At 64.1% G+C, this 226,051-nt stretch carries 219 protein-coding genes, 3 tRNA genes and 1 pseudogene (2 of these 223 cut by a window edge); 83 read left to right on the top strand and 140 right to left on the bottom strand.

Annotation, left to right across the window (positions count from 1 at the left end):
- Window positions 1–391: the end of a helix-turn-helix transcriptional regulator gene (locus ACPFL9_RS03335; protein WP_426005836.1), read on the top strand. It extends 476 nt beyond the left edge of the window; only the last 391 of its 867 coding nucleotides appear in the window; the start codon falls outside the window, past its left edge; its stop codon occupies window positions 389–391.
- Between the two features lie 80 nt (window positions 392–471).
- Here ACPFL9_RS03335 and ACPFL9_RS03330 read toward each other — a convergent pair whose 3' ends face one another.
- Both ACPFL9_RS03330 and ACPFL9_RS03325 read right to left on the bottom strand, forming a co-directional pair.
- The gene (locus tag ACPFL9_RS03330; protein ID WP_426005835.1) at window positions 472–3,642 is read right to left on the bottom strand and encodes a S8 family serine peptidase; all 3,171 of its coding nucleotides are present in this window, start codon (window positions 3,640–3,642) and stop codon (window positions 472–474) included.
- A 266-nt stretch (window positions 3,643–3,908) separates the two neighbouring features.
- On the bottom strand, window positions 3,909–6,911 hold the full coding sequence (locus ACPFL9_RS03325) for an exo-alpha-sialidase (RefSeq protein WP_426005834.1): 3,003 nt from the start codon (window positions 6,909–6,911) through the stop codon (window positions 3,909–3,911).
- A gap of 128 nt (window positions 6,912–7,039) precedes the next feature.
- Between ACPFL9_RS03325 and ACPFL9_RS03320 the strand changes: the two genes are divergently transcribed.
- Together ACPFL9_RS03320 and ACPFL9_RS03315 are read left to right on the top strand one after the other, a co-directional pair.
- Window positions 7,040–7,987, top strand: coding sequence for an NAD(P)-dependent oxidoreductase (locus ACPFL9_RS03320; RefSeq protein WP_426005833.1), 948 nt, complete (start codon window positions 7,040–7,042; stop codon window positions 7,985–7,987).
- Between the two features lie 108 nt (window positions 7,988–8,095).
- Window positions 8,096–9,043: a manganese catalase family protein gene (locus ACPFL9_RS03315; RefSeq protein WP_426005832.1), complete on the top strand. Its 948-nt coding sequence runs from the start codon at window positions 8,096–8,098 to the stop codon at window positions 9,041–9,043.
- A gap of 68 nt (window positions 9,044–9,111) precedes the next feature.
- On the opposite strand, the gene ACPFL9_RS03310 is transcribed toward ACPFL9_RS03315, so the two are convergent.
- Window positions 9,112–9,402 (bottom strand): DUF1540 domain-containing protein, encoded by a 291-nt coding sequence (locus ACPFL9_RS03310; RefSeq protein ID WP_426005831.1) that lies wholly within the window; start codon window positions 9,400–9,402, stop codon window positions 9,112–9,114.
- Between the two features lie 123 nt (window positions 9,403–9,525).
- Window positions 9,526–9,714, bottom strand: coding sequence for a hypothetical protein (locus ACPFL9_RS03305; protein WP_426005830.1), 189 nt, complete (start codon window positions 9,712–9,714; stop codon window positions 9,526–9,528).
- A gap of 239 nt (window positions 9,715–9,953) precedes the next feature.
- Here ACPFL9_RS03305 and purS point away from each other — a divergent pair, with 239 nt between their 5' ends.
- Genes purS through purL form a run of 3 tightly spaced genes read left to right on the top strand, consistent with a single transcriptional unit; the run spans window position 9,954 to window position 13,292 of the window.
- Entirely contained in the window at window positions 9,954–10,205 is a 252-nt protein-coding gene (purS, locus tag ACPFL9_RS03300; RefSeq protein ID WP_011773385.1) for a phosphoribosylformylglycinamidine synthase subunit PurS, read from the top strand.
- 1 nt (window position 10,206) lies between these two features.
- Entirely contained in the window at window positions 10,207–10,986 is a 780-nt protein-coding gene (gene purQ, locus ACPFL9_RS03295; protein ID WP_426005828.1) for a phosphoribosylformylglycinamidine synthase subunit PurQ, read from the top strand.
- Window positions 10,983–13,292 (top strand): phosphoribosylformylglycinamidine synthase subunit PurL, encoded by a 2,310-nt coding sequence (gene purL / locus ACPFL9_RS03290; RefSeq protein ID WP_426005827.1) that lies wholly within the window; start codon window positions 10,983–10,985, stop codon window positions 13,290–13,292. Before purQ ends, purL begins: the two co-directional genes overlap by 4 nt.
- A gap of 50 nt (window positions 13,293–13,342) precedes the next feature.
- Here the strand turns inward: purL and ACPFL9_RS03285 are convergent, their stop codons facing one another.
- Genes ACPFL9_RS03285 through ACPFL9_RS03270 form a run of 4 tightly spaced genes read right to left on the bottom strand, consistent with a single transcriptional unit; the run spans window position 13,343 to window position 16,926 of the window.
- Window positions 13,343–14,782, bottom strand: a complete 1,440-nt coding sequence (locus ACPFL9_RS03285; RefSeq protein ID WP_426005826.1) for a putative bifunctional diguanylate cyclase/phosphodiesterase — start codon at window positions 14,780–14,782, stop codon at window positions 13,343–13,345.
- Entirely contained in the window at window positions 14,779–15,282 is a 504-nt protein-coding gene (locus ACPFL9_RS03280) for a hypothetical protein (protein ID WP_426005825.1), read from the bottom strand. The genes ACPFL9_RS03285 and ACPFL9_RS03280 overlap by 4 nt, the downstream gene beginning before the upstream one ends.
- Complete coding sequence (locus ACPFL9_RS03275) at window positions 15,279–16,457, bottom strand: diguanylate cyclase (RefSeq protein WP_426005824.1); 1,179 nt, start codon at window positions 16,455–16,457, stop codon at window positions 15,279–15,281. The genes ACPFL9_RS03280 and ACPFL9_RS03275 overlap by 4 nt, the downstream gene beginning before the upstream one ends.
- A 34-nt stretch (window positions 16,458–16,491) precedes the next feature.
- Window positions 16,492–16,926 (bottom strand): SipW-dependent-type signal peptide-containing protein, encoded by a 435-nt coding sequence (locus ACPFL9_RS03270; RefSeq protein ID WP_426005823.1) that lies wholly within the window; start codon window positions 16,924–16,926, stop codon window positions 16,492–16,494.
- 132 nt (window positions 16,927–17,058) lie between these two features.
- Between ACPFL9_RS03270 and ACPFL9_RS03265 the strand changes: the two genes are divergently transcribed.
- On the top strand, window positions 17,059–17,352 hold the full coding sequence (locus ACPFL9_RS03265; RefSeq protein WP_426005822.1) for a DUF503 domain-containing protein: 294 nt from the start codon (window positions 17,059–17,061) through the stop codon (window positions 17,350–17,352).
- A gap of 8 nt (window positions 17,353–17,360) precedes the next feature.
- Here the strand turns inward: ACPFL9_RS03265 and ACPFL9_RS03260 are convergent, their stop codons facing one another.
- Window positions 17,361–18,002 (bottom strand): GntR family transcriptional regulator, encoded by a 642-nt coding sequence (locus ACPFL9_RS03260; protein ID WP_426005821.1) that lies wholly within the window; start codon window positions 18,000–18,002, stop codon window positions 17,361–17,363.
- A 181-nt stretch (window positions 18,003–18,183) separates the two neighbouring features.
- Here ACPFL9_RS03260 and ACPFL9_RS03255 point away from each other — a divergent pair, with 181 nt between their 5' ends.
- From ACPFL9_RS03255 to ACPFL9_RS03230, 6 genes are read left to right on the top strand one after another with little or no spacing between them, the layout of a single operon-like run.
- Complete coding sequence (locus tag ACPFL9_RS03255; protein WP_426005820.1) at window positions 18,184–19,536, top strand: MFS transporter; 1,353 nt, start codon at window positions 18,184–18,186, stop codon at window positions 19,534–19,536.
- 11 nt (window positions 19,537–19,547) lie between these two features.
- Entirely contained in the window at window positions 19,548–20,342 is a 795-nt protein-coding gene (locus ACPFL9_RS03250) for a carbon-nitrogen family hydrolase (protein WP_426005819.1), read from the top strand.
- A 10-nt stretch (window positions 20,343–20,352) separates the two neighbouring features.
- A complete protein-coding gene (locus tag ACPFL9_RS03245) occupies window positions 20,353–21,036 on the top strand; it encodes a DUF2848 family protein (RefSeq protein ID WP_426005817.1) in 684 nt (227 codons plus the stop codon).
- A complete protein-coding gene (locus ACPFL9_RS03240; RefSeq protein ID WP_426005816.1) occupies window positions 21,036–22,502 on the top strand; it encodes a 4-hydroxyphenylacetate 3-hydroxylase family protein in 1,467 nt (488 codons plus the stop codon). The genes ACPFL9_RS03245 and ACPFL9_RS03240 overlap by 1 nt, the downstream gene beginning before the upstream one ends.
- A 2-nt stretch (window positions 22,503–22,504) precedes the next feature.
- Window positions 22,505–22,876, top strand: a complete 372-nt coding sequence (locus tag ACPFL9_RS03235; RefSeq protein WP_426005815.1) for a cupin domain-containing protein — start codon at window positions 22,505–22,507, stop codon at window positions 22,874–22,876.
- 1 nt (window position 22,877) lies between these two features.
- Window positions 22,878–23,402 carry a flavin reductase family protein gene (locus ACPFL9_RS03230; RefSeq protein WP_426005814.1) on the top strand — a complete coding sequence of 175 codons (525 nt, stop codon included), beginning with the start codon at window positions 22,878–22,880 and terminating at the stop codon, window positions 23,400–23,402.
- A 116-nt stretch (window positions 23,403–23,518) separates the two neighbouring features.
- On the opposite strand, the gene ACPFL9_RS03225 is transcribed toward ACPFL9_RS03230, so the two are convergent.
- From ACPFL9_RS03225 to ACPFL9_RS03175, 11 genes are all read right to left on the bottom strand, one after another.
- Window positions 23,519–23,839, bottom strand: coding sequence for a putative quinol monooxygenase (locus ACPFL9_RS03225; protein ID WP_426005812.1), 321 nt, complete (start codon window positions 23,837–23,839; stop codon window positions 23,519–23,521).
- A 138-nt stretch (window positions 23,840–23,977) separates the two neighbouring features.
- Window positions 23,978–24,871: a carbohydrate ABC transporter permease gene (locus tag ACPFL9_RS03220; RefSeq protein ID WP_426005811.1), complete on the bottom strand. Its 894-nt coding sequence runs from the start codon at window positions 24,869–24,871 to the stop codon at window positions 23,978–23,980.
- Window positions 24,871–25,899, bottom strand: a complete 1,029-nt coding sequence (locus ACPFL9_RS03215; protein ID WP_426005810.1) for a carbohydrate ABC transporter permease — start codon at window positions 25,897–25,899, stop codon at window positions 24,871–24,873. The genes ACPFL9_RS03220 and ACPFL9_RS03215 overlap by 1 nt, the downstream gene beginning before the upstream one ends.
- On the bottom strand, window positions 25,896–27,305 hold the full coding sequence (ngcE, locus tag ACPFL9_RS03210) for an N-acetylglucosamine/diacetylchitobiose ABC transporter substrate-binding protein (RefSeq protein ID WP_426005809.1): 1,410 nt from the start codon (window positions 27,303–27,305) through the stop codon (window positions 25,896–25,898). Before ngcE ends, ACPFL9_RS03215 begins: the two co-directional genes overlap by 4 nt.
- A 177-nt stretch (window positions 27,306–27,482) precedes the next feature.
- Window positions 27,483–28,154, bottom strand: a complete 672-nt coding sequence (locus tag ACPFL9_RS03205; protein WP_426005808.1) for a hypothetical protein — start codon at window positions 28,152–28,154, stop codon at window positions 27,483–27,485.
- Between the two features lie 50 nt (window positions 28,155–28,204).
- Entirely contained in the window at window positions 28,205–28,615 is a 411-nt protein-coding gene (locus ACPFL9_RS03200; RefSeq protein WP_426005807.1) for an MmcQ/YjbR family DNA-binding protein, read from the bottom strand.
- Between the two features lie 23 nt (window positions 28,616–28,638).
- The gene (locus ACPFL9_RS03195) at window positions 28,639–29,439 is read right to left on the bottom strand and encodes a polysaccharide deacetylase family protein (RefSeq protein ID WP_426005806.1); all 801 of its coding nucleotides are present in this window, start codon (window positions 29,437–29,439) and stop codon (window positions 28,639–28,641) included.
- Window positions 29,440–29,589: 150 nt separating this feature from the next.
- The gene (locus ACPFL9_RS03190) at window positions 29,590–30,015 is read right to left on the bottom strand and encodes a CoA-binding protein (RefSeq protein ID WP_426005805.1); all 426 of its coding nucleotides are present in this window, start codon (window positions 30,013–30,015) and stop codon (window positions 29,590–29,592) included.
- A gap of 9 nt (window positions 30,016–30,024) precedes the next feature.
- On the bottom strand, window positions 30,025–30,948 hold the full coding sequence (locus ACPFL9_RS03185; protein WP_426005804.1) for a hypothetical protein: 924 nt from the start codon (window positions 30,946–30,948) through the stop codon (window positions 30,025–30,027).
- Complete coding sequence (locus tag ACPFL9_RS03180; protein ID WP_426005803.1) at window positions 30,945–31,499, bottom strand: RNA polymerase sigma factor; 555 nt, start codon at window positions 31,497–31,499, stop codon at window positions 30,945–30,947. The genes ACPFL9_RS03185 and ACPFL9_RS03180 overlap by 4 nt, the downstream gene beginning before the upstream one ends.
- 284 nt (window positions 31,500–31,783) lie before the next feature.
- Window positions 31,784–33,040, bottom strand: a complete 1,257-nt coding sequence (locus tag ACPFL9_RS03175) for an alpha-L-fucosidase (protein ID WP_426005801.1) — start codon at window positions 33,038–33,040, stop codon at window positions 31,784–31,786.
- 478 nt (window positions 33,041–33,518) lie between these two features.
- Here ACPFL9_RS03175 and ACPFL9_RS03170 point away from each other — a divergent pair, with 478 nt between their 5' ends.
- The 3 genes from ACPFL9_RS03170 to ACPFL9_RS03160 all read left to right on the top strand — a co-directional run bounded on the left by ACPFL9_RS03170 (window position 33,519) and on the right by ACPFL9_RS03160 (window position 37,304).
- Window positions 33,519–34,655 carry an AI-2E family transporter gene (locus tag ACPFL9_RS03170; RefSeq protein ID WP_426005800.1) on the top strand — a complete coding sequence of 379 codons (1,137 nt, stop codon included), beginning with the start codon at window positions 33,519–33,521 and terminating at the stop codon, window positions 34,653–34,655.
- 78 nt (window positions 34,656–34,733) lie between these two features.
- Window positions 34,734–35,465, top strand: a complete 732-nt coding sequence (locus ACPFL9_RS03165) for a hypothetical protein (RefSeq protein WP_426005799.1) — start codon at window positions 34,734–34,736, stop codon at window positions 35,463–35,465.
- Between the two features lie 123 nt (window positions 35,466–35,588).
- The gene (locus tag ACPFL9_RS03160; RefSeq protein ID WP_426005798.1) at window positions 35,589–37,304 is read left to right on the top strand and encodes a PHP domain-containing protein; all 1,716 of its coding nucleotides are present in this window, start codon (window positions 35,589–35,591) and stop codon (window positions 37,302–37,304) included.
- Here the strand turns inward: ACPFL9_RS03160 and ACPFL9_RS03155 are convergent.
- Both ACPFL9_RS03155 and ACPFL9_RS03150 read right to left on the bottom strand, forming a co-directional pair.
- Window positions 37,301–37,534: a DUF6480 family protein gene (locus tag ACPFL9_RS03155; protein ID WP_426005797.1), complete on the bottom strand. Its 234-nt coding sequence runs from the start codon at window positions 37,532–37,534 to the stop codon at window positions 37,301–37,303. The two genes, ACPFL9_RS03160 and ACPFL9_RS03155, sit on opposite strands and share 4 nt — an antisense overlap.
- A gap of 54 nt (window positions 37,535–37,588) precedes the next feature.
- Window positions 37,589–38,176 carry a TetR/AcrR family transcriptional regulator gene (locus tag ACPFL9_RS03150; protein WP_426005795.1) on the bottom strand — a complete coding sequence of 196 codons (588 nt, stop codon included), beginning with the start codon at window positions 38,174–38,176 and terminating at the stop codon, window positions 37,589–37,591.
- 97 nt (window positions 38,177–38,273) lie between these two features.
- Here ACPFL9_RS03150 and ACPFL9_RS03145 point away from each other — a divergent pair, with 97 nt between their 5' ends.
- A complete protein-coding gene (locus tag ACPFL9_RS03145) occupies window positions 38,274–39,107 on the top strand; it encodes an alpha/beta fold hydrolase (protein WP_426005794.1) in 834 nt (277 codons plus the stop codon).
- A gap of 71 nt (window positions 39,108–39,178) precedes the next feature.
- Here the strand turns inward: ACPFL9_RS03145 and ACPFL9_RS03140 are convergent, their stop codons facing one another.
- The 4 genes from ACPFL9_RS03140 to ACPFL9_RS03125 form a co-directional block, all read right to left on the bottom strand.
- Complete coding sequence (locus ACPFL9_RS03140; protein ID WP_426005793.1) at window positions 39,179–40,111, bottom strand: NADP-dependent oxidoreductase; 933 nt, start codon at window positions 40,109–40,111, stop codon at window positions 39,179–39,181.
- A gap of 29 nt (window positions 40,112–40,140) precedes the next feature.
- Window positions 40,141–41,661 carry an APC family permease gene (locus tag ACPFL9_RS03135; protein WP_426005792.1) on the bottom strand — a complete coding sequence of 507 codons (1,521 nt, stop codon included), beginning with the start codon at window positions 41,659–41,661 and terminating at the stop codon, window positions 40,141–40,143.
- Window positions 41,662–41,811: 150 nt separating this feature from the next.
- Window positions 41,812–43,305 (bottom strand): aldehyde dehydrogenase family protein, encoded by a 1,494-nt coding sequence (locus ACPFL9_RS03130; protein WP_426005791.1) that lies wholly within the window; start codon window positions 43,303–43,305, stop codon window positions 41,812–41,814.
- A 49-nt stretch (window positions 43,306–43,354) separates the two neighbouring features.
- A complete protein-coding gene (locus ACPFL9_RS03125) occupies window positions 43,355–43,819 on the bottom strand; it encodes a hypothetical protein (RefSeq protein WP_426005789.1) in 465 nt (154 codons plus the stop codon).
- A gap of 130 nt (window positions 43,820–43,949) precedes the next feature.
- Between ACPFL9_RS03125 and ACPFL9_RS03120 the strand changes: the two genes are divergently transcribed.
- On the top strand, window positions 43,950–45,941 hold the full coding sequence (locus ACPFL9_RS03120; protein ID WP_426005788.1) for a primary-amine oxidase: 1,992 nt from the start codon (window positions 43,950–43,952) through the stop codon (window positions 45,939–45,941).
- Between the two features lie 102 nt (window positions 45,942–46,043).
- Window positions 46,044–46,646 (top strand): TetR/AcrR family transcriptional regulator, encoded by a 603-nt coding sequence (locus ACPFL9_RS03115; RefSeq protein WP_426005787.1) that lies wholly within the window; start codon window positions 46,044–46,046, stop codon window positions 46,644–46,646.
- Here the strand turns inward: ACPFL9_RS03115 and ACPFL9_RS03110 are convergent.
- Window positions 46,643–47,557, bottom strand: a complete 915-nt coding sequence (locus ACPFL9_RS03110; RefSeq protein WP_426005786.1) for a LysR substrate-binding domain-containing protein — start codon at window positions 47,555–47,557, stop codon at window positions 46,643–46,645. The two genes, ACPFL9_RS03115 and ACPFL9_RS03110, sit on opposite strands and share 4 nt — an antisense overlap.
- Window positions 47,558–47,679: 122 nt before the next feature.
- On the opposite strand from ACPFL9_RS03110, the gene ACPFL9_RS03105 reads away from it, so the two are divergent.
- The 4 genes from ACPFL9_RS03105 to ACPFL9_RS03090 are packed head-to-tail and all read left to right on the top strand — an operon-like array spanning window position 47,680 to window position 51,395.
- Entirely contained in the window at window positions 47,680–48,102 is a 423-nt protein-coding gene (locus tag ACPFL9_RS03105; RefSeq protein WP_426005785.1) for a RidA family protein, read from the top strand.
- The gene (locus ACPFL9_RS03100) at window positions 48,099–48,770 is read left to right on the top strand and encodes a DUF1028 domain-containing protein (RefSeq protein ID WP_426005783.1); all 672 of its coding nucleotides are present in this window, start codon (window positions 48,099–48,101) and stop codon (window positions 48,768–48,770) included. Before ACPFL9_RS03105 ends, ACPFL9_RS03100 begins: the two co-directional genes overlap by 4 nt.
- Complete coding sequence (locus ACPFL9_RS03095) at window positions 48,760–49,917, top strand: M20 family metallopeptidase (protein ID WP_426005781.1); 1,158 nt, start codon at window positions 48,760–48,762, stop codon at window positions 49,915–49,917. Before ACPFL9_RS03100 ends, ACPFL9_RS03095 begins: the two co-directional genes overlap by 11 nt.
- Window positions 49,918–49,976: 59 nt before the next feature.
- Window positions 49,977–51,395, top strand: a complete 1,419-nt coding sequence (locus ACPFL9_RS03090; RefSeq protein ID WP_426005779.1) for an aspartate ammonia-lyase — start codon at window positions 49,977–49,979, stop codon at window positions 51,393–51,395.
- Window positions 51,396–51,929: 534 nt separating this feature from the next.
- On the opposite strand, the gene ACPFL9_RS03085 is transcribed toward ACPFL9_RS03090, so the two are convergent.
- Window positions 51,930–52,529 carry a recombinase family protein gene (locus ACPFL9_RS03085; RefSeq protein WP_426005778.1) on the bottom strand — a complete coding sequence of 200 codons (600 nt, stop codon included), beginning with the start codon at window positions 52,527–52,529 and terminating at the stop codon, window positions 51,930–51,932.
- A 271-nt stretch (window positions 52,530–52,800) separates the two neighbouring features.
- On the opposite strand from ACPFL9_RS03085, the gene ACPFL9_RS03080 reads away from it, so the two are divergent.
- The 3 genes from ACPFL9_RS03080 (at window position 52,801) to ACPFL9_RS03070 (ending at window position 56,285) form a co-directional block, all read left to right on the top strand.
- Window positions 52,801–53,397: an RNA polymerase sigma factor gene (locus tag ACPFL9_RS03080; protein ID WP_426005777.1), complete on the top strand. Its 597-nt coding sequence runs from the start codon at window positions 52,801–52,803 to the stop codon at window positions 53,395–53,397.
- Window positions 53,363–54,412 (top strand): CU044_5270 family protein, encoded by a 1,050-nt coding sequence (locus tag ACPFL9_RS03075; protein WP_426005776.1) that lies wholly within the window; start codon window positions 53,363–53,365, stop codon window positions 54,410–54,412. The genes ACPFL9_RS03080 and ACPFL9_RS03075 overlap by 35 nt, the downstream gene beginning before the upstream one ends.
- A gap of 940 nt (window positions 54,413–55,352) precedes the next feature.
- Window positions 55,353–56,285, top strand: a complete 933-nt coding sequence (locus ACPFL9_RS03070; RefSeq protein ID WP_426005775.1) for a trypsin-like serine protease — start codon at window positions 55,353–55,355, stop codon at window positions 56,283–56,285.
- A 68-nt stretch (window positions 56,286–56,353) separates the two neighbouring features.
- Here the strand turns inward: ACPFL9_RS03070 and ACPFL9_RS03065 are convergent.
- From ACPFL9_RS03065 to ACPFL9_RS03055, 3 genes and pseudogenes are all read right to left on the bottom strand, one after another.
- Window positions 56,354–57,465 (bottom strand): annotated as a pseudogene (locus ACPFL9_RS03065) (IS110 family transposase).
- 217 nt (window positions 57,466–57,682) lie between these two features.
- Window positions 57,683–58,954: a flavin-containing monooxygenase gene (locus ACPFL9_RS03060; RefSeq protein WP_426005774.1), complete on the bottom strand. Its 1,272-nt coding sequence runs from the start codon at window positions 58,952–58,954 to the stop codon at window positions 57,683–57,685.
- Window positions 58,955–59,107: 153 nt separating this feature from the next.
- Complete coding sequence (locus ACPFL9_RS03055; protein ID WP_426005772.1) at window positions 59,108–60,406, bottom strand: cation:proton antiporter; 1,299 nt, start codon at window positions 60,404–60,406, stop codon at window positions 59,108–59,110.
- 238 nt (window positions 60,407–60,644) lie between these two features.
- On the opposite strand from ACPFL9_RS03055, the gene ACPFL9_RS03050 reads away from it, so the two are divergent.
- Window positions 60,645–62,147: an ArnT family glycosyltransferase gene (locus ACPFL9_RS03050; protein ID WP_426005771.1), complete on the top strand. Its 1,503-nt coding sequence runs from the start codon at window positions 60,645–60,647 to the stop codon at window positions 62,145–62,147.
- A gap of 88 nt (window positions 62,148–62,235) precedes the next feature.
- Here the strand turns inward: ACPFL9_RS03050 and ilvD are convergent, their stop codons facing one another.
- Window positions 62,236–64,098 (bottom strand): dihydroxy-acid dehydratase, encoded by a 1,863-nt coding sequence (gene ilvD, locus ACPFL9_RS03045; RefSeq protein ID WP_426005770.1) that lies wholly within the window; start codon window positions 64,096–64,098, stop codon window positions 62,236–62,238.
- 85 nt (window positions 64,099–64,183) lie between these two features.
- On the opposite strand from ilvD, the gene ACPFL9_RS03040 reads away from it, so the two are divergent.
- A complete protein-coding gene (locus ACPFL9_RS03040) occupies window positions 64,184–65,020 on the top strand; it encodes a helix-turn-helix transcriptional regulator (RefSeq protein ID WP_426005768.1) in 837 nt (278 codons plus the stop codon).
- 193 nt (window positions 65,021–65,213) lie between these two features.
- Window positions 65,214–66,578 (top strand): MFS transporter, encoded by a 1,365-nt coding sequence (locus ACPFL9_RS03035; RefSeq protein WP_426005767.1) that lies wholly within the window; start codon window positions 65,214–65,216, stop codon window positions 66,576–66,578.
- A 56-nt stretch (window positions 66,579–66,634) separates the two neighbouring features.
- On the opposite strand, the gene ACPFL9_RS03030 is transcribed toward ACPFL9_RS03035, so the two are convergent.
- The 12 genes from ACPFL9_RS03030 to ACPFL9_RS02975 all read right to left on the bottom strand — a co-directional run bounded on the left by ACPFL9_RS03030 (window position 66,635) and on the right by ACPFL9_RS02975 (window position 79,949).
- The gene (locus ACPFL9_RS03030) at window positions 66,635–67,897 is read right to left on the bottom strand and encodes an MFS transporter (protein WP_426005766.1); all 1,263 of its coding nucleotides are present in this window, start codon (window positions 67,895–67,897) and stop codon (window positions 66,635–66,637) included.
- On the bottom strand, window positions 67,894–68,268 hold the full coding sequence (locus ACPFL9_RS03025; protein ID WP_426007475.1) for a MarR family winged helix-turn-helix transcriptional regulator: 375 nt from the start codon (window positions 68,266–68,268) through the stop codon (window positions 67,894–67,896). The genes ACPFL9_RS03030 and ACPFL9_RS03025 overlap by 4 nt, the downstream gene beginning before the upstream one ends.
- A gap of 200 nt (window positions 68,269–68,468) precedes the next feature.
- Window positions 68,469–70,100, bottom strand: coding sequence for a GMC oxidoreductase (locus ACPFL9_RS03020; protein WP_426005764.1), 1,632 nt, complete (start codon window positions 70,098–70,100; stop codon window positions 68,469–68,471).
- A 20-nt stretch (window positions 70,101–70,120) separates the two neighbouring features.
- Window positions 70,121–71,722: an MFS transporter gene (locus ACPFL9_RS03015; protein WP_426005762.1), complete on the bottom strand. Its 1,602-nt coding sequence runs from the start codon at window positions 71,720–71,722 to the stop codon at window positions 70,121–70,123.
- Window positions 71,723–71,765: 43 nt separating this feature from the next.
- Window positions 71,766–72,731, bottom strand: coding sequence for a fumarylacetoacetate hydrolase family protein (locus tag ACPFL9_RS03010; protein ID WP_426005761.1), 966 nt, complete (start codon window positions 72,729–72,731; stop codon window positions 71,766–71,768).
- Complete coding sequence (locus ACPFL9_RS03005) at window positions 72,728–73,732, bottom strand: amidohydrolase family protein (RefSeq protein WP_426005760.1); 1,005 nt, start codon at window positions 73,730–73,732, stop codon at window positions 72,728–72,730. Before ACPFL9_RS03005 ends, ACPFL9_RS03010 begins: the two co-directional genes overlap by 4 nt.
- Window positions 73,729–74,865: an FAD-dependent monooxygenase gene (locus ACPFL9_RS03000; RefSeq protein ID WP_426005759.1), complete on the bottom strand. Its 1,137-nt coding sequence runs from the start codon at window positions 74,863–74,865 to the stop codon at window positions 73,729–73,731. Before ACPFL9_RS03000 ends, ACPFL9_RS03005 begins: the two co-directional genes overlap by 4 nt.
- Window positions 74,866–74,892: 27 nt before the next feature.
- A complete protein-coding gene (locus tag ACPFL9_RS02995; protein ID WP_426005758.1) occupies window positions 74,893–75,921 on the bottom strand; it encodes a cyclase family protein in 1,029 nt (342 codons plus the stop codon).
- Window positions 75,918–76,901 (bottom strand): fumarylacetoacetate hydrolase family protein, encoded by a 984-nt coding sequence (locus tag ACPFL9_RS02990; RefSeq protein ID WP_426005757.1) that lies wholly within the window; start codon window positions 76,899–76,901, stop codon window positions 75,918–75,920. Before ACPFL9_RS02990 ends, ACPFL9_RS02995 begins: the two co-directional genes overlap by 4 nt.
- A 93-nt stretch (window positions 76,902–76,994) precedes the next feature.
- Entirely contained in the window at window positions 76,995–78,011 is a 1,017-nt protein-coding gene (locus tag ACPFL9_RS02985) for a VOC family protein (RefSeq protein WP_426005756.1), read from the bottom strand.
- 109 nt (window positions 78,012–78,120) lie between these two features.
- Window positions 78,121–78,918 (bottom strand): hypothetical protein, encoded by a 798-nt coding sequence (locus tag ACPFL9_RS02980; protein ID WP_426005755.1) that lies wholly within the window; start codon window positions 78,916–78,918, stop codon window positions 78,121–78,123.
- Entirely contained in the window at window positions 78,915–79,949 is a 1,035-nt protein-coding gene (locus tag ACPFL9_RS02975; RefSeq protein ID WP_426005754.1) for a Gfo/Idh/MocA family protein, read from the bottom strand. Before ACPFL9_RS02975 ends, ACPFL9_RS02980 begins: the two co-directional genes overlap by 4 nt.
- 106 nt (window positions 79,950–80,055) lie before the next feature.
- Here ACPFL9_RS02975 and ACPFL9_RS02970 point away from each other — a divergent pair, with 106 nt between their 5' ends.
- A complete protein-coding gene (locus ACPFL9_RS02970; protein ID WP_426005753.1) occupies window positions 80,056–81,321 on the top strand; it encodes an ROK family protein in 1,266 nt (421 codons plus the stop codon).
- A gap of 45 nt (window positions 81,322–81,366) precedes the next feature.
- Here the strand turns inward: ACPFL9_RS02970 and ACPFL9_RS02965 are convergent, their stop codons facing one another.
- Complete coding sequence (locus tag ACPFL9_RS02965; protein WP_426005752.1) at window positions 81,367–81,789, bottom strand: C-glycoside deglycosidase beta subunit domain-containing protein; 423 nt, start codon at window positions 81,787–81,789, stop codon at window positions 81,367–81,369.
- A gap of 100 nt (window positions 81,790–81,889) precedes the next feature.
- On the opposite strand from ACPFL9_RS02965, the gene ACPFL9_RS02960 reads away from it, so the two are divergent.
- Window positions 81,890–82,909, top strand: coding sequence for a restriction endonuclease subunit R (locus tag ACPFL9_RS02960; protein ID WP_426005751.1), 1,020 nt, complete (start codon window positions 81,890–81,892; stop codon window positions 82,907–82,909).
- 106 nt (window positions 82,910–83,015) lie between these two features.
- On the opposite strand, the gene ACPFL9_RS02955 is transcribed toward ACPFL9_RS02960, so the two are convergent.
- From ACPFL9_RS02955 to ACPFL9_RS02895, 13 genes are read right to left on the bottom strand one after another with little or no spacing between them, the layout of a single operon-like run.
- Window positions 83,016–83,195 (bottom strand): hypothetical protein, encoded by a 180-nt coding sequence (locus ACPFL9_RS02955; RefSeq protein WP_426005750.1) that lies wholly within the window; start codon window positions 83,193–83,195, stop codon window positions 83,016–83,018.
- A 7-nt stretch (window positions 83,196–83,202) separates the two neighbouring features.
- Window positions 83,203–84,207, bottom strand: a complete 1,005-nt coding sequence (locus ACPFL9_RS02950; protein ID WP_426005749.1) for a sugar phosphate isomerase/epimerase family protein — start codon at window positions 84,205–84,207, stop codon at window positions 83,203–83,205.
- Window positions 84,208–84,222: 15 nt separating this feature from the next.
- Window positions 84,223–85,407: a Gfo/Idh/MocA family protein gene (locus ACPFL9_RS02945; protein ID WP_426005748.1), complete on the bottom strand. Its 1,185-nt coding sequence runs from the start codon at window positions 85,405–85,407 to the stop codon at window positions 84,223–84,225.
- A complete protein-coding gene (locus tag ACPFL9_RS02940; RefSeq protein WP_426005747.1) occupies window positions 85,404–85,802 on the bottom strand; it encodes a C-glycoside deglycosidase beta subunit domain-containing protein in 399 nt (132 codons plus the stop codon). Before ACPFL9_RS02940 ends, ACPFL9_RS02945 begins: the two co-directional genes overlap by 4 nt.
- Window positions 85,803–85,810: 8 nt before the next feature.
- Entirely contained in the window at window positions 85,811–86,581 is a 771-nt protein-coding gene (locus ACPFL9_RS02935; protein ID WP_426005745.1) for a nuclear transport factor 2 family protein, read from the bottom strand.
- 12 nt (window positions 86,582–86,593) lie between these two features.
- The gene (locus ACPFL9_RS02930; RefSeq protein ID WP_426005744.1) at window positions 86,594–87,634 is read right to left on the bottom strand and encodes a sugar phosphate isomerase/epimerase family protein; all 1,041 of its coding nucleotides are present in this window, start codon (window positions 87,632–87,634) and stop codon (window positions 86,594–86,596) included.
- Between the two features lie 18 nt (window positions 87,635–87,652).
- Window positions 87,653–88,756 (bottom strand): sugar phosphate isomerase/epimerase family protein, encoded by a 1,104-nt coding sequence (locus tag ACPFL9_RS02925; protein WP_426005743.1) that lies wholly within the window; start codon window positions 88,754–88,756, stop codon window positions 87,653–87,655.
- Window positions 88,756–89,148, bottom strand: a complete 393-nt coding sequence (locus ACPFL9_RS02920) for a C-glycoside deglycosidase beta subunit domain-containing protein (RefSeq protein ID WP_426005742.1) — start codon at window positions 89,146–89,148, stop codon at window positions 88,756–88,758. Before ACPFL9_RS02920 ends, ACPFL9_RS02925 begins: the two co-directional genes overlap by 1 nt.
- Before the next feature lie 50 nt (window positions 89,149–89,198).
- Window positions 89,199–90,761 (bottom strand): GMC oxidoreductase, encoded by a 1,563-nt coding sequence (locus ACPFL9_RS02915; protein WP_426005741.1) that lies wholly within the window; start codon window positions 90,759–90,761, stop codon window positions 89,199–89,201.
- Complete coding sequence (locus tag ACPFL9_RS02910) at window positions 90,758–91,534, bottom strand: TIM barrel protein (RefSeq protein ID WP_426005740.1); 777 nt, start codon at window positions 91,532–91,534, stop codon at window positions 90,758–90,760. Before ACPFL9_RS02910 ends, ACPFL9_RS02915 begins: the two co-directional genes overlap by 4 nt.
- A 46-nt stretch (window positions 91,535–91,580) precedes the next feature.
- The gene (locus ACPFL9_RS02905) at window positions 91,581–92,417 is read right to left on the bottom strand and encodes a carbohydrate ABC transporter permease (RefSeq protein ID WP_426005738.1); all 837 of its coding nucleotides are present in this window, start codon (window positions 92,415–92,417) and stop codon (window positions 91,581–91,583) included.
- Window positions 92,418–92,420: 3 nt separating this feature from the next.
- Entirely contained in the window at window positions 92,421–93,380 is a 960-nt protein-coding gene (locus ACPFL9_RS02900) for a carbohydrate ABC transporter permease (protein ID WP_426005736.1), read from the bottom strand.
- Window positions 93,381–93,436: 56 nt separating this feature from the next.
- A complete protein-coding gene (locus ACPFL9_RS02895; RefSeq protein ID WP_426005735.1) occupies window positions 93,437–94,723 on the bottom strand; it encodes an ABC transporter substrate-binding protein in 1,287 nt (428 codons plus the stop codon).
- Between the two features lie 182 nt (window positions 94,724–94,905).
- On the opposite strand from ACPFL9_RS02895, the gene ACPFL9_RS02890 reads away from it, so the two are divergent.
- Window positions 94,906–95,847: a LysR family transcriptional regulator gene (locus ACPFL9_RS02890; protein WP_426005734.1), complete on the top strand. Its 942-nt coding sequence runs from the start codon at window positions 94,906–94,908 to the stop codon at window positions 95,845–95,847.
- Window positions 95,848–95,909: 62 nt separating this feature from the next.
- Here ACPFL9_RS02890 and ACPFL9_RS02885 read toward each other — a convergent pair whose 3' ends face one another.
- From ACPFL9_RS02885 to ACPFL9_RS02865, 5 genes are all read right to left on the bottom strand, one after another.
- Window positions 95,910–97,391, bottom strand: a complete 1,482-nt coding sequence (locus ACPFL9_RS02885; RefSeq protein ID WP_426005733.1) for a C-glycoside deglycosidase beta subunit domain-containing protein — start codon at window positions 97,389–97,391, stop codon at window positions 95,910–95,912.
- A gap of 29 nt (window positions 97,392–97,420) precedes the next feature.
- Window positions 97,421–98,713: a C-glycoside deglycosidase beta subunit domain-containing protein gene (locus ACPFL9_RS02880; RefSeq protein ID WP_426005731.1), complete on the bottom strand. Its 1,293-nt coding sequence runs from the start codon at window positions 98,711–98,713 to the stop codon at window positions 97,421–97,423.
- A gap of 126 nt (window positions 98,714–98,839) precedes the next feature.
- A complete protein-coding gene (locus tag ACPFL9_RS02875) occupies window positions 98,840–99,700 on the bottom strand; it encodes an SMP-30/gluconolactonase/LRE family protein (protein WP_426005730.1) in 861 nt (286 codons plus the stop codon).
- A 36-nt stretch (window positions 99,701–99,736) separates the two neighbouring features.
- Complete coding sequence (locus ACPFL9_RS02870; RefSeq protein WP_426005729.1) at window positions 99,737–101,188, bottom strand: MFS transporter; 1,452 nt, start codon at window positions 101,186–101,188, stop codon at window positions 99,737–99,739.
- A 96-nt stretch (window positions 101,189–101,284) separates the two neighbouring features.
- Complete coding sequence (locus ACPFL9_RS02865) at window positions 101,285–101,968, bottom strand: HAD hydrolase-like protein (RefSeq protein ID WP_426005728.1); 684 nt, start codon at window positions 101,966–101,968, stop codon at window positions 101,285–101,287.
- 71 nt (window positions 101,969–102,039) lie between these two features.
- Between ACPFL9_RS02865 and ACPFL9_RS02860 the strand changes: the two genes are divergently transcribed.
- A complete protein-coding gene (locus ACPFL9_RS02860; protein ID WP_426005726.1) occupies window positions 102,040–102,489 on the top strand; it encodes an Lrp/AsnC family transcriptional regulator in 450 nt (149 codons plus the stop codon).
- A gap of 4 nt (window positions 102,490–102,493) precedes the next feature.
- On the opposite strand, the gene ACPFL9_RS02855 is transcribed toward ACPFL9_RS02860, so the two are convergent.
- The 3 genes from ACPFL9_RS02855 to ACPFL9_RS02845 are packed head-to-tail and all read right to left on the bottom strand — an operon-like array spanning window position 102,494 to window position 106,367.
- Complete coding sequence (locus ACPFL9_RS02855; RefSeq protein WP_426005725.1) at window positions 102,494–103,906, bottom strand: aspartate ammonia-lyase; 1,413 nt, start codon at window positions 103,904–103,906, stop codon at window positions 102,494–102,496.
- A gap of 12 nt (window positions 103,907–103,918) precedes the next feature.
- On the bottom strand, window positions 103,919–105,328 hold the full coding sequence (locus tag ACPFL9_RS02850) for an aldehyde dehydrogenase family protein (RefSeq protein ID WP_426005724.1): 1,410 nt from the start codon (window positions 105,326–105,328) through the stop codon (window positions 103,919–103,921).
- The gene (locus tag ACPFL9_RS02845) at window positions 105,321–106,367 is read right to left on the bottom strand and encodes a homoserine dehydrogenase (RefSeq protein WP_426005723.1); all 1,047 of its coding nucleotides are present in this window, start codon (window positions 106,365–106,367) and stop codon (window positions 105,321–105,323) included. Before ACPFL9_RS02845 ends, ACPFL9_RS02850 begins: the two co-directional genes overlap by 8 nt.
- Window positions 106,368–106,646: 279 nt before the next feature.
- On the opposite strand from ACPFL9_RS02845, the gene ACPFL9_RS02840 reads away from it, so the two are divergent.
- The 3 genes from ACPFL9_RS02840 to ACPFL9_RS02830 all read left to right on the top strand — a co-directional run bounded on the left by ACPFL9_RS02840 (window position 106,647) and on the right by ACPFL9_RS02830 (window position 110,122).
- On the top strand, window positions 106,647–108,092 hold the full coding sequence (locus ACPFL9_RS02840) for an amino acid permease (RefSeq protein ID WP_426005721.1): 1,446 nt from the start codon (window positions 106,647–106,649) through the stop codon (window positions 108,090–108,092).
- A 70-nt stretch (window positions 108,093–108,162) separates the two neighbouring features.
- Window positions 108,163–109,317 carry an alanine racemase gene (gene alr / locus ACPFL9_RS02835; protein ID WP_426005720.1) on the top strand — a complete coding sequence of 385 codons (1,155 nt, stop codon included), beginning with the start codon at window positions 108,163–108,165 and terminating at the stop codon, window positions 109,315–109,317.
- 34 nt (window positions 109,318–109,351) lie between these two features.
- The gene (locus ACPFL9_RS02830; RefSeq protein ID WP_426005718.1) at window positions 109,352–110,122 is read left to right on the top strand and encodes an IclR family transcriptional regulator; all 771 of its coding nucleotides are present in this window, start codon (window positions 109,352–109,354) and stop codon (window positions 110,120–110,122) included.
- Here the strand turns inward: ACPFL9_RS02830 and ACPFL9_RS02825 are convergent.
- From ACPFL9_RS02825 to ACPFL9_RS02785, 9 genes are all read right to left on the bottom strand, one after another.
- Entirely contained in the window at window positions 110,116–110,877 is a 762-nt protein-coding gene (locus ACPFL9_RS02825) for an IclR family transcriptional regulator (protein WP_426005716.1), read from the bottom strand. The genes ACPFL9_RS02830 and ACPFL9_RS02825 overlap by 7 nt on opposite strands.
- Window positions 110,878–110,941: 64 nt before the next feature.
- Window positions 110,942–111,682 (bottom strand): cyclase family protein, encoded by a 741-nt coding sequence (locus ACPFL9_RS02820; RefSeq protein ID WP_426005715.1) that lies wholly within the window; start codon window positions 111,680–111,682, stop codon window positions 110,942–110,944.
- On the bottom strand, window positions 111,679–112,143 hold the full coding sequence (locus ACPFL9_RS02815; protein ID WP_426005713.1) for a hypothetical protein: 465 nt from the start codon (window positions 112,141–112,143) through the stop codon (window positions 111,679–111,681). Before ACPFL9_RS02815 ends, ACPFL9_RS02820 begins: the two co-directional genes overlap by 4 nt.
- A 213-nt stretch (window positions 112,144–112,356) precedes the next feature.
- A complete protein-coding gene (locus tag ACPFL9_RS02810; RefSeq protein WP_426005712.1) occupies window positions 112,357–113,646 on the bottom strand; it encodes an adenylosuccinate synthase in 1,290 nt (429 codons plus the stop codon).
- A gap of 242 nt (window positions 113,647–113,888) precedes the next feature.
- On the bottom strand, window positions 113,889–114,422 hold the full coding sequence (locus tag ACPFL9_RS02805) for a hypothetical protein (RefSeq protein ID WP_426005710.1): 534 nt from the start codon (window positions 114,420–114,422) through the stop codon (window positions 113,889–113,891).
- The gene (locus tag ACPFL9_RS02800; RefSeq protein WP_426005709.1) at window positions 114,419–115,144 is read right to left on the bottom strand and encodes a hypothetical protein; all 726 of its coding nucleotides are present in this window, start codon (window positions 115,142–115,144) and stop codon (window positions 114,419–114,421) included. Before ACPFL9_RS02800 ends, ACPFL9_RS02805 begins: the two co-directional genes overlap by 4 nt.
- Window positions 115,107–115,655, bottom strand: a complete 549-nt coding sequence (locus ACPFL9_RS02795) for a signal peptidase I (RefSeq protein ID WP_426005707.1) — start codon at window positions 115,653–115,655, stop codon at window positions 115,107–115,109. Before ACPFL9_RS02795 ends, ACPFL9_RS02800 begins: the two co-directional genes overlap by 38 nt.
- Window positions 115,652–116,290, bottom strand: coding sequence for a SipW-dependent-type signal peptide-containing protein (locus tag ACPFL9_RS02790; RefSeq protein WP_426005705.1), 639 nt, complete (start codon window positions 116,288–116,290; stop codon window positions 115,652–115,654). The genes ACPFL9_RS02795 and ACPFL9_RS02790 overlap by 4 nt, the downstream gene beginning before the upstream one ends.
- Before the next feature lie 36 nt (window positions 116,291–116,326).
- Window positions 116,327–116,941 (bottom strand): SipW-dependent-type signal peptide-containing protein, encoded by a 615-nt coding sequence (locus ACPFL9_RS02785; RefSeq protein WP_426005704.1) that lies wholly within the window; start codon window positions 116,939–116,941, stop codon window positions 116,327–116,329.
- Window positions 116,942–117,178: 237 nt separating this feature from the next.
- Between ACPFL9_RS02785 and ACPFL9_RS02780 the strand changes: the two genes are divergently transcribed.
- The gene (locus ACPFL9_RS02780; protein WP_426005703.1) at window positions 117,179–117,811 is read left to right on the top strand and encodes a uracil-DNA glycosylase; all 633 of its coding nucleotides are present in this window, start codon (window positions 117,179–117,181) and stop codon (window positions 117,809–117,811) included.
- A 106-nt stretch (window positions 117,812–117,917) separates the two neighbouring features.
- Window positions 117,918–118,895, top strand: a complete 978-nt coding sequence (locus ACPFL9_RS02775) for an IS481 family transposase (RefSeq protein WP_426004661.1) — start codon at window positions 117,918–117,920, stop codon at window positions 118,893–118,895.
- A gap of 148 nt (window positions 118,896–119,043) precedes the next feature.
- On the opposite strand, the gene ACPFL9_RS02770 is transcribed toward ACPFL9_RS02775, so the two are convergent.
- On the bottom strand, window positions 119,044–120,009 hold the full coding sequence (locus ACPFL9_RS02770; protein WP_426007474.1) for an ABC transporter substrate-binding protein: 966 nt from the start codon (window positions 120,007–120,009) through the stop codon (window positions 119,044–119,046).
- A 188-nt stretch (window positions 120,010–120,197) separates the two neighbouring features.
- Between ACPFL9_RS02770 and ACPFL9_RS02765 the strand changes: the two genes are divergently transcribed.
- Genes ACPFL9_RS02765 through ACPFL9_RS02755 form a run of 3 tightly spaced genes read left to right on the top strand, consistent with a single transcriptional unit; the run spans window position 120,198 to window position 123,159 of the window.
- A complete protein-coding gene (locus ACPFL9_RS02765) occupies window positions 120,198–121,286 on the top strand; it encodes an iron chelate uptake ABC transporter family permease subunit (protein ID WP_426005702.1) in 1,089 nt (362 codons plus the stop codon).
- Window positions 121,283–122,350 (top strand): iron-enterobactin ABC transporter permease, encoded by a 1,068-nt coding sequence (fepG, locus tag ACPFL9_RS02760; RefSeq protein WP_426005701.1) that lies wholly within the window; start codon window positions 121,283–121,285, stop codon window positions 122,348–122,350. The genes ACPFL9_RS02765 and fepG overlap by 4 nt, the downstream gene beginning before the upstream one ends.
- On the top strand, window positions 122,347–123,159 hold the full coding sequence (locus ACPFL9_RS02755; RefSeq protein ID WP_426005699.1) for an ABC transporter ATP-binding protein: 813 nt from the start codon (window positions 122,347–122,349) through the stop codon (window positions 123,157–123,159). The genes fepG and ACPFL9_RS02755 overlap by 4 nt, the downstream gene beginning before the upstream one ends.
- Window positions 123,160–123,280: 121 nt before the next feature.
- Here the strand turns inward: ACPFL9_RS02755 and ACPFL9_RS02750 are convergent, their stop codons facing one another.
- From ACPFL9_RS02750 to ACPFL9_RS02730, 5 genes are all read right to left on the bottom strand, one after another.
- Window positions 123,281–123,703, bottom strand: coding sequence for a DUF3151 domain-containing protein (locus ACPFL9_RS02750; protein ID WP_426005698.1), 423 nt, complete (start codon window positions 123,701–123,703; stop codon window positions 123,281–123,283).
- Complete coding sequence (gene fbaA, locus ACPFL9_RS02745; RefSeq protein WP_144661880.1) at window positions 123,703–124,722, bottom strand: class II fructose-bisphosphate aldolase; 1,020 nt, start codon at window positions 124,720–124,722, stop codon at window positions 123,703–123,705. Before fbaA ends, ACPFL9_RS02750 begins: the two co-directional genes overlap by 1 nt.
- A gap of 177 nt (window positions 124,723–124,899) precedes the next feature.
- Entirely contained in the window at window positions 124,900–125,832 is a 933-nt protein-coding gene (locus ACPFL9_RS02740; protein WP_426005697.1) for a hypothetical protein, read from the bottom strand.
- Window positions 125,833–125,965: 133 nt separating this feature from the next.
- Window positions 125,966–126,676: a TrmH family RNA methyltransferase gene (locus tag ACPFL9_RS02735; RefSeq protein ID WP_426005696.1), complete on the bottom strand. Its 711-nt coding sequence runs from the start codon at window positions 126,674–126,676 to the stop codon at window positions 125,966–125,968.
- A gap of 22 nt (window positions 126,677–126,698) precedes the next feature.
- The gene (locus ACPFL9_RS02730) at window positions 126,699–127,928 is read right to left on the bottom strand and encodes a hypothetical protein (RefSeq protein WP_426005695.1); all 1,230 of its coding nucleotides are present in this window, start codon (window positions 127,926–127,928) and stop codon (window positions 126,699–126,701) included.
- Window positions 127,929–128,221: 293 nt separating this feature from the next.
- On the opposite strand from ACPFL9_RS02730, the gene ACPFL9_RS02725 reads away from it, so the two are divergent.
- Window positions 128,222–129,052, top strand: a complete 831-nt coding sequence (locus ACPFL9_RS02725) for an HAD-IIA family hydrolase (protein ID WP_426005693.1) — start codon at window positions 128,222–128,224, stop codon at window positions 129,050–129,052.
- Window positions 129,053–129,069: 17 nt separating this feature from the next.
- Window positions 129,070–129,798: a tyrosine-protein phosphatase gene (locus ACPFL9_RS02720; RefSeq protein ID WP_426005692.1), complete on the top strand. Its 729-nt coding sequence runs from the start codon at window positions 129,070–129,072 to the stop codon at window positions 129,796–129,798.
- A gap of 21 nt (window positions 129,799–129,819) precedes the next feature.
- On the opposite strand, the gene ACPFL9_RS02715 is transcribed toward ACPFL9_RS02720, so the two are convergent.
- From ACPFL9_RS02715 to ACPFL9_RS02655, 13 genes are all read right to left on the bottom strand, one after another.
- Window positions 129,820–130,968: an alpha/beta fold hydrolase gene (locus ACPFL9_RS02715; RefSeq protein ID WP_426005691.1), complete on the bottom strand. Its 1,149-nt coding sequence runs from the start codon at window positions 130,966–130,968 to the stop codon at window positions 129,820–129,822.
- 105 nt (window positions 130,969–131,073) lie between these two features.
- Window positions 131,074–131,646 (bottom strand): orotate phosphoribosyltransferase, encoded by a 573-nt coding sequence (pyrE, locus tag ACPFL9_RS02710; RefSeq protein ID WP_426005690.1) that lies wholly within the window; start codon window positions 131,644–131,646, stop codon window positions 131,074–131,076.
- Between the two features lie 5 nt (window positions 131,647–131,651).
- Window positions 131,652–131,948, bottom strand: a complete 297-nt coding sequence (locus tag ACPFL9_RS02705; RefSeq protein WP_426005689.1) for a hypothetical protein — start codon at window positions 131,946–131,948, stop codon at window positions 131,652–131,654.
- 164 nt (window positions 131,949–132,112) lie between these two features.
- Window positions 132,113–134,440, bottom strand: coding sequence for a gluconokinase, GntK/IdnK-type (locus ACPFL9_RS02700; protein WP_426005687.1), 2,328 nt, complete (start codon window positions 134,438–134,440; stop codon window positions 132,113–132,115).
- Complete coding sequence (manD, locus tag ACPFL9_RS02695) at window positions 134,430–135,659, bottom strand: D-mannonate dehydratase ManD (protein WP_426005685.1); 1,230 nt, start codon at window positions 135,657–135,659, stop codon at window positions 134,430–134,432. Before manD ends, ACPFL9_RS02700 begins: the two co-directional genes overlap by 11 nt.
- Window positions 135,656–137,044 carry a mannitol dehydrogenase family protein gene (locus tag ACPFL9_RS02690; protein ID WP_426005683.1) on the bottom strand — a complete coding sequence of 463 codons (1,389 nt, stop codon included), beginning with the start codon at window positions 137,042–137,044 and terminating at the stop codon, window positions 135,656–135,658. The genes manD and ACPFL9_RS02690 overlap by 4 nt, the downstream gene beginning before the upstream one ends.
- Window positions 137,041–138,441, bottom strand: a complete 1,401-nt coding sequence (uxaC, locus tag ACPFL9_RS02685; RefSeq protein WP_426005681.1) for a glucuronate isomerase — start codon at window positions 138,439–138,441, stop codon at window positions 137,041–137,043. The genes ACPFL9_RS02690 and uxaC overlap by 4 nt, the downstream gene beginning before the upstream one ends.
- 4 nt (window positions 138,442–138,445) lie before the next feature.
- On the bottom strand, window positions 138,446–139,372 hold the full coding sequence (locus ACPFL9_RS02680) for a sugar phosphate isomerase/epimerase family protein (RefSeq protein WP_426005680.1): 927 nt from the start codon (window positions 139,370–139,372) through the stop codon (window positions 138,446–138,448).
- Entirely contained in the window at window positions 139,369–140,559 is a 1,191-nt protein-coding gene (locus ACPFL9_RS02675) for a Gfo/Idh/MocA family protein (protein WP_426005678.1), read from the bottom strand. The genes ACPFL9_RS02680 and ACPFL9_RS02675 overlap by 4 nt, the downstream gene beginning before the upstream one ends.
- Entirely contained in the window at window positions 140,556–141,404 is an 849-nt protein-coding gene (locus ACPFL9_RS02670; protein WP_426005677.1) for a sugar phosphate isomerase/epimerase family protein, read from the bottom strand. Before ACPFL9_RS02670 ends, ACPFL9_RS02675 begins: the two co-directional genes overlap by 4 nt.
- 2 nt (window positions 141,405–141,406) lie before the next feature.
- Window positions 141,407–142,342, bottom strand: coding sequence for a carbohydrate ABC transporter permease (locus ACPFL9_RS02665; RefSeq protein WP_426005676.1), 936 nt, complete (start codon window positions 142,340–142,342; stop codon window positions 141,407–141,409).
- Window positions 142,339–143,400 carry a carbohydrate ABC transporter permease gene (locus ACPFL9_RS02660; protein ID WP_426005675.1) on the bottom strand — a complete coding sequence of 354 codons (1,062 nt, stop codon included), beginning with the start codon at window positions 143,398–143,400 and terminating at the stop codon, window positions 142,339–142,341. Before ACPFL9_RS02660 ends, ACPFL9_RS02665 begins: the two co-directional genes overlap by 4 nt.
- A gap of 12 nt (window positions 143,401–143,412) precedes the next feature.
- Window positions 143,413–144,771, bottom strand: coding sequence for an ABC transporter substrate-binding protein (locus ACPFL9_RS02655; RefSeq protein WP_426005674.1), 1,359 nt, complete (start codon window positions 144,769–144,771; stop codon window positions 143,413–143,415).
- A gap of 175 nt (window positions 144,772–144,946) precedes the next feature.
- Here ACPFL9_RS02655 and ACPFL9_RS02650 point away from each other — a divergent pair, with 175 nt between their 5' ends.
- The 5 genes from ACPFL9_RS02650 (at window position 144,947) to ACPFL9_RS02630 (ending at window position 149,465) form a co-directional block, all read left to right on the top strand.
- Window positions 144,947–145,966, top strand: coding sequence for a LacI family DNA-binding transcriptional regulator (locus ACPFL9_RS02650; RefSeq protein ID WP_426005673.1), 1,020 nt, complete (start codon window positions 144,947–144,949; stop codon window positions 145,964–145,966).
- 112 nt (window positions 145,967–146,078) lie between these two features.
- Window positions 146,079–146,900, top strand: coding sequence for an ammonia-dependent NAD(+) synthetase (gene nadE, locus ACPFL9_RS02645; protein WP_426005672.1), 822 nt, complete (start codon window positions 146,079–146,081; stop codon window positions 146,898–146,900).
- Between the two features lie 301 nt (window positions 146,901–147,201).
- Window positions 147,202–147,822 carry a PadR family transcriptional regulator gene (locus ACPFL9_RS02640; protein ID WP_426005671.1) on the top strand — a complete coding sequence of 207 codons (621 nt, stop codon included), beginning with the start codon at window positions 147,202–147,204 and terminating at the stop codon, window positions 147,820–147,822.
- A gap of 75 nt (window positions 147,823–147,897) precedes the next feature.
- Window positions 147,898–148,656 (top strand): MerR family transcriptional regulator, encoded by a 759-nt coding sequence (locus ACPFL9_RS02635; protein WP_426005670.1) that lies wholly within the window; start codon window positions 147,898–147,900, stop codon window positions 148,654–148,656.
- Between the two features lie 131 nt (window positions 148,657–148,787).
- A complete protein-coding gene (locus ACPFL9_RS02630; protein ID WP_426005669.1) occupies window positions 148,788–149,465 on the top strand; it encodes an HNH endonuclease family protein in 678 nt (225 codons plus the stop codon).
- Window positions 149,466–149,555: 90 nt separating this feature from the next.
- On the opposite strand, the gene ACPFL9_RS02625 is transcribed toward ACPFL9_RS02630, so the two are convergent.
- The gene (locus ACPFL9_RS02625; RefSeq protein WP_426005667.1) at window positions 149,556–150,782 is read right to left on the bottom strand and encodes an acyl-CoA dehydrogenase family protein; all 1,227 of its coding nucleotides are present in this window, start codon (window positions 150,780–150,782) and stop codon (window positions 149,556–149,558) included.
- Window positions 150,783–150,893: 111 nt separating this feature from the next.
- Here ACPFL9_RS02625 and ACPFL9_RS02620 point away from each other — a divergent pair, with 111 nt between their 5' ends.
- Window positions 150,894–152,612 (top strand): AMP-binding protein, encoded by a 1,719-nt coding sequence (locus tag ACPFL9_RS02620; protein WP_426005666.1) that lies wholly within the window; start codon window positions 150,894–150,896, stop codon window positions 152,610–152,612.
- Between the two features lie 24 nt (window positions 152,613–152,636).
- Window positions 152,637–153,146 (top strand): MarR family winged helix-turn-helix transcriptional regulator, encoded by a 510-nt coding sequence (locus ACPFL9_RS02615; protein WP_426005665.1) that lies wholly within the window; start codon window positions 152,637–152,639, stop codon window positions 153,144–153,146.
- Here ACPFL9_RS02615 and ACPFL9_RS02610 read toward each other — a convergent pair.
- The 9 genes from ACPFL9_RS02610 to ACPFL9_RS02570 form a co-directional block, all read right to left on the bottom strand.
- Window positions 153,133–154,008, bottom strand: a complete 876-nt coding sequence (locus ACPFL9_RS02610; RefSeq protein WP_426005663.1) for a universal stress protein — start codon at window positions 154,006–154,008, stop codon at window positions 153,133–153,135. The genes ACPFL9_RS02615 and ACPFL9_RS02610 overlap by 14 nt on opposite strands.
- Window positions 154,009–154,077: 69 nt before the next feature.
- Window positions 154,078–155,061: a cyclase family protein gene (locus ACPFL9_RS02605; RefSeq protein WP_426005662.1), complete on the bottom strand. Its 984-nt coding sequence runs from the start codon at window positions 155,059–155,061 to the stop codon at window positions 154,078–154,080.
- A complete protein-coding gene (locus tag ACPFL9_RS02600) occupies window positions 155,058–155,312 on the bottom strand; it encodes a hypothetical protein (RefSeq protein WP_426005661.1) in 255 nt (84 codons plus the stop codon). Before ACPFL9_RS02600 ends, ACPFL9_RS02605 begins: the two co-directional genes overlap by 4 nt.
- Window positions 155,313–155,324: 12 nt before the next feature.
- Window positions 155,325–156,662: a TRAP transporter large permease subunit gene (locus ACPFL9_RS02595; RefSeq protein ID WP_426005659.1), complete on the bottom strand. Its 1,338-nt coding sequence runs from the start codon at window positions 156,660–156,662 to the stop codon at window positions 155,325–155,327.
- A 97-nt stretch (window positions 156,663–156,759) separates the two neighbouring features.
- Entirely contained in the window at window positions 156,760–157,551 is a 792-nt protein-coding gene (locus ACPFL9_RS02590; RefSeq protein WP_426005658.1) for a DUF1932 domain-containing protein, read from the bottom strand.
- 101 nt (window positions 157,552–157,652) lie between these two features.
- Window positions 157,653–158,285, bottom strand: a complete 633-nt coding sequence (locus ACPFL9_RS02585; RefSeq protein WP_426005657.1) for a methyltransferase — start codon at window positions 158,283–158,285, stop codon at window positions 157,653–157,655.
- A gap of 106 nt (window positions 158,286–158,391) precedes the next feature.
- Window positions 158,392–159,396, bottom strand: a complete 1,005-nt coding sequence (locus ACPFL9_RS02580) for a tripartite tricarboxylate transporter substrate binding protein (protein ID WP_426005656.1) — start codon at window positions 159,394–159,396, stop codon at window positions 158,392–158,394.
- Between the two features lie 48 nt (window positions 159,397–159,444).
- Window positions 159,445–160,947, bottom strand: a complete 1,503-nt coding sequence (locus ACPFL9_RS02575; RefSeq protein ID WP_426005654.1) for a tripartite tricarboxylate transporter permease — start codon at window positions 160,945–160,947, stop codon at window positions 159,445–159,447.
- A 2-nt stretch (window positions 160,948–160,949) separates the two neighbouring features.
- Window positions 160,950–161,453: a tripartite tricarboxylate transporter TctB family protein gene (locus ACPFL9_RS02570; RefSeq protein WP_426005653.1), complete on the bottom strand. Its 504-nt coding sequence runs from the start codon at window positions 161,451–161,453 to the stop codon at window positions 160,950–160,952.
- 135 nt (window positions 161,454–161,588) lie between these two features.
- Here ACPFL9_RS02570 and ACPFL9_RS02565 point away from each other — a divergent pair, with 135 nt between their 5' ends.
- Window positions 161,589–162,389 carry an IclR family transcriptional regulator gene (locus tag ACPFL9_RS02565; RefSeq protein WP_426005652.1) on the top strand — a complete coding sequence of 267 codons (801 nt, stop codon included), beginning with the start codon at window positions 161,589–161,591 and terminating at the stop codon, window positions 162,387–162,389.
- Window positions 162,390–162,456: 67 nt separating this feature from the next.
- Window positions 162,457–163,164, top strand: a complete 708-nt coding sequence (locus ACPFL9_RS02560; RefSeq protein ID WP_426005651.1) for a TenA family protein — start codon at window positions 162,457–162,459, stop codon at window positions 163,162–163,164.
- Window positions 163,165–163,197: 33 nt separating this feature from the next.
- On the opposite strand, the gene ACPFL9_RS02555 is transcribed toward ACPFL9_RS02560, so the two are convergent.
- The 7 genes from ACPFL9_RS02555 to ACPFL9_RS02525 all read right to left on the bottom strand — a co-directional run bounded on the left by ACPFL9_RS02555 (window position 163,198) and on the right by ACPFL9_RS02525 (window position 169,863).
- Entirely contained in the window at window positions 163,198–163,494 is a 297-nt protein-coding gene (locus tag ACPFL9_RS02555; RefSeq protein WP_426005650.1) for a DUF4190 domain-containing protein, read from the bottom strand.
- A 78-nt stretch (window positions 163,495–163,572) separates the two neighbouring features.
- Window positions 163,573–164,346, bottom strand: a complete 774-nt coding sequence (locus ACPFL9_RS02550) for an enoyl-CoA hydratase (protein ID WP_426005649.1) — start codon at window positions 164,344–164,346, stop codon at window positions 163,573–163,575.
- A gap of 24 nt (window positions 164,347–164,370) precedes the next feature.
- A complete protein-coding gene (gene mmsB / locus ACPFL9_RS02545; RefSeq protein ID WP_426005648.1) occupies window positions 164,371–165,297 on the bottom strand; it encodes a 3-hydroxyisobutyrate dehydrogenase in 927 nt (308 codons plus the stop codon).
- A gap of 11 nt (window positions 165,298–165,308) precedes the next feature.
- On the bottom strand, window positions 165,309–166,385 hold the full coding sequence (locus tag ACPFL9_RS02540; RefSeq protein ID WP_426005647.1) for an enoyl-CoA hydratase/isomerase family protein: 1,077 nt from the start codon (window positions 166,383–166,385) through the stop codon (window positions 165,309–165,311).
- Window positions 166,385–167,884, bottom strand: a complete 1,500-nt coding sequence (locus tag ACPFL9_RS02535; protein ID WP_426005645.1) for a CoA-acylating methylmalonate-semialdehyde dehydrogenase — start codon at window positions 167,882–167,884, stop codon at window positions 166,385–166,387. Before ACPFL9_RS02535 ends, ACPFL9_RS02540 begins: the two co-directional genes overlap by 1 nt.
- Before the next feature lie 119 nt (window positions 167,885–168,003).
- Window positions 168,004–169,440: a cryptochrome/photolyase family protein gene (locus ACPFL9_RS02530; protein ID WP_426005643.1), complete on the bottom strand. Its 1,437-nt coding sequence runs from the start codon at window positions 169,438–169,440 to the stop codon at window positions 168,004–168,006.
- 78 nt (window positions 169,441–169,518) lie between these two features.
- Window positions 169,519–169,863: a hypothetical protein gene (locus ACPFL9_RS02525; protein WP_426005642.1), complete on the bottom strand. Its 345-nt coding sequence runs from the start codon at window positions 169,861–169,863 to the stop codon at window positions 169,519–169,521.
- A 191-nt stretch (window positions 169,864–170,054) separates the two neighbouring features.
- On the opposite strand from ACPFL9_RS02525, the gene ACPFL9_RS02520 reads away from it, so the two are divergent.
- Window positions 170,055–172,214 (top strand): glycogen debranching N-terminal domain-containing protein, encoded by a 2,160-nt coding sequence (locus tag ACPFL9_RS02520; RefSeq protein WP_426005641.1) that lies wholly within the window; start codon window positions 170,055–170,057, stop codon window positions 172,212–172,214.
- Window positions 172,215–172,242: 28 nt separating this feature from the next.
- Here the strand turns inward: ACPFL9_RS02520 and hxlA are convergent, their stop codons facing one another.
- Together hxlA and hxlB are read right to left on the bottom strand one after the other, a co-directional pair.
- On the bottom strand, window positions 172,243–172,866 hold the full coding sequence (hxlA, locus tag ACPFL9_RS02515) for a 3-hexulose-6-phosphate synthase (protein WP_426005640.1): 624 nt from the start codon (window positions 172,864–172,866) through the stop codon (window positions 172,243–172,245).
- Window positions 172,867–172,924: 58 nt separating this feature from the next.
- The gene (gene hxlB, locus ACPFL9_RS02510) at window positions 172,925–173,521 is read right to left on the bottom strand and encodes a 6-phospho-3-hexuloisomerase (protein ID WP_426005639.1); all 597 of its coding nucleotides are present in this window, start codon (window positions 173,519–173,521) and stop codon (window positions 172,925–172,927) included.
- 150 nt (window positions 173,522–173,671) lie between these two features.
- Between hxlB and ACPFL9_RS02505 the strand changes: the two genes are divergently transcribed.
- Entirely contained in the window at window positions 173,672–175,012 is a 1,341-nt protein-coding gene (locus ACPFL9_RS02505) for a LuxR C-terminal-related transcriptional regulator (protein ID WP_426005638.1), read from the top strand.
- Window positions 175,013–175,045: 33 nt separating this feature from the next.
- Here ACPFL9_RS02505 and ACPFL9_RS02500 read toward each other — a convergent pair whose 3' ends face one another.
- Together ACPFL9_RS02500 and ACPFL9_RS02495 are read right to left on the bottom strand one after the other, a co-directional pair.
- Window positions 175,046–176,461, bottom strand: coding sequence for a ferredoxin reductase (locus tag ACPFL9_RS02500; RefSeq protein WP_426005637.1), 1,416 nt, complete (start codon window positions 176,459–176,461; stop codon window positions 175,046–175,048).
- Window positions 176,458–177,762: an aromatic ring-hydroxylating oxygenase subunit alpha gene (locus tag ACPFL9_RS02495; protein WP_426005635.1), complete on the bottom strand. Its 1,305-nt coding sequence runs from the start codon at window positions 177,760–177,762 to the stop codon at window positions 176,458–176,460. The genes ACPFL9_RS02500 and ACPFL9_RS02495 overlap by 4 nt, the downstream gene beginning before the upstream one ends.
- 169 nt (window positions 177,763–177,931) lie before the next feature.
- Here ACPFL9_RS02495 and ACPFL9_RS02490 point away from each other — a divergent pair, with 169 nt between their 5' ends.
- Window positions 177,932–178,864: a LysR family transcriptional regulator gene (locus tag ACPFL9_RS02490; RefSeq protein WP_426005634.1), complete on the top strand. Its 933-nt coding sequence runs from the start codon at window positions 177,932–177,934 to the stop codon at window positions 178,862–178,864.
- An 88-nt stretch (window positions 178,865–178,952) separates the two neighbouring features.
- Here the strand turns inward: ACPFL9_RS02490 and ACPFL9_RS02485 are convergent, their stop codons facing one another.
- The 4 genes from ACPFL9_RS02485 to ACPFL9_RS02470 form a co-directional block, all read right to left on the bottom strand.
- Window positions 178,953–180,356, bottom strand: a complete 1,404-nt coding sequence (locus ACPFL9_RS02485; RefSeq protein ID WP_426005633.1) for an MFS transporter — start codon at window positions 180,354–180,356, stop codon at window positions 178,953–178,955.
- A 149-nt stretch (window positions 180,357–180,505) separates the two neighbouring features.
- A complete protein-coding gene (locus tag ACPFL9_RS02480; protein WP_426005632.1) occupies window positions 180,506–180,742 on the bottom strand; it encodes a hypothetical protein in 237 nt (78 codons plus the stop codon).
- Window positions 180,736–181,584 (bottom strand): pyridoxal 5'-phosphate synthase lyase subunit PdxS, encoded by an 849-nt coding sequence (gene pdxS / locus ACPFL9_RS02475; protein WP_426007473.1) that lies wholly within the window; start codon window positions 181,582–181,584, stop codon window positions 180,736–180,738. The genes ACPFL9_RS02480 and pdxS overlap by 7 nt, the downstream gene beginning before the upstream one ends.
- Window positions 181,585–181,831: 247 nt before the next feature.
- Entirely contained in the window at window positions 181,832–182,512 is a 681-nt protein-coding gene (locus ACPFL9_RS02470) for a GntR family transcriptional regulator (protein WP_426005631.1), read from the bottom strand.
- A 132-nt stretch (window positions 182,513–182,644) separates the two neighbouring features.
- Between ACPFL9_RS02470 and purU the strand changes: the two genes are divergently transcribed.
- The 13 genes from purU to ACPFL9_RS02405 all read left to right on the top strand — a co-directional run bounded on the left by purU (window position 182,645) and on the right by ACPFL9_RS02405 (window position 198,044).
- A complete protein-coding gene (purU, locus tag ACPFL9_RS02465) occupies window positions 182,645–183,562 on the top strand; it encodes a formyltetrahydrofolate deformylase (RefSeq protein WP_426005630.1) in 918 nt (305 codons plus the stop codon).
- A 44-nt stretch (window positions 183,563–183,606) separates the two neighbouring features.
- Window positions 183,607–186,099: a GcvT family protein gene (locus tag ACPFL9_RS02460; protein ID WP_426005629.1), complete on the top strand. Its 2,493-nt coding sequence runs from the start codon at window positions 183,607–183,609 to the stop codon at window positions 186,097–186,099.
- A gap of 130 nt (window positions 186,100–186,229) precedes the next feature.
- Window positions 186,230–186,856, top strand: coding sequence for a cyclodeaminase/cyclohydrolase family protein (locus tag ACPFL9_RS02455; RefSeq protein ID WP_426005628.1), 627 nt, complete (start codon window positions 186,230–186,232; stop codon window positions 186,854–186,856).
- Window positions 186,853–187,740 carry a bifunctional 5,10-methylenetetrahydrofolate dehydrogenase/5,10-methenyltetrahydrofolate cyclohydrolase gene (locus tag ACPFL9_RS02450; protein WP_426005627.1) on the top strand — a complete coding sequence of 296 codons (888 nt, stop codon included), beginning with the start codon at window positions 186,853–186,855 and terminating at the stop codon, window positions 187,738–187,740. Before ACPFL9_RS02455 ends, ACPFL9_RS02450 begins: the two co-directional genes overlap by 4 nt.
- A 43-nt stretch (window positions 187,741–187,783) precedes the next feature.
- Window positions 187,784–190,105 (top strand): FdhF/YdeP family oxidoreductase, encoded by a 2,322-nt coding sequence (locus ACPFL9_RS02445; protein WP_426005626.1) that lies wholly within the window; start codon window positions 187,784–187,786, stop codon window positions 190,103–190,105.
- Window positions 190,106–190,248: 143 nt separating this feature from the next.
- Window positions 190,249–190,665 (top strand): GlcG/HbpS family heme-binding protein, encoded by a 417-nt coding sequence (locus ACPFL9_RS02440; protein ID WP_426005624.1) that lies wholly within the window; start codon window positions 190,249–190,251, stop codon window positions 190,663–190,665.
- A gap of 141 nt (window positions 190,666–190,806) precedes the next feature.
- Window positions 190,807–192,024 (top strand): formaldehyde dehydrogenase, glutathione-independent, encoded by a 1,218-nt coding sequence (gene fdhA / locus ACPFL9_RS02435; protein ID WP_426005623.1) that lies wholly within the window; start codon window positions 190,807–190,809, stop codon window positions 192,022–192,024.
- A gap of 163 nt (window positions 192,025–192,187) precedes the next feature.
- Complete coding sequence (locus ACPFL9_RS02430) at window positions 192,188–193,465, top strand: molybdopterin molybdotransferase MoeA (RefSeq protein WP_426005622.1); 1,278 nt, start codon at window positions 192,188–192,190, stop codon at window positions 193,463–193,465.
- Complete coding sequence (gene fdhD, locus ACPFL9_RS02425; RefSeq protein WP_426005621.1) at window positions 193,453–194,334, top strand: formate dehydrogenase accessory sulfurtransferase FdhD; 882 nt, start codon at window positions 193,453–193,455, stop codon at window positions 194,332–194,334. The genes ACPFL9_RS02430 and fdhD overlap by 13 nt, the downstream gene beginning before the upstream one ends.
- Window positions 194,335–194,383: 49 nt before the next feature.
- Entirely contained in the window at window positions 194,384–195,187 is an 804-nt protein-coding gene (locus ACPFL9_RS02420) for an IclR family transcriptional regulator (RefSeq protein ID WP_426005620.1), read from the top strand.
- Between the two features lie 283 nt (window positions 195,188–195,470).
- Entirely contained in the window at window positions 195,471–195,758 is a 288-nt protein-coding gene (locus ACPFL9_RS02415) for a hypothetical protein (RefSeq protein WP_426005619.1), read from the top strand.
- A 37-nt stretch (window positions 195,759–195,795) separates the two neighbouring features.
- Complete coding sequence (locus tag ACPFL9_RS02410; RefSeq protein WP_426005618.1) at window positions 195,796–197,817, top strand: BCCT family transporter; 2,022 nt, start codon at window positions 195,796–195,798, stop codon at window positions 197,815–197,817.
- A 44-nt stretch (window positions 197,818–197,861) separates the two neighbouring features.
- A complete protein-coding gene (locus tag ACPFL9_RS02405; protein WP_426005617.1) occupies window positions 197,862–198,044 on the top strand; it encodes a hypothetical protein in 183 nt (60 codons plus the stop codon).
- A gap of 66 nt (window positions 198,045–198,110) precedes the next feature.
- Here ACPFL9_RS02405 and ACPFL9_RS02400 read toward each other — a convergent pair whose 3' ends face one another.
- A complete protein-coding gene (locus ACPFL9_RS02400) occupies window positions 198,111–198,791 on the bottom strand; it encodes a fasciclin domain-containing protein (protein ID WP_426005616.1) in 681 nt (226 codons plus the stop codon).
- 319 nt (window positions 198,792–199,110) lie between these two features.
- Between ACPFL9_RS02400 and ACPFL9_RS02395 the strand changes: the two genes are divergently transcribed.
- A complete protein-coding gene (locus tag ACPFL9_RS02395) occupies window positions 199,111–200,994 on the top strand; it encodes a cytochrome c biogenesis protein DipZ (RefSeq protein WP_426005615.1) in 1,884 nt (627 codons plus the stop codon).
- A gap of 33 nt (window positions 200,995–201,027) precedes the next feature.
- The gene (locus ACPFL9_RS02390; RefSeq protein WP_426005613.1) at window positions 201,028–201,600 is read left to right on the top strand and encodes a GNAT family N-acetyltransferase; all 573 of its coding nucleotides are present in this window, start codon (window positions 201,028–201,030) and stop codon (window positions 201,598–201,600) included.
- A 64-nt stretch (window positions 201,601–201,664) separates the two neighbouring features.
- Here the strand turns inward: ACPFL9_RS02390 and ACPFL9_RS02385 are convergent, their stop codons facing one another.
- Window positions 201,665–202,429 (bottom strand): IclR family transcriptional regulator, encoded by a 765-nt coding sequence (locus tag ACPFL9_RS02385; RefSeq protein WP_426007472.1) that lies wholly within the window; start codon window positions 202,427–202,429, stop codon window positions 201,665–201,667.
- Window positions 202,430–202,641: 212 nt separating this feature from the next.
- On the opposite strand from ACPFL9_RS02385, the gene ACPFL9_RS02380 reads away from it, so the two are divergent.
- The 3 genes from ACPFL9_RS02380 to ACPFL9_RS02370 are packed head-to-tail and all read left to right on the top strand — an operon-like array spanning window position 202,642 to window position 205,298.
- Entirely contained in the window at window positions 202,642–203,358 is a 717-nt protein-coding gene (locus ACPFL9_RS02380) for a CoA transferase subunit A (protein ID WP_426005612.1), read from the top strand.
- Window positions 203,359–203,394: 36 nt separating this feature from the next.
- A complete protein-coding gene (locus ACPFL9_RS02375) occupies window positions 203,395–204,087 on the top strand; it encodes a CoA transferase subunit B (RefSeq protein WP_426005611.1) in 693 nt (230 codons plus the stop codon).
- Window positions 204,084–205,298, top strand: coding sequence for an acetyl-CoA acetyltransferase (locus ACPFL9_RS02370; protein WP_426005610.1), 1,215 nt, complete (start codon window positions 204,084–204,086; stop codon window positions 205,296–205,298). Before ACPFL9_RS02375 ends, ACPFL9_RS02370 begins: the two co-directional genes overlap by 4 nt.
- A 94-nt stretch (window positions 205,299–205,392) precedes the next feature.
- Here ACPFL9_RS02370 and ACPFL9_RS02365 read toward each other — a convergent pair whose 3' ends face one another.
- Window positions 205,393–206,115, bottom strand: coding sequence for an ankyrin repeat domain-containing protein (locus ACPFL9_RS02365; protein WP_426005609.1), 723 nt, complete (start codon window positions 206,113–206,115; stop codon window positions 205,393–205,395).
- A 9-nt stretch (window positions 206,116–206,124) separates the two neighbouring features.
- A complete protein-coding gene (locus tag ACPFL9_RS02360; protein WP_426005607.1) occupies window positions 206,125–206,700 on the bottom strand; it encodes a GlcG/HbpS family heme-binding protein in 576 nt (191 codons plus the stop codon).
- A gap of 194 nt (window positions 206,701–206,894) precedes the next feature.
- Here ACPFL9_RS02360 and ACPFL9_RS02355 point away from each other — a divergent pair, with 194 nt between their 5' ends.
- The 5 genes from ACPFL9_RS02355 to ACPFL9_RS02335 all read left to right on the top strand — a co-directional run bounded on the left by ACPFL9_RS02355 (window position 206,895) and on the right by ACPFL9_RS02335 (window position 211,150).
- Window positions 206,895–208,082, top strand: coding sequence for a sensor histidine kinase (locus ACPFL9_RS02355; protein ID WP_426005605.1), 1,188 nt, complete (start codon window positions 206,895–206,897; stop codon window positions 208,080–208,082).
- A complete protein-coding gene (locus tag ACPFL9_RS02350) occupies window positions 208,079–208,705 on the top strand; it encodes a response regulator (RefSeq protein ID WP_426005604.1) in 627 nt (208 codons plus the stop codon). The genes ACPFL9_RS02355 and ACPFL9_RS02350 overlap by 4 nt, the downstream gene beginning before the upstream one ends.
- A 53-nt stretch (window positions 208,706–208,758) precedes the next feature.
- Complete coding sequence (locus ACPFL9_RS02345) at window positions 208,759–209,325, top strand: HdeD family acid-resistance protein (protein ID WP_426005603.1); 567 nt, start codon at window positions 208,759–208,761, stop codon at window positions 209,323–209,325.
- A gap of 82 nt (window positions 209,326–209,407) precedes the next feature.
- On the top strand, window positions 209,408–210,214 hold the full coding sequence (locus ACPFL9_RS02340) for an exodeoxyribonuclease III (RefSeq protein ID WP_426005602.1): 807 nt from the start codon (window positions 209,408–209,410) through the stop codon (window positions 210,212–210,214).
- Window positions 210,215–210,250: 36 nt separating this feature from the next.
- Window positions 210,251–211,150, top strand: coding sequence for a hypothetical protein (locus ACPFL9_RS02335; protein WP_426005601.1), 900 nt, complete (start codon window positions 210,251–210,253; stop codon window positions 211,148–211,150).
- A gap of 29 nt (window positions 211,151–211,179) precedes the next feature.
- Here ACPFL9_RS02335 and ACPFL9_RS02330 read toward each other — a convergent pair whose 3' ends face one another.
- The 4 genes from ACPFL9_RS02330 to ACPFL9_RS02315 form a co-directional block, all read right to left on the bottom strand.
- Window positions 211,180–212,235, bottom strand: a complete 1,056-nt coding sequence (locus ACPFL9_RS02330; protein ID WP_426005599.1) for a LacI family DNA-binding transcriptional regulator — start codon at window positions 212,233–212,235, stop codon at window positions 211,180–211,182.
- A gap of 123 nt (window positions 212,236–212,358) precedes the next feature.
- Window positions 212,359–213,324 carry a carbohydrate ABC transporter permease gene (locus ACPFL9_RS02325; protein ID WP_426005598.1) on the bottom strand — a complete coding sequence of 322 codons (966 nt, stop codon included), beginning with the start codon at window positions 213,322–213,324 and terminating at the stop codon, window positions 212,359–212,361.
- Window positions 213,321–214,286, bottom strand: coding sequence for a carbohydrate ABC transporter permease (locus tag ACPFL9_RS02320; RefSeq protein WP_426005596.1), 966 nt, complete (start codon window positions 214,284–214,286; stop codon window positions 213,321–213,323). The genes ACPFL9_RS02325 and ACPFL9_RS02320 overlap by 4 nt, the downstream gene beginning before the upstream one ends.
- A 97-nt stretch (window positions 214,287–214,383) precedes the next feature.
- Window positions 214,384–215,730: an ABC transporter substrate-binding protein gene (locus ACPFL9_RS02315; protein ID WP_426005594.1), complete on the bottom strand. Its 1,347-nt coding sequence runs from the start codon at window positions 215,728–215,730 to the stop codon at window positions 214,384–214,386.
- A gap of 261 nt (window positions 215,731–215,991) precedes the next feature.
- Between ACPFL9_RS02315 and ACPFL9_RS02310 the strand changes: the two genes are divergently transcribed.
- Window positions 215,992–216,396 (top strand): helix-turn-helix domain-containing protein, encoded by a 405-nt coding sequence (locus ACPFL9_RS02310; protein ID WP_426005593.1) that lies wholly within the window; start codon window positions 215,992–215,994, stop codon window positions 216,394–216,396.
- A 5-nt stretch (window positions 216,397–216,401) separates the two neighbouring features.
- Here ACPFL9_RS02310 and ACPFL9_RS02305 read toward each other — a convergent pair whose 3' ends face one another.
- From ACPFL9_RS02305 to ACPFL9_RS02280, 6 genes are read right to left on the bottom strand one after another with little or no spacing between them, the layout of a single operon-like run.
- Window positions 216,402–217,088, bottom strand: coding sequence for a DNA alkylation repair protein (locus ACPFL9_RS02305; protein WP_426005591.1), 687 nt, complete (start codon window positions 217,086–217,088; stop codon window positions 216,402–216,404).
- Window positions 217,088–217,699 (bottom strand): hypothetical protein, encoded by a 612-nt coding sequence (locus ACPFL9_RS02300; protein ID WP_426005590.1) that lies wholly within the window; start codon window positions 217,697–217,699, stop codon window positions 217,088–217,090. Before ACPFL9_RS02300 ends, ACPFL9_RS02305 begins: the two co-directional genes overlap by 1 nt.
- A complete protein-coding gene (locus ACPFL9_RS02295; protein ID WP_426005588.1) occupies window positions 217,696–218,349 on the bottom strand; it encodes a DUF6286 domain-containing protein in 654 nt (217 codons plus the stop codon). Before ACPFL9_RS02295 ends, ACPFL9_RS02300 begins: the two co-directional genes overlap by 4 nt.
- On the bottom strand, window positions 218,346–218,726 hold the full coding sequence (locus ACPFL9_RS02290; RefSeq protein ID WP_426005586.1) for a hypothetical protein: 381 nt from the start codon (window positions 218,724–218,726) through the stop codon (window positions 218,346–218,348). The genes ACPFL9_RS02295 and ACPFL9_RS02290 overlap by 4 nt, the downstream gene beginning before the upstream one ends.
- Entirely contained in the window at window positions 218,723–218,914 is a 192-nt protein-coding gene (locus ACPFL9_RS02285; protein WP_426005584.1) for a DUF2273 domain-containing protein, read from the bottom strand. Before ACPFL9_RS02285 ends, ACPFL9_RS02290 begins: the two co-directional genes overlap by 4 nt.
- The gene (locus ACPFL9_RS02280) at window positions 218,911–219,327 is read right to left on the bottom strand and encodes an Asp23/Gls24 family envelope stress response protein (RefSeq protein ID WP_426007471.1); all 417 of its coding nucleotides are present in this window, start codon (window positions 219,325–219,327) and stop codon (window positions 218,911–218,913) included. The genes ACPFL9_RS02285 and ACPFL9_RS02280 overlap by 4 nt, the downstream gene beginning before the upstream one ends.
- Before the next feature lie 290 nt (window positions 219,328–219,617).
- Between ACPFL9_RS02280 and ACPFL9_RS02275 the strand changes: the two genes are divergently transcribed.
- Complete coding sequence (locus tag ACPFL9_RS02275; RefSeq protein WP_426005582.1) at window positions 219,618–220,277, top strand: DUF6318 family protein; 660 nt, start codon at window positions 219,618–219,620, stop codon at window positions 220,275–220,277.
- A 79-nt stretch (window positions 220,278–220,356) separates the two neighbouring features.
- Window positions 220,357–221,223 carry a hypothetical protein gene (locus tag ACPFL9_RS02270; RefSeq protein ID WP_426005581.1) on the top strand — a complete coding sequence of 289 codons (867 nt, stop codon included), beginning with the start codon at window positions 220,357–220,359 and terminating at the stop codon, window positions 221,221–221,223.
- A 154-nt stretch (window positions 221,224–221,377) separates the two neighbouring features.
- On the opposite strand, the gene ACPFL9_RS02265 is transcribed toward ACPFL9_RS02270, so the two are convergent.
- The 5 genes from ACPFL9_RS02265 to ACPFL9_RS02245 all read right to left on the bottom strand — a co-directional run bounded on the left by ACPFL9_RS02265 (window position 221,378) and on the right by ACPFL9_RS02245 (window position 222,762).
- Window positions 221,378–221,453, bottom strand: a tRNA-Phe gene (locus ACPFL9_RS02265).
- A 48-nt stretch (window positions 221,454–221,501) separates the two neighbouring features.
- Window positions 221,502–221,575 (bottom strand) — tRNA-Asp (locus ACPFL9_RS02260).
- An 84-nt stretch (window positions 221,576–221,659) separates the two neighbouring features.
- Window positions 221,660–221,732: transfer RNA gene (locus ACPFL9_RS02255), tRNA-Glu, on the bottom strand.
- A gap of 164 nt (window positions 221,733–221,896) precedes the next feature.
- Window positions 221,897–222,133, bottom strand: a complete 237-nt coding sequence (locus tag ACPFL9_RS02250; protein ID WP_426007470.1) for a helix-turn-helix domain-containing protein — start codon at window positions 222,131–222,133, stop codon at window positions 221,897–221,899.
- The gene (locus tag ACPFL9_RS02245; protein ID WP_426005579.1) at window positions 222,130–222,762 is read right to left on the bottom strand and encodes a hypothetical protein; all 633 of its coding nucleotides are present in this window, start codon (window positions 222,760–222,762) and stop codon (window positions 222,130–222,132) included. Before ACPFL9_RS02245 ends, ACPFL9_RS02250 begins: the two co-directional genes overlap by 4 nt.
- A gap of 149 nt (window positions 222,763–222,911) precedes the next feature.
- On the opposite strand from ACPFL9_RS02245, the gene ACPFL9_RS02240 reads away from it, so the two are divergent.
- Window positions 222,912–223,868: a DMT family transporter gene (locus ACPFL9_RS02240; RefSeq protein WP_426005578.1), complete on the top strand. Its 957-nt coding sequence runs from the start codon at window positions 222,912–222,914 to the stop codon at window positions 223,866–223,868.
- A 9-nt stretch (window positions 223,869–223,877) separates the two neighbouring features.
- Here the strand turns inward: ACPFL9_RS02240 and ACPFL9_RS02235 are convergent, their stop codons facing one another.
- Both ACPFL9_RS02235 and ACPFL9_RS02230 read right to left on the bottom strand, forming a co-directional pair.
- A complete protein-coding gene (locus tag ACPFL9_RS02235) occupies window positions 223,878–224,801 on the bottom strand; it encodes a carbohydrate kinase family protein (protein ID WP_426005576.1) in 924 nt (307 codons plus the stop codon).
- Entirely contained in the window at window positions 224,798–225,862 is a 1,065-nt protein-coding gene (locus ACPFL9_RS02230; protein WP_426005574.1) for a LacI family DNA-binding transcriptional regulator, read from the bottom strand. The genes ACPFL9_RS02235 and ACPFL9_RS02230 overlap by 4 nt, the downstream gene beginning before the upstream one ends.
- A gap of 117 nt (window positions 225,863–225,979) precedes the next feature.
- Between ACPFL9_RS02230 and ACPFL9_RS02225 the strand changes: the two genes are divergently transcribed.
- A protein-coding gene (locus tag ACPFL9_RS02225) for a metallopeptidase family protein (RefSeq protein ID WP_426005573.1) crosses the window boundary here: on the top strand, window positions 225,980–226,051 show its 5' end (the start). The gene runs 432 nt beyond the window's last position; only the first 72 of its 504 coding nucleotides appear in the window; the start codon lies at window positions 225,980–225,982; its stop codon lies off the right edge, out of view.

Raw genomic sequence — 226,051 nt, 5'->3', positions numbered from 1 at the left:
GACGCGGCTGTTGTTCCTCGATCACCACACCCGTGAGCTTTACAGCCGGTGGCAGGAAGAGGCGGCCCGGGCGGTGTCGTCCTTGCGGCTCGTCGCGGGCCGATCCACCGGTGATCCTGAGCTCGCCGCACTGGTTGGAGAGTTAACGCTGAACAGTCACGAATTCGCCGCCCTTTGGGCACGGCATCCGGTGGATAACTGCATGTCAGGGGTGAAGTACATGCATCATCCCGAGGTCGGCGATATCGAACTCCACTTCGAGGTCCTGGCCTTGCCCGATGACTCCGGGCACCGTGTTCTGATGTACGCGGCCGATCCCGGCACGCCCGCAGCCGAAGCGCTGCAGCTGCTGATTTCCTGCGATGCCGGCCATATGGTCCCCGTGACGTGACGCACGCGGCGCTCCCATGGACGCAGCAGTGGCCGGCGGGGTCTCCGCCGGCCACTGCTGTTCTTCAGGGGAACCGGGGTTTAGCCGGCGTTGTTCTCCTGGCTCGGTTCGTCACCGCGGATCTTGCCATGGCCTTTCTTGTCCTTGGCGGGATCTTCCTGGTCGGGAACCACAGCGGCTCCGCCCGGGCTGACCACTACGGTCACGAAGGTCGGCTGGCTGGTCCCGGCAAAGGTCAGGCGTCCGATGTAGGAGCCCGGCTCCAGGCCGGTCCAGTTCAGGGCAATTGTTGACTTCTTGCCGTTGTGGAGCTTGATCGGATTCGGAGTCACGGTGGCGTTGCCCTCGTTGGCCCCCAGGACAGCCGCATCAACCGTGGCCTTGGTGGGCTGGTTGTTGGGGCTGGCGTAGAGGTTGGCGAAGATGTAGTAGTCTCCCGGCGCCGGGTTGGGCACGGTCACGGATTCACTGGCCGAGGCCGTAGCCGCCGGAAGCTGCTGCCCGGCAGGTGTCAGGACCAGCATGTCGAAGTCCGCGGCTTCGTCCGAGGAGATGACAGAGAACTTGGCCAGCGCGCTGCCCTCGCCCACAGTCACCTTCTTGACGAAGTTGGAAGCGTTGGTCTCCCCGGCAAACGGACCGGGCACCAGTTCGACGGCGGAGGAGTCCGCCTTGGACAAACCATCAACCGTCACGCCGACCGGCAGGTTGGTGCCGGCGACGATGTTGATGGTACCGGAACCGTTGGGCCCGGTCCCGGTGAAAGCGAGGGCCTTGTCCGCAATCACCGACTGCGGACGGACCGCTATCGGCGAGGTGACGGTCTTGTTGGCGCCCTGCCATGTCAGCGATCCCATGGCGAACTGTCCCAGGGCGGCGCTCTTGTTTTCGAACTGCACCTTGAACGTCTTCTTCTCCCCTGCCGCACCGAAGTTCAGTACCGACGGGGTGATCTTGACGTTCACGCCCGGCACGTTGGCCGTTGCGCGGTACATGCCCGGGGTCAGTGCGGTCACGGTCCTGGTGACTTCGATCTTTCCGGCCAGGTTGCCCAGGGCGAAGGACGGCACGTTCATGTCACGCGGCTGGGTGGATCCCAATCCCTCGATGCCCAGGTCAAGGCCGGTGCCCTGCACGAACTTGAGGTAGTCCTCCGTGGAGGCGTCGTAGACCAGGCCGGGGCTGAGCACCTTGGCAGGATCAACCTGGCCGGCGCCCGTGGCGAAGACATCCTTGTTCGGCTGACCGTTGGCCAGCTTCACCTGTCCGGCGGTGGTCATCATGGCTGATTTCACCGTGGCCGGGGACCACTGCGGGTTCTTGGCCAGGATCAGGGCGCCGAATCCGGCAACGTGAGGCGATGCCATGGACGTTCCGGAGAGGAAGCCGAAGTTGTCGCCGCCGGTTCCAATGGGAGACACACCTGCGAGCACGGCCACGCCCGGTGCGGATACATCCGGCTTCAGGAGGTCGGAATCAGTGGCCAGGAGCGGACCACGGGAGGAGAACCCTGCGATCTGGGGCTGCGCCTCTGCGGGCAGGCCGGTGGTGTCGCGGTTCAGCAGGTTGACGGTGATGGCCGGGTTGGCAGCCACCTTGTCCTTGATGGCCTGGGTGGCAGGCGGGTTGACGTGCACGGTGGGTACGGCGTGCTTGTCCGTGTCCAGGGACGATTCGGTGAGGTTCACCAGGATCATGCCCACACCGCCGCCGCGCAGGACCTCGGCGCTCTTGGCGGTACGGTCCACCACGCCACGGTCGCAGACAACAACCTTGCCGGCAACCTTGGCGGGGTCCAGGGACCCGGGCGCGCACAGTGCAGCACTGCCTTCGCCGCTGGCCGCCTCGGTGGAAAGTACGACGCCGGCACCGGTCACCTCACGGTTCATGATGCTCGCTCCGCGGAACTTGCTGCCATCGGAGAATTCAACCGTGCCCTGGAGTTCCTGGGAGAAGGAGGTTGCTGCAGTGGTGGTCAGCCAAGGTGCACCGTGGTTGACGGTGCTGGCCGTGGGTCCCGAGTTTCCGGCCGAAGTGGCTACGAAGATCCCCGCGGAGGCTGCCGACAGGAATGCCAGGGATACAGGATCAGTGGTGGACGTTGCCGAACCGGAGATGGAGTAGTTCAGCACATCCACGCCGTCCAGGATGGCCTGTTCGATTGCATCAACAGAGGCAGAACCGTAGCAGCCGCCCGTGGAGGGATCGGTGTCTTCCCAGCAAACCTTGTAGATGGAGAGTTTTGCGGCCGGTGCGATTCCGCTGGTGATGCCAAAGCTGCGTCCATCCACCGTTGCCTCGACGTTGGCGTTGCCGGCGGCGGTGCTGGCCGTGTGCGTGCCGTGGCTGTCCACGTCCACGGGGGAAATACGTTCCTCGGGAGCGCGGTTTTCTTCGGGCACGGTCTCGAGGAAGGCATCAGCGAAGTAGTGGGTGCTGAGGACCTTGGAGTTGCAGGCGCTGCCGTCGTAGTCGGCGCCCGTACCGGTGCCGGGCTGGCATTCGCCGATGAAGGTATCACCGTCGGCCTTCAGCATGGCGATCCTGCCATCGTCGGTGCGGTACGGAACGCCTACCTCGGGGTTGCCCGTGAGCGGGCCGACCGGTTCACCGGCGAAGAAGGGATTGGAAGGGGTGTAGCCGGTGTCGATGACACCCACCACGGTGCCCTTGCCGGCATTGTCGACGCCGCCGTACTGGGTGGCCCAGGTTCCGTCGGGTCCGCTGAGCTTCAGGAAATCCGTGGTGGAGTAGTCAGGCGCGTACTGGGTGTCGGGGGCCACCAGGAGGACCTTGGGATCCTTTGCCAGGTTGATGGCCTGGTCGGCCGTGAGGTTGGCACTGAAACCGTTCACGGCGGTGGTGAAATCACGTTGGATGGTGACGTTTTCCTGCTGCGCAATGTCCTGCTGCTGCCGCTGCAGGTGCTCTTGGTATTCCTTGACCTCGGCACTGCCGGCATCGAGCTTCTTGCCTTCTTCCGGCTTGGTGGGCGCCAGGCCGGGAGTCCCGCCGTCGTAGGTGGCCGCGGGCTTTTCGGCCAGGACAACCATGTAACGGCCGTCTTTGTAGGCGTTGGGGTCGAGGTTTTTCTTGGCCACGCCTGCCACATTCCCTGGCGCGGTCTCCGGGGCAGGAGCGGCCTGGGCCGGCAACGCCATGGAAGAGAGCAGCAACGGCAAGCCCACGGCCACGGCCGCCGCCTTCCGAAGCCCCCCGCTTCTGACGAAGCTCTTTCCTTGTGATTTCACGAGTGATTGCACCTTTCACTGGGAGGGCCAGGGCGCCATCGCCAAAGCCCGTCAACTGAAGTTGGTTGCATTTTTGACAGTTCTTGTCAATCAAACGCAACCAACCGAGTCACACAGTACAGAGTGGGAGGGGATTTCGACATACTGCACATTTTGGGAAATTTGTCTTGTCACAAAGGCCACCCTCCGACACGCAGGCGCGCGGAAGGGACGGCAACACCGGCACGTGGTGTTACCGCCCCTTCCGACCGTGTGGCCCCGCCCGGTCAGCCCTTCGGGGTCACCTGCAGGCGGTCGAAGGAAACCTGGACGCCGTGCTGGTCCAGGACCACGACGTCGTCGCGGCCGTTCTTGACATCGGAAGGAAGAATGAACTCCACGGTGTTGTCCGTGGTGGGAAAGATCCACCCCAGGCGATAGCTGGTCTTATTCAGGTACACGTAGTACCACTGGCCGTAATCCAGCCCCTGAAGCACCACTTTTTGGCCGTTGCGGTACTTATCCGCCGTAGCGAATTCCACCGGCGCTGCCTGGCCTTCAAAATCCTGCACCGTGAGGACCGGCTCACGTGACGGCTGCGCGGGCTGGACAGCCAGTTCAAGGGGCTCACCCGCCACGGACGCCGTAACGTCCTTGGAGCCGTTGCCGGCCTTCACATCGAAGGACCCGGCAGGCAACGTACCCTTGGCAACGTCCTCTTCAGTCAGGACGTGGACGCGCGTGGAGGTGATAGTATCCCCTGCTGCCAGGATCGGTTCCGAGATCCCTGCCGCTGCCGCTTCCACGCCTGCCACGGCCACATTGCCGGCGTTGCCCACGGTGTACGTGTAAGTCACAGGATCACCTGCGCTTGCATACCTGTCTCCGTCGGCATCTGACCACTCGGCGGTCACTGTGCCCTCCACCTTGGGTTCACGGACCTTCAGGTCTACCTCTCCCCCGTTGATCTGGTAGCTCCTGGCACTCTGGCCCGCCGCGCCAACCTCCCAGCTGGTCAGCGGAACGAAGAAACCCTGCGCGGCTTCCTCCGCTGTCACGGTGTGGCGGGGCGTGGAGCACTGGTAGCTCTGCCCGGCAGGCAGGGACAGGTAGCGGCAGTTGCCAGGGCCGTCCGGCAGGAAGGGGTTGAAGTTGCCGGCGGTGGGGACCACCTTTTCAGTGAGGGGGCCGGTGTTCTTCACCGTGAAGGCATACGGGACCAGGTCACCTGCCATATAGGGCTGCGTTGCCAGGTCACGCCCGGCATCGGCGCGCGCCCCGCTGATGTCGGCCAAGACCAGCCCGTCCCGCAAGGCGACCGAAGCACCCGTGAACGATACCGTTTTGGTGAGGGCCGGCGTCGTGCTTGAGGTGATGCTGAAGGCGGCTTCGGGCGTGAAGTAGCCGCGCTGGATGTCACCCGACGTGACCACGTGCTTGGCCGTGGAGCACGTATAGGTGGCTCCGGCAGCCAGGTTGTTGTACCGGCAGTTGGGGGCCGACGGCGGGAGGAACCCGGAATCGAACGTCCCGGACACCGGGACGGAGTTTGCCGTGACGTTGGATGTGCTCTTGACGGTGAAGGTGTAGTTGACGGTCTCGCCCACCTGGTATGGGCTGGCCGCCACGTCCCGGGCCGGTGCGCTGCCACTGATGGCCAGGCCCACCTGCGGTGCGACCGGCACAGTGGCCGTGAAGGTGTACTGCGAAACCCGGCCGTCCGCCGTCGTGAATGCGGCGTTGAGGTTCTGCGGGCCGCTGGCGTTGGCCGGCGCGGTGAGTGCCACATTGACGGTGGCCGAAGCGCCCGGAGCCAGGGCCGGCACCGGGACGGTGGTGGCCGACCAGCCCGTGGGCGTGTAGACGGTGGCGGTGGCACCGCTGAGGGTGGTGGCTTCCTGGTTGGTCACCGTCACCGCCACCTGCTGGGTGGCTCCCGGCGCGGTGGTGACGGCCGGGACGGTGAGCGGTGCGCAGACATAGTTCAGCCAGGCATCATCGAACTGGGCGAAGGGCATGTTGTCCGTGTAGTTGCCCTCGTACAGCACCCCGAAGGCGCCGTCCTGCAGGCGGGTCACAGTGGAGTACGCGGAGAAGCCCGCCCGAATGGTGCGGACGCCGGGCCAGGTTGCGCCGTCGTCGCAGGAGACGCGGGCCGAGACGTTTTCACGGCCGGTCCTGGAGTTGGCGTTGGTGAAAATCAGCTTCTTCGCATTGGCCGAGCCCTGCGCAGCATTCGGGAACATCCTGGCGATCGCGCCGTTGTTGGCGGGATCGGGCAACTCGGTATCCTGCGTCACCGGACCATACGTGGCGCCCCCGTCCGTCGAAACCGCCACCTTGCGATACCCCTGGTTGGCGTTGTCCCGGGAGTTGAGCAGCACCCGACCATCGGAGAGTTCAACGGTCTTGTTCTCATCCATGCGGTCGCCCACGTTGGCGCCCTTCTTCCAGGTCACGCCGTGGTCATCGGAGTAGACGCTGTAGGCCTGGATCTTGTTGGTGCCGTCCGGCTGGCGGACGTCACCGGCGAATTGCTGGATGAGCCGGCCCTTGTAGGGGCCGTATTTGAGCTGGATGCCTTCGCCCGACGAGGCGAAGTTGGAGCGCACGTCGCCAGCCACGGGGTTGGTTTTGCTGGTACCAGGCTTGGTGACATTGGTGATCAGCCGCGGCTGGCTCCACGTCACGCCGCCGTCCGACGACTCGATGACGGCAGAAGAGATGACGTTCCTGTCGGCGTCGTCGTTACCGAACTGACTGCCACCGAAACCCTGGTCCTTGGAGTAGACAAAGAACGCGAAGACCTTGTTGGCCTCTGCATCGTAGATGTAGGAAGGGTCGCTGTACCCGTACTTCGGGCCGCTGGAGTCCGCGATATGTCCGGCGGCGATGACCTGGACGGGGCCCCACGTCTTCCCGCCGTCGGTACTGCGGCGCTGCACGATCGAGTTGGGGTTGGGGGCATCGGCAGCGCTGCCTGGGCGGCCGTCCCACGCCGCCAGCACCACATTGTTGCCCAGGTAGGTCAGTGCGGGGATGCGGTAGAAGAAGTTTGCGGCGGTGCGGTCGGCGGCCAGGTTGGTTTCGCTGAAGCTTCCCGGAGCCAAGGTGGGATTGCTGGGTGGAATGGGCGCCGCCTGGGCCGGCAGGCCTGGCCCGGCAACCAAGCAGGCGGCCAAGGCGCCGGCAGCGGATATTCGTGCGAAGGAAAGTGCAGGGGATCTCAAATCCAGGGTCCTTTCGAAACGGCGGGGTCGTTCAACGAGGGCATTGGTGTTACGTGCCACGTCGAACGTCCTACAACCATAAGGTGTTCACCGTCACATTGCTAGGGATGACGCAGGGGCGGCGCTCGGCGGTATCCAACGGGTAGCGTCGTGACCATACCCGCCGCCCTGGAGCAATGGAGCTTTTCGTGAAAATCCTCGTCCCCCACACCATTCACCTCGATCTCTCCCCGATCACGGACGAGGTGGTGACCTATGAGGTTGACCAGTCGATTCCGGACGAGCACACCGACGCCGACGTCCTGGTGGTCTGGCAAAACACTGCCGACAACCTCCGCGACGCGGCCCGGCGCCTGACCCGGCTGCGCCTGGTGCAGACCCTGGCCGCCGGCCCGGATTCCGTCCTTGCTGCGGGATTCGCCCGCAGCGTGGCCATCACGTCCGGCCGCTCGCTGCACGACGGACCGGTGGCCGAGCACACCCTCGCGTTGGTGCTTGCCGCGATCCGGCGCCTGGACACGCTGCTGGAGGCGCAGAAGTCCACCACGTGGGACCGCGACTTCAACGTGGCGCAGTCCGCACCGGAAACCGAACAGCTTTACACGCTCGACGGCGCCAGGGTCACCATTTGGGGGTTCGGCTCCATCGCAGGGCGGCTCGCTCCCCTTTTGGCTGCGCTGGGTGCCAGCGTCACCGGCGTCGCGAATTCCGCCGGCGAGCGGTATGGCTTCCCAGTGGTCGCCACCTCGGAACTTCCCGACGTCCTGAAAACAACGGATGTGCTGATCTCGATCCTCCCGGCTACCCCAGCGACGGCAAATTCCCTGAACGCGGACATCCTGGCCGCCCTGCCCCGGACTGCCGTGTTCGTCAACGTAGGCCGTGGCGCCACCGTGGACGAGGACGCCTTGCAGGCCGCCCTGGCGGAGGGCCGGCTCCGGGCGGCGGCGCTGGACGTCACCAAGACGGAACCATTGCCTTCGCACTCCCCGCTATGGGCCACCCCAAACCTGATCATCACTCCCCACGTTGCCGGCAACCGCCCCAAGGGTTCATCCGCGCTGGTCCTGGCCAACGTGGCCGCACTCAAGGAAGGCCGGAAGTTGACCAACCAGGTGGCCGGTCCGGTGCTTTAGGCACTTAGCATTGCACGCAGATAGTAAGCATGCTTATGGTGGGCGGGTCCGGGATGGCCAGCAGAGGGTTTCCATCCCAACGAGCATGAGACACCGTGAGGAAACGCCATGTACCTGCACACCCAGCTTCTCATCAATGAAATAGCGGCGGACGAACCGGACCCCGCCGCAGCCAACGCACTCCAGGAAGGCCTTGGAGGGCAATTTGGCGAAATGCGCACCATGATGCAATACCTGTTCCAGAGCATGAACTTCCGCGGAGACCCCGCATCCAAGCCCTACAAGGACCTGCTCCAGGGCATTGGAACCGAAGAGATCAGCCATGTCGAACTGATCGGCACCACCATCTCGCAACTCCTGGACGGCTCACCCCGCTATCAGGGCAAGAAGACAGACCCCGTGGATGAGCCCGGTGCCAAGGGAGCCACTCCGCTGAACATCGCCCTGGACACCAGCAACATCCACCACTACCTGGTGGGCGCCCAGGGCGCCCTTCCCGTTGACGCGGCCGGCAACCCATGGAGCGGCTCCTACGTCTACAACAGCGGCAACCTCGTTCTTGACCTGCTGTACAACCTGATGCTGGAGTCCACGGGACGGCTCCAGAAGTGCCGGATCTACGAGATGACGGACAACAAAACAGCCCGCTCCACCATCGCGTACCTGATCGTCCGCGACCAAGCGCACGAGAACGCTTATGCCAAGGCCTTGGAAAGCCTGGGGGTCAACTGGGGCAAGGTCCTGCCCATCCCCAAAACCAACGCAGAGCAGTTCCCGGAGGTGAAGAGGTTGCTGGACATGGGACTGCAAAGCATCCAGTACACGTTCAGCGCCGATAACCAGAGCGAGGCGGGCAAGCTGTTCCGGGGCGCGTCACCATCCAACGACGGAACCGAACTGACCACGGATGTCATGCCCGACGGCTTCCCGATCACCATGTCGCCTGAGCGCAAGGAGGAGTTCGCACCCGGGCTGGACCCGGAACTCCTGGCACTGATCCAGGCCACCGCGGAGCAGGAGCTCAGGGATGCAGACAGTCCCGCGCAGGCGAAGTAACCGGTAGCAGCAAAAGAGCGGCACACCCCGTGGGTGTGCCGCTCTTTTGTCCGTTGGTTGCTTGCCGGTCAGGCGTGCTCGTAGGTCAGGCAGTCAGCGGCTTCGGCGCCGGGTCCTACCCTGACATCGTGGGCCTCGCACATGAGGTTGTTGTTGTGTACGCACTCAGAGCGCTGGCAGGCTCCAACGTGCGCGAGAACCTTGGGCAGTCCGCCCATCCGGGTGGTGTCGATGAACGTGGCGCAGGCAGCATGGTCCTGGGTACCGCCGATCGTGATACCGAATGCAGTGCAGCCATCATGGTTGAATCCGCAGCTGCCAACACTACAGGCGGATACTTCGGCAATGTGGTCGGTCATTGTTCCTCCTGGTAGGGCCTTGGGGGGTGCTTAAACCCCGCGTGTAATCCCAAAGTACGCCGGATCTGCGCGGTTTAACCCGTTCGATTAGCGCATTTGTACGTGTGCTAATCGCCCCCAAAACTACCTGCGACGCGCTCCACGCAGGGCTTCGCTGATTTTCGCGCGGGTTTCCGCATCCAAGGGAGGTGTTACCATGCGGTCCCGGGCTGCCCTGTCCGCCAGGATTCTCTGCAGCACCATGCGCCCCAGCCCGGCAAAGACCGCTGCGCCCACCACACCCAGAACCATCGACTTCGGCTTCCCGCTCATGCGGCAATCCTAGTGGCATTTTGGGCCGGACCGGCGGGGGCTGCTCGCGGAATCGCGCTGAATAGGGTATGTGGGCTACTCCCGGTAGGATAGATGTGCAAGCTCGCGGAGCGCCCCCACACCGTTTCAGGACACCGTTTTCAGGACACAGTTCGAACGCGGCTGAACGGCGTGAGACGGCACCCCTCCGCGGCAGCCTTGTTTAAAGGTTCACCCAACTCACGCACAGGAGTTACCGGATGCCCCGGATCGTCGTTGACGTCATGCCCAAGCCCGAGATTCTGGACCCCCAGGGGAAGGCCATCGTGGGTGCACTGCCCCGCCTCGGCTTCAACAGCTTCAGCGCAGTCCGCCAGGGCAAGCGCTTCGAACTGACCGTCGACGGCGAGGTGACCGATGCGATCCTGGCCCAGGCACGCGAGGCTGCTGAGACGCTGCTCTCCAACCCGGTGATCGAGGACGTTGTCAACGTCGAGGTCGTCGAGGCCTGAGATGACTTCAATCCCCCTGATTGGCGAGGCCGTGGCCGTCGCCGCAGAGCCCCGCTTGGCAGGCGCCAAAATCGGCGTCGTCACCTTCCCCGGCACCCTGGACGACCGCGACGCCGCCCGGGCAGTACGGCTTGCAGGCGGCACGGCGGTTTCGTTGTGGCATGCTGACGACCACCTGGGCGATGTTGACGCGGTCATCATTCCCGGCGGTTTCTCCTACGGCGACTACCTGCGCGCCGGCGCCATTTCGCGCTTTGCACCGTTGATGTCCAAGATCATTAAGGCTGCAACAGGTGCTGCATCCTCTAATCCTTTGCCGGTCCTCGGTATTTGCAACGGCTTCCAGATCCTGACCGAATCGCACCTGCTGCCCGGTTCCATGATCAAGAACGACCACCTGAAGTTCATCTGCCGCGACCAGGTGCTCCGGGTGGAAAACGCCAACACCGCCTGGACGGTGGACTACCAGCAGGGCCAGGAAATCACTGTGCCGCTGAAGAACCAGGACGGCCAATACATCGCCGACGAGAAGACCCTCGATGCCCTGGAGGCAGAGGGCCGCGTGGTGTTCCGCTACGTGGGCTTCAACCCGAACGGTTCCCGCCGCGACATCGCCGGCATCTCCAACGCCGCGGGCAACGTGGTGGGCCTCATGCCGCACCCCGAGCACGCCGTTGAGGCCGGCTTCGGTCCGGAAGCACTCGATGGAGCAGCTTCGGACACCGATGGCCTCGGTTTCTTCACCTCCGTTTTGACCAAGATTGTGGGAGGCGACAAGTGACCACTGAGACCACCAAGAAGTTCAACATCGATACCGTTGAGCACGCTGCCAAGACCCCGGACACGGAACTGCCCTGGGCCGAACTGGGCTTGAAGCAGAACGAATTCGACGAGATCGTCAAGGTCCTGGGCCGCCGCCCCACCGGCGCGGAACTGGCCATGTACTCGGTCATGTGGAGCGAGCACTGCTCGTACAAGTCCTCCAAGAACCACCTCCGCCAGTTCGGCGAGAAGGTTACCCCGGAGATGAAGAAGGACATGCTGGTTGGCATCGGTGAGAACGCCGGCGTAACCAACCTCGGCGACGGCTGGGCCGTGACCTTCAAGATCGAGTCGCACAACTCGCCGTCGTTCGTGGAGCCGTACCAGGGTGCCGCCACCGGCATCGGCGGAATCGTCCGCGACATCATCTCCATGGGTGCCCGCCCGGTTGCCGTGATGGACCCGCTGCGTTTCGGCGCCATCGACCACCCGGACACCGCGCGCGTCATGCACGGTGCCGTTGCCGGCATCGGCGGCTACGGCAACTGCCTCGGCCTGCCGAACATCGGCGGCGAGATGGTCTTCGACTCCGTCTACCAGGGCAACCCGCTGGTCAACGCCCTGGCCGTTGGTGTCATGCGCCACGAGGACATCCGCCTGGCCAACGCTTCCGGCAAGGGCAACAAGGTTGTCCTGTTCGGTGCCCGCACCGGCGGCGACGGCATCGGCGGAGCCTCGGTCCTCGCGTCCGAGTCCTTCGACGACACCAAGCCGTCCAAGCGTCCCGCCGTCCAGGTGGGCGACCCCTTCGCCGAGAAGGTGCTCATCGAGTGCTGCCTCGAGCTCTTCAAGGGCTCCCTGGTGGAAGGCATCCAGGACCTCGGTGCCGCCGGTATTTCCTGTGCAACGTCCGAGCTCGCCTCCAACGGTGACGGCGGCATGCAGGTTGAACTGACCTCCGTTCTTTTGCGCGACCCCACGCTGACCCCGGGCGAGATCCTCATGTCCGAGTCGCAGGAACGCATGATGGCAATCGTCACGCCGGAGAACGTGGAAGCGTTCGAGGCCGTGATGGACAAGTGGGCCGTGGAGTACTCCTGGTTGGGTGAAGTGACCGACACCGGCCGCCTCATCATCACCTGGGAAGGCGAAGTAATCGTCGACGTCGATCCCCGCACCGTTGCGCACGATGGCCCGGTCTACGACCGCCCGTTCGCCCGCCCGGAGTGGCAGGACTCGGTCCAGGCCAACGCCTTCACCGGCTCCGTTGAGGATGCCAACCGTCCGTCCGCTCCCTCGGAGTTGGCAGCAGCGGTCACCGAGCTGGTCTCTTCCCCGAACATGTGCAGCAAGTCCTGGATCACCAAGCAGTACGACCGCTACGTTGGCGGCAATACTGCCATGGCGTTCCCGGACGACGCCGGCGTGGTCCGCGTTGACGAAGAAACAGGCCTGGGCGTTGCCTTGGCCACGGACGCCAACGGCCGCTACACCTACCTGGACCCGTACCAGGGTGCACAGTTGGCGCTGGCCGAGGCCTACCGCAACGTGGCCACCTCCGGTGCGGTTCCCATGGCCGTCAGCGACTGCCTGAACTTCGGTTCCCCCGAGGACCCGGACGTCATGTGGCAGCTCGCCGAAGCCATTCGCGGCCTGTCGGACGCCTGCATGGAGCTTGGCGTTCCGGTCACGGGCGGCAACGTCTCCCTGTACAACCAGACCGGCACCACGCCGATCCACCCCTCCCCGGTGGTGGCAGTCCTCGGCAAGCTCGACGACGTCGCCCGCCGCACGCCGTCGGGCTGGCGCGAAGATGGCCAGGCCATCTACCTGCTCGGCACCACGGCTGCTGAACTGGATGGTTCCGAGTGGTCCAACCTCCGCGGACACCTCGGTGGCCAGCCGCCGAAGGTGGACCTCGCCGCCGAGCGTGAACTGGGCGAGATCCTCATCAACGCCTCCCGGGACGGCATGGTGGACGCCGCGCACGACCTCTCCGAAGGTGGCCTCGCTGCCGCTTTGGTTGAGTCTTCGCTGCGCTACGGCGTGGGTGCCCGCATCGCGCTTGAGGAACTCATGGAACGCGACGGCGTGGACCTGTTCACTGCCTTGTTCTCCGAGTCCCAGGCACGTGCAATCGTCTCCGTGCCGCGCTCCGAGGAAGTCCGTTTCAAGGACATGTGCACCGCCCGCGGCTTCGCCCACCTCCGGATCGGCGTGGTTGACGCTGCCGCCGGGAAGCTGGAGATCAACGGCGTGGACGAGCTGTCCCTGGACGCCCTCCGTGAAGCCCACGAAGGCACCCTGCCGAAGTACTTCGGCTAGGAACAGTCAGCAGAAACCCCCGGCACTGACGTCAGTGCCGGGGGTTTTTGCTATGCGGGCCAGGTTTCCTGCTGCGCCAGTTGCGCCGTGAAATCCGTTTCCGGAAGCGGCCTGCCAAAGTAGTAGCCCTGCCCGCTGGTGCAACCGATGCTGCGCAAGGCCTCGGCCTGTTCAGCGGTCTCGATGCCCTCCCATACGCCGTCCAGCCCGCAGGATCGGATGACCTGCTGGATCGCGGCCAGGAAATCCAGCTGACCTGGTTCCTTGCAGAGGTCCCGGACAAACTCCCGGTCTACTTTCACCCGGTCCACCGGGAGCTTGCGGAGGTAGCCCATGGACGAGTACCCGGTACCGAAGTCGTCGATTTCCAGCCCGACGCCCAGACGGTGCAGGCTGAGCAGCGTGTAGCGGTCCAGTTCATTGTTCTGGATGATGGCGCTCTCGGTGAGTTCCAGGACCAGGGCTTCGGGTTCGAGGCCGGCCGCGGCCAGGGCCTCGCGCACGTCGTCGCCGAACTCCAGGCTTTGCAGGTCCGCGGCTGAGACATTGATGCGCATGGTGAAATGATGGCCCGCGGTGGCCGGGTCGTCACGCCACTTCCGGAGAGTGCGAACGGCTGTCCGAAGAACCCAGCGGCCCAGCTCGGCGATGAGCCCCGTGGATTCGGCGACCGGAATGAACTGGTCCGGCATGATCAGCCCATGCACCGGGTGCTTCCAGCGGACCAGCGCTTCAGTGCCCTGCAGGCGTCCCGTTTCCAGGTCAACGATCGGCTGGTAGTAGAGCACCAACTGGTCCGAACGGATCGCGTCCTGGAGTTCTGTTTCGATCTGGCGCTGCAGTTGGCGTGCGTGGAGCATGGCGGGCTGGAATGCCTTGAGCTTGTTGCGTCCCTCGGCCTTCGATTCCTCCACGGCCATGCCGGCTTCCTGCAGGAGATCGGCGGCCCGGTGATCCGGCTCCGCGACGCGCAAACCCATGCTGGCACCGCAGCGGAAGCTGCCTTCGCCGACGTCGATGTTTGGTTCCAGCGCCGCCAGGATGCGGTTCCCGACGGCGGTCGCCCGGCTCAGCGGCGTGGCGGGCAGAAGGATCGCGAATTCGTCGCCGCCCAGGCGGGTAACGACGTCGTCCTCCCTCACTGCCGAGCGGATGCGGGCCGCGACGGCGATCAGGATCTGGTCGGCTGCCTCGTGGCCGGCGGCCTTCCGGAGAGACCTGAATCCGTCCAGCTCGAGGAGCAGCAGGGCAGGTGCACCCGCCCCCTCCGAGGCTGCTTCCTTCGCCTTGAGGTACGCGTCCACCAAGGCGAGGCGGTTGCCCAGGCCCGTCAAGGGATCGGTCAGGGATTCCCTGGACTGCTGCTGCCGGCGGGCCTCATGGAGTTCACCCATCAGGGCATGGACCTGCCCCGCCAGCAGACGGATGCGGGAGTCGGCATCAAGGGATCCATGGCCGGCCTGGGAAAGCGCCGGTTCAAAAGTGCTCAAGTAAGTTCCAAGCGTCGCAAGGTGTCGTCCACAACGGTTTTTGGCTTGGCCATGGGGTTGCTGCGCTCGTCCATGAAAAGCCGGTAGGAGGCGACGTCCAGACGCCCGTCCCTCACCACCGATGTCCCCGAACGGTAAACCTGGTTCAACCAGGACCCGCCGAGGATCGCTTCGATCCAGGCATCGCATTCGGCCAGGGACAACTGGACACGGCTGCCGGTGCTGCGTCGATGCCCGGCGATGGAAACCGTAATGCAACTGCCAAGGAGGCCTTTGTCAGCGGTGAACCATGCCAGGCCTTCCACGTCCCCCACAATGGTGAGGTTCGCGTTGCCGTCCTCCACCGACTGCACCGGGCCCATCCGGACCGATCGCCGGGCCGCGTTGAGCGCGGTCGGTGTACCGGCCTGGTAGGGCGGGCTGGTGATGTCCTGGCGGAAACTCGCCAGTTCCTGCGTGTGCTGGACCTGGATCCTGGTGGTGAGTTGTGTGGTGGTCATGGTTTTCCCCCGTCGGCGATGGTGGCCGCACCCAGGCGGTCCGCTCCTACAATCCGGTTTCTTCCTTGTGATTTGGCGCTGTACAGGGCGGCATCTGCCACCTCGATCATGACGTTCAGGTCAGCTCCGGCCGGAATGCTGGAGGTGACCCCGTAACTGATGGTGGGGAAGGCGTGTCCTTCCGGCACCTCGGCGGTGGCCATGCGGCGGCTGATTTCCGCGGCGATGTCCTCCGCCCGGTCCTGGGTGGCACCGGGCAGGAACAGGATGAATTCCTCCCCGCCGTACCTGCCGATCAGGTCCGTGGAGCGTACCGAGGCCGTGCAGGCCTCGGCAAAGGCCTTCAGTGCGGCGTCGCCGGCGCGGTGGCCGTGTTCGTCGTTGACCAGCTTGAAGTGGTCCAGGTCCGCCAGGACTACCGCGGCACCTGAATTGGCGGCCCTAAGCCGGTTGAGTTCCGAGCCGGCGAGTTCCAGGAACGTGCCCCGGTTCAGGAGGCCGGTCAGATGGTCCCGGCTGGCCCTCTCGCGCAGGCCCCTGATCAGGTGGTCGCTGCTGAGCGCCGTCATGCTGAACGACACCGTCACCAGGAGCACCAGGGACACCAGGCCTGACGGGCCCGGCCCGAACCATGAGGTGAAGAGGTGGCTTCCCGGCCCTTCCAGCGCGTACACGGTCCAGCGGCCGAGGTAATAGGTTGCCAGCAAGCCCGCGGCCACCGACAGCGCCTTGTGCACCTGCGACTGGGCTGCCTCGATGAACCACAGGTCACGCGCGGCCAGCCCGATCCCCAGCGCCATCATGGCCAGGTAGACGAAGCCTCCGGACCATACATTGGACGCCGGGTTTTCCAGCATGGAGGCAACCGCGGTGACGGCTGGGCCCAAGGCCAGCTGCCAGGGAGTGGCTTTGAGGTCGCGCAAGGTCCGGGCGCCGGCAAAGACGCTGAAGGCTCCGGCCACCACCAGGACGTTGCCGGCGGGGTTGGCCCAGATCTGGTGGGGCGTGCCGTTGAGGAGGAAGGCGGCGTTGCCCAGCATGAACTCCAGCAGCGCGACGCTCCACCACCCCGCGTACGGCGAACGGGTGCGGCGGTAGGACAGGCAGAACAGGACCAGCAGTGTCACTGTTACCACGCCAAGGGCAACTCTTACTGAAAACGCATCGAGCACCATTGATCGCTCCTGCCACGTGGTCCCACGCCAATTTCTAACATGTCAGGGCTCCTGTCAACGCAGCGCCTTTCCACGCATTGGACGTGCCGGGAACCTTGTAATATCCACGGATTTCATAGGTCCAGGTACCAACCAACTGGATTCCGGAGGTATAAGTCCTTCCGGATGATTTGCTGAGGTCACCGGTGAACTCCAGAGCACCGCTGCGGTTGTACAGCTTGATTTCGTGGTAATTGGTGCGCGGCACCTGGTCGAAGGAGTTGACCACTACCGTCGCCTTGAGGCCGAAGGTGGAACAGGTCATGTGCACGTCGGCAGCGGCCGGTGCAGTGATCCGCAGGGCGCTATAGTGCGGCGCTTCGCTCCGGGTGTCCGAGAAGGCGGCAAACGCACCTGCCGGCGCCATCAGGCATGAACCAGCGACGGCGGCAGAGGTCGCCACGGCGCGCCAGGTATGGTTCCTGTTCATGCCGCCCGCCCCCTTAGCTGCTACCGGCTTTGCCCGTGGTTTCAGTGTGGTGGCTGCGGCTCAACCCTGCTGCGGCGTTTCCTCAAGATTCAATCAAGAAAACCCTCCGGCAGGCCGGTTCATAATGGGACCATGTGGATTGGGTGGATCGAATTCGATGTCCTTCTGGGCGACGTCCACAGCCTGAAGGAGAAGCGGTCCCTGGTTCGGCCGCTCGTTGCTGAACTCAAACGCCGTTTTGACGTTTCCGCCGCCGAGACGGGACTGCAGGACCAACACCGCAGGGCGATGATCGGTGCGGCGATGGTGTCTGCCGACCACGCCCACGTCACGGAGGTCCTGGACGCCGTGGAACGCTTGGTGGCGGCGCGTCCCGAGATTGAACTGCTGAGCGCCCGGCAGCGGGAGCTCCACAGCGAAGACTAGCTGGGCGTTCAGTAACCTATGACGGCCAACCTCGTGGAGTCGAGGTGTGCGTCGATCGCCTGGTGGGCTGCCTCCAGGCTGCGGCTGCGGAGGGCATCCACAATCAACTGGTGTTCCCGGAGGACGTCCCCGGCCCTGTCTGTTCCCCGGGTAACCGCGCGGACACCGATTCTGAGCTGCCGCTGCCGCAGCGATGAGTAGAAGTCCGCCAGGATGGGGTTGCCCCCGGCGCGGACCATCTGCGTATGGAACTCGGTGTCCAGCTCGATGAACCTGGCAGGGTCGTCCTTGGCCTCGTGCTGCTGGTCAATGATGTGCTGGAAACTGTCGATCTGCCCCTCGGCCATGCCCTCAAGGGCCAGGACGGCCCACTTTTCCACCACAGACCGTGCCTGGAGGATGGCGCGCACATCAGGGTCCGAGATCGGCGGCACGTAGGCCCCCTTGTGGGGAATCCTCTTGACGAAACCCTCCGCTTCAAGCCTAAGGAGCGCTTCCCTGACAGGCGTGCGGGAAGTGCCGGTCGTTTTCGCCAGGACTGCCTCGTTGAGGAACGTCTCTTCCTCCCGGGGCAAGGCGGCGATGTAGCTTTGCATCCACTGGTAAGCCACGTCGGGCTGCGACTGCGCAGCTGGTGTCATCTGGATCATGGAGAGCCTTTCTCGCGAAGCCCAGTATACGAGTTGCATTCAGCCATACTCGCTATAGACAGGTTGTATACAACTAGTCTACAGTGATGTTCCAGTGATTCAACTCACTGCCCGGAACCCCTCATCTCCGTGGAGACCGGCTCCCCCTGAATGCCGGCCCACCCGCAAAAGGATCCCCACCATGACCGATTTGAAGAAAGCAGAACTGAGGCAGCAAAAGCACTCGAGCCTCCCCGTAGTTGCTGCTTCGAGCCTGGCCGGCACCGCCGTGGAATGGTACGACTTCTTCCTCTACGGCACTGCGGCAGCACTGGTTTTCAACAAGCTCTTTTTCCCCACCGACGATCCCCTGGTAGGCACCATGCTCGCGTTGGGCACGTTCGCCGCCGGCTTCCTGGCGCGGCCCCTGGGCGCCATTGTCCTTGGCCACTTGGGTGACAAACATGGCCGCAGGGCCACGCTGGTGGCAAGCCTCATGCTCATGGGTGTTGCCACCACCCTCATCGCTTTCATTCCCGCCTATGCCGCGATCGGCATCGCGGCGCCCTTGCTGCTGCTGCTCCTGCGCCTCGTCCAAGGGTTTGCGCTGGGTGGCGAGTGGGGCGGCGCAGTCCTCCTTGTCTCCGAGCACAGCAACGACAGTGCACGGCGTGCCTTCTGGTCCTCGTGGCCGAACATGGGCCCGCCACTTGGAAACCTCATGGCCGCAGGTGTCCTGGCCATCCTGGCCGCCACCATGCCGGAAAGTGACTTCCTGGCCTGGGGTTGGCGGATCGCTTTCGGCCTCTCCGCGCTGCTGGTAGTCATTGGTTTGGTATTGCGTCTTTACGTCCAGGAGACGCCGCTGTTCAAGGAAGCACAGCGGAAGCGCGAAGCCACGGCCGCCAGCGAGCGCAAGATGCCCCTCGCCATCCTGTTCCGCCGGAACTGGCGGGAAATCCTGATCGCCACAGGCAGCCGAATGGGCGAAAACGCGGGCTTCTACATCTACTCGCTGTTCATCATCACCTACGTCACGCAGATCATGGGACTGCAGCGGCAGACGGGCCTCACCGCCGTCATGATCGGCCAGGCCGTCGCAGTCGTCGCCATCCCTGCCCTGGCCCTGTACGCAGACAAAGTCGGGCGCAAGCCCATCATGATCGGGGCTTCCGTAGCCACAGTTATCTGGGCCTTTGCGTTCTTCGCCCTGCTGAACACCGGCCAGGTCTGGGGAATCATCGCCGCTGCCGTCGGAGGCCTGCTGATCTTCGCAGCCTACAGCTCCGTGATCGGCGCCTTCTTCTCCGAACTCTTCCCCACCGATGTGCGGTACAGCGGAACTTCAGTGGCGTACAACCTCGCCTCCCTGATTGCCGGCTCGCTGTCCCCGATCATCGCACTGGCTCTGTACAGCGCCTTTGGCACCGGGTACGCGATCGGCATCTACCTCGCGGCGATGGGCCTGGTCTCCATGGTCTCCGTGATGTTCGCCAAGGAAACCAAGGACCTGCGGCTCAGCGACCTGGACGACCAGCCAAGCAACGCAAAGTAAGGAACCCACGAATGAAAATCGCACTCGTCCAAGTGGCCAGCCCGGACAATGAAAGCCGCGGGGAACGCCTCGAACGGGTCGAAGCCCTGCTCCGGACCATCAAGGGCGCCGAACTGATCGTGCTCCCGGAACTGTGGAGTGCCGGGTACTTTCACTTTGACCAGTACCAGGACCTTGCGGAAACAGTGGCGGGGCCAACGGTTTCCATGTGCTCCCGCGTAGCCAAGGACCTCGGCGTACACCTCCACATCGGAAGCATCGTGGAGGCCGGTGAGGACGGAGAACTCAGCAACACCTCCATCCTGCTGGGACCGGACGGCAGCGTGGTCCACACGTACCGCAAGATCCATGTCTTTGGCTACAAGTCCAAGGAAGCCGCCCTGCTCACAGCGGGGACATCATTGCCCGTGGCGGAACTTCCCTTCGGAACCACTGCCGGCATCACCTGCTATGACCTGCGGTTCCCGGGCCTGTGGATGGAGCTGAGCAACCGTGGCGCCGAGATCGTGATTGTTCCGGCCGCGTGGCCGGCAGCGCGGCGGGAACATTGGCGGCTGCTCACCTCTGCCCGGGCCGTGGAACACCAGATCTTCGTGATCGCCTGCAACGCCACCGGCACCCAGGAAGGCGTCGGGCTCGGTGGCCACAGCCGGGTGGTGGACCCCTCCGGGAACGTCCTGGCTGAGGCCAACGAGGACGAATCGGTGGTTTTGGTGGACATCGACCCTGCCCAGGTCAGCGCAGTCCGCCAGGAATTCCCCGTCATCAACGACCGCCTCGCGGCCTACGACTCTTTGACCGTCTAAGGAGAAACCCATGCAAACCAACAGGCACGTCCCCCTCACCTTCAGGGTGGTGGGAACAGACAAGACGATCACGGTGGCGGACTTCCACGCGGTGGTGGCAGGCTACACCGGCCGCGATCCCGAGGCAGTGCAGCACCACATCGACGAGCTCGCGGCCATCGGGGTCGCTCCGCCGCCCGAGGTCCCCATGTTCTACCGCATGGACGCGGACCTTTTTGAGACCTCGGGCGAGCACGAGGCCTCCGACAATCTCACCTCCGGCGAAATCGAGCCGTTGTACATCCGCCATGAGGGCAAGTTCTACCTCGGCATCGGTTCCGACCACACCGACCGTGACATCGAAGCCCGGGACATCGGCGAGTCCAAACGGGCCTGCCCCAAACCCGTCGCCGGCGAGGTGATCGCCGTCGACTCCTTGGAAGAGCTGGACCTGGACCAATGCATGGCTCGCTCCTGGGTGGACGGCGGGCTGTACCAAGAGGGTCCGCTGAGCGGCCTGCGTAAGCCGGCTGACGTCGTCGAACGCCTTCTGGCGCGAACGGACATCGGTGACGCCGACTTCATGTGCCTCGGCGGCACTTTGCCGCTGCTGAACGGAAAGTTCGTTGACGGAACTTCCTGGAAGTTGGAGCTCTCGTTCCCGAATGGGACCACCATTGAACATAACTACAAAATCAAGAAAGGCTCACTCTGATGAGGACCGGAAAAGAGTATTTGAAGTCCCTGAACGACGGCCGGACGGTGATCCTCGACGGTGAGGTGGTCGGCAACGTGCTGGAACACCCGGCCTTCGCCAAGGTTGCCCACACCATGTCCGAACTGTTCGACATCGCAGCGGACCCCGCCAACGGCATGCAGTTCCACTCGGAGGAAATCGACGGTCCCGCAAACCGTACCTTCGCAGCTCCGCGCAGCCAGGAGGAACTGGTCCTGCGCCGCCAGGCCATCGAAAAGTGGGCCAAGCACACCCACGGCTGGGTTGGCCGCAGCCCGGACCACGTTGGCACGTTCTTCGCCGCCTTCGGCTCGCACCCGGACGTCTTCGCCAACGAGGAACGCGACTTCGCCGGCAATGTGGAGCGTTACTACAAGAAGGTCCTGGCCGAGAACCTGTACCTTTCCTACGCGATCATTCCGCCGCAGGTCTCCCGCGCAACCACAGCGTCAGGCTGGGAAGGCGAATACCTGCAGGTCGGCGTCGTGCGTGAAACCGAGGAGGGCATAGTTGTCCGCGGTTCGCAGATGCTGGCCACCGGCGCCGCAATCGCCGACGAAGTCTTCGTCACCTGCATCAAGCCGCTCGGACCGGACGATGTGGACTTCGCCGTCAGCTTCGCCGTCCCGGTGGCGACCGATGGCCTCAAGCTGTACTGCCGCCGCCCGTTCGCACCGGCTGCCACCAGCGACTTCGACTACCCGCTCACCAGCCACTACGACGAGCCCGATGCCCTGGTGGTGTTCGACGACGTCCTCATCCCGTGGGACCGGGTGTTCATCAACCGGAACATCGACACCCTCCGCCGGCAGTTCTTCGACACCGGCGCCCACGCCCTCGGCAACTGGCAAGCCCAGATCCGGTTCTCCACCAAGCTGAAGTTCATCGCTTCGGTGGCCCGCAAGGTCACGCAGGTCAACGGAACGGACAAGATCCCCGGCGTGCAGGAAAAGCTCGGCGAGCTCGCCGCCATAGTCCAGTCGGTTGAGTCGGCGGTCCTCGCCGCCGAATACACGGCGACAACCGACGACGCCGGGATGCGGGTTCCGGGGAAAGCGGCACTGTACGGGGCCATGGGCCTGCAGTCTGAAACCTACCCCCGCGTGATCTCCATCCTCCGCGACCTGGTGGGTGGCGGCGTACTCCAGCTGCCCTCGAGCGTTGCGGACATGACCAGCAGCGTGACCCGTCCGGACATGGAACGCTACGTCCAGTCCCCCGGCGTCGCCAGCGAGGAACGTGTGAAGCTCTTCAAGCTGGCCTGGGACATCATCGGCTCGGAGTTCGCCGGCCGCCACCAGCAGTACGAGATGTTCTACGCCGGGGCACCGTTCGTGGTCCGTGGCGCCTACACCTACCGGAACTACGGCTACGACGCACTGGTGGCCGAGCTGGATACGTTCCTGGGTTCGTACAGCATCAGCTCAGAATCGGAAGGGATCTGACCATGGCCAAGCCGGAATTTGAGTTCACCCCCACGGACTCGGTGGAGTTCGCACCCTGCAACCCGCACATCGAGGGCCTGTCCGAGGCCATCCTCGCCCGGGATTCGGACAACGACAGCGTCACCAGGATCCTGAAGTTCGAACCCGGCACGGATACCTCCCCCAACGGCGTCCTGACCCACGATTTCTGGGAAGAGGTCTTCATTTTCGAAGGTTCGTTCGTGGACCAGCGGCTCGGCAAGACCTTTAAGGCCGGCGACTGGGCCACCCGTCCCCCGGGCATGGAGCACGGCCCGTGGGTTTCCGAGAACGGCGCCAAGATGTTCGAGGTCCGGTACTACACCGATCCGGCGCAAACCGGGCGGAGGAACTGACATGAGCCTCGCACCGCTTTTCACGGTTCCCGATGCCATGGGCATGCGCCGCGCTATGGGCCGGTTCCTCACGGGTGTCGCCGTGGTGACCACCAGGCACGAGGACGAGCTTTACGGGATGACCATCAGCTCGCTGACGTCCATCAGCCTGGAACCGCCCATCCTCATGATTTCGCTGAACTTCGGCACCCGGACCGGCGATGCCCTGATGGAAAGCGGCAAGTTCGCAGTCTCGATTCTCGGGTCCAAACAGGAGTCGATCGCGCGACGGTTCGCAGTGCGCGGCGGGAACCGCTTCGACGAGGGCGATTTCGACGTCACCGAGAGCGGCTTGCCGGTCATCAAGGGCGCCCTGGCCCAGGCGGACTGCACGGTAGTGCAAAAGTACGACGTCGGCGATCACCAGGTCTTCTTCGGACAGGTCACCACCTGCCGGGACCGGGACGGCGAGGTGCTGGCGTTCAAGGCGGGCCGCTTCGGTTCGTTCAGCGACTTCGGCCACGCCGAGATTCCCTGGATGTTCTAGCGGGCATCAGTGGCTGCGCCTCCACCACCAACTTTGGCGCACGAACGCCCCCGACACGCCCATCCCAGGGCGCGTCGGGGGCGTTTCGCGTTCAAAGTGGGTGGTGGCGGTACAGCCTAGGCGATGGTCAGTTCGCCCATCCGGTCCCAGCCGGTTCCATCGATCTGGCGGCTGACAATGTACGGAGTCGCTGCCAGCGCCTGGGGCATGTCGGCCATGGCTTTCTTGAAGTGTTCGCTGGTGACATGGGCTTCGGCAGCGTCATCCTGGAAAGCTTCCACCAGGACGAATTCGTTGGGGTCGTCCACGCTGCGGGACCAGTCGAACCAGAGATTGCCCGGTTCCTTGCGGGTGGCTTCGGTAAAGTCGGCCACCAGGTCCAGCCAGCGCTCGGACCATTCGGGCTTGACGGGGAACTTGACCACAATGAAAATCACGGGTTGTCGCCTTTCGTTGAACTGCAGATCCTTCCCATTCTGTCACTGCCGTTAAATGCCCGACGGCGGTCCGCACCTTAAGGTGCCGGCCGCCGTCGAACGCTGTTTTGGCTTGGTTGTGCTACTTCCGGGTCCTGCCTATTTGGAGGTCCCCTGGGACACCGAACCCTGCAGCTGGCGCTGGAAGATCACGTAGACGATCAACACGGGAATCACGGTGACGCTGACCGCGGCAAACAGAGCACCGTAATCAACCGCATACCCCATCTGGCCTGCAAAAGCTGCCAGCTCCTGGGAGAGGACCCTGGGCCCGGCGGCGTTGATGGAGACGGGGATGAGGAACTGGTTCCACAGGCCCAGGAAGTTGAAGATGGCTACCGATGCCAGGCCGGGCTTGGCCATGGGAAGCATCACCTGGAAAAAGGTCCGCCACTCTCCTGCACCGTCCAGGGCCGCGGCTTCGGTGATCTCGTGCGGCAGGGACTTGAAGAACGAGAAGAGGAAGAACACCGTGAAGGGCAGGGCGAACCCGACGTACACGATGATCAGGCCGGGCAACGTGTTGAGCAGGCCCATGTTCCTCAGGACGAAGAACAGGGGAACCATGGCCAGGAAGATCGGGAACGTCAGTCCCGCGAGCATCAGGTAGTAGATGGCACGGCTGCCCGGGAAGGTGTAGCGGGCCAAAACGTAGGCGCACATGGCGCCGAGGACCATCACGATCACCAGGGCCGCCGCGACCACCAGGACGGAATTCAGGAAGGCGCTGCCGATTCCGGCGTCGCTCCATGCCTTGACGTAGTTGTCCAGCCGCCATTGCCCGGGAAGCGCGAAGGGCGAGGCGAAAATCTCGCTGGAGGTTTTGAATGACGACATGAAGGTCCACAGGAGCGGCAGGATCACGATCAGGGTCCACACCGTCAATGCCGTGTGCGAGACGGCACCCACCACTTTGTCGCCGGGACTTGTGGCCGGCGTGCGGGGTTGGAAGTGCAGTGACTTCATCTGCCGGGTTGAAACATCCGTTGCCATTAGAGGCTCACATCCTTATCGCCGCCGGTGAGCTTGTTGACCGCGAATACCAGGCCGGAGAAGATCAGCGTGGCGATCGCCAGGACAACGCCCATGGCACTTGCCAGGCCGAACTGTCCCTTGCTGAAGGCGGTGAAGAACAACTGCTGCGCCATGACCAGGGTTGAGTTGTCCGGGCCGCCGCCGGAGTTGAGGGCTGCCATGTACACGAAGGCGTCCAGGGCCAGGATGCCCATGTAGATGTAGGCCGTCTGGATGTTGTCGCGGATCAGCGGGATGGTGATGGACACGGCGGTACGGAACCGTCCGGCGCCGTCGATCCTGGCAGCTTCGAACAATTCGGCGGGAATGCCCTTGATACCGGCCACGAACAGGACCATGTAAAAGCCCACGAAGCCCCACACGATCACGAACATGGTGGCGATCATGGCGGTGTTCTTGTCTCCCAGCCAGGCGAAATCCTTGAACTGGTCAAGGCCCAGTCCGGTCAGGATGCCGTTGAGGAGGCCGCCGGAGGGATCGTAGATCTGGCCCCACATGATGCCGATCGCGATGGCCGGGATGGTGTACGGGAAGAAGGACACCACCCGGTAGAAACTGGAGTTGCGGAGGCCCTTGATCTGGCCTTTGCTGCTGCCGCCCACGGTGACCAGCGACGCGAGCACAAGGCTCAGGACTATGGTGATGACCGGCAGGAAGATGACCAGGAGGATGTTGTTGCCCATGGCCTTCATGAAGATGTCGTCCGTGAAGATCCGGGCGTAGTTCTCCAGGCCGATGAAGTTCTGCGTGGGAGAGAACCCTGACCAGTCCGTGAGCGAGTACCCGAACGCCTGCACGAAGGGCCAGATCACGAACAACAGGTAGATCGCCAGGGGAAGGCCAAGGAAGACAGCGAAGAAGCTGATCTTGTCCCATGTCAGCGGTTTGCGCCGCCGCCTGGTTACCTGCGGTGGCGCCACGGCCGGAACGACGGCGGCCGCGAGGCCGTCGCCGCTCCGGCTCTGTTGAGCTTTCACTACGGTCACTTCACTTCAATCTTCTTGACCGAGCTGTCGTTGCGGACCTTGTCGGTGATCTTCTGCAGCTCCGAGGTCAGCGTTGCGACGTCCGACTTACCGTCCAGGAAGGTGTTCCAGACAACCAGCTGGTCCTTGTTGGTGCCGTACAGGTCGATGAAGTTCCAGGTGTAGATGTCCTCCCCTGCGTCCTTGAGGAGCTTGGTCTGGGACACGAGCGCCGTGGATCCGAAGCCGTCTTCAGGGACCGTGTCCTTGACGATGGTCGGTGCAAGCTTGGTCTTGGCGAAGTTGGTGGCTGCCTCCTTGGAGAGCATGACGCGGAGCAATTCCTTGCCGCCGGCCACGTTCTTGCCTTGTGAGGGAACGATGAAAGGTTCACCGGCCGCGCTGTGCAGTGCGGTGTACGGCATCTTGGGGCTGGCGCTCACGGAGGGCACGGGTGCACCCATCATGTTGAAGCCGGCCTTGGTTTGGTCCTTCATCTCGTTTTCGATCCACGAGCCGGACGGGTAGAACACTGCTTCCTGCGCGTTGCTCCACTGCGCCTGGGCGGCTGTGAACTGCGTGCCGGAGCCACCGGGCTTGAAGAAGCCGGCTTTGACGATCTTGTCCAGTGCAGTGAAGACGGACTGGATGGCCGGGTGGGACCAGCAGTTCTCCTTGAGGTTCTCCAAGGCCAGCCGGACTTCGTCGCCGCCTTCCTTGATGGCCGAAGCAATCGCCATCTCCTGGTAATAGGTGGCGGCCTCCTTGCCCCACACGAACAGGTACTTGCCCTTGGCCTTGGCTTGCTCGCCGAGGGCATACATTTCGTCCCACGTCTTGGGAACAGTCCAGCCGTTTTCCTTCAGCAGCGCATCCGAGTACCACACGGCGAAGACGGTGAGCACGTAGTTAAGCGCGGCCAACTTGCCGTCAAAGGTACCCGGGGCGAGGACGCCGGTGTACAGGGTGTCCTTGATGACCTTCCCTTCGAGGTTCTTGGCTTCCACCAGGCTGGTCAGGTCCTCGAGCTGGGCAAGGATGGTGCTGAAGCCGATGGCCTTGGCGCCGGAGTTGTCAATCAGGTCCGGTGGATTGCCGCCGACGAAACGCGGCTGCAGTTCCTGGGCGATGTCGGTGGACGGGGCGATCTTGGCGGTGGAACCCGAGTGCGTGGACTCGAAGGTCTTGCCGGCAAACTCAACGTAATCGATCCCGTAGCCACCCTTGAAGATCACGGCGTCAACGGTGGACTTGTCGGCCATGCCGAACGGGTTGGTGTCGGAGACAGTTCCCGTCGGCCCTGCAGTGGTACCGCCACCGCCTGCTGCACATGACGCAATGGTTCCGCCCATGGGGACGAGCACCGCGGCAGCGAGTGCTCCGCGGAGGAATCCGCGGCGACCAAGGGACTGGTGCTGAACGTTCATTTCAAAACCCTCCAGTGACTCGTTATGTCGACTGTTGCGGCGGGGCGGCCGGAAAGTCGGACAGTCTGGGTTGGCGGCCCTGCAGTGCCAACCTTCGTGTGACATACTTCACCACGAATGATCGAAAATCAATATTTCCCGGGACTTTCGATCAAGATTTGTCAAAGCGTGATCTTTCTACGGACCCTCCGCCAAGGCCTTCCCGCACTCAGTGATTGCTTCCCTGGCGAGCTCCCTCTGGCGCTCAGTTCCCAGTCTTTCCGCCCATTGTTCGGCCAACTGGAACTCCACCATGGCCTCAGTGAAGCGCCCGTTACCGTGCAGAAACCAGCCCAGCCGCGTGTGCAAAACGATCATCCAGCGCTTGCTCCGATCATCATGCGCGGTGGAGGCGTACTCCAGGGCACTCCGCAGCCACGATTCGGCATGGGCGGCGTCGGCGGAAGACAGGGTATGGAGGGCGTCCACGGCGATAAAATCCTCACCAAGGTGGTCCGCCAGTTCTGCTGCCTGCTCCAGGAGGGGAACCGCCATGGCCGGGTGTCCCCCGGCATTAAGCACACGGCCACGTTCCAGCAGGATACGCACGCCGACCGTGGGCTCATCCCCGTCGATACCGTCCAAAAGCGCATCGGCTTCCTCGAAACGGCCCTGCAGGCTGATGGCCCGCCCCAGCTGGGTTGCGAGCTCGGCCCGCTCGTCGGGGTCGTAGATGTCCTCAATCATGGCCGCCCGGAACCGGGCCTCGGACGCAGCCGGATCACCGAAGTTCCAGAGTCGATCCAATGTTCCCTGATCCAGCATCCACCCGCTCCTGACCAGCCCACGGGCTGCAACGTTGGTTTGCACTATCAATCTAGCCCCATGTCAGCGGCGTGGGGAGAGGGCTGCCGGGCGTGTCAGGCGGGACCGGGATTGGCCAGCCGCGCCCAGCCCAGTTGCTCCTGCTGCCTCCGGCTCAGCGATGCCACCACGAGGTCGTAAGAGTCTTCCACGAGGTCATGGATCATGGTGTCGGGGAGGCTCCCGTCCAGCCGGACACCGTTCCAGTGGGTCTTGTTCATGTGCCACGCCCCCGTAATTTCCGGATGCGCCGCCCGCAGTTGTTCAGCGAGCGCAGGTTCGCACTTCAAGCTCACGGTCCAGTTGTCCGGGTCCATGGCGGACAGGGCGAACATTTTGGCCGGCTGCCTGGCCCCACCGGCGACGGCGGCACGCACCTTGAACACTGATAGTTCCGGGCCGAAGGGGAAGTCTTCGAACGCACCGGGGAAGCCGAGGCAGAGCTCGCGGAGGCCGGGAATGTCCATGGGATCGAGGGTACGCCGCGCTGCTACGCCGCGCCCAGGAAGTCTTCCAGCAACACCACTTCCAGGCCGGCTGCCAGCTGCGCGGCACGGAAGGCGGCCAGGTCCGCAGCGAATTCGGCACGGAAATGCATGAGCACAATGTCCCCGGGCCGGAGCGAATTTCCCACCTGGTAGTCCATCTTGCCGGCGTTGGCTTTGGCTTCCCACGTAACGATCGCCTTCATCCCCGCTGCCGCCACCGCCTGCCGCATAAGAGTCGAGTACGCGCCTCCCGGCGGCCGGAACAGCGTCGGCTTCCGCCCGTAGTGCTGGAGGGCGTACTCCTGCATCCCGGCGATGTCATTGAGCTGCTGCTGGTACCCCCACTGCCGCACCATGTTGATGTTGTGCGAGACCGTGTGGTTTTCCACCAGGCTGCCCTGCGCGTGGAATGCCTTGAAGAAGGCGGGGTTGTCCGCGATCGTGTCCCTGGTCAGGAACAGGGAGGCAGGATAGTCGTATTCGGCCATCAGGCGGATGGATTCCGGGGACTTGATGTTGCCGTCGTCGATCGTCAGGAAGACCACCGGGTGTTTCGTCTCGATTTTGGTGATGACCGGAGCCAGTCCACCCACCACGGGAGGCAACTGGTAGTCGGGGATGAAAGACCGGCGGATGCGCTTGGTGGCCGTTGGCGCCGGAGTTGCCCCGGAAGTAACGGGCGACGTCGGCACCTCGCCTCCCGCGCCCATGGCACCGTTGGCGGCCGGCACCGCAGGTGGGGTCGCTCCCGCACTGGGCGGCAGCTCCGGCGTCGTGCCCGTACCCGGGCTGCATGCGGTCAATCCAGCCAGGAGGGAAGCGCCGAATGCCCCGACAACCGTCCTTCTGCTGGGTGTGGAAAAGGACGCGGAAGAATGGTCGCCGCACATGGCCGTCCCCCAAGGCTCAAGGAATGATTCAGCTGCAATGTAGCAGAGGAACCGGCCGGAATTTCACAAGCCGTAATGCCAGCCTTCGCGTGCCGGGCAGGAGTTGACCACAACGTCCAAACCCGCATCCTTGGCGCGCTGGCAGGCCTCGTCGTCAAAAACCCCCAGCTGCAGCCACACGGCCTTGGCGCCAATGGCAATGGCCTGGTCGATGACCGCCCCCACGCGCTGGGAGTTGACGAAGCAGTCCACGACGTCAATCGGCTGCTTTTCCGGGGGTATCGCGTCGAGCGACGTATATCCCTTCTCGCCGTGCACGTCCTCGCCCTTGAGGTTCACCGGGATGATTTCCATCCCCATGCGGTCACGAACGTAGAGGGAAACATCGTAGGCTGAGCGCCACTCGTTGTTGCTAAGGCCCACAATGGCCCAGACACCCTTGGTTCGCATCAACCGGTCAACCACGGCGGGATCGTTGACGTGCATCATGGGGAAAGCCTACCCCCGGTGCTTCAACCAGCTTTTCAGCTTGTCCACGAACGACTGGAACTGCTGCTCCGAGCCGTTCCCCGTCAACGGCGGGAGCACCGGGCCTGGTTTGTTGACTGCGCCGGGCTTGTCAGGGGATGCCGTAGGCTTGGCCGCTGCCGCAGGCTTGCCGGGTTTCTGTTGGTCCCGCTGTGCCTGTTCCGGGTTGGCTTGGTGTTGCCCTGCCTGGTCTCGTGCTGCTTGGCCGGGCGGGTTGTGGGCCGTTCCGTTCGGGGCCTGCCGGCCTGCTTGGGTCGGCCCCTGCTCCGCAGCCCCGGCCGGGGCGTCCACTGCAGGAGTGCCCCCTCCGGCAGTGGACGGGACAGCGTTTCCTGCGGCGTTCCCGGCTGCGTTTCCTCCTGTGTTTCCGGCGGAGTCGTTAACTGGAAGCCCGCTGGATTCAGGTGCCGCCGGGGCTGGCCGGGCCGCAAGGGATTCCGGCGCAGGGTTGGTTGCGGGGGCGGGAGGCAGGGCCGACGGATCCACCCCGGCCCCGGGCTCAGTACTGACCTTCGGGGCGTCCGGGCCGGGCAGTGCCACCGGACCGGTGGACCCCTGCTGGGTAAACGTTCCCACCAAACCCTCAAGGAACGCCGGTGTGCGGCTGAAACCGGACGTTGCAGCAGCCACTCCACTGACACCAAGGCCCATGGCCGCCACTACAGCGGCACTGACCACAACGGTGCGGTGCTTGTTGCGCCAGCGTCGCTTGGAAAGTTGGTCGTGTGGACCGGCCAGCATGGCGGCCAACTCGCCCTGCGGGGTGGGCGCCGGAAGGTGCGCGAAAGAGCCCAGGGACAGGAGTGCCTGGTGGACGTCGCGCGAGCCGGCGAGATCGGCGTCGAGCAAGAGCTCGTCCACGATCCCTTCGCGTTCACTATCCCTGTACGTCATGACGACACGTATTCCTTTACTGCCGAATGCTCACGGAGCGTAATCAGTGCCCGCCGTTGCAGTTGCTTCACTGCGCCGGCGGTTTTCCCCATGATGTCGGCCACCTGCTCCACCGTGAGGCCGGCCACGATCCGGAGGGCGATGACCTCCCGTTGGTCGCTCCCAAGGTGATCCAGGAGTTTCATGACCTCCCGGGGTGCCAGCAGGGCCATGGCTTCCGACTCGGCGGAATCCGACTCGCGGGTGTCGCGTTCGGGCTCGAACTCGTGGTGTTCGGGTGCCCGGTTCTGCTTCCGGTGCTCGTCGACCATCCGGGCATGGGCCACCGAGAAGATGAAGGTCCGCAGCCCGGCTGCGCCACCGCTGAGGTCTTCCAACCGTGGCAGCACCGCCAGGAAAACGTCCTGTGTGACAGCTTCAGGATCGGTCACGCCCTTGGCGGTCAGGTAGCCAAGCACCGGTCCCGCGTAGGACTGGTAGACGGCGCTGAACAGTTCCGAGGTGTTGCCCCTGAGTGCTTGAAGCGCGTCGTCGGTCAAGGCGTCGGTCACAGAAGAGACTTTCGATCGGCGGCAGGTCCGTGGCTTGGAGCCGTGTCGTCCGCCTGTTGCTCGACGGGCGACCCCACCAAGATTATCTGCTCTGCCGGGCCGCCCAAAGGACGGTCGACCATGTCCTGCCGAAAAGCCACCGGGACAAGGAAGAGCCGAGCTGGAACATGATGGGGGACAAATTCCAACTCGGCCCTTTCAAAGAGGTAATCGCCCGGGTACGCCAAAGGGTTACGCGGGATACGGATTTTTTTGAAAACTTTTTCCGGAGGGGGTCCCGGCCACTACCCGGGAGCATCTGTGGGGGCTTCGTATCCTTCTGGAATCCGGGGAACGGAGGCGTCCGGCAACCCCGTAAAAACACGGGCAGCCGCGAGCTTGCCGCCCGGCCCCTCAAGCGCCACGGTCAGGCGCTGCGCGGTGGCAGCGGGGACCTGATGCAGGCGGCGGATCCCCACCGTCATGCCGGCTGCAACATCAACACCGTCGGCCTGAACACGGTGGCCGGTGATCCTCTGCCCGTCCGCCAGGTCCTCCACGAGCTCAAGGTGCCCGAACGTTACCGCAGCCGGGAAGGTCAGGGTGGCTCCGCCGTCGTGGTTTTCCACCACGGCCTCCACCGGGCCGGAGAGGCGGCGGTCCAGTTCCTGTTTCCACTCGCGCAGCCGGGCCCGGTCCCCGTCGGGGATGAGTCCGCGGCTGTCCGGCGGAAGATTCAGCAAAAGGTTGGCACCCATCCCCACGGAGCGGTAGTAGATGGCCAGGAGGTGTCCGGTGGTTTTGGGCTCGTCGTCAGGATGCCAGAACCAGCCCCGGCGGAGGGAGACATCGCACTCGGGTGGCAAGTACCGGGGCCCTCCCACACCGGAGCTCGAGTCCGTGTACTGGCTGTCCGCCGTCCGCTCAACCACGTAATTGACGGGGTCTTCGGCCAGCCCGTTCTCGTTGCCGACCCAGCGGATGGACGGCCGGCCCATGTTGAAGACCATGGCCTGGGGCTGGTGGCGGCTGACCACCGCCATGATCCGGTCCCAGTCGTATTCACGGCCCACGGAGCCCGCGCCGTCGAACCACAGCTCCATGAGCGGCCCGTACCCGGTGCAGAGCTCGGTGAGCTGCCGGACATAGAAATCGTCGTACGCGGCAGGGTCCGCGTAGCAGCCGGCGTTGCGGTCCCATGGCGAGAGGTACAGCCCCAGGCCGATCCCCTGCTCCGCGCACGCATCGGCAACCTCCCGGACGACGTCGCCGGCGCCGTTGCGCCACGGCGAGTGTGCCACCGAGTAGCCTGTGGTGGCCGTGGGCCAGAGGCAGAAGCCGTCGTGGTGCTTTGCCGTCAGGACCAGGTACCTGGCACCCGCTTCCTTGGCGGTGCGGACCCAGCTGCCGGCGTCGAGCATTGCCGGGTCGAAGGCGGCCGCCGGGACCGTGCCGTCGCTCCATTCCTTCCCCGCGAAGGTGTTGATGCCGAAGTGGATGAACACGCCGAACCCGAGGTGCTGCCAGTCCAGCTGCGCCGGGGTGGGGAGGGGACGGGGCACTGCGGGCTCCTGCCGTAGGCATTGTTGAACCAAGGCTAGCGGGGCCGGGCCTTCCGTCCCAGCACGGCCAAGGACCCGGCCAAGGGGCTGGCCAAGGACCCGGTCAAGGGGCGGACTCGAGCGCCCCCTTTACTCGGCAGGGATAGTCAGTAGGCTGAAAACACCATTTCCGAGTTCCAAGGAGAGATCATGACGCTTCCTCCGACTCACGAACCAGAGCCATTCCCGCCGGACCCGGGCCCGGTGCCTCCGCCGCCGGATCCCACAACACCTTTCCCGCCCAGCCCCATTCCGGACCCGAATCCGAGTCCCGGCCCCATGCCGGTGCCCGAGCCCGGGCCCGTCCCTCCTCATCCGGACCCCACCCATAATCCGGACCAGCCACCCATGTAGGCGGGCCATTACTGCTGCGGAAAATAATCAGTAGGCTTATGTTTGATCACTCCGGTCCTCCGATGCGAACGAACAGGAGCTGAATATGGCCCGGCCCCACACATCAACCGCCGTTTCCGTCAGCAAAGACCACAGACCGAATCTCTGGGCCGACTCCCTGGGCCGGACCGCCACCCGCGCAGCACAGATACTGCTGATCCTTACGGTTGCCGTGGTGGTGGTGTTCGCCCTGCTGCAGATCCGGCTCCTGGTCATCCCGGTCCTGATCGCGCTCATCCTGGCGGCAGCGATCGGACCATTCGTCAACATGCTCCGGCGGCGCGGCTGGCGGGGCGGGTTGGCCACGGGCGTGGCCTTCCTTGCCCTGCTGCTGGTGCTCGCCGGAGTCATCACCACCATCGTCCTGTCTGTGCGCAGCCAGTGGGACGAACTCATCAGCCAGGCGTCCGCAGGCCTGGACGAACTGGAAAACTTCCTGCTGACGGGGCCCTTCCCCCTGGACCGGGAGCAGCTCAACCAGGCGAGGGAGTCCGTGGTTGAGTTCGCCCAGAGCAGCCAGGTGCGCTCCGGCGCGGTCACCGGCCTGTCCGTGGTCGCAGAATTCCTCGCCGGTGCCAGCCTCATGGTGGTGATCCTCTTTTTCTTCCTGAAGGACGGCGCCAAGATCTGGAACTTTTTCCTGCGGCCCTTCAAGGGGGCCCGGGAAGCCAAGCTCCGCCGCGTGGGAAAGCGGACCATGGAAGTGCTGGGCGGCTACGTCCGGGGCACGACGATCGTTGCCCTGGTGGACACGGTGGCGATCGGCGCCGTGCTGCTGATCCTCCAGGTCCCGCTGGCGATCCCATTGGCCATCATCGTCTTCATCGGCGCCTTCATCCCACTGGTCGGTGCAACCGTTGCGGGCGTGCTGGCGGCGTTGGTGGCCCTTGTTGCCAACGGCCCCATAGTCGCCCTGATCGTGGTGGCTGTTGTCATCGCCGTCAACCAACTTGAAGGCGACCTCCTGCAGCCCATCGTGATGGGCAAGTCGCTCCAGCTGCACGCGTTGGTCATCCTGATGGCACTGACCGCCGGCACGATCCTCGCCGGCATCATCGGCGCAGTCCTCGCGGTGCCGCTCGCCGCCGTCGCCTGGGCGATCGTCCAGGTATGGACGGCTGAGGATCCCAACCTCGAACCCATGAATCCGGACCTGCCGCCGCCGAACAGCCAACCCACCTAGGACACGGCATCCGGTAGTCTTGTCGCGGTTGGCGAAGCAGGCCAACCACTCCACACAACTTCATCCATTGGGGGAAACATGACCAGGAAAGCACTCTTCGGAGCAGGCGCATCGGCCCTGCTGGTCCTCGCGCTCACCGCTTGCAGCAGCGGTTCAGGCACATCGTCAACCGCAACGTCATCACCGTCGGAAACCGCAACGCCCACTCCCACGGTCGCGAAGCAGTACACGAACGACGAGCTCATGGAACTGGTCAAGCAGATCAAGACTGCCGACGGGGCGGACCTGACGGTGATGAGCAGCGAGGACCTGGCCCAGGAGAACCCCATGAAGGCGCTCCTGAGCATGATGACCATTGAACCGGCCGAATGCGCCGACCTCGCTACGCTGGGTGGGTCCGAACCGCTTCCCGGCTCCACCACGGCCGCCGGCGCGGACGTAACCTCCGGGGCTGCAGGAGTCATGTCGGTAGTGACACTGACCTCCGGGGTGGACGCGGACGCCCTGAACAAGAGCGTTGAGGACAGCAGCGCGCACGCAGCCAAGTGCGCCACCATGACCCTGACCATGGCAGGACAGTCCCTCACGGTAGCCACGGAAAAGGTCGATGGCATCAGCAAGGTACCCGGAACCGTAGGCTACAAGACGGCGATGTCACTGCCCGACGGCCAGAAGCAATCCACCTACATGGCTTTCGCCATCAAGGACGGCGTCCTGATCTCGGCCACGGCATCGGGAAAGACCGCCGAAACCGAGGGTGCGGCAGCCGCAGGGGCATTGATGGACCAGGCAGCGGCCCTCATCAAGTAGCCCTCCACCACAAGCACACAGGCGCCTCCCCTGCCGTTCCCACGAGGTTAACCTCCCTGCCATCCTCCTTGCCTACCGTCAACCAGGGCTTGGGGAGAGCAAACGAAACAGAGGGAGGCGCCCATGTGCACCGGAGCAGACACCACACCACCCCGCAGCGACAGCGTGAAGCTGGCTGACCAAGAACTGAAGGCCATGGGGATGAGCCGGCGGCGGATCCTCCAATCGGCCGGAATACTGGCTGCAGGTAGTGCTGCCTCCACCGCTTTTGCCCACCCCGCCGGCGCCAACCCGGGCGGAAATGACCCCCAACTGACGTGGCTGGTGGGCGACCATCATGTGCACACCCAGTACAGCCACGATGCCAAGTACCTGATCAACCAGCAACTGGACGCTGCCCGGCGGTTCGGCGTGGACTGGCTGGCCTTCACGGAGCACAGCAACTTTGGCCATGCCAACAACGGCGGGGCGGTCAACTCCAACAAGGAGATCCAGGCGCAGCGGGCAGCACGTCCGGAACTGCTCATTTTCCAGGGCCTGGAGTGGTATATCCCTGCCGCCGAGCACGCCACTGTCCTGGTGGCGCCGGGTCCCCACGAAGTGGAACTCCTGCGGACCTTCGAACTGGTGTGGGACGGCAAGCTGAACCAGTGGGAGAAACCCACACCCGGGACTGCCCAGGCAGAAACCTTTGAGCGCAAGGCGGTGGAAGCCATCGCGTGGCTCGCACAGCAGCGCCGCAGCGGCTACATCGACGACGTCGTGGCCCTGGCCAACCACCCGCTTCGCCTCGGCATCGACTCGCCACACGAACTGCGCGCCTGGCGGGACGCCGCCCGCGACATCATGATCGGCATGGAAGGCGCGCCCGGCGCCCAGGGCTCCGGCGTCAGCACCTTCGCCCGGGCCGGTGACCAGCGCGGCGAATACACCAACAATCCCACGCAGTACAGCTACCCGGGCTACCCCGCAGACGCTTTCCGCCCGTATGGCGGCTTCGACTGGGCCACAGCCACTGTGGGAGGCGTATGGGACTCGATGCTCGCCGAGGGCCTGCCGTTCTGGATCACGTCCAACTCCGACAACCACCTCACGGTCAAGGACACCTGGAAGACCGGCGCCTACCCCGCGGAGGAGCCCTACCTCAGCCTGCCCAACGAGTTTGACCGATGGTCAGTAACCGGCAAGCGCCCCGACCCTTACGACACCGGCGAACTCCAGGGTGGCAGCGACTACTGGCCGGGTCAGTTCAGCAGGCTCCACACCGGGGTCACGGACCATTCCTACACGGGCGTGCTCGATGCCATGCGCAGGGGACGGATGTGGGTGGACCACGGTCACCTCCTGCAGGGGTTGGAGGTTCGGGTCCGCGAGGTTCGCGGCAACGGCGGCGGACGCAACGGCGTCACCCTTGGCTCGCGAATCAGCATCAGGCGGGGTGCCGACGTCGAAATTTCGATCACTGTCACGACGACGGGCTACCGCAACTCCGCGGGTATCCTCCCCGCACTGGCGCATGTGGATGTGATCGGCGGGCCGGTAACCGGCAGCCCGGCCGACCGGGATGCCATGCGGGCACCGGGAACGACAGTCTGGAACCAGATCGACGTGGCCGGCCGCACCGGAACGTTCACCGTCAAGCACACCATCAGGGATCTGCAGGAGTCCTGCTACTTCCGCCTCCGCGGCAGCGATGGGAACCGCCACGGCGCGGGTTACTACGGCGCTTCCGTGGATCCGGCCGGCCCCCTCCGGCACGGCAACAACCTGGGCGACGCCGATCCGTGGACCGACACGTGGTTCTACGCGAACCCCGTGTTCATCGACGTCCGGAGCTAGTCGAAAAACCCCACGATGTAACCGATGAAGTAGAGCAGGGACAGCAGAACCACCACGCCAATGATGGACATCCAGAGAACCTGGGTGCCTTTCCGCGGCGCACCCTCCTCATGACCCTGGGGTCCGGCGGTGGAAGCTTCACCCGGAGGTGTTTCCCCGGGAGGCACTCCCCCGCCGGGTTCCAGGCCAGTGAGCTTGTCTTCATAGGGATCTGGGTTGGTGCCTGACATCTTCACTCCCTTGATCGCGGATGTTTTCAGCCTAACCGGCAGTGCTGCCAGGGCCTAGGTATGGACAGTGGTCCTCGAGGATCCCGTACCCAGTGCGGCATCGATCAAAACGGATGCAGCCTCCCGGGCTTGGACTGCGGCTTCAGCGGTGCCTGCGATCGCCGCGGTGGTCTGGGCTCCTTCGGCAAGAATCGCGAGTTGTGCCGCCAGTTGCGCGGGCGCTCCGGCGTCCCGTGCCAGCGCGGCCACGTAGCGCTGGAATGACTCCTTGTGCTTGCGTGCGTAGTCGGCCACTTCGGGACTGACGGCGCCAAGTTCGGCGAAGCTGTTAATGAAACCGCAGCCGCGGAAACTGTCCTGGCGGAACCACACAGCAAGGTAGTCGAAGATGGCCAGAAGGCGCATGCGCGGTGATTCCGCCTGCTCTACGGCAGCGCCCAGGCCTTCGGTCCATGACTGGTGCCGCCGCTCCAGCACTGCCATCACGATGCTGCCCTTGGACGGAAACTCCTGGTACAGCTTTTTCAGGGAAACGCCCGCAGCGGTGCGGAGTTCGTCCATCCCGACAGACTGGATGCCCTTGGCGTTATAAAGATCGTCGGCGGTGGCGACGATGCGGGAGCGGACATCGGAAGAATCCATGGAGCCATTCTACTTGAACAGAGAACGATCGTTCTATAGGATGGCTTGCACAGCGGGAGAACGATCGTTCTCCCCGTCGAGACAAGGAGTGGTTTCCATGGGCTTCATCAAGGTCGGCACAGAAAACAGCACGGACATTGAGCTCTACTACGAGGACCACGGATCGGGCCGGCCCGTAGTCCTGATCCACGGCTACCCGCTGGACGGCGGCTCATGGGAGAAGCAGACCGCTGCCCTCCTGGAGGCGGGCTACCGGGTTGTCACCTATGACCGCCGCGGCTTCGGGAAGTCCAGCAAGCCGACCACCGGCTACGACTACGACACGTTTGCCGGGGACCTCAACACCGTTCTGGAAACCCTGGACCTGCAGGACGCAGTCCTGGTGGGCTTCTCCATGGGAACCGGTGAAGTTGGCCGCTACATCGGAACCTATGGCGAAGCACGCGTGGCCAAAGCGGTGTTCCTGGGGTCCCTGGAGCCTTACCTGCTGCAGACGGACGACAATCCCACCGGCGTTCCGTCCTCCATCTTCGACGGCATCCGCGACGCCGCCATCGAAGACCGCTACGCCTGGTTCAGCAACTTCTACAAGGACTTCTTCAACACGGACAACTTCCTGGGCAACCGCCTGAGCGAGGAAGCCCTGCGCAACGCGTGGAACGTTGCCGCCGGCTCTTCCTGGTACGCCTCCTTCGCCGTGGTGGACACCTGGCTGACCGACTTCCGTGCGGACATCGAAAAGATCACCGTCCCTGCGTTGATCGTGCACGGAACCGACGACCGGATCTTGCCCATCGATTCCACCGGACGCGAATTCACCAAGCGCCTGCCGTCGGCCGAATACGTGGAAATCGACAACGCCCCGCACGGCATGCTCTGGACGCACGGCTCCGAGATCAACGAAATCCTGCTCCGCTTCCTGGCCAAGTAGTTAAGAACGACGGCGGCAGGTCACCGTTGGTTCCTCATGGAACCGCGGGCGACCTGCCGCCGTCGGGCGTTCTACGCGTGGCCGTCGTCCACGGCCACGACGATCTTGCCGCGGGTGTGGCCATCCATGTTGAGGCGGAAGGCCTCAGCTGCCTTGGCCAGCGGGAGGACCTCGGCCACCTCCACGTGGAGGTGTTTTTCGTCCACCAGGTCGGCCAGCTCTTGCAGTTCGGAACCGATGGGCTTCACCCACATCCACGTCCCGCCATGTTGCTCCACGTCACTGTCCGCGATGGAGGCATGCCTGCCGTCCGCACGGATCACCTGGAGCGTGGACTCAAGGTTCCCGCCCACGAAATCGGCCACGGCATCCACGCCATCCGGGCTCAGTGCGAGGACCCGCTCCGCCAGGCCATCGCCGTAGGTGACAGGCTCCGCGCCCAGGGAGCGGAGGAACCCGTGATTCTTGTCGGAAGCGGTGGCGATGACGTTGGCTCCCAGGGCAACTGCGATCTGCACACCCAGCGAGCCAACTCCGCCGGCGCCGCCGTGGATGAGCACGGTGTCCCCGGACTGCACCCCCAACCTGTTGAGGACCTGGAAAGCCGTCAACCCGGCAAGGGGCAGTCCCGCCGAGGCGTTCCAGTCCAGCGAGTGCGGCTTCCTGGCCACCAACCGTTCCGGCAGGGCGATGTACTCCGCGAAGCTGCCGCCATGGACAAAGTCCTTGCGGCCATAAGCGATCACTTCATCCCCGGGCTGGAACTGCGGCGCGTCGATTCCCACCGACTCCACCACCCCTGCAACGTCCCACCCGGGTATCGCAGGGAACTGGATATCCATCAAAGGATCCAGGTAGCCCGCCATGATCTTCCAGTCCACGGGGTTGACTGCCGCTGCCTTCACTTTGACCAGGACCATGCCTGGGCCAACTTTGGGCATTGGCTGTTCGGTCAGTTCAAGGACGTCAGGGTTTCCGTACCCGTTGTAAGCAATAGCCTTCATGGTTAGCGACAACTGCCGCCGCGGTGGAGCTATTCCGGGATTCCCACCCGGACAGGTTCCGGCGATACAGCCTCGCGGACCTTACGGCCCCGCACGTACCCGGCCACGCCCAAGGCAAGGATGCAGCCCAGGGTGCCGAGGGCGAAGGCCTCGAACGTGAACTGGGAGACACCCCACGTTGCCTCGAAGTCGTAGGGAAGCCCGAACACCATGTCCAGGGTTCCGGGGAAGATCGCCACCCATGAGCCGATCAGGATCCAGGCGAAGCACACCGCACCGAGCACGCGGAAGCCGGCGTCTGAGACAGGAACCTTGAAGGGCCGGTCAGCCGCGGGGTACTTGCTCCGCAGTTTCACGGCGGCCGGGATGGCAAACAGGTAGCTGAGCAGGAAAGTGGAGATTGCGATGGAAAGGACCACGCCGAACAGGGCGCTGCTGGTTCCGCTGAGCTGCATGGCGGCGAGCATGAAGAGTGTCGCCACGACTCCGGAGAGGGTATTCACCCTGATCGGAGTGCCCAGTTTCGGGTGGAAGCGGCCGAAGAAGCCGCCAAAAAAGGAGCCATCGGCTGCGGCCATGGCCTGCATGCGGTCGCTGATGATCATCCAGGCTGCACCCTGGGAGACCAGGACGAAGCAGAACACGATCGCAGATATCGCGAGCATGGCCTCCGCTGCCGGACCAAAGACCGTGTACACGGTGGCCACGGCGCCGAACAAGCCGCCAATGCCGGTGATCTGGTCCAACGGCACCACCAGGAGGATCGCGAGGACCGGCAGGAGGTAGCTCGCTGCGGCAATCATGGAGGATCGGGCCACGGAGATGGGAACGTCCTTGGCCGGGTTCTTCATTTCGCCCGCGGCGCTGTTGCCCGATTCGAACCCCAGGAACGAGAACAGCAGCAACGGGGTAACCCCGAGGAAACCGGCAAGCGTGGGCGAGAAGAATCCCAGGTCCAGTCCGTTGAAACCGTGCTGCAGCCCGTACACCAGGGTGACGATGATGAAGAAGGTCAGGAACACGACCTTGAGGATGGCCCCGAGCGACGGGAGCCATTTGCCGTGCTTCAGGCTGATGATCGCGGATGTCACGGTGATCCAGATGAACAGCAGCTTGAAGACGTAGTCGCCCACGCTGCCGGCCTCCACGTGACCCACGTACTCGGACCAGGTTTCCACGGCCACGAACGCCATGGCCCCACCCACCCAGACGGGCTGGGTGACCCAGGTGAAGAGCGAGGTAATGGCCGCCACCATCCGGCCGAACGCCATTTTGGTCCACACGTAGACGCCGCCTTCTTCGGTGAAAGCGCCGCCCGTTTCGGCGAAGATCAACCCGTAGGGAACCATGAACGTGACGGCCAGGATCAGGGTCCAGGTGAACGTTTCGCCGCCGAAACCGGATACCTGCCCCAACACCTCCACGGAAATGACGGCGGCAACCACCAGCAGGAGGATGTCGAAGCGGCCGAGGGATTTTTGCAGATGTTTGCTCTGCTCCTGGGCAAGCTGTGTCTGCGCCTGCCCTGTGGCGGCTGATGGTTGGTCCATGATGGGGTCCTTTGCTACGGCTTAAGTCTGCTACCGCACTGGAGGCGGTGGAAGCGTTGGAAGGGGATGAGCATCAGCGTAGGCCTGTGTTTCAGATCACGTAAAACACTGAATGCCGATACCCATCCCCGGATTTATTGATGAACCAGCTCAGCCGTACTGGATCCAGGTGGTTTTCGGCGCGGTGTAATTGTCGAAGGCGTAAAGCGAGAGATCCCGCCCGAATCCGGACTGCTTGAAACCACCAAAAGGCGTACTGTTCCCCAAGGCATCCACGGTGTTGACGGACACGGTTCCCGCCAGGAGCAGTCCGGCCACCCGGTGCGCCCGCGACAGGTCCGACGTCCAGACGGACGCTGCCAGGCCGTAGTCCGTATCGTTGGCCAGGGCCACGGCTTCATCCTCCGTATCAAACGGGTGCAGCACGGCCACCGGGCCGAAGATCTCCTCCCTGTGGACGTCATGGTCCGCGGCGAGGCCACCGAGCACAGTGGGTTCCAAATACGCGTTGGACCCCTTGATGGTCCGCCGGTCGCCGCCGAACAGGACGCGCCCCTCCGTCCTTCCCCGCTGGATCCATCCTTCGACGTCGTCCGTATGCGAAGAACTGATGAGGGCACCGTTGCCCTCCACTCCGGCCAGTGGATCGGCCGGGCGGTAGTCCGCGGCCGCCTCGGCCAGCAGCCCGGCAAAGTCGTCATGGATAGTGCGCTGGACGAGGATCCTGGAGTTTGCCGAACATACCTGCCCCTGGTTGTAGAACGCCCCGAAGGCAGCCTTGGAGGCGGCCGCCGAAAGGTCTGCGGTGTCCGCGAAGATGATGTTGGAACTCTTGCCGCCGGCTTCCAGGCTAAGGCGTTTGAGGTTGCTCCGTCCGGAGGCTTCCAAAAGTGTCCGGGAGACCGCGGTGGAACCCGTGAAGGCCAGCGCATCCACATCCATGTGCATCGCCAGGGCGGCACCTGCCACGCGGCCCGTGCCGGTCACGATGTTGAGCACGCCGTCGGGAAGACCCGCCTCGGCTGCCAGGTCGGCCACCCGAAGGACGCTGAGGGATGTCTGCTCCGCGGGCTTCAGCACCAGGGTGTTGCCGGAGGCTAGTGCCGGCGCAAGCTTCCACATGGCGATCTCCAGCGGAAAGTTCCATGGCACGATCGCCGCAACGACGCCCAACGGTTCACGGGTCACCAGCGCTGTGGCCCCGGGCGGTACGGACGGCAACTCCCCGGATTGCTTGTCTATGGCTTCGGCATACCACCGCAGGGTGGAGATGGCTCCGGGGACATCAACCGTGGTGGTCTGCAGGATGGGTTTGCCGCTGTCCAGTGACTCGAGCAGGGCAAGCTCGTCCGCGTGGTTCTCCATGAGTGCGGCCAAGGCCAGCAGCACGCCTTTCCTGCTTTCCGCGCCGGCCCGCGACCACGCGGGAAAGGCGCGCCGGGCCGCGACCACGGCAGCATCGACGTCGGAAGCGCCGCAGGACGACAGTTCCGCGAGCACGCGACCGTCGATAGGGCTGGTGGTGGGCCGGGTGCGGTGCCCGCCGGCGGCGGTGCGGTTTCCGGCAATGAAGGCCCTGCCGTCCGGCACCAGGCTTTCGGCGCGGACATGCCAGTCAACAGGGGCCTGGATGGTGGTGTTCATGCTGTCTCCAATGCGTTCGGGTGGTGGCTTGGTGGGTGCCCGCCGGCGTTTAGCCCACGACGGCGGGACGGTCGGCGGTTTGTTGGCTCCGCGGCGGCGCGGTCCGGGTCAGGCGCAGGGCTGCGGAGGCAGCAGCCAGGCACAGGATTTCGATGCCCATCACGGAGAGCATGGCCTCTGCGTGCCCGGCCGCGGATCCTGATACCGGAACACCGTGCAGATGGGATGGCCCGGCCGGGAATCCGTTCAGCAGGACCACATGGGCCAGGACCATGGCGGCGCTCATGGCCATGAGGTGTCCTGCCGCCTTCCGCACGCGGAACCGGCCGGGTGCCAGGGAGCGGAAGCAGGCCAGGCACGCAAGGCCCATCGCCGCCATGAGCCAAGCCATGGCTCCCGCAGGTCCGAAGAGCGCTGCGAAGGCGTGCCCTAGTGCGCTTCCCATCGCGGCACCGCCCACCAGGCAGGCGGGCAGGGCCGGGCGTGTCGGGCGGCGGCGGTCGGTATGCTCCATGGGTTTTTCCTCCGTGGGTGGCGCGGTGGTTTTTCTCCGGCCAGCGACTTTACGTGCAGCTTGTGAGGTGGGTAACATCAAAGCGTTGGTTGAACAGTTGTACCATCAAAAATCGACTTCAGGAAGTGTCATGACCCTTCACACCACCTCTTTGGCTTCCCCCCTGCAGGCCCTGCGGCCGCAACACCCCAGGCCGCAGCACCCGCTGGAACAACTCACCGCCGAGGAAATCCAGCAAGCCCGCCGCATCCTGGCCGACGCCGGGCTCGTCGCCGACACCACCCGTTTCGCCTACCTCGGGCTGCTGGAACCACCCAAGTCAGCCCTGCGGGGAAACACCGGGGACGCCGAACGCACAGTCCGTGCCATGCTCTGGGACGCGGCACGTTCCCGGTCCCTCGACGTCCGACTCTCCCTGACCACCGGGCTGGTGCAGGAACAGCGTGAGCTGAATCCCGCCGTCGACGGCCAACTCCCGGTCCTGTTAGAAGAATTTGGCCTGATTGAAGAGATCCTGGCCGCAGATCCGCAGTGGATCGCGGCGCTGGCCAGCCGCAACCTGACTCCGGACCAGGTGCGCGTGGCCCCGTTGTCGGCGGGTGTCTTCGAATATCCCAACGAGGAAGGCAAGCGGCTGCTGCGTGGCCTGGGTTTCCGCCAGGACCACCCGGCCGACCATCCCTGGGCGCACCCGCTGGACGGTTTGGTGGCGTTCGTGGACGTGGAAAACCGCCGGGTGGACCACCTGATCGACGACGGTCCCGTCCCCGTCCCGGAGGTCAACGGCAACTACACCGATCCTGCCATCCATGGCGAACTGCGCAGCGACCTGAAGCCGATCGACATCACCCAGCCGGAGGGACCCAGCTTCACCCTCGAAGGAAACCTGCTGTCCTGGGCCGGATGGGACCTGCGTGTCGGCTTCGATGCCCGGGAAGGACTGGTCCTCCACCAACTCCACCACACCCTGGACGGCAGGCGCCGCCCCTTGATCCACCGGGCGTCCATCTCCGAGATGGTGGTCCCTTACGGTGATCCCGCTCCGTACCGCAGCTGGCAGAACTACTTTGATTCCGGCGAATACCTGGTGGGCCGGGATGCGAATTCCCTCAAGCTCGGCTGCGATTGCCTGGGCGACATCACGTATATGTCCCCCGTGGTGGCTGACGACTTCGGGAACCCCAGGACCATCCTCAACGGCATCTGCATCCATGAGGAAGACGCCGGGATCCTCTGGAAGCACACGGACGAGTGGGCCGGTTCCAACGAGGTGCGCCGCAACCGCCGCCTGGTGGTTTCCTTCTTCACCACCGTGGGGAACTACGACTACGGCTTCTACTGGTACTTGTACCTGGACGGCACGATCGAATTCGAAGCCAAGGCCACAGGCATCGTGTTCACCGCGGCCCTCCCGGACAAGGAATACGCGTACGCCTCGGAGATCGCCCCGGGCCTCGGCGCGCCCTACCATCAGCACCTCTTCAGCGCGCGGCTGGACATGGAAATCGACGGCGACGCCAACCGGGTTGAAGAGCTCGACCTGGTGCGGCTCCCCAAAGGCCCGGGGAACCCCCACGGCAACGCCTTCACCCAAAAGCGCACCATCCTGGCCCGCGAGTCCGAGGCAATCCGTGACGCGGACGGGTCCAAAGGCCGCGTCTGGCACATCAGCAACCCAGGATCACTCAACCACCTGGGCCACCCGGTGGGTTACACGCTGTACCCGGAGGGCAACCCCACCCTGGCCATGGCCGATGACTCCTCCATCGCCTCCCGGGCCGCCTTCGCCCGCCACCACCTCTGGGTAACCCGCCACGCCGACGATGAGCTGTACGCCGCGGGAGACTTCGTCAACCAGCACCCCGGGGGCGCAGGACTTCCTGCTTTCGTGGCGCAGGACAGGGATATCGACGGCCAGGACCTGGTGGTGTGGCACTCGTTCGGGCTCACCCACTTCCCCCGCCCGGAGGACTGGCCCATCATGCCCGTTGACACCACCGGCTTCACCCTGAAGCCCCACGGCTTCTTCGACGTCAACCCCACCCTGAACGTGCCGCCGTCCACGTCCGCCCACTGCGCCGCCGCTGAACGCAGCGCAGCCACGGACCACTGCGCACACTGACGGGGCTGCGGGGACGTCCACCGGGCGTCCCCGCAGTGGTAGGGTGCACACGGCCCCGCCGCCACCCTGCAACGCCTACCTGCAACACCTACAAGGAGCAGCATGCCCCGCTTGGTCGATCACCACGAACGGCGACGTTCGATCATCGAGACCACATGGCGGCTCATCGCTGACCAAGGCATCGAGAATGCCAGCATGCGCGACATCGCCCGTGAATGCGGGTACGCCGCCCCCGGTGTCCTTGCCCATTATTTCCCCAGCAAGGACGCCCTCCTGTTGGCGTCCTACGAGCTCATCTGCGAGCGCACCAATGAGCGCATCGCCAAGCACACGGCCCGCAAGCGTGGGCTCTCCGCCCTGCGCAGCCTCTGCCTGGAAATCATTCCTGCCGATCCGCTCACCGTGGTGGAGGCGAAGGTGGCTGTCTCGTTCTGGCAGCGCGCCCAAACGGAGGACGCGCTGCGCGCGGTGGGACGCGAGGCGCTGCTGCATTGGCGCAGACTCATCATGGACTTCCTCACCCAGGCAGGGCACGACGGCGAGTGCGCGCCTTTGGTTGATCCGGATGCGGTGGCCGATGAGCTGCTGAATATCATGATGGGCCTGCATGTGACCTCCATGCTGGACCCTGACGCAGTGACCGGTTCACGCCAGCGCCATCTGGTGGAGAGGGCGCTGGCCAGGCTGGGCCGGAAAGAATCCTAGTCCCGGGCGGCTTTCGCTGCGACGATCTGTTGCCGTACCGCCTGTGCCACCGCGCGCACCCGCGCCGTGGGGCGATGGGATTTCAGATGGGCCAGGACCGTCTTCAGTTCCGGCACGTCGTCGCGGATTTCCACGGCAGCCAGCCTGCCGCCGTCGTAGGTCAATGGATGCTGCGGACGTTGGTGGAGGATCGAATAGCCAAGTCCCCTGGCCACGAACGTGCGGACGGTCTCGTAACTGGCCGAGCGGAACCGGATGTCCGGCTCGCGGCCGCCCAGGCGGGCAATGGAGAGCATCAGGTCGCGTGTGTGCGGGAGATCGAGCAGGACGAATGACTCCTCCGCCAGGGACGACAACTGGATCTTTTTGGACTGCGCCAGCTTGTGGTCCGGGGGCAGGGCAACGTAGGGCCGGACCGTGTCCACCACGGAGCGGGATATGGCATCCGGAAGGTCAAGGTCGTAGCAGAGTGCCACGTCGGCCTGGCCCGTCAGCAGCGCGCTGATGCATCCGGCGGTGTCTGTTTCGATGACCTCGGTCTCCAGGGCAGGGTGGTCCTCGCGCAAAGTGGTCAGGACCCCAGGCAGGAGGAACGGCGCCAGGGTGCTGAAGCACGCAATCCTGATCCTGCCTGCGACGCTCTGGTGTTCGCCACGGGCGTGGTCGATGCTCTCTTCCACCTGGGCCAGGATGGCCTGCGCGTCCCGGACGAAGAGCTCGCCCGCAGGCGTCAGGACCAACCCCTTGGAACGCTGCCGGATGAAGAACTGCGTGCCCACATGCCGTTCGAGCTGGGCAATGGCGGCTGAGACAGCAGACTGCGCAACATTCAACCTCAAGGCGGCCCCGGTCATGGACAGTTGCGCCGCCGCTTCCACGAAATAGCGCAACTGGGTAAGCGTGACGTCCATGCATCGAGGATACACCGCACATCAGAAATATCGATGCAATCGTTCTAAAAGAACTGTTAGACAGATTCAACCGCTGACAGGAAGCTGAAAGGTACAAGCTACCTGCCACTGAAAGGCATCCCGTGAAACACCAGCGCATCCGCACCTTCAACACCAAGGACACCTACCCGGAACAGAACCTGGACAACGACCTCTGCCAGGCTGTCGTGGCCAACGGAGTGGTGTATCTCCGCGGGCAGATCGGACAGGACCTGGAAACCCGGGAATCCGTGGGGATCGGCGACGTGGAAGTCCAGACCGAGAAGGCCATGGCCAACATCGACATGCTGCTCAAGGAAGCCGGGAGCAGCCTCGAGGACATCGTCAAAGTGACCGTATACCTCATCGATCCCCGCTACCGGGAGACGGTGTACCGCACCATGGGCCGTTGGCTGAAGGGCGTTTATCCGGTGTCCACGGGAATCGTGGTCCAGGCCCTGGCCCGCCCGGAGTGGCTCGTGGAAATCGACGCCACCGCAGTGCTCTCCACGGAGGGACAGCAGTGACGTTCAGCATCGCCGCCACGGACGGAAGGGGCAGGTTCGGCCTGGCCGTTTCGTCGTCCTCTCCCGCTGTCGCAGCCCGCTGCGCCCACCTGCGCGACGGAGTCGGCGCTGTCAGCTCCCAGAACATCACCGATCCCAGGCTGGGCGTTGCCCTGCTGGACCGGCTCCAGGCCGGCTATTCCGCGCAGGAGGCGCTGACCGCCGTCGTCCATGAATCACCGTCCGTGAACTTCCGGCAACTGGTGGTCCTGGACGCCCACGGCGGATCCGCGGTCTTCAGTGGGTCCGGGACGCTGGGCATCTTCGGGGAAGGACGTGGCGCCCGCAGCGTTGCTGCCGGGAACATGCTCGCGCATCCCCACGTCCCCCAGATACTCTGCGATGCCTTCGAGTCCTCAACCGGGGAACTGGAACTGCGGTTGATGCAGGCACTCCGCGCTGCGGAGGCTGCCGGCGGCGAGGCGGGACCGGTGCGGTCCGCCGGCATGTCCGTAGTGTCCGGACACGGCTGGAGGGACACGGACCTGCGCGTGGACTGGCATGATGACCCGATCGGCGAGCTCGAACGGATCCTGGAGGTCTGGCTGCCGCAGCGGCGCGATTACGTGATCCGCGGGCTCGACCCCGCTTCCTCCGTGAGCTACGGGGTGCCCGGCGATGACCGCTGAGCGGGTTGTGACGGTGACGCCAGCCACGCAACGCGACCGGGTGCTCGGCGTCGTCAGGGCGCAGCAGGCTGCCCTGGTCCAGCTGTCGGAAACGCTGCATGCCAACCCTGAAACGGGCTGGCAGGAACACCGTGCGGCGGAATGGACCGCGGACTACCTGGCATCGCTCGGCTTCGACGTGGAGCGCAGCTACCTGGGATTCCCGACGGCGGTCCGCGCGGTTTTCGGTTCCGGCTCCCGCCGGGTGGGACTCATGGCTGAATACGACGCCCTGCCGGGCCTGGGGCATGCCTGCGGCCACAACATCATCACCGCCATGTCCTGCGGTGCCGCGGCCGCCCTGGCCGGGTTTGCCAAGGAGCACGACCTCACCGTGGAGGTCTATGGCACCCCCGCCGAGGAAGGCGGAGGCGGCAAGATCGAACTGCTCAAGAAGGGCGCCTTCCACGGACTGGACCTTGCCATGATGGCGCACCCCAGTCCCGTGGATTCAGCCGAAGCCCGGCCCTTCGCTGTGGCGCATAACCACGTGGAGTACAAGGGAAAATCGGCCCACGCCGCGGCCTACCCCGAGCAGGGAGTGAATGCCAATGACGCGTTCATCGTCGCCCAGGTGGCACTGGGCCTGCTCCGCCAGCAACTGCCTGCCGGCACGCGGGTGCACGGTGTCCAAACCCGGGGCGGTGAGGCGCCCAATGCGATTCCGGAAAAGACCGAGGGCCGGTGGTATGTGCGGGCGGAATCCCTGGCACAGCTGGGGGTACTGGAGGAACGGGTCAATCAATGCTTTGAAGCAGGCGCGGTGGCGACAGGCTGCGAGCTTTCCATCACACCGGAATCGGAACCATACTCCGAGTTCCGGACGGAAGAGCGTGCCCTGGAGTTGTACAAGGAGCATGCGAAGTCCTTGGGTCGCACCTTCGATGCCCCGCCCGGGCAGGCCACCATGAACAGGGCTTCCACGGACATGGGCAATGTGTCCCAGGTGGTTCCCGCCATCCACCCCTACATCGGGCTCGGCTGCTACCCGGCAGCCAACCACCAACCCGAATTTGCCGCGCACTGCGTTGGTGAAGCTGCCAACCGGGCCATCCATGACGGCGCTGCTGCCTTGGCTCTGACGGCATTGGACTTCCTGGCCGGATAGCGCCGGTCCCCCGTCAACGAAACCCGTCCGTCACAAGCAAACGACAACTGAACAGGACCATGACACAACCATCAAACATCCCGGCCCCGGAGTTGCGGCGGGAACATGACAGCCTCGGGGACCGCGATGTCCCCGGGGCTGCTTATTGGGGCATCAGCACCGCCCGGGCCGTGGAGAACTTCCCCGTCAGCGGGCGCACCATCGGCACCCTCCGATCCCTCATTTATGGCCTGGGCGCAGTGAAACTATCGGCCGCCCGGGCCAACGAGGACCTGGGTCTTCTGGAGACCGCCAAGTCCGCGGCCATTCAGCAGGCCGCCCGCGAGGTGATGGACGGGAGGCTCGACCGTGAATTCGTGGTGGATGCCATCCAGGGCGGGGCAGGCACCAGCACCAACATGAACGCCAACGAGGTCATCGCCAACCGCGCGCTGGAGTTGTTGGGCCGCACCAAGGGTGATTATTCGGCACTGCACCCGATCGACGACGTCAACCGGAGCCAGTCCACCAACGACGCCTACCCCACGGCCATCAAGATCGCCCTGCAGCGTGATCTTGCTGCCCTGTGCACCGAGCACCATCGACTGGTGGGGGCCTTCGAGTCCAAGGCGGCAGAGTTCGCCGGCATCATCAAGGTAGGCAGGACCCAACTGCAGGACGCCGTGCCCATGTCCCTGGGCCAGGAGTTCGGCGCCTTTGCGGAGACCCTCCGCGAGGACGGGTGCCGGCTGCAGGAACTCCTCCCGCACCTGGCCGAATCGAACCTGGGGGCCACCGCGATCGGGACGGGCATCACCGCTCCCCCCGGGTATCGGGAGGCGGTCATCCGTGAACTGGCGTCCGTGACCGGGCTGCCTCTGGCTCCAGCCGCCAACCTGGTGGAAGCCACCAGCGACACCGGCGTCTTCCTCCTGGTATCCGGCGTCCTCAAGAGGGCTGCGGTGAAGTTGTCCAAGATCTGCAACGACCTGCGCCTGCTCTCCTCGGGCCCCCAGGCAGGTTTTGCCGAGATCTTCCTGCCCGCTGTCCAGGCAGGATCATCCATCATGCCCGGCAAGGTAAATCCCGTCATCCCGGAAATGGTGAACCAGGTGGCGTTCCGGGTGGTCGGCGCCGATGCCACGGTCACCATGGCAGTAGAGGCCGGTCAGCTGCAGCTCAACGCCTTCGAGCCGGTCATCATCGACTCCCTCCTGGAATCCATTGCCTGGCTGGGCGTGGCGTGCAGGCAACTTCGGACACACTGCGTCGACGGAATCACCGCGAACACTGCCCTGTTGCAGCACCGCATGCTTGATTCCATCAGCGTGGTCACCGGGCTGGCACCGCTGATCGGTTACGCGGCAGCCGCTGAGCTCGCCAAGGAAGCCCTGGCCACCGGGCGGGGCATTGCCAAGCTGGTGGCTGAGCGTGGCCTCCTGGACCAGCACCAGATGAAGGAAGCACTGTCTGCCCGGACGTTGGCAGGCCTGGACTGACCGGAGCTGAGTAAAACAACGGGGACCAGGCCTTGGGCATGGTCCCCGATGCTTCTATTTTTCGTCAAGCGTTAGGAATGAGTGTGAGCGCTGACCGGCGGCCTTGCCCCGGACCTGGTTTTGTTGGTGGGTGGGGCGCTCGTGGTGAGTGGCCAGCCCCCATCTCCCCCGTTCGTTGTTTTGGCTGCTGGCGAAGCTTGCGGAGCTGTGCCCGACGGAGGCCTGTCTACCCTTTGGGCAAGGGCCGGGAAACTCCTGAAGGAAATAAGCGACGCAGGAGCGCCGGAAGGAAATTCCCGGGACGCAGGCCCCGACGTAGGAGGGGCTAGACCGGCCGGAGCGGGAACGTACAATCCCTTGGGACAGCAGCCAAAAACAGGAAAAACGCTTCTACAGCCCGAGCGGAGCGAGGACCGATTCCGGTGCGGGCTGCCGCGCCGGCATGCTGCACCGGAAGGTGAACTGCCGCGCAAGACACCCGATGCCAACACCGAGGCGGTTATCTGCGCTCCGGTCAGAGCATCGCGTCTGGCTTCACTGGGTGGCCTTCTTCCGCGCACGGCGTGGGGGCGGTACTGGGGCAGGTTCGCGTCGAAGGGCGCGGTATACGGTGGTGCGGCTGACTCCGAGGACCTCGCCGATCTTTTCGACGGTCATGTCCTGCTGCTCGTACAGACGGCGGGCGGTACGGAGCTTGTCGCTGGTCAGCAGCGACGGCCTGCCCCCGGCGCGTCCTCGAGCCCGGGCTGCCTTCAGTCCGGCGTTGGTCCGTTCTCGGGTGAGATCGCGTTCGAATTCGGCGAGGGCGGCGAAGACGTGGAAGACCAGCTGACCGCCTGGTGGTGTCGATGGCTCCTGCAAGGAACGGAACCCGATGCCGCGGTCCTGGAGGGTAGCCATCTGGTCGATGAGATGGCGAATGGATCGGCCTAGCCGGTCCAGGCGCCATATGACCAGAGTGTCACCGGGTCGGAGCTGGTCCAGGAGTTTGGTTAGCTCGGGGCGGGACTGAAAGGATACGGAAGCCGTGTCGGTGAAGATCCGGTAGCATCCGGCCTCTGTGAGTGCGTCCTGTTGCAGGGCCGCGTCCTGGTCTGCGGTGGAGGTGCGGGCGTAGCCGAGGAGCTCTCCCATGGGCTAAACGTAGCAATACCCGTGACGCAGGGATAGATCCGCTACGTAGATACCGGCACTCCCTTCTGCGACAGCCAGGTGGCCCCAATTCCCCGGTCGAGGGGGCCAAGGGCGCTTGTATCAAAAACGCTCGTTTTTGCAACTGATTGGCGATTTGACCGGGTCAGGGGATTCAAAGCCCGAACGCTCCGGATAGTCTGAGGCCGAGGTCCACGGGAGGGAAGAAGGACTACTGCGTGAACTCTTTTGCCTTGAGCGGTCAATACATAGTGTGAGCACAGACAGCGACATCATCAGGCAGTCCCGCGACAGCCCTGCGGTTTTCGGGGAGCTGTACGATCGGCATGCGCCAGCCATCTACCGATACGCGGCAAGACGGGCCGGGGAGTTTGCCGCCGAAGACGTTACCTCAGAAACGTTTCTAGTCGCTTGGGAACAGCTGGATAGCTATGACGTCACCCGGGATGATGCCCGTCCATGGTTGTTCGGCATCGCGACCAACCTCCTTCGGCAACATCACCGTGCGGAAGCCAACGTCCTGAGAGTGGCAGCCAAGTCTGCCTCACGTGAGGCCTTGACTGACGACTCCGAGAGGATCGCCGCCGAGGTTGACGCCAAAGCGGCCACCGGGCGCATTGCTCAGGCGCTCAGGAGCATGGCTGCCATCGATCGCGAAACACTACTGCTCTACGCATGGGCTGACCTGACCTACGAAGGCATAGCCCAGGCCATGGGCGTCCCTGTAGGAACGGTCCGCTCTCGTCTGAACCGTGCGCGGCAAACGCTCCGATCCCAGTTCAACCTCGAAAGACTTACGGAAATGGAGAACAACCATGGACGACCTGCAACTACTCCGCGAGATGCGTAACGACGTGGGCTCCGCCCCGCCGTCCACCCTGGCCCGGGGCCGGGAAAAGGTCATGGCCAAAGTGACAGCTTCGTCCACGCCACCACCGCAGCAAAAAGGAACCGTCACTGCTCTCCGTTTCCGACGCCGCGCTCTGTTCGTTTCTGCTGCGGCCGCATTGGTGGTGGGAGGCATCGTTATTTCAGATGTCATTAGGCCCGGATCTCCGGGAGCGACAGCGGAGGCGGCCGAGGTGCTAAACAATGCTGCTGCTGCAACCATCCGGACATCTGACCCGGTCGTGGGCGCCGGTCAATACCTCAAGATTGAGAAAAAGTCGGTCATCGGGTCCGGGGGGCAGGCTACGGATCTAAGCAAGGTGAAGTGGCAGGGGACCTCAAACAGCCAGATGTACGTGCCAGCGAACAGGGCGGACGAATGGGTCTGGAATCACGAGCCGCGCATGATTTTGGACTCTCCGAGTGACGCCCAGCCTCTGCCAGAGGAGATTCGCGAGGCTCTGCAGACACAGGACCAAGAGCAATCCGAGTTAGTCGGCATCCTGCGTGCCCCGGGAGGTACCTTCAACGGCAAAGAACCCACCGTCCTCGTTGGGACGTCATTGAAGGAAGCTTCGACTTTACCCCGAGACCCGAGGACTCTGCTGGATCTGGTCTATGAACGTACCAGAGCCACTGGGAAGTCTGCGGACAACGAGGCTTTCATGGCGATATCGGAAGGTTTGGGGACAGGTTTCGTCCCTGCTGACCTCCGCGCTGCGCTTTACAAGGCAGCTGCTCTTATTCCCAACGTCACGGTAACCAACAAACACGCAATGATCGACGGTCACTCAGGCATAGCCATCGGCATCGCATCACAGGACGGGGTTACGGGATCCAACATCGTCATCGATCCCGAGACCGGGTTGGTAATTGGGAAGCAAGCCGTACTACTCAAGGACTATCCAGGATTTCCTGCAGGGACTGTTACCACCTGGACCTCGCTGCGGACCTCCGTGGTCGATTCGACCCTTTAAGCGATCCACCCGATGTTCCCGCTCGCTAAGGCTTTTGAACGCACACAACCTGGGACGGGCGGTCGTCATCGGGGGGGGTGACCGCCCATCCACACACAACGCCTTCTCGTCCTTTTGGAGACGGAGAGATCTCCTGAAGCCTCGAAAGAATGCCGAAAAGAACCGTCCTTAGCGCACCATCCTGATTCCAGGGTTTAGCAAGCAAGCTGTTGCAATCCAGCTAGCTGTTCGAATCTGCGCGCCAAAACCACAGCAAATTGAACGTTAAGTAAAGAGCAATATCGGCAGCTCGCTACTAGATCTCAGTGAAGAAATTTAGGAAGCCAACGAAGGAATAGCGACACTCCTATTGTCAGGAGCACCTAAAATCCAGAGTTACTCCGCAACCACCCAAAGACTACCCTTAGCGCAACCGCGTTCCGTCCAACTGTCGGATACGGTGTCAACAAGGCCCCCACCGACATCGAAGGGTGAACCGGAGCTTGCCACAACATTCTTCTTAGCATCGACAATTTCAAAGCTCTTCGAATCGCCCCGTACCGCGTAACCCTGGGGCCACACAAGGGTGAACAGGGACCCATCCCCGGAGGCCCTTGCGTGCACGCAGCCTTCACCATCGAGTTCCAGGGTTCCTGAGAATCTCGCGTCCATCGCCATTTGCTGATGTGCTTCAACGGTGACTAGACGCAAAGCAGGCGGCGTCGAGGACGTTGCTGGCGCTGCGCATGCGCCGACGGCCACCGCTAGCGAAAGTACGACACCTACAGCTGTCAACCTATGCTTATTTCCCCCCATAGAAAGACTATACGGGTGAAACATGCGAATGCACTATAGGTAAGTCGCTAGAGCTTGACGTGCAATTTGGAAGTGTACTGAGTATTGCAAGTACCTAATTACATGTCGTTGCCATTGGCGATGTAGCCCCAGGCTCTGCGTTTCAATGCGTCCACCAAGGCAATTCACCATAATTGTCAATGGGTGTGGCGGAGTCAGAACGTCTCATATGCGGGTTAGAGTCTGCCGTAGTCGGGATTCCCGGCTATTCGAATCAGAACATGGGGGCAACATGTGGAAGTTAATTAGGGGCGGGATCTCTGGGATCGCTGCCCTGGTTGCAGCACTTTTTGTCGTAGTGATAGGCGTGCAGCCGGCTCACGCAGGGTGGTACAACTACCTAGTTGGTCATCCAATGTACAAGGGTACGTCGCCTTGGTGTACCGGAAGCTACGTAATCTACGGCACGAGCGGAACGTTTATCCTGACGGCAGGGCACTGCTTTTACGTTGGCGAACGAGTATCCGGCACCGGCGCCGGATTCGGGACGCTGGCGTACCGAAAGGCCTACAGCACTGACGGTGACTCAGGACTTGTTCGAGCCGATCCTGGTGTAGACATGTACCAAACCATCGTCGATCCCACCACAGGAAATGCACCCGGAAGCGGTCAAGTAACGGGAAAAATGCCCAACTCGGAGCAGACCGTCCTGACCCGAGTCGGAAAAATGGGAAATACTACAGGCTGGACTGAAGGGACAATCCAGTACCGGTACCAAAACTGGGACGGCGTCACTGCCTACTGCGCCGACTACGCCCGTGCCGGAGGTGACTCCGGTGGCCCTGTATGGCGGCAGGACAGTCAAGGCCTTCGCGCCGTAGGGATGCACGTAGGCGCCATCAACTATTACGGTTCCACCCTTGGCTGCTACATCCCCATCGACACTCTTTTGAGCCAGTGGGGAGCCAGCATGAACTTCTGGCCGAGCTACGCAGCCCGTGGAGCAGTTGCTGAAGAGGAACTGCTGCCTCCCAGCCCTAGCAAGGAGCTTCCACCTGTTCTTACAGCCGCCGACGGCGTGGAGCTGATACGCGACTGAGACTCAGCGGAAGTGTAGACGGGAGGAGCACTGCCTTTCCGAACACCTAGAATGCACTGACCGGAGCATCAGGGCCCGGCGGTCACTCTTGCGAGAGCGAGAGTGACCGCCGGTTTCTCTGTGACGTAAAGAGCGTTGAGTTGACGGTAGAGGGTACGGGCGACGTAGCGCTTGAGAGATCTACGGATTTCGCGGTAGCTCCGGCCTTCCTGGGTGCGTTTTGCGACGTACTCCCGCGTCCCCGGGTCGTGGACCATCCGAGTCATGGTGATTGTATGCAGGGCACGGTTGAGGCGCCTGTCACCGCCCCGGTTGAGCCTGTGCCGGACAGTGTTGCCACTTGATGCAGGCAACGGATTCACACCACCAAGTGAGGCGAAGGCAGCTTCGCTGCGGACCCTTCCTGGATGCGACCACGCTGTCAGGACAGTGGCGACCGAAACGGCCCCGGCGCCGACCATCTCCAACAGCGGCGCCGCGGGGCATTGCTGGATCAGCTCGGTCATGCGCTTCTGGTTCGCGGCCAACTGCTCGGTCACCTCAACTACACGGCGAGCCAACCGAATGGCTTCCTCGCGCGCGATCGAGAGTTCCAGAGGCTCCTTTCGTTCCCGCCACCTGGCAATTGTGGCGATCTGCGCGGGAACTAATGCTTTACGGGCATCGAACCCAAGATCGTGGGCCCGCAGCAAAGCCAGGAGTGCATTGACATTGAGCGTCCGATCGCGGGTCAATTGGTCCCGGGTAGCACTGAGGATCCTGAGTCTTGCACGGGTTCCTTCGCCCCTCCGCGGAGACCGGAGCTGAGCATCCTCCAGCCCGAGGACAGCAGTTCCGAGGGCGGCTGCGTCCAGCGGGTCGGATTTACCGATCCCCGGCGATTCCGCGCGTTCATACGTGGGGCTTCGGCGACATCGTAGCCGGCGTCAGTTACTGCCTTGGCCAGACGGGCCCCGTACGTGTCGACACCCTCAATTGCCCATAGACACCCCATGTCGCCGCCTGTCCTGCGCCTACCCAAGCCAGTGCGCGGGATATCCCGGCCGGGTGGTTGGGAACTGCTCACATGCGATCTGTCGCCTGGTACTGGCCTCAATGACGGCGTAGGTGTGGGTGCGGGCGTGGCAGTCACGCCAATAACAAATGGGCGGGTTTGGGCAACGATGGTAAACGCGGCCACCCTCCTTTTATTGAACGGGCAAAATGGCCGCACGACGGCCGGCGTTGAACCTGGGAGGAGTCACTTCGAGGCAAAACTGTGATGAGCCACAACCACCAAAGGCTGGGCAAGCTTCTGATCAGGCCACCGACGTGGAACAGGTCAATGCCGGCCGCTCCACCCAGCGCGGACAGGTCGGGGGTAGTGCACCCTCAAGGGGCCAGTAGTTTTTTAGGTCCTAGACGCCGGCCACCAGCATCTCCTGCTCGTTGTGGGCCAGGTAGCTGCGCTGGATGGCGATTTGGTCCGCTACATATTTGGCGTCGTGCCACACGCCCCAAATGAAGCTCGATCCACGGCGCGACTGCCACGGCAAGCCGAGGAAGTAGATACCGGGCTCTGAGGAGACACCACGCTGCTGGAGCGGCCTGCCCCTGTCATCAAAGGCATCCACTTCCAGCCAGCTGTAGTCCTGGACGAACCCGGTAGCCCAGATAATCGACGCGACCCCGGCGGCTTCAAGGTCCAGTTCCTGCAGGGGATTCTTAAGGCACTCCGGATCCGGCCGCATCGCACGGGCCTCAGGTTCCTCGGGGAGGTCCAGGCCGTTGCGCTCCACATAGGCATCCGCCTCGTCCAGCAACTGCAGGTAATGGGCATCACCGTTCGCGACGTTCTTCCGCAGGTCGTCCGCGAAACGCACGGTCCCGCCGTCGTACGCTTCAGTGCGCCCCACCAGGGTGATGCCCTGTTCGGCGAGTTCCCGGAAGTCCACTGTATGGCCGCCGTCGGCGCCGCTGACGGCGATGGTGACATGCTCGGCACCCTGTGGAGGAGTAGAAGCATCCCACAGGCCCAGGACGCCAAGCCACCAGCAGAAATCCCGGCCGCGGTAGCTGCGCGGGGGACGGTCGTGGGGCCCCACCGACAGGTAGACCTGCCGCCCGGAGCGCTGGATTTCCGCCGCGATCTGCACTCCGGACGATCCCGCACCGACCACCAGCACCGCACCTTCCGGGAGTTGGTGAGGGTTGCGGTAGGAACTTGAGTGCAGCTGCTGCACCGCCGCAGAGCCAGGCACGACGGCGGGAATCACCGGCCGCTGGAAGGGTCCGGTTGCTGCCACGACGTAACGGGCGTTGTAGCTGCCTTCGCTCGTTTCCACCTGGAATCCGGGGGCACCTGTGTTCCGGCGAACCGACGCAACCTCCACGCCGCAGCGGATCGGCGCACCGATCTTCTCCGCATAGGCTGCAAAATAGTCGGCAACCTGCTCCTTTGAGGCGAACTCGCCCGGTCGCAGGTCGCTGAACTCCAGCCCGGGGAACCGGTCATGCCACGCGGGCCCGTTTGCCACCAGCGAGTCCCATCGCATGGTCCTCCAGCGTTCGGCAATCCGGTGGCGCTCCAGGACAACGTGATGGATGCCCCGGTCGCTTAAGTGCTCGCTCATGGCCACTCCGGCCTGCCCTGCGCCGACGACGAGGACCTCCACCTCTTGGCTTGTCATGTGATCTCCCTAAATTCAGGCGGAGTGCTGGCGGCACCATTGACCGCGCACCTCCGCGATGCCCATTTCGTGGCGGTTAATTCATTCTCGCCACGCGCAGTGCATCTGCATAGCGCATAAATTCGCGCAACTGCATCTGAATTCTCGATGTATTTAGATCGCCGTGTGCGGCGCCCTGCTTTCATCGCCATGCTTCCGCCGGGCCTCGTCAGCGCGCAGGCGGTCCAGCCTCTGCATCAGCGGAGCCGTGGTGGCCCCGTGGACCACCACGGACAAAGCAACAACCAACGCAACCAAGGCCCACAAGGCGTGCTGGTCGCCGTCGAAGTTTCCGTGGCTGAGGGCATACGCCACGTAGTACAGCGACCCTATGCCCCGGATGCCGAAGTAGGAGATGGCCAGGCGCTCGCGTGGTCCAGTCTTGCCTCCCAGCAACCCCAGCCAACCCGCTGCCGGGCGCACAAGCACCAGGAAGACCAGCGCCACCAGCACTTCCGCCCAGCCGATGCCGTCCAGGACTCCCCGGGCGATCGCGCCACCCAGGAGGACCAGAATCACGATCGTCATCAGCCGCTCAAGCTGCTCCACGTAACCGTGAAGCACCTGGTGATAAGAGTGGTGGCGTTCGGCTGCTCTGATGGTCAGGGCGCACACGAAGACAGCGACGAATCCGTAGCCCTCGATCATCTCCGTAGCGCCATAGGCAAGGAACGTGGCGGCCAGCGCCACGAATCCCTCCGAATGCTCGGACAGGCGGAAACTGCGGATCGGGGAGGCAAAGAAGAGCCGGCTGAGGACTTTCCCGGTTCCGAAGCCCACCAGCACCCCCGCAACCATGCGCCAGAGGATATCGAGCGCAGCCCATTGACCCACCGCTTCCGGCGTCACTCCCACCAGGCTGATCGCAATGGCCAGGTAGACAAACGGGAAAGCCAGGCCGTCATTGAGCCCCGCCTCCGAGGTGAGCGCAAAACGGACTTCATCCTCGTCTGGGTCCGTCTCGGTGTCCGCCGGCTTTCCCACCTGGACTTCGGAGGCGAGCACAGGATCGGTGGGCGACAACGCAGCGCCGATCAGGAGTGCCGAGGCCAGCCCCAGCCCCAGGACCCACAGCCCCAGCATGGTCATCACCACGATGCTCAGGGGCATGACGATCGCCAACAGCCGCCATGTGGTGGACCACCCCCGCCACCGGAAAGGCCGGTCCAGCGCCAACCCCGCACCCATGAGCGAGATGATGACGCATACCTCAGTCAGATGCATGGTGAAATCGGCGTACTTAACCGGGTCCGGGTCAGGCAGGTCGGGAAGCAGGGCGAATGCCAGAATTCCGCTGCCAAGGAACACCATGGGCATGGACAGCGGCATACGGAGCAGCAGCTTGGGCAACACCGCGGCAGCGAGGACCGCCAGGCCGGCCGCAAAGAACAGGATGCTGGGGGCTTCGAACAAAGGGGCTTCTTCCTGTGGCACCGGCTTGCAGGGCAGTTGGCTCAACCCGCGCCGGTTCCCAGTAGCTTAGCCCCGGCGGCTGAGGCGGTGCTACGGCTGAGTGGGCGGGGTAGTTATTTCATGACGCGATAAATGAAATGTTTTTCGTACTTTTTGTATTTGACGTTCAAAAAGGACAGACGTGCAATTTTCAACTACTTTTGAACATCGCAAGCAATCAATAATTATGGGGGAACACATGCGTCACGGCTGGGTGGTGGGATCCGTGGTCATCCTGGCGATGCTGTTTCGATTCACCGGTGTTCACCGGGCAAACGACGTCTTCATCGACGAAATCACCTATGCCGATCTGGCCGGACAAATAGCGCAGGGAACCGTTCCCTCAATACTCGGAAATCCTTTTTTCCTGCATCCTCCCGGCTCCTACATCCTTAACTCGTGGGTCATCAACATGTTTGGCCTTGAGGGCCACCCTATGGACCTCGCGTTGCAGTTACGATGGGTCAACGCCGTGCTCGGCGCGGTAACCGTCGGGGTCTGTTGCCTTCTGGTCCGAGGCCTGGTGGGGGTGCTGCCCGCAGCAGCAGCCGGCATCATCATGGCAAGTGACCCCTTCATCCTCCGCATGGACGGCCGGTTGATGATGGAAACGCCCGCCGGGTTGGCCGTCGTGTCCGGGTGGCTCCTGGTGATAGTGCTGCTGAACCGGAAATGGCGACGACCGCGTCTATGGCTGGAACTCGGCGCGGGGCTGGTTTTCGGACTGGCAATCGTCATCAAGGACATGACGGTGGTGTTCACCCTGGTCCCGCTCCTTGCGGGCGTGTTCTGGAGGAACACCATTCCACCCCTGACGGCCCTGCGCCTGATGGGGTCCGCCAGTCTTCCATATCTGGCGTACATGGGCTGGGTGGCGGCCAACGGGCTGCTTCCGCAGTGGTTCGACCAGAAATCGGTCGGTGTCCTGCGGATCCTGGGGGCCGTCCAGATGACAGGTTTCAACGCCGTTCCGAGTGCGGATCTTGCGGGACGGCTGATCGAAATGACTGGTCGCTTTGGAACGAGCTACCTGCTGCTGGGGCTTTCCATTCTCTCCGGGGCAGTAGCGGCCACCTCAACAGTTGCCACCCGGCGCACCATCGGATTGTTCTCACTGTTTACGGGCTTCATGGGAATCTACTCCGTCTTCTTCGGAGCAGCAGAGGAGCAGTTCGGTTATTGCGTGGTGCTGGCCGCCCTCGTTTCCACGCCCATCGCCGTCGAAATGCTGATGCGGTGGCGCCCAAGGCTCCGGCGGGCCTTCGTCATCGCCACGGTGGCGGTTGTCATTGTTGGGCTCGCTCTGGGGGTACAGGCAAGGACGGTCACCGACGATGGCCTGGTCCGGGCCCGGGAGTGGATGGTCAACAACATCCCGGCCTCAGCGACCGTTGGGCTGACCTCGGTCACCGGCGAATTCGCGCTGCTGCCCCGCGATCACTGGGAAGTCCTGCCGTCGCTGCTCTCGCTCCGGGACAAAGACGCGCAGTATGTCCTCACCCAGGGCAGGCAACTCAGCCAGGGCTATGGCTTCGCAGCCCCTGAACTCCTGGTGTGGCTGGCGGGCAACGCCGAACCCGTCTTCACGTTCACGGGGCCAACCAACGGGGAAACCGTCGTCTGGAAACTGGACCGGGAAAAACTCGAGGACGCTGTGGAGGCAGGCCAGACGCTCCCGCCGGTATCCGGCGGCTACCGGTGATGTGCTGAACAAAGCGGCGGGCCGCCCGTGGTTCCGTTCGGAACCCGGGCGACCCGCCGCCGTCGTGCGTTAACCCGCCGCAGTACCCCTAGAGGTTCTCCACCAGGGAAACATCACGCACTGCGCCCTTGTCCGCGGAGAGCGCCATGGCGGCGTAGGCCCGAAGAGCCGGGGAAACCTGGCGGTCACGGTTCTTGGGCTTGAAACCGCCGTTGACCAGGAGCTTCTCGCGGCGCTCAGCCAGGATCTCGTCGGAGACCTGCAACTGGAGCGAGCGCTGCGTGATGTCGATGCTGATGATGTCGCCGTTCTCCACCAGGGCAATGTCGCCGCCGGAAGCAGCTTCCGGGGAGATGTGCCCGATCGACAGTCCGGAGGTGCCGCCGGAGAAGCGGCCATCGGTGATGAGGGCGCACTTCTTGCCCAGGCCGCGGCCTTTGAGGAACGAGGTCGGGTAGAGCATTTCCTGCATGCCCGGACCGCCGCGGGGGCCTTCGTAGCGGATGACCACCACGTCGCCTTCCTTCACGGTCTTGTTCAGGATCAATTCCACGGCCTCGTCCTGCGACTCGCACACGATCGCCGGGCCTTCGAACTTCCAGATGGACTCGTCCACGCCTGCGGTCTTCACCACGGCACCGTCCACGGCGATGTTGCCGCGGAGCACGGCCAGGCCGCCGTCCTTGGAGTAGGCGTGCTCCACCGAGCGGATGCAGCCACCCTCGGCGTCGACGTCCAGGGAGGTCCATTCGTTCGACTGCGAGAACGCCGTGGAGGAACGGACGCCACCGGGGGCAGCGTGCCACAGGGCCTTGGCTTCCTCGGTCGCCTTGCCGCCGCGGATGTCCCAGTCGTCCAGCCAGCCGTCCAGGTCGTTGGAGTGGACGGAGTGGACGTCCTTGTGGAGGAGCCCTCCGCGGTTGAGCTCACCCAGCAGCGCGGGGATGCCGCCGGCGCGGTGCACGTCCTCCATGTAGTAGGTCTTGTCCTTGGCAACGTTCGGGGCCACCTTGGCCAGGCACGGAACCTGGCGGGACTTGGCGTCCATCTCGGCCAGGCCATAGTCCACGCCTGCTTCCTGGGCAGCGGCCAGCAGGTGCAGGATGGTGTTCGTGGAACCGCCCATGGAGATGTCCAGGGCCATGGCGTTGTCGAAGGCCTTGGCGGTGGCGATGGAGCGGGGCAGGACCGACTCGTCGTCGCCGTCGTAGTAGCGCTTGACGAGGTCGACGACGGTCGCGCCCGCCTTCTCATACAGCGCCTTGCGGGCGGTGTGGGTCGCGAGGACCGACCCATTGCCCGGGAGGGACAGGCCGATGGCCTCGGTGAGGCAGTTCATGGAGTTGGCGGTGAACATGCCCGAGCAGGAACCACAGGTGGGGCAGGCGTTCTCTTCGATGAGGTTGATGTCTTCATCGGAGATGGATTCGTCCACGGCATCGGCAATGGCGTTCACCAGGTCCAGGGAGCGTACGGAACCATCGGTCAGGGTCACGCGTCCGGCCTCCATGGGTCCGCCCGAGACGAAGACTACCGGGATGTTCAGGCGCAGCGCGGCCATGAGCATGCCGGGGGTGATTTTGTCGCAGTTGGAGATGCAGACCAGGGCATCAGCGCAGTGTGCGTTGACCATGTACTCCACTGAGTCGGCGATCAGGTCGCGGGAGGGCAGGGAGTAAAGCATGCCGGAGTGGCCCATGGCGATGCCGTCGTCCACGGCAATCGTGTTGAACTCACGCGGGACGGCGCCTGCTGCGAGGATCGCATCGGAAACGATCCGGCCCACGGGGGCAAGGTGGGTATGGCCGGGCACGAACTCCGTGAAGGAGTTGGCGACGGCAATGATCGGCTTGCCGATATCCGAGTTGGCGACGCCGGACGCGCGCAGCAGTGCGCGGGCGCCGGCCATGTTGCGGCCGTGGGTGACAGTTTTAGAGCGTAATGCAGGCATGAGTACCATCCTGCTGTGTTTGTCAGCTTCGCAGAAGACGGCCCTGATACTAGTAGTAGGAGTACCAGAGTAATAGTATTTGTGGGTGCATGATTCGGAGAGACGCAAGGAGCTGGGCCTATTCCTGAGGGCCCGCCGGGATCAGGCACTCCGCACCGAATACGGCCTTCCGCCGATTTCCCGCAAACGCGAGCGTGGACTCCGGCGCGAGGAAGTCGCCTTCCTCTCCGGTTTGAGCGTCACCTGGTACACCTGGCTTGAGCAAGGCCGAGACATCAGCCCGTCCCGGCAGGTGCTGGAAGCCATCGCACGGGCGTTGCACTTATCCGATACCGGGCTGGCCTACGTGTTGTCCCTCGGTGGCTATGCTTCCTCGGTTTCCACCGCGCCCGTGGCCGGAAGCGCTCCCCCGCACGTCCAGCGCCTCCTGGATGCGTTGGACCCAAACCCGTCCTATGCCCTCTCCCCCGATTGGGGCGTGGCGGGGTGGAACAAGGCGTACGAGGCGCTGTATCCGAACATCGCCACGGTTCCTGCGGGTGACCGGAACCTGTTGTGGCTGGTCTTCACCGACCCGTACGTCCGCGACCTGCTCCCGGACTGGGACGTCACCAGCCGGCGCTTCCTTGCCGAGTTCCGGGCCGAGACCGGCCAACGCCTGGGAGACCCCGACGTGAAATTCCAGGTGGAACGCCTCAAGGAAGCCAGCCCGGAATTCCAGGAAAGCTGGGACCAGTACGACATCCTGGGCTTCGAATCCCGCGAGCGCCTCTTTCATCACCCCGCCGTCGGCGTCCTTCACCTGGAGCACCACCAGGTTTCGCCGTCGGACAGGCCGGACCTGCATCTGGTGGTTTACACGCCAGCGCCGGGGAGCGGGGCGGAGGAACAGATCGCGCGGCTGATGGAGTTGGGCGCGTAGCGTTACGCCTCCGACGGCGGATGGTTGCCTGAGTACCAAGACGCAACCACCCGCCGTCGTGCTGTATGTCCTTTGACGTAGCGCAGGTCACGTTCTATGATTTATGAATCGATTCAAGATGTAACCCTCCTCACGTTGATGTGCGGGGAAAAGCTCTTGTTCCTTGCCAATGACGGACAAAGGAGACTCACGAATGAACGTCATGCACCGGAAGGACGTCCAGCCCACCGCAGGGACTGCACCCCACCACAACGGCCCCGGCCGGAAAGATCCCAAAAAAGCCGCGATGAGCGGGTGGATCGGAAGCGCACTGGAGTATTACGACTTCGCGCTGTACTCGCTGGCAGCAACGTTGCTGTTCCCCACGATCTTCTTCCCTGCGGACAACCCGACCGTTGGCATCATTGCCTCCCTGGCCACCTACGCGGTGGGTTACGTCTCCCGGCCCCTGGGCGCCGTGGTGCTTGGCGCCTACGGTGACAAGCATGGCCGCAAGCAGGTCCTTGTGGTTGCGATGCTGCTGATGGGCTTTGCCACGTTTGCCGTGGGCCTGCTGCCCACCTACGGACAGGTAGGCCTCCTGGCTCCGGTCCTGCTGGTGATCCTCCGCCTGATCCAAGGGTTCGCTGTGGCGGGCGAACTTGGCGGAGCCAGCGCGATGATCGTGGAGCACTCCCCCGACGCCCGCCGCGGCTTCTTCGCGAGCTTCAGTCTGCAAGGGACCCAGGTGGGTTCCATCCTGGCAACAGCGGTCCTGATCCCGCTGGCGTCCCTGCTTCCTGACGAGGACTTCCACTCCTGGGGCTGGCGCATTCCGTTCCTGCTCAGCGCCGTGGTGATCATTGCCGGCTACGTCATCCGCCGCCGGGTCCAGGAACCGCCCGCCTATCTTGCGCAGTCCGAGGCTGCCCCGGCCAAGCGCCGCTTCCCGTTCGTCGATCTGCTCCGTACCCACCCATGGGTCCTGGTCCGCTGCATCGCCATGACGTTCACCAACGTCATCGGCATGGCCACGCTCATCTTCGGCGTTTCCTTCGCCACCCAAAAGGGCTACGGCATTGGCTTCTCCAGCAGCGAATTCCTTTGGGTCACCATGGCAGCGAACGTGGCAGCGGTGGTCACCATTCCAGTCTTCGGGGCACTGTCCGACCGCATTGGCCGGCGGACCCTGATGGTGGCCGGCGGCATCGTCGGTGGCCTGCTCACCATGGGCTACCTGTATGCCATCCAGCTGGGCAGCCTGCCGTTGGTGTTTGTGTGCGTGGTGATCGTCCAGGGCATCTTCTTCCAGATGTGGAACGGGACGTTCGCAACGTTCTTCCAGGAGCAGTTCCCCATGCGGATGCGCGTCACTGGCTTTGCAGTTTCCCAAAACATCGGGCTCATGATCGCCTCCTTCTTCCCGAGCCTCTTCACGGCCATCGCTCCGCCGGGCTCGGCGAATATCCCCTTGGTGATCGGCCTGACGACGCTCGGCATTTGCATCGTCTCCGCCGTGGCCACATTGATGTCCCCTGACACGAAAGGCAAGACGCTGGACGAGTTGGAGGCTCGCTAGGGCCTCCAGTCGCCCGGCAATCAGAACGCAAGTGCCGCCGTCGGAAATGAAAGGCCTCAGGACGCTTCTGCCGCGCGTTTCCGCTGCCAGGCGCCACGCAGTTGCTGGCGGAAGGTCACGTGGTTGCGCCGGCTGACAAGGACGACGGCGGCCACGCCGGTCACCAGGACGATCGCACCGCCCGCCGCCACCGACCACCGCGCACCGAACTCCGTGCCGATCCAGCCCATCAGTGGCGCACCGATCGCTGTCCCTCCTTGGAGGATCGCAAGGTAGAGGGCCAGCACGCGTCCGCGGAATTGGGGTTCGACAGAGAGTTGGATGGTGGTGTTGCAGCTGTTGAGGAACGTGATGGACGCCAACCCCACCGGAATCAGGACAACGGCATAAATCCAGAACGACGGCGCCACGCTCGCCAGCAGCGTGAAGGCGCCAAGGAACAGGGCTCCGCCGAGCATGAAGCGGAGGCGGGGTCCGGAACGCCGGGCTGCGAGCAGCGCACCGGCGAGGGTCCCGACCGCCATGATGGAACCAAGGACGCCGAATTCCTCGGGCCCCATGCCGAACTCGGCCGTCGCCATCAGGGAGTTGGTCACCGGGAAGTTCATCCCGAAGGCGCCGAGGAGCCCCACCATGACCATGATGAGGACCAGGTCAGGGCGCTCACGGACATAGCTGAGACCGTCAATGAACTGGTGTTTGCCCCGGGCAACGGGGGTCGACGGCTCGAGTTGGGAGACCTTGACCCGGACAAGGGAGAGGATGACGGCAACGAAGCTCACTGCATTGAGAAGGAAGACCGGCCCCGTACCGATCCAGGCAATGAGCATTCCGGCGATGGCCGGACCCGTGAGCCTCGCACTGTTGAAGGACGCCGAGTTGAGGGCAACGGCATTGGCGATCTTGTCCGGCCCCACAAGTTCGGAAACGAAGGCCTGCCGGGCCGGCGCATCCATGGCGGCAGCGACCCCCAAGGCTGCCGCAGCGATGTACACATGCCACAACTGGGCCACCCCGGTAACCACCAGGAGGCCGACGATCAATCCGCAAATGCCCATGGCCGTTTGCGTCCATAGCAGGATCACGCGTTTCCGGTAGCGGTCGGCAAGGACGCCGGCGTAGGGGCCCAGCAACAACATGGGCAGGAACTGCAGTGCGGTGGTGATACCGACGGCCGTTCCCGAGTGGTTGGTCAGGACAGTCAGGACCAACCAATCCTGGGCCACGCGTTGCATCCACGTGCCGATGTTGGAGACCAGGGCGCCGCCGGCCCACATCCGGTAGTTGCGGTTCTCCAGTGCCTGGAACATGGCGCTCATTTGGCACTCATTTCCTGCATGATGTGCGCGGCGCGGCTGAGTATCTGCCGGTCCTCATCGTTCAAGCCTGCTACGCGCTGCGCCAACCAGGCGGTCCGTTGGCTGCGTGCCTCGGCCAGGACTTCCTGCCCTGCGGGGGTGATGCTGATCTGGACCTGGCGTCCGTCGCCCGGGTGGGCCTGCCGTGAGGCGAAGCCTTGTTCGGTCAGGGCGTTGACAATGCGGGTCATAGAGGGCGCTTGTACGTGCTCACGTTCGGCGAGTTCCCTGAGGGTCTGCGACCCATTGCTGAGGTGGGCGAGCACGGTGTACTGGCCGGGGGTGATGACGTCGCCGGTCGCTTCGATGCGCAGGCGGCGGGACGTGCGCATCACCGCGGTGCGGAGTTCGATGGCGAGGGTGTCGGGCTGAACGGTTGTTTCCGGGTGTGTTGCTGCGTGGGCCGTGGTCACTATGGAGGCGCCTCCTGAGGTTGGCAAAATAGTTAGCAGTGCTAATTAGCTCCGCTAACTATTATGCTCCCTTCCTCAGGAGGCTGTCCATTGAATGTGATGAGGCGGACGCGGGCGGCTCAGGCGGACGCGCTAACCGTTTGCTCCCGGGTAATGAATTCCCCGGCGCCAACGGCCAGGCCTTCCACCACCTTCTGCGCTCCCCGAACCGCGATGGCCACGCTCATCAGCGTCGGATTCATGGCCGTCGCGGTGGGGATCAATGCATTGCCGCCCACCACCAGGTTGTCGTAGCCCCACACGCGGGACCATGGGTCCGCAACGGAGGTGCCGTCGTCGGAATCGCCCATCCGCAAAGTGCCCTGGTAGTGGAGGCTGGAACCATTCGGCATCAACCGGGGTTCGGCCACGAACTCGCCCAAGGCATTGCCTGCACGCCGAAGACGGGCGGTGGCATCTTGGATCTCGGCGTTCTCCCGGTCCGTGAGCGCGTACGTGATTGTCATGTTCGGGAAGCCACGGTAGTCCAGTTCGTTGTCGTCAAACGTGACGCCGTCCTCGAAGCGCGGGTGCTTGCGCAAGCCGTAGCCCATGTTGACGTAGCCCCAGCGGTTCTGAGCGCGGGGTGCATCCGCGGGCATCGGGAACGGGGTCGTCTCCGAGTACATCACCTGGACGGAGAAGGGGTGGTCCGGCTCGGAAAAGGGGATGCGGTTGACGGCTGCCACGGGATCGACCGGGTTCTGCGCGCGACGCGCGAGCTCTGCGTCCAGGTCGGACTCGCTGGCGAAGCGTTCCATCTTCTCTGCGTCGAGGGCCACCGTGGAGATCACCACGGGGTGCTCCGTCAGGTAGTGGCCCAGTGCAGCAGGGCGGATGCCCGAAGCCCACAGCAGCTGCGGCGAACGGAAGGCGTCCGCCGCAACCACCACTACGTCGGCTCCCACGAAAGAGGACGCCCCGGTGCGGAGGTCTTCCACGGTGACGCCAGTGGTACGGTTTCCCGTTGTTTCCACGCGGCGGACCAGCGTCAGGTCGCGGAGTTCGAACCGCTGGGACAACGGCGATGCCGGGTCGATGAGCGGCCCCAGGACGACGTCGGCCCCGGCCCAGCGCATGGACCCGTCCGGCTGCGGGTCACCGGCAACGGGAAGCGTGCCTACGCCGTAGCCTTCCGGCAGCTCACCGGCAAATTCCTCCTCCAGGAGGGACCGGATGGCGGCTCCCACTCCGGAATCGGCAAAGGCTGCGCCCTGGACGTGCAGCAGTTCCTTGGCCTGGCCAATCAGCTTGTCCCACTCGGCATCGTCGATGAACGGAATCTTCTCGCTGAAGGCAGGCGACGGCGTGGCGCAGGTCCAGTGGGCACCTTGGCCGCCGACGTTGGTGGCCGCTGCTGCTGCCGGGAAGGTCTCGGCGTGTGCCGATCCGGTTCCACCGAAGTCCAGGAGATGGGTACCCTGGCGCGCAGTGAACATCCCTTCGGTGACAGTCCCTGCCGGGATGCCGAGGGATTCGCGGTAGGCGCCGGCTTGGGGACCCTGCGACATTTCGCGGGCACGGGCCTTGGCGTCGGCGTCGACGATGTTGCGGACGCTTTCGCCGGGCCGGTCCGTCAGCTGCGGGCCTGCCTCGAACATGATGACCTTGGCGTCCGGGATGCCTTCCACCAGCAAACGGGCGTAGGTGGAGCCAATGGGGCCACTGCCAACTACTGCAATTGTCGGGTTCGGGGAGCGGTGTGACGTCATGGGTTTCTCCTTCGTGGAGGTCAGGCCGAAAGGGGCTCGGCGAGTTCGGAAGCGGCAGTGCGCGGCTCATCAGACAAGCGCCCGTGCGGAAGCAGGAGGGCAGCGATGATGCCGATTGCGTACGTAACGGCCAGGGCGATGAAGATGGGCGTGAACACCTGGCTGTAGATTCCGGCGACGGCGTCCTGGGTGGCCGCCGGTGCTTGATGGACTGCGTGGGGGGTCAGGGACGCCGGGTCGATTCCAGCGGGCAGCAGCCGGGCAACTCCGAACGCGATGCTGCCGCCGATGATGGCCGTGGCAACCGTGGATCCGACCTGGCGCACCAGGTTGATGGATGCCGTGATCGCACCGGTCTGGCTGTCCGGGGCGGCACTCTGGACGACTGCGACGATCAGGCTCATGAAGGAGCCTGTACCCATCCCCACCACGGCCATGACAAGCATGGGCACCCAGAGCGGAAGTCCGGCGGGCAGGCCCGCCATCATGAACAGGCCTGCCGCGCCCATGCACGTCCCGATGATCGGGAAGACGCGGTACCGGCCCGTTCGGCTGGCCAGCCACCCCGTCAACAGGTTGCTCACTAGCATGCCCAGGACTGTTGCTATGGGCACCAGCCCGGAGACGGTTGCGCTGACCTGGTACGCCATCTGGAAGTACGTGGGCAGGTAGGCGGTAATGGAGAAGAGCCCGACGCCGATGATCGCCGAGAGCGCGGTGCCTGCGGCTATGGTGCGGTTGGCAAAGAACCGAAGGGGGACGAGTGGTTCAGGTGCCTGGACCTCGATGATGAAGAATGCCAGCAGCGCCACCGCCGCGGCCACCAGTGCGGCAACAGCCTGGACGCCACCGCTGCGTTCAGCAGCCCACGTGACCCCAAGGACAAGGAACACGAGCCCCACAGTGAACGTGGCGGCACCGGCGACGTCGTAGTGGCGGGGAATCTGTCCGCGTTCCAGCCGCGGAACCGCCGCGAACGCAAACGCCAGGGCAACGAGGCCCACCGGGATATTGATCCAGAAGACCCAGGCCCAGCCCCAATAATCGGTGATGACTCCGCCGAGGACCGGGCCCACCAGGATGGCGATCGGAAATGCGGCGCCGATGATGGCCATGTACCGCGGGCGCTCCCGGGGAGTGGTGACCTTGGCAATGATGGTTTGGGACATGAGCTGCAGCCCGGCCGAGCTCATGCCCTGGACCACCCGCGCAACAATCAACCACGTCATGTCCTGCGCAAATCCGCACGCGAGCGAGGCCAGCAGGAACACGAGCAGGGAGACCAGGAAGACCCGGCGCGGACCCAGCACATCTCCGAGTTTCCCCAGGACCGGCAGCAGGACCGTGCTGGCCAGGGTGTACCCGACCACCACCCAGCCCATGAGTTCCAAGGCTCCGAGTTCGCCGGCGATGGTAGCCAGCGAGGTGGAGACAACGGTGTGGTCAAGTGCCCCCAGGAAGGACACGGTCAGCAGGGAGGCAACAAGGAAGCGAAGTCTTAAGGGTGAAAGTGGCATGGTGTTCTGCCCGAACGATCGGGCCGTCGACGCGACGGGTTGTGCCCCGGCAGCATCCTCACTGCCGGGAACGGATCCACCCAGGGATCCCGACGCCACTTCCATTCTAAATCGGCTTTAGTCGGAAATCAACAAAAGATTGTCCGAATTAGACCCGGATTCGCGCGCGGTTGCGGCTGCGCGCGCGGCGGACGTCAGGACCCACGACGGCGGCCCCTACCGTAGCGGTCAGCTCACCAAGGCCTTCCACCACCATGCGGACCGCATCGCCTTGGGCGAGCGGTGCGGGATCGAGTGTCCCCCGCCTGCCCCACAGCTCGCCAAGGCAGCCACCGTTGCCCACGGTTCCGGACCCGAGGACATCACCGAAAACCACCTTGGAGTTCCTCGACGCGTAGGACACCAGCTCGCCAAAGGTCCAGCCCATATTGGACACAAGGTCCTCCCCCACGAGTTCCCCATTGACGAACACCTCGGCCCTCAGGGCCAGGAATCCGTCGTCATCGGTGAACGGTTCCAACTCGTCAGCTGTCACAATCCAGGGCCCCAGGCTGGTGCCGAAGTCCTTCCCCTTGGCAGGTCCCAGGCGGACCTTCATTTCGCGGGACTGGATATCGCGCGCAGACCAGTCATTCATGATGGTGTACCCGAAAATCGCCCCTGCAGCTTCCGGAGCGGACAGGTTTGAGCCTCCCGGACCACCGATCACAGCGGCGATTTCAAGCTCGAAGTCCAGCCGCTGGGTGACCGGCGGCAGCACAGGCTCACCGGGCCCCAGCACGGTGTGCGGATTGGTGAAGTAGAAGGTGGGGGCCTCATACCATTCCGGCACCACCTCACTCTTTCCATCCACCGAAGCACTGACTCCTTCGACGTGTTCCTCGAAGGCCACGAAGTCCCGGATCGCCGCCGGAACCAACGGCGCGAGCAGCCGGACAGCGCCAAGCGGCCGACCGGCGTCGTGGTTCAACCGTCCATACACCTCACGGGCGCCGGCCAGGCCGCGCGCCAGGACCTCGGCCACCCGCAAGCCGTTCGGGAAGGGCACCGCGGTGTCGCCGATGATGAAACCCTCGCCGACCTCGGCGCCGTCCTGCCACCGTGCGATCTTCATGCCCGGACCCGCTCCCCCATGAGGGCGGCGGCGTTGCCGGAGAGGATCGCCTGCGTTACATCGGCGGGCAGCCCGGCTGCCCTGACCTCTGCAACCGGGTCCTCCGGCCCCATGTCGAACGGGAAGTCGCTGCCCATGAGGACCTGGGACGGTCCTGCGACGTCGACAAGGTGGCGCAGTGCGGAAGGATCGTGGACCACGGTGTCGAACCAGATGCGCCGCAGGTAGCTGGACGGCTCCTCCGCGCAACCGTGGGCTTCCGGACGGACCCGCCAGGCGTGGTTGGACCGGCCGATGGCCGTTGGCAGGTAGCCGCCTCCATGGGCAGCCAGGATTTTCAAGCCGGGGTGGCGGTCCAGCACGCCCGAGAAGATCAGGTGCGACAGTGCTACGGCGTTTTCGGCCGGCTGCCCTACGGTATTGGACAGGTAGTAGCGGTCGAGGCGCTCGTCCAGGCTGCACCCGAAGGGGTGGAGGAACACAACGACGCCAAGCTCCTCCACGCGGCTCCAGAAGGGTTCGAGCCGCTCATCGGACAATTCGACATCGCCGGCGAAGGACGAAATCTCGATACCCGCCAGGCCGCGACCAAGGACGGCATCGTCAACGCATTCGACGATCCGTTCCGGGTGCTGCAACGGCACCAGGCCAAGCCCGGTCAGGCGTTCCGGTGCTTGGGCAACATGCTCGGCCACCAGGCGGTTGGCCTCCGTGGCCGTCCATACGGCAAGGCCTTCTTCAGCCCAGGGGTAGAAATGGTTCGGGGAGGCGCTGACCCACTGGTGGTCGACGCCCTGTGCGTCCATGGCGGCCAGGCGGGCGCGGACATCCGTGAGCTTGGGGAACCGCTCACCGATCATGCGGCCCGAAGCCGCGAGGCTGGCTGGCCCATTCCGGCGCGCCTCGAGGTCGACTGCGGCCTTGAAAGCCTCAGGCGCTCTGCGTTCCACCTCGGCCTGGAGGGAGGGAAGGAGCACGTGGGCGTGGACGTCGATGGTCATGCTGGGACCGCCATCTTCTGCGCGATGCCGAAGAGCAAGCCCGGAGCATCCGCGTCCTTCCTGCCCTCGATCTGCCACTCACCGAGCTGGACGGAAGCATCCACCACGGCCTGAACCCGCGGGATCCTGCGTTCGTGGAAGCTGTCCCACAGCTTGTCGCTGAGCTCGTCCGACCCGATCAGGAGCTCAGCCAGGACCACAGCGTCCTCCAGTGCCTGGGCGGCCCCCTGGGCAATCGTCGGGGGGCAACTGTGCGCGGCATCGCCGATGATGACCACGGGTCCGCGGTTCCATCGGCCTGGTACCAGGTGCTTGGTGAACCACGTGTAGTTGACCTTGGCACCCTGGTTCAGGTCCTCGCGGATGGCATTCCACGGACCGCCGTAGGCCATGGATTCGCCCAGCATGATCCCGGTGGCATCCTGGTCCGAAACCCCGAACCGGTCCTGCGCCTTTTCCACGAGGAACGCGTACATGGTGTCCTCACCGGTGGGCGTATAACCTGCGATGTAGACGGGGCCTCCGTAGTACAGCTCGCTGTGTTCCACTTCCTTGGGCCGGGAAACGAAAGCCCGCCAGATGCCCATGCCGGTGCTCTCCGGGGTGGTATCGATGCCCATGAGGCTCCGGACCGAGGAGTTCACTCCGTCGGCACCGATCAGCAGGTCGTAGGTTCCAGCCGAAGCCTCGTTGACGAAGACCTCAACCGAGTTGTCGTCCTTGACGTCGAAGCCGGTCACCGTGGAACCGAAAGCCACCTTGGCGCCGGCCTTCTCTGCATGCTGCAGCAGGATCCTGGCAAGATCGGGACGATACATGCCCATGCAGGCGGGATAATCCGGGCCACCGGTCTTGACCTCGGGAAGCTGCGCGATGACCGGCGCCTCCGGGCCCGGGGCGCGGAGCGTGAGGCCTTCGAAAGCCATCCCCTTTTCCCGCACGTCCTCCCACACGCCCAACGCGTCAAAGACGCGCAGGGCGTTGCCCTGCAGCGTAATACCCGAACCGAGCGCGCTCAGCTCCGGCTTCGCTTCGAAAACCTCGACGGCAACCCCCGCCTTGGCGAGCTGGATGGCGGTGGCCATGGCAGCCACACCGCTGCCGGCGATGGCCACTTTCTGTACTGCAGTCATGATGACCCCTTGTTTGTCTCGGGTGTATTAAAGGATCGCGACGGGATTGATGGGCGAACCCACCGCACCCGTGATCGGCAACGGCGCCGCCACCAAGAGGAACTCGTAGCGGCCCCCGGCCCGGCATTTGTCAGCCAGCGCGTCCAGGTCCCAGAGTTCACCCACGGTGAGTCCCATGTTGGGGATGACCACTTGGTGGAGCGGCTGGAAGGCCGGTACGTCGAATTCGTTGGGACGCACTTCGAATCCCCAGGTGTCCGTGGCAATGGCGGCGGTTTCCGTGCGGTGCAGCCAGCCCGCCGTCGTGAGCGAAAGTCCGGGCGCCGGGCCTCCAGCGTAATCGCCCCAGCCCTCACGCCGGGCGCGGGTGAGCTGGCCGGTCCGCACCAGGACAATGTCTCCCGGGCCTACCATGCTGGTGGCGCCCTGGGCTTCAATGCAGGCTTCCAGGTCCGCAGTGGTGATCGCGTAGCCGTCCGGGAGCTCTCCCGTTTCGGGGCTCAGGAAACGGCCAAGGTCCAGGAGGACACCCCGCGACACCGGCGCAGCGGCTGCGTGCTCGATGCCGGTGACGAGGTCGCCGTCGCTGGTTACCACGTCCCCCGCACGGCGGCCGTTCCAGGCAGCACCGTGATCGAAGATGTGGCCCAATCCGTCCCACTGCGTTGAGCATTGGAGCGGCATGGTGATGACGTCGTCCGCACCGCCGAGACCGTGCGGGAACCCCTGGGTGCCACGCTCTGCATCCGTTCCCGTGTCCAACATGGTGTGGACTGGATTGGTCCGCCGGCGCCAGCCTTTCTGGGGGCCGTTCATGTCGAAAGGCTGCGAGAGGGAGATGACCTCGCCATCACGAACCAGGGCGGCGGCCTGTTGCCGCTTGGCCGCATCGATGAAGTTCAAGGTTCCCAGGACGTCGACGTCGCCCCAGCGGCCCCAGTTGCGGTAGGCCTTGCCGCGGCGGGCGATCTCGCCGTCGGGGTCGTTGCGGTCCAGGCTGCCGGGCTCGTCCAGCAGGGCAGGACTGTTCAGCAGTTCCGAGTTCCCGAGGTTCATGCCTGCACCTTTCCCGCTGTTTCTTCTGCGACGCACCGGACTGCCTGGGTGCCGAGGCCCTGGATGCTGCCGGTCATGACGTCCCCGTCACGCAGGAGCCGGCCCCAGTGCGCGCCGTTGCCTGCGGGGCTGCCGGTGAGCAGCAGGTCACCTGGCAGGAGCGGCATGTTCTGCGATGCGGCGGAGATGAGCGCGGGGATGTCGAAAAGCAGGTCATCCGTAGTAGCGTCCTGCATGACGTCACCATTGAGTTCCAGCCTCACCTTGAGTTTGGCGGGATCCACGAACGGCGCTGGCACAAGGAACGGGCCAGTTGGAAGGAAGCCGGGGGCGTTCTTTCCGCGGTACCAGTCCGTGCCGATTTCCTTCATGTCGCGTCGGAAGACAAGGTCGCGGGTGGTGATGTCGTTGACGATCGTGTACCCGGCAACGTGGTTCATTGCGTCGTCCTTGGACACCCGGAAGGCTTCGGTTCCAATGACCACAGCGAGTTCGAGTTCCCAGTCATGCTTCCGGCTGTAGGCTGGCAGCACCAGGGGTACGTCGTCGCCCACCACACAGGCGGGGAGGCCAATGAAGAAGTAGGGCTCGCCGTTTGCCTGGCGGTCATCCATCATCTTCCCGGCCCATTCGCGCGCCTCTTCCGGCGAGCGCGGATCGTCTTTTGCCAGCCCGGCCACCACCAGGTCGATGACGTGCGTACGGTAGTTCGCACCCGTCTGCAGGACCTGGCGCGGTTCCACCGGAGCGGTGAGTGTCACGCTGTCCAGGGGAAGCCATGGGCCATCCTGGGCGGCGAGGTCTTCCAGTCGGCTCCAGTCGGGCGAGCCGAGGAAGTCATTGAGCCCGGCAGCCCCAAGCTCCCCCGGGCCGATGGGCCGGATGCGGTCTCCTGCTACGAGTCCGAGCCTGACCGAGTCCCCGTCGCGGTAACGGGCGATCGCACATGGCGCTTCCACTTGTCCTGACGTCGTCGTCAACGTAACTCCCCTCGTGGACCATCCGCGGCCCACTTTCATTTAATGTCGGAAATCGACATAAGTAAATCAATTCGTGGTGATGCCCTGGATTGGCTAGCCCTGGCCTTGGCGGGCGTAGGGGTTGAAGAGTGCTTCCTTGATCTCGTCCGGCACGCCCTCTTCCGTAGCGCTGGGGCCATCGGCGGGCGGGAAGGACTCCGTCATGGACATCGGCATGGCACCGTTGCGGTACATGTTGTTCGATCCCAGGGAAGGGGTCCAGGTGTTAGGCTCCCAGTCCGGAACGTAGTTGCGGTAGCCGCCGGTGTTGAGCTCGATGCGCAGGCTGGACGGTTCCCGGTAGTAGAGGAAGTTCTGCTCGCCGATGCCGTGGATTGAGGGACCATACTCGATCGGGACACCGTTCTCGATCAGGGTGTCGGCCGCGATCAAGAGTTCCTCACGCGTGTCCACCCAGAAGGCGTAGTGGTTGATGCGGCCGGCGCGGGAGGAACCGTCGAGCACGACGCCGAGGTCGTGGGACTTTTCGTTGGTGGTCAGGACGGAGAAGACCGAGATGGGAGCCTCGTCCAGAACGGTCCTGGCCATGATCCGGAAGCCAAGGACGTCGTTGTACCACTTGGCGAAGCCGTCAACGTCGGATGTTGCGATGGTCACGTGGTCGAGCTGGCGCGGCGCTCCGGCCACCATGCTGCGGCGGGCCGGACGATCCGGGTACGTGGAAAGTTCGTTGCCCTCGGCCTGGTAGCGCGTGACATCCCAGTGCAGGGTCATGCTGTGGCCCCACGGACCGGTGAAGCGGTAGGCCCGACCGATGCCGTGAACCTCGATCCATTCGCCGGTGACACCGGCGGCCTCGATCCTGCGCGCCGCCTCGTCAAGGGCCTCGGCACTGGAGGTACGCCATGCCATGGTTTCCAGAGCCGGCTCGGTGCCGGGAACAACCACGACGCTGTAGCGGTAGTAGTCGCCCCAGCAGCGCAGATAGACGGCACCGTCGACGCGGTCTACAACCTTGAGGCCCACCTGCTTGACGTAGAAGTCAACGGAGGCTTCGACGTCGGGCGTGGTGATGGCCACATAGGAGAGGTGGGAGAGAAGCTTGATCATCTTCGATCCTTTCAATTTTTCGGCTGGCGAATGGTTCTGTGAAGCTGCCCACATCAAGTCTCCGGCCCGCCTGGCACATCAGGGAAGACGATATTGCCTATGCCGAAGATCAGCCTTGGTTATGCATCTGCAGGAGTGTGGCGACGATCCTCTGGTCCTCCAGCAGGTCAGCAAGGTCCGGCAGGAGGGCCCCCGAGGTGGCGGCGTCCACAGCGCGACGAAGGGCCAGCCGGGCGGGGCTTTCGTAGCGTGCAGCTGCGAGGGTGGAACCCCCGACGGATGATGTTGTGAGGCGGACTCCAGCTCCAGTGGGCCCTGATTCGACCACCGAACGGACCTCGCCCAAGGCCGCCACCCGGAGAACTGGAAGGGCATCCATCCGGGACAACCGAGTGGTCAGCACCGTCACAGGGAGGTGCCCCCGGGATGTTGCGGCGTGAAGCAGCGCCATGCCACCTTCAGCCGGTATAGGCACGGAGGTTGCCTCAAGCGGGCCACCTGCCAGCGTTGCCGCCCACCGCAGACCGTCACGGAGGGCAGACCCCTCGTCGCCGGCAGGCGCCGAGCATTCGATGGTCACCAGCGTCGCCGGACCGCCGGAGCGGGCTGCGAGGGCCGCCGCAAGATCGTCCGGCCGTGCCAACGGCCGCTCGACCGCCACAGGGATGGACAGCCGGCCGAGGAGGGTCGCCACCGCTTCCGCCGGAACCTTCTGCGGATTGCCAACGACGGCGGCCACGGCACCTTCGGCTTGCGCGTGAAGCAGCGCGGTCCACCAGTCACCGCTTCCGGGGATGTCGACCACTGAGCCCCTGACCGACCCGGCCTTCCTCGTGCCTGTCGGCAGCTCTGCGACGGCTGCCCGATAGCGCGCGGAGGCGGCAAATACGGGAACAGCCGGGTTCATGGCCGGTCTCCTGCCGTCATGACATCAAAGACCCGTTCGGCCAGTTCAATTGGGTACAGGGCGTCGGCCAGGATGAGATCGTAGTCAACGGGATGGCGTCCCTCCACAAGCTCGGCAAAATTCAGCCACTCCGCTTCATAGCCGTCCATTCGCGATGGCGGGTGGTTGATCGCCGAACCATCGGCGGGACGCGTGGCGACCGAACCGCTGCCGGCGTGCACGAACGGCGGCGAATAGTCCAGGTCAAGCCGCTGGCTCCCCGTGAAGAAGCTCATGCGCCAGAGGGAATCCGGCCCTCCGGGGAGCATGGTGAGGGCAAGCTGGATGTCGATCCCGCTGGCCCTGTACCCCACCGCATAGCCGATCGGCGGGACAAACCGTGCATACTGCACCGCCTCGATGTGGGGTGCTACGTAGCGGATGGCCGGAAGGTCGTGGATCGCAAGCCCCGTGATCAGCTGCTTCACGATGGCTGCCGCGATGGCCGGGTCCTGCGTGTCAGGCCGCCCCCGGGACGGAGCCGGGAACGGTCCGCCGTCGAAAACCACCTCGTGGTAGCGGCCGTTGGGAGGAAGAGCCAAGGTGACGGCAATGGATTGGACCGGCTCGTCCAACTGGTCCAGCCAGCCGCGGACCTGCAGCCACGCGGGGTCGTACAGGTGGTTGGTGCCCACCATCAGCGCCACGCCGGCTTCCCGGCAGGCAGTTACGACGGCGGTCGCCTCCTCCCGGCGGGTGGCCAATGGCTTCTCGCAGAAGATGGCTTTCTTTCCCGCACTGACCGCGGCCTGGATCTGCCGTTGATGTTCAGAGGGAGGAGTGCAGACAGCCACAACGTCAACGTCGGCGTCAGCAAGGAGCTCCCGGTCTCCCTTCGACCACCGGACACCCAAGGGCCCCGCCAACTGCTGGGACCTGCCACTGCCGCCGTCAGCAATATGGGTTACCCGGATCCGGCTCCATAACCGGCCAACCGTAGGAAGATGCAGCGCTCCGACACCGGGTCCGGCACCCAGGAATCCTAATTTCACAGCGTTACCCTCTCTTTTGTCAGTATTATCCATAAGTTGATGTGATTCTGGCTATAGTCGAGGATTTCCGCACCTTAGTACCGCTTCTGTGGAAGAATCTGGGGATATGACCACAGATTCGACGCTCCGGTTTGGCGCACAGACGGACGAAGTCACGAGCCTGCTCCGCATCGTCAACCTCGTCCGTACAGGAGAAGCCACCACGCGCCCCGAGATTGGCCGCGTGACAGGCCTCGGCCGCGGCGTCGTCACCCAACGGGTGGACCAGGCAATCCACATGGGATTCCTGGGCGACGGGGAGTTCGGCGCCTCATCCGGCGGTCGCGCGCCACGCACCCTCCGCTTCAGGTCGGAGCAGGGCCGCATCATCGTCTGCGCCCTCGGCGCCCTGCACATCCGGGTTGGCTATGCCGACCTGGACGGAGACATCATGGAGCAGAAACACCGGGAATGGGACATCGCCCGTGGGCCTGAGGAAACCCTCAAGGCGGCCATGGAACTCCTGGATGAGCTGCTAAACGGGGCCGAAGAGAAGCCGGTGTGGTCGGCGGTGATCGGCGTGCCGGGACCGGTGGACTTCGCCACCGGGCAGCCCGTGGCTCCGCCCATCATGCCGGGGTGGAACGGTTTCGACATCCGGACGCCCTTCGAGGAACGCTTCGACGCACCGGCATGGGTGGATAACGACGTCAACCTGCTGGCCTTGGGTGAACGTGCCCGACGCCGCGACGCCTACGCAGACCTTATCTACTGCAAGATCGGCTCCGGCATTGGAGCGGGCTTGCTGTCGCAGGGACGCATCCACCGCGGAGCGAACGGCGCCGCCGGCGACATCGGCCATGTCCGCGTGCCGGACTCGGACGCCCCGTGCCGTTGCGGCAAGGTTGGCTGCCTGGAGGCCGTCGCCGGCGGCTGGGCATTGATCCGCGACGCTGAGCTCGCCATCAAGGAAGGCGCCACCGGCCCGCTCGCCACCTCAGTTCAGAAGGGGAACCCGCTCTCTCCCGAGGCGATCGCCTTGGCCGCGGTCAACGGTGACGGTCTTGCTGTTCGGCTGCTGCAGAACTCGGCGCGGGTGGTCGGAGAGTCAATCGCCGGCCTGGTGAACATGTTCAACCCGGGAATCATCGTGATTGGCGGAGCCATGGCCTCTGCCGGCGAGGTCTACCTGGCCGAAGTGCGGCAGCGGGTCTACGAGCTATCCCTCCCCCTGGCCACCAGGGACCTCCGGATCCTGTTGTCGGTCAATGACGAGCGCGAGCCATTGCGGGGCGGAGTGGAACTTGCACGGGAGCAGCTCTTCGAAACTACCTTCCCGCGATGGTTCGCGCAGGGCAAGCCCGGGCCGGTCAAGACTCTGACGGCTTCGTAAGGACCAAGAACCCGCCCTCCGCACACAACCCCCCAACCGTCCGCGTCAGGCTACATCACGGGAGACTTCCGCGGCTCCGGGGCTTCGAACCAGCAGCATCGCCTCCATATGGAGCGGCAACACGAGTGGGCCTTCTCCCCCGCCCCGCAGATAGGGCACCATCAGCTCAAAATCGACCGCCACGTGGTGGCGACCGGGGCCGAAGTCTCCGGGGCCGGCCGGAATGAAGAGCACCAGGCGATCCTGGATGAACCACCAGCCCGCCTCGTCCGCCAAAGCCCCGGCAGGCACAGTGCGTTCGCCGAGATGGACGTGCAGGTCATCGCTTACGGACACCCCGTCCATCCTCACGGAAAACCCGGAAACGCTGGAGAGCGGCATGGACCGGATCCACGGCAAGCCAATCCGCAGCTCATAACCCTCCTGCACCACCGTCAACGCATCCTCGCGCAACGCGTTCTGCAGCATCGCCCACTCCTTCATTCATCGCCATCTTTGGCTATTTGATGATTTTTGTCTGATTCTGACATAAGTTTGTCAGTAAGCAACTATTTTGGAAAGGCCCACCATGGACGCCACTCTTCCCACCGGCTGGACGCTGGCCGCCAGTGCTTTCAACTGGACCCCGCACATCATCGAAGCCCGTCGAACCAGCGCGGAGATCGTGACAGGCATCGCCGGGGACAACGTGGCCAACGTTATCGAGCTGGAGCCGGGCCTGCTCTGGCGGACCTTTCCTGCGCCGCAGAACCACGAGGTTGACGCCTTCCGCGAGGAGCTCCGGGCCGCGGGAGGCCGGGTCAGTACAGTCGGCTGCAGCCTGGATGATTTCACGGGTACAACGCAACGCCGTACTACCGGCCAGCGGCTTGAATTCCTGGTTCCCCAACTGGACGCAGCACATCGCGTGGGTGCTACGGGCGTGCGGCTCCCGATCGGGCAGGCCGGTCCTGAGCTCCTGCGCCTGATCCTGCCTCTCCTGCATGACCTGGACCTGGTCCTTTTTGAAGAGATCCAAGGCCACCAGACTCCACTCAATCCCCAGATCCGCCCTGCCCTGGACCAGATCGCCGCGCTGGACGATCCAAAGGTCAGGGTCCTGGTAGACATCAGCATGCTGATGCCGGGACTGCCTGTTACTTATCTTGATGAGTTGGCCCGCGGGGGTGTCTCTCCAGTGTTGTGCAGCAGGTTGGAGAGCGAGTGGAAGGACCCTTCCACCAATCAGGCAGTGGTGGCTGCGCTGCGTTCCGGTACCGTTCCCGGACGGATCCACACTTTGTTCATGAACCTGCTTATCCGGTTCGGTCGCAGCGACGCCGCCGAGCTGCGGGACATCATGCCGCTTGTGGGCGCGTTCCACTTGAAGTTTTGGGATCTGGAGGACGCGGACGGGCGGGTTTCGCAGCCCATCGAAGATCTTGGTCGGCTGTTGACCCGGCAGGGATTCACGGGAACGCTCACCAGCGAGTGGGGCGGCCACGAATGGCTGCGGAATGATCCCTCGGAGATGACCCGACGGCACCTGGCACTGGCGGAAGCATCGCTCGCCGCGGGCTCCACCCGGGAACCTGCAAAGGCTACCTGAACCACTTCGCGGGAACCGCGCCCGGTTCGCCGTAACGGAACAGCGAACTGGGCGCCTGACCCACGAACTCGTGCGCCCGACACCGGAATGTGCTCGGCGATAGCGGTCATGGGGGTGGGTGCCCCGGGGCAGAAATCTGCTCTACGGGTGCGAAGCGCGTGGCCGAGCCGACAAGGACGACGGCGCCATCCTCCGCAAACGCCAAAGCGGCCACGCGGCCCTGGCCGCTGGCGATGCCGATGATAACGGCAGTCTTGCCTTCGAGCCTGGGCCTGCGCAGCCGCATGGTTCCCCTACTTGGTACTGAACGCGGCGTCGAAAGCCGCGGCGGAGGGTTGGTAGGAGGAGAGCTTGCGGACAAAGCCCAAGGCCTCCGGCGCACCGAGCAAGCGGTCCATGCCCGCGTCCTCCCACTCCACGGACAAGGGACCGGAGTAGTCGATCGCGTTCAGCATGCGGAACGCGTCCTCCCACGGAACGTCCCCATGCCCCGTGGAGATGAAGTCCCAGCCGCGGCGTGGGTCAGCCCAGGCAAGGTGCGAGGACAGCCGGCCGTTGCGGCCATTGCTGAGGCGCTTCTTCGTGTCCTTGCAATGCACGTGGTAGATGCGTTCCTTGAAGTCCCACAGGAAGCCGACGGGATCGATATCTTGCCAGACCATGTGGCTCGGGTCCCAGTTCAGGCCGAAGGCCTCGCGGTGACCGATCGCTTCCAGCGCGCGCTGGGTGGTCCAGTAGTCATACGCGATCTCGGACGGGTGGACTTCATGGGCGAAGCGGACACCCACCTCGTCGAAGACGTCCAGGATGGGGTTCCACCGGTCCGCGAAGTCCTGGTACCCGGCGTCGATCATCTTCTCGCTGGCTGGCGGGAACATGGCCACGTACTTCCAGATGGCTGAACCCGTGAAGCCGGTGACGGTCTTGACGCCGAGCTTCGCGGCCAGGCGGGCCGTGTTCTTCATTTCCTCGGCAGCACGGCGGCGGACACCTTCCGGATCGCCGTCGCCCCAGACAATATCGGGGAGGATGTCCCGGTGGCGCTGGTCGATGGGGTCATCGCAGACGGCCTGGCCCTTGAGGTGGTTGGAGATGGTCCACACCTTGAGGCCGTTCCGTTCCAGGACATCGAGCTTTTCCTGGACATAGGCCTCGTCGCCCCAACGCCAGGGATCAAGGTGGTCGCCCCAGCACGCGATTTCAAGCCCGTCGTAGCCCCACTCTCCAGCGAGCCGGGCGACCTCTTCGAACGGCAGGTCGGCCCACTGCCCGGTAAACAGGGTGATTGGTCGTGCCATGTTGTGGTCCTCTTTCTATGCCTTCACCGGGACGTCCGCCGCAACGCGCGTCCACACCGAATCGTTCTCCGAGCTGCGTTCCACCGCATCCAGTACGCGCTGTACCCGGAGGCCATCGGCAAACGTGGGGTGCGGGTCCGTGTTCCGTACGATGCCTTCCACCAGGTCCTTCACCTGGTGGGAGAAGCCGTGTTCGTAACCGAGCATGTGCCCCGCCGGCCACCAGGCCGAGACGTACGGGTGGACGGGTTCGGTCACCAGGATCTTGCGGAAGCCCTGCAGGTCCGCCGGTGCCGTCCGGTCGTAGAACTGGATGCTGTTGAGGTCCTCAAGGTCGAACGCAAGAGCCCCCTTGTCCCCGGAAACCTCAATCGTGAGCGCATTCTTGCGGCCCGTGGCAAACCGGGTGGCCTCGAAGGAGGCCAAGGCCCCCGAGGCCAGGCGCCCGGTGAAGATCGCGATGTCGTCCACGGTGACCTGGCCGTAGCCGGCAGTGGCCTTGCCGGAGAGGCCGGAACCGCTGCCCTGGAGCGGACGCTGCTTGACGATCGTGTCCAACACGCCGGAAACGCGTTCCACATCCATACCGGTCACGTATTCCACCAAGTCGATCGCGTGCGCTCCGATGTCCCCCAAGGCACCGGAACCCGCGTGCTCTTTCTGGAGCCGCCATGCCAGGGGCATGTCCGGGTCCACGAGCCAGTCCTGGCGGTAAGACGCGCGGACGTGGGCGATCCTGCCCACCACGCCCTCGGCAATGAGCTGGCGAAGGAAGGTCACCGCCGGAACCCTGCGGTAGGTGAACCCGACCATGGCCTTGATGCCCCGTGCGGCGGCACGTTCTGCGGCAGCGGCCATGGCCTCCGCCTCGGCAACGGTATTGGCCAGTGGCTTCTCGCACAGCACATGTTTGCCTGCGTCCAGGGCGGCGATGGCGATCTCCGCGTGGGAGTCACCGGGGGTGACGATGTCCACGATGTCGATGTCGTCCCTGGCAACGACTTCACGCCAGTCGGTTGCCGACTCGGCCCAGCCCCATTTGGTGGCCGCCCTGGCAACGGCACCGGCATCGCGGCCAACAATCACTGCCATCTCCGCCCCCGCCGGAAGATCAAACACCCGTGGTGCCGTGCGCCAGCCCTGGGAATGGGCCGCGCCCATGAACCCGTAGCCGATCATGGCCACCCGGAGGCTTTTCATGCCAGCACGACTTTGCGTTCGACGGCCACGCGGTTGCCCACATAGCGCATGGGTGCGATCTGCATATACAGCAGGCGGAGGGTCAGGATGACCTCGACGTCGATCTCCTCGCCTGCGTCGGGGACGCGGTCAAGCGGGATGATGATGTCCGGCTTGTCTGCGACGAACCACAGGGTTTCCCACTGGTCCGGGAGTTCGGCAATGGAGTAGGACTTGCCCTGCAGTTCGAAGCGCAATTCCGACGTCGGGATGTCGACGCCGTTGACGGTCGCCGCCACGTCATCCACAGCGGACAGCCAGAGGCTGCGGTACCACGGCAACTGCACCGAAACGGAAATGCCTTCGGGGTGCCGGCGGACGTCAGCGTCCTGGAAAAGGGAGTTGTGGGTTGCCATGATGATCCTTACTCGAATGTCTCGACGAAAGTCTGGTGCGGAACCGGCGGTTGCGGATCCAGGGTCTGCCGCGTGGACGGGCTGTACGGGTGGTACTCGGCGGGAACGGGCTCGTCGGCCGGGGGCATGAAGACGGGCTTGCCGTCATCACCGAAGTACATGAGGTCCAGGGCGAAGGCGTGCTGGTTCTTCTCGGCGAAACTGATCCAGTTTTCCTCGAAGGGCGCCCGGAGGAGCTCGTAGCAGCGGAACTTCCAGATCTTCCATTCACCGTCCTGGCGGAGGAAGTCCACGGCATACTTGCACCAGACCCAGTGCGCCCACACCTTTTTGCCCTGCACTTCGCCGGGCGAATACATGTAGTCGGGGCTTTCCTTGGCCACCTCCGGGTCGGTTAACCCCGATTCGTTGCCGGTCATGATCCACACGCCCTTGGCGGTCTCACCGTCAGCGGCCACCTCGATCACCGGCGTGGTGGTGTAATGCAGGATCAGCTTGCCCACAGGCGTTGGGCGGCCCTGGTGGTACCCGATCACGCTGTCGTAATCGGTGTACTGTCCGGCGTTGGTGTACCTGGCCCGAATGCCTGGAGTCCCGCGCTTGACCCACAGCGGAATGATCTGCTCATCCTGGAAGGCGTTGTGCAGGTACATGTAGCGGTTGAACAGGTTTTCAATGTCACCGCGGTCGTTGGCGCGGCGGGCCAGGCGCTGGGTTTCCTTCAGCTCGGCCCGGAGTTGCTCGATCTCCGCCGTGAGGTCCGTATCTATGGCAGGCATGTCGCCCCTCCCCTACGCCGTTGCGACGGAATCGGTGGCGCGGGCCTCTTCGATGGCGCGGCGCATCAGGGCGTGCTGCTTCTTGACCAAGTCGATCGGATCCGACTCGCCCAGGTCGGCAAAGGCGTGGCCTTCCCACTCGCTGGACAGGAAGCCCTTGTAGCCACCCTTGACGAACTGGCGCACGATCCTCGGGATGTCCATGGCGGGCTCATTGCCGTCCTGGTCAATGTCGTAGAACTTCGCGTGCACGTGGAACATTTGCGGCATGATGTCCAACCATTCCTCCGGAGCCACCAAGCCGTGCATGTTGAACGCGAGCCGGGTGAAGGGACCGAGGTTGGCGGGGTCGAAGTTGTTGGAGCGCAGGTAGTCCTCGAACTCCTGGTTGCGTTCCTGCATGGGCAGGGGCTTGCGCCAGATGTCCTGCATCACGGCGAAGTGTTCCTCAGGCAAGCCCATCTGGGTCAGCGTCCGGTAGAGGGTAGGCGACAGGCTGTGCATGGTGGAACTGAAATCGGCCGTGAAGCCAAGGCGTTCGCTCCCCAGTTCCTCGTACATCTCACGGATCTGCAGGATCTTGGGGTCGTTCGGGCCCTGCGGAGCGTGGATTTCGTAGCCGAGCTTCTGGTCGTACTTCTCGGCCAGCGGCAGGAGCCGGCGCAGCAGTTCCTTGCCGGCGGAGCGGATGACGATCTTGTGGAAGCCCAAGGTGTTGGCCGTCTTCAGCTGGCGGGCAAAGAAGTCGTATTCCTCGTCCGGGGTCATGTCACGGTCCTTGCGCCGGCCCATGTCCAGGTTGGTACCTACCGCACTGGGAGTCAGCCCGTAGCGGTCCATGCTGTCCCGCCAGAGCTTGACGAAGTCGTCGTCGACATCCGGGTAGGTGCGCAGCATCTGCGCAATGTTGAATTCGACGCCGGGACCAAGGCCTTCATCGGCAACGGCCTTGATGAGGGTCTCGGGGGTGTAGATCCCTGCCGCAAATTCCGAGGTGAGGGAGTAGAGGGTGATGCCAAGCTCGATGCCCGAGCCTGCGATGCCGTTAGACATGGTGGTATCCGTTTCTTCTTAGCCGAGGACCGGCTGGGCGAGGTGACTGCTGAGGATGCGGCGGGCTTCAGACGCATCGGTAATCATGGCCGAGCCTGCGTTGGAGGCTGCAGAGCGCTGGACCGTCTGTTCCCCGCGGATGATCTCGAAGGGGTCCTGCCAGTTGTTCCAGTGCCAGCCTTCGTATTCGCTGGAGATGGCACCGGAGTAGCCGTTCTCCACGAGCTGGCGGACAAGGTCCCGTACCGGCACGGACGGCTCTTCGCCGTTCTCGTCGATGCCGAAGAATTTTCCATGGACGTGGCGGACGAAAGGCATGATTTCAAGCCAGGTATCGATCGGAGCCGGACCGAACAGCCCGGTGCCGTTGATGGCGAAGTCGATGCCGAGGTCCGGACGTCCATGCCGGGCAGCCAGGCCAATGAAGGCTCCGAAGCGTTCCCCGTGGACCTTCTGCGTATTGGGCGGGCCCTCGGCGTAGAAGCCATTCCAGAGCTCAACTACCTGCTGGAGCAGCTCTTCGGAAGCACCACGGCGCCGGTAAGCCTCAACAAGGGAGGGAGCGAATCCGGTGACCGTAGCGCCCCAGTCGGCGGTAAATCCGAGCAGCGGCGAGTTGAGTTTCTCGTAGCGATCGCGCAGGGCAAGGACGCGCTCATGGGCGCCATGCTGGTCTGCGTGGACCTCCAGCGCCAAGGTGACCCCGTATTTTTCAGCCACGGGCAGCAGGCTTTCCATGGCGTCCGGTGTCAGGGAGATCTGGACCCGGGCGATCGGGAATCCCAGCCGTGAGGCCACCTCGATCTGCGTCCGCATGTACTCCACCAGTTCGTCGTGGTTCATGAGGCGGTCCCTGCGGATGCCCGTGTCCACATTGACGGCCAGGGAGGTGGGCACCAGGTCCACTTCCGCTACCAGGTCGCGGAAGTGGCCGACGAAGGAATCATCAATCTTGTCCGGGAAACCGCGCAGGCTTGAAAAGCCAATGATTTCCAGTCCGGGGCCGAAGCCCTCCGCAACCACCTTGCGGATCAGGCCGTCAAGATCGTACTGCCGGCCGTGGAAGGCACGGGTAAAGCTGTACAGGGTTACGCCCTGGATGGGCGTGCCGAGGCCGGTCATCACTGTCCTACCTTCATGGTCTTGGTGCAGTTCTCTTCGATGTGCAGGACCCCGTGGTCCGTAATGATGTAGGGGATGTAGAGCTTGAGGTCCACCCGGACCTCATGGTCAGCCGCTGTGTCATCAATCGGCAGTTCGCCCGAAAGGACGGCCGAATCCAGCGGGTACCACCACTCCCCTGTCTCTTCCACGAGTTCGTCGAAGCTGAAGGTGCGCTCATTCATGGTCCAGCGCAGCGATTCCTTGGGCGCAGCCACACCGTCAACGGTGAGCGACGCGTCAGCGATGCACGAACCCGGAAGGGCGCGGTACCACGGGATTCGGACTTCGACGGCGGTCCGGTCGCCTTCGGTGGTGAGCGTTCCCTGCTCGATCATGCGGTCGGCAATCATCGGGACTCCTTGTCTTGCCCGGGGCATCGGCGCCCCACGGGACTTTTTCCTTATTTAGTAATTCTATTGTCTGATTCTGACATAAGTAAAGAGCTGCCCAGTTCAGATGCGATCTTGCGCGCCCCGCGGACTGCAAGTGCCACAGCCGTCAACGTGGGGTTGCACGCCGTTGGGGTCGGGATGACGCCGTTTCCCGCCACGAACAGGCCCGCCACTCCCCACACCTCGCTGTCGGCTGAGCACACGCTCTCGCCGTCATCGGCAACTCCCATACGCGTGGAGCCCTGGTAGTGCAACGAGGCGCCTGGCGGAAGCACAAACGGACGGTCATCCAGCGGGTGGCCCACGGCTTTGCCCAAACGAACGATCTCGGCTTTGGCCCGTTCAATCACCTCGTGGTCCTTGGCCGTCAGCTTGTAATGGATCCGCATGGCCGGCATGCCATAGGCATCGCGGACGTCCTCGTCGAACGCCACTCGGTCCTCGCGCTGCAGGTCCTTGGCGCAGAAAAGACCCAACCCCACGATCGATCCCGGCACCACCGGATCATCGTCCGCGAGCGGCACGGGCGAAGCGTCCAACTGCATGATCTGGCCGTGGAAGGGAACGTCGTCGGTGTACGGAACCCAGGCGACGCCGCTTTGCTGGCTCAACGCCCCGCCGGCCCGCGGCTCGGCAGGCACCGGAGCCGTGACGCCCTCCAGCCGGCTGGCGAAAACCACCTGGGGTTGGTCATTGAGGTATCGACCCAAGGCATCGGGCCGAATACCCGAAGCCCACAACAGTTGCGGTGTCCGCAGGGCATCGGCGGCCACCACCACAAAACGGGCCGCCACTTCATGGCTTTGCCCGGTCCGGCGGTCCTGGACCTCGATGCCGGTGGCCGTGCCGCCGTCGTACGTCACCTTGGTGACCAGCGACTCGTCGAAAAGCTCGAACCGCGGGTTCTGCCTGGTCGCCTCCCCCATCACGACGTCGGCTCCCGACCACATGAGGCGGCCGTCAGGCTCGCGGTGGACAGCGAGCGGCATGGGCTGGACACGCAGGGCGGCTTCGCGGCCCTCATCCACGGCGGCGGAGAGCCGGTCATGGACGATGTCGGAGAAGGGAGCACCGTCGAAGGCGTGCGTGGTGACGCCGAGGAGACGCTCCGCATCGGTCAGCAGCGCATCCATGTCCGGCACGAAACCGATGGATTCCTTGCCGGAGGGACGCGGGCAAGCCGCCGTCCAATGGGCACCCATGCCGCCGACGTTGCTGGACATCGCAGCAACGGGCAGTCCGTCTTCGCCGGGGAAGGCGTAGCCTTCGCTCAGCAAATACGTGCCGGGCCTCGCCCTGCGTTCGCCGCTCTTGACGGCGCCGGGCGAGTTGACCATGGCAGCCCCTGCACCGGGACCTTCGGAAGCGCGCTGGGCCAGGATCCGGCTTTCCGCGTCAGCGATGTTCTTCACGTGGGCACCCGGGGGGTTGCTGACCGTGGGGCCAACTTCGAACATGGCGATCGTGGCGCCCGGCGCTTCTTCGCTGAGGATCCGTGCGTACGCCGACGCCGTGGGCCCGCTGCCCACGATGGCGACGTCCACTGCGGAAGGGTAGGAGCGCTGACTCACCGGGAGGCCACCAGTTCCTGGATGCGACGCACCGACTTGGCAGACTCGATGGTCGGGTAGTACTCGAGGCCCACGGGCCCGGCGTAGCCACTGGCCTTCAGGTCATTGAGCCGCGCGGACCAGTCGATGGAACCGGAACCTGGCTCGCCGCGGCCGGGAGCGTCTGCGATCTGGACATACTTAACGAGGCCCCCGGCGTTGGCCAGTTCAGCGGCGACGTCTTCGCCCTCCACGGTGGAGTGGTAGAGGTCGTAAAGGATGCCGAAATCAGGCGAGTCCACGCCACGGGCGATGTAAACGGCTTCAGATGTGCGGTCCAGCAGGGCACCGGGGTGGTCAACGCGGATGTTGACCGGCTCCAGGACCAGCGTGATTCCGGAACCCTGGATGTGGTTGATGCCCTTGGTGAAGATCTCGATGAGCTCGTCCAGCTGGTCTTGGCGCTTGCGGCCGCCGAAGCCCGTGCCACTGCCCACGACGATGCGGGGGCAGCCAAGTTCCTGGGCCACCTTCACACCGGCATCGAGCCCCTCATAGAAGGGTTCGTGGTTCTTGGGCGGAATCATGAACTGCATGCGCGGCTCGGCGAGCTGGGCCGTGAGCTGGACGCCCGTCTCCTCCAGGGCAGCCTTGAGTGCCGGGATGTCCTTGCCAGTGGGTCCCCACATCTCGATGGCGTCAAAGCCGGCGGCCGCTGCGGCCCGGACGCGGTCGGCTGCACTTTCGCCGGCCTCAGAGAACAAAAGGTCGATATTCGGCGCAAGTTGGAACATGGGTGTCTCCTTAAGATCTGTACGGATTGTCGGTGAGGGTGGCTGGCTAGCCCTTGAGCCCGCCGGAGAAGCCTTGGATAAAGCGCTTCTGGGCGAACAGGAACAGGGCCAGGATGGGAATCATGGACACGATCACAATGGCGAAGATCGAGTTCCACTGGGACACCAGCGATCCGATGAAGTAGTACATGGCTACCGGCAGGGTCTGGTTGCTGGAACCGCCCAGGAAGATGAGCGAGGTGAAGAAGTCGTTCCACACGATCAGGCCGGCAAAGATCGTGACCGTTCCCGTGGCCGGGGCCATCATGGGAAACACCACCTTGGTGAAGATCTGGGTCTTGCTGGCCCCGTCAATGGTGGCCGCTTCCTCGTAGTCCGTCCCCAGACCGCGGAAGAAGTTGGCATAAAGGAAGATCGACAGGGGCAGGAGCATGCCCGTGTACAGGACGATCAACCCCCATGCCGAGCCGGTCAGGCCCAGGGTGCGCGCGCCCATGTACAGCGGCACTGCTCCCAGCTGCCCGGGCAGGATGATGGCGATGAGGAAGAGGTAGTAGACCCCTTTGCTCCAGCGTTTGGTGGAGCGGGAAATGACATAGCCGGTGATCGAACCCAAGGCAATGAGGCCCACGATGCTGCCCGCGGTGATGATGACGCTGTTGACCAGACCAAGCACCACGTTGGAGTTCCCTGATGCGGTCAGCACCGCGGTGAAGTTGCTGAAGTCGGGGCTCGACGGCGGTGCCAGCGGCGACGTCGTGTAGATCTCGGCGTCGGACTTCAAGGCGGTGGTCACCAGGAAATAGAAAGGTGCCAGGAACGTCAGGGCCAGTGCCCAGAGGCCGATCTCACGCAGGAGGGTCAATTTGGTGTAGCGGAACATGTCTTAGTCCTCGGGGTTCGATCGCGTCAGCCGCTGCTGGATCACGGCGAAGAACAGGATGATGACGGCCAGGACCAAGGCAAGGGCGGCACCGCCGCCGAAGTTGCCCAAGGCAAAGGCCTGCTTGTAGACCTGCGTGGCCAAGGTTTCGGTTGCACCGGCCGGGCCACCGCCGGTGAGGGCCATGATGGGGTCAAAGACCCGGAGGCCCTGGACAATGCCGAGCGTGGTGGCAATGGCCACGGCCGGGCGGATCCCCGGAAGGGTGACATTCCAGAAACGCTGCCAGAGGTTGGCGCCGTCGATCGCTGCTGCTTCCTCGATTTCAACGGGAACACTGGCCAGGCCCGCCATGAAGATGACCATGGCGAAGCCGGTGCTGCCCCATACAAGGACAACCAGCACGGTCCAGATGGCCCACTGCGGGTCCGCGAGCCACGGCTTTGCGAGATCTTCGGCTCCGATGGACCGGAGGAAAACGTTGATGGGACCATCGAAGTCGAAGATGTACTTCCAGATGTAGGCCGTTGCCAGCGGGCTCAGCACTACGGGCATGAAGAACAGCGTGCGCAGGATGTAGCGGGTCTTCAACACGCGGTTCAGGCCAAGGGCGATGACCAAGCCTGCCACGTTGCCGATGAACACCGACGAGAAGGCCAGGAACAGGGTGTTCATCAAGGCCCCAAGCTTGGTGGGGTCCTTGAAGATGGCCTCGAAGTTGGCGAGTCCAACTACTTTGAACGAGCCGATTCCGGTCCAGTTAGTGAAAGCGAAGTAGCCGCCAATCCCGGTTGCCACATAGTGGATGGCGATCACCAGGGCAATACCTGGAAGGGCCCACCACCAGTGACCGAACTGCAGGGAGCCGCCCCGGGAACGGACCTTTCGGGCCGTTCCCGGAGCGCGCCTGCCTCGCCGGGAAGCGTCAGCTGCTTCGGTCTTGGATTGCATCGTCGCAGTCATGGTAATCCTTGCTTGTCCCTTTGAGTCGTCTGGGCGTGGGTGGTGGGAGTCCCGGGTCAGCCCCAGGCTGCGTCCATGGCCTGCAGGACCTGGTCGACAGACTTCTGGCCGGTCAGGAGACCCTGTACACCGGTGGCCAGTGCGTCATAGACGGCGGAGTTGGGCCACTGGCTGTTGGGCAGCGGACCGTAGTTACCCTCCTTGATGAGGTCGCCGACGTTCTTGTAGGCACCCGACCCGAAGTCGTAGCTCTCAAGGCCGCTCACGGGGAGGGCTCCGTCAATCTCGGCGAACGTCTTGGTCTGTTCCGGCTCGGCGGCCCAGGCCAGGAATGCTTTGGCAGCTTCCTTGTTCTTGGACGCAGCGTTGATGGAGAAGGCGTAGTTGGCGCTGGCGTAGACAAAGCCCTTATCCGAGCTGTCCTGCGCCGGAAGGGCGCGGACCACGAACTCCGAGTCGGCGGCCGCGGTCTTCAACTGCTTCCATGAGGGTCCGGGGATGAAACCGGCCACGGAAGTTCCGCTGGCAAGGCCCTTGGTGATGGCATCGAAGCCGGCACCCGCTGCGCCCTTCTGGAAGCATCCGGCGTCGTTCATCTTCTTGACGGCTTCAAGGGAGTCTTTCCAGCCCTGTGAGTCTGCGAAGGTGGTTTCCTTGTTGCTCCGCTTCTCATTCCACTTGGGGTCCTCGGCATAGACGCGGGTCGCTGCGAGCGACATTGCCATCAGGCCAGTGTTGGGCGCGGCTGCACCGGCGAGCGCGAAGAAGGACTTTCCGGAGGAGCTGAGCGTGGAGCACTGCTTCTCCAAGCCTGCGAAGTCGGCGGGGAATTCGGAGACACCGGCCGCCTTGGCCGCAGTCTCGTTGGCCACCATGCCCACCACGGTGATCTCGGGCGCCTGGCCGTAGACCTTACCGTCCTTTCCGAACAGCGCTTCGCTGCCCACGGGGACAAGGCTCTTGGCGGAGTCGTCCAGCGGTTCCAGGAAGTTGGCCTCCACCAGGGGGAGGATGCTGCGGCCCGTGCCGGAACCGGGCGAGGTGACGATGACGTCAGAGGCATTGCCGGCCTGCAACTGCGTGCGGACCGTCTGGTCGTAGGAGTCGTTGGGCTGGGCGTTGAACGTGATCTTCACGTCGGGGTGGGCAGCCATGTACTGCTCAGCCAACTCCTGGAACGGGCTCTCAATGGTGTTGGACGTGGCGAACGTCAGCGAGAACTCCTTGGAGCCTCCCTCGGTGCCCGTCGTGGTGGAACCCGAGCAGCCGGTCAGCGCAAGTGCCGCAGCGGTTGGGATTGCGAGGACGCCAACCTTGAGTCCCCGGAAGCGGTGCTGTGTCATTTTCAGCCTTTCTGACTTCTTTGTCTGTCGGGGTCCGTGACCCCGGTCACTCACCAGTATGACCGGCATCTGCAGGAAAGACACATAAGTATTTCGGATACCGCACATAAGTCCCGGCACTCTGCGTAAGATGTTTCTGCCACGCCTTTTCCGCCAGGCCCTGACTCAAAGGATGCCCCCCAGTGACGGACTACTCCCTGCTCTCCAGGCTCGACCTCAATCTGCTGACATCACTGGACGCGCTCATCACCGAACGGAGCGTCACCCGCGCAGCTGAACGGCTTCACCTGAGCCAGCCGGCACTCAGCGCGTCGCTGGCCCGGCTTCGGAACCACTTTGGGGATCCCATCCTTGCCAGGCGGGGAAACACCTATGAACTCACTCCTTTTGCACTGCGGCTGGCCGAGCACACCACCTTGGCCCTCGATGCCGCACGCCGCGTCTTCGAGAGCCAGGCCAGTTGGGAGCCCAACGAATCCGCGCGGGAATTCTCCATCTACGGCTCGGACTATGGCTTCACGACCGTGGGAAAGGTGGTGTCGGAGCTGGCGGCGGAGCGCGCGCCGGGAGTGCGCTTCCGCTTCATGCTGCACAACCCCGTGGTGGTGGAAGACGCGGCCAACCGGCTCAGGGCAGCGGACGGCATGGTGATTCCCCATGGCATCCTGACCGGCCTGCCCTACGTGGACCTGTGGCGCGATGACTGGCTTGCGGTGGTTTCCGAGACCAACGCGGAGGTGGGCGGGGAAGTCTCCATGGATAACATCGCCACGCTCCCGTGGGTCATGACCTACCAGTCCCGATCCGCGTTCACCTCGGCAGAGCGGCAGATCCAGCAGTTGGGCATTGAACCGCGGGTGGAGGTCGTGGTGGAAAGCTTCCAAGCGCTCCCCCACTTCATCACCGGAACCAACCGGATCGGGCTGATCCAGGCGGCCCTGGCTCCCATCGCGCTGCGGCTTGGCGGCGTCCGCGTCCTGCCGCTGCCGTTCCCGGCCACGCCCTTGGTCAACGCCCTGTGGTGGCATCCGGTGCACAATGCCGATTCCGAGCACATCTGGATGCGCGGACTGTTTGAAGAGGCCGCGGCCATTGTGGCATCAGGGACTGAGTCCGGAGACTGACCCCAGGGCAGAGAGCCCGGCCGGAAACCCGGCCGGGCTCTGCTCCTCTTTTGTGCTGCGCGTCAGACGGCGGCGGTCATAGCCGCACGCATGCTGCGCCTGATCAGGTCATGCTGCTTCCGGACCAGCAACAGGGGGTCCACCTCGCCCAGTTCGGCGAAGGCATGCCCCTCCCACTCACTCGACCAGTAGCCTCGGTAGCCGCCTTCCACAAACACCCGCACCAGTTCCGGGTAGTCAACGGCAGGCTCGTTCCCGTGCTCGTCAATGTCGTAGAACTTCGCATGCACGTGCATGATCTGCGGCATGATGTCCGACCATTCGCGGGGATCAACATGTCCGTGCATGTTGAACGCAAGGTGGGCGAAGGAGCCCAGCCTTGCGGGGTCGAAGTCCCGGCTGCGGAGGTACCCGATGAATTCCTCCTGGCGCTCCCGCATGGAGGCATCGGTGGACCAGATGGCCTGCAGGCGCTCCAAGGCCTCACTGTCCAGGCCGGCCCTTGATACAGCCCGCAGCAACGTGGGAGACATGCTGTGCATGGTGGAGGAGAAATCGGCTACGAAGCCAAGCAACGGCGAATCCAGCTCCGCGTAGACGTCGCGGACCTTCATGATCTCCGGAGAGTTGGGGCCCAAGGGCGCGTGGATCTCATAGGCGAGCTTGAGGTCGAGCTTCTCCGCCAGTGGCAGCAGCCTCCGCAACAGCGCAGGCTTTGCGCTTTGGATCCTCACCAGCGGGAACCCGAGCTTCCTGGCCCCATGGAAGAGCGTCTCCGTGAACTCGTACTCTTCGTCCGGCGTCATGTCGCGGTCCCGCCGGCGCCCCATGTCCAGGTTGGCGCCGAAGGAGCTCGCAGCGAACCCGAATTTGTCGAAGGCAGCCTGCCAGGACCGGGCAAAGTCGTCGGTGACCTGCGGATAGGTGGGCAGCACCTGCGAGGCGACAATCTCGATGCCCGGGCCGATGCCCAGCTCCGCCACACGGCTCAGCAAACCGTCGAAGTCGTACCATCCCGCTCGGAACTCGGCACTGGCTGAGTAGAGGGTCAACCCCAAGCGGAACGGATCTTCGTCCGCTTTCGGCGGCGGGGGCGCGACCGCCGTCGTGGTTGTGGGCGGCGGGGCGTCCCGGTCAACCACCGCAAGCTCAAGGGTTTGGTTGACGAAGTTGGGCACATACATTCCCGGTCCACCGTCCTGGCCGGGCGCGATCTGCATGTAGGGCAAGCGGAGCTCGCCGAGGATATGGATCGTATGCGCCTCCCCCAACTGCACGGGTTCCGGGCGGCGGACAACCAGCAGCGGGTGCTCCTGGAGGAACCACAACGTCTGCGCCTGTTCGGGGAGCTCCTCCAGGGCGTAGCGCTTACCGGCGAGTTCGAAGGAAAGGTCTTCGTGCGCGATTTCCTCACCGTCGACGGTCAGCTTCAGGGTGGAGACGGAAGAGAGCCACAGGCTCCGGTACCAGGGAAGGGTGAGCGATAACGCCAGTCCTTCCGGATGGGCGCGGAGGCTGTCGTGGTGAATCAGTCCATTAGGCATGGGTCTTCTCCAATAAATCGGGGGTTGAGTCAGTCGAGTCCGGAAGCAATCCTGCGGATGAGCGAGTGTTGGCGGCGTATCTGTTCGATGGACCGCCACGGCGTCCGTTCACCCTCGTACTCACTGGAGAGGTAGCCGTTGTATCCGGCGGACTTCAGGGCTTGGAGTACGGGCTGCCAGGGGATTTGCTGGTCTTCCAGGTGCTCGTCGATGTCGTGGAACTTGGCTTGGACGAAGACCACGTATTTCGCGATGTCAGCAAAATCCGCCGGATCCACGCCGATGCCATCCAGGAAAGCGGGCCGCGTTTCCCTCGTCTCGCCAGCGCGGAGCGGAATGGGCCGGTCCTGGAAGATCCCCGTATCGATCAACAGGCCGAAGTTCTTGGTCCCGGTGCGTTCAATGAGCTCAATGTAGTCATCCACCACCGGGTGCTTGATGGGGGTAGGCGAGTGGATCTCGGGGCAGATCACCACGCCCAATTCGTGTGCCAGGTCCAGCGAGCGCTCCACGGACTCGGTCCAGATGGGGTCCGGAATGAGGTCGCTGGAAACCACGCCGATCTTGGGGCGCACGAACCCGAAGCCCAGGCGGTTGGCCAGCCTGAGGTCCCTCTGCAGCGCCGACGCCCCTTCCTGCGCCGTCATCCCGCGCCCCGGGTGCAGGCGGGTGTCGATCCAGGAGCCGTAGTTGGTGGGTTCCAGGGAGTACTTCTCCAGCAAACCGAACCACTCGTCAATCCAGGCGGCGGACGGCTCCGGGTAGCCGGGAACATGCCCTTCGCCGAGAATTTCGACGCCGGTTGCACCCGTGTCCGCTACGGCCGCCAACGCGGTTTCCAGGTCAAGGACCGTTCCGAAATCGTGCATGAAACTGTACAGGGAGACACCGTAGCGGAAGACGCCATCGCCGCCTTCCGGACCCAGCGTGATGTGTCGGGACTCGCGGTACACCGATGGCTGGTGTTCCTGGGGTATGTAGGACATGCGGAGCTTCAGCTCCACGGACACCTCGTGTACGCCTTGCGGCAGGCCGCCCTCGAAGGGCACCGTAACGGTGGCTGCCTCCTCCAAAGGCCAACGGACGCCATCAGTTTCCTGCAGATCCTGCAAGGTGTAGGTGGTGCCGCCAAAAGTCCAGACTGGGACCGGCGCCGGAACATCCACCAGACTGCCTACCCTGACGGCTACGCCATCGATCAGGGACGCGGCCATGCCGCGGTATGAAGGCATGCGCAGCTTCAACTGGAATCCGGTGAGGCGGTCACCGCTGCGGACGTTGCGGAATCCCGTGGCTTGAATGAGGTCTCGTTCGAGAAGCATCTTTGCTCTTTCCGTGAGGTTTGGAAAAAGCATACCCACTTATGCTTTATTTGAACATAAGTACGTTCAGATTCTGCTGAATGACCCGCTGCCGCCGGCCAGGACAAACATCGAAAAAGCAACACCCTAGGCCGCTGCCGTTGTTGTGGTCCGCAGCCGGTACAGCGAAGACGTCGCCGTGATGTACAGGTCATGGCCGTCCGGCCCCCCGAAGCAGACGTTCGACACCTTCTCCGGTATCCCGACGTCCGCCAACAGAGCGCCGTCCGGCGCATAGACCCGGACCGACGCTCCGGCCGAGGTCCACACCCGGCCTTCGACATCCACGCGGAATCCGTCGGACGGTTTGTCCTCTTCCAGCTCAACGAACGTCCAGCCCGGGCCACACTTGCCCTGCTCCACGGGATACACCCAGATGCGATAGGGAACTCCGCGGGCCGGACCGGCTGTGTCAGCGACGTACAACAAGGACCCATCGGGCGAGAAGGCCAGCCCGTTCGGGTACACCAGGTCCGTGACCACCGGCGTCAGTTCCCGGGTGGAGGGATCGAAACGGAAGACGTAGCAGGCACCGTACTCCAGCTCGCCCTCGTGACCCTCAACCGTGCCCGGGAGGATCCCGTAGGGCGGATCGGTGAACCAGACCGTCCCGTCCTTGGCCACCACAACATCGTTGGGCGAATTGAGCCGGCGCCCGCCGAACGCTTCGACGATCGGCGACACCACGCCGTCGTGGTCCCGCTCGACGCGGCGCCGGCCGTGGCTGCACTGCACCACGCTTCCGTCGGCGTCCAGCGTGCGCCCGTTGGTGTATTCGACGGCGGTCGCGTACTCACGCGTTTGGCCCGTCTCCGGGCTGTACTCCAGAATCCTGTTGTTGGGGATATCGCTCCAGCGGACCGTTTGGGATTGCGGGATCCAGACCGGTCCCTCGGCCCAGATGGTGCCTTCGAAGACCTTCACCACCGCACCCGTGATCAATTCCATGCTGTGACCCTTCCGTTGTGACCTGCGGGATCGAGCCTAATCCTGCGAACCCACGGTTTCCGCCGAAGGAGCCGACTCGGGCGCGGCCTTCGCGCCGGCTCCGGGCATGGCGATCACCGCTGCCACCGTCAGTACCGCAGCAACCAGCACGGCAAGGAACACGGCCATCGACGCCGAGACCGTTGACTGCGGGTCCGGGCCGCCGCTGTTCGCGTAGATCGCGTTGGCAACCGCACCGAACACGGCCACGCCGATGGAGCTGCCGATGGAACGGGAAAAGAGGTTGGTCCCGGTGACGACGCCCCGTTCGTTCCAGTCGACGCTGGACTGGGCTGCTATCAGGGTCGGTGTGGCCACCAGGCCAAGCCCGAGTCCGACGATGAAACAGGCCACGGCTACCAGGAGCACGTTGGGAGTTGACGCCGTCAAGGCAAGAACCGCCGTGCCGATGACCGTGATGGAGATGCCGATCAGGGCCGTGGTGCGGAACCCGATCCGGAGGTAGAACCTGCCGGCCTGCGATGCACTGAGTGGCCAGCCGAGCGTCAACGCGGCCAAGGCCAGGCCCGCCAGGATGGGGGAGGTTTGGATGGCGCCCTCCAGGAAGGTCGGCACGTAGGAGGTAAGTCCGAGCATGACAGCGCCGACGCCAAAGGAGACCAGCGCAGTGGTTGCCAGAAGCCTTCGGGAAACCACCCACGGTGGGAGGACCGGCTCGGCCGCTTTCCGCTCGACCAGCAGGAACGCTCCGAGCAATACCGCGCCGATCGCAAACACCGCGATGCTGATGGCGGAGTCCCACGCCCACGCGTGGCCGCCCTCCAGCGCACCGAGGATCAGGAGGCTCAGCGACGTGGTGAGCAGGAGTGCACCCAGGTAGTCGATGCGGTGCCTGGTCTTTTGGACGTCCTCGTGGAAGGTGCGGACCAGCATCCAGCCGGCCAGCAGGCACAGCGGAATGTTGATCAGGAAGATCCAACGCCAGATCTCCAACGAAGCAAAAATACCGCCGAGCGTGGGGCCAACGACCGACGATATGGCCCAGACACTGGCCAGGTAACCCTGCACCTTGGCACGCTCGGCAAGCGTGTAGATATCGCCGGCAATGGTGATCGAGACCGGCTGGACCGCTCCGGCGCCCAACCCCTGCAACACGCGGAACGCGATGAGCGCCGGCATGCTCCAGGCCAGCCCGCACAGGATGGAACCGAGCAGGAACAGCCCGATGCCGCTGAGGATGATCGGCTTGCGTCCCAGGACATCGGAGAGCTTGGCATAAACAGGAACCGAGACGGCCTGCGCCAACAGATAAGCCGAGAAGAGCCACGGGAAGGAAGAGAAGCCGCCGATGTCCTCAACGATCGACGGAACGGCCGTGGCGACGATCGTCGAATCGATCGCCACCAGGCCGGTGGACAGCATCAGGGCAATCAGGATGGGGCCACGTTTGGATCGGAACCCGACGCCGTCTTCAGTCTCAGTAGTCATGTATCCCGTCATCCCGTCGCGTTCGTGCTGTTCCTCCAAAAAGAGGTAACTCCGGAGGTGGCGGAATTAGTCCCGGGCTTGGGGTGGAGCGAGGTCCTATTGGGCAAGCACTATGGGAACTACATCTTTCGGGTGGACTGCCAAGGCAGCGGCACCGGCCAGCTCCTCCTGGGTGCCGTAGCCCCACAGGGCAAAAACTGTCGGGATTCCAAAGGCGGCAGCCCCCTCGACGTCGTGAATCCTGTCTCCCACCATGACAGGCCTGGCCACGTCCACGCCTTGGAACTGAAGTCGCCGCAGGGACGCTTCGATGACGTCCTTCTTGTGTGATCGATCCAGTACGTCTGAGGCTCCGCAGATGTCAACGAAGTACTGGCCGATCCCCAGCAGGTCAGCCATCCTGAGGGCTTGGTCTTCAATCTTGGAGGTGGCGACAGCCATAGGGAGGCCGCTTGGCAGTTCTTGGAGGAGCTCGTAGACGCCGTCGAAGAGGCGGGCTTGCCGGACTCCCCATTCGGCGTAGTGGGTCCGATAATGCTTGAGGGCCAAGCGCGCCCGCTCTTCGTCCATGCCCGGAAGCGAACGGAACGACTCGATCATCGGCGGACCCACGTAAGACATCAGTTCCTCCGGCCCAGGCGCTTCGGCCCCGACTGCCTTCAGGGCCGCAGCTGCGCTCCCTGTCACTCCTTCGGCGGAATCGACCAAGGTGCCGTCCATGTCGAAAAGGATGCACGTGAATTCCCCCGCAGTCGGCTCGCGGAGCTGTGGACGTATCATTTCTTCTTGGGCCTTTCGGTCAAGGCAGGTGCTGTACTGTGCGCCTGCATGCTTATTTGTGGATGGGACGCATGGAACGACCAAGCCTGGACGGTATTGACCAAAGCATCCTCGCGGAGTTGACCAGGAACGCCCGGGTTCCCCACGCGGTACTGGCCAGCAAGGTCATGCTGTCAAGGAACGCGGTACGCCAGCGGATCGAAAGAATGGAGCGGCAGGGCTACATCCAGGGCTACACCGTGGTGGCCGGTGGAGATGCCCGGGACTCCGTTTCGGCATTCCTCATGGTTTACCGGAAGGACCGTATGCGTGGAGCTGACGTTTTGGCTGCACTCCGCGCGATCCCCGAGGTAGTCCTTTGCGATGTCCTGAGCGGTGACTTTGACTTGATCGTCCGGCTCGAAGCCCGTTCCTTGGGCCGAATCCAGGAAATCTGGGAGGAGATAGCCGCCATCCCGGGCGTGGCCGATACGGTCACGGCCATGACGCTCTCCAATGTGATCCGCAGAGGTTCCGTTTAGGGCGCTATCCGCCCGGACGCATTCCCGGCCGGAGTCCGGCGGCATCATCGAGGATGGCCTTGGCCGAATCCCCGTCCAACAACCCCATTGAGGTGATTGACTCCAGCACGGGCGCGTTGTCCCTCAAAGCCTGCTTCGCAACCGAGGCTGCAGCTGCGTATCCGAGCGCCGGGATGAAAGCGGTGGCCAAACCGGCCGAGCTCGCCACCTTCGACCGCAGCAGCTCCTCGTCCGCTTCAACGCCCTCGACGCAGTGGGTCCGGAGGATGCGGGCTCCGTTGGTGAGCCAGGACAGTCCCTGAAGCAGTACATGCCCAATCACCGGTTCGAAAGCATTGAGTTGGAGTTGGCCGTTGTCAGCGGCCATGGTGACAGTTGTGTCCGCGCCTGCGACGGCGAAAGCGATCTGGTTAAGGGTCTCCGGGATGACCGGGTTAACCTTGCCTGGCATGATCGATGAGCCAGCTTGCCGCGGCGGCAGCCTCAGCTCACCCAAACCATTTTGTGGTCCGCTGGAGAGCAACCTGAGATCGCTGCTGATTTTGGACAACTTGACCGCGGAGCGCTTCAGCATTCCGGACAAGTGCATGAAGACACCGACATCGGAGGTAGCCTCTACCAGGTTCAGGGCCGGAACCAACGGGTAACCAGTGATCCCTGCCAGTGCGTCCACTACCCGCTCCCGGTAACCGGTTGCGGCGGTGATTCCGGTTCCGACGGCGGTGGCCCCCAGGCTGCATTCAAGGAGGAGACTGGCAGATTCTTCCAGCCGCTGCCGGTCCTCGGCGATGGTTGCTGCGAAGGCTTGGAACTCTTGACCCAGGGTCATGGGAACGGCGTCCTGCAGCTGCGTGCGCCCCATCTTCACAATGTGGGCGAAGGCCGTGCCCTTGCCTTTGAAGGCCCCGACCAGCCGGTCCAGTTCCTCGCACAGGCCTTGCGCTGCTCCTGCCAAGGCCAGTTTGAGGGCCGTGGGGTACACGTCGTTGGTGGACTGGCAACGGTTGACGTGGTCTATGGGATGGAGGAACTGGTAGCTGCCGAGAGGGTGCCCCAAAGTTTCCAGGGCAATGTTTGCGATCACCTCGTTGGCGTTCATGTTGGTGCTGGTGCCGGCGCCTCCCTGGATCACGTCAACGCAGAACTGATCATGGAACCGCCCGGCCTCGATGGCTTCGCAGGCTTTGCCGATGGCCCGGGCTGTGGCGGAATCAATGACGCCAAGTTGGCCGTTGGTGACTGCGGCTGCCCTTTTGACCCTTGCCAGGGCCACGATGAGCCGGGGGTGCTGCGCCAAGGTAGTTCCGCTAATGGGGAAGTTCCACAGGGCCCGGGCCGTGTGGGCGCCCCAATAGGCATCGACCGGCACCTCGACGCGGCCAAGGGAGTCTTCCTCCACCCGATATTGCTTATGCAAAGTTTCCCTCCCTCAGTCCTTGATGCAGATGACTTTTGGCTGAGTCATATCCTCGTAAGCGAAGCGCACGCCCTCCCGGCCCAAGCTGCCGTACTTGAAACCCCCGAACGGCATTCCGTCGAACCGGTAGTCGGAGGAGTCGTTGATCATCACGCCACCCGCTTGGAGCTGTTTGGCCGCCTCCATGGCATTGCCGAGTGAGGACGTGAAGATCCCGGCATGGAGGCTGAAGTCGATCGAGTTGGCAACCTCAACTGCCTCTTGCAGGGAATCCACGGGCCGCAGCATCACGAGGGGTCCGAAGGCTTCTTCCTGCCACATCCGGCTGTCTTCGGGAACTGCCTCAGCTACCGTCGGCTGGACAAGGTTTCCGACGTTCCTGCCACCCGCCAGCAGGACTGCACCGGCGTCAACGGCCAATCGGATTTTGTCCATGAGCGCGCCGGCGGCCGCGGCGGTGATCATCGGCCCGACGTCGGTCTTTCCGTCATTTGGGTCGCCCACCACCAGCGATGCAGTTTCGGCCAGGAACCTGGCCTTGAACTCCTGATAGACGGAACTGTGGACCAGGATGCGCTGCACTCCAACGCAGTTCTGCCCGGCCGCCCAGAACGCTCCGGAAACGCAGGACTCCAGGGCTTTCTCCAGGTCGGCGTCGTCCATGACAATGACGGGCGCATTGCCGCCGAGGTCCATGGCCAGCTTCTTGAGCCCGGCGGTCCTTGCGATGTCCTCGCCCGTTGAGAATCCGCCGGTGAAGGACACCATCCGGATGTCCGGCGCGGACAGGATCTTCCGGGCAACCTCGCGTCCACCGTGGACAAGGGTCAGTACGGTGTCCGGAAGTCCGGCTTGGATGAGGGCTTCGGCCAGCAGTTGGGCGGACAGCGGAGTCAACGCCGAAGGTTTAAGTACGACGGCGTTGCCTCCTGCGATTGCCGGCCCCACCTTGTGCGCTACCAGGTTGAGCGGATCGTTGAAGGGCGTGATGGCCAGAATGATTCCCAGGGGTTCACGTGAGAACCACCCGTGGCGGTCCTCGGATCCTTCATAGGCGTCAAAGGGGATGACCTCACCGGCATTCCGGCGGGCCTCCGCGGCTGAGAGCCGCAGGGTGTTCACTGCCCTGAGGACCTCTTTACGTGCCTGGCGGATGGTCTTTCCTGCTTCATCGACTATTGTCCGGGCGAAGATTTCGCTGCGTTCCTCGATGGACTGCGCCGCGCGGTCCAGGATCCTGCCCCGGTCGTTACGGGACAGCGCTGCTGATGCCTCGGCGCCGGCGCGCGCCGCGGCAAGGACATCCTCTACCTCTTCCAGGCTGGTGAGCTTGATGCTGCCAATCCTCCGGTGGTCGTAAGGACTGGTGACATCCTGGACGTCGGTCATGGTTGGAACCTCCGCGATCAAGGTCTCAGACATGGGAATCAACTTTCTTGGCTGCATGCATGGCGATGATGTCGGAGAGCAGGGCATAGGCAGTCTCCATCCGTCCGGCGCCAGGGCCGGAGATCGTTACCGGACCCAACAGGTCCGTGGCGAAGGAAACGGCGTTGGTGGCACCGGAAATACCGGCCAAGCCATGGTCCAAGGGCAGGGCCATCGGTTTGACTGAGGCTGACACTGTGCCGTCGGTATTCCTGCTTGCTGACCCGATCAGTTTCCATCGCCGCCCCTCTGCAGCCGCCTTGGAGATGTCTGACGGGGTTACGGAGGAGATGCCCTCGCGGCTGACGTCTTTGAGCGTGATCCCGGCACCCAGCAGTTCATTGGCCAGAATCAGTACCTTGAGTTGGACGTCGTATCCTTCGATGTCTGCGGTGGGGTTGGCTTCGGCGTAGCCAAGATCCTGTGCTTCCCGAACGGCGGACTGCAGGTCCAGGCCTGCTTCCATGCGGCCCAGTACGTAGTTGCTGGTGCCGTTCAGGATGCCCTCGAACCCATCGATGGCAAGCCCGGTGAACATCTGCTTTGCGAGCCTGATGACCGGAGTACCGCTCATCACAGCGCCTTCAAACTCGAACCTGGCTCCGATCGCTTCGGCCAGGCGTGCCAGCTCCGGGCCTTGGAGCGCCACAGGCCCCTTGTTGGTTGTGCAGACACTCTTGCCGGATTCCAGGGCCCAGCGTACGTGGGACACGGCCGGTTCACCGTCTTCCGGGTTGGTGAAGGTGGCTTCGCAGATGATGTCAGCCGTGCAGTTGCGGATCACGGCTTCGTTGTTGGTGTCCCGGGATCCCCCGTGGTCTGCGAATGTTTCAGCGGACGAAAGGTGCAGTGCCATGCCGAGGTCGATACCGCCGGGGACCATCAGCGATCCCAAGCGCAGGTCTGTAATCGCAACAATGCGCAGTCCGAACCCGAGCTCGGCGCGGAGTTCTTCACCGCGTATGTGGACGATTTCCGCAAGGGTGCGGTTGACTCCGCCGAAGCCAATGAGGGCGAGATCGTAGGTGGTCATGGTGCTCCTTCAGGTGGGGTGGCCTTTGATGACTCAATCCTGCGGGGGCCCGGTGTCAGCGCAGCCATGTCATACCGGCAAAGAGCATGGTCATTTTGACCATTCGCCGGACATCAAAGGTCATCCGGGAGATCTATGCGTGCGTTATATGCATTCATAAATGTTTTTAATGACTGCTTTGCGTTCTTTTGTGTTACCTTCATCACTACGGACTCCAGCGGGTGAAATTCGACCCGCCCGGCTCTTCCCCTTCGCATCCGTCACCGACCGGAGAATCACATGGAATCTTCAACACCCCTGCAACTGGACCACCGGCCGGAAGCAGCCGGCGCCGGGCCTGCCCCGAGCGGACTTCGCAGATCAATGGGCACCAGGCACCTGATCATGATCGCAATGGGAGGTGTGATCGGGTCCGGACTCTTCCTGAGTTCCGGCTATACGATCTCCCAAGCCGGTCCGCTGGGCGCAGTCATCGCCTATCTGATTGGTGCGTTCGTCGTATACCTTGTCATGGCGTGCCTCGGCGAACTGGCCATTGCCTATCCCGTATCCGGGGCCTTCCACATCTACGCAGCGCGCTCGATTGGACCGGCCACGGGATTCACCACCGCTTGGCTGTACTGGCTCTGCTGGGCCGTGGCCATCGGTTCGGAGTTCACGGCGTCAGGACTTTTGATGCAGCGCTGGTTCCCGGATGTCGAGGTATGGGTCTGGTGCCTTGTCTTCGCCGCAATCCTCTTCGGCTTCAATGCAATCTCTTCACGGTTCTTCGGGGAGTCCGAGTTCTGGTTCGCCATCATCAAGGTGGGCGCCATTATCGGCCTCATCATCCTCGGCGGCGCGGCCCTCTTTGGCTTTCACCCGTTGTCCGGTTCCGGCAACCATCCCTTCCTCTTTGAGAACTTCAATACTTCAGCCGGTCTCTTCCCCAATGGATTCACTGGCGTCCTGGTTACCGCGCTGGCGGTCTTCTACGCCTTCTCCGGATCTGAACTGATCGGCGTCGCGGCAGGGGAAACGGCCGATCCCGCGCGAAACATTCCCAAGGCAATGCGAAGCACCGTCATTCGTTTGCTGATCTTCTTCGTCGGTGCAATTGCTGTCATTGCGGCAACGGTCCCCTATGACCAGGTGGGTCTGGACGAAAGCCCGTTCGTCACAGTGTTCTCTTCCGTGGGGATTCCCTATGCGGCGGACATCATGAACTTCGTCATCATCACCGCCCTGCTGTCCGCCGGCAACAGCGGCCTGTTCTCCTGTGCCCGCATGCTTTATTCGCTTGCGGACGAAGGCCACGCGCCGAAGGCCTTTAAAAAGCTCACCCGCCGCGGCATTCCCATGATCGCGCTCTCCGTGAGCATGCTGGGCGGCCTCGCATCCCTCATCAGCAGCGTCGCGGCACCTGAAACCGTCTATCTGGCATTGGTGTCCGTGGCGGGTTTTGCCGTTGTTGGCGTATGGATGTCGATTGTGGCTTCCCATTTCTTCCACCGGCGCGCCTTCGTCCGCAACGGCGGAAACGTAGCCGATCTCCCCTATAAGGCGCCATTGTTTCCGTTGGTGCCCATCCTCGCCTTTGTCCTGTGCCTCGTTTCCTTGGTGGGCATCGCCATGGACCCGTCGCAGATAGCAGCGCTGTACTTCGGGGTTCCGTTCGTGGCCGCTTGCTACCTGTTCTTCCGGTTCCGCTACGGCGGCAGGACCCGCAAGCCCCAGCCGGCCTGATTCCGTTATCCATGCTCAGCGGTCGGGCACTGTTTAGCCCGGCCGCTGAGCCGTATTCAAAGGAACCCCCATGTTGCATCCGGTTCCCCCCGAACCCCGCACTGATCATCTGGCCAGCTGGGTGGAAGTAGACGGAGACGCTTTCGAATCCAACGTGCGTGGAGTACAGGCACTCTTGTGTGACCGTGCCAAGGTCTGCGCCGTGATCAAATCTGACGCGTACGGGCACGGGGCGGAGCTGCTGATGCCTTCGCTCGTGCGGACCGGCGTCCCCTGCATTGGTGTCGGCTCCAACCGTGAAGCAGCTATCGCCCGGAGCGTCGGCTTCACCGGCAAGTTGCTCCGTGTCCGCGCCGCCGCACCACAGGAGGTAGCAGCCGCCGTCGGATATGACGTCGAAGAGCTGGTTGCCGACCCTCAAAGCGCGTGGGAAATCAACCGGATTGCAGCTGATTCCGGGCGCGTGGTCCGCATCCATCTGGACATCAACTCATCCGGCATAAGCCGCCACAGCCTTGACGTATCCGGGGCGTTGGGGAGGGCAACAGCAGCGGGAATTTTGAGTCATCGGCACCTGGAACTTGCCGGTATCATGACGCATTTCCCGCTGGACGACGTTGCGGACATCGAAGCAGGTCTGAGCCGTTTCCTGGAGCAGGCCCTGTCGATCCTTAGTGCGGCCCGGATACCACGTGAGCAGATACTGCTGCACGCAGCCAACTCCTTCGCGACGCTCAACGTTCCTGCAACCTGGCTGGACATGGTCCGGACGGGCGCGCTGCTCTACGGCGACTCGGATCCACGGCATCCGGGCTACCGGCGATGCCTGGCCTTCAAAGCCAGAATCGGCTCGGTAAACACTTATCCCGCAGGTAGCAAAGTGGGCTACGGACTCCTTCATACGCTGCGATCCCACGCGCGGCTGGCCACCGTCACCGCCGGCTATGGCGACGGTTACAGGCGGGCGTTGGCCAAGGCAGGGACTGTGCTCGTCCGGGGACAGCGGGTTCCAGTGGTGGACGCGGTCTCCATGAATTCCATGGTGGTGGACGTTTCCGGCGTCACGGACATCAGCCCGGGAGACGAGGTAGTCCTCTTCGGCCGGCAAGGTGGAGAGGAGATCACGGTGAATGAGCTAGAGTCAGCCAACGGCAGCATCCTTGCCGATCTCTACACAGTGTGGGCAGGGGGTTCCCGCGTCCTCGCGCAGGAGACGGCCATGTGAGAATGGCTAGAGCATGCTGAAAGGAGCCCGATCCGTGGATGTTCCATCCGAAGCGTCGTCCTTGGCCCAGGGCCTTCGCTTGGTGCGGTTGGTGGCTGACCGGGAAAAACAGGGCAGGCAGTTGCTGGGTGTCTCACAATTGGCCGCGGAACTGGACATGGAACAGAGTCGCGTATCCCGGCTGGCCCAGGAGCTTTGCGACCTCGAGTTGTTGGAGCGGGAGGACCGCGGGCCGTTCAGGGTGGGTCGGCGCTTCTTTTCCCTGGCCGGTTCCCTCAACGGGAACTGGGTCCGGGAATCCAGAGCCGAGTTGGAAGAGCTGGTGTCCGGGTTTGGCCTCCGCGCCCGATTGTCCGTACGGGACGGCGTGCGGGTGCAGCTCCTTCGGGCTTCAATCAATAACGCCGCTCTGGGCGGTTTTGCCAAGCCCGGGATGGTGACACCGGCCTGGTGCACGGGGGCAGGCAGGGCCCTGCTGTGGGATCACGACACCGGCGCCTTGCATTCGTTGCTTAAGGACGTAAATTTCATCGGCGTGGGCGGACCGGCCGCCGCCCACACTCCAGCCGAGGTGCAGGAGCTGATGGAGCGCGACCGGCCGGGAGGATACGTCCTGGCAACCGAAGAATACGAGCACGCTGTGTGGGAACTGGCAGTCCCTGTGCGCTCACCCCGCGGTGACATCCTGGCTGCACTCAGCGTGCTGGGCAGCCTTTCCGGTGCTGAGCTGGACATTGCTGTGGTGGCCCGGGCCCTGCAGGCGGCGGCAAAACGGTTGGGTTCCGCCCAGGGCCAGGTTCACTGAATTCCACCGACCCGGGTTTCAAGCCAGTCGCGCCATGACGCGAGTGCCAGCGCATGCTGTTCCCGTTGGGGTTCCAGCCGCTCTTTCGGGCCCACTATCTGCAGCGCCGCGGCGACGTCGCCTTTGAAGTCGCGGATCGGTGCTGCAAGCGAATAGAGGCCCGGTTCGGCCTCCTCGTCGACGATCGAGTAGCCCCTGCTCCGGGCACTTTCCAGGCGGTGAAGAAAGTCGTCCACCGACGATGGCGTGTTGGGCCCGTGCCGGACGAACTCCACGTTCTGGAAGATCCGCCGCACTTCCTCCGCCGGAGCGTCCCACAGAAGAGCCTGGCCGGCGTCGCTGCAATAGGCAGGATAGGGGCGGCCCAGCCATGAGCCAACAAGGTTGGCGCTTGCAGGTACGTGCTCGGCAATGGTGACTGTGCTGTTTCCGCTGAGAACGCCCAGGAAGCAGGCCTCGGTGGATTCGGCCGCCAGCCCCTCCAACGCCGCCAACCCGTCAGTCCGCAGCCGTTGCTCGGTCACCAGCTGGGCATCGGTGAGGAGCGACCAGTCGAGGCAGTACGCCCGGTCCGCCGTGCGTGCCAGGAACCCTTCCTGGAGTGCACCTTTGAGGCTGCGGGAGACCTGGCTGCGGTCTTTGTCCAGGCGCGCCGCAACTTCGGCGACCGTACCGCCGTCGTACCCTTCGGCGTGCCGCTCGCCAACGGTGAGGACGGCCATCATGCCGCGGCCCATGCTGGAGGTCTTTGACATTTCTCGATTCTAGCCAGTCCCGGGGGCAGTCCGACGCGGGCTTGACGACGGGCGGACTGTCGCCTTAGTGGACCGCGAACACGCGGGCGGGGAATCCGCTTCCACCGAGTGGCTTGGCCCAGGTGGCTATAACTGCGCCCCCGGACTCCGGCACGCCCTTCAGGTTGGCGAGGAGTTCGATCTGCCACCTGTCCTTGGCCAGTATGTAGGTTTCGAGGCTGAAGTCCTGGCGTGATGTGGCGCTGCCGGGGTCTGTATCGGTCTGTTCGTGCCCGATCGCCGCTACGTTGCGTTCCTCGACCAGCACCTCAAGGACTTCCCGCGACCATCCCGGCGTGTGGCTGATGCCTTCCGGATCACGATTGGCCATTGCCTGGGCATCGGGCCACCGCAGGCTCCAATCCGTGCGGAGCGCAACGAAGGATCCCGCCGGGATCCTGCCGTTGCGTTCCTCCCAGGCGTCGACGTCGGCCAGCGTCGGCGAAGCGTCGTTGTCGGTCGCGGCGCGGCTGCTGATGTCCAGGACCACCAAGGGCAGCACCATCTCCTGGACCGGTAGCTGGTCAAGAGTTCGGCCGCCTCGGATGAAGTGCGACGGCGGATCGACGTGCGTGCCCCACTGGCCGACGATCGAGTACCTGTGCGCGGTGAATCCGTCGCCCTTGTCCATGTCAAAGAGGGCTTCGCGTTGCTCATCGGGAAACGCCGCAAAGTGCGGCTGGCCCGGATGGAAGGCGTGTGTCAGGTCGGTGAAGGTCCTGTTGGCGAGCAGGGGCGCCAATTCCTGCCACAACGGAGCTTTCACGAGGCGATCCTTTCCTGAAGGATGTCCGCGGCCTTGGAGGATACGGCGCCTCCGGTGGAAACGCTGAGCGGCGCGGAGACTTCAATGACGGGAACCTCCCATGGGTGGATTTCCACAATGCGCTGCACCAGTAGCTGGACGGATGGTTCGTCCAAGGCGGCATCGAAGTAGGACGTGAAGACAAAGGTGGGCGAGATGGTCCGCTGGCCGACCTTACCCAGCGTTGGATTTGCGCCCTCTGCCACGGTGAAACCCTCAAAACCCGCCGTGGATTCGAAGACGTGGTGGTAGTTGCCGAACCCGCCGAGCTCAGGGGTGGCCTTCAGTGTGTCCAGGAGGCGAGCGATGCCGGTGTCCGATTCGAGGGCGCTGGATTCGCCTTGCCCCATACGGGTCATCGTCTCAACAGATACAGGCCAATGGATGCGCAGCTTGCGGACGCTTTTGAGTGCAATATTCACGAGGAGGTTCCTTGGTCGGGAGTGGATGCCAGCATCATCGTGCCATACGTCACCGTGCATTACAAGCATGCAAACTTGTGAATAACGCACATATCTATTTTCGTTGTTTCTCAGTCCGAGACGGCTGCCAGTCCAGAAACCACAAACGGCGGGCCGCCTCCAAGGTTCCATTCGAACCCTGGGGCGACCCGCCGTCGTCGTAATTCTGTAAAACTAGCCGTCGATCAAATCATGCACCACGATGGTCTGGTCACGGTCCGGCCCGACGCCGATCGCGGAGAAGCGCGTGCCGGAGAGCTTCTCGAGGGCCAGCACGTAGTTGCGGGCGTTCTCGGGGAGGTCCTCGAGCGTGCGGGCCCCGGTAATGTCCTCGGTCCAGCCGTCGAAGTACTCGAAGATCGGCACGGCGTGGTGGAACTCGGTCTGCGTCATGGGCATTTCGTCGTGGCGCACGCCGTCCACGTCATAAGCCACGCAGACGGGGATCTGCTCGATGCCGGTGAGGACATCCAGCTTGGTGACGAAGTAGTCGGTGAAACCGTTGACGCGGGAGGCGTGGCGGGCCAGGACGGCGTCGTACCAACCGCAGCGGCGGGGACGGCCGGTGTTCACGCCGAACTCACCGCCGGTCTTCTGCAGGTAGAGACCCATCTCGTCGAAGAGTTCGGTGGGGAACGGCCCCGCGCCAACACGGGTGGTGTAGGCCTTGATGATGCCGATGGAGCGGGAGATGCGGGTGGGGCCGATGCCCGAACCAACCGACGCGCCGCCTGCCGTCGGGTTCGAGGACGTAACGAACGGGTAGGTGCCGTGGTCCACGTCCAGGAACGTTGCCTGGCCGCCTTCCATGAGCACAACCTTGCCCTCGTCCAAAGCGTTGTTCAGTTCCAGCGTGCTGTCGATGACCAGCGGACGCAGGCGCTCGGCGAAAGACAGGAAGTACTCCACGATCTCCTCCACCACAACGCTGCGGCGGTTGTAGATCTTGACCAGGAGTTCGTTCTTCTGGCGCAGCGAGCCTTCCACCTTCTGGCGCAGGATGGACTCGTCGAAGACGTCCTGGACGCGGATACCCAGGCGGGCCACCTTGTCCATATAGGCCGGGCCGATGCCGCGGCCGGTGGTGCCGATGGCGCGGCTGCCGAGGAAGCGCTCGGTGACCTTGTCCAGGACCTGGTGGTACGGAGCCACCAGATGGGCGTTGGCGGACACACGGAGGCGGGAGGTATCGGCGCCACGGGCTTCAAGGCCGTCGATCTCCTGGAACAGGGCCTCGAGGTTCACCACGCAGCCGTTGCCGATAATCGGAATGGCGTTGGGGCTCAGGATGCCCGCGGGAAGGAGCTTCAGCTCGTACTTCTCACCGCCGACCACCACGGTGTGCCCGGCGTTGTTACCGCCGTTGGGCTTGACCACGTAGTCGACGCGGCCACCAAGCAGGTCGGTTGCTTTGCCTTTGCCTTCGTCGCCCCACTGGGCTCCGACGATCACGATAGCGGGCATGGGATCCTCCCCCATTCTTTCGGGCAAGACCCGGCTGGAAAGCCAGGCCTTGGCGCCGTACATGAGAATGCCCCGACGGTACTTGGTACAGCCTGCCGCGGCCGCGGCAGACGCAAGAGTTTCGGGGCTCTTACCAGCCAAGTTTAGCCGATGGCACCTGAAAGTCTGGTGTCAAGGAGCGTTCGACGGCGGTCGCGTGAAGTTTTGTGGGCGGCCCGGTTGCAGCGGGCGCACACGGTGGATCACGTGCCGGGTGGAAGATTCCGGCAGTTGCCCCCCAGCCCGGCGATCAGCCCGGCGTTGCTGGCCACGGACGCGGCCTTTGACGTCCACGACGTTGCCGGGTCCCTGATCACAATGGCGATCTGCAGTTCCGTTCCCAGCCCCAGGAGACCGCCCAGGAGGTTGGTGGGTACGTCCGTAACGTAACCGGCGGCCGCACTTCCGGTGGTGTTGATGGAGAGGTTGTACCCGGTGAGCGGTGCGAGCGCGGAGCCCAGTCCGCTGGTGGATGCCTGCACCTCGGCCTGCGACAGGGTGTAGCCGGAGGGCGGGAGCCAGAAGATCCGCACGTAGGCACCCAACCCCAAAACACCCGGGTTGTAGGTGCATTGCCCGTTCAGCGTAGGGGCGGGGATTGTCACGGTGCCGAAATTGCCGGATGCGTAGGTCCCACGGGCCCACGAAGCCTCCGTGACGGCCGGCGGGTTGGACGCCGTCAGCATCATGGCCACGGGGAGGGCCACTGCGCCCAGGGCGGCCAGGTACTTCCTCATCCCCGCCCACCCCGCCATCGTGAAGCCGCAAAGCCGCCGACCACGGCGAGCACACCGAGCAGCAGGAAGCCACCCAGGCGGGCGCCGGTGTCCGCAAGGGATCCCGACGGCGCCTGGCCGGGCTTTCTTGCTGCCGCACCGCCGGGATCATCGCCCGAGCCGAAAACCCCGATGACGATGCTGGTCCTGGTCCCTTGCACGTCCTTTGGGGCATCGACCGCGAGCGCTGCTGTCAGGAGGACATAGGTGGTATCAGGTAGCGGGGAGCCGGAAGCGGCCCGCGAAGTCTCACCCAGGAGATCCAGGCGCGTCCCCTCGGCCTCCCTCAACGCTGTGGATTCCAGCACAGTGTCTTCTCCGGCACCGCAGGTACTGCCGGCCGGACCGCCCTCGTCCCAGGGCTGGCCGCAGGTCCTCAGGGTGACACTGAGGTAGTCCCGGAGGATCCCGGCCCCGGGTTCCAGCCGCAACTCCAGCGCCGTGGCGGGTTCGCCCCGGACCCCCACCGCCACCGCCCAGTCAGCAGTCCCGCCCGGGGTGAGCCGGTGCACCTTCCCGGCCGGACCGGCGTCGAGCTCCAACCAACCGGAGGGTTCCTCCCGGGCGGGCTGCCGATCGGACGTCAGGGCGTGCGCTGGCGCAGGCTGGAGCATCAGGGCGCAAAGGAACAACAGCCAGCACCGCTTAAGCCGCGACATGCTGCCCACGCCTGCGGCCGCCATGCTTGTTGCCGCCTCTGCCGGGGGTTTCACGACGCGGCCACAGCACCCAGGTGACCAGGCCGGAAACGGCCACAGTTGTTGCCCCGAGCACCACCGGGTTGGCGGCTGCGGCAAGCGGGTACGCGAGCCCCGGGACGGACCACAGGACAACCCGCACCCGTTCCACCACATAAGGCGCAGGGTCCGGAGCGGTATTGGCGTCGCCCTTCATGGTGATGGTGCGGGAGGCACCCTTGGCATCCTCCACGGTCTGCACCCGGTGCGTAATGGGCAGTTTGCCGGGACGGTCAACGGTGACAACGTCGCCCACCCGGATGTCAGCGGCAGGAATTTCCCGCACCAGGGCCAGGGATCCGGCGGGGATGCCCGGGGCCATGGAGCCGGTCTTGAACAAGATGAGCGTGATGTTGAATGCCAGCGCCAGGATCACCGCCACGATGCACACCGCACCGCCGGCCGCGGCGAGGTTCAGCAGGCATTCGCGGACGCGGGACGTGAAAGCGCGGCTCATGGGCTGGAGGTGGCAGTGAACTGCCAGGTTGCAGTGGCCGTTTGTCCCTGCAGGGCGTTGTTGGCGCCAAGGGGCAGGGTCACTTCAAAGCAGAACTGCGTGGGCGCCCCCGGCAGTGTGGCCGTGGCCGCCTGCAAAGGATTGACGACGCCGGCCGCCTGGCCTTGGGTGAAGGGCTTGGCTCCGTCGCTGCCCACCACGAACACCGGTGTCCCCGTGAAGGCGGTGGCATCGCAGGCGGCTGAACGGACCACACGATACCGGAGTGCAGCCCCCAGGTCCGCTGTGCCCGTGCCGCTGCTGGTGACCGTCGGTGCCCCGAGCACCACTTCTCCGCCCACGGACCCGGCCCGGGTACGAATGGCCAAGGGCGCGTAGGCCACCGAGCCCGGGCTCATGGCCGTGGCGTTGAACACCAAGGCGGCACCCGGGGCAGCGTCGTTGGCACTCCATGTCCCCGACGCGTTGTAGGGTTTGCTGGCGTTGGACTCCGTCACAAAGACACTTGCGCCAAAGGTCCCTCCGGCGAAGTCACTGTCGGTCCAGGACGCGAGCGTTACCGAGCCGCCAAGGCCCAGCGCCAGGGCCCCGGCCAGGACCGCACGCAGCCGCAGGTACTTTCCGGGCGGCCTCACCGCCCGGTGCTTCGTGGAGCGTCGCGTGCCCATGGACTACTGGGATTCGGCCGCGAATTCCCAGGTGGTGGAACCGGTCTGGGACTGGACCAGGCCGGAGCCGGCAGTGATCCGGAAGCACAGGTTCACTGCGGCTCCCGCACCGGCACCCCCGCCGTCATCCAGCGCGAAAGTGGTGCTGCCCGGCGTCGTACCCAATCCGGTCCCGGGGTCCACCAAAGTGTCCGTGACCGGTTCGCCGCAACCGAAGGCGTCCGATTGGGTGAGCGAGTATGTCAGGCCGGTCAGTGCGCCGGTGGATGATTCGGTGGAGACCGTCACCGTGGCACCGCTGGTGGTGTCTTCGTCAAGCCGCACCGCGAACGGTGCAGTGACAACATCACCGGGCGCCAGGTTGGTGGGCGCGGCCGTAAAGGAGAGGGTCGCCGGCGAGCCAACGGGGTGCTCGGCGAATGCAGTGCCGTCGGTGCTTCCCTCAAGGTTGAAGGACCCCGCTGTGAAGGTGCCCTGGGCGAACTCCGAGTCGTTCCAGGCAGCAAGGGTGATCGCGGCTCCAACTCCCAGGACGAGGCCGCCGGCCAGGATCGCCCGGATCCTGGGTGCCTTCCGTGGACGCTGGGTCGATTCGGGCGACGAGTCTGGTGCAACCACTGTTTACCCCCAAGGTAGTTGATGATGGTGCCCCTCCATCTTCTGCCGTCGTCAAGCCGGCGGCCCGGGAACTGCACTTAAGGGTTAATCCAGGCCGTTGCAATTGGTCCGGCGGAAACGGAGCCCTCCTTGGTCCGGTAAGGTTAACCAGCCCCCAACTGCACCCTGACGGATCCGCTGCGGCATGCCCGCAGCCCTTGTGGTGCGCGCTGTAACACCTAGGAGACTTAACCCCCGATGCAAGACCTGGCGACCGACTCACCCGAACAACTCCTCTGGAACCGCCGTTACGAAGACCACATCGCCGAGGTCAACACATTGTGTGACTCGATCAAGGATCAGAAGCCGGGCAGCGAGGTCCTCTACATCGACCCCGCCCACAGCATGGACGACTGCCGCATCGTGAGCCTCTTCTCCAACCAGCGGGTCACCTCCGGCGAGGGCTTCATCAAGCCCGGTGACGACGAGGCCACCACCCGCATGCTCGGCATGCAGTGGCAGCTGGGCCTCCGCCCGGAGTACGTGATCCCGTGGAACGTCTACCCGTGGATCGAGCCGGCCGGCGAGCCGGGCAAGCTCACCCCCGCCAACATCACCGAAGGGCTCAAGCCGCTCCTGCGCCTCCTGCAGCTCCTGCCGCGCACCTCCGCCCTGGTGGCACACGGCAACGAGGCGCACCGTTTGGCCGACCAGCTCATGAAGTCGGCTCCCGCCAGCATCGCCCGCCGCGGGTTCAAGACGTTCAAGGTACGCTCCCTGGGTGGCCGCTCCTTCGCGGGCACACCCGAGCGCCAGCAGGAATACCTGGACGCCATCCACGGCGCATACGCCGAGGCCATGGCCCGGACCGGCATCCCCCGCAAGGCCTAGTTGTAGTTCCCATGGAGGTTGTGAACAGCGTGGCGTGATGTAAAAGGCGAAAGCCTCCGGTATCGATTTGGGTTACCACACTCATCTCGACGCCAGGAGGCTCTCGTTGTCCTACGTTACCCATGCCAACGCCGATCTGACACCTAAGGCCAGGGCGAAGCTGGCCCGTTTGGTCGTTGAGGAGGGCTGGACGTTGCGCCGGGCCGCGGAACGTTTTCAATGCTCACCAGCGACGGCCAAGAAGTGGGTGGACCGCTACAGGGTCCGTGGTGAGGACGGCATGGCTGACGCGTCCTCCCGCCCGCGGCGGAGCCCGAAACGCACCCCCGTACGCACCGAACGCCGCATTGTGGGGTTGAGGTTCAATCGGCGGTGGGGACCGCACCGGATAGCGGCCCACCTGGGCTTGGCCCGCTCCACCGTCGGCAAGGTCCTGACCCGGTACCGGATGCCCCGGCTGGCCTGCCTGGATCAGGGCACCGGTCTGCCCGTTCGCACACCTGCACCGCAGCGCTACGAGCACGAGAACCCCGGAGACCTGATCCACGTGGACATCAAGAAGCTTGGGCGCATCCCCGACGGCGGCGGACACCGCGCCCTCGGACGCGCCAAGGGGCAGCGGAACCGCCGTGCCGGGACCGGTTATGCCCACCTGCATCATGCCGTCGATGACCACACCCGGCTCGCGTACTCCGAAATCCTCAACGACGAAAAGAAGGAAACGGCCGCCGCCTTCTGGCTGCGAGCCGCCGCATTCTTCGCCGCCCACGGCATCACCGTCAAAGCGGTGCTCACGGACAACGGGTCCTGCTACCGCTCCCGGACCTTCGCAGCAGCCCTGGGACCGCACCTCAAACACCGGCGCACCCGCCCCTACCGACCCCAAACCAACGGCAAGGTGGAACGCTTCAACCGCACCCTCGCCACCGAATGGGCCTACGCCCGGCCCTACACCTCAGAAACCGAGCGCGCCGCCACCTACCCGGCATGGCTCCACCATTACAATCATCACCGAACCCATACCGGCATCGGAGGCAAAACCCCCATCAGCCGCGTTCACAACCTCAGTGGGAATTACACCTAGTCTTCCCCAACTGGGTAGCAATAGTGCGCGTTTTGAGCGCTCAAAACGCGCACAAATGCGACCTAGTTGGGTTTAACGCACGACGGCGGCCCCCACCTTTCGCGTGGGGGCCGCCGTTTTGTTGGGGCTTGTTGGGGGGTGGTGGTACTTAGCCGACCAGCAGGGCGCGGAGGTCCTTGAGGATCAGCTGGGCGCCTGTGGGGCCAAGACCGAGGAACCAGACGTCGTCGTTGACGGCCTTCGCGTGGCCCTCCTTGACGGCGGTGAGCTTGGGCCATACGGCGCCCTCCACTACGGACGTTTCACCGGTTGCTGCGGGTTCGCCGTAGCTGCTGTAGAAGATCCAGTCGGCGTCGGCCTGCTCGATGTTTTCGGCCGAGATTTCCGCGGCAAGTTCATCGATATCCTGGTTCTCCGGCCGGGCGAGGCCTGCGTCCTTGAGGATCACACCGATCAGGGACTTGTTGGCGTACAGGCGGATCTTGCCGGGGAGGAAGCGCACCAAGGAGATCTTGGGGTCACCCTGGACATCCTTGTTCAGGGCGTCGGCCTGCTCCTGGTAGTCGTTGAGCGCCTTGACCGCCTTGTCTTCCTCGCCAAGCGCCTTGCCCACCAGGAGGAAGTTCTCCTTCCACGGGAACCCGGGACGGATGCCGAAGACCGTGGGAGCGATCGCAGACAACTGCTTGTAGAGTTTGTCGGCGCGGAGCTGGCTGCCAAGGATCAGATCCGGCTTGAGGGCAGCGATGGCCTCAAGGTTGAGATCCTGGATGGTGCCGATCGAGGCAACGTCCTTGACCTTGTCCGCCAGGTAGCTGGGAACAGGGTTGGCACCTTCGGTGGTGGCCATGCCCACGGGGGTGATGCCCAGGGACACCACGTCGTCCAGCTCTCCGGTGTCGAGGACCACCACGCGGGCGGGCTTCTTCTCCAGGGTGGTTTCACCGTTGGCGTGCTTCAGGGTGCGGGGGAAAACGCCGGGGGCAGCGTCCGTGCCAAGCTTTGCGGTTTCCTGGTCGGCAGTAGTGAACTTGGAGCCGCCAGTGGCTACATCGGCGTTGCCGGCGGCGGAGCCTGACCCGCCACTGGTGCCGCAGCCTGCCACGAGGCCCATGACCAGGGCGACGCCGGCCACTTTCAGTGCGGCACGGCGCAGACGCGGGGCCTTGCGCGGCTTTATTACAGAATCGTCGTTTTTCACGGAGTAAGGCTAACCTAATTAGGACACACTTCTGTGACGTTGTGACAACGGTCACGGAAACGCCCTCATCACCGCTTAGCTTTCCGGAATGGTTTTCTGTCGTGTCCCAAGTGACGGCCCCCGTGCCACCACGTGCCCAGCCGCACACCGCCGCCCCGCCGGCCGGCAGCGCGTCCGATCCTTCGGGCGTCGTACGCAAATCAGGCTGGCGCGTCCTGTTCCTGCTGCTGGCAGCGGCAGTCCTGCTGGGTGCTGTGCTCCTGAGCCTGGGCGTGGGAGCAAAGTTCATCCCGGCGGGCACGGTCCTGCAGGCCTTCCTGGACCCCCGGGACACCGCAGACCATGCAATCATCCTCCAGAACAGGCTGCCGCGAACCCTCATGGGCCTGGGCGTCGGGGTCGCCCTCGGTGTGGCCGGCGCCCTGATCCAGGCCTTGACCCGCAACCCGTTGGCCGATCCCGGAATCCTCGGCGTGAACGCGGGCGCGTCCTTTGCGATCGTTGTGGCCATTGGTGTCTTTGGGATCGCATCCCTCAGCGGATACATCTGGTTCGCCTTTGCCGGGGCCATCCTCACCACCGCCGCGGTGTACCTGATCGGCACCTCCGGCCGGAATGTGGTCAACCCCATCCGCTTGACGCTGGCGGGTGTCGCACTGGGGGCCGTGCTCACGGGTATCGGCTCGGGGCTGACCCTGCTGAACCCCAAAGCGTTCGATCACCTGCGCTCCTGGAGCATCGGTTCCCTGGACAGCCGCAGCATGGACGCCGTGGCAACCGTTGCCCCGTTCATGGGGATCGGACTCCTGGTGGCTCTCTTCTGTGTCCGCGGGCTCAACGCCGTGGCGCTGGGTGACGACCTCGCGACCTCCTTGGGGGCCAACGTCAACCGGACCCGCATTCTTGGCATCGCAGCCATCACGCTCCTCAGCGGTGCCGCCACTGCCGGCGCCGGAGCCATCGGTTTCGTGGGACTCATGATCCCGCATGTTGCCCGCTGGATCGTTGGCCCGGACCAGCGCTGGATCCTCGCATCCACCGTGCTGCTCTCCCCCATCCTTGTGCTCGTAGCGGACGTGGTGGGCAGAATCGCTGCGCCAGGGGAACTGCAGGTGGGCGTAGTCACGGCGTTCATCGGGGCGCCGGTACTGATCGCACTCGCGCGCCGCAGGAAGGTCAGCGGACTGTGACCCGGCCAAAGACGGTGACGAACCCCATTGATTTCGGCCGGGCTGCCCTGCCGGTCCGCAACCGCGTCTTCAGTGGCCTGGTGGACGTACGCAGCATCCTCGTCTGTATCCTGCTGCTCCTTGCCGCCCTGACCGTTTCCGTCGTGTCTCTGGCCACCGGGGATTATGAGGTCACCGTGCCCCAGGTGCTGCAGGCTTTCACCGGAGACGCTCCCGGACTGGCCCAGACCATCGTCATGGAATGGCGTCTGCCACGGGTGCTGGGCGCGCTCCTGTTCGGTGCGGCGCTGGGGATGGGCGGCGCAATCTTCCAATCCATGACCCGGAACCCGTTGGGCAGCCCGGACATCATCGGCTTCAACACCGGCGCCTATACGGGTGCGCTCGTTGTGATGCTGACTGTGGGCGGCGGGTACCTTGGGGTGGCTGCCGGTGCCTTGGTTGGCGGCATCCTCACCGCGATCGCCGTTTATCTGCTGGCGTATCGGCGCGGTTCACAGGGCTTCCGGCTCATCATCGTGGGCATTGGCATCAGCGCGATGCTCGCGGCCTTCAACCATTGGCTCATCCTGCAAGCCGAGCTTGAAGCGGCCCTCGCCGCCGCCGTCTGGGGAGCCGGGTCCCTCAACGGCATCACGTGGGAGCAAGCGGCGCCTGCCGCCGTCGTTGTTGTTGTGCTCGGGGCAGCCACGCTGGGAGCCGCGCGCCGCATGCAGCTTCTGGAAATGGGCGACGACGCCGCACGCGCCCTGGGCGTCCGGGCCGAGCCAACCCGGTTGCTGCTGCTGGTGCTGGGCGTTGGTCTGACCGCTGCGGTCACTGCCGTTGCGGGGCCCATCGCATTCGTGGCACTCGCCGCACCGCAGCTTGCCCGCCGACTGGTCCGCAGCGCGGGCATCACCTTGGTCCCGTCCGCGGTGATGGGCGCCTTCCTCCTGGCCGCCAGCGACCTCGCCGCGCAGCGCCTGTTCGCGCCGATCCAGTTGCCCGTGGGCGTGGTGACCGTGTGCATCGGCGGCATCTATCTCGTCTGGCTCCTGGCCAGGGAAGCAAGGAAATCATGAGTATCAGCACCGCCGCTCCGCAATTGAAAGCCGAATCGCTGACCATCGGCTACGAACAACGCGTTATCTCGGAGGACCTGAACGTACAGATCCCCGAGGGCGCGTTCACGGTGATCGTTGGCCCCAACGCCTGCGGCAAATCCACCCTGCTGCGCGCCCTGGCCCGGCTCATCAAGCCGCGCAGCGGACACGTACTCCTGGACGGCAAATCTGTGACCTCGTTGCCCGCCAAGGAACTCGCCCGGCGCCTGGGGCTGCTGCCGCAGTCATCGATCGCGCCCGACGGCATCACGGTGGCCGACCTCGTTGCCCGCGGACGGTACCCGCACCAGATACTCCTGCGCCAATGGTCCCAAGCGGACGAAACCGCGGTGGTCGAGGCCATGGAGGCCACCGGCGTTTCCGCCTTGTCCGGCCGCCTGGTGGATGAGCTGTCCGGGGGCCAACGGCAGCGGGTCTGGGTGGCCATGGTGCTGGCCCAGGAGACACCGTTGCTGCTGTTGGACGAGCCCACCACCTTCCTCGACATCGCACACCAGATAGAACTGCTGGAGCTCTTCCGCGAGCTCAATCTGGACAAGGGACACACCCTGGTGGCCGTCCTGCACGACCTCAACCACGCCAGCCGCTACGCCGACCACATCATCGCCATGAAGGACGGCGCCGTGGTGGCCGAGGGCGCGCCGGCGTCCGTGATTACCGAATCCTTGGTGGAGGACGTGTTCGGCATGGCGTGCCGGATCATCGACGACCCCGTCACCCACACTCCCCTGGTAGTCCCCCTGGGCCGCCCCCGCCTGCCCAAGTAGGTCGCATTAGTGCGCGTTTTGAAGGCTCAAAACGCGCACTAATGCGACCTGGTTGGCGTTAACGGACGACGGCGACCCTCGCCTTTTCGGTGAGGGTCACCGTCGTTGTTTCTTGAGGCGCTTAGCCCGCTTCGATAGCCGCCTTGGCCTTCGGGTCCGAGTCGTTCAGGAACTTCTCGATCCGCTCCGGCTCCTCAGCCTCGCCAATGGCGGAGGCTGCGCGTCCCAGCGCGTACAGGGCGCGCAGGAAGCCCTGGTTTGGCTCGTGTTCCCACGGGACAGGCCCGACGCCGCGCCAACCGTTCCGACGCAAAGCGTCCAGGCCGCGGTGGTAACCCACACGGGCGTAGGCGTAGGACTCGATGGTGCGACCCTCGGCCCATGCTTCCTCGGCGAGGATCGCCCACAACAGGGACGACGTGGGGTTCTGCGCCACGAGGTCCAACGCTTCCTTACCGAGGGCGAGGTGCTGGTAGACCTCGGTTTCGGCGGGCAGGAGCGTGGGCTCCGGCCCCATCAGGTTCTTGCGGAATTCGTCGGACATCAGAACGTCTTGCCGGCCGATCCGAGCTGCTGTGCTGCCTCCACAATGCGTGCGGCCATGCCGGCTTCAGCCGAAGCACCCCAGACGCGGGGGTCGTAGGTCTTCTTGTTGCCCAGGCCGCCGTCGACCTTGAGCACGCCGTCGTAGTTGGAGAACATGTGGCCGGCCACCGGGCGGGTGAACGCGTACTGGGTGTCGGTGTCGATGTTCATCTTGATCACGCCGTAGGAAACGGCGTCGGCGATTTCCTGCTCAGTGGAGCCCGAGCCGCCGTGGAAGACGAGGTCGAAGGGGTTGTCCTTGCCGATCTTGGCACCGACCTCGGCCTGGATCTGCTTGAGCAGTTCGGGCTTCAGCTTGACGTTGCCCGGCTTGTACACGCCGTGGACGTTGCCGAAGGTCAGGGCGGTCAGGTAGCGGCCGTTTTCGCCGGCACCCAGGGCCTCGATGGTGGCCAGTGCGTCTGCGGTGGTGGTGTAGAGCTTCTCGTTGATCTCGTTCTCCACGCCGTCTTCTTCACCGCCGACGGTGCCGATCTCAACCTCGAGGATGATCTTGGCAGCCGCCGCGCGCTGCAGCAGTTCACGGCCGATGCGCAGGTTGTCTTCCAGGGTTTCGTGCGAGCCGTCCCACATGTGCGAGTTGAAGATCGGGTCCTTGCCGGCCTTCACGGCTTCCTCGGAAGCCGCCAGCAGCGGGAGAACGAAGCCTTCCAGCTTGTCCTGCGGGCAGTGGTCCGTGTGCAGTGCGATGTTGACGTTGTAGTTCTTGGCGACCTCACGGGCAAACGCGGCGAAGCCGAGGGAACCGGCAACCATGTCCTTGACGGATGCACCGGACCAGTAGGCTGCGCCACCGGTGGAAACCTGGATGATGCCGTCGGATTCGGCCTCGGCGAAACCGCGGATCGCAGCGTTCAGAGTCTGCGACGACGTCACGTTGACCGCGGGGAAGGCGAAGCCGCCAGCCTTTGCGCGGTCGATCATCTCGGAGTAAATCTCTGGGGTTGCAATGGGCATGGTGACTCCTATGCTGAATTCGTCTGTGGGCTGGTGACCCTGGAGTAGACCGCTTACGGCTAGCACCATCCTAGCGACAACCGTCCGGGGCCAGTGTTTCCGGTCACGCGGGCTGGTAACACTGGCGCCGAGATGGCATTTAATGGCAATCCCGTGCGCCGGGATTGCCACTAAATGTCACTTCGGTGACCAACCCCGGCTGACGAGCGCTCGCCGAACCTTATGTACGACGGCGGGCCGCTCACCTTCGAGGTCCCGCTTGGAGATGCGGACTTCCAGCCACCCGAGGGAAAGGGATCTTTCCTGGCGTTCGATGTCCCGCACATGCTGCTCGGTGCCAGCGTGGTGTTGCCCGTCGTATTGGAGTGAGACCTTGAACTCCCGGTACGCTCCGTCCGGCCACAGGACTGCCTGCCCGAGGTTGTTGCGCACCACGTGGTTCAGTTCGGGCTCCGGCAGGTTGGCGTTGACGAGTGCCAGGCGCATCCGGGTTTCCGGGGCAGAGTCAGCACCAACCCTGATGAGGTCAAGCGCCGCCCTCGCGGCCCTTACTCCCCGCATGCCCGGGTGGCGGTTTACCATGGCTGCCAGCTCACCAGGGGTGCATACGGCGGTCTTGGGGACGGGAAACTCCGCGCCGTGCGAGCACACCAGGTGGTCACCGGCAGCCACCAGATCCTCCACGCTCAACAGCGCGGCCAAGTCCAACCACGTGCGGGCAGGCGAGGTGAGCTTGACGCCGTCGTACTCGGTTGTTTCCCCGGGGAGGAAGGTGAGGAGGTGACCCACCACATTGACCCGGCGTGGAACGCTGAACCCCCGGCGTCGGGCAATATGAATGCGCCAGTCCCCCATCCGATGACCGGGCAAGGGAATGCCCCAGACCCGCGCCGCCGACAAGGAAACCAGCACCGAGGTGTCATCCAGGTCTGTGTAGGCGCGCAGGGCTGACGCTCCGGAAGCACCGGACGAGGCCGGGACCCGGATTCCCCTCGATACCAGCACAAGATCCCGGGCATGGGTGCGGGAGCGGGTTACGCCGGCCTTGTCCGATGCGCGCACAGAGAATGAACCTGATGTGAGGTGTTCCGGTAGTTCTTTCCTGCGCATGCCACATTGTTACTGCTCCGCGAGGGACCCGGACGCGTTATCCACAGCTTCCGCCGCACCCACCCCGCCGAGAAGGCATTTAATGGCAATCCGGGGCGCTGGGATTGTCATTAAGTGCCATCTCGGCGGGGCGCTAGGACACGGGTTGCTTGAACACGTGGCGCCGAACCCAGGCGTGCATTGCGATCGCGGCTGCGGAGGCTGCATTCATGGACCGGGTTGAGCCGAACTGTTCGATGGACAGCGTGGCTACAGCGGCGTCGTGGACCTCCGGGGTGAGGCCAGGACCCTCCTGCCCGAACACGAGGACGCACTTTTCCGGAAGGTCGTAGGTCTCCAGCGGCACCGAATCCGGGAAGATGTCGATCCCGATCACCGCCAGCCCCTCGCCCTCCGCCCACTGGACAAAATCGTCCACCGTGGGGTGGTGGCGCACGTGCTGGTAGCGGTCGGTGACCATGGCCCCGCGACGGTTCCACCGCCGTCGTCCTATGATGTGGACCTCCTTGGCGAGGAACGCGTTGGCGGTCCGCACCACGGTGCCGATGTTGAGATCGTGCTGCCAGTTTTCAATGGCCACGTGGAATTCGTGGCGCTTGGAATCCAGGTCGGCAACGATCGCCTCATGTTTCCAGTAGCGGTACTGGTCCACCACGTTGCGGCGGTCGCCGTCGCGCAGCAGGTCCGGATCCCAGTGGTCGCCTTCCGGCCACTCGCCTTCCCAGGGCCCGACGCCGACCTCCGCCTTCGCTTCTATCTCCCCTTCGGCCGTGGTTCCCGTGGGAGTTTGGTCGCGCGGGTCGGCAGCGTGGGGCAGGGCGGTGTCGGGGGGAAGGTCAGTCACCCCTCAACTTTAGCGGCGCACCCTAGGTCAGCTTCCACTTGTTGATGCGGTACGAGTTGGCCAGCTGCTCGAACAGGCCCGGGTGGGCGTCCCAGTATTCCTTGTGTCCGCTCACGCCAAGCATCTGCGGCGTTCCCCAGGGCGTCACGGAGAACAGGTTGACGGCCTGGATGTGTTCACCGCGCGCGTTGGTGCACGTGAAGCCAACTACCACAGCCGCTCCACGGCGGAATTCCCGGATCTCCGGCATGGTGGTCTTGAAGTCGGACGCGCATTTGTGGCCCACCAGGTTCTGCGGCAGTTCCGTGGCGGTCATGCCCTTGTAGCGGGCTTCGATGTCCTCGATGGCCTTCTTGACGTCCGACGGTTCCTTGCCGAACTTGCCCTCTTCGGACTCGGCAAAGAACGCGTAGGCGAGTGCAATGCCGTCGCCATCGGTTTCCACTGTGCCCTGGGCTTTTTTCTGGATTTCCTCGCCCGTGGTGGGGTCCTTGGTGATCCCGAAGGACTCATCGTGGGTCCACTCGGCCAGGTACTGGAAGGACGATTCGCCCGTGACCCACTTGCTGAACAAGGGATCGCCGTCCGCAGGGACATTGGACGGTCCCGCGAAGTCCTCCCATACTGCCGGGAGCGGGATGGCACCTTCAGGCACGCCGGACGCCCCGGAGCTCTGTTCCGGGTCAGCGGAAGGTTCGTCGGAGGACCCGGCGGCGTCTTCCGACGGCTGCTCCGAAGCACTTGCCGACGGCACCGGGGTGTCGACGGCGACCGGCTTGGTCACGGAGGGAATCAGCCACGCGAACACCACCACTACGGCAATGATGACGACGACGGCGATCCCGCCGAGGATGAGGAAGAGCGCCTTTTTGTTGTGGTCGCCCGGGGTTTGGGGAGGGTAGGCCTGGGGTGGAAGTCCCTGCGCCGGGAAGGCCTGCGTCTGGAAAGACTGCGCGGGGAAGGCCTGGGTCGGTTCGCCGGGCTGCGTGGGGAATGCCTGCGTCGGCTCGCCCGGCTGGTGCTGGGCACCCGGCTGGTGCTGGGCACCCGGCTGGGGCTGGGCTCCGGGCTGGCTGCCCGGCTGGTGCTGGGCTTCCGGCTGGTATAGCGGCTGGGTCTGCTCTGGGTTGTACTGCCTGTATTGTCCTTGCCCGGTGTCGTAGCGGGGCTGCGGAACGCCGTCCGGGTTATAGGCCTGGGGCGCGCCATTGGGATTGTAGGGAGGCTGCGGCGCTCCGTTGTTGTTGCTCAAGACAGGCCCTTTCAGGGTGCTGGAATGCGGCGGCTCGAAAGCAGCCGTGCGGCGTACCGGGGACCTCTTGAAGCCGCAGGCGGCGATGAATCCACCGCGTCGATCCCCCGACCCGCGCTGTCTGCACGCCTGCGCAGCAACCACAGTAGTGCAGCCAGGCAGCGTCCTTGCAAGTCAAAACCGGTTTTCCACATGGGTACCTCTATCCACATACGCCGCCCCCGGGGTGTCTGGCCGCCCGAATAATGAAAGACTGGGACGCAGTGAATGAACAACCCCAGCCGGAGGCAAACATGGCAGAAGAAACCACGCCCCAGACGTCCGAATCCCTGTACCGCAACGGCCATGAAATCGAGTGCTGGCTCACGGACATGGACGGGGTGCTGGTTCACGAAAACCAGGCCATTCCCGGAGCGGCCGAGCTCATCCAGCGCTGGGTTGATACGTCCAAGCGCTTCCTCGTGCTGACCAACAACTCCATCTTCACTCCCCGCGACCTCGCGGCACGCCTGCGCGCGTCAGGCCTGGAGATTCCGGAAGAGAACATCTGGACCTCGGCTCTGGCCACCGCGCAGTTCCTCAAGGACCAGGTAAGCTCCTCGGACTCCGGCAACCGTGCCTACACCATCGGTGAGGCCGGGCTTACCACCGCCCTGCATGAGGCCGGGTTCATCCTCACCGATACGGATCCGGACTTCGTGGTGCTCGGCGAAACCCGTACCTACTCGTTCGAAGCCATCACCATGGCGGTCCGGCACATCCTGGCCGGGGCGCGCTTCATCGCCACCAACCCTGACGCCACGGGACCCTCCAAGGACGGGCCGCTGCCTGCCACCGGTGCCATAGCGGCCATGATCACCAAGGCCACCGGGCGGGAACCATACATCGTGGGCAAACCTAATCCCATGATGTTCCGTTCCGCCATGAACCAGATCGACGCCCACTCGGAAACCACGGCCATGATCGGCGACCGCATGGACACGGACATCGTTGCGGGCATGGAAGCAGGCCTTCACACCGTCCTGGTCCTCAGCGGCATCACCCAGCGCGAGGAAATCGTGTCCTTCCCGTTCAGGCCCAACCAGATCCTGAACTCCGTGGCGGATCTCAAGAGCCAGATCTAGCGGACCGGTATCAGACCATGGCTGTGCTCAATCTGCGACCCCTGGCCGGTGGCCGGATTCTCAGGGGGAGCCAGCCCTTTGGCCTGGATGCGGCCGGCACGTCGGAGTTCCTGACGGAGCACGGCGTCCAGACGATCATGGACCTGCGCAGTGAACTCGAGCGGTCGTTGGTTCCGTGGCTGGTACCGGGCGAACCCGGCGCGCCCATGCCTGGCCGGCCCAGCCCCGGAAACTCTCAACCCGCCGTCGAGCTGATCCACAATCCTCTGGATCCCAACGCGATTGCGGGGTCGCTGCAAGCCGTGGAAACCCCTGAGGATCTTGGCGACCTCTACCTCGGCTGGATCCGGATCCGACCGGAGTGGGTGGCCGACGCCCTGCGTCCTGCTGCCCATGGGAAGCGGACCCTGATCCACTGCTCGCTGGGCAAAGACCGAACAGGCGTCGTCTCCGCGGTGGCGCTCATGGCGGCGGGCGCCCCGGACGAGGCCGTGGTGAAGGACTATACGGCCACCACGGCCAACCTTCCCACTGTCCTGGAGGTCATGGCAGAAACCTGGCGCCTGCACGTCCCATCGACCCCGGCCCAGTACTTCAGTCCGGACCTCATGATCCTTCAGAGCCCGGAGGCAGCCATCCGGCAGTTCCTGATCGGTTTCGCGCGTGAATTTGGAGACGCGGCGTCCTTCCTGCGGGAGGCGGGCATGACCGCCGTCGAGGTTGAAGCCCTGCGCACTGCCGCCTAGGTTCCGCCCCACTTATCCCATCTAAGCGGGCCTGATGATCCGCCCGTTCGGTTCCTCGAACAGGGGCTCCTCCCGCTCCGCCGGCAGCGGATCCAATTGGTTCTGGACGTGCTCCACCAACGGCCGGTACACGTCCGGATTCCACTGCGGGCTGGCGTGGGCCGGCCGCGCACCCTCGGTACTGAGGATCGGTAGCTTCATGTTGTCCGCGAACACCTTGCTCCACCCTGCACGCGCGGTGAGGTAGTTGACCGTGGCGTCTCCGGAGTTTCCCATGTAGGCCATCTTCGCCGGACCGAGTTTTCCCATATAGCGGAGGGCATCGAAGTGGTAGATGTAGGCCGACTCCGTTTGGACGAGCACGCTGGACGGCGCGATGGGCGACAATTGCTCTGCGGTTTGGTCGAGGATCTGCCGCCACGAGCGCTCATCCTTATGGACCAGCCGCTCCCCCAACTCGTAGCCGCCCCGCAGGACCGACGGGATGCGGAAGCCATTTTCATAGAGGAACACGACGCCGTCGAACCAGCTCTGGTCCAGCACGTCCGCCCGGCTGAAAGGGCTGGAGTCCAGGACGATCAGTTCGGTCTCCACACCGTGCAGTTCCAGCAAACGGGCAGCAACCTGCGTAGCCAGCATCCCGCCAAAGCTGTGGCCGTAGAAGTACAGCTTTTCCAAACCCAGTTCACGGACATGCAGGACGACTTCGCGCACCACCTCGTCCACATCCAGCCCCAGGTTCGAGTAACCAACAGCAGCCAATCGTCCGCGCTGGTGAAGCGCCGGGCGCAGGGAGTTGAGGATCCACTGGGCCTCTTCCCAACTCGTCTTGTACCCAGGGAAGAGGATCCAGCTGGCCTTCGGGAAGTAAAGGTCGGAGTAGGGATCAGGGACGCGGAGAATCTTCGGTGCGCGGCGTTCGGCCTGGACATGGCGGGTGAAGAGCATGTCCCCGGCCAAGGCGGCGGAGGCCCCGGCGGCCACCAGGAAGTTACGGCGCGACGTCTTTTTCAGCCGGGCAGCGTAAGGCAGGATCCGGGCCCATGAACCCGGATCCTCCGCTGGCTCCGTCCCTGCACCGGGCATGGCGCCCGGGTCAGGCGTGGCGGGCAGCGGGAGGTCTTCTTCCACATCCGGCGGTGCCGGAAGTTTCCCTACCTGAACGCCCACGCAGCAAGCATAGGCTTCGAAGCCAGTGCCTTACAGCCCTGTGGAAACCGCACCGCCGATGCCCTTAAGATGCTCCTTTGAGTGCACCGGCGGAGCATGAAGTCCTTAGTCGAGGCCCAGCTCGTCCTTGCCGAAAGCAAAGAGGTATGGGACACCCGTTTCGGCTTCGATCTTCTCCTTGGCGCCTGTGTTGCGGTCCACGATCACAGCGACGGCAACTACATTGCCGCCCGCCTTGCGGACACCCTCGACGGCGGTCAGTGCCGACCCGCCCGTGGTGGACGTGTCTTCGAGGACTACAACATTGCGTCCTTCAACCGAGGGGCCCTCAACCTGGCGGCCCATGCCGTACGACTTCTGCGCCTTGCGGACAACGAATGCGTCCACGGCCCGGCCGGCATCGGCGGCAGCGTGCATCACGGCGGTTCCTACGGGGTCGGCCCCCATGGTGAGGCCGCCGGCGCACTCAACCGGGATCCCGGCGTCGTCGATCATGGACAGCATGACCCGGCCCACCAGCTTGGACGCCTCGTGGTGGAGGGTGATGCGACGCAGGTCAATGTAGTAGTCGGCTTCCTTGCCGCTGGACAGGATCACCTTGCCGCGGACCACCGCCAGTTCTTTGATCAGTTCAAGAAGGCGGGCGCGGGCAACTGAGGTGTCAGGCGAGGAAGTCATGGCTCCTATTCTACGGAAGCATCCGGGCGGCTTCGGGCCGTGCTTGGATTCCCGGGGGTGCCGGCTTTGGTCCGTGCCCGCCACCTCCCGCTCTGCCAGAGGATCCCGAAGAGAAGCACTCCTCCAGCCAGCGGCCCGCCGAACCACATCATGGGCCATAGTGTGCCGGAAGGATCGATTTTCTGTTCGTCGATCACGTACCCGCCGGTCTGCATCGCAACGATCCATGCCAGCATGAGCACACCGCCCACGATGATGGTCGCGGCGGGCGCGGTTCGGTATTTGCCGTTCGACAGTGACATAGTTCGCCCCCGGGTTCCCTGTGAAGTCAGCTGATTGCTGCATATACATAGTGTCAGCGGCCTCAGAACATGACGCACGCAAAAGAGCCCGGCACAGCCTCGTAAGCCGTGCCGGGCATCCCGTGCGTCTACCGCTACGAGACCGCGCCCCCGGGGTGGGAGGACTACAACCGGGTGTCGAACGAACCGCAGAACACGTTCTCGTTATACGTGCCCTGGAATTCGGACTTCCCCTGGATTTTCTGGATGGTGGCGCGGATTGCCTCGCGGGTTCCGGCATGGGCGTGGATGGCGGTTTTGACCATGGGCACGTCGATCAGGTGGTTGGGCTGGTTGAGCGAAACGAACACCGTGGGAACCTCAGTGGCGTACCAGGGGATCTCGGCTGCCATCGGCGATGACCACTTGATGCGGATGGCTGCTTCCTGCGCAAAACCCTTCACGTTGGCGAAAACGAAAGCGGCATCGTAACGATCGGCGTAGTCCGCTGTGGCTTCCTCAGACAACACCCGCATGAAGTTCATTCCGGTCTCCCCTGCGGCCTCGCGCTGTTCGGCGGTCTTGAACACGTCCACCACAAAGCCTGCGGCTTCCAGTTCCTCCTTGACGGTGTCCAGATAGGCCAGGGGGTCAGCCCGGGTGAAATCTGCCCCGCCCGAGATCCCATATAAACGGATGCGTTTGTGGGTCTTGGGCGTGATGGGCAGGTTCCCCGCGGTGTCCTTCACCAACGTCACCGTCTTGTCCGCGATATCCGCCGCAATGGACCGGTGTTCGTCGCTGCCGATAACGGCCAAGGCATCGGCGGAAGGAACCAAGGATTCCCGAGGCTTAACGTGCAGACCCAGGCTGGCCTTCAAACCGAGGATCCTCCGCAAGGCATCTTGCAGGCGCACATCGGAGATGACCCCTGACTTGTAGCCGTCCAGCATGAACTGGAAGTCCTCCTCCGGGTTGCGGAAGAACAGGAACATGTCGCACCCGGCAGCGATGGTGGCCGGGACGAGGTCGCGCCGTTTCATGGCCTGGGTCAGTCCCACCATCAGCGAGGCGTCGGTCAGCACCAGGCCGTTGAAGCCAAGTTCACCCCGGAGCAGGTCCTGCAACAATTCGGGGGCCAGGGTCGCCGGACGGATCTCAGAGTCGGCGAGGCCCGGACGGAGATGACGCGACACCTCGGGCGCACCAATATGCCCCACCATGATCGACTGCACGCCATGCCCGATCATCTCGCGATACACGTGCCCGTACGTCCGGTCCCATTCCTCGTAACCCAGCGTGTTGTAGGAGGTCACCACGTGCTGGTCGCGCTCGTCGATGCCGTCGCCCGGGAAGTGCTTCATGGCGCAAACGGTGGGCGATTCACTGATGCCGTCGAAGTACTCTTTGGCGCGCTCCACCACGATCTCCGGCGTGTTGCCGAAGGCCCGCGTGGAAATGACTGTGTTCCGCCAGTTGTAGTGGATGTCCACGATCGGCGCGAACGCCCAGTTACAGCCCAAGGCAGCGGTTTCGACGCCGGCCACCACGCCCATGAGTCGGGCAATCGACTTGTCCGGGTGCGAACCGGCCTGCAGGTGCGTGGAGACAAACGTGCCGTCGTCGCAGCTTCCCGCGCCGCCCATCTCGGGATTCGAGGCAACCAGCAGCGGAATACGCGTCTTCGACTGCGCGTACCGGATGTGCTCCTGCACCGCAGCCGACGGACCCGGACGGTACCGCATTCCGCCCACGTGGAAGTTCTCCAGCACGTTGTCCAGGTACTCCGGAGAGTAGTCGTTGTTGTGGTTGATGAAGAGCTGTCCGATCTTCTCTTCCAACGACATGGATGCGATGGTGGATTCGACCCAGTTCAGCGCGGCATCGTCGAGACTGAACGGCGCGGCCGTCAAATCCACGAGGTACTGCGGCGCGGACGCATCGGCCTGGACCTGATGGCCCGACATAGCCGATACAACGTGCTCCACGATGTCCTCCACGGATTGGTCGATATCCACGACGATTCCAGCTTCATCGTCCTGCAGGGGTTCCAACGTAGCCAGTTGCGAGTCCAGCAGCGACGGCGGCATGAAGTGGCCGGGCCGCGAGGTCATGCGCGCGCTCAACAGCTCCCGCGTGCCGCGCAAGTGGACGAACACCACGGACGGGTCGCCGCTGCGGATGATGTCGCGGTAGCCGCGCTTGAGCGCGCTGCACGCAATGACCAGAGCAGTGTCCGACGCCGGGAACCGCCTCCCGATTTCGGCCAGCCAAGGTGCCCGGTCGTCGTCGTTCAGCGGAGTACCCGAGGCCATCTTGTCGATGTTCGCCTGCGGGTGCAGAGAATCGCCGTCGAGGAACCGGGCACCGAGCCGTTCGGCGAGGGCGATCCCCACCGTGCTCTTGCCGCACCCGGCCACACCCATCACCACAAGATGGTGACCGGAAGGACCGGGGAGGGTGCCGCCGTCGTGAGTGCCGCCGTCGTGCTTTGTCCCGGGTTTACCAGTCATGGACGGTGCCGTCCACGAGGCGGTTGTAGGGCAAGTAAGCCTGCTGGTAGGGGTAGGCTGCGGCGGCTTCTTCGTTGAATTCGACGCCGATGCCGGGGTTGTCGCCCGGGTGCAGGTAGCCGTCCGTGAAGGTCATGGACTGTTCGAAGACCTCGTTGGTCTTGTCCGAGTGCTGCATGTATTCCTGGATGCCGTAGTTGTGGATGGCCAGGCCAACGTGCAACTGCGCGGCGAAGCCCACCGGGGAGATGTCCGTGGGGCCGTGGAAGCCGGACTTGATCTGGTACTGCGCGGCGAAGTCCATGACCTTCTTCAACGGGCTGATCCCGCCAAAGTGGGTGGATGCGGCACGGACGTAGTCGATCAGCTGTTCCTTGATCAGGGTCTGGTAATCCCACACGGTGTTGAAGATTTCACCGATCGCCAAAGGGGTGGTGGTGTGCTGGCGGACCAGGCGCAGGCCTTCCTGGTTCTCGGCCGGGGTGCAGTCCTCCAGCCAGAACAGGTCATAGGGTTCCAAGGCCTTGCCGAGCTTGGCCGCCTGGATGGGGGTCATGCGGTGGTGGCCATCGTGCAGCAACGGGATTTCGGGGCCGAACTCGTTCCGCACGGCTTCGAAAACGGTGGGCAGGTGGCGCAGGTAGGCGCGGGTGTCCCAGTCCTCCTCCAGCGGGAAGTTACCGCGGCCGGCAGGTTCGTAGTCGTAGCGCTCCCCCGAGGCCTGGGCCTGCGCAGCAACACCGTAGACGGCCTTGATGCCGGGAACAGCGGTCTGGATACGGATGGACTTGTACCCCAGCTCCAGGTGCTCCCGCACGGAATCGAACAGCGAGGGAATGTCCGAGCCCGAAGCGTGCCCATAGGCCCGCAGCCCGTTGCGCGAGGCACCGCCCAGGAGCTGATACACCGGCATGCCTGCCATCTTGCCCTTGATGTCCCACAACGCCATGTCGACGGCGGCAATCGCCGCCATCGTCACCGGGCCACGGCGCCAGTACGAGGAGCGGTAAAGGAACTGCCACGTGTCCTCGATCCGGTGCGGGTCCTTGCCGATCAGCAACTGGGCGACGTGCTCCTTCAAGTAAGCGGCGACGGCGAGTTCGCGGCCGTTCAGGGTCGCGTCACCGATACCGGTCACACCGTCTTCGGTGGTGATCCGCAAGGTGACGAAGTTGCGGGACGGGCTGGTCACGAAGACGTCAGCGGCGATGATTTTCATGGTTGTCCTTTCAGTACGGGATCGGCGACGTGGCTGCCCGCGGGTTCAAGAGTGGAATCGTCAGGGACCGCGGCCGCGAGTTCTGCCTGCAGGGCGGTCAGGCTCTCTAGCAAGTCGGTGTCGCGCATCAGGTCCGGGCTGAGCAAGCCCAAGAGGGCTCCAGTCCGCGCAGTGCCGGTGAGCAGGTTCGCCTGTTCGATGGCCTCTGCCTGTGGGTCTTGTCCGCCGGAGTACGCAGCCACGTAGGCGGACCACGCAGCGATCATCCGGGCTGCCCCGCTTCCGTCTCGGCCGGCCGCACGTTCGGCGGCAAGCACGGGAATGGCGCGCATCCGGAGTTTCGTACTGCCGTCCAGGGCGATCTGGGCCAGGTGGTGGGCGATCCGTGAATTGCCGAAGCGCTCCAACAATGCGGCCCTGTACTCCGTGATGTGCAGGTCCGGGCCGGTCAGGTGTTTCGCTGCTTCGTCCCAGAATTTCTCAACGGCCTCCCTGCAGATGGAATCGGCAAGGGCCTCGGCCACGGTGGTGTGCCCCCGGACCAGGCCTGCGTAAGCCAGGATCGAGTGCGCGCCGTTGAGCAGCCAAAGCTTCCGGTTCTCGTAGGGTTCGATGTCGTCCACGAACACTGCCCCGGCGTCCTCCCACCGGGGCCTCCCGGCAGGGAAATCGCCGGACAGGATCCAGTTGTGGAACGGCTCGGTGACCACGGGCGCCTCGTCCCGGTACCCACAGGAAGAGGCCACCAGGGCGATGTCTTGCGGTGTGGTGCGCGGGGTGATCCGGTCCACGGACGTGCTCACAAAACTGACGTTCGCCTCGATCCACCCCGCAAGGCCGGCATCGAACTCACGCGCCACTGACAACACACCGTTCCGGGCCACGGTCCCGTTATCGGAGAGGTTGTCGCAACTGACCACAGCGAGCGGCCCGCCCTCGGCGTCCCTGCGGGCGGCGAGGCCCGCGACCAAGCGGCCCATCGGCGTCGTGGGTTCCCCACCGGCGAGCAGCACGGGCACGTCGGCGGCGCCCAGACCGTACGCGGCTTCAGTGATGGTCAGCGTGACGATGGCCGTGGAAGACGCGGCGAGTAGTTCAACCAGGCGGCCAACATCAGCACCATCAACGGCCTCAACAATGCTGCTGACAACCTCGAAGGCATCCCCCGCGTCCGAGCGTTCCACTACCGTGAACAGCCCATCCTGCGCGGCAAGGACCGCAGCGGCGTCGGGGCGGCGGCCGGTAAAGGACGCGATCCCCCACTCCCCCGCATCGCCGGCGTGCTGGGTGTACCAGGCCTGGTGCGAGCGGTGGAAGGCACCCAACCCAAGATGGACGATGCGGACCGGAGCGGCCGGAGCCGTCCTGTGCAATAGGGAGCTCACAGCTTGAACACCCTCCGCGGCGACCCGTCAACGACGTCCACAATCAGCTCATGCGCCCGGTCCTCGCTGACGCGGTGCTCGGCCACCAGACGCGCCAGGAACGAGGCCTCGATCCTGCGCGATGCATCATGGCGTGCCGGGATGGAGCAGAAAGCGCGGGTATCGTCGATAAAGCCCGAGGACCTCGAGAAACCGGCCGTCTCCGTCACGGCCGAGCGGAACCGCAGCATGGCATCCGGGGCATCGAGGAACCACCACGGCGCGCCCAGGTACACCGACGGATAGAAGCCTGCCAGCGGCGCCAATTCACGCGAGAACACGGTCTCGTCCAAAGTGAACAGCACCAAGTGGAAGTCCTTGGCCGTCCCGAAATCCTGCAGCAACGGACGGATCGCCTCGGTGTAATTGACGGCAAACGGGATGTCATGGCCGGTGTCCGCGCCGAAGGCCTCGAACGTGGGCCCGTGGTGGTTGCGGTACGAGCCCGGATGAATGGTCATCACCAGCCCGTCCTCCACCGACATCCGCGCCATCTGGTACATCATGTGCGCCTCGAACGCGTCCCGGTCCGCAGCCGTGGCGTTACCCGCGCGGGCCTTCTCGAACAGGGCCCCGGCCTCGGCGGCCTCCAGCTTGAGCGTCGCCGGAGTGCGGACGCCATGGTCCGCGGACACGGCGCCACGGTCCACAAAATAACGACGGCGGTTTTCCAGGGCCGCGAGGTAACCGGCGTAACCTGTGCCGCCGTCGGCCGCGGTTTCGATCAGCCGCTCCACGTTCGATATCCACGACGGGTGGGCGATGTTGAGGTAGGCATCCGGACGGAACGTCGGCAGGACACGGCCGTTGAAACTGGGGTCCTCGGTCAACGCCTTATGGCTGGCCAGGTCATCCAGGGGATCATCCGTGGTGGCCAGGACCTCAATGTTGAAGTCCTTGAACAACTGCCTCGGGCGGAAGCCAGGCTCCACAAGCTTGGCCGAAATAGCATCGTAGCTGGTATCGGCGGACAGCTCGCCGAGGTCCGCACCAAGCTTGAACACCTGCTCGAACTGGGTACGCAGCCAATAACCGGAGGCCGTCCCCTCAAAAAGCGGCCAGGCCTCCACGAACCGGCGCCACACTTCCCGGGAATCCCGGGAGCCGCTTGCACGGAGCTGGTCCATCGGAACACCATCGGCATGAATCAGGCGCGTCACGTAATGGTCCGGGCTCACCAACAGCGCGGCGGGATCCGGAAAAGGCGTGTTCTGCTCAATGACAGCAGCGTCAACGTGGCCGTGCGGAGAGATGATAGGCAGGTCCTGAACCCTGGACAGCAGCGAGCGGGCAATCTCCCGGGTTCCAGGATCCGCGGGAAGGAGCCGATCAGGGTGGGCTGCAATGGAGGAAGGCATCAGTTCAACCTTTCGCCAGTGAGTCAGCGGCATTGCTCTCGCTGACGGTCAACCCAGCCGCGGAGGCAGCGTGGCGAAGGAAGTCCAGGTTGCCCGCGGTACGCTCGGCCAAAGGCACTTCCGTGGAAAAGTCCTCTACCGTGACCCAACGGTCGTAGCCCACCGATTCGAGCGCCTGGAAATATGCCAGCACGTTGCCTTGTCCTTCTGCGAGCGGCGCCCACTCATGTGCCCATATGGCTGCGCCTGCCGCGTCGCGTTCTTCCGTCCGGACCCAGCGCGCATTCTTCACGTGCACGTGGGCCAGGTAAGGGCCAAGCAGTTCGAGCCCGGGAAGCAGTGATTCCCAGCCCTCTATCAGCAGGTTGCCCAGATCATGGATCACGCCCACATGCTGTGGATCAAGGCCTTCGAGGAGCCTTCGGGCAGACGAAGCGGAGGCCGTCACCGTGCCGTGATGCAGTTCAACGAGTGCTTTGACCCCGTGGTGCGCGGCCCTCCCGGCCACCCATTCGTAGTGCTCCCGCGTTGAGGCGAACAGTTCGGGGTAGGACAGCCCGCTTGGCTCCTGGCCCCCCATGGTGGAGTTGCCCAGAGGAAGGACATTGACCCTGACTTGCCGGGCACCCAAGGCGGCCGTGGCTGCAAGAACCCGTTCCACGCCGTCGTGGTCATCACAACGTGCGTAGCCACCCAGGCCGGAGTATTCCAGCCCGGATTCCTTGGTCAGCCGGGCAATCTCAGGGAGGGTTTCCTCAAGCCCGGTCATGGGCCAGGTGGCTTTGTTGCCGGCCCAGAAGCCGGGTTCCGACGCCTCAGCCTGGTCCGTGACCCGCCACTCGATGCCGTGCCATCCTTGCGCGGCCAGAGTCATGGCCGCTTCCTGCGGAGTCCATTCCGGGGTCGATGCCGTGAAAACCGAGAACTTCATGCCGTGACCTCCTCAAAGTGTCCATTGCCGGTACGCACCTGAACATCGTTGTACTTTCCTGCCATGACATCGGCGATCAGGACGGGCCTGCCCAACGTGGCTGAAACGTAAAGTGCGCGGACAGTAGCCAGGGCCGTGACGGCGTCAGCAACCGTGACGCCGGGTGCCCTGCGGCTGCGGATGGCATCCACCACGTCGCGGTACTGGCGGATATGTCCAGCCGGGTAAACCGTGGGGTCGAGGTTGGTGGCTACTGGTGGCTCGGCGAAGGTGGCAAGCTCGGACTCGGCCTGGTTGCCACCGCCGCGGACACCCATCGGGTTCTTGTTTACCTCCTCAGGATCCCCTGCGTGGAAATACTCAAGGTTGTCATTGTCGATGACGGCAGAGCCTGTTGAGCCCATGACCTGGAGCCGCACGGTCAGTCCCGGATAGGCGGCAGTAGTCGCGTGCAATACCGCGAGCGCGCCCGATTCGAACGTCAAGGTGGCCACTGCGGTGTCCTCCACCTCCACGTCCGTGTGCGCCAGGAGTGCGGTCTTGGCGCTGATCTCCACTGGCTTGCCCAGGAACCACAGGAGGAGATCCACAGTGTGCACGCCCTGGTTCATGACTGCTCCGCCACCGTCCATGGCCCACGTCCCGCGCCATGCCCCGGAATCGTAGTAGCCCTGGCTGCGGAACCAACTCACCGACGCGATTGCCGACGTCAGACGGCCGAACCGGCCAGCACGGCGTGCCCGGTCCACCAGTACCGACGCCGGGTCGAAACGATGTTGGCTGATGACGGTGGCAACGAGGCCCTTTTCCTCCGCGGACCTGGCTGCGGCCAGGATTTCATCTGCTCGATCGAGGTTCACGTCCAGCGGTTTCTCGATGACAACGTGTTTGCCCGCGGCCAGTACCTCCAAGGCCTGCTGGATGTGCAGTCCGCTGGGGGTGGCGATGATGACAAGATCGACGTCGGCAGCGGCAAACGCTTCACGCAGGCTTCCGTAGGTGGCTGGACGGGAGGCACCGCTGTCTTCAATGTGCTGCGCCAGGGCAGTGGCAGCTTCCTCAATCTCGTCAACCAGTGCGGTGACGCGCAGTTCAGGCAATTCGCCGACGGCGGCAGCGTGCGTCCTGCCGATGCTGCCGCATCCGGCAATGGCAACGTTAATGGGTTGGTTCGTATCAGTGCTCACTTGGTTTCCACTCCAGCTTCGTTCACTACTTTTGCAAAGGCGCGTGCTGCCATTCCGAACGCAGTAGGCCCGGAGAATCCGCCGAGCCCATGGGCACCGGCGAGGTGCGGTTCCAGGCTGGCAAAGCCCACAAAGCCGTCATCCTTCAGAGCCTGGACAGTACGGAGGAGATCGCCGTCGCCTTCTCCGGCAGGAACCACGACGCCGTCGGCGAACCGTGCGTCCTTTACCTGCAGGTATTCAAGGTGCGGACGGAGCTTGGCATAGCCTTCATCGAACGGTTTGACCCCCACCTGGACAAAGTTGGCGGGGTCCCAGGCCACTTTCAGTGCCGGTGACGCCACTGATTCGATGATGTCCAGCACCCGCTCAGGAGTATCTCCGAAGATGTCCTTCTCGTTCTCGTGCAGCAGCACCACTCCGGCTTCCTCTGCCACGGCCGCCAAAGCCCGCATCCGGTCAATGACGTCGTCGCGGATGCCTTCTACGGCAACGTCGTCGCCGTAGTAGAACGAGAAGATCCGGATATAACGGGCGCCCAGCACCTGGGCGGCGTTGACGGCACGTCGCAGCCGTTCAACCTCGTGGTCCACTGGCAGCGTGACATCCACCTTGCCGATGGGCGACGCAATGGCGGATACCCCCATGCCTGCAGCGTCGAGGAGTTTCCTGAGTTCACCCAACTGCTCCGCAGTGAGTTCCACGATGTTGGTTCCCCATGCACTGCGGACTTCGATGTGGTTTGCACCCAAGGCCTGGAGCACCGCGATCTGCAGCACGGGATCGTCGTCGATTTCGTCTCCGAAGCCCGAGAGCGTCCACTCCACTGTTGCTGAACCGGTCATTGCTACTTGACTCCTCCGGCGGTCAGGCCGCCCACTAGGTAACGTTGGAAAATCAGGTAAAGAATCACGACGGGCGCCGCGCACACGAGCGACGCCGCCATCATTTGGCCGTACAGGGGGATGGCTCCACCTTCTTGCGAGGCGCCGAAGATCTGCAAAGCGACTGCCGCGGTCTGGCTGTCCGGCCTGGTCATGACCGAGGCGAACAGAACATCGTTCCAGCCGAGCAGGAAGGCGAAGATTCCCGAGACCACAATTCCGGGCCAGCTGAGAGGCAGGATGATGCGCATCAGCACCCCAAGGTTGCTGGCGCCGTCGATCCTGGCAGCCTCTTCCAGTTCGCGGGGCAGGCCGCGCAGGTAGGTAACCATCACCCACGTCGAGAACGGCATGGCGAACGTCAGGTAGGTGATGAACAGGCCCCATTGCGTTCCGATGACCTGGACTCCCAAATAGCTGGCCGCGGACGAGAAGAGTACGAACACCGGCAAGACCATGAGCGTCCCGGGTACGGACTGGAGTGCAAGCAGGCTTCGCAGGATAGTGAGCCTGCCACGGAACTGGTACCTGACCAGGACGTAGGCGATGGAAACGGACATTGCGGCGGACACCACGGCTGTGGCTCCAGCGACGAGCACACTGTTGGCAAGGCCCTTGGCCAGGCCAACGCTGGACCAGATCTTGGTGTAGTTCTCCAGGGAGAACGTCGAGGGCCAGAACTCACCGTTGGCCACGCCGATGTCCGAGTTCACGGACGCCAGGAAGATATAGGCGACCGGAATCAGCACAATGGCACTCAGGAACGCCAGGATGATGGCCAGCAGGGGGCCCGGAAGGAGTCGGGTTACTTCAAGCTGCCGTTTGGAGCCGGGCCGGAATCCGTTTCCGGACGAACTCCGGTCGGCCGTGCCGCGGACTGAGGTGGTTGGTGCGCTCACTTCTTGCCTCCCGGCGTATCGGCGTCGTCCAACTTGACGGCGCGCAGGTAGATGAACAGCGGAATGGCGATCAGCACAAGGGACACGAATGCCATGGCGGCGCTGAGGCCGAACCGGAAGCTCTGGAAGCTGGTGACATACGTGAGGATCGGAAGGACTTCGACGTCGGCAGGGGCCGGAACGCCGAACAGCACGAACGGGAGCGTGAAGTTGTTGATGTGATGCAACATGCCGATGAGGAAGGCCAGTGCCAGCGGACCCTTCAAGTACGGGAAGATGACGTACCGCAGTTTGTTCCACCACAACGCACCGTCCAGGGCCGAAGCCTCGTGGACCTCGTGGTCCACGGACTGCAAGCCGGAGAGGGCCAGCAGGTAGATGAACGGCCAGGAAGCCCAGATCTGAACCAGGATGAGCGTCCAATACGTTTGCGGGCCGTTGAGCCACAGCCCGCCGTCCATGCCGAAGGCGCCCAGGGCTGAGTCCACCACGCCGTCCGGCTGGAACATGGTCCGCCACACCGTGGCAACCACAAAGGATGGGAGGACGTAAGGGATCAGGAAAATCGAACGCACAAGCGCCCTGCCCCTGAACGCGTTCTGCGTCGCGACGGCAGCAGCGATCCCCAGTGGCAAAGTGACCAGCATTGCGATCAGCGAATAGCTGACGCTCAGCCATACCGAGTGCAGCAGGGGTGAGTCAGTCAGCGCTTCCACAAAGTTGTCGACGCCGATGAACGGTGCGCTGATCCACTTGCGAAGGGTGTACTGGTCCAGGTTGAGGGCCGACATATAAATGCCGAGGAAAAGCGGAACCACGATGATGACGAACATCAGCAGGCCGCCCGGGATCAACATCCACAATGGCCGGTTGCGTTCGCTCATGCCTTTCCGGCGGGCGGGTTTCCTGCCCCGGCCGGCAGGACCCATGGTGCTGGTGCCCGGGGTCGGTGCGGTGCCGCCGTCGGACATTTTTGTTGAGGTGCCGGACCGGACCGGCTGCCCTCCGGCAGCCGGGCCGGCAACGGCCTTCATTTCCCTGAAGGAATCAGTGGACATGGGGAACCCTGCCTAGGACTTCGCGGCCCGGTCGAGGGATGCTTGGCCCTTGGACTGGGCGTCCTTGAGCCGGGACTCCAGGGCAGCGCTATCCACGGCGCCGTTGGCCAGGTCCGGAATGGACTGGACGGTGACGTTCAGGAGGCCCAGCTGGATGTCGCCCCAGGCACCGGTAAACGGAGTTGCCTTTGACTTGCCTGCAGCCTCGGCGATGGGCTGAAGCTTCGGATCAGTCAAGGAGGCCAAAGCCTCGGCATTCGCCGGCAGCTCGCCGAAGATCTTCTGGTAGTTCAACTGCTCTTCCTTGGAGGTGATGAGCTCGATGTAAGCGAACGCCAGGTCCTTCTGCTGGGAGTAGTCGGCAACCACGACGTTGTCGCCGGAGAGGATGCTGGCGGCCTTATCGCCGTCGCCCTTGGGTGAGGTTTCACCGGGCGCCGTGGTGGGCATAATCGAGTAGGCGTATTTGCCGGCGATCGGCGACTTGTCCAGGGTGGGAACCGAGCTGGACGTTGTCATCATCAAGTAGCCCGCCTTGCCGGACGCGAAGGCAGCCACCGCGTTGCTGTTGCTCCAGCCGATCGCTGCAGGATCCACGACCTTGTCCTTGGTGAGCCAGCCGAAGTAGGTCTCGTAGGCTTTCTTGACCGTGGGGTCGTCCATCTTCAGCTGGTCGCCGTCCACCAGCGGGTTTCCGGCCTGGACGGACATGGCCCAAATGAACTTCCATGGGTCGAAGTTGTCCTTGTAGCCGGTGGCCAGGCCATACGTGCCGGTGCCGGCGTTGGTCATCTTCTTGGCCTGCTCAGCGAGTTCGTCCCACGTGGTTGCCGGCTTCTCAATGCCGGCCGCCGCAAGGAGGTCCTTGTTGTACGCCATGACGAACGGGCGGCTGACGAACGGAATTCCTGCCATGTGCTCAGCATCCGGTCCGGAGATCCCCAGGGCAGCCTGGTTGAACCTCTCTTTCCCGCCCACCTTCTTCCAATCGTCGTCGGAGAGGGTCACGAAGGCCTTGGTGGCGTAGGCCGTGGGTGTGAAGGTGGTGCCGAGGCTGTAGACGTCCGGGCCCTGGCCTGAAACGACAGAAGTCTGGATCCGCGTCAGTTCGTCGTTTGCGGAGGCGAAGGTCTCGAACTCAACCTCTGCGCCCGTCTTGGCCTTGAACTTCGCGGCGATGTCCTTGAACCATTCCTTCTGCTGCTCGGGATACTGGTTGTTGACTCCGGTCAGGACGCTAAGTTTCTTCCCGGTGCCATCTACGGGACCACTTGAAGCGGATGAACTTCCGCCGTCACCTCCGCACGCTGTCAGAGCGAGTGCGGCTGCTGCGACTACAGCCGCCAGCTTTGCCGATGGTGCAAACCTCATTGTTTCCTCCTTGGTTGGCCAGCCCGCAATGGTGGTCTATGTCACAGGGGCTCGGAGTTGAGTCTAGGAGTTGGCAATCCCTGCGGCAAGCGGTTGCCAAAAGTTGCCAAAACTGCTCAAATGTTGGCAGGACGCGCCCACCGGGATGGGCGGACGCCAGCTGGAAGGAACCGACATGGCAGACTCGACAGTTCGAGGCACGGGTGCTCCTCCCACGATCCGCGACGTCGCCGAACTGGCAGGCGTGGCAACATCGACCGTCTCCAGGGCACTCTCCAACCCGGGGCGGGTGAACCGGATAACCCGGGAACGGATTGAGCAAGCGGCGGCGACCCTGAACTATGTGCCGAGTTCGCAGGCCAGGGGGCTCAGCTCAGGGCGCACCAACGCAATTGCCCTGCTTGTCCCCGACGTAACCAACCCCTTTTATTTCGACATCATCCGCGGCACCCAGAACCAGTTGAAAGCTGCCGGATACACCCAGTTGCTGGTGGACACGGAGGAATCGGCAGAGATGGAGGCAGACACTCTCAAGAAGATGCAGCGGACCGCTGACGGATTTATTCTGGCTGCCTCCAGGCTCACCGATGCCCAGTTGGCTGCGGCGGCTTCATCCCAGGCGATTGTCACGATCAACCGTTCGTCATCCAATGCACCAACCGTCATGATTGATACGCCCGGGGCGATGGTCCAAGCAATCGACCACCTGTCATCCCTCGGCCACACCAACATCTGCTACGTCGGCGGCCCGGCGTCGTCGTGGTCCAACGCCAAGCGATGGAAAACCTTCGAGGACGAAAGCCACGAACGTGGATTGAACACGTCACGAATCGGCCCCTTTGCTCCCAAGACCACGTCCGGAGCCGCGGCTGCAGACGCAGCTGCGCGGACGGGAGCTACCGCCTGCATCGTGTTCAACGACCTCCTGGCCATCGGAATGCTCCAGCGGCTGAGGGAGCGCGGAATCCGGGTTCCCGAGGACATGAGCATCGTGGGCTGCGACGACATCTTCGGCGCCGACTTCTGCAACCCGCCCCTGACGACCATCGCCTCGCCGATTGAGCAGGCAGGCCGGGTGGCTGTCTCCATGCTGCTGGCCCAGCTGGATCCCTTGCATGCTGGTTCAAGCCGGCGGCTTGCAGTCATGCCCACCCACCTCACCGTCCGCCGCTCCACCGGCCCGGCACCCAAGTAGGTCGCAGCAGAGCGCGTTTAGCGGGCTCAAAACGCGCACAACTGCGACTTAGTTGGGCAATGGGAGGCGAAATGGTTGAGCGGTCACAACTGCCCTGACTAGTGTTGACCACATGCGCGAACTCCAGGCCAAGATCATCGAGGAAATGGGCGTCCAGCCCCGGATCACTCCAGCAGAGGAGGTGCGCAAGCGGGTTGCCTTCCTGAAGGACTACCTGAAAGCCACGGGTACCAAGGGCTTCGCCCTGGGCATCTCCGGCGGACTCGACTCCACGCTGGCCGGCAAACTCGCCCAGTTGGCGGTGGAGGAACTGGAAGCCGAGGGCGTCGACGCCAACTTCGTGGCAGTCCGGCTCCCCTACGGTGTCCAGCACGACGAAGACGACGCCCAGGCAGCGCTGGACTTCATCAACGCCAAGACCGAGTGGACCTTCAATATCTCCAATGCCGTGGACGGCTTCGAGGATGAGTTCAAGAAAACCACGGGCGCAGAAATTTCCGACTTCCACAAGGGCAACACCAAGGCCCGCGCCCGCATGATCGCCCAGTACGCCCTGGCGGGCGAGCACAACTACCTGGTGATCGGCACGGACCATGGCGCCGAGTCGGTCACGGGCTTCTTCACCAAATATGGCGACGGCGGTGCGGACATCCTTCCGCTGTTCGGCCTGAACAAACGGCAGAACCGCGAACTCCTGGCGGAACTGGGCGCGTCGGCCCGCCTGTGGCAGAAGGTTCCCACGGCAGACCTCCTGGACGACAAGCCTGGGCGCACGGACGAGGACGAGCTCGGCATTACCTACGACCAGATCGATGATTACCTCGAAGGCCGCGACGTTCCCGACGGCGCCGCCGAGCTCATCGAGCAGAAATACCTCCGGACGCGCCACAAGCGCACGGTACCGGTCACCATCTTCGATACCTGGTGGAAATAGCCACCAGCCTCCCAAAACCGCGACGGCGGGTGCGGACTTAGCGATAAGTCCGCACCCGCCGTCGGGCGTTAACGACCCTCTCTCACCTAAAGCCCTTTCCAGCCGGACCCTCTCTCACCTAAAGCCCTTTCCAGCCGGACCCTCTCTCACCTAAAGCCCTTTCCAGCCGGACCCTCTCTCACCTAAAGCCCTTTCCAGCCGGACCCTCTCTCACCCGTCTTGACGACACGATAGTTACCGATATATCGTTAACTATCGCCGATACTCCTTCGGTGGAATCTATCGAAAGGATGATGCTGTTATGAAAGGCATCCACGAACACGACCACCACTCTCCCGAACAAGGTCCGGGCTTCCCCGGCCGTGGACGGTTTGGCCGCGGCCGAGGACGTCGGGGTCCCGGCGGTCACGGCGGCGGATTCGGCCCAGGCTTCGGTCCGGGATTTGGACCCGGCGGCCTCGGTCCCCGCGGCTTTGGTCCTGGCGGACCGCGCCGCAACCGCGGCGACGTCCGCGCGGCAATCCTGTCGCTGCTGGCCGAATCCCCATCGAACGGCTACGGGCTGATCAAGACCATCGCAGAAAAGACTGCCGGCGCATGGCGTCCCAGCCCTGGATCCGTCTACCCGACCCTGCAGCAATTGGAAGATGAAGAACTCATCGCCGCCACCGGTGAGGGACGCCGCACCGAGTTCACCCTCACCGAAGCCGGCCGTGAATACGTTGCCGGACACCAGGAAGAATTGGCCAACGCCTGGAACACGGGCGTGGACGGGACCGACCACGAGTTCCACCAGAGCATCGGGAAACTCATGGGGGCCATCCACCAGTTCCGCGCCACGGCCACCGAGGAACAGCGCAAGGCAGCCATCGAGAAGCTCGATGAAACCCGCCGGGCGCTGTACCTGATCTTGGCCGACTAGTACCGCACTCATCCCCTTGACCTTGACGTAACGTCAACCTCTACTGTCAAAGGACAGGCACGGGACGGAGGACGGATGGACTGGTCAATCCAGGAAATCGCAAGGATGGCAGGAACCACAAGCCGCACGCTGCGTCATTACGACGACATTGGGCTGCTGAAGCCAAGCCGGACCGGACATAACGGCTACCGCTATTACGACGGTCCGGCCTTGGTTCAGCTCCAGCGCATCCTGCTGCTGCGGGAACTGGGGCTTGGACTGTCGGCCATTTCAGACGTCCTTGCACGGGAAACGGACACCGTCAAAGCCTTGAATGGGCACTTGGAGTGGCTTGGACAGGAACGCGACCGGCTAGCCCGGCAAATCGCGTCGGTGCAGCAAACGATCGAGACATTGAAAGGGGATGGAAAGTACATGGCACAGGACATGTTCGACGGCTTCGACCACACTGAGTACAAGGATGAGGTGGAGGAGCGATGGGGCAAGGACGCCTACGCCGCCAGCGATGCGTGGTGGCGGGGCATGGGCTCCGAAGAAAAGCAGGAATGGAAAGACCGTTCACAGAAACTTGGCAGCGACTGGATTGCGGCAGCGACGTCCGGGGTTTCGCCTGACAGCGCAGAAGCCCAGGATCTCGCACGGCGCCACGTCGAGTGGCTGCGCGGTATTCCGGGAACCCCCTCCGCCGCTCCGGGCGGAGATGTGAAGGGCTATGTGGTGGGCCTCGGCGAGATGTACGTCGCTGATCCGCGCTTCGCAGCCAACTACGGCGGGGAATCGGGGGCTGCATTTGTGCGGGACGCGTTGCGGGTCTACGCGGAGGCGAACCTCTAACCAACCGCAGCTAATTACAGCCTTGTAATTCAGGCAACTAGAATCCCCGAGGGTGTCTTCCCAAAAGCGCCCCAAGTCGGCCGTTGACTCGCGGCCTGACGTCATGAAGAAGGGGATTATTTTTGCCGGCTTTGCCCACACACGTCCTATCCGGTTGGCGACGCCCAGGCGCCCTTGTCCTGGCGGTATCGCTGGCCTTCTTATTGGGAAGCTGCGCGCCCGGCCCGGTCGAAGCCACTGGCGTTCGTGGAGCCTCACAGGCACTCGATACCCTGACAACCCTCCCTATCAAGGGTCGCGCCCCGAAAACGGGATACGACCGCGACCAGTTCGGGCAAGCCTGGGCGGACGTCGACCGCAATGGATGCGACACCCGGAACGACATCCTCAAACGTGACCTCACAGCCGTCAGCTACGTCAACAGCGTGCCCTGCAAGGTCAAAAGCGGTACGCTCGCCGACCCTTACACGGCCAAGACCATCGCCTTTGTCCGCGGCACCACCACAAGCTCAGCTGTACAAATCGACCATGTGGTGGCCCTCAGCGACGCCTGGCAAAAGGGCGCCCAGCAGCTAAGCCGGGAACAGCGGACGGCCCTCGCGAACGATCCGCTGAACCTGCAAGCTACCGATGGGCCCACCAACCAGCAAAAGGGCGACGGCGACGCCGCCACCTGGTTGCCGCCCAGCAAAGCCTTCCGCTGCGAATACGTTACGCGGCAGATCTCGGTGAAGGCCGCTTATGGCCTCTGGGTCACGCAGGCTGAACACGACGCCATGGCACGGATCCTCGGAGATTGCCCGGTCTAAGTGGTTCGGGAAGTGAAAGGAACACAGCGTGGATCTTTTCACTTAATCCTCTAAGTGAAAAGATCCTTACCCACAGCAGCCAACGCTGCTTTAAACAAACGCCGACTTCCCCGTCACAGCCCGGGCCACGATCATCGAGTTGATCTCGTAGCTGCCCTCGTACGTGTAAAGAATCTCCGCGTCGCCGAAGAGCTTGCCCATTTCGTAGTCCGTGGTGATGCCGTTGCCGCCCAGCAGGGAGCGTCCCATTGCCACGGATGAACGGGCCAGGCGGGTGGTGGTCGCTTTGGCCATCGCTGCCTGGACCATCTCCAATTTCCCGGCTTCCTGGATGCGGGCCAGTTCCACCATCAGGGACAGCGATGCGTGGGCGTTCCCCAGGATGTCCGCGAGTTGCTGTTGGACCAACTGGAAGCGCGCCAACTCCCTGCCGAACTGGAAACGGCTCAAGGCATATGACCGGGCGACATCGAAAGCGGCCAGTTGGATCCCTGCAGCCTGCCATCCAACCCACGCCCGGGAGTCGCGCAGGAGGTCGTTGGCCCGGGAAAACTCGGTGGCGCCAGGCAGCAGGTTGTCCAGGGGGACGCGGACCTCATCCAAAACAATGTCGGCATTCTGCATGATCCTCAGGCCGATCTTGTGCGAGATCTTGGTGGCGGAATACCCGGGCCGGTCCGTCTCAACGATGAAGCCTTTAATGTGCCCGTCGGCCTCGTCGCGCGCCCAGACCAACGCGAAGTCGGCAATCGTGCCAGCCCCGATCCAGCGCTTGGCACCGTTGATGACCCATTCACCGCCGTCGCGCCGCGCCGTCGTCGAGAGTCCTCCGGCGATGTCGGACCCGTGATCCGGTTCGGTCAGCGCAAAGGCGCCCAACTGGGTGAAGGCTTCGAGGCCCGGCAGCCAGCGCTGCTTCTGTTCGGACGAGCCCAGTTCATGGATCATCCCGACGATGAGTTCATTGTGGATCCCCACCAAGGCCGAGAGCGAAACATCGGCCCGGGCGACCTCTGTGTACATGAGACCTTTAAACAGCTTCGACGAACCATCCGTCTGCAGCCTGCCAAGCCCGAACTTGGCCATGTCGGCGAGCAGGCCATAAGGGAATTCTTCCCTGTTCCAGTAGTCGATACTGGCAGCCCGCACGTGCGATTGGAGGAACTCCCGCACGTCAACGTAGCGGGCGTGTTCCCCGGCAGGGAGCAGGTCCACTACGTGCATCAGGTCCGCCTCCGGGTAAGGAGGGAGGACATTTTTGCTGCTTGCCCCGTTGGCGGCTCCGCTCGTGGCAGTGCCGGCTTTTTCGTCGAGCATGTGACCCCTTCGTCATGTCCCGCGCAGGCTCTTCCAAACCCTTGGATGTCCTAGTATATTGCAAGGTGATGTGGATCACTAGGGCGGCGATGCCCCAGCGAAAGGCGGACTATGACAGTCACTGACGACTTCCGTGCGGCCCGCGACCGCTTGCTCGAGCTTCGTGAGGACTATCGGCAGGCCCACAGCGAATTCCAGTGGCCTCGCTTCGAACACTTCAACTTCGCCCTGGACTGGTTCGACCACCTCGCAGCAGACCCTGCGCGAATGAACCAACCCGCACTGGTCATCGTGGAGCAGGACGGCAGCTCCACACGCCGCAGCTACCAGGAACTGTCACAGCGTTCCTCGCAGCTGGCCAACTGGTTGCGGGACCAGGGCGTCCGCCGCGGCGACCATATGATCATCATGCTCGGCAACCAGGTGGAACTGTGGGAGCTCATGCTGGCCGGCATTAAACTCGGCATCGTCATGATCCCCACCACCACCCTCATGGGCGCCCGCGATCTGCAGGACCGCGTGGAGCGCGGCGGCGCCTCGTGGGTCGCCGTCGGCAGCGCCAACATCGGCAAGTTCGCCGACGTCGAGGGCACCTACACGCTGATTGAAGTCGGCCAGGAAGCCACCAGCAAAGCGGCAAAACAGTATAAAGATTCTTACGACGCCGGCACTGACTTCACGCCCGACGCCCCCACCCGCGCGGACGAGACGCTGCTGCTCTATTTCACCTCCGGGACTACATCGCGGGCCAAGCTCGTGGAGCACACGCATACTTCCTACCCCGTGGGCCACCTGTCCACGATGTACTGGATCGGCGTGGAACCCGGCGATGTCCACCTCAATGTCGCCTCCCCTGGCTGGGCCAAGCACGCGTGGTCCAACGTCTTCACGCCGTGGATCGCCGAGGCCTGCGTCTTCATCTACAACTACGAGCGGTTCGACGCGAAAGCCCTCATGGAACAGATGGACCGCGAAGGCGTCACGAGCTTCTGCGCCCCGCCCACCGTGTGGCGCATGCTCATCCAGGCTGACCTGACGCAGCTTGAGAATCCGCCGAAAAAAGTGGTCTCCGCGGGCGAACCCCTGAACGCCGAAGTGATCGGCCAGGTCGAGGAAGCCTGGGGCGTCACCATCCGTGACGGCTTCGGTCAAACGGAAACCACCGTCCAAATCGCCAACACTCCGGCCCAGCCGGTCAAGATCGGTTCCATGGGACGCCCCCTCCCCGGATACGACGTCGTCCTCGTGGACCCGGTCACCGGCCAGGAAGCCGACGACGGCGAACTCTGCTTGCGCTTGGACCCACGGCCCGTGGGGCTCATGAAGGGCTACTTCGGCGATGAGGCGAAAACGGCGGAAGCCTTCCGCGACGGCTACTACCACACCGGCGACATGGCCAGCAGGGACGTTGACGGTGTCATCACGTACGTAGGCCGGGACGATGACGTCTTCAAGTCCTCGGACTACCGTTTGTCGCCCTTCGAACTCGAAAGCGTCCTGATCGAACACCCCGCAGTGGCGGAGGCCGCCGTCGTGCCTTCTCCTGATGCCGTGAAGCTGTCGGTGCCCAAGGCATTCGTGGTGCTGTCCGCCGGCTATGAACCCGGCCCGGCGGTCGCCGAGGACATCCTCCGGTACGCCCGGGAACACCTGGCACCCTTCAAACGGATCCGCAGGATCGAATTCGGGGAACTGCCCAAGACCATTTCCGGCAAGATCCGCCGGGTCGAACTGCGCGGAACCGAGGTGGCCCGCCACGGTGCCGGCCCGCTTCCGGCGGGCCTCGGCGTCGAATACACGGAGGAAGAGTTTCCGAATCTGAAAGACTAGGCACCCACCACAGAAAGGACGTACATGGGCACCCCGCTCCCCCGCGACCCCATCGCCGACGCCCAACGCAACTGGGAACGGCATGGGTGGGGCGATGTCGCGGCTCCCATGGCTGCCATCACCGCAATCATGCGGACCCAGCAGATCCTGCTGGCCCGCATCGAGACGGTGCTCAAGCCGTTCGGCCTGACGTTCGCACGGTATGAACTCCTGGCCCTGCTGAGCTTCGCCCGCAGCGGTGCGCTGCCCATGAACAAGGCGAGCGCCCTGCTGCAGGTGCATCCCACGTCGGTGACCAACGCGGTCGACCGCTTGGAAAAGGCCGCGCTGGTGGCCAGGTCACCCCACCCTACAGACGGCCGCACCACGCTGATCGAGCTCACCCCGGAGGGCCGCACGCTCGCAAAAAAGGCGACGGCGGCGCTCAACACCGAGGTTTTCGGCAAGTCGGGATTCAAGGACGACGACGTCGATCACCTCATCCGCGTCCTCGGCGCCTTCCGCAGGGATGCCGGAGACTTCACCGGGGAGTAGCGCTGGGCGGCTCGGCGCTGCGGCGGGATACCAGGACGGGACCGGCGGCGTGATGCATGACTGCATGCGCGGTTGACCCTATGGTTCCTTTGATGAGTCCGTGCCCTTTGGTGCCGACCACAACGATCCGGGCGTCCTTCGCGGCCTCGAGGATCGCCCGCGGCGTCGAGTGGTCGACCAACAACTGTCCGGAAACCTCCACGTGCGGCGCCTCCCGGCGTGCCTTGAGTACTGCTGCGTCGATGAGTGCTTCCGCTGCCGGGTAGGCGTCCACGGGGTCCCGCAACCGCCGGTAGCCGGACGGCTCGTGAACGACGTGGACGATCTTTAGCGTGGCGCTTTCGGCTTCCGCCATGGCGCACGCGTCCTCGAGGGCCGCCGGTGAACCTGCATCATCGATCGCCACCACTACGGGGCCATCAGGATGCTCAACGGATCGGATGACCGCCACGGGGCAGGAGGCGGTGGCCGCCATCTCCAAGCTGACGGATCCGATGAGCAAACCCATGAACCCGCCGATTCCCCGGCTGCCCAGGACCAGCATGTCCGCGTCGGCTGACATCCTGGCCAAATGGTCCCTCGGCAAGCCATGGAGCAGCGTGGTGTTAACCTCCAGTGCGGGCGCCGCGTCTTTTGCGAGCGCCCGGCCCTCCTGCAGGACAAGCTCGGCCGCCCGCTCAAGCCCGCTGTCGGCTACACCGGGGACCGGAGCGAGGTCGGGGGCGACCAGAATCCATAGGGAGCAGTGCACCAGATGCAGTGGACGCTTCCGCAGCAGCGCTTGGTTGGCAGCCCATGACACGGCCAGCTTCGCTTCTGTGGAACCGTCATATCCAACGACGATGGGTCCGGACTCCGTCATGGCCCCGAGCTTACGCGGGCACGGACACAGGAACCAGTGCCGGTTGGCCTCGCAACTTCTTCGCGTCTCCTAGGTCAGGGCCGTGGCGTTGGCGGGTGACCCTGTTCCGCCCACAATGTTCAGTGGCTTGATACTGACAAATGCATCCCAGGTTTTGGTCTCACGCATGTGCCGGGCCAGTGGTCCCAGCTTCCATAGTTCCCCCAGGGGCATGCCGAGCTTTGCCAGGAGCTGTTGGTGCATCATGCCATTGTCGTTGGGAGCTGCCTCCAGATAGGGGCTGTCTGCCACTGCGGGCAGGCATTCGAAGGCAAAGTTATCGGCGGCCAGCAGCGCAAACCGATGATCCCAAGCCCACGCGACAAACTCGTCGGATTGCACCACCCCTGTTGCTTTGCGGCCCGCCCGTACCTCCTGCTTGTCCTCAGGCTTCAGCCCGAGGAACCATTCGCACCAGCCTGTATGGAGCATGAGAATGTCGCCCGGTTCCAGGCTGAGGGACTGGTCCTGGATGGCGGCCTTGATCAGCTCCAGTCCCAACGGTTCGCCGGATGCGTGGTCGATGGGATTGCCCTGGGCCGACCTGAACCCCTCGAGATCCACCAGCACTCCACGGCCAACGATGGGCTGGTCCGCCCACCCCTGGATGCCGAGGTCCGGCGTTCCCTCCCTGACCAGATCGTCGGGAGTCCCGTTGTAGAAGCCCACGTCGTCTGCCCGCCGGTGGCGGAGCCCGTCGATCTGTGTGGAGCCTTGAAGGTAGAACCCGTCAAGGTAATCGTCCCGGTGGGCGGGGTGGGACGAGTAGATAATGTGCCGGGGGGCTCCCCGTTTAAGTGACATGCCCGGGTCGAAGGCGTCCACCGCGTAATCCAGTCCGAAGACAGCCCCCGTGCGGATGCAGTCCTTTGCTGCCAGGATTGCATCGGGGGTGATGAACGACGGCGTGCCGCGGTCTTCGTCGGTGAACAGACCCCAGGAGGTACCGGCCAGCCGGCCTTTCCGCCGCAGCAACGCGGCATAATCGGGACATCCTTCCGTCAAACCGGTCATCGCGCAGTGGCCTCCGCGTGGTCTTCCTGCGGCTGGTGCTTCTTATAGCTGAGCACAAACCCGGCCACGGCGCAGACCGAAGCCGCGATGGACATCATCGGCTTGAACACGTCGTCCAGAAACGTCAGCCACTCCCCCTGTCCTGCTGCGAGGGACAGGGCCTGCCCGGTGACGAAAAGCACTCCTCCGGCCAGGAGCGCAGCGAGTGTAACGACGAAAGTGGCCTGTACGGCGCGTCGGAGCTGATGCATTGGTGGGGTTCCTTAGATGGGGAGGACACCCAGGATGATCAGCACACCGATGCCCAGCAACGGCAGGGCATAGTGCGTGAGGAGCCTGGAGAAGGTCTTGATCGGATTGACGTCGGCGATTCCGCACGCCACATACAGAGGGGCACCACCGGGCGGGACTGCAGCTTCGCAGGAAGAAAAGACCAGCACCGCAACCGCGGCTGTTGTCGCGGGAACTCCGGCTGCCACCAACGTCGCCACGCCGACGGTCCCGACGGCGGCCATGGTCGCTGTGGCGGACAGGGGCGCGGCCACTGCGATGATGATCAGGCCAATGAGAATGGCGAGCAGCCACAAGGGCAGATGCATCTGGCTCAACAGGGCCGTCATTTGCTTCGGCAAGCCTGTAGCCGCCAAAGCATTGGCACCAGCGAAAGCAAAAACCACGGTTATCCCCACAACACCAAACCGGGGAGCCGAGTTTTGCAACAAATCCCACCAGGCCTTGCCGTTCCGCGGCAGGAGCTTCCGGCCCAGCAGCGCACCGGTAATGATGAGAACCACCGGAATCCAGACGATCACGCTGATGGACTTGGTGATGTCCCCGCCTGTCCAGCCGGAGAGCGCAGCGCCTATGGCGCCGGAGGTTATGACCAGCGGGACCGCTACCACCACAAACAGGAGCAAGGTTGCCCATCCCCGGCCGAAGGCATTCCGCACGCCCAGGCGGTGGGCGGCGTCGAGGGGAGCCATTCCGCTCTTGCGCACCAGAAGCCAAGTGACGATCAGCCGGTGCAGGAAACACCACAAACCGCCAACCAGCAAGGGCAGTACGAGGTCATTGATGTTCAGCAGCGGGCCCACGGTGGCGGATCCCACCAACACAAACATGGAGGCGCTGAACGGGAACGTGATGCCCATGCCTGCATTGCCCGCAACCAGCGTTGCGGCGGACGGTTTATCCAGTTTGGACTTCTCCATCCACGGAATTGTGACAGAACCGACCGTGGCGGCGATGGCGGCCTGGTTGTGAACCACTCCGCCCAGGCCGGCCGATGCGACGGTGGAAACCCAGGCCGGTCCGCCCTTAACACCCCCGATCAGGGAATTGAGCAGGTCGATAAGCTTGTCCAGCACTCCCGTTTTGTCCAGGAGATATCCCATGAAGACGAACGCCATGGTGGCATAGACGATTTCATCGGTGATGGCCGAGTACAGCGACGTCCAGCCGACCTCGCCGGCCGCCGCCCCGGTAAAGGGAAGGACTACCAGGAAGCCGATGATCATGGCCTCCCCTACGCTTCGTTTCAGGAGTGTGGTCCAGAGCAGGATCACGGCCAGGTAGGCTCCAAGGGCCCATATGCCGATCATGTTGGCGCTCCTGACGGGTATGGCATTGCTGGTGATACATTCACGGGTGGCCTGGTCCTGATTCTTCCCGATCCCCTGATTCTTCCCGATCCATGGTTCAGCGCAATACCGCCGCAGTGTCCGCCTCTGCACTGGCCATACGGGTCAGGGCCACAGCCGAGGCCGTGGTCATCTCAGCCGGCACCTTCAGGTCGTCGGTGAGGTAGCTGGCGGTGTCCTGCATCTCCTTGGAACGCCGTTGCGCATGCTTGGCCGTACCCACCAGGAAGCGGTCGATTACGGCATGGCCGTCTCCCGCGAGCTGCCGGGCGATCTGCTCGCGGATCCAGTCCTCCAGCCCGGCTGCCCGGCCAGCCGTCACGGCCTCCACCACTACCGACGCGAGCCCCTTCATCAGGACGCTCCGCAGGAGCTTGTGTGCCATGGCGGCGCCCGGCACGCCGTCGGCAATTTCGACGTCGGCACCCAAGGGGGCGAGCAGCCCGGCTATCGCTTGGGAACCTGGGCCGCTGACCATCAGCGGGGTCCTTGCACCTTGCGTGGGCACGGGACCGAGGATGGCGACGTCGGCGAACTGTGCCTTGGACGGCAGCTGGCCGAGCTCCTGCATGACGTGAGGGGAGGATGAGGTGAAGTCGGCGTAGCAGCTGCCTTCGTCCAGGACCGGGAGGCATTCAACCGCGACACTGCGGGCAGCGGCCGCGCCGGTCAGGACCAAAACAATGTCCGCTCCGCTGCAGGCTGCTGCGGCAGTGGCTGCCCGGGAAACCCCTTCGGGAGTGGTCGGTGCAACGGGATCGAATCCGGTCACCTGGTGGCCGGCTGCAACCAGGGCTGCTGCATAGGTGGCTCCGGCTTCGCCGAGGCCTATGACGGTGCAAGCTGTCATGTTCGTGTCTTTCATCTGTGGGCCGATGGGCACACCGGCATAAGCCGGCCCCAAGGAGTTGCGGGGCGCGGCTGATGCCGGTGGCTGGATTATGGTTCCTGCTACTTCCGGCGATCCGCGATGATCGCGGCACGGCGGTTGGTTTCGTCCGCGAAGACCGCCTCAGCGGCCTCGGCGACGGCGGCCGCTTGTTCGCGGGGAACAACAACCACTCCGTCCGAATCGCCGACGATGATGTCGCCCGGCATGACGGGCACCCCTCCGAAGGAGACCGCAGTGGCCAACCGGGAGGGCCCGTTCTTGTAGGGCCCTGCCGGTGTGACGGCACGGGCGAATACCGGCATGCCGATCTCGCCCAGCGCCTCCGCATCCCGTGCCGCGCCATCCAAGGCAAATCCGGCAATCCCCAGGTTGATGGCCCTTTCGCCGATCAGTTCTCCCAGCAAGGCCCGGGACTCGTCCCCGCCTCCGGCGACAACAATCACGTCACCTGGTTGGGCCAACTGCAGGGCCTGATGGATGCCCTGGTTGTCGCCGGGCCGGGTCCACACCGTGAATGCCGGTCCCGCGAGGCGGGCGCCGGGCCAGATGGCCTGGATGGCCGAGTCCGCCACGCCCAGGCGGTCCATGGCGTCCCCGATGTTGGCGGCGGGGAGCTTCGCGAGGCGGTTCAGTATGTCCTGGTCGGGACGGGGGAAGTCGGCGTCGATGTCCTCAAGGACGGGGCTGGTCATGGTGGTAGTCCTTCGTCTGGATGGTGGTCAGGAGATGTAAAGTCGCCGAGGCAACTGCCGCGGGGCCGGCTGGCTTCCCAGGCAGGCTCCAGTTCATGTCAGGCTGTTAGTCCTTCTTCTGGACCAGTGGCAGGACCTTCTTGAAGTCGTCTTCCTGGCTTGCCCAGAACTGCTGGTACCCGGAGCCGTTGAGGTAGCTCGTCTGCAGGCCGAGGTCCTCCATCTTTTGGACCACGGCAGGGTCTTCGATTGCCTTCTGCAAGGCTGCTTCAAGCTTCTTGGCCACGCCGTCGGGCAACCCTGCCGGCGCTGAGTATCCGCGGACGGTGCCGGCTTCGAGTTCGTAGCCCGATTCCTTGAACGTGGGCACGTCGGGAAGTGACGGAGCACGTTCTGCCGTCATGACACCGAGGACGCGGGCTTTGCCCTGCTTGGTCAGGTCCGTCACGTCACTGACGTTTGCCACCAGGATCTCCACGTGCTTGCCAAGGAAGGCCGTGGTGGCCTGGGAGGCGCCTTCTGAGAAATGCACCGGGGCAAACTCGGCACCCGTAACTTCCTGCATCTGGGCCAGGGCGAAGTGTTCACCTGTCTGCAGGCCGGTGGTGCTGGCCGTCATGGACTTGGGGTTTGCCTTCGCTGCATCAAGGAGTTCCTTGAGCGTCTTGTACGGGCTGTCCGGCTGCACGGCGATCACCGTGGGGTCGATGACCTGGCGACCCAGGGGCTGGAAGCTGTCGCGGGTGTACTTGGCTCCACGCGCCGGATCCAGTGGAGACGCGACCACGGACGGGGAGCCGGTGGCACCGATGGTGTATCCATCCGGTTTGGCGCTGGTGAGCTGCGTGTAGCCGATCTGGCCGCCGGCACCGGGCTTGTTGATCACTTCCACATTGGTGCCCAGTTCCTTTTCCAGGATGGGCTGGACCAGGCGGGCGGCCGTGTCCACGGCTCCACCGGGTGAGAAGGAAACGATCAGTTCGATCGACTTGCCCTTTTTGGGAAAGTCGTCTGCGGCTGCGTTGTTGTTGGATCCGGCGTTGGCGCCGCAGCCGGTGAGGGCCATCAGGGTTACGGCTGCGAACGCTGCAGCCATGCGTGTACGGGGCATGGTTCTTCTCCTTTGAAGTGGGCTGTGGGACGTAGGGGGATGGATTGTTTAGGTCTCGGGGTCTTCAGTGAGGGCCTTGGGCTTGCGGAGTTTCAGGAGCGGGCTCAGGACAATCAGGGCGCCGATACCGATGAGCACCATGGAGATGGGTCGGTTGACGAAGATGCCGAAGTCGCCCTGGCTGATCTCCAAGGACTCGCGCAGCGACCGTTCCATGAGCGGACCGAGGACCAAAGTGAGCACCATGGGGGCCAGTGGGATATCGAGGTGACGCAGGGCCAGGCCCAGGAGGCCGAACGCGATCATGACGAACACATCGAAGACACTGAAGTTGATCGTGTAGGCACCGATCACCATGAACAGCAGGATGAGGGCGGTCAGGATGGTCGTCGGAACCCGGAGGATCGAGGTCCACAGACCCACCAGCGGCACGTTGAGGAGCAGCAGCAGGAGGTTGCCGATGAAGAGGCTGGCAATGATGGCCCAAGCAATTTGCGAGTGCTCGGTGAACAGTGTCGGCCCCGGGGTAAGGCCTTGCTGCAGGAACGCACCCATAAGCACAGCGATGGTGGGGGAAGCGGGGATGCCGAGCGTGAAGAGCGGGATGAGGGCAGCGTTGGCATGTGAGTTGTTGGCCGTCTCGGGACCGGCAACGCCTTCAATCGCGCCATGGCCGAGTTCGTTGCGGTGCTTGGAGAACTTCTTTTCGGCACCATAGGCCAGCAGTGAGGAAACCGATCCGGTCATTCCGGGTATGAGCCCCAGGCCGAAACCGATGCCCGTACCCCGTGCCATGGATGGAGCACTGCGGCGCCACTCATTGGCGTTGGGAAGCAGGGAGCGGAAACCGGGCGCGTGGACCGTCTGGACCTTTGCGTCCTTGCGGTAGGACAGGATTTCCGACAGTCCAAAGACACCCACAATGACGGCCACAAAGCTGACCCCGTCCAGCAGGTTGTCGGAGCCGAACGTGAAGCGCGGGGCACCAGCCACAGGATCGATGCCCACCATGGAGATGATGAGGCCCAGGGCACCCGAGATGAGGGCCTTGACCATCGACTTCCCTGCCAGCGCCACCAGCAGTGAAATACCCACCACCATCAGAGCAAAGAATTCAGGCGGCCCGACCAGGAGGCCGAGCTCCCCCAATGGTTTTGCTGCAGCCACCAAGCCAAGCGTGGCTATGGTTCCGCCAACAAAAGACCCGACGGCGGCAATGGTCAGTGCCGCACCGGCCTTGCCGATCTTGGTCATGGCATAGCCGTCGATGGTGGTAATGGCCGAGGCCGCCTCACCTGGCGTGTTCAGCAGGACACTGGTGATGGTCCCGCCGTACGCCGTGCCATAGAAGATGGCACACAGCATGATGATGGCACCGGTCGCGTCGAGGTTCATGGTGAGCGGAATGAGCAGGGCAACGCCGGCCACCGGACCAATGCCCGGCAGGACGCCGATGACGGTGCCCAGAAGGCAGCCGATGAAGGCGAAAATCAGGTTCTGCCAGGTCATGGCGGCAGCGAATCCGCCGATCAGTTCATTGAGGGTGTCCACGTCTAAAGTCCGATCGAGTTCAGGAAGGGGATGCCCGCAGCGGGAAGGGCCACATTAAGCCCGTAATTGAAGGCGTAGAACGCGCCGACGCTCCCGGCGAGCGCAATGATCAGCGTTGAGGCCCAGCCCCTGCGTCCACGCACCTTGAGGTGGTACAGCAGGAACAGGAACATACCCAGTTGGAAGCCGATCAGGTCCAGGACGGCGGCAAGTACCGCAAGGCTTACGACGACGGCAATCACCGTTCCCCGATCGGCGCCCTTCGGCGTTTCGCTAGGGCGGCGCAATTCCTGGACAAGCCAGATCAGCGACATCGCTGCCATCAGCGCGCCCATGGCAAAGGGGAACAGTCCGGGACCGGGCCCCAGGCTGGTCCACAGGCCAAGTTCCAGTGAACTGACCAGCACGTAGACGCCTGCTGCGACGAAAGCGCCAATCCCTGCGAGGACGGACTTGGCCACTCTCCCCCTGGCATTGGACGTGGCCGTAAGTGACTCCGTTGTCATGGTTTCCTTCTGACGTTTATTGCCTTACACCCTATGGATTTCTGTTTCATAGGATGAAAGAACATTGCGTACTCAGAAATAGTGACAGGGGACACAGGAGCTGTCAAGCGCAAGGAACTTACATAGAATGAAACAATGACCGAGAGCCCCCCTTCCCCAGGCGCCGCAGCCGAGGACAGCCCCAAGGCAGCCAACATGCGGTCCCTCTCCCGGGCCCTGGAAGTGTTCGCCGAATTGCAGCGTGCTGAGCGTCCGCAACGACTGAGCGACCTTGCCAGGACGTGTGGGATGAGCCTGCCGACCACGCTGCGGATTCTCCGGGTCCTGCAGGACTTTGGCATGGTCAGCCAAACCGACAAGTCGTACCGGGTGGGTCCTGCGGTCCTTCCCGCAGCCAGGAGCTACCTGGAGAACGACCCCTTGGTGGTTGCCGCGCGTCCGATCCTTCAGCAAGTGGCATCCCAGACGGGTCTCACCGCATCCCTCTACACGCGCTTGGGGTTCGAGCGCATCCTGGTAGCGCGGGTGGATGGGGAATCGCCCCTGCGCTATGACCTGCCCCTCGGTAAGCGGCTTCCACTGACGGCGGGTGCGGCAGGGAAGATCCTCCTGGCAGGCTTATCGCGCGGGGAACTCGAGCAGGTGGTTGCGGCGGCCATCACGGCAGGGCACGAGAAAGACACCTTTACTGCGGACGACCTCGGGGCACGGCTGGCGCAGGACGGACAGGATTACGCCTATTCCGAGGACGAGCGCGCCACCGGCGTGCTGTCCGTTGCGGTGGCCATCCCACGGGCCGACGCCCGGCCCACCGAGTCGATCTCGCTGACCAGCCCCGTCGAATCAGCCAGTGGAGACGTCCTCAAGGCAGGGGTTCCTGAGATCAGGCGCGCGGCCCACCGCCTGTCCGAGCTCCTTCAGGGCACCGTCTACTGACAGGGGACGCCGTGTACGAGCGCCGGACAAACACCGCGCCTGACCAGCGATATACCGACCGGTCTTTATGCTGGTTCAGTCCCCCTTCGCCGACAACCATGAGGAGCACCCAGCCGTGGGCTTTGCCGAAGACCTAAGGACCAGTTGCGCCGCTGATTGGGAAGCCGCCGTGCATCACGCCTTTGTGGACAAGCTGCTGGATGGCAGCCTTTCGGACCACCACCTGCGCCACTACCTGGTGCAGGACTACCAGTTCTGCGATGCCTTCACTGCCCTGCTGGGCCAAGCTGTGGCGTCGGCCCCTGCCCTTCCGTCGCGGCTGGTGTTTGCCGGCATTCTGGGCGCCTTCGCCTCGGATGAGAACACGTACTTCCAGGACTGTTTCGATGAACTCGGCGTGCCTGCCCATGACCGTACCGCTCCGGTCCTTGGCCCGGCAACGGCCCAGTTCGACGCACTGATGAGAAGTGCCCTGGCAACGCGCTCGTATCCGGATGTGCTGGCGGTGCTCCTGGTGGCCGAGTGGCTCTACGGTGACTGGGCTGCACGGGCCGGAGACCCCGCGAACTGGCCTGCGCAGGCCAAGCATTCCGAATGGATCCGGCTCCACAACAATCCCGGGTACAACGCCTGGGTGGCTTGGCTGCGGGCAGAGTTCAATGCCGTGGAACCGGGTAATCCGGCGGTTCGCGACCGGGTGGCGGCAACGTTCCGGGAAGCCGTCCGCCTGGAGCGGGCGTTCTTCGACGCCGCGCTGGCGCCGGCAGCTGTTTAGTGCTGCCGGCGTCCGGGCCGCCCCTTGCCAGAGCTACGCGTAGGTCGCCGTGAAGGCAAAAATGAGTGCGGAAACCAAGGACAGGACGCCGATCCCGTAGCCCACGGCCAGCGCGCCCACGGCAAGGGGCCGGCCCCGCTCACCGCGCTCCTGGATCTGGTTGAGTGCCACATGGCCTGCACCCACCACGAATACGGCAATGACTGCCATGCCCGCGAAGAACAAGCCCACCAGGGCCAGGACCGCCATTGCCGCTGCGACGATCGCAAGACGATTGACTTGCTGGGCCGAAACATCGACCTGACCGGCCGGAACACTCTCCGTTGACATGTTCTCTCCCCCTTTGTCGGTGGCCTTGAGTCTATCCGGGCCGGGGACGGATTCCGGGCAGGAACTACCGTGCAGGAATTACCGGTGCTTGAAGGCGGGCTCGCGTTTCTCCATGAAGGCCGCCATTCCTTCCTTTTGGTCCTCGGTGGCGAAGAGTGAGTGGAACACCCGGCGTTCATAGACCACGCCTTGGGCGAGGCCCATCTCGAACGCGGCATTGACGGCTTCCTTCGCCACCATGGCTGCGGGTTTGGACTTCGAAGCAATGACATCCGCTGCCTTCAACGCTTCGTCCACAACTTCCGCGGCGGGCACCACCCGGGAGACCAGGCCCGAACGCTCAGCCTCCTCCGCGTCCATGAAACGCCCGGTCAGGACCATGTCCATCGCCTTGGCCTTGCCCACAGCCCGGGTGAGACGCTGGGAACCGCCCATGCCCGGGATCACACCCAGGTTGATCTCGGGCTGCCCGAATTTGGCGTTGTCGCCGGTGATGATGACATCGGCCATCATGGCCAACTCGCACCCTCCGCCCAAGGCAAACCCGGAGACCGCCGCAATGATGGGTATGCGCAGGCGCGTCAGGTCCTCCCAGTGCCTGAACCAATCCGCCGCGTACATTTCCATGTAACTGTTGGAGGACATCTCCTTGATGTCCGCACCAGCCGCGAAGGCCTTTGCCGAACCCGTGATCACTACGGCACCCACACCGGGATCACGATCCATGTCAGTGACCGCCTCGACGAGTTCATTCATGAGCGCCGTGTTCAAGGCGTTCAAAGCCGACGGTCTGTTCAGCGTCACCAGGCCAACCCGGCCCCGGCGCTCCACCAGGATGTTCTCGAACGTCATACTCTCCCTCTCAGCAACCAAAACTTACGAAGACTTGTCGCGGATGTCGGTAATGATGCCGGAGAAGTCCCGCGCGGCGCCCTCTCCGGCAGCAAAGGCATCGTAGATCCTGGACGCCAGCGGCCCCATCTCCGCTGCGACACCCGTACTTTCCAACGCATTCACTGCCAGGCGCAGGTCCTTGGCCATCAAAGCGCCGGCAAAACCGGGTTGGTAGTCACGGTTGGCCGGACTCGTAGGCACGGGACCGGGAACCGGACAGTTGGTGGTCAACGCCCAGCACTGCCCGGACGCATTGGACGCAACATCGAACAGCGCCTGATGGGTAAGGCCCAGTTTCTCGCCCAGGACAAAGGCCTCGGCAACAGCGATCATGGACACCCCCAGGATCATGTTGTTGCACACCTTCGCGGCTTGGCCGGCTCCGTGGTCGCCGCAGTGGACGATCCTCTTGCCCATGTGTTCCAGGAGCGGCCTGACGGCGTCGAAATCCCCGGGCAGCGCTCCCACCATGAAGGTCAGGGTTCCGGCCTCGGCGCCTACTACCCCACCGGACACGGGAGCATCCACAGACCGGTGCCCCGCAGCGACGGCCAGGGACGCTGCCTCGCGGGCCTCGTCCACGTTGATGGTGGAACAGTCGAGGAAGAGGGTGTCCGGCCGTGCAGCCGCAAGGAGCCCTGGACCCTCGACGCCCCGGTACGCGTCCAGCACATGCTTGCCGCTGGGCAACATGGTCAACACCACGCCCGCGTCCCGCACGGCATCGACCGCCGATTCCGCCATGGGGATCCCATGGTCCCTGGCCGCTTCCACGGCGGCCGGCACAGGGTCGTAGCCGATCACCTCATGCCCTGCCTTGATCAGGTTGGCCGCCATGGGACCGCCCATGTGGCCGAGGCCCAGGAAAGCGATGAGTCCCGTGGCCGACCTCGCTGCATTCTCTGTCATGATCGTCTCCCTCAACTCGACTGGACTGGACTTGGCGCAAGCCCCAGTTCACGGTCGCCAAGCGGCGCGAAATAGCCCTCGACGTCGGACGCCGCCACCTCGGCGAGGGTGGCCGGCTTCCATTGCGGATTGCGGTCCTTGTCCACCACCTGGGCACGGATCCCTTCCCGGAAGTCCGGACCCGAGAGGCAGCGAAGACCCACCCTGTACTCCTGGTCCAGGGCTTCTTCGAGGGAGAGCCCCCGCACACGCCGCAACGATTCCAGGGCAACCTTGACCGACGTCGGGGATTTCCCCTCGATCGTGTCCGCGGCTTCGGCCGCGTCCCCACCGGCACTGCGCAGGCGGTGCACGATCTCCTCGGCCTCGCCGCCTGCGTAGCAGGCATCGATCCAGTCCCGTTGCGCCTCCAGGGGTGAGTCCGGCGCGGCTTGGGCAAAGCGCCCGACGGCGGCGTCCGCCGTCGAGCTTTCCAGCGCTTGGGCAAGTGCCGGGAGGCTTCCGGACGGCACGAAGTGGTCCGCAAGTCCGAGGAACAGTGCATCCGCCCCGGTCAAGTGCGCTCCCGTCAGGGCGGCATGGGTTCCGGTCTCCCCCGGTGCACGCGACAGCAACAGGGTGCCGCCGACGTCGGGCACGAAACCGATGGTTGTTTCCGGCATGCCGGTACGGGTCCGTTCGGTGACCACCCGGACCGATCCGTGGGCCGAAACGCCCACGCCACCACCGAGCACCAGCCCGTCCATGAAGGCAACGTAGGGCTTGGGGTAGTTGGCAATCAGGGCGTTGAGCCGGTATTCATCAGCCCAGAAGTCTGCCGTGGCCGAACCGCCGTGCAGCATGTCCTTGTAGATGGCCACGATGTCACCGCCGGCGCAGAGACCGCGGTCGCCGGCACCGCGCACCAACACCGTGGCAACGGAGTCATCATCAGCCCAGGCAGCCAACTGCTGCAGCATGGCTTTCACCATGCCCGCATTGAGGGCGTTGACTGCCCGGGGCCGGTTGAGCGTCACGATGCCCAGATGGCCGCGGCGCTCAAAGAGCACTTGGTCTTCTGCCTGTTCGGTGGAAACTGTTTCTCCCATCAGCTGCCTGCCGGCATCACGAAGCTGGCGCCCTGGCGGATGCCGGAGGGCCACCGCGAGGTGACGGTCTTGGTCTTGGTGTAGAAACGGAAGGCGTCGGCGCCGTGCTGGTTGAGGTCGCCGAAACCGGACGCTTTCCAGCCACCGAAGGTGTAGTACGCGATCGGCACCGGGATGGGGACGTTGATGCCCACCATGCCCACTTCCACCCGGCTGGCGAAGTCGCGGGCGGAATCGCCGTCGCGGGTGAAAATGGCCACGCCGTTGCCGAACTCGTGCTCGCTGCAGAGCCGCAGAGCCTCGTCGTAGTCTGCCGCCCGCAGGACACTGAGCACGGGACCGAAGATCTCTTCCTTGTAGATCTTCATGTCCTTGGTGACATTGTCGAAGAGTGTGGGGCCCACCCAGAACCCGCCGTCATAGCCGTCAACGGTCAGGCCGCGCCCATCGGCAACGAGCGTGGCGCCTTCATCAACGCCGGACTGGATGTATCCCTCGATCCTTTCCTTGGCGGACGCGGCAACCACCGGCCCGAAGTCCACGTCTTTGTCCAGGCTGTGGCCCACCTTCAGGTCCTTGACCCGTTCACCCAGCTTGGCCACCAGCGCATCGGCCGTCTCCTGGCCCACAGGTACGGCCACCGAGATGGCCATGCAGCGCTCACCTGCGGAACCGTACCCGGCACCAATCAGGGCGTCGGCAGCCATGTCGAGGTCGGCGTCGGGCATGATCACCATATGGTTCTTTGCCCCGCCGAAGCACTGGGCCCGCTTGCCGTGCGCAGCGGCGGTGGCGTAGATGTACTGGGCAATCGGCGTGGAACCCACGAAGCCGATCGCCTTGACCCGCGGGTCCTCGAGGAGCGCGTCCACGGCTTCCTTGTCACCGTTGATCACGTTGAAGACGCCGTTCGGCACCCCGGCTTCGCTGTACAGCTCGGCCAGGCGCAAAGGAACGGAGGGGTCGCGTTCGGACGGTTTAAGGATGAATGCGTTGCCGGCGGCGAGCGCAGGTCCGGACTTCCACAGCGGAATCATGGCCGGGAAATTGAACGGGGTAATGCCCGCAACCACCCCGAGTGGCTGACGGAGCGAATGGACATCGATACCCTGGCCTGCGCTGTCGGAGAATTCACCCTTGAGCAAGTGCGGGGCACCGGCGGAGAACTCCACCACCTCGATGCCGCGCTGGATATCGCCCTTGGCGTCGGCAAAGGTCTTGCCGTGCTCCGAGGACAGGAGCCTGGCGAGTTCGTCCATGTTGTCGTTGACCAAATCAACGAACTTCAGCAGTATCCGGGCACGGCGCTGGGGGTTCATGGCAGCCCACTCGAGCTGGCCCTTCTCCGCATTCGCTACCGCGTTGCGAACCTCGTCCGCGCTGGCCAACGGAAGCCGGGCCTGGACCTGGCCCGTGCAGGGATCGTAGACGTCGCTGAAACGGCCGGACGTTCCGTCCACCCGTTGGCCATCAATGTAGTGGGAAAGTTCGCGCACCATGGTGAATGCTCCTTTGCATCGTGAATGACTGCCGTTCCCGGGGTGCTGGGACGTGGCGGGAACACGTGACCAACTGTGATCCAGGTCATCTCTGAACCTGAATATACTCGGACTTCCTACTAAATTCCAGAGGGGCACCCGGCAGCGGCGGGCAGGCCTAAGTGGACCTCGCGCAGCTCCTTGTAGGCATCCAGCGCGTCCTGGCGGGAGGTCTTGAGGTCCACGATTTCGGCGGGATAATCAGGCGTGCCGAACTCCGGAATCCAGTGCGCGATGTACTTGCCGTGCGGGTCGAACCTGGTGCGCTGTGCCTCAGGATTGAAGATCCGGAAGAACGGTGAGGCATCAGCACCTGAACCGGCCACCCACTGCCAATTGGCCGGATTGGACGCAGGGTCGGCATCAACCAGTGTGTCCCAAAACCACTGCTCGCCGAGCTGCCAGTGGATGCCAAGATTCTTCACCAGGAAGCTCGCAGCGACCATGCGGACCCGGTTGTGCATCCAGCCCGTGTGCCAAAGCTGTCGCTGCCCGGCATCCACCATGGGAAACCCGGTGAGGCCCTTCTGCCAGGCTTCGAACTCCTCGGGCGCGGACTCATGGCCGGGATGCCTGCCATCGGAGGAACTGCCGGAAGCTCCCGGCCATGCCCACGGAAAACGGTCGAACTCGGTTCGGAGATTGGCCGTGGCCAGGGTCGGGTTGTGGAAGTACTGGTGCCAGCAGAATTCCCGCCACCCAAGCTCGGAGGCGAAAATCGTGGCGCTGTCCGAGCGCTTGGTGCCCAAGGCGTGCCAGACCTCGAACGGGCTCAGTTCACCCCAGCGGAGGTAGGGCGACAGGGAACTGCTGCCATCAACATCCGGCCGGTTGCGTCCGTCCTTGTAGCCGGACAGGCCGTTGGCCACGAAGTCCCGGAGCCGCCGGTGACCGGCATCCGAACCGGGCGTCCAGCGCTCAGCCAACCCCCCGGACCAGTCGGGCCTGGTGGGCAGGAGGTGCCAGGAATCCAGGTCGTCATACGCGGGAAGCTTGCCCCCGTAACCATGCCCCTTGGCCGGGATGGCCAACGGTTCACGGAACTCCTGGGCGGACACCGCCCGCCAGAAGGGCGTGAAGACCTTGTACTGCCCGCCGGTCTTGGTAGTGATCTTCCACGGCTCATGGAGCAAGGAGGCCTGGAAGCTCTCTACATGCAGCCCCTCGTCCCCCGCCCAGGCCTTGATCCCGGCGTCGATGGTCCGTTCCACTTCGCCGTACCGCCGGTTCCAGTACAGCGCGCCCGCGCCTGCCGCCGTCGTGGTTTTCCGCACGACCTCCGCGGCCGGTCCACGCCGCAGCAACAAAGGAATCCCGAGTTTGTCCAGATCCTCGCGCAGCGCCGCCAGGGAGTGGTGCAGCCACCACTTCGCGGCACCGCCGTGCGGACGGATGCCGTGCGATTCCTCGTCCAGGACGTACAGGGCCACTGCGGCGCCATCATCGACGGCGGCGCGCAAGGCCGGGTTGTCGCGGACCCTGAGGTCGTCACGGAACCATACGATGGACGGCTTCACTTGAGCCCCTCTTCCAGGTTGAATACAGAAAGTGCCCTTACGAACGAATCATAAGGGCACTTTCTGTAAACATTCCGACTAGCTGAGGGTGGAAACCGGCCCATCCTGTTCAACCACCAGCAACGCCGGGGTGGGAACCTCCAGGGCACCGGCTACGGGAACGCTGTTGACCACGTAGTCCCGCGCAGCCTCGCCAATCATGCGAAGTCCCGGGTAGTAGCGCAGACCGTCACGCTTGTCGTGCTTGACGCCGCTGATCCGGACTGCCGTGCGGAAGGCACTGTCCGGGATGGGAACCTTGTTCCCCAGCAAGCACCAACTGATGTACAGGCCATACAGGGCTTCAAAGCCCAACCCGTCTTCGCTGTCTTCTTCGTAAATTACGGAATCGCGCAGGAACGCATGAATCTGGGAATCTGTCATTGCAGAGGCCTCCGGCCATCAAAAAGGGCCGCCGGTCTGCATCAGCGAGGTAGTGCTCTTCCCCACTATAGACCCCTTTCCACCGCCCGGCTGGCCCGCGGAGATGAACTCCGGGTACAGAGGTCTGGTATCCGCTGCCGGCACGGCGTACCGTCAACTACATCCCGCTGCACGCCGTTGAAGGAGCCCCCGTGGCCGGATGGAATACTGACACGGCCGCCGGCCCCTTGGGTTCCGGTACGGTGACGCTCGTGGAGGGCTCGTCGTTTTGCATCTCCACGGCCAACGGGGACATTCGCCCAGGCCTGCCCCACGGTGTCTTCCATCTGGACACCCGCATCCTGTCGCGCTGGGAAATGACCATCAACGACCAGCCCCTGGAACCCCTGGCCGCCGAAACCCAGGAACCATACCGTGCGCTGTTCGCTTGCCGCGTACCGGGGCCCGGTGGCTACTCGGACAGCCCCCTGCTGGTGGAACGGCGCCGGGAGGTTGGGGCCGGGATCCTGGAGAAGGTTACGGTCCACAACTACTCCGCCAAGCCCACGGAATGCCGGATCACGTTGTCGGTGGAAGCCGACTTTGCGGACCTGTTCGAGGTCAAGGAGGCCCGGGTCACCCGCGAGTGGAAGGAAACCCGCCGGATCGACGGTGACTCCCTGGAAATCCGGGGTCAGTGGGAAGGCGTGCGCAAAAGTGTGGTCATCAGGGCCGAAGGCGGCGGTGCAGGAGCGAAGGCCCTGGGCTACAGGATCACCGTGCCGCCTTTTGGGGAGTGGAACGCACGCCTCAGCGTGGTCCCGACGGTCGACGGCACCGGCACGGCCCTTCCTTTCGGGCATCCGGACCGGGACGGGCTCTCCCCCAGCGACCGCCGAAGGCAGGAATGGGTGGCCAGGATCCCGGTCCTCCAGATGGGCAACCGGTCCATCCAGCGGACCCTGCGCCGGAGCTACGAGGACCTGGGCGCTTTGCGGATCCAGGATCCCAACCACCCTGACAGGGTGGTTGTGGCCGCCGGTGCGCCCTGGTTCATGACCCTGTTCGGCCGCGACTCACTCTGGGCGTCGGAAATGGCGCTGCCTGTGGATCCTTCCCTGGCGCTGGGTACCTTGCGCACCCTCGCGGAACGGCAGGGCACCGAGGTCAATGAGGACACCGAAGAGGAACCGGGCAAGATCCTCCACGAGGTCAGGCTGGATGTCACCAGTGGGCAGGCACTGGGCGGCAGGTCCGCTTACTACGGCAGCGTGGATGCCACGCCGCTTTTCGTGGTGGTGCTCGGCTCCGTCAGCCGCTGGGGCTTCTCCAGGGAGACCATCAAGGCGCTGCTGCCCAATGCGGACCGGGCGCTGGACTGGATCCGCCATTACGGGGACCGTGACGGGGACGGCTTCGTGGAGTACGGCCGGCCCAACCAGCATGGGCTCATCAACCAGGGCTGGAAGGACTCGTGGGACGGCATCAACTTCGCCGACGGCACCCTCGCGGAGGTGCCCATCGCCCTGGCGGAGGTCCAGGCCTATGTGCATGGCGCCTATGTGGCACGCGCCTGGATGGCTTACGACGACGGCGACACCGCCTTGGCGGCCGACCTCCAGGAACGCGCGGACCGGCTGAAGCAAAGGTTCAACGAGGAGTTCTGGTTGCCGGACCGGGGCTACTTCGCCGTAGCGCTGGACCGGGACAAGCGGCCGGTGGATGCGTGCGCCTCCAACATGGGCCACTGCCTGTGGTTTGGTTTGCTGGATGAGGACAAGGTTCCCTCCGTGGTGGAACATCTGATGTCCAAGGAAATGTTCAGCGGATGGGGAGTGCGGACCTTGGCCAGCAACATGGCCTCCTACAACCCGGCCAGCTACCACAACGGATCAGTATGGCCCCACGATAACGCCCTGATCATGTCCGGCTTGCTCCGGTACGGGTATGTGGAGGAAGCCCAGCGGATCGGCACCGCCCTCCTCGAGGCGGCCGAGTACTCCGGTGGCCGGCTTCCCGAGCTCTTCTGCGGCTTCGACCGCGACAGGTTCATGGAACCGGTGCCCTACCCCACCGCCTGTTCGCCGCAAGCATGGGCGGCCACCACGCCCATCCACGTGATCACCAGCCTGATGCGGTACGACACCCACATCTCGCAGGGCGGGATCTGGCTGGACCCGGTGCTGCCGGAGTCCTTCGGGGACCTGCACATCAGCAACGCCCCCATGGGAGATGCCCGCATCACGATCGACGCCTCCGGAATGCAAGCGACGGTGCAAGGCATTCCGGAGGGTCTCACGGTTCATCACGGGCAGCGGCCCTGGATGTCCGAGCTCGTGGAGCGGGCCCGCTTGCGGGAGCCGGACAGGTAGGCCGCCAGCTACTGGATGGCAGCAGCAGTTACTGGATGGCAGCCTTCAGTTCCTTGGCAGCCAGTTCCGGGTCCTCGGCGCTGTAGATGGCGCTTCCGGCAACAGCAACGTCAGCACCTGCCAACTGCACGGATCCGATGGTGGAGGCGTTCACTCCACCGGCCACGGAGAACGGAACACGGGCTTCCTCGCCGGCGTTCAGCAGGGTGCGCAGGTTGTAGCCAGGCTGTGCCTGCTCGTCCAGGCCTGCGTGGAACTCGATGAACTTGGCGCCCAGTGCACGGGCTTCCTTGGCCCGGGATACCTTGTCGGCAACACCGATCAGGTCCACCACGATGCCCTTGTTGTGGGCCTTGGCTGCGGCGACGGCACCGGCAATGGTGGAATCGTCGGCGGTGCCCAGCACGGAGACGAGGTCGGCTCCGGCCTTGAACGCGATGTCAGCCTCGAGCTCGCCGGCGTCCATGGTCTTCATGTCCGCGAACACGATCTTTTCCGGGTGGGCTTCCTTGATGGCGGAGATGGCGGAGAGGCCCTCGGCCTTGATGAGGGGCGTACCCAACTCGATGATGTCCACGTACTCGGCGACCTTGCCGGCCAGTGCCAGGGCATCTTCGGTGGTGAGGAGGTCCAGTGCAACCTGCAGTTTCATGTTTTCTTCTTTCCGGTGGTGTTGGTTGTTGTGCACAGCACGGGTAAAACGAGGACGCCTACTCGAGGTTGGCGTGGCGGAGCCATAGCTGCTCAGCCGGCTCGTCTGTGGTGTCCCAGAGGGTTTGGAACACCGTCTCGGTGGCCAGGAACAGAGACTGCTCAAAAAGGCTCCCGGAGTATTGGCGGGTGATGGCGGATCCGTGATCCGTCTTGCGTGCCGCCGGGATAACCACCACGGCACCGGCCAGGCCGGCCAGCGGCGAGTCCGGGTCGGTAGTCACCGCCGCGACCTCTGCTCCGGCGTCGCGGGCAGTCTGGGCAGCCTTGACTACCCCGGCCGTGGTTCCCGATCCCGACGCAACCAGCAGGAGGTCGCCCGAGGTGATGGCCGGCGTCGTGGTGTCACCGGCCACGTGCACCGTCAGTCCGAGGTGCATCAAGCGCATGGCAGCCATCCGCAGGACCAGCCCGCTCCGCCCGGCGCCGGCCAGGAAGACACGGTCCGCGCCCTTGATCCGGTCGGCCAGGACTGCCAGTTCCCGGACATCGATCTTGCTGGTGGTGTCCAGGATTTCCTTCTGGATGAGGGAAAGGTTCAGGGCGGCCTGATCGGTGGTTCCGGTCAGGGACGGCGACTCTGCCGTTACGTCCATACGTGCTCCCTTCTCAGGTGGTAGATGGGCCGCTTCTGCGGCCTGATACCAGTTTTCAGGTATCTGCGGGTAGGTAATACGCTGAAAAAGAGCAGTAATACCTATCCGTTCGGGTAGTCAGGGCGCGCCGACAGCCGGTACCGTTCTTCCATGACCATCACTGCTGCGCCTTCTGCCCTGCTGTCCACGGGACTTCCCTGGCAACTGCTGGACCACATCACGGCAGTTGTGCAGGCCCCCCTCCTGGGCATCGCCGGGAGCCTCCGCGCCGCTGTCCAGCCGTTCATGGCAAACAGTGCCCTGGTGATCTTCACCGAAGACTGCACCGGACGGCCCCAGAAGAAGGCCGGCGACGAGGCAATCATCGGGCGGGTCACCATCGCGGAGCTGGAGCGCCTCCGCGCCGGGGTTCCGGACGGGAAAGCGTGGACAGGGCGGGCGGAGATCGGGGGCATGGAACGGGACGTTCTTGCCCTGAAATACCAACCCAGCGGGGCCTTGCTTGTGCTCACGGACCCCGGGCACGTACAGGCAGGGCAGCCTCCGGCGGAACAGCTTCCCGCAGCACAGCCCAAACAGCATGTCAGTGGGCAGCTGCGCATTGTGGAGTACCTGTGGTGCCTCGCAGCCGCCCGCATCCAGGAAAAGGTATCGGATGCGCCGCCGTCGTACCTTCTGGAATCCCGTGCCGCCTCGGCCGAGCGCCTGCGGGTCACAGCAGAGCTCGTGGACCAGCACTCAACCACGCTGGAAACGGTGCTCGCTGCCCTGCGCTCCACAGCCTTGGACGACAAAGCCGCCCGCACCGCAGTGACGGACATGACCGCCAAAGCATTGGTGGGCCTGCGCACACTGAACGACCGCACCAGCGACCTCGCGGAGGAACCCGTGAGCAATGCGTTCGCGCGACTGCGGGAGGACCTCCGGCCGTTGATGCGGTTCAGCAACATCGATACCCAGTTCATCGAACCGCCGGCCAACGGCAGGGCACTGCCGGGAGAAGTTGCCCACGCCGCCAGGGCGGTAGTGCGGGGACTGGTGTTGGCGATCGCGGAGCAGCCTGATGTGCGGCGGGTCCGGGTCCAGTGGGACTGCGACGGAGAAAACCTGCTGGTCAATGTCCGTGACGACGGCCGCGGCGACCTCTCCCCCGACGCCCCCACCATCGACCGGCTGCGGCAAAGGGTTCAGGCGGTGGACGGACGCATGGGCATCGACGTCATGCAGGGGTGGGGAGCGGACATCTCCGTAGTCCTGCCCCTGGATCCTCCCGGGTTACCGGGCAAGGACGTAGCTGCATGGGGACTGGCGCAGAGGGAGCTCGAGGTTCTGGAGCTCCTGGCCGCGGGACACAGAAACCGTGCCATCGCTGCTGCCTTGAACATCAGCGAGAACACGGTGAAGTTCCATGTGCGGAACTTGTTCAGGAAGTTGGACGTCCGGTCCCGCACTGAGGCCACGGCAATGGCCCACAGTGCGGGAATCCGGTAGTCCGTTGCTGCGCAGGACGCAGCCGGATTGGAGTTAAGCGTCGATCACCAGGTCGGTCTGGGCAGTGGAGCAGCAAGGCAGGAACTTGCCCGCGTCGATCTCCCTCTTTCGGATTCCGCCCTGGTGGTTCATGTCGATGTCACCAGACAGCTTGACCACCTTGCAGGAACCGCACATTCCTTCCTTGCAGTTCGCGCCGATCCTGACGCCCGCGCGCTGTGCCACCTCAAGGATGTGCTCGCTGGGGTCGATCCGCACGTTAATGCCGGTCTTCAGGAAGGACATCGTGAGGCTGCCGGAACCTACAGTGTTGAAGCTTGAGGCATCGGGAGTTGCTGCCTCAGGCTCGGTGACCGGACCGCCGTCGTTCGTCCCGGAACCGGAGGGCTCCCCCTCAACCGTCTCCAGGGGCAGGCCTGAGGCCTCCAGGGTCCCGTCGGCATCGTAACCGGGCTCGTAGAGTCCGAATGCGGCGGGCTGGCTTTCGTAGTAGTCCTCGGCCGAGTCGGCGATTTCCTCCGCGATCTCCTCGGCAATGTCCGCGGCGAGGGCAACCTCGGCCGCGTATTCAAGGAGCGTCTGGCGATCACCGGAGAAGAACTCCATGTAGATGGAGGTGTCGTCCACGCCCACCTTCTTGAGAAGTTCGGTGGCGGTGTTCAGGTAGCCCTCGGGACCACAGGCATACACCTGGCGTCCATTGGCGTCAGGCGCCACGTGGTCAATCATTGCCGAAGTCAGGCGCCCCGTGAGGCCTTCCCAACCGTCCGGCTTGTTGCGGTCACCCAGGGAGTAGAAGACCCGGATCCGCGAATCCACGGAAGCGATGTAAGCCAGCTCCCGGTGGAAGGCGAAGCCGCCTGCTTCTGCGCCGTGGTAAAGCACCACAACGTCCGCGTGACCCGGCAACGAATGGATGGTGCGCACCATGGACATGATGGGCGTGATGCCGGCTCCGGCTGCGAGCAACAGGTAACGTGCACGCCGGTCCGCATCAGGCAGATGGAATGCACCCACGGGACCGAGCATCTCCAGCACGGTCCCGGGCTTGACGTTGTCGTGCACCCACGGGGACACCAGGCCGCCGGCATCGCGCTTGACGCTGATGCTGAAGGTCCACGGCTCGGTGGGCGAGCTGGACAGGGAGTAGCTGCGGTCCACAGGCTCGTGGTCCTCGCCGTTCACGGGGAACGCCACGTTGACATACTGCCCGGCACGGAATGCCAGGGGCGCACCGTCGCAGCGGCGGAAGACGAAAGTCATCAGGCCGCCGGCCTCGGGAACGGTTTCCACGCACTCGGCCATGAACTCCTGCGGATGCCAGGGGCCCAGGGCCCGGGCAGCGCGGGCCGGTGCATCCGTGCTGCCCATCACCCGGTTCCACGGCATCTCAAGGCCGCGGATACGCTGCGGTTCCTCGATGACCGTCTCGGTGAGGAGTTCCGTCATGCCAAGTGCTCCTGAACGCGCTGCACGTACCAGTTGATGAATGCTTCAACCTGGTATTCGCTCTTCATGTACGGGCCGGGCTCGTAGGCAGGGCTGCCCGCGCCGGTCTGGCACAGCTCAACGAAGGCCTTGTCCTGGATGTTGGTCTGCTTCCAGGTGTAGGTGAGCTTGTCCAGGTCGTAGTCCACGCCTTCTTCGGCGTCGTCGGCCACCAACCAGGTGGTGCGGACCAGGGACTGGTGTTCGTTGATCGGGAAGACACCGAACGTGATCACGTGGTCGCCCAGGAAGTGGAACCAGCTGTTGGGCTGCAGGTGCATGGAACAGCGGCCGAGGCGGAAGTCCGGCAGGTCGCCGAGCAGCTTCTTGGAAAGGCGGCGCCCATCGGCGGAGAACGATTCGCCTTCGCCGTCCAAGGACTCGCGTGAGATGCGGATGCCGGCAATACGGGTATCGAGTTCCTCAACCACCTCGTAGGGGAGGCCATAGCGACGGCAACGCTCTTCAAGCGAGGACTGGGCTTCCTTGTTACGGTCCCAAACCTCCTCAAGGTGTGCCGGGATCAGGCCCTCGGTCAGGCCCCATGTGGGGAAGAGCGAGCACGCCAGCTCGGGGTGTCCGTCGCAGTGGTAGCACTCACGGTTGTTCTCCATGACGAGCTTCCAGTTGCCCTCTTCGATGATGTTCTGCTGGTAGGCAATCTTCGTCTTGGACAGATCGTGGGGCGCCAGGTAGGGCTCGAAGATCTTGGAGGTCTCGTCAAAGTCCGTGGGCGGCTCGTCCGCGATGCAGACAAAGATGAGTCCGGCGACCTCGCGGCTGTGGGCACGCTTGAGGGCGAAGCAGTTCTTGTCGAACTTGGCTTCTCCGGGAGCGGAGGCGTGGATCAGGTTGCCCTCGGGGGAATAGGTCCAGGAGTGGTAGCCGCAGACGAGGTTTCCGGTGGAGCCGGCGGCTTCGGTCAGGACGCGGGCACCGCGGTGGCGGCATACGTTGTGGAGAACGTTGACGTCACCTTCATCGGTGCGCAGCACGATCAGGGAGTACGGGCCGTAGTCCACCGTGATGTAGTCGCCGGGCTCAGGCAGTTCGGCGACGCTGCCGGCAAAAATCCAGTGCTGGCCGAAGATGGCTTCCATGTCGATCTTGAAGATCGTGGGATCGGTGTAGAAGGGGGCATCGAGGGAATAGCCCGTACGCCGGAACTCAAACAACGCGGTGATTTCTGCCAACTGCTCGGCAGGCAGGGATGAAGCGAGTTTTCCGCGTGAATTGAGGGCGACGTTCACTGGAGCAGTCATGGGTTTCCTCCCGGGAGGCTGGGTACGTAGGTGAATCTGGGGGACCGGCAATGCGTCGTCGCGGCCGGTATTTTCGAAGTCTTCGTAGTAAGAGATTAGGGTCACAGGAACTGCAACAAAAGCGCAATATTCAGGAGATAACCGTGCACGTTTGGTGCATGATTAGTTCATGATCGATCCAAGGCTCAATACCCTTCGCGTGTTTGCCCGCTGCGGCACGGTCGGAGCAACAGCCGAACTCACCGGTTACTCCCCTTCTGCAGTGTCCGCGCAGCTCCGCGAGCTCCAGCGCCTGCTGGGAATGCAGTTGCTGACAAAGGACGGAAGGGGCGTTCGGCTGACCGCCACAGGCCGGTACCTGGTGGCCGGATCGGACGCGCTCGTCGCGGAATGGGAGAGCCTGCGGGCGGCGGCCATGGAAGCCGGCGACCAAGTGCAGTCACATTTTGGTTTGGGCGGATTCTCGACGGCGGCCGCCCAGTTGCTTGCGCCGCTGGCGGCAACGCTGCGGTCAACACGGCCGCAGCTCGAGGTACAGGTATTGGAGGCCGACCCGGCCCGCTGCTTTGACCTGCTGGTCGCCGAACGGATCGACCTCGCCGTCATAGTGGCCATGCAATCGGACACATACGGCGAGGACGATCCGCGCTTCGAACAGACCGTCCTGCTCGACGATCCCCTGGACGTGATTATTCCGGCCGACCACCCCCTGGCAACGAGGACGACCGTGACGCTCGAAGAGCTGGCCTCGGAACCATGGATCACTGAGTCAGCCGGTTCCACGTATCACGCCCTGTTTACCGCGGCGTTCACTGCGGTGGGCGTGACCCCGCGGATAGCCCACGAGGCCGTTGAGTGGGAAACCCAGATCGCTTTTGTCGGGGCCGGGCTCGGCGTTGGCCTCTTGCCGCGCCTGGCTCCCCTCCACAGTGCCGAAAACGTGGTCCGGCTCCGCATTACGGGCAAGGGAAAGCCAGCGCGCCGCATTGTCGCCGCAGTCCGCAGGGGAAGCATCTCTTCGCCCCTGATCAAGGAGTCGCTGGATATCCTGCAGGCCCGGGCCCATCGGATCCTCACCGCCCGCCCGGAGGACGACCTCTGACCAGCTCGTGTCTCCCCAAGCGGCGTCCTGGCGTCGCCTGGATTTTCCAGCCGACGCCAGGATCATGCCAAGCCATTCGGCGCAGGTTCTAGACGCCTGCGATCCGCGCCGGCTCGGCGGCTTGGTCGTCGACGATGGTTTCCTTGGAACCCGCAGCCGCTGCCAACGACATTCCCTTGGTTTCTTCTGCCAGAAGTACGCATACCAGCCATCCGAGCGCGGTGAGGCCGGCTGCTGCCAGCATTGTGGGACCAATGCCCCAGTCGCGCAGAGCAAAGGGGATCACGAACGTACCGATGGCCGCCCCGATCCTGCTGGCACCGGTGGTAATGCCGATGGCACTCGCCCGGATCTCCGTGGGAAAAAGCTCGCTGGGGTACGCCCACTCAAGGATGTTGGGACCGCCCGAGAAAAAGGCGTACATGCAGAAGCAGGCAATGATGATGGCGACCGGCGCTCCCGGAGCGAATCCCAAAACAAAGAGCGGGAGCGCCATCAAGGCAAAACTCCAGATGATCAGCGGTCGGCGGCCGACGGTTTCAACCAGGCGGAGGGCAGGCAGGCATCCAAGCAGGAAGACGGCATTGATGATGACCGAGCCAAGGTTTGCCAGGTTGCCCTCCCCCAGGCCAAACGAGCCAAGAATGACCGGGCCGAACGTGAAGATGGCGAAGAGTGGCGTGACTTGGAGGATGTAGAACGCGCTGCAGAAGAACAGGCGCTTGGGGTAGGGGCGGCGAAGCAACATGGCGAAGTCCACCTTGCCCCGCTTCGACGCCCCGGACGGCGCTTCGGCTTCGGCCGCAAGCACCGCCGCTGCGTCCACCTGGTCGCCCAGGCCGGTACGCAGGGCGTCCTCTGCCTCTTTCAGTCGACCATTGTTGAAAAGCCAACGCGGTGATTCCGGAATTCCGTGCCGCATGGCCAGCACCGCGATGCCCAGCACCGCAGAGCTCCCCAGCATCCAGCGCCAGCTTTCGGGACCGAAGACCTCCGACATGGCGAACCCTACAAGGGATGCCAGGGCAGCCCCCGCGAACCAGCCGGTGATCAGCATGCCAAGCATCCTGCCGCGGCGCTTTTGGGGCAGCCATTCGGCCAACAGTGCACTGGCAATGGGGTAATCGGCACCGATGGCCAGGCCCACTATGAAGCGAAGGATGATCAACTGCGTGGCATCCTGCACCACGAACTGCAGCGCCGAGGCAATCACCAGCGCCCACAGGTCGATCGTGTACATCAGACGGCGCCCGATCTTGTCCGTCAGCGGCCCCAGGAGCAGCGCGCCGAAGAAGATGCCCACCAGGGCGGAGGCGCCAATGAGGCTGACTTCGAGCTCATTGGCTCCGAACTGGGCAGTAAGCCCCACCATTGCTATGCCAATGATGCTCAGCATGTACCCGTCCAGGAGTGGACCTCCCATGCAGCCAATGACGAGTTTTCGATGGAAAGGGGAAAAGCGGGCGGAATCGAGGGCGGAGCTTAGACCCATGGTTCTCCTTGGCCTGTCCCGGCGCGACGCTGCGTCGGGAAAACGGTGAATATATTGACAGCAGAAAAACTGATATATGAGAACGTAGTGTTGGCCGTCTCACAGTGTCAATTTGTGTCAATATCCCGCCATGGCCCCTCACATGCTGCTCAGTGCCACACCTGATAACCGGTCGATTTATCGAACAGACGGCGGGGTTCGGCCCCGTCCGCGGCCAGCCACAGGACAGAATCATCGGCGGCTGCCTGCTCCACGACTCCGGACATGATGCGGTCGTCCTTTAACCACACCTCCACCACGTGCCCCGTCAACTGGGCCCAGTCATGGCGCAATGCACGCCCTTCTTCCGTCCAAACCTGCCTTGCCTCCGGCACCTCGATCACCATGCGCGTTCGGCGAGGCGGTGCGGTTGCGGGATCTCGTCGACGTTGATGCCGACCATGGCTTCACCCAGGCCGCGGGAGACCTTGGCGATCACGTCCGGATCGTCGTAGTAGGCAGTGGCCTTCACGACGGCGGCCGCGCGCTGGGCCGGGTTGCCGGACTTGAAGATACCGGAACCGACGAACACACCGTCGGCGCCGAGCTGCATCATCATCGCAGCATCAGCCGGGGTCGCGATGCCACCAGCGGTAAACAGCACCACCGGAAGCTTGCCCGTCGCGGCGACTTCCCTGACCAACTCGTACGGAGCCTGCAGTTCCTTGGCCGCAACATACAGCTCGTCCTCGGGAAGGGCGGAGAGCTGGGCGATCTCGGTGCGGATCTTGCGCATGTGACCGGTGGCGTTGGAGACATCGCCGGTACCGGCTTCGCCCTTGGAGCGGATCATTGCCGCACCTTCGTTGATGCGGCGCAGCGCCTCACCGAGGTTGGTGGCACCACAAACGAAAGGCACAGTGAAGTTCCACTTGTCGATGTGGTTGATGTAGTCCGCCGGGGTCAACACCTCGGACTCGTCGATGTAGTCCACACCGAGGGACTGCAGGACCTGGGCCTCGACGAAGTGGCCGATGCGGGCCTTGGCCATCACCGGGATGGACACGGCGGCAATGATCGACTCGATCATGTCCGGATCGGATATGCGGGACACGCCACCCTGGGCGCGGATATCAGCCGGAACACGCTCGAGCGCCATGACAGCCACGGCGCCGGCATCCTCGGCGATGCGGGCCTGCTCGACGTTAACGACGTCCATGATGACGCCGCCCTTGAGCATCTCAGCCATGCCCCGCTTAACGCGGCTGCTGCCCGTGAGCGCGATGTTTTCAAAAGGGAGAGGTCTTGGGTTCACGTGATACTCCAAAGGAATGAAAGCCGCGGTGGCCGCGGGCACCCGGGGATCGATCATGCAAAGGCAGGAGTGTCTGATATCCGGGTGATATATTAGCTGCGGATTTCAGTATGCAAGCCTTGGTTCCCGGAGTCAACGGCAGGACCGAAGGGCGAACGGGAATGAAGCGGGCGGGCTGCCGTCAGGCGGCAAACAACGCCTGGCGCACGGCCTGCTCGAAGCCGCTCACGTGAACACGGGCCAGTTCGGCCGCCTTCTCGGCTTCACCGTCGATCACGGCTTGAAGGAGGTCCACATGTTCATGGACATGGTGCTCAAGATTCGGCAACCGGTCCAACACCATGCACCAGATGCGCGTGGCGAGGTTGTCATAACGGATCAACACGTCTTCCAGGTGCGGATTGGCGGCCGCCGCATAAATTCCCTGATGGACGCTGGCGTCCAGCTTCAGCGTTTCAACGACCGTGGCCGCGCGGAGGTCGAACGCTTCTACAGCGCGCATCACTTGGCGAAGATGGTCACGGCCCGCCGGAGTGGCTACCCGCGCAGCGCGGGCAGCGGCCACAGGCTCCAGCTGGACGCGGATTTCCGAGATGAAGGCGAGATCGGTGACTTCCACCCTGGTGGCGAAGGTTCCGCGCCGCGGATAAGTCACCACCAGGCGATCCAGCTCAAGGCGCTTCAAGGCCTCGCGTACCGGCGTGCGACCGATGCCCAGCTCCCTGGCGAGTTGCTCGTCGTTCAGGAGATCCCCGGGCTTGATGTCCAGTGTCAGCAATCGGTCCCGCACACTCTCGTAGGCGATCTCCGCAAGGGACTTCCTGCCCGCCTCTTCGGCGGTTGCCAGAGTTTGGATTACCACAGTGCCGAGCCCCTTCCACAGTTCAAAAAAACCTATTGACCCCGTTCCAAGGTCCAGTATACGCTGAATCCAATCCTAATATATCAGTACACGACTCAGGAATATATTTAGGGAATTATCTAAGGAGGACCTATGACCCTCGTGGCTTCAGACTCTCACCTCAGCACCGTGCCGGCAGAGCGCAGCCAGCTCAAGGACGAGCAGGCGCAGAAGTTCGTACTCACACTGTCGTGCGTCGAACAGCCCGGCATCGTGCATGCAGTCACCACGTTTCTGTTCGAACGCGGCTTCAACATCGAAGAGCACCAGCAGTTCGATGACAGCCTGCGCCAGACGCTGCACCTGCGTACCGCGTTCTCCGGTCCGGAGAGCTACTCCCCGGAGCAGCTTGAGGACGAGTTCCGTTCCATCGCGGAGCGTTTCGACATGAAGTTCAGCTTCTACGACCAAACCAAGCAGCGCGTCCTGGTGATGGTCTCCAAGTTCGGCCACTGCCTGAACGACCTCATCTTCCGCTGGCGCGGTGGCAGCCTTGGCGGCGAGTTGGTGGCGGTGGTGTCCAACCATGAGACACACCGCGCCATGGCCGAGGCCGCCGGCCTGCCCTTCATCCACGTCCCGGTAACCCCGGACACCAAGGCAGAAGCCGAAGCCCGGTTGCTTGAGCTGGTTGATGAGTACCAGGCCGACCTCGTCGTCCTGGCCCGTTACATGCAGGTCCTCTCCGACGACCTCTGCCGCAAGCTGGAAGGCCGTGCGATCAACATCCACCACTCCTTCCTCCCCGGCTTCAAGGGTGCCCGCCCCTACCACCAGGCCTACGACCGCGGCGTGAAGCAGGTTGGCGCCACGGCCCACTACGTCACTGCGGACCTGGACGAAGGCCCGATCATCGAGCAGGAAGTCATCCGGGTGGACCACAGCTACGGCCCCACTGCCCTCTCCACGGTGGGCCAGGACGCCGAAGCCCTCGCCCTTTCCCGCGCCGTCCGCTGGCACTGCGAACACCGTGTCCTGCTGGACCAGACCAGCACGGTCGTTTTCCGCTAACCCGCACCCTAGCCCCGCCCGAATCACAGCAGGAGAATACTTTCATGGCCTCCACGCCTCGCATTGTCATCATCGGAGCCGGCATTGTCGGCACCAACCTCGCGGACGAACTCGTTCAACGCGGCTGGAACAACATCACGGTCCTGGACCAGGGACCGCTCAACATGCCGGGCGGTTCCACCTCGCACGCCCCCGGCCTGGTTTTCCAAACGAACCCGTCCAAGAGCATGGCCCTCTTCGCCAAGTACACGGTGGAGAAGCTGCTGTCCCTGACCGAGGACGGCCAGAGCTGCTTCAACCAGGTGGGCGGCCTTGAAGTTGCTACCACCGAGACCCGTCTGGCGGACCTGAAGCGCAAGCTCGGCTATGCGGCATCATGGGGCATCGACGGAAAGATTCTTTCTCCGGAGGAGTGCAAGGCCCTCTACCCGCTGATCAACGAAGAGGACATCCTGGGCGGTCTCCACGTGCCCAGCGATGGCCTGGCCCTCGCCGCCCGCGCAGTCCAGCTCCTCATCAAGCGCACCGAGGCTGCCGGCGTGAAGTACCAGGGCAACACGGAGGTCACCGGCATTGAACAGTCGGGCCGCCGCGTCACCGGCGTCCAAACGGCCGACGGCGTGATCCCGGCTGACATCGTGGTGTCCTGTGCCGGCTTCTGGGGCGCAAAGATCGGCGAGATGATCGGCATGTCCGTGCCGCTCCTCCCCTTGGCACACCAGTACGTCAAGACCACCCCCGTCCCCGCGCAGAAGGGCAAGAACGAGCTCCCGAACGGCGCCCAGCTGCCAATCCTGCGCCATCAGGACCAGGACCTTTACTACCGCGAGCACGGCGAACGCTACGGAATCGGCTCCTACGCCCACAAGCCCATGCCAGTGGACCTGGACGAACTCGGCAAGTACGAGCCCAGCAGCATCAGCGAACACAACATGCCGTCCCGCCTGGACTTCACGCTGGAGGACTTCCTGCCGGCGTGGGAAGCCACCAAGCAGATCCTTCCGGCGCTGCGTGAGAGCGAAATCGAAGACGGCTTCAACGGCATCTTCTCCTTCACCCCTGATGGCGGCTCCCTGGTGGGCGAGTCCAAGGAACTGGACGGCTTCTACGTGGCAGAGGCCGTGTGGGTCACCCACTCCGCAGGCATTGCGCGCGCTGTTGCCGAGGTGCTCGTGGACGGCAAGTCGCAGATCGACCTGGGCGATTGCGACATCCACCGCTTCGAGGACATCCAGCTCACTCCCGAATACGTCAGCGAAACCTCCCAGCAGAACTTCGTGGAAATCTACGACGTCCTGCACCCGCTCCAGCCCAAGTTGTCTCCGCGCAACCTGCGCGTCAGCCCGTTCCACGCCCGCCACAAGCAGCTGGGCGGCTACTTCCTGGAAGGTGCCGGCTGGGAACGCCCCTACTGGTTCGAAGCCAACGCCGAGCTCCTGAAGGAAATGCCGGACGAATGGCAGCCGCCGGCCCGTGACGCCTGGTCCGGCATGTTCAACTCCCCTATCGCGGCAGCCGAGGCCTGGAAGACCCGTACCGCAGTAGCCATGTACGACATGACTCCGCTGAAGCGCCTTGAGGTTTCCGGCCCTGGAGCCCTCAAGCTGCTGCAGGAACTCACCACCGGCGACCTCAACAAGAAGCCGGGCGCCGTGACCTACACCCTTCTCCTTGACCACGCGGGCGGTATCCGAAGCGACATCACGGTTGCCCGCCTGGACGAGGACACGTTCCAGCTCGGCGCCAACGGCAACATCGACACCGCCTACTTCGAGCGGGCAGCCCGCCACCAGACGGAGAACGGCGGAGCCGGCGACTGGGTGCAGGTTCGCGACACCACCGGCGGCACCTGCTGCATCGGCCTCTGGGGACCCCTGGCCCGCGACCTTGTCAGCACCATCAGCAGCGACGACTTCTCCAACGAGGGCCTCCGCTACTTCCGTGCAAAGAAGGTCGTCATCGGCGGCGTTCCCGTGACCGCCATGCGCCTGTCCTACGTTGGCGAACTTGGTTGGGAGCTCTACACCAGTGCCGACAACGGCCAGCGCCTCTGGGATGCGTTGTGGAAGGCCGGCCAGCCGTTCGGCGTCATCGCGGCAGGCCGCGCGGCGTTCAGCTCGCTCCGCCTCGAAAAGGGCTACCGTTCCTGGGGCACTGACATGACCACCGAGCACGATCCGTTTGAGTCCGGCCTCGCTTTCGCGGTCAAGATGGCCAAGGAAAGCTTTGTCGGCAAGGCCGCCCTGGAAGGCCGGAGCGAAGAAAGCTCCGCCCGCCGCCTCCGCTGCCTGACGGTCGACGACGGCCGCAGCCTCGTGCTGGGCAAGGAACCGGTGTTCTACAAGAACCAGCCGGTGGGTTACGTCACCAGCGCCGCGTACGGCTATTCCGTCCGCAAGCCGATTGCGTACGCATACCTGCCGTCGGCTGTTTCCCTGGGAGACTCCGTGGAAATCGAATACTTTGGCCGCCGCATCCAGGCAACGGTCACCGAGGACCCGCTGTACGACCCCACCATGAGCAGGCTTCGCGGCTGATCGCGCAGCCTTTCAAGGGCATGCGGCCCGGACACCCTTTCTCCCTCGCAAACCGTGTCCGGGCCGCTGCCCTTTCCCCTGCCGTCAAGACGCCCCACCACGCCTCTCTCCCGTACGCCCAGGAAGCCCCATGATCAGCTCTGAAAGCATGAACGATTACCTCTTCCGGCTCGCATCACGCCAGCCGACTCCCGGCGGTGGCGCCGCTGCCGCCCTGCACGCAGCACAGGGTGCTGCACTAGTGGCCATGGTGGCCCGGTACTCCACCGGTGAGAAATATGCCGCCTACGCGGAACAAGTAGCCCGGATCACCGAATCCGCAGACACCCTCCGGCACGAAGCCCTCGGCCTCGCCGATGAGGACGAACGCGCCTTCCAAGGCGTGATCGATGCCTACAAACTTCCCTCCACTACGGAGGAGCTCAAAGCCGCGAAGACCGCAGCCATCCAGGACGCCCTGGTCACGGCCGCGCAGACACCTGCGCGGCTGATCGGCCTTTCCGGCGCTGTGGTGGACCTTGCCACCGAACTCTTCGACGCCGCGAACCCCAATGTGATCAGCGACGTCGCCGCCGCCGCGGACGCCGCCCGTGCTGCTGCGACCACTGCCAGGGTCAACATCGACATCAACGTGGTGGCCATCAAGGACCCCGCGGTCCGCTCACGCCTGGCCAGTGAAACCGACGGCCTGGAAGAGAAAGTCGTCCTCGCTGCCGACACCCTGGTGCAGCGGGTCCGCGAAAGGATCCTCGCATGAATACTGAAGTCCTCTCCGGCAAGCCGCTTGCCGGACTCATCAAGCAGCGGGCGCAGGATGAGGCCCGCCTCCTCGACGCCGAGGGCGTGCATCCGGTCCTGGCCGTGGTGGTTGCCACCGACGACGAATCGACGCACTGGTACGTCCGCTCGATTGAGCGCGCCGCCGAGCGGGCCGGCATTGATTGCCGGATCGTGGACCTCGGCCACGACGCGACCGAACAGGTCCTGGCCAGCGTCCTGCGGGATCTCAGCGCAGAACCTGCGGTCAACGGAATCATCCTCCAGACCCCCTTGCCCGCCGGTGTCCGGAGCGATTCCCTGGTGGGCCTGATCGCCCCGGAAAAGGACATCGACGGCGCAAACCCCCTCAGCCTGGGACGCCTCGCCGTGGGGCAACCTGCATTTGCGCCGGCCACCGCACGGGCCGTGGTGGAGTTGCTGGACCACTTCAACGTGCCCACAGCGGGACAGAACGTAGTGGTCGTCGGGCGCTCCGCAGTGGTGGGCAAACCGCTGTCCCTGCTGTTGCTCGCCAAAGACGCCACCGTCACCGTCTGCCATTCCCGCTCCGGTGAGCTGGAGCCGTTCACCCGGCCCGCCGACGTCGTGGTCGTGGCTGCAGGCCGCACCGGACTCCTGACCGGCAGCCATGTTTCGGAGAAGACGGTAGTGGTCGACGTCGGCACGAACGTCCTGCCCGACGGTTCCCTGGTAGGGGATGTCGACGAGGCGAGCGTCAGCGGTGTGGCAGCTGCGTTGACACCGGTACCGGGCGGCGTAGGCTCGGTGACGACCGCACTCCTGCTGCTGCACACCACCGAAGCAGCCCGCAGCCAGGCCCGTGCGTCCACCGGCCAGCCGCTGGCCGCCGTCGTCGCCTGACTCCCGCAAAGCCGTTAGTTCCTGATCTGGAGGGAAGATCGCCATGGCTTCCAAAGCCCCCCGCGAAAACATCGACGAGTCAAAGCTGACCGTCACCAAACCCAAGACAAAGGCCGTGGGCATCCCGGCTGTGGCCAATGCGCTGAAGATCTCGTTCGAACAGATGGGACCGGTCCGCAGCGTTCAGACGCTGATGGCCGTGAACCAGCTGGACGGGTTCGACTGCATGGGCTGCGCCTGGCCGGAGCACGAGAAGCGCAACGCGGCAGAGTTTTGCGAAAACGGGGCCAAGGCCGTGGCCGAAGAAGCCACGAAACGCCGGGTCACGCCGGAATTCTTCGCCAAGTACTCCGTTGCGGAACTGAAAACCCGCGACGATTACTGGCTTGGCCAGCAGGGCCGCCTGACCCATCCCATGGTCCTGGAAGAGGGCGCCACCCACTACGCACCGATCAGTTGGGATGACGCGTACGCGCTGATGGCCGATGAACTGCGCAGCCTGGAGACTCCGGACCAGGCAGTCTTCTACACCTCGGGCCGCACATCCAATGAAGCCGCGTTCGTGTACCAGCTCCTGGTCCGTGGCCTCGGCACCAACAACCTGCCGGACTGCTCCAACATGTGCCATGAGTCCTCCGGATCCGCCCTGGTGGAGACCATCGGCATCGGCAAGGGTTCGGTGAGCCTCACGGACCTGGAAACAGCGTCCCTGATCTTCGTGGCGGGCCAGAACCCGGGCACCAACCACCCGCGCATGCTCAGCGCTTTGGAAAAGGCGAAGAAGAACGGCGCAGTCATTGTCTCCGTCAACCCGCTGCCTGAGGCCGGGCTGCTTCACTTCGAGAACCCGCAGCACGTTGCGGGCGTGGTCACGGGCACCAAGCTGACTGACGACTTCCTCCAGATCAGGGCAGGCGGCGACCAGGCACTTTTCCAAGGCCTCGGGAAGTACCTGCTGGAAGCCGAGGCCGCAGGCCGTGCCACTCCCGGTCTGGACACCGTGCTGGACCACGCGTTCATTGCGGACCACACCGTGGGCATCGACGAATACCTCCGCTACCTCGAAAAGGTGGAGTGGGATGACATCGTCGAAGCCAGCGGCCTGACCCTCGAACAGATCCACGCCACAGGTGAGCGCCTCCTGGCCTCCAACGCCACGATCGTCTGCTGGGCGATGGGGCTGACCCAGCACAAGCACTCCGTACCCACCCTGCGGGATGTGGTCAACGTGCTGCTGCTCCAAGGCAATATCGGCAAGCCCGGCGCAGGCGTGTGCCCGGTGCGCGGACACTCGAATGTCCAGGGCGACCGCACCATGGGAATCTTCGAAAAGATGCCTCCGACGTTCCACGACCGGCTGGACCACGAATTCGGGTTCCTGTCGCCCAGGGAGCACGGTTACGACACCGTTGCGGCCATCCGGGCCATGCGGGACGGCAAGGTCCGCTTCTTCATGGGAATGGGCGGCAACTTCGTCCGCGCGGCCCCGGATTCGCAAGTGACCGAGGACGCCCTTGCCAACACGGCACTCACCGTGCAGATTTCCACCAAGCTCAACCACTCCCATCTCTCCACAGGGCGTCGCGCCTTGATCCTGCCGACCCTGGGACGGACCGAGAAGGACACCCAGGCTTCCGGTGACCAGCGCGTGACGGTAGAGGATTCGATGAGTGCGGTCCATGCTTCCCGCGGACGGTTGAAGCCCGCCAGCGACCACCTCCACTCCGAGGTGGCGATCGTGTGCAACCTCGCCCACCTGCTGTTCACCGACGGCCAGGGCAGGCCACTGCCGGGAGCACCCCGCGCCAACTGGCTCGCCCTCCGGGACGACTACACCCTGGTCCGCAAGCACATCGAAGCCGTCATCGACGGGTTCGAGAACTTCGAGGACCGCATCCAGCATCCGGGCGGTTTCGTCCTCCCCCACCCGCCCCGGGACGCCAGGAAGTTCGACACCGTCTCCGGAAAGGCCCACTTCACCGGGAACGAGCTCGAATACATCAAGATCCCGGCCGGCCGGCTGGTGCTGCAGACCCTGCGTTCGCACGACCAGTACAACACCACCATCTACGGCAAGGACGACCGTTACCGCGGCATCCACGGCGGTCGCCGCGTGGTCATGATCAACCAGGATGACATCACGGAGCTGGGCTTCGCCGATGGAGACATGGTTCACCTCATCTCGGAGTTCCAAGGCACAGAACGCATCGCGGAGAACTTCCGGATTGTTTCCTACTCCACGCCCAAGGGGTGCGCCGCTGCCTACTACCCGGAGACGAATGTCCTGGTTCCGCTGGACTCCGTCGCCGACACCAGTGGGACGCCGACTTCCAAGTCCGTCATCGTCAGGTTGGAACGGGCTTAGAAGGGCCTGTACATCATGTGATGCGTGCCATAGTATGTCACTGATATATCTATAGACCGAGTTCGCAGATATCAGAGGCTTTTCCGGTCTGGCTCCGGCCCGGCCCCAACCCCGTGCAGAAGACATGAGTCAAAGGAGAATCAATGTCTGACATCACCCAAACCCACGCCGACGCCGTCCTTGCCGCAGCACTCGGCTCCGCCCGTGAAACCGGCACAGCCATGAACATTGCGGTTGTGGATGCCGGTGGCAACCTCAAGGCCTTCACCCGCATGGACGGGGCCTGGCTGGGGAGCATCGACATTTCCATTAAGAAAGCCAGGACCGCGCGCTACTTCGACATGCCCACCGGAGCCATTGGCGGGTTGTCCCAGCCCGGTGGTCCGCTGTTCAACATCGAGGTGTCCAACGGAGGACTCATCACGTTCCCCGGCGGTGTCCCGCTGAAGGACGGCAGCGGCGCGGTGATTGGAGCGATCGGCGTCAGCGGCAGCACTGTCGAGGACGACCACACCGTGGCATCGGCTGGAGCTGCTGTCCGGTTCCAAGGCGTCGCCTAGACCCAATGCACAGCTGTCCAATGGTCCGTGAACGGTGCTTCGGTGGCCTGAAACCTGGGGAGGTATTCCTCATCGGAGCATCGCTTTCGGACCATTGGACAGCCCATGAGTTCCGTATCATCAACTGTCCAAGGAGTGGCCATGTCAGGAAATAGAGCAGTCGCCTACAAGGAACCCGGTGTCGTCGAAATCATCGACACTGAGTACCCGACGTTCGAACTCAAAGACGGACCTGGCGTCAACCCGGCCAACGTCGGCAGGAAGGTGCCCCACGGCGCCATCCTGCGTACCGTGACCACCAACATTTGCGGTTCCGACCAGCACATGGTCCGCGGCCGCACCACCGCGCCGCAGAACCTGGTCCTCGGCCACGAGATCACGGGCGAAGTGATCGAGGTGGGACCCGACGTCGAGTTCATCAAGGTAGGCGACATCGTCTCGGTGCCGTTCAACATCTCCTGTGGCCGGTGCCGGAACTGCAAGGAACGGAAGACCGGCATCTGCCTCAACGTCAACCCCGACCGCCCGGGCAGCGCCTACGGCTACGTTGACATGGGCGGCTGGGTAGGCGGCCAGGCCGAGTACGTCCTGGTCCCTTACGCGGACTGGAACCTGCTGCGCTTCCCCGACCGTGACCAGGCCCTTGAAAAGATCATGGACCTGACCATGCTCTCGGACATCTTCCCCACGGGCTTCCACGGCGCCGTCACTGCCGGCGTCGGCGTGGGCTCCACCGTCTACGTTGCCGGCGCCGGCCCTGTGGGTATCGCCGCTGCCGTCGGCGCCCAACTGCTGGGTGCCGCCGTCGTCATTGTGGGCGACATGAACGAAGACCGCCTGGCACAGGCGCGCTCCTTCGGTTGCGAAACCGTCAACGTCTCCAACGGAGACCCGAAAGACCAGATCGAACAGATCCTCGGCGTGCCCGAGGTGGACAGCGGCATCGACGCAGTCGGCTTCGAGGCCCGCGGCCACGGCAAGGACGCTTCCCACGAGGCGCCGGCCACCGTGCTGAACTCCCTGATGGACATCACCGCAGCCGGTGGCGCCCTGGGCATTCCGGGCCTGTACGTCACCGGCGATCCGGGCGGAATCGACGAGGCCGCCAAGCACGGTTCCCTGTCCCTGTCCCTCGGCACCGGATGGGCCAAGTCGCTGTCCTTCACCACCGGCCAGTGCCCGGTCATGAAGTACAACCGCCAGCTCATGATGGCCATCCTCCACGACAAGGTCCAGATCGCGAAGGCAGTCAACGCCAAGGCGATTCCGCTTGAGGACGCACCGCGCGGTTACGCGGAATTCGACGCCGGGGCGGCCACCAAGTTCGTCCTGAACCCCAATGGCTATGTAAAGGCCTGACAACCGCGGGTTCAGTTCGCAACCACGGATTCCGGGGGCGGCACGGCAAAAACGGGAAGGCCTGCCGCCCCCGGCTTCCGCATTTAATGCACGGCATCCGCCGTCAACCAGCTCAGATTCTCAAACAGCCCAGACAGCACAACCAGACCAGGAAGTGGGCATCATGCTAGCCCAGGAAGTCTCCGACATCCCCGCATTCCACATGTCCTGCGAAAATAAGCACTCGCCCACGTGGCTTGAAGCGCGGCACGTGGCCTACCACTGCGCCAAGCCGCTCGGTTCCGTGGTGGTACCGCTTGCGGACGGAATCGGATCTGCACTGACCGCGGACGTTGTGGCGCGCCAGGATATTCCCCACTACGCCTCCTCCGCCATGGACGGCTGGGCCATCAGTGGCCCCGGACCTTGGATCCTCGTGCCGTCAGGGTCGGTCCTGGCCCCCGGAGAGGCCAGCATCATCGCCACCGGAGGGCTCGTCCCCGAGGGAGCCGACGGCATCCTGCGGAAGGAAAGTGGCGAGGTCACCGCAGACGCGGCCGGCACCCGGCAGGTCACACTCACACCGAACGCCAAGCCCGGAGAAGCACAACCGGGCCGCCACATCCGTCCCGCGGGGGAAGAAGCCTCGGCAGGCGACGTCCTGGTTCCGGCCGGGACCATACTCAACCCGGCCCACATCGCCCTTGCGGCTGTAGCAGGCCACGACCACGTGCGGGTACAGCGCAAGCCACGCGTCGCCGTCGTGCTTACCGGGTCCGAAGTAGTAACGTCCGGTGAGCCGGCTCCGGGACAGGTCCGCGATACTTTCGGTCCGCAGCTGGCCACGGTTATCTCGCAACTGGGCGGCGAGCCGGCCGGCCGACACAGGATCGGCGACTCGTACGACGAATGGCTGGACGCCCTTGCCGGCCGCCACGACGGCCACCAGGCGGACGTGACCATCACCACCGGCGGTACCGGGGTATCCGGAACAGACCACTTCCGGACTGCCGTGGACGCCCTGGGAGGGCGCCTGCTGCTGGACGGAATTGCCATGCGTCCGGGCCACCCCGCGGTGCTGGCCGAGCTTCCTGACGGTCGCTTCATCATTGGGCTGCCAGGGAATCCGCTGGCGGCCATGCTGGCCTTGGCCACCCTTGGCGAGCCGTTGCTGGCCGCCCTTGGAAACCGCCCGCTGTCCGCCGCAGGCCGGATGACGTCGGGCGCGGATTTCGAACCGGACCGCGGCAGGACGCGGCTGGTCCCGTGCACGTTCGTCCACGGACTCGCCGTTCCCGCCGCCCACACCGGGCCCGGAATGATGCGCGGACTTGCCTGGGCAGACGGCTACATGGCTGTTCCCCCCGAAGGGGTGGAAGCCGGCCAACCCGTCCCGGTCATGCCGCTGCCGTGGACATCGCCCCTGGACCGCTACGGAAGGACGGCCCCATGGCACGCATGACCCAGCGCCGCAAGATCCACCGCTTCCTGTTGGATGACGCGGCAAGCGGGCACCCGGTGCGGTTCAAGGAAGACGTCCTTGCCGCGGAGGAGCCCCTGGAGATCCGCCTCAACGGTACGTCGTTCGCCGTCACCATGAGGACGCCGGGTGACGACTTCGATCTGGTGGCCGGGTTCCTGGTGTCCGAGGGCATCATCCGCCACCAAGCCGAACTGGTTTCCCTGCGGTTCTGCGCCGGCGAGAGGGACGGCGTTCAAACGTTCAACGTGGTGGAAGCCCAGCTGCGGCCGGACGTTCCCCTTCCCGACACCATGAGGCACGTCTACACCTCAAGCTCGTGCGGCATCTGTGGAACAGACTCCATAGAGGCCGTCCGGAAAACCATCAGCTTCGATCCATCCAGCGACCCCCTGCACGTCCCGGTGGACCTTCTCGCCCAACTGCCGGATCGGCTACGCGAGGCCCAGGCCGTGTTCGACCGGACCGGCGGGGTCCATGCCGCAGGACTGTTCAGGCTGGATGGCCCGGAGCCGGAACTGCTTTGCCTGCGCGAGGACGTAGGGCGTCACAATGCAGTGGACAAAGTGGTGGGCTGGGCACTGCGGCAGGATCTGCTGCCGTTGTCCGGCCTGGTGCTGCAGGTGTCAGGCAGGGCATCCTTCGAACTGGTCCAGAAGGCAGCACTGGCCGGCATTCCCGTCCTCTCAGCCGTCAGCGCCCCATCCAGCCTGGCGGCCGACCTGGCCGCAGAGACGGGCGTGACGCTGGTGGGCTTCAGCCGCGGCAAAAGCCTCAATGTCTACTCCGGGCGGGAGAGGGTCGGTCTCCCGCGTCGGGCACTCCTTGAGGAGGCGCGCATGGGCCCCTAGAGTCCCTTGCCCCCGCCTGCGTCCGTCCTGTCCGTTTAGGATGTGAACCATGGCACGCAGCAACCCGGACATCGACAAGGACGCAGACGCCCAAGGCGGAGGCGTCCAGTCAGTGGACCGTGCCCTCCAGATCCTGGAAATCCTGGCCCGCGAGGGCGATGCCGGAGTCAGCGAAATTGCCGAGGAAATGGGCGTGCACAAATCCACGGTGTCCAGGCTGGTTGGCTCACTGGTTGCCCGTGAACTGGTCCGGCAGAACAGCGAACGGGGAAAGTACCAGCTGGGCTTTGGCATCCTCCGCCTGGCCTCCTCCATCCCCGGCCGCCTCAGTGTGGTCCACGAGGCCCGCGAAGTGCTGGAGACCCTCGCTGCCGAATACAAGGAAACCGTAAACCTGGCGGTGCTGCGGTCGAACTACGCCGTCAACGTTGATCAGGCCATGGGACCCTCCACGCTGGCCACCTACGACTGGGTGGGCAGCCTGACGCCACTGCACGCGACATCCAGCGGCAAGGTGCTCCTGGCGGCATTGACGGCGGACGAGAGAAGCCAGGTCTTCAAGGCGGTGGGACTCCCGGCCCGCACCCCCCGCACCGTCACCAACCGCGGGGAGCTCGAACGGCAGCTCCATGATGTGGCACGGAACGGCTATGCGGTGGTCCACGAGGAGTTCGAGATCGGACTCACGGCAGTCGCTGTGCCGATCTACAACCACTTGGGCAGCGTGATCGCCGCGGTCAGCATTTCCGGGCCGGCGTTCCGTTTCAACCCCGAGGACCAGCCCGGACTCATAGATGGACTTCGCGAGGCCGGGTTGTCCATCAGCGCCAAGATGGGTTACCGGCACCGGTAATTCAGCGTCTTCGTCCGCTGGCGTGCCTTCCGGACTCCGCTGTCGGCACCTAGCCGGACTCCGCCGTCGCACATTGCGCAACTGTTGACACCATACGCAACGGGCCGACTTGAAGCCAATTGATATATCAAGTTGCCGTCAAAGAGCCAAAAAGGCTTGACTTTGAGTGTGACGGGGCGCACTCTGTTGCTTACCGCGAATGTTGTTGATTCTTGCGGAACGCCCGTCAGGCCGGACGGCCACCGGGCCGGCAGACCGTCCCATACACCGGAAGAGGTGCATCATGCACGACGCCTCCCCGCCCAGCGCAACCGCTGACGGGAAGGCAGCAAGCCCCCAAACAATTGCTCCGACCGCCGCTTTCACACGTGATGATGGCGGGACCACCGCCACTGACGGAATGCATGACGCCGCCAGGTCCGGCCTCCATAGCCGAGGATCGGACACCCGCCCGGTATACCTGCCGGTCGGCGCCGACAAACTGCAGACCGCCACCGGCAACCGCATGGTCACCGGTCCGGATGAAGCCCCCAACCTTCCCTCCGGCCCACCATTCCACGGCCATGTTTAAACGCAAGCCCATGACTCGCCGAGCAAAGGACCCGCTCATGGCCATAAACAGTGACACAAAACCCTTAACGCCCGAGGAGTTACCTGCCGACAACCTGCCGGCGGAAACTCCAACAGCCAACAAACACACCCGCAAGGGAACGGATGAAGACGTCATCACCGTCTCCCCTGAGGAAACAAACCCCGCAGTCCTCGACGCTGAGGACGGAGGGGCCGAAGTTCTCCCGGACGCTGAAGAATATGAGCAGATCCTGGAAGAACTCCGCGTCGCCAAGACCGAGCAGGCCGTATCGGCCCGCCGGAACCGCAAACTTACGCTCGACAAAGTCACCTTCGGAATCACGGGCGCCATCGCCGTCGCCTTTGTGGTCTGGGGATTTGTCGGAAGGGACAGCCTCTCTGAAACCTCCAAAGGTGCCCTCAACTGGGTCATGGAGTACACCGGCTGGCTGTTCATGGTCCTTGCCTCTTTGTTCGTGATCTTCGTGCTGTGGCTTGCCCTGGGCAAGTTCGGCAATATCCCGCTGGGCAAAGACGGTGAAAAACCGGAATTCCGCACCATTTCGTGGATCGCGATGATGTTCGCCGCAGGCATGGGCATCGGCCTCATGTTCTACGGCGTGGCAGAACCGCTCTACCACTACATCTCACCCCCGCCCGGCACCGTGGATGGCCGCACGCCTGACGCCATCCAAACCGCCATGGCTACCTCGATCTTCCACTGGACCCTCCATCCTTGGGCCATGTACGCGGTGGTGGGCATTGCCATGGCCTATGGCACCTACCGCCTGGGCCGGAAGCAGCTGGTATCCGCGGCTTTCACCTCGCTGTTCGGCATCCGGATGGTGGAAGGTCCGCTCGGGAAGTTCATCAACATCCTGGCCATCTTCGCCACGCTCTTCGGCACCGCCGCGTCTCTCGGCCTCGGCGCCCTGCAGATCGGCAGCGGCATGACGTCCAACGGCTGGTTCGGGGAAATCGGCACGCCCATCCTGGTGGTGATCGTGGCCATCCTGACCTTCTGCTTCGTGGCTTCCGCCGTCTCCGGCATCAGCCGGGGCATCCAGTGGCTGTCCAACATCAACATGGTCCTGGCCGTCGTCCTGGCCCTCATTGTGTTCGTCGCAGGACCCACGCTGTTCATCCTCAACCTCATCCCCTCGGCAGTAGGCGACTACGCCCGCGACCTTGCCGAGATGTCATCCCGGACCGAGGCTGTCGGGGACGACGCCCTGCGCAGCTGGATGACCAGCTGGACCATCTTCTACTGGGCCTGGTGGATTTCCTGGACGCCCTTCGTTGGCATGTTCATCGCCCGGATCAGCCGCGGCCGCACCATCCGCCAGTTCGTCACCGGTGTCCTGCTGGTGCCAAGCATCGTCAGTGTCATCTGGTTCGGCATCTTCGGCGGAGCCGCCTTCCACGTCCAGCAGGAAGCCGACAAAGCCGGCACGCCGGGGCTCGTGACCATGGTCGACGGCGCTCCCTCCATCAACTTCGACGGCGCACTTTTCGATCTGGTCAAGAACCTTGGCATGCCGGAGTGGCTCACGGCAGGCGTGATCGTGCTGGCCATGGTCCTGGTGGCGATCTTCTTCGTCACCGGCGCCGACGCGGCCTCCATCGTGATGGGTTCACTAAGCTCCAACGGCGCTGAGCACCCCCGCCGTGGAGTCGTGATCTTCTGGGGCAGCCTGACCGGTGCCGTGGCAGCCGTCATGATGCTGGCCGGCGGCGATGAACCGTCCGAAGCGTTGTCGGGGCTCCAAAGGGTCACGATCGTGGCAGCACTGCCCTTCATCCTGGTCATGTTGCTGCTCTGCTTCGCCCTCGCGAAGGACCTGAGGCGCGATCCCCTGTCCCTGCGGCGCCGTCTGGCAACATCCGTCGTGGAACGGGCCATCCGCACCGGGGTGGAACAGCACCGGGGAGTCAAGTTCGATCTTGTGACCAAGCACGAGTGTGCCGAGGATTGCCCGGACTCTGACTGTCCCGGTGGAACCGCCACCGGCAGCATTCCCACCGTTGAAGACAACCCCCCGAAGGCGAAAGACCTGTAAGTCCAGCCTTCCCCTCCCAGCAACCAGCAGTAAGGTGTCATGCCATGACCTCAACCCGTGCAGAAGAAAGCACAGTCAGGGTATCCAGCGATTCCAAGGAGCACGTCTCCTTCACCGTGGATGCTTCCAGCCCCGTGACCGTCCGAGTCGAGCTTAACGGCGGTTGCCCCTGTGGAGCAGAACACCGCCACACAGGGTCCTACGTGGACAGCGACCTCGGCCGCTGAGCCCGGACACAAGAAAGCAGGCGCCGGAAACCCGGCGCCTGCTTTTTCTTTGCCTTCAGGTCCTGCTTACTTGGGCATCAGCACCGAGTCGACCAGGTACACCGTGGCGTTGGCGGTGTGGACGCCACCGCAGATCACGTTGGCGCCATCAACAGTGAGGGCATCCTTGGTGCCACCCACCGTAACTTCGCCACCCTGGACCGTCTTGTGGGTACCCACGACCTGGTCCGGGGTCAGCTGGCCCGGGACAACGTGGTAGGTCAGGATCTTGCTCAGCAGGGCATCGTCCGTCTTGAGCGTTTCGATCGTGGCGGGATCGATCTTGGCGAAGGCGTCATCCACCGGGGCGAACACCGTGAATTCGCTGCCGTTCAACGTCGAGACCAGGTCCACCTTGGGGTTGAGCTGCCCGGACACTGCCGCGGTGAGGGTCTTGAGCAGCGGGTTGTTGGACGCGGCCACGGCTACGGGGTCCTGGGCCATGCCAACCACGGAGCCGGGGCCGTCCGGGACCTGGGCTGCGTAGCCGGCGCAACCGGGACCCACCAGGTCGCGGGCGGGGTCCATGGCGGCGCTGCTCATGGAAGAGGCGGACGGCGACGGTGCCGCTGACGACGTCTCCGGTGCTGCGGAGGAAGATGCAGGAGTGCTGGAGGTGCTCGAACCACCACAAGCCGTGAGTCCGAGGAGGGCGGCTGCAGTGAGGCCGACGAAGGCGAGGGCGGGGCGGCGCTTTGTGGACAACATGTCATTCTCCTTGTTCTTGGAACCATGGGCGTTTGGTCCTCTGGGGGTGGCACGGGCGGCCCGGCGATGGTGCTGCCGGTGTTGTGCTCACCTGCTATTCGGAGGGTCTGCCGGGGTGGATGGGTGCGGATGGAAAAAATTTTGGAAGCACCCTTGTTTTCCTGAAACGCGGGCTTAAGGCACGGCTCCAGGCGGACTGGCCCCACTCCTGCCATCCCGCTGCAAGCCGGACCAAGCCGTCCGCCCTGCCGCTCCGAACTTCCTGCAGATCCCGGAGCCGGACCACCACACGGCCGGCCCGGCTACGTTGGGAGACTTAATGCTGCAATTGGCACTCATCGGCCTGCTCGGCGGGCTCATCACGGGAATCTCGCCGTGCATCCTGCCGGTCCTCCCGGTGATATTTCTATCGGGCGGCGCCCAAGGCGCCCGCCAACGTACCGGCAGCAAGGCCCCGGCCGCCAAGGACAACCCCGACGGCGGCAGCGGACTCCGCGCCCACAGCACCGCAGCAGCCGGGTCACCCGGCAGCAGCGCCGGAACAGCCGCCGTCGAACGTGGTTCCGTTGCCACGCAAAAGGAGGCGACCGCCGTCGGGACCCCCTCCGACCGTGCCCAACGGCGCGCAGCCGGGTGGCGTCCCTATCTGGTGATCCTTGGCCTGGTCATTAGTTTCAGCACCTTCACGCTGGCAGGATCTTTCCTGCTGACGCTGCTGAACCTGCCGCAGGACCTGCTGCGGTGGATCGGGCTGACCGTGCTGGTGCTGATCGGGCTTGGCCTGATCTTCGACCGTTTCCAGCACATCCTGGAGAAGCCATTCTCGTGGATTCCGCAGAAGCAGGTGGGGACGGAAAACGGCGGGCTGGTGCTGGGTCTGGCGCTCGGCGTCGTGTATGTTCCCTGTGCAGGACCAGTGCTGGCCGCCATCGCGGTGGCCGGGGCAACCGGCCAGGTGGGTCCGGAGACGATCGTGCTGACGCTGACCTTCGCCGTGGGCGCGGCCATTCCGCTGCTGGTGTTTGCCCTCGCTGGACGGCGGGTTGCCGAACGGGTCAAGGCCTTCCGGCGCAATCAGCGGAAGATCCGTATCACCGGCGGCATCATGATGATCGCCTTGGCCATTGGCTTGGTCTTCAATCTCCCCCAGCTGCTCCAGAAGCTGGTCCCCGACTACACCTCCACACTCCAGGAACAAGTGCAGGACAACGAATCGGTGAAGAAGGCGCTGGACCTCGGCGGGCTCGTGAACGACCAGAACAGGGATCTGGACAAATGCAGCAACGGTGCGGCCGAGCTGGAGTCCTGCGGCACTGCGCCGGACCTCAAGGGGATCCAGGAATGGTTCAACACCCCCGGCAACCAGCCGGTGAACCTGAAGGACCTCAAGGGCAAGGTGGTCCTGGTGGATTTCTGGGCATATTCCTGCATTAACTGCCAACGCTCCATTCCGCACCTCACCGACTGGTACGGAGCCTACAAAGACGCCGGGCTGGAAGTTATCGGCGTGCACTCCCCGGAATACGCATTCGAGAAGGAAGTCCGGAACGTCGTGTCCGGCGCACAGGGCCTGGGCATCACCTACCCTGTGGCCATCGACAACAACCTCTCCACCTGGACCAACTACCGCAACCGTTACTGGCCGGCCCACTACCTGATTGATTCCGAGGGCACGGTGCGGCACATCAAGTTCGGCGAGGGCGGCTACCAGACCACGGAACGGCTGATCCGGGAGCTGCTGAAGCAGGCCGATCCGTCCGTTGAGCTGCCGGAGCCAGTGGAAGCGTCCGACGACGGCCCGGTAGCGGGTGCCACGACTCCCGAGACGTACCTGGGCGTGACCAAGAAGGTCAACTATGCGGGGAGTGAACCGTATAAGGCCGGGGTGGGCACGTACACCGTCCCTGCTTCGCAGCCCGCTGACAGTTTCGCCCTGGCCGGCGGGTGGGACATTGGCACGCAGTCCATTACCCCCACGGGTGCCGGGTCCTCCATCACCCTGAATTACCACGCCAAACAGGTGTACATCGTGGTGAGCGGTGAGGGTTCGCTGGATGTGGTTCGCGACGGTAAGGCCACTCCCGTGGCGGTTTCCGGGACGCCGACGCTGTACAAGATCGCGGACGATCCGGACATCCGCACGGGCCAGCTCGAAGTACGGGTTCCGCAAGGGATCCAGGCGTACTCGTTTACCTTTGGGTAGCAGCAGCCTTTCGAACGGTGGCAGGATGGGCGGATGGCTATCGAAGTCCGCCCTGCCACGGTGTTCGAAGACGTCAAGACCATGGTGGGACCCAAAAACCCCGGCTCCAACGTGTGCTGGTGCCTGAGCTATCGCATCCCGTCCAAGCTGAACCAGAGCCTCCAGAAGGAAGCCCGCGGCGAATATGTGGAGAAGCTGGTCGCCGAAGACCCGCCTCCGGGTGTTTTGGCGTACGACGGCGACGACGTGGTTGGGTGGGCAGCCGTCCACCCGCGTGCGGACACCAGTTTCGCGACGAACCGGAAGATCCCGCACGTGGACGACTCCCCGGTTTGGTCCGTCTGGTGCATCCGGGTGCGGCCGGGCCACCGCGGGAAGGGCATCTCGCACCATCTGCTGGCGGGGGCCGTGGAGATGGCCAGGAAGTACGGGGCCCCAGCCATCGAGGGATACCCCGTGGACAACAAGGGCGGCAACGTGGACCTGACCATGGCGTACGTAGGAACCCGGAGGCTGTTCGAGAAAGCCGGGTTCAAAAAGGTGGCCGAAACGACGTCCGTCCTCAACGGCTTCCCCAGGGTCCTGATGCGCCTGGACCTCCCCTAACGCCCCACCCCCAACTCCCCCAACTAGGTCGCATTTGTGCGCGTTTTGAGCCCTCAAAACGCGCTTAACTGCGACCTAGTTGGGGTTGGGACCCTTGCAGACGCGCGGTCATCCGGTGGGCTTCCTCGAGGAGGAGTTTGCCGAGGAACTCCTGGCGCTCCGCCCGGAACCGCGGCTCGATCCCGGTCAAGGACAAGGCCCACGCCGGGTGGCCCTGCCGGTCGAAAACTGCCGAACCCATGCCCCAGCTTCCTTCCAGAACCAGCCCCGGGTTCACCGAGTAGCCGGCCAGCCTGGTCTGCTCCAGGTTTCCCCGCACCACGTCGGCGGGATGTCCCACGGCGAATTCACCGGCATGCCCTTCCCAGTCGGCGAGCAACGACTCCTGCTCCGTCTCCGGCAGGAAAGCCATGATCGCCGTCCCCGCGGACGCGACGCCCAACGGGAAGCGCACGCCTTCATGCAGGACGAACGACCTGATGGGAAACGAGCCCTCTTCCCGCAGCACGCACACGGTTTCATTGCCACGCCGGATGGAAAAGAAGGCGCTCTCCCCCGTTTCAGCCGCGAGCCTGCGCAGGGACGGCCGGGCGATGTCTTCCATGGGAAAGCGGGCCGCTGCCACGGTACCCAACAGGAAAATCTCCGGTCCAAGGACCCATTTACCGGTGGCTTCCTCGTGTTCCACCAGGCCCTCGACTGCCAGCGATGTCAAAAGGCGGTACACCGTGGGCCGGGTCAGCCCCGACTCCCGGACCAACCCCGCCAAGGACATGCCGCCGGGTTTTCGGCCGACAAGCCTCAGCAGCAGGGCAACGCGTCCCACCACTTGGGCGCCTTGGACCGGGTTGGAGGATGCGGATTTAGTGGCCGTCACAGCTGCTCCTGAATTTTCATCCACAATATGGACACCTAGCATCCTATCGTCCACAGCGTGAGTCGCGAAGCTTGGCTGCCGTTGCTCAGAAGGAGCGCCGCTCTTAGGCTCAAGATCAACGAAACGCCGGTCCACAAAGTGGATACTCAACGAGGAGTCGCCCAATGTCCAAGCTGCATCCCTCCGCAACCCAAGCGCTCCATGACCTTTTGGCAGACGGCCAGACGATCGCCGTCGGCGGTTTTGGCCTCAGCGGCATACCCGCCGACCTGATCGACGCCGTCCGCGAGTCGGGCGTCAAGGACCTCACCATCGTCTCGAACAACATGGGCATCGACGGCAAGGGCCTCGGGGTGCTGATCGAGGCGGGCCAGGTCCGGAAAGTCATCGCCTCGTACGTCGGTGAGAACAAGCTGTTCGCCGAGCAGTACCTGGCCGGCGAGCTGGAGGTCGAATTCACGCCCCAGGGCACGCTCGCTGAACGCCTCCGGGCCGGCGGCGCAGGCATCCCCGCCTTCTACACCCGCACCGGAGTGGGAACCCTGGTTGCCGAAGGCAAGCCCCATGAAGAGTTCGACGGCGTGACGTACGTCCGCGAGCGCGCCATCACGGCGGATATCGCCTTGGTGCACGCGCACACGGCCGACACTGACGGCAACCTGATCTACCGCTACACGGCAAGGAACTTCAACCCGGTGGTTGCCACGGCAGGCAACATGACCATCGCCGAGGCGGAGGTCATCGTGGAGCCCGGCCAACTGGACCCGAACCACATCGTGACCCCGGGCGTGTATGTCCAAAGGCTCGTCCAGGCAAGCAACCGGGTCAAGGACATCGAACAGCGCACGGTCCGCCAGCGCCTCGAACCCGCAGCCGTCTAACGCGGCCGTCCAAGCAGACTAAAAGGAGCACACACCATGGCATGGACACGTGACCAGATGGCCGCCATCGCGGCCGAAGAACTCAATGACGGCGACTACGTCAACCTCGGCATCGGCATCCCCACGCTGGTGGCCAACAACCTGCCCGACGGCGTGCAGGTGGTCCTGCAGAGCGAGAACGGCCTGCTCGGCATGGGCCCGTTCCCCTATGAGGGCGAGGAAGACGCCGACCTCATCAACGCGGGCAAACAGACCGTCACCATCAACACCGGCGGCAGTATTTTCGACTCCGCCACCTCGTTCGGCATGATCCGCGGCGGCCATGTGAAGGTCGCCATCCTGGGCGCCATGCAGGTCTCCGGCAGCGGGGACCTCGCCAATTGGACCATTCCGGGCAAGATGGTCAAGGGCATGGGCGGTGCCATGGACCTGGTAGCCGGCACGCCCCGGGTGGTGGTCCTGACTGAGCACAACGCCAAGGACGGATCGCCCAAGATCGTCACCGAATGCACTCTGCCCCTCACGGGCCTGAAGTGCGTGGACCGCATCATCACGGACCTCGCCGTTTTTGACATCGCGCCTGATGAAACGCACGACGGCGGCACGCGCCTGCTGCTGACCCGCCTCGCCCCGGGCGTGACGGTGGACGAGCTGCGCGACAAGACGGAGGCGCAGTTCACGGTCGCGCTGGACGCAGAAGCACACACCCTGGAAGGAGCCAACGTATGAGCCTCAAGGACCAATTCGGCAGGGACATCCTGCTCACAGGCTGGGGCCACAGCAGGTTCGGCAAGCTCACTGACGAGACCTTGGAGACCCTGATCGTCCAGGTAGCCGGTGAAGCGATCCGGAACTCAGGCCTGGACCCCAAGGACATCGACGAGATCTACCTTGGCCAGTTCAACTCCGGCATGCAGCCCCTGGGCTTCACGTCTTCCCTGGCACTGCAGCTCTCCGCGGACCTGGCCAACGTCCCGGCAACCCGCACGGAGAACGCGTGTGCTTCCGGTTCCGCGGCGTTCCAGCAGGGCGTGAAGTCTGTCCTCGCGGGCACTGCCCGGAATGTGCTGGTGATCGGTGCCGAGAAGATGACCGATGCCGGAGCCGACGTCGTGGGGGCAGCCCTCCTGGGTGCCTCTTATGAGATGGCCGGAAAGCCTTCCACCACCGGGTTCACGGGTCTTTTCGCCGAGGTCGCCAAGCACTACGGGAAGCGCTACGGCGCGGACATCGCCGGCCCGGGGTTTGAAGCGGGCCTCGGGGATGTCCTTGGCTCCATCTCGGCCAAGAACCACCGCAACGGCATGGACAACCCGTACGCCCAAATGCACCGCGACTTTGGCGAAGAGTTCTGCCGGACCATCTCCGAGAAGAACCCCATGGTGGCCGATCCCTTGCGCCGCACTGACTGTTCGCCGGTCTCGGACGGTGCTGCCGCCGTCGTACTGTCCACCCAAGCGAGCAACGGCGCAACCGCAGCCGTGCGCCTCGCCGGTTTTGGCCACGCGAACGATTTCTTCCCCGCGGAGAAGCGCGACCCCACCGAGTTCGCCGCCACGCGGGCTTCGTGGGAGCGGGCGTTCGGCATGGCTGGCGTTGAGGTAGGCGACCTGGACTTCGCAGAGGTGCACGACTGCTTCACCATCGCCGAACTCATCATGTACGAAGCCATGGGCCTGGCCCCACGCGGCGAGGGTTCCCGGGCCGTCAAGGAAGGCTGGGTGTACAAGGACGGAAAGCTGCCCGTCAACGTGTCGGGCGGCCTGAAAGCGAAGGGCCACCCGGTGGGTGCCACCGGAGTTTCGCAGCACGTCATCGCGGCGATGCAGCTCAGCGGCACCGCCGGGGACATGCAGTTGCCCAATGCCCGGCGCGGCGCGGTCCAAAACATGGGCGGCGTGGGGATCGCCAACTACGTCAGCATCCTCGAATCCCTCTAGCCCTCCCAACTGGGTCGCACTTAAGCACGTTTTGATGGGTCTAAACGCGCTTAACTGCGACCCAGTTGGGTAGGGGGGAGGTGAGACGGGGCGGTCAGCGGTTGCGGATCAGGGCCGCGATCTCCGTGAAGCCGAGCCGCTCCGCGTTCTGCAGGGCAGTTCGACCTTGGGGATCACGGATGTCTGGATCCGCGCCAGCTTCGAGCAATTGCCGCACCACGTCCTGCTGGTTCGGCCCGCCGTTGTTGAGCAGGATCGCCTCCTGCATGGCGGTCCAGCCCAGGTTGTTCACGTGGTTCACGGGCACTCCGGCGGCAATGAGTATCCGCACCGTTTCCGTGTGCCCGTGCTCGCTCGCAGGGATCAGCGCCGTTCCGCCGTACCGGTTGATACTGCGGACATCGGCCCCGGCATCCAGGGTCAACTGCAGGACCTCGTTGAACCCCTCCGCGCCGGCATACAGGAACGCGGAGTCCTGGATGTCGTCCTTCGCGTTGACGTTTCCGCCGGCGGCAATCAACTCCCGGACGCGCACGGGATCGTTGGCCTTGGCGGCGAGGATGAGCAGCCGGTCGGTTTCCATCTGGTCCTCCGGTGACAGTTTCGGCGGCACGGCAGGGGACGACGACGTCGGGCCGCCACCCGCGCTCGACGACGGGGCTGTTGGAGGTGCTTGGGCGGAGACGGGGCCGGAAGGCGGGACAGCCGCCGTCGGGCCTGCCGGCTCAGGTGCCGCGGACGGCACGCAGCCGGCCACGAGCCCGGCGAGCAGCATCGCCGAACCCGCGGCCAGGCCGCGCGCTTTCCACAAACTCATACGTCGAGGCTACTTCGCGGCTGCAGCCAGGGCATCGGCTCCGGCGGTGGCGCAGGCTTCGTCCAGGGCACCGTCGGGAGCACCGCCGACGCCGATACCCGCCACCGAGACACCGTTCACCTTCAGCGGCACGCCGCCGGCGAGGTAGAGGGTACCGGGGAGGTCGGCGATGGACGGACCAGTGCCGTTGATGCGCTTGGCAAGTTCACTGGTGGGAGCACCGAAGGCGGCAGCGGTGTAGGCCTTCTGCTTGGCGGCCTCGATGGTGTGCTCGGCGGCGTTGTCGCCGCGGAGGAGCGCCTGGACCGTACCGAAACGGTCAACCAGGGCCACTGTGACGAACGGCAGCTTGTCGGCCTGGCACTTGGCGAGCGCAGCATTGACTGCCTTGCTGGACGCACCCACGGTGATGCGGTTCTGGGCGACGACGTTCTCGGGCGCCGGCTGCACATCGGCCGGAACCTTGGCAACCGCGGCAGCGGGAGCGGACTGCGGCGCAACGGCGTTGGCAACAGCGGTGACGCCACCGGTGAGCAACAATGCTCCGGCGGCAGCGGCGGCGATCATCTTCTTCGACTTCTTCACGGGGTTCTCCTCGCAGTAGGCACGGTCAATCCGGTACAGCTCCATGCTTCCGCCCGGCACCCCGTGCCCGCATCGGCCAGCCGCAGGGACCGGCCTCAGCCTTTCCGCCACCGGTATCAGCCAAAAGGTGGAGAGACCGGTGGCTGCGCGGGATTTAGCATGGAAAGAGCGCCCTCAACCGAACGGGAACCCTCATGCCAGCCCCCACTTCCGCCGCCGGCCGCATCGACGGCCGGATCGACATCGTGGTGCACCTGGGTTTCGCGGTGCTGATGGTGGCTTCAGCCGTCCGGTATGTCATGCGCCACTCCCCCGTCGACAACCTGTGGACTGTCGCCTTGGCCGCTGCGGTGTGCGCTCTTTACGCCGCTACTGCCGTGCTGGCCCACAGGGGGAACGCCGGACGCACCGTGCCGTGGATGGTTGCCCTCCTTGCGGCCTGGGCGGCGTTGGTGGTGGCGGCTCCCAGTTTTGCCTGGTGCTCCTTTGCGATCTTCTTCCTGGCCCGCACCGCGTTCACCGGAGTAGCCGCGTACATGGCGGGCGGGGCGACGGCCGCCGCTACCGCCGTCGGGCTTTTCCGGATGAGCGGTTGGACGGACGTGGCCATGCTGCTGGGTCCGCTGGCAGCGGGAGCCCTGCTGACGCTGACGTACGACAAAATCGAACGCGATGCCGCCCTCCAGCGCAGGCTGGCGGAAGAGGTCACGCGGGCGCAGGAGCAACTCACCGCCACGGAACGGGCGGCCGGCATCGCCGCGGAACGTGAACGCGTTTCCCGCGAAATCCACGACACCGTGACCCAGGGCCTGGCCAGCAGCCTCCTTCTCCTGGAAGCCGCCCAGAGGTCGTGGCCGGAAGCGGATGCCCGGGAGGACGTGGCAAAAGCGACCGGGTTGCTGCGGCGGAACCTCGCCGACACCCGCAGCCTGGTCCATGAACTCTCCGCGCCCGGGCTGGAGAGCGGGCCGCTCGCGGAGGCCGTGGAGCACGCCGCGCGGCAGCATGTGGACAACGTCCGGTTCCAGGTAACCGGCGATCCCCTGCCTGTCCCGCCGGAACTGCGCCACGCCCTGATCCGGGTGACCCAAAGCGCCGTGGCCAACATCAAGCTCCACTCCGACGCAGGGCACGCCAGCGTCACGCTCGGTTACCTTCCGGAGGCGGTCACCCTGGACGTGTACGACGACGGCCGCGGCTTTGATCCCGCGGCGGTACCTCCGCCGTCGGAAACCGGAGGGTACGGTTTGCGGGCCATGCGCCAGCGCATGGAACAACTGGGAGGACAATTGTCGGTGGAAAGCGCGCCCGGCGAAGGCACCATCATCGCGGCGCAGTTGCCCCTTCAAGGCACCGGCTTCCAGCCAAAGGAGACTCCGTGACCACCATTTCCGTGCTCCTGGTGGACGACCATACGGTAGTCAGGAGCGGCCTCAAGGCGCTGCTGGGCACCCAGGCGGACATCGCCGTCGTCGCCGAAGCCGCATCGGGTGAGGAAGCCCTGCAGGCCGCGGCAGAACACCAACCGGCTGTTGTGCTGATGGATCTGGCGATGGGCTCCGGAATGGATGGGATCGAAGCCATCAAGCAGCTCCGTCAGCGCAATCCGCGGCAGGCCGTGATCGTGTTCACCACCTATGACTCGGACGCCGATATCGTGCGGGCCGTCGACGCCGGCGCCATGGGCTACCTGCTCAAGGACGCGGCCCCGGAGGAAATCTTCGCTGCCGTCCGCGGCGCGGTGCAGGGCAAGAGCGTCATGAGTGCGCCCGTGGCTTCGCGGCTGTTCCAGCAGTTGCGGAACCCCGACGAAATCCTCACCCCGCGCGAGGCCGAACTCCTGAGCCTCCTTACCCAGGGCCTGAGCAACCGTGACCTGGGCAAGCGGCTGTTCATTTCCGAGGCGACGGTCAAAACCCACCTTGCCCACATCTATGCCAAGCTCGGCGTAGAGACACGGGCGGCTGCCATTGCGACCGCCATCCGGCGCGAAGGAATGCGCTAAGGAAGCCCCGTATGCCTCTGTTTCCGGGAGGTCCGTTCGATTAAGCTGACCGTATGTCCGACGCTTCGGGACGCAGGATGTTCAAGCATTCGGGGACAGCATTGCTGGTCCGGGGAATCATTGCCGTGCTGTTCGGCTTCCTGGTGGCGGCGTTGCCTGTGGCCACGGTGTTCGGGCTGATCCTGGCCTTCGCCGTCTTTGCCGTCACGGACGGCCTGACCAACGTGGCGCACTATTTCTACGATCCTTCCCGCCATTCCCGGTGGACCCTGGTGGGTGGCTTCGTGTCCATCGCTGCAGGACTTGCGGCAGTGGCGTGGCCGGGGCTGACAGCCGCTGCGTTCGGGGTGCTCCTTGGTCTCTGGGCATTGGTGCTGGGGCTTTCGGAAATCATCCTGGCGTTCGCCGCACGGGAGACCATGAGCGGCTGGGGCGTGTGGGTGCTGACCGGTTTCCTGACGGCGGCGTTCGGACTCTTCCTGCTCATCAACCCCGGGCTGGGCCTGTTGAGCATGGCGGCCTTCCTCGCGGCGTTCTCCGTGGTGGCGGGGTTGCTGCTGATTGTGTGCGGGATCAGGCTCCGCAGGGGTCCTTCCTCGCAGTTCCTGTACGCGCACTGAGCCGCAGGTACCATCAGCCCGGATTCCGGGGAGACCGGCACCAAGGGATGCGCTCAGCGCCAAGTTCGGTAAGTTAGTTGCTGTGAAGATAGCTACCTGGAACGTGAACTCCCTCCGCGCACGCGCCGACCGCGTGGAAGCCTGGCTCGAGCGCAGTGACTGTGATGTCCTGGCCATCCAGGAAACCAAATGCAAGGACGACAACTTCCCGTGGGAGCTATTCGAGCGCATGGGTTACGAGGTCGCCCACTTCGGACTGAACCAGTGGAACGGCGTTGCCATCGCCTCGCGGGTGGGCCTGGAAGACGTTGAGCGCACGTTCGTGGACCAACCGGCGTTCGGCAAGGCCGGCAAGGACCCGGCCCAGGAAGCCCGGGCCATCGCCGCTACCTGTGCAGGGATCCGCATCTGGTCGTTGTACGTCCCCAACGGCCGCTCCCTGGATGACGAACACATGCCCTACAAGATCAAGTGGCTCGAAGTCCTCCGCGACCAGGCAGCCGCATGGGCCCAGGCCGACCCCAGCGCCCAGATCGCCCTCATGGGCGACTGGAACATCGCACCCTTCGACGACGACGTCTGGGACATAGAGCTGTTCCGCAACAACAACTTCACGCACGTCAGCGAACCCGAGCGCGCAGCTTTCCACGCGTTCGAAACAGCAGGCTTCACCGACGTAGTCCGCCCCTACACCCCGGGCCCCGGCGTCTACACCTACTGGGACTACACACAGCTGCGCTTCCCCAAGAAGGAAGGCATGCGGATCGACTTCTGCCTCGCCTCCGCACCTTTGGCAGCCAGGGTCACCGGCGCCTCGATCGACCGCGAGGAACGCAAGGGCAAGGGTGCCTCGGACCACGCTCCGGTGATTGTGGAGCTCGCAGACTGACCATTCACTGACTCGGACGAAAGGGGCTGGTTGGACATGAGCGGGAACCTGTACAGGGGCCAGGCCGGCCTGCCCTTTTCGTCGTCACTGCGCATCTACGAGCCCTTGGAGGCCTTCCCTCCCGAACAGCAGCGCCAACTCGTGGCGGACAGCGGCCGGATAGGTTCCCGGGCCGCCGTCGAGAATGCGGAGCTGCAGGCCTCGCTCGGACGCATCACCCGCCCGGGCGGTGACCCCTTTCCCACAGGGCGGACCGACCTGGTCCGGATGACCCGCGTCCCCGCCGGGCGGCATGCGGCACCTGATGATTCCGGCGAGGTCCCGCAGGAGCACGACGCCGGGCGGCTGCTTTACTGCCCCAGCCAGCTCGTGATCCGGGCCGGCTTGGCGGCAAACGCCCTCATGGACGGCGTGCACAGTCCGCTGGCCGATCTCCTGATTCCGGTTCCGCAGCGGGACAGGCACCAGCTCCGGATCGACCGGATCAACGCCGGCGAGGACGCCAAGCGGGTCCATACCCGGGCATCCACGTGGGGCATCCCTTTCAGTTGGTTCTCCCTGTTCGCTGAATCGGACCGTACGGACGTGGTGGAGGCTGATGGCCGGATCGTCACCGTCCGGGTATGGACGCCCCTGATGGAAGCCCTGGACAGGGCGCGCTTCGCCGTGGCCCACCTGGCCCTGGCTGCGCCCGATCTGGACATGCTGGATGACCTGACGCAGCTGACGGAATGGCTGGAGTTGTTCCATGAGCAATCGATGGTTGAGCTCGACTACGGCGCCGTGGCGGACAAGGTGTATCCGGACGAATCCCCCATGGACGTGCGCCTTGGCATCGAATGTCTGGCTGAAGGGGACATGACCGGCGCCGCGGCAGCCTACCGCAGGCTGGCTTCGCGGTGGATCCCCATCCGCCAATTGGCGCGGGCGTCGTAGTTGCCGTAGCTCCCGCCAGGAGATGAGTCCTAGTTGGCGCAGGGCGGAGCGGTGGTCTCGCGGACGATAAGCCGGTGGGGCGCCACTTGGGAATGCACGGCGCCGGTGATCCCGTCCAGCTCGTCAAGCAGCATTTTGGTGCCCAGTTCAGCTTGGTTGTCTGGGCGCTGGCCCACTGTGGTCAGTCCCAGCGAGGCCGAAAAATCGTGGTCGTCGATCCCGATCACGGAAAGGTCCTCCGGTACCCGGACACCGTGCCGTGCTGCTTCGAAGATGACGCCCATGGCCATCTCGTCGGAAGAACAGAAGATGGCCGTGGGCTTCCGGCCGGGCCTGCCCCACAGCCGGTTGAACGCTTGCTGCCCACTGGCTACCGTGAAATCCCCCCATTCGTCCCATTCGGGACGGACCTCCAGGCCGGCGTCGGCCATGACCTCCTGGAACGCGCGGATCCGCACGCGGGGAACATCGAAGTTCAGGTCGGTCTCGTCGTCGCCATGCAGCAATGCGATGTCCGTGTGCCCCAACTCCAGCAGGTGCCGCACGGCGGTGGACGCGGCGTCGTAATCATTGATCCCGATGTACGCGCAATCCTCAACGTGCCCGCCTACCACCACCAGCGGAATGTCCAGCTTGTGGAGGTGGCCCAGTTCCTCTTCGCCCAGGGCCATGCAGAGGACCAGCAGGGCGTCGATCTGCTTATAGACCATGGTGGAACTGAACAGCCGCTCGCGGTTGCTGCCGTGGCCGCCCAGGTTGAACAGGGAGAGGTTGTAGTTGCGTGAGTGAAGTTCCCGGTCTGCTCCCTCAATCGCTTTGGAGAAGAACCAGCGGCTGACGAACGGGGCGAGGACGCCCACGGTACGGGTCCGTCCGGTAGCCAGACCCGAGGCGGACGACGACGCCACGTAACCCAGCGACGCGGCCACTTCCAGGATCTTCTCGCGGGTCGCCGGGGAAACCCTTGGGAGTCCGCGGACCGCCCTCGAGACTGTCGCGGTGGAGACTCCGGCGGCCGCGGCGACGTCCTCGATGCTGACGCCGGCATGGCCACCGCGTTGGGACCTACCCGTCGCACGCGTCACAGGTCCCCCTCTCCGGCTGCTCGGTGCCTGTGTGACTATCTTTTGGCGAACAAACAGTCTATTTTGTGCAGGCCCCGGTTACGCAGCGGGGTGTACCCGCTGCGTAACCTGCCGCATTTGTTGTTATCCCTTAAGACCGCCGGACAGCAGGCCGCGTACGAAGTACCGCTGCAGGCCGAAGAAGACCAGGAGCGGGATGATGATCGAGACGAAGGCTGCTGCCGGGTTGAGGTAATCCCTGGCGCCACGGGTACCCGAAATTTCGGCCAGGCGTTGCGTAATAGGTGCAACGTCTGCCGTTCCGCCGGAGAACACCAAGGCCACCAGCAGGTCGTTCCAGACCCACAGGAACTGGAAGATGGCCAGCGACGCCAAGGCCGGAACGGACAGTGGAAGGATGATGCGCCAGAAGATGGTGCTGTGTCCGGCACCATCCACCCTTGCCGCCTCAATCACTTCACCGGGGATTTCCGAGATGAAGTTATGGAGGAGGAAGATGCCCAGCGGGAGGCCGAACATGGTGTGCGCAATCCACAGCTGGGCGTAGGATCCGGCCGGCAGTTGCAGCGTTTGCGTGAAGAACTGCAGGAGCGGGATCAGTGCCATCTGGAGCGGAATGATCTGCAGGGCAAAGACGAAAATGAACAGGGCATCGCGGCCCTTGAACTTGCCCCAGGCGAACACGTAAGCCGCCATGGCTGCCAGCACCAGCACGAAGACCGTGACGGGGATGACGATCGCTATGGAGTTGACGAAGTACTGCGAGAGGTTGGCGGACTGCGAACCCGCCGGGGTCAGCACGTCCACGTAGTTCTTGAACGTGAAGTCCCAGTCAACGAACGCATTCCACCATCCGTCAGAGCGGGGACCCACCTGCTTGGCGGCGGGACGGAACGACGTGACGAAGAGGCCGAACGTCGGCACGGACCACACAACGGCGATGATGATTGCCGCCGCTGTTGCCCACTTGGACGTCAGCTTGGTCTTGACGCGCCGCATGATGGGCTGGGCGTCCTCCGTGGGATCCGATCCAGGACGCTGCCGGGTGGCGGCCTTTGAGGCCTCTTTCGGGGCTGGCGTGGCTGTCAATGGATCTCCCTTTGCTTGCGAAGGACTCGGGCGTTGTACACGACGATCGGCAGGACCATCAGGAACAGGACCAGGGCCAAGGCGGCGCCGCGTCCAGGTTCGCCGGCACGGAAGGCCTGCGTGTACATTTCGTTGGCCACAACCGACGTCTCGTAGTTACCGGCGGTCATGGTCCGGACAATGTCGAAGACCTTCAGCGTGGCGATCGTGATGGTGGTCAGGACCACTACCAGGGCTCCACGGATGCCGGGAACCGTGACGTTCCGGAACTGCTGCCAGGCGTTGGCGCCGTCCAGGCGGGCTGCCTCAATGAGTTCCACCGGGACACCCTTGATGGCAGCGGACAGGATGACCATGGCAAAACCGGTCTGGATCCACACCATCACGATGATCAGGAAGATCGTATTCTCCGGAGCGTCCAGCAGGAACTGCTTGGGATCCATGCCCAAAGCCACCCGGAAGAAATTGATGACACCGGTTTGCTCGATGTTCGGGCCGCGGTAATCGTAGACGAGTTTCCAGATGATGCCGGCGCCCACGAAGGAGATGGCCATGGGCATGAAGACCAACGACTTCAGGACCCGCTCGCCCCTGGCCTTGTCGATGAACACGGCGTAGGCCAGGCCGAAGCCGGTGGACAGCAAAGGCACCAGTACCGTCCAAATGACGGTGTTGCGCAGCGTGACCAAGGCCTCCGGCTGCGTAAACATCCAGACGAAGTTGTCGAGACCATTGACGTTCCCGCTGGCGTCCGTGAACGCCAGCATGGACGTGCGGATGGCGGGATAGACCAGGCCGACCACCATGAGGATCGCGGCAGGAGCAAGGAATCCCGCCACCGTGACCTTGTCTTTGATTGATTTGGGGGCCCTGTCCACCAGCAACATGATGAGGCCGATCACCGCTGAGAAAATCGCCAGGGCTATCACTACTTGAAGGAGTTTTTCTCCTATGAATTCCATACCCAACCTCCGGGGCGTGAGTGAATCACTTCAGTTCCGGGAAAAGCACTGCCTCCCCGGCTGGGCAGGGCCAGCAAGGGAGGCAGTACTCGGTGAGTCAGCTCTTGGGCCAGCTGGACTCGATGCTGTTGGCCACATCCTGGGAGGACGTGCCGTTGATCCACTGCACGATGCCCTTCCAGAAGGAGTTGGATCCCACGGCGCTCGGCATGAGGTCCGAACCATCAAAGCGGAAGACGGTCTCGGGGTCCTGGAGGATCTGGACGGTCAGCTTGTCCAGGTCGGACTGGGCGTTGTTGGGGTCGAGTCCCTTGTTGGCGCTGACAACACCACCGAGCTTGACGCGGTTGTTGGCGAAGTCGGCGCTGGCCAGGTAGGCAAGGAACGACTGAACCTCAGGAGTGTCCTTGTAGGCACCCACCATTTCGCCACCACCCGTGACAGCCTTGCCCTTGCTCTCGTCGATCGGGGGCGTCATGAAGGCCCAGACGTCGCCGTCCTCGGCAACGTTGGTTCCCGCGGGCCAGTTGGCAGCCTGGAAGTTGGCCTGGTGGTGCATGGCGCACGTGCCGTCCAGGACCGGCTGGCCGGCCTGTGCGAAGCCCGTGCTCAGGATCGAGCGGACGTCACCGAAGCCACCGTTGACCATCTCCGGGTTGAGGAGGATGTCACCGGCCTTGTTGAAGGAGTCCACGATCTTGGGGTCGTTGAACGGAATCTGGTGGGTGATCCACTGGTCGTAGACCTCCGGGCCGTGGGCGCGCAGGACGACGTCCTCGATCCAGTCGGTGCCCGGCCAGCCCGTGGCTTCACCGGATTCGAATCCGGCACACCACGGCTTCATGTTGGGATCGTCCGCGGCAATCTTCTTGGAGAGCTCGATCATTTCGTCCCAGGTCTTGGGGACTTCCCAGCCCTTGTCCTTGAAGGTCTTCGGGGCGTACCAGACGAAGCCCTTGACGTTCGCCAGCATGGGCGCGGCGTAGAACGTGCCGTCCACGGTGCCGTACTTCTTCCAGTCCGGAGACCAGTTCTTGTCCACGAGGTCGGAGACCGTCTGCGGAGCCGCCTTCAAGTAGCCTGCGCGGGCCTGGGTAGCAAGAAGTCCGGGCTGCGGGAAGATCGCCACATCAGGCGCGGTGCCGGACTGGGCGCGGACGCCGATCTGGGTTTCGAATTCCTTGCTGCCCTCGTACTTGATGGTGATTCCGGTGCAGTCCTCGAACTGCTTCCAGGATTCTTCGAGGTTGGTTGCCTCGATGTCGACGATCGTGGAGTAGACGGAGACGGTCTTGCCGTCGTGCTTGCCGTAGCTTTCGTAGGCCGAGCAATCGTCCGATCCGGCCGTGTTTCCTCCGCCGCCGCTGTCGCCGCTACAGGCGGAGAGGGTAAGTGCCAGAACACCGGCCGTAGCGACCGGGAGCAGGTACTTGGATTTTTTCATGCTGAAGACTCCTCGCTGAGTACAAGAAAAGCGTGGCGCAACTGATGTGGTGGCCCTCACACTAGCGACCAAGCACTATGACATGCAAGCGCTTACACCGACCGTAACCACACTGATACCAAGTAACCTTTCCATCGCGATGGCGGGGCCACGTTAGGGGACTCCGCGCGCCCCTTGGCAAGGTCCTGGCATCCGGCCTGGCACCATCCAGAAGAACACCGGATTTGGTTGCCTAGTATTGCCTATGGAACAGTGGGAAGTGTGGATGAACTAGAAGCACTCCAGACTATTGGCCGGCTGATCAAGGAAGAACGCCTGGCCCAGGGGCTCAGCCAGGTGCAGCTGGCCAAGCAGGCCGGGACCGCCATCAAGACCGTCCGGACGCTGGAGTCGGGCACTCGTCGGACGCAGGAAATCAACCAGCGGAAATTGGAGCATGCCCTGGGGTGGCGGGCGGGCTCGGTTTCAGAAGTTCTTAAGGGAAAATCAAGCTTCGCCCCCGACCAGATCACGCCGGACGACATGCGGACCACCGAAGACTCCCGGCAACTGCCCGGTCCACGGGTTACAGCCCCGGCCGCCCCGATCGCCCGGGCGTCACACCTCTCGGATGAGGAGCTCCTTGCTGAGCTGACCTACCGGATGATGCACCGCAATCGGGGCTAAGTTCCTCAGGATTGCTTCCGGCGCACCATCTCATTGATCCAGATGGGCGCGAACGGAGAGGTGCAATTGGGCGGCGTGGGGTAGTCCTTGAGCACTTCCAGCCGTTCGCCGATGCTCAGGGCACGGGCACGGAAGTCCGGGTGCTCGATCCCGATCTGGGCCAGGCAATGGTTCATGGCCCACTGAAGACGTTCCGGGGCCTCCTTCATGCCGGCCTCGATCGTGTCCAGCAGCCCGCCGAGGTCCAGGCCTTCAGGGCTTTTGACTACGCGCTCCGTCGTCAGTGCCCAGCCTGCGCTGGCAATCACCGGGTCCGGGTCAGCGAACCATGCTTCGCGCAGCGCTTCTGCGTGGGCACTCTTCTTGACCACGTAGTTGACCAGCCAGTCATGGACCTTGGGTGTACGGGATTCCCGCAGCATGCCGTCCAACTCTTCCCGAGTAAAGGCTTTGGGCCTGCAGATCAGCAGCGCGAGCAGTTTCGCGGCGGTGTCATCGGTGGCCCAGAGCTCGCGTGCCAGTTCCTGCTGGGTTTTCAGGCGCTTGGCCACAGCCCGCAACTTACCCAGGTTTACACCGTGATCGTCGCCGTGTTTTTCGTTGACTTCCCTGGCGCGGGGATCCTCCAGAGCGGCGAGTTCGGACATCACCTGTTGGAGGGTGGATTCTCCGAGAGCAGTTGTTCCTGACATCAGCGGACCCTTTCAGCCTTGGTGAAACGCGCACGGGCGCCGGTTGCCATGTGGACCAGGACAGGGGTCTTCTTGCCGATGACCAGGTCCAGCGCCTCCACCAAACGGGACACTTCTGCGGCAAGGAGGTGCGGGGCCACTCCTTGCCTCGGATGGATACGGACCCGCAGGCACGGCTGGCCCTTGACCTCATAGGTTGCCACCGAGGCTCCGGCGAGGTCCGGCCTGTCCGCCAGCGCTGCACGAAGGGCCTGCTCGGCAACGCCGCCGCCGATCTGGACTTCCCCGTCAACATGGCTGTCGTCGTCGCTGGACACCAGCAGGTTTGCCCGGCCCTTGCCCTGTTGCGCCAGCCACGCCACCATGGCCACGATGACCAACAACAGGACCGCGCCTGCGACTATCCAGAGCCAGCTCTCCTGGCGGCCGGGAAAGCGCGTGGCCCGGAACGCATCTTCGGCGCCGGCCCAGACGGATCCAGACCACCCGTGCCACCAGTCCGCGACCGCCGGGACGGTCGCCAGCAGCACCAGCAACAGCCCTACGGCGAGCATTTTCACACCGATAATGAACAGGAGCACCCGGTTGAGGGCCCTGGGGGTCTCATTCATGCACCGATCACCCCCGACGTCGCCAGGTTAACCCGCACGGTTGGCATGGGAACGGGAGACATTTCCTCAAGTTCAGCCTGGACCGCGGTGAGGATCGCTTCCCGGCTGACCCTGATGCCTGACGTTGGCCGTACGTTCACGATCACTTGCTGCTGCGACACCACCACCATGACCTGCTCCTGGGTCACGTTCGCGGCAGTACGCGCACGACGGGCCAGGGCGGAGGCCAGGACCTCGTCATCAACCACGACGGCGGTGCGTGCGTCACGCAGCAAGTGGCGCGCCCGTTTGCCCGGGAGCACCGCCTGGAGGAGGAAAAACAGTCCCACCATGGCGATCACTGCACCGCTGGCCCCGAGCAGCAGCGGAGAAATTCCCGCAGGCAGGGCGATGATCCTTTCCGCAGCGGTGCCGGGGTCTACGAGCCAGGGCGGTTGCCCGATAGCGCGGACCACCGATTCCAGCAGCGCATAGACACACACAATGATGACCAGCACTGCCGCGATACCGGCAGCACCGGCACGCGATGAGTGGGTCTCCCTGCTCAGGATCCGGCTCATGGCGGCGTCCTCACCGGCAACAGGGCTGGCTCCCGGAAGATGCCCGGGGGCGGGGTCCGCAGGCCCCGAGACGACATATTCCTGGGTCATTGGACCCGGCCTCCCTCCGAGACATGCGCGCCGCTGATCCGGATATCCACGCGGCTTAGTTGGGAACCGCTCAGCTTGGTCACGGTTTCGAGCACCATGGCTTTCGCTGCCACGGCACGGTCCCAGATGGAGCCGCCCATGCCCCGGACGCGCTGCGGGTTCCGGAGGACGTCGCCCAAGGCGGGGATCCGGATCGGTGCGACGATCGATAGAGCCAGCAGGCCGTCGTCGTCCGTCCAATCTGCACGGATATCACCCTGGGCAACGCCGAGGGCCTCGGCGGCGGCAGCCTGGGCCAGCGATGTCAAAGCCTGGGTACTGATCCGGTTGTGGCCGGCCAGGCTGGTGGTGGGTTCCACAGCCTCAGCCACACTCATGACGACGAGCGCCGGCCCGTAAGCGCGTCCAGGACGCTGCGCAGGTCCAGCTTGCCGTCGGCCGCGCGTCCAAGGAGGGCGCCTATGCCCATGAACAGCAACGCCACGAGGAAGCCCCAAAGACCGAACTGAAGGGACATGAAGGCCACGAAGGCGCCGATCGCAATACCCACCACAGTCATGCTCACTGGAGTGCCTCCTTTTCGACCACCACTGTTTTCGCCCCGGCAGGTTTGGCGGGCGGTGTCACGTAAACATCGTTGATTTCCACGTTGACTTCAATGACCTGGAGCCCCACAAGTTCCTCCACCGCCCGATAAACGGCGGCGCGGACCTGGTTGGCTACGCCGTGCAGGGGGTAGCCGTAGAGGGCGACGAGGTTGATGTCCACGGCCACCTGCGTTTCGCCCACCTCCGCCCGGACCCCGGCTGCGTGGTCCGAGCTGCCCACGGCATCCCGGATCGCGCCAAGCGCCCGTGAAGGTCCGGATCCCAGGGAGTACACGCCGGGGACCGTGCGGGCCGCAATGCCGGCAACTTTGGCTACCGCGGTTTCCGAGATGATGGTGCGCCCGGTGCCAGGGACTTCGTCCCCGGGCATGGGTTCTATCTGCACAGTCGGATCCGGCACGTTGTGGTGTGGCACGTTCTGTTCTGACACGGAGCACTCCCCTTCTCTTGACTACCACCCTAACGTCTAGGTCAGACGCTTTGGGAGAGAAGGAGTTGCGCGGCGACCAGTACTTGCAGCGCCAATGCCTGCAGCCCGGGCCGGGACTCTTCCTGCACATGCCGAGGTTATCCACAACCGTGCTGCACGGGGTCGGAACCTCCATCCTCCCCTGCCTAGACTGGCCGACAATACGCCAAACAGCCGCTGGGGAGCCTGTCATGCCACGCCGTACTTTCCTACCGACCTTTCGCCTGCCTGTCGCCGCTGCTGTGGCGGCAGCGCTGCTTCTGGCCGGCTGTTCGAGCGGTGGCTCACCATTCGCCAACCCCACGACGACGGCGGCACCCGCCCCAGGCGGCTCGGCGGGTCCTTCGGAAAGCAGTGGGCCGCCCACTGTTTCAGCCACCGGTGCATATAAGCCGGCGGATGCGCAGGGGAAGGCCCAAAACGTCCCGGTTCCCGTGATGCCGGCATTGGCCCGCGAGAACACGAAGGAGGGGCTGGAGGCGTTTATTCGGTACTGGTATGCGCAGCAAAACTTCTCCATTGAGACTGGCGACCTAGCCGGATGGACGCCCCTCTATAGGAACACCTGCGCCACGTGCGGGCGGATCGCCACAGGTATCAAGGACAGCTACGTCAAGGGACGATGGAGCGCCGGTGGCAAGATACACACGCCAGTCATTGAGGTCCTGTGGGTAGACGGCGCCGAAGCCCAACAGTCCAAAGTGCAAGTTGTTCAGGACCAGGCGGACTACTACAACGCTGACGGCTCAATGGGGCGGCCCCCTGAATCCGCCAGCAACTCAGCATTCGGCATCTTCACCGTTTTCGAAGCAAATGAATGGACGGTCTCTGACCTTGGCCTCATCAACTGACATCCACCGAGGGCCACGCCGGCTGATCGCCCTCGTGGCGATCGTCGCAAGTTACTTATTGGCACCTGGCCCTTCGGCGATGGCTGACTCTGATACCTGGGTCGGCTACAACAACCAGGCCGGGGCACTGGAACTGTCGAGCAAATTCAGGTTCAACCCAAACACGAGCGCCCTAACGTCGGCCTTGATCGAATCGCAGGCGCCGACCGAGGATCCGAATCAGTACATGGCCGATACTCATTGCCGGGCTGATGGTCCGGACACCGTGGACCCGGGCTGTTTGGCCCTGTCCTGCCCACCCCCGGCTACCGGAGGCGCGGAAGGCACCCCGGTGATCTGGAAACAAGCACCCAAAGCCATCACCAATCCCGGCTGGACCGACTGGATCCCCGTCAGCGGCCCCACCTGCCTCTACACCGAAGAACCCGCAGACGTCCTGGCCGAGATCGCCGCACGGATCCTCACCGACTTCCAACACCTGCCCATCAACCCCGGCACCGTGGAAATCCAACCCTTCCCCCACACCCTCATCGGCGCACCCACCAACACCTACACCACCGCCACAACCCAGACCTTCAACACCACCATCCTCGGCCAAAACGTCCACCTGACCGCCACCCCCACCAGCCACACCTACACCTACGGCGACGGCACCACCCTCGGACCCACCCCCGACCACGGCGCCCCACTGCCCGAAAAACACTGGCTCCAGGACAAAACCCGCACCAGCCACACCTACACCACCACCGGGAACTACCCCATCACCGTGACCACCACCTTCACCGGAACCTACTCCGTCAACAACGGCCCACCCCTGCCCATCAACGGCACCCTCAACCTCACCACCCCACCCAAAACCATCCACGCCTGGAAAACAGAACGAGCCCTCGTCGCCGACACCTGCGAAGAAAACCCCACCTCATGGGGCTGCCCCCAAAACCGATAGACGACCGGCAGCCCAAAACAGATAGGAAGGAGAGGGCGCCACCGGCAGCGTTTATCGGATCGCTGCATGCCACCAAAAAAGAATGTGGGAAAAATGCAGGAGACAGCGGGTTAAACAAGAAAAGCACCAGTTCCGAAGAACTGATGCTTCCCAGTGGTGGCTCCGACCGGCGTCGATCCGGTGACCTTTCGATTTTCAGTCGAACGCTCTACCAACTGAGCTACAGAGCCTAGGTGACATGTCACCTTGAGAACCGGAACTGCTTCCGGCGCTCAGAGCGACCCTGACGGGACTTGAACCCGCGACCTCCGCCGTGACAGGGCGGCGCGCTAACCAACTGCGCTACAGGGCCTTGCTTTGCGGTATCTCTACCGCGTTTTTTTCAAGGCTTCCAGCTTACCAGACTTTTTCGGTCCGATTTACCACTTGCCTTGCGTACCCCCAACGGGATTCGAACCCGTGCCGCCGCCGTGAAAGGGCGGTGTCCTAGGCCGCTAGACGATGGGGGCCTGAACTCAATTCGAATTTCGCAGCAGAACACAACGCTTTATGCGTTCTTTTCCGCTCTCGCTCGTCCGAACTGGACTCTAAAACTTTAGAGCATAGATACCCGGATTCCAAAATCGAGGGCCGTGTGACCTCCGACACGCACTCGCGAATCACTCCCTGGCGACTACCCGACGCCACCGGGAACGTACTCGAACAGGTCCCCCACCTGACACTCGAGGACCCCGCAAATGGCTGACAGCGTAGAGAAGCGGATCGCCCTGGCGCGGTCATTCTTCAGGACGGACAGATTCACCAGGCTCACCCCAACCCGTCGGCTGAGCTCGGTCAGGGTCATCCCCCGCTGCTCCAGCAGCTCATCCAGCTTGCAGTGGATGGCAAGGTCTTCCTCGGCCGGCATCAGACCAGGCCCTCCACATCGCGCTGCAACCGCCGCCCAAACTGGAAAACCCCGGCGAACAACAGCAGGGCAATTCCGGCCACAAGGGGTGTGGGATTAAAACCCGACACATACAGCAGGGTCTCGCCCGGGGTTGCCGGAGCCAGGCCGACGTATTCAGCGAGCCGGTTGCGGGCCGTTGAGTCCATGATTTGGCCAGCGCTCCCGGCAATCGCCAGAACTCCCCCGGCAATTCCCAACACCACCGCGGTACCGCGGGCGAAAAGAACCGCATTCGCCAGCCTGTGGGCCAGCAGGACCAGCAGAGACGCCACCGCCAGGATCGCCACCTGGTTGAACACGGCAGACCAGCCCAGCAGGGCTGCCTCATTTTCCGGGAGCCTTGGCATAGTGACTTCGACTTGGGACGTCCGCCCCGCGGCCCCGAACCCCAGATCGCGCATTTCCTGCAGCGCTGGATCCACCGGCAGCCTCAGCACAACCTCGCCGGAGTTTCCGATGATCGAGACCACCGTGAAACCCGTGGTCACCAAGGCCACAGCAAAAGCGATCACCATCAGCACCACCGAATCAGCCCTCGAGACCACTTTGACGCGAGCCAAAGAGTCGCTGACGTTACTTCGCAAGCCCATGACCAACCCCCAATTTATCGATATTCGTTATTACCGTTAATCGATAACGTACGGCAGCAGCCTGCGGGGGTCAAACATTGGCAGTTTCTTGAGGGGACGCGTCCGAAATCCGCCAGCCGCGAACCTCAGGACCGGGCTAGATTTGCCCTATGACAACCACCACCCCGGCCGAACCAGGCCAGCCGTCCCCCGGCATCCGGCAGCGCACCACCCCAGCGCCAGGAGCCCCCATCAGCAAGGCCGGCATCGCAGCTGTGGCCATCACCGTGGTTCTCTGGGCCTCCGCGTTCGTGGGCATCCGCGCCGTCGGACCAAGTTTCTCCCCCGGTTCCCTGACGCTCGGACGTTTGGCGGTTGCCGCCGTCGTTCTTGGAATTGTGGTGCTGCCGACCCTGAAGGTGTGGCCCCGCGGACGCGAGTGGTTGCCGATCGCCGCCTACGGCGTGATGTGGTTCGCCGGCTACAACGTTGCCCTGAACGCCGCAGAACACCTGCTCGACGCAGGAACGAGCGCCATGCTCATCAATGTCTCGCCGATCCTGATCGCCGTTCTGGCCGGCGTAATCCTGAAGGAAGGCTTTCCGCGGTGGCTGCTGATCGGCAGCGCGGTGGCCTTCGGCGGAGTGGCGATGATCGCCTTGGGCTCGGGCCAACGCTCGACGGCGGATGTCACCGGGGTCCTGCTGTGCTTGCTTGCCGCCGTGCTCGCCTCGGTGAGCGCGATCCTGCAGAAGCCGGTACTGCGGAAGTTCACCGCGGGGCAGGCGACCTGGTTCGGCATCATGGTCGGCACGCTCTGCTGCCTGCCGTGGACCGGACAACTCATCAGCGAGGTCCAAGCGGCTCCCATGCCGGCGACGCTGGGGCTGGTGTACTTGGGCATCTTTCCCACAGCCATCGCCTTCACTACATGGGCTTATGCGCTGTCCCTGATTTCGGCAGGGAAGCTGGCCGCTACCACCTACCTGGTTCCCGGAACCACGATCCTGATTTCGTGGGCCGTGCTGCAGGAAATCCCCAGCATCTGGGGCTTGGTCGGCGGCGCGGTGTGCCTGGCAGGGGTTGCACTGACGCGTCGCAACCCCCGGCCGCGCACATCACACTGAACCGGTGAACTAGCGGGCCATACCGGCCAGGAGTTCACGGTGCGTTGGCGGATTTGCTCCGGGCCGGCCCACCGTGATGGATGCGGCCATGGACGCAGTGGTGCCGATCCGTTCAAGCACGGTGGGTGCCAGCCCGTCGCTGCCGCGCAGCAGCAGACCCATGATGAGGGCCGACATATAGGAATCGCCGGCGCCAATGGTGTCAGCCACGGAGGACGGAATTGCAGGAACGTTGAGCTGCATGCGCGGGGCGGCCATCAGGGAACCCCTGGGTCCCTGCGTCACCACTGCCAGCCCGGTCCCGAGCGACAGCAGGTGGTTCGCGGTGTCTTCCAGGTCCTTCCCCGGGTAGAGCCAGCGTGCGTCGTCGTCGCTCATCTTGACCACGTCGGTGAGCGGCACGAGTTCTTCAAACAGCGCCAGCGCCTCGTGGTGGCTGCCCAGCAGGTCCGTGCGGATGTTGGGATCGTAGGTGACCATGCAGCCGCCCTGAGCTTGTTCCAACAGGCTGCGGACCACCGACGCACCAGGCTGCAGGAAAGTCGCGATCGAGCCCGTGTGCAGGATCCGAGGAGCGTATGGCAGCGTCAGCGGGGCAAGCGCCCAGTCAATCTCGAACGTATATTCAGCAGACCCGTCCGCAGCGATACTGGCCGTCGCCGTCGCTGTTTTGCCCAGGGATTTGGATCCCGGCAGCAGCACCACGCCGGCGCTCTGCAGGTGCGCGGCGATCGCATCGCCCCGCTCGTCGCGGCCGATCGCGGTCAGGAGCCCCGTCTTGACGTCCAGCCGGCCCAGGCCGTAGGCGACGTTGGCCGGCGAACCGCCGGGGTACTCGGTCTGGCCGTCGGGAGACTGCACGATGTCGATAAGGGCTTCACCCACCACGACGACGTCGAGGGGCTCAGGCGCGGTGTTGGCAGTGGCGGTCATGCGGTTCCTGTTCGTTGAGTGGGGAGGTGCTGGAGATGGGCCACGGAGTGCCGTTCAATCAAAGGACATTCGAACAATTCAGTGTGGCCCGGGGTAGCGTTGCCGGCGAGGATCAGCTCCACGGCGCGCCGCCCCATGTCCACAAAGGGAAGCTTCAGGGTGGTCAGGCCAGGCCGGAGATACGGCGCCAGGGACTCCTGGTTGTCGAAGCCGACCACGGACACATCGTCGGGAACGGACAGCCCCAGCGAAGCCAGCGCCTGGTAGGCGCCCCACGCGGTCCTGTCGTTGCCACAAAATAGCGCTGTGGGAGGTTTCGGGCCCGTCATGAGCGCGAGGGTGTTCCGGTACCCCCCGTCTTCGTGGCCGTCGCCCGGGCGGTGGAGGTCGTCGTCGTAATCCACGCCCGCCTCAGCCAGGGCGCGCCGGTAACCTTCAAGACGCCCGACGACGGCCGGCAGCCCCTCCTCGACGTCACCGATGTTGATAAAGCCGATCCGCCGGTGGCCTGCGTCGATGAGCCGCCTGGTGGCGGTGTAGCCGCCCAGCCCTTCCGACGGCGCGATGCTGGGAAAGGTGCCGCTTCTGTCCCGGGCATTAAGCACGACGGCGGGAACTTCACCCAGGACGTCGGGGACGTCCACCACCTGGTGATACATGGACGCATAAACCACCCCGGCCACCTTGTGGGACAGCATGGCCTCCAGGGACGCTTCCTCCAGTCGCTGGTCTCCCCCGGTGTTGACGGTGAGCAGCAGCATGCCGGCTTCCCATGCCCTGGCCTGCGCGCCTTCGATGATCTTGCCGGCGAACGGAGCCGTGGCCACGTGGTCGCCCACGAAGCCGATCATGCCGGCCACGCCGTCCCGCAGCACCTTGGCGTGGGCGTTGGTGCGGTACCCCAAATGGCGGGCGGCCTCGTGAACCCGCTGACGGGTGTCCTCGGAAAACCTTCCGCCGCCGGCATCATTGAGCACCAGGGAGACCGTGGCCTGCGAGACGCCCGCCGCGGCAGCGACATCGTGCATCGTGGGGCCGTGCCGGGTACCGGGGCGCGTCATGCGGGACCTGTCTGTGAGCGGAATGAAAGAGGCAGTTATACGAATAACCAAACCCGGAAAACTGTATCTCCCATCACAACCAGCGTCAACGCCCCGCCAGCGGACTAAAGTCGGATTATGCCCGCGAACCTTCCTCCCGGCCTGCCGATTGTTCCTGATGGTGAGCGCCCCTCATCACCCCTCGCCGGG

This window comes from Paenarthrobacter sp. NyZ202 (assembly GCF_049860755.1).
Classification (GTDB): domain Bacteria; phylum Actinomycetota; class Actinomycetes; order Actinomycetales; family Micrococcaceae; genus Arthrobacter.
Note: the sequence above shows the minus strand (reverse complement) of the source record. Positions and strands in the feature narration are given on the sequence as shown.

Bases quoted from the DNA above. Each gene is read 5' to 3' on its own strand.
- ACPFL9_RS02985 (WP_426005756.1), bottom strand. From the start codon at position 78,011: ATGATCAAGCTTCTCTCCCACCTCTCCTATGTGGCCATCACCACGCCC.
- ACPFL9_RS03000 (WP_426005759.1), bottom strand. From the start codon at position 74,865: ATGACTGCAGTACAGAAAGTGGCCATCGCCGGCAGCGGTGTGGCTGCC.
- ACPFL9_RS02970 (WP_426005753.1), top strand. From the start codon at position 80,056: ATGACCACAGATTCGACGCTCCGGTTTGGCGCACAGACGGACGAAGTC.
- ACPFL9_RS02670 (WP_426005677.1), bottom strand. From the start codon at position 141,404: ATGACCGGTTCAGCAACAGTGGAGTGGACGCTCTCGGGCTTCGGAGAC.
- ACPFL9_RS02555 (WP_426005650.1), bottom strand. From the start codon at position 163,494: ATGTCAACGGAGAGTGTTCCGGCCGGTCAGGTCGATGTTTCGGCCCAG.
- ACPFL9_RS03230 (WP_426005814.1), top strand. From the start codon at position 22,878: ATGAGCCTCGCACCGCTTTTCACGGTTCCCGATGCCATGGGCATGCGC.
- ACPFL9_RS02390 (WP_426005613.1), top strand. From the start codon at position 201,028: ATGGCTATCGAAGTCCGCCCTGCCACGGTGTTCGAAGACGTCAAGACC.
- ACPFL9_RS02960 (WP_426005751.1), top strand. From the start codon at position 81,890: ATGGACGCCACTCTTCCCACCGGCTGGACGCTGGCCGCCAGTGCTTTC.
- ACPFL9_RS02935 (WP_426005745.1), bottom strand. From the start codon at position 86,581: ATGCCTGCCATAGATACGGACCTCACGGCGGAGATCGAGCAACTCCGG.
- ACPFL9_RS02395 (WP_426005615.1), top strand. From the start codon at position 199,111: ATGCTGCAATTGGCACTCATCGGCCTGCTCGGCGGGCTCATCACGGGA.
- ACPFL9_RS03190 (WP_426005805.1), bottom strand. From the start codon at position 30,015: ATGATGCACGTCAACGATCCCGCCGTGGTTGACCGGTTGATGCGAACC.
- ilvD (WP_426005770.1), bottom strand. From the start codon at position 64,098: ATGCCTGCATTACGCTCTAAAACTGTCACCCACGGCCGCAACATGGCC.
- ACPFL9_RS03035 (WP_426005767.1), top strand. From the start codon at position 65,214: ATGAACGTCATGCACCGGAAGGACGTCCAGCCCACCGCAGGGACTGCA.
- ACPFL9_RS02420 (WP_426005620.1), top strand. From the start codon at position 194,384: ATGGCACGCAGCAACCCGGACATCGACAAGGACGCAGACGCCCAAGGC.
- ACPFL9_RS02880 (WP_426005731.1), bottom strand. From the start codon at position 98,713: ATGCTTCTCGAACGAGACCTCATTCAAGCCACGGGATTCCGCAACGTC.
- ACPFL9_RS02580 (WP_426005656.1), bottom strand. From the start codon at position 159,396: ATGCCCCGTACACGCATGGCTGCAGCGTTCGCAGCCGTAACCCTGATG.
- ACPFL9_RS03150 (WP_426005795.1), bottom strand. From the start codon at position 38,176: ATGGATTCTTCCGATGTCCGCTCCCGCATCGTCGCCACCGCCGACGAT.
- ACPFL9_RS02495 (WP_426005635.1), bottom strand. From the start codon at position 177,762: ATGACTGCTCCAGTGAACGTCGCCCTCAATTCACGCGGAAAACTCGCT.
- ACPFL9_RS02870 (WP_426005729.1), bottom strand. From the start codon at position 101,188: ATGACTACTGAGACTGAAGACGGCGTCGGGTTCCGATCCAAACGTGGC.
- ACPFL9_RS03155 (WP_426005797.1), bottom strand. From the start codon at position 37,534: ATGTCAGGCACCAACCCAGATCCCTATGAAGACAAGCTCACTGGCCTG.
- ACPFL9_RS02650 (WP_426005673.1), top strand. From the start codon at position 144,947: ATGGCAGACTCGACAGTTCGAGGCACGGGTGCTCCTCCCACGATCCGC.
- ACPFL9_RS02300 (WP_426005590.1), bottom strand. From the start codon at position 217,699: ATGAATGAGACCCCCAGGGCCCTCAACCGGGTGCTCCTGTTCATTATC.
- ACPFL9_RS03010 (WP_426005761.1), bottom strand. From the start codon at position 72,731: ATGAAGATCGCACGGTGGCAGGACGGCGCCGAGGTCGGCGAGGGTTTC.
- ACPFL9_RS02415 (WP_426005619.1), top strand. From the start codon at position 195,471: ATGCACGACGCCTCCCCGCCCAGCGCAACCGCTGACGGGAAGGCAGCA.
- ACPFL9_RS03160 (WP_426005798.1), top strand. From the start codon at position 35,589: ATGTGCACCGGAGCAGACACCACACCACCCCGCAGCGACAGCGTGAAG.
- ACPFL9_RS03200 (WP_426005807.1), bottom strand. From the start codon at position 28,615: ATGGACATTCCCGGCCTCCGCGAGCTCTGCCTCGGCTTCCCCGGTGCG.
- ACPFL9_RS02445 (WP_426005626.1), top strand. From the start codon at position 187,784: ATGGCTTCCAAAGCCCCCCGCGAAAACATCGACGAGTCAAAGCTGACC.
- ACPFL9_RS02950 (WP_426005749.1), bottom strand. From the start codon at position 84,207: ATGGCACGACCAATCACCCTGTTTACCGGGCAGTGGGCCGACCTGCCG.
- ACPFL9_RS02270 (WP_426005581.1), top strand. From the start codon at position 220,357: ATGGCTGACTCTGATACCTGGGTCGGCTACAACAACCAGGCCGGGGCA.
- ACPFL9_RS03245 (WP_426005817.1), top strand. From the start codon at position 20,353: ATGCAAACCAACAGGCACGTCCCCCTCACCTTCAGGGTGGTGGGAACA.
- ACPFL9_RS02490 (WP_426005634.1), top strand. From the start codon at position 177,932: ATGATCGATCCAAGGCTCAATACCCTTCGCGTGTTTGCCCGCTGCGGC.
- ACPFL9_RS02450 (WP_426005627.1), top strand. From the start codon at position 186,853: ATGAATACTGAAGTCCTCTCCGGCAAGCCGCTTGCCGGACTCATCAAG.
- ACPFL9_RS02865 (WP_426005728.1), bottom strand. From the start codon at position 101,968: ATGATACGTCCACAGCTCCGCGAGCCGACTGCGGGGGAATTCACGTGC.
- ACPFL9_RS02585 (WP_426005657.1), bottom strand. From the start codon at position 158,285: ATGACCAGCCCCGTCCTTGAGGACATCGACGCCGACTTCCCCCGTCCC.
- ACPFL9_RS03275 (WP_426005824.1), bottom strand. From the start codon at position 16,457: ATGGTGCTCGATGCGTTTTCAGTAAGAGTTGCCCTTGGCGTGGTAACA.
- ACPFL9_RS03270 (WP_426005823.1), bottom strand. From the start codon at position 16,926: ATGAACAGGAACCATACCTGGCGCGCCGTGGCGACCTCTGCCGCCGTC.
- ACPFL9_RS02245 (WP_426005579.1), bottom strand. From the start codon at position 222,762: ATGGGCTTGCGAAGTAACGTCAGCGACTCTTTGGCTCGCGTCAAAGTG.
- ACPFL9_RS03075 (WP_426005776.1), top strand. From the start codon at position 53,363: ATGGACGACCTGCAACTACTCCGCGAGATGCGTAACGACGTGGGCTCC.
- ACPFL9_RS02380 (WP_426005612.1), top strand. From the start codon at position 202,642: ATGTCCAAGCTGCATCCCTCCGCAACCCAAGCGCTCCATGACCTTTTG.
- ACPFL9_RS03265 (WP_426005822.1), top strand. From the start codon at position 17,059: ATGTGGATTGGGTGGATCGAATTCGATGTCCTTCTGGGCGACGTCCAC.
- ACPFL9_RS02800 (WP_426005709.1), bottom strand. From the start codon at position 115,144: ATGGCGGCCGCAGGCGTGGGCAGCATGTCGCGGCTTAAGCGGTGCTGG.
- ACPFL9_RS03255 (WP_426005820.1), top strand. From the start codon at position 18,184: ATGACCGATTTGAAGAAAGCAGAACTGAGGCAGCAAAAGCACTCGAGC.
- ACPFL9_RS02480 (WP_426005632.1), bottom strand. From the start codon at position 180,742: ATGGTGATCGAGGTGCCGGAGGCAAGGCAGGTTTGGACGGAAGAAGGG.
- ACPFL9_RS03305 (WP_426005830.1), bottom strand. From the start codon at position 9,714: ATGAGCGGGAAGCCGAAGTCGATGGTTCTGGGTGTGGTGGGCGCAGCG.
- ACPFL9_RS02370 (WP_426005610.1), top strand. From the start codon at position 204,084: ATGAGCCTCAAGGACCAATTCGGCAGGGACATCCTGCTCACAGGCTGG.
- fbaA (WP_144661880.1), bottom strand. From the start codon at position 124,722: ATGCCCATTGCAACCCCAGAGATTTACTCCGAGATGATCGACCGCGCA.
- uxaC (WP_426005681.1), bottom strand. From the start codon at position 138,441: ATGCCTTCCTCCATTGCAGCCCACCCTGATCGGCTCCTTCCCGCGGAT.
- ACPFL9_RS02940 (WP_426005747.1), bottom strand. From the start codon at position 85,802: ATGGCAACCCACAACTCCCTTTTCCAGGACGCTGACGTCCGCCGGCAC.
- ACPFL9_RS03240 (WP_426005816.1), top strand. From the start codon at position 21,036: ATGAGGACCGGAAAAGAGTATTTGAAGTCCCTGAACGACGGCCGGACG.
- ACPFL9_RS03315 (WP_426005832.1), top strand. From the start codon at position 8,096: ATGTACCTGCACACCCAGCTTCTCATCAATGAAATAGCGGCGGACGAA.
- ACPFL9_RS03090 (WP_426005779.1), top strand. From the start codon at position 49,977: ATGACACAACCATCAAACATCCCGGCCCCGGAGTTGCGGCGGGAACAT.
- ACPFL9_RS02535 (WP_426005645.1), bottom strand. From the start codon at position 167,884: ATGGTGCGCGAACTTTCCCACTACATTGATGGCCAACGGGTGGACGGA.
- nadE (WP_426005672.1), top strand. From the start codon at position 146,079: ATGCGCGAACTCCAGGCCAAGATCATCGAGGAAATGGGCGTCCAGCCC.
- purU (WP_426005630.1), top strand. From the start codon at position 182,645: ATGACCCTCGTGGCTTCAGACTCTCACCTCAGCACCGTGCCGGCAGAG.
- ACPFL9_RS02795 (WP_426005707.1), bottom strand. From the start codon at position 115,655: ATGAGCCGCGCTTTCACGTCCCGCGTCCGCGAATGCCTGCTGAACCTC.
- ACPFL9_RS02900 (WP_426005736.1), bottom strand. From the start codon at position 93,380: ATGACTGCGACGATGCAATCCAAGACCGAAGCAGCTGACGCTTCCCGG.
- ACPFL9_RS02590 (WP_426005658.1), bottom strand. From the start codon at position 157,551: ATGACAGCTTGCACCGTCATAGGCCTCGGCGAAGCCGGAGCCACCTAT.
- ACPFL9_RS03140 (WP_426005793.1), bottom strand. From the start codon at position 40,111: ATGAAGGCTATTGCTTACAACGGGTACGGAAACCCTGACGTCCTTGAA.
- ACPFL9_RS02600 (WP_426005661.1), bottom strand. From the start codon at position 155,312: ATGCATCAGCTCCGACGCGCCGTACAGGCCACTTTCGTCGTTACACTC.
- ACPFL9_RS02980 (WP_426005755.1), bottom strand. From the start codon at position 78,918: ATGAACCCGGCTGTTCCCGTATTTGCCGCCTCCGCGCGCTATCGGGCA.
- ACPFL9_RS02925 (WP_426005743.1), bottom strand. From the start codon at position 88,756: ATGACCGGCCTCGGCACGCCCATCCAGGGCGTAACCCTGTACAGCTTT.
- hxlB (WP_426005639.1), bottom strand. From the start codon at position 173,521: ATGGACGTAACGGCAGAGTCGCCGTCCCTGACCGGAACCACCGATCAG.
- ACPFL9_RS03060 (WP_426005774.1), bottom strand. From the start codon at position 58,954: ATGACAAGCCAAGAGGTGGAGGTCCTCGTCGTCGGCGCAGGGCAGGCC.
- ACPFL9_RS02655 (WP_426005674.1), bottom strand. From the start codon at position 144,771: ATGAGGTTTGCACCATCGGCAAAGCTGGCGGCTGTAGTCGCAGCAGCC.
- ACPFL9_RS03235 (WP_426005815.1), top strand. From the start codon at position 22,505: ATGGCCAAGCCGGAATTTGAGTTCACCCCCACGGACTCGGTGGAGTTC.
- ACPFL9_RS02755 (WP_426005699.1), top strand. From the start codon at position 122,347: ATGAGTATCAGCACCGCCGCTCCGCAATTGAAAGCCGAATCGCTGACC.
- ACPFL9_RS02930 (WP_426005744.1), bottom strand. From the start codon at position 87,634: ATGTCTAACGGCATCGCAGGCTCGGGCATCGAGCTTGGCATCACCCTC.
- ACPFL9_RS03260 (WP_426005821.1), bottom strand. From the start codon at position 18,002: ATGATCCAGATGACACCAGCTGCGCAGTCGCAGCCCGACGTGGCTTAC.
- ACPFL9_RS02550 (WP_426005649.1), bottom strand. From the start codon at position 164,346: ATGACGTTCGAGAACATCCTGGTGGAGCGCCGGGGCCGGGTTGGCCTG.
- ACPFL9_RS02910 (WP_426005740.1), bottom strand. From the start codon at position 91,534: ATGTTCCAACTTGCGCCGAATATCGACCTTTTGTTCTCTGAGGCCGGC.
- ACPFL9_RS02275 (WP_426005582.1), top strand. From the start codon at position 219,618: ATGCCACGCCGTACTTTCCTACCGACCTTTCGCCTGCCTGTCGCCGCT.
- ACPFL9_RS02335 (WP_426005601.1), top strand. From the start codon at position 210,251: ATGAGCGGGAACCTGTACAGGGGCCAGGCCGGCCTGCCCTTTTCGTCG.
- ACPFL9_RS02290 (WP_426005586.1), bottom strand. From the start codon at position 218,726: ATGAGTGTGGCTGAGGCTGTGGAACCCACCACCAGCCTGGCCGGCCAC.
- ACPFL9_RS03310 (WP_426005831.1), bottom strand. From the start codon at position 9,402: ATGACCGACCACATTGCCGAAGTATCCGCCTGTAGTGTTGGCAGCTGC.
- pyrE (WP_426005690.1), bottom strand. From the start codon at position 131,646: ATGACTTCCTCGCCTGACACCTCAGTTGCCCGCGCCCGCCTTCTTGAA.
- ACPFL9_RS03130 (WP_426005791.1), bottom strand. From the start codon at position 43,305: ATGAACACCACCATCCAGGCCCCTGTTGACTGGCATGTCCGCGCCGAA.
- ACPFL9_RS02725 (WP_426005693.1), top strand. From the start codon at position 128,222: ATGGCAGAAGAAACCACGCCCCAGACGTCCGAATCCCTGTACCGCAAC.
- ngcE (WP_426005809.1), bottom strand. From the start codon at position 27,305: ATGAACGTTCAGCACCAGTCCCTTGGTCGCCGCGGATTCCTCCGCGGA.
- ACPFL9_RS02845 (WP_426005723.1), bottom strand. From the start codon at position 106,367: ATGACCACCTACGATCTCGCCCTCATTGGCTTCGGCGGAGTCAACCGC.
- ACPFL9_RS02615 (WP_426005665.1), top strand. From the start codon at position 152,637: ATGGGCACCCCGCTCCCCCGCGACCCCATCGCCGACGCCCAACGCAAC.
- ACPFL9_RS02605 (WP_426005662.1), bottom strand. From the start codon at position 155,061: ATGACCGGTTTGACGGAAGGATGTCCCGATTATGCCGCGTTGCTGCGG.
- ACPFL9_RS02740 (WP_426005697.1), bottom strand. From the start codon at position 125,832: ATGCGCAGGAAAGAACTACCGGAACACCTCACATCAGGTTCATTCTCT.
- ACPFL9_RS02905 (WP_426005738.1), bottom strand. From the start codon at position 92,417: ATGTTCCGCTACACCAAATTGACCCTCCTGCGTGAGATCGGCCTCTGG.
- ACPFL9_RS02320 (WP_426005596.1), bottom strand. From the start codon at position 214,286: ATGGAATTCATAGGAGAAAAACTCCTTCAAGTAGTGATAGCCCTGGCG.
- fdhD (WP_426005621.1), top strand. From the start codon at position 193,453: ATGGCACGCATGACCCAGCGCCGCAAGATCCACCGCTTCCTGTTGGAT.
- ACPFL9_RS03220 (WP_426005811.1), bottom strand. From the start codon at position 24,871: ATGGCAACGGATGTTTCAACCCGGCAGATGAAGTCACTGCACTTCCAA.
- ACPFL9_RS02525 (WP_426005642.1), bottom strand. From the start codon at position 169,863: ATGACAGATTCCCAGATTCATGCGTTCCTGCGCGATTCCGTAATTTAC.
- ACPFL9_RS02305 (WP_426005591.1), bottom strand. From the start codon at position 217,088: ATGTCAGGAACAACTGCTCTCGGAGAATCCACCCTCCAACAGGTGATG.
- ACPFL9_RS02810 (WP_426005712.1), bottom strand. From the start codon at position 113,646: ATGCCCGCTATCGTGATCGTCGGAGCCCAGTGGGGCGACGAAGGCAAA.
- ACPFL9_RS02750 (WP_426005698.1), bottom strand. From the start codon at position 123,703: ATGTCCGACGAATTCCGCAAGAACCTGATGGGGCCGGAGCCCACGCTC.
- ACPFL9_RS02850 (WP_426005724.1), bottom strand. From the start codon at position 105,328: ATGTCTGAGACCTTGATCGCGGAGGTTCCAACCATGACCGACGTCCAG.
- ACPFL9_RS02400 (WP_426005616.1), bottom strand. From the start codon at position 198,791: ATGTTGTCCACAAAGCGCCGCCCCGCCCTCGCCTTCGTCGGCCTCACT.
- ACPFL9_RS03020 (WP_426005764.1), bottom strand. From the start codon at position 70,100: ATGACGTCACACCGCTCCCCGAACCCGACAATTGCAGTAGTTGGCAGT.
- ACPFL9_RS02295 (WP_426005588.1), bottom strand. From the start codon at position 218,349: ATGACCCAGGAATATGTCGTCTCGGGGCCTGCGGACCCCGCCCCCGGG.
- ACPFL9_RS02700 (WP_426005687.1), bottom strand. From the start codon at position 134,440: ATGACTGGTAAACCCGGGACAAAGCACGACGGCGGCACTCACGACGGC.
- ACPFL9_RS02620 (WP_426005666.1), top strand. From the start codon at position 150,894: ATGACAGTCACTGACGACTTCCGTGCGGCCCGCGACCGCTTGCTCGAG.
- ACPFL9_RS02405 (WP_426005617.1), top strand. From the start codon at position 197,862: ATGACCTCAACCCGTGCAGAAGAAAGCACAGTCAGGGTATCCAGCGAT.
- ACPFL9_RS03085 (WP_426005778.1), bottom strand. From the start codon at position 52,529: ATGGGAGAGCTCCTCGGCTACGCCCGCACCTCCACCGCAGACCAGGAC.
- ACPFL9_RS03070 (WP_426005775.1), top strand. From the start codon at position 55,353: ATGCGTCCACCAAGGCAATTCACCATAATTGTCAATGGGTGTGGCGGA.
- ACPFL9_RS02640 (WP_426005671.1), top strand. From the start codon at position 147,202: ATGAAAGGCATCCACGAACACGACCACCACTCTCCCGAACAAGGTCCG.
- ACPFL9_RS03025 (WP_426007475.1), bottom strand. From the start codon at position 68,268: ATGCGCACGTCCCGCCGCCTGCGCATCGAAGCGACCGGCGACGTCATC.
- fdhA (WP_426005623.1), top strand. From the start codon at position 190,807: ATGTCAGGAAATAGAGCAGTCGCCTACAAGGAACCCGGTGTCGTCGAA.
- ACPFL9_RS02240 (WP_426005578.1), top strand. From the start codon at position 222,912: ATGACAACCACCACCCCGGCCGAACCAGGCCAGCCGTCCCCCGGCATC.
- ACPFL9_RS02945 (WP_426005748.1), bottom strand. From the start codon at position 85,407: ATGAAAAGCCTCCGGGTGGCCATGATCGGCTACGGGTTCATGGGCGCG.
- ACPFL9_RS02610 (WP_426005663.1), bottom strand. From the start codon at position 154,008: ATGACGGAGTCCGGACCCATCGTCGTTGGATATGACGGTTCCACAGAA.
- ACPFL9_RS02565 (WP_426005652.1), top strand. From the start codon at position 161,589: ATGACCGAGAGCCCCCCTTCCCCAGGCGCCGCAGCCGAGGACAGCCCC.
- ACPFL9_RS02500 (WP_426005637.1), bottom strand. From the start codon at position 176,461: ATGACGGAACTCCTCACCGAGACGGTCATCGAGGAACCGCAGCGTATC.
- ACPFL9_RS02430 (WP_426005622.1), top strand. From the start codon at position 192,188: ATGCTAGCCCAGGAAGTCTCCGACATCCCCGCATTCCACATGTCCTGC.
- ACPFL9_RS02660 (WP_426005675.1), bottom strand. From the start codon at position 143,400: ATGTCCACTGATTCCTTCAGGGAAATGAAGGCCGTTGCCGGCCCGGCT.
- ACPFL9_RS03135 (WP_426005792.1), bottom strand. From the start codon at position 41,661: ATGGACCAACCATCAGCCGCCACAGGGCAGGCGCAGACACAGCTTGCC.
- ACPFL9_RS02235 (WP_426005576.1), bottom strand. From the start codon at position 224,801: ATGACCGCCACTGCCAACACCGCGCCTGAGCCCCTCGACGTCGTCGTG.
- ACPFL9_RS02920 (WP_426005742.1), bottom strand. From the start codon at position 89,148: ATGATTGCCGACCGCATGATCGAGCAGGGAACGCTCACCACCGAAGGC.
- ACPFL9_RS03165 (WP_426005799.1), top strand. From the start codon at position 34,734: ATGACCAGGAAAGCACTCTTCGGAGCAGGCGCATCGGCCCTGCTGGTC.
- ACPFL9_RS02720 (WP_426005692.1), top strand. From the start codon at position 129,070: ATGGCTGTGCTCAATCTGCGACCCCTGGCCGGTGGCCGGATTCTCAGG.
- ACPFL9_RS03120 (WP_426005788.1), top strand. From the start codon at position 43,950: ATGACCCTTCACACCACCTCTTTGGCTTCCCCCCTGCAGGCCCTGCGG.
- purQ (WP_426005828.1), top strand. From the start codon at position 10,207: ATGACTTCAATCCCCCTGATTGGCGAGGCCGTGGCCGTCGCCGCAGAG.
- ACPFL9_RS02955 (WP_426005750.1), bottom strand. From the start codon at position 83,195: ATGCGGCTGCGCAGGCCCAGGCTCGAAGGCAAGACTGCCGTTATCATC.
- ACPFL9_RS03170 (WP_426005800.1), top strand. From the start codon at position 33,519: ATGGCCCGGCCCCACACATCAACCGCCGTTTCCGTCAGCAAAGACCAC.
- ACPFL9_RS02965 (WP_426005752.1), bottom strand. From the start codon at position 81,789: ATGCTGCAGAACGCGTTGCGCGAGGATGCGTTGACGGTGGTGCAGGAG.
- pdxS (WP_426007473.1), bottom strand. From the start codon at position 181,584: ATGGCTGAGATGCTCAAGGGCGGCGTCATCATGGACGTCGTTAACGTC.
- ACPFL9_RS02540 (WP_426005647.1), bottom strand. From the start codon at position 166,385: ATGGGAGAAACAGTTTCCACCGAACAGGCAGAAGACCAAGTGCTCTTT.
- ACPFL9_RS02570 (WP_426005653.1), bottom strand. From the start codon at position 161,453: ATGACAACGGAGTCACTTACGGCCACGTCCAATGCCAGGGGGAGAGTG.
- ACPFL9_RS02440 (WP_426005624.1), top strand. From the start codon at position 190,249: ATGTCTGACATCACCCAAACCCACGCCGACGCCGTCCTTGCCGCAGCA.
- ACPFL9_RS02315 (WP_426005594.1), bottom strand. From the start codon at position 215,730: ATGAAAAAATCCAAGTACCTGCTCCCGGTCGCTACGGCCGGTGTTCTG.
- ACPFL9_RS02805 (WP_426005710.1), bottom strand. From the start codon at position 114,422: ATGAGGAAGTACCTGGCCGCCCTGGGCGCAGTGGCCCTCCCCGTGGCC.
- ACPFL9_RS03050 (WP_426005771.1), top strand. From the start codon at position 60,645: ATGCGTCACGGCTGGGTGGTGGGATCCGTGGTCATCCTGGCGATGCTG.
- ACPFL9_RS02995 (WP_426005758.1), bottom strand. From the start codon at position 75,921: ATGAACCTCGGGAACTCGGAACTGCTGAACAGTCCTGCCCTGCTGGAC.
- ACPFL9_RS02780 (WP_426005703.1), top strand. From the start codon at position 117,179: ATGCAAGACCTGGCGACCGACTCACCCGAACAACTCCTCTGGAACCGC.
- ACPFL9_RS02230 (WP_426005574.1), bottom strand. From the start codon at position 225,862: ATGACGCGCCCCGGTACCCGGCACGGCCCCACGATGCACGATGTCGCT.
- ACPFL9_RS03005 (WP_426005760.1), bottom strand. From the start codon at position 73,732: ATGACCATCGACGTCCACGCCCACGTGCTCCTTCCCTCCCTCCAGGCC.
- ACPFL9_RS02375 (WP_426005611.1), top strand. From the start codon at position 203,395: ATGGCATGGACACGTGACCAGATGGCCGCCATCGCGGCCGAAGAACTC.
- hxlA (WP_426005640.1), bottom strand. From the start codon at position 172,866: ATGAAACTGCAGGTTGCACTGGACCTCCTCACCACCGAAGATGCCCTG.
- purS (WP_011773385.1), top strand. From the start codon at position 9,954: ATGCCCCGGATCGTCGTTGACGTCATGCCCAAGCCCGAGATTCTGGAC.
- ACPFL9_RS02345 (WP_426005603.1), top strand. From the start codon at position 208,759: ATGTCCGACGCTTCGGGACGCAGGATGTTCAAGCATTCGGGGACAGCA.
- ACPFL9_RS02505 (WP_426005638.1), top strand. From the start codon at position 173,672: ATGACCATCACTGCTGCGCCTTCTGCCCTGCTGTCCACGGGACTTCCC.
- mmsB (WP_426005648.1), bottom strand. From the start codon at position 165,297: ATGACAGAGAATGCAGCGAGGTCGGCCACGGGACTCATCGCTTTCCTG.
- ACPFL9_RS03125 (WP_426005789.1), bottom strand. From the start codon at position 43,819: ATGGAGCATACCGACCGCCGCCGCCCGACACGCCCGGCCCTGCCCGCC.
- ACPFL9_RS02595 (WP_426005659.1), bottom strand. From the start codon at position 156,662: ATGATCGGCATATGGGCCCTTGGAGCCTACCTGGCCGTGATCCTGCTC.
- ACPFL9_RS03145 (WP_426005794.1), top strand. From the start codon at position 38,274: ATGGGCTTCATCAAGGTCGGCACAGAAAACAGCACGGACATTGAGCTC.
- ACPFL9_RS02895 (WP_426005735.1), bottom strand. From the start codon at position 94,723: ATGACACAGCACCGCTTCCGGGGACTCAAGGTTGGCGTCCTCGCAATC.
- ACPFL9_RS03280 (WP_426005825.1), bottom strand. From the start codon at position 15,282: ATGACCACCACACAACTCACCACCAGGATCCAGGTCCAGCACACGCAG.
- ACPFL9_RS02280 (WP_426007471.1), bottom strand. From the start codon at position 219,327: ATGCCCGGGGACGAAGTCCCTGGCACCGGGCGCACCATCATCTCGGAA.
- ACPFL9_RS02485 (WP_426005633.1), bottom strand. From the start codon at position 180,356: ATGGGTCTAAGCTCCGCCCTCGATTCCGCCCGCTTTTCCCCTTTCCAT.
- ACPFL9_RS03095 (WP_426005781.1), top strand. From the start codon at position 48,760: ATGACCGCTGAGCGGGTTGTGACGGTGACGCCAGCCACGCAACGCGAC.
- ACPFL9_RS03030 (WP_426005766.1), bottom strand. From the start codon at position 67,897: ATGAGCGCCATGTTCCAGGCACTGGAGAACCGCAACTACCGGATGTGG.
- ACPFL9_RS03110 (WP_426005786.1), bottom strand. From the start codon at position 47,557: ATGGACGTCACGCTTACCCAGTTGCGCTATTTCGTGGAAGCGGCGGCG.
- ACPFL9_RS02365 (WP_426005609.1), bottom strand. From the start codon at position 206,115: ATGAGTTTGTGGAAAGCGCGCGGCCTGGCCGCGGGTTCGGCGATGCTG.
- ACPFL9_RS02885 (WP_426005733.1), bottom strand. From the start codon at position 97,391: ATGCCTAATGGACTGATTCACCACGACAGCCTCCGCGCCCATCCGGAA.
- ACPFL9_RS02825 (WP_426005716.1), bottom strand. From the start codon at position 110,877: ATGTCAAAGACCTCCAGCATGGGCCGCGGCATGATGGCCGTCCTCACC.
- ACPFL9_RS02875 (WP_426005730.1), bottom strand. From the start codon at position 99,700: ATGGAATTGATCACGGGTGCGGTGGTGAAGGTCTTCGAAGGCACCATC.
- ACPFL9_RS03115 (WP_426005787.1), top strand. From the start codon at position 46,044: ATGCCCCGCTTGGTCGATCACCACGAACGGCGACGTTCGATCATCGAG.
- ACPFL9_RS02460 (WP_426005629.1), top strand. From the start codon at position 183,607: ATGGCCTCCACGCCTCGCATTGTCATCATCGGAGCCGGCATTGTCGGC.
- ACPFL9_RS03185 (WP_426005804.1), bottom strand. From the start codon at position 30,948: ATGACGTACAGGGATAGTGAACGCGAAGGGATCGTGGACGAGCTCTTG.
- ACPFL9_RS02560 (WP_426005651.1), top strand. From the start codon at position 162,457: ATGCTGGTTCAGTCCCCCTTCGCCGACAACCATGAGGAGCACCCAGCC.
- ACPFL9_RS03015 (WP_426005762.1), bottom strand. From the start codon at position 71,722: ATGGAAGTGGCGTCGGGATCCCTGGGTGGATCCGTTCCCGGCAGTGAG.
- ACPFL9_RS02410 (WP_426005618.1), top strand. From the start codon at position 195,796: ATGGCCATAAACAGTGACACAAAACCCTTAACGCCCGAGGAGTTACCT.
- ACPFL9_RS02355 (WP_426005605.1), top strand. From the start codon at position 206,895: ATGCCAGCCCCCACTTCCGCCGCCGGCCGCATCGACGGCCGGATCGAC.
- ACPFL9_RS02680 (WP_426005680.1), bottom strand. From the start codon at position 139,372: ATGAAGTTCTCGGTTTTCACGGCATCGACCCCGGAATGGACTCCGCAG.
- ACPFL9_RS02705 (WP_426005689.1), bottom strand. From the start codon at position 131,948: ATGTCACTGTCGAACGGCAAATACCGAACCGCGCCCGCCGCGACCATC.
- ACPFL9_RS02840 (WP_426005721.1), top strand. From the start codon at position 106,647: ATGGAATCTTCAACACCCCTGCAACTGGACCACCGGCCGGAAGCAGCC.
- manD (WP_426005685.1), bottom strand. From the start codon at position 135,659: ATGAAAATCATCGCCGCTGACGTCTTCGTGACCAGCCCGTCCCGCAAC.
- alr (WP_426005720.1), top strand. From the start codon at position 108,163: ATGTTGCATCCGGTTCCCCCCGAACCCCGCACTGATCATCTGGCCAGC.
- ACPFL9_RS03250 (WP_426005819.1), top strand. From the start codon at position 19,548: ATGAAAATCGCACTCGTCCAAGTGGCCAGCCCGGACAATGAAAGCCGC.
- ACPFL9_RS02635 (WP_426005670.1), top strand. From the start codon at position 147,898: ATGGACTGGTCAATCCAGGAAATCGCAAGGATGGCAGGAACCACAAGC.
- ACPFL9_RS02455 (WP_426005628.1), top strand. From the start codon at position 186,230: ATGATCAGCTCTGAAAGCATGAACGATTACCTCTTCCGGCTCGCATCA.
- ACPFL9_RS02625 (WP_426005667.1), bottom strand. From the start codon at position 150,782: ATGCTCGACGAAAAAGCCGGCACTGCCACGAGCGGAGCCGCCAACGGG.
- ACPFL9_RS02860 (WP_426005726.1), top strand. From the start codon at position 102,040: ATGGAACGACCAAGCCTGGACGGTATTGACCAAAGCATCCTCGCGGAG.
- ACPFL9_RS02770 (WP_426007474.1), bottom strand. From the start codon at position 120,009: ATGGGCCTCGTGGCAGGCTGCGGCACCAGTGGCGGGTCAGGCTCCGCC.